The organism is Arcanobacterium wilhelmae, from assembly GCF_029632765.1.
GTDB classification, from domain to species: Bacteria; Actinomycetota; Actinomycetes; order Actinomycetales; family Actinomycetaceae; genus Arcanobacterium; species Arcanobacterium wilhelmae.
On the sequence record NZ_CP121247.1, the window covers coordinates 1,494,602 to 1,725,287 of the forward strand.

A 230,686-nucleotide genomic window follows, 5' to 3' on the forward strand; every position below is an offset into this window, starting at 1 on the left:
AGTATCGTCGCCGGTTTCGACGACGTCGGTGGCGGGTTGCGCTTCAGCCTGCGGAAGTTCGGCCGCGTTCGGGCTGGTAACGTCGGCTTGATCGTCCTTGTTGCGGCGGCGTGACTTCATCATGAAGAACACCAGCGCGAGGACCGCGAGGAGCGCTACTCCCCCGAATGCCCACATCCACCACTGGATCGTGGTGCCGACGCCATCTTCGAGGGCAGCCTTGCCGGCGTCATCCATTGGGGCACGCTCAGCATGCACAAGCAGACGGTGCGAGTTCACACCATACGGAGTACAGGTGATCAGGGTGAGAAGGTCGCGACCTTCCACCTTGTAGAGGTTTTCTGCCTCATCAGGCAACACCACTTCCGTGCCAGACACCACGTAACGAAGCTTCTCCCCCGCCACGTCGATGTAGATCGAATCGCCTTTTTTCATCTTGTCGAGATTGTCGAACAAGGTGGCGGTTTGCAGGCCGGTGTGGCCGGTGAGGACCGAATGGGTTGAGGGGCCACCCACGGGGAGGTCGGTGCCGAACAGGTGGCCGATGCCTTTCTCCAGCGTGTCCGGGCGGGTTCCGTGGAACACGGGCAGGTCCGCTTTGATCGACGGGATCACGAGGCGAGCCATCACGCCGGTGACGTTCAGCTGAGCGAGGTACTCCTTGTAGGGCTCGTTATCGTCAGCCAGACGCTCCGTCCACGGATCGAGGATCGGGCCAACCGTGCGCTCAGCATTGTAACGGTGGGCTTCTTCGAGGGACTTTTCAAGGGCCTTGGTGTCTGCCTTCTTCACGAATTTCGCGTACTCGGCCGCGGCCTGCTGCTGCTGATAGTTGTTCCACTGCGTGGAGACGATCGGGTACAGGAGGATCGCGATACCGAGAAGAATCACCAGTGCTGGGACCAGCATGGAGGATTTCTTCTTGGGCTTTTCGGTTTTCACCTCGCTTTTGCGAGCGGAAATTTCTGTGAGAGACATTTTGAGGCTTTCTTTTGTGAGTCTTTCTCCGCGTTGCGGAGGTTCCTGTGGTGACAGGGGGTTCTGGAGAACCAGTGTTCGGCTGGTGGGGCCGACGACGCCGGTGTGAGTGGCGTCTTGTTGGCGGGCTACCCGCCCCGAAAGGTTTTGCACTCTTCCGGGGCGGGGCCCACCAGGAGATTTACCAGTGAATTACTGGTTTTGAGAGGAGAATCAGGCGTTCTTCTTCTCGTTGCGCTTTGCAGCGTAGAGGCCGCCACCGATCACGGCGAGGCCGAGGATGCCGAACGCGGCAATACCAGCACCACCGGTGAGCGGAAGCTTCGGCTTAACCGGGATGTTGACAACTTCGGTTGCCTTGAACAGCGAGAGGGTCTTGTCCGACGCCGGGGTGGAGACCGACTCAACGGTGGTCTTCACAGCGGAATCCTTGGAGACCACGTTGCCCTGAGCGTCGAGTGTCCAGGTTTCCTCAGTGGTGACCTTGGTCAGTTCCTTGACCTCGATGGTGAACGGAATCGGGGTGCGATTCAGCTCGTACTGAACACCATCGACCACCGGAGCCTTCGTCTCGAGAAGCTCGTACGACTTGTACTGGTCATTCGAGATCGACTCGCCAGTCTTGGTAAAATCCTCGAGGTTGTTGGCGTGCAGGCCGTCGATCGTCACAACGCCGCTGTCCGGGGTGGTCCACTTGTCCTGGCCATTGATCGAGATCTTTTCCTTCTTGCCACCCTTGGTGATGCCGTACACCTCGAACTCGGCGCCCTTGAGCTTCTTCTTGTCGCCGTCGGTCTTGGTGATCTCGATCTTGCCCCAACCGGTGACAACCGTGTTGGTCTTCTCACCCTTGTCCGGGTTCTCCGGCGGGTTCGTCGGCTCAGGGATGGTCGTGCCCTTACCCTCACCGTTGTTCTTCACAACGATCGCCTGGTTCGGTGCGAGACCGGAAGCCATCACCTTCGGCGAGAACTCAAGGTAAACCTTCACGGTCGAGTCGGCGATCTTCGCCTTCGCAACCTTATCGAGACCCGAGTTGGTCAGCGCAACAACGAGCTCCTGGCCCGTTGCTTTCACATCCTTGCCGTCTTCCTTCACGCCCTTGCCGTCACCCTTGTAGATGGTCGACGCAAAGTCCGCGGGTTCCAGCTGCGTCTTCTGAGCATCGGTGCCAACCGACACCTTCACCGACTTAGCATCGAGGAGCTGGAGCTTCTCGTCGAGGTTATCCCAGAAACCGAACTCGTTGAGATCGTACTCACGGCCCTCAAACGGGGTCTTGAGCTTCTTCGAGGTCGGAACGGTAGCCGAGATCGTGTAGGTAACAGTCTCGCCAACTTCCTTGTTCGTGTCCTCAACAGCCTTCACATTGTTCTCGAGGGAGTTCTTCGGGTAAACCCACACAGCATACTGATCACCCTTCTCCGACTTAATCCACGAGGACTGATCCTTCGGGTTGGTGGTCGGCAGGTAAACGAGCGATGCGGCAGCGCCCTTGTAGGTCTTGCCATCGGCGGCCTTCGAGTTGGTCTCCTGGAGGAGGTAGACACCGAGCGGAAGATCCGCGAAATTGATTTCACCATTCTCGCCAGTCTTCTGAACGATCGGATTGCCGAAGGTCCAGCCAGCGCCGCCCTTCAGAGCAGCCTCAGCAGCGGACGCCTGGAGAGCGCCGAGCTCCTTGATCTTGTCGTTCGACTTCACCGCGTCCGCAACCGACGGGATACCGGGAGCTGCAGTGATCGGGGTCAAGGTGAACTCGATACCCTTAATCGGGTTCGGGGTCTGGCCGTCAGCGAACTGATCCTTGGTGCCCGTCGGATCCTTCGTACCCTTCGAATCGTCGTACTTGACGAGGTGGATCGTGCCCTTGCCGCCGTTCAGGTTGGCGTCAACCACGGAAGCTGGAACCTGATCCTGCGCGAAGGCAGCGGTGGACGCAGCAACACCCGAGAAAAGCAACGTGCCAGCCGCGAGGGTGGCAATCGCAGACTTGCGAATTGAGTTCTTCATGTAATCTCCTGAATTTCGAGCCCCGAGGGGCTGTCATTGTTTGAGACACGTCATCACCCAAGTCTGAAAAAGAGCGCACACCCCTGCGGGCAGCGATCTCTCACGGAATTACTTCCCCATCCGAGCAAGGAAATGTGGTGACATTCCCTAACGCCCGTGGCGTGGCGGTTTTTCAACCCCCATCACCTGATGGTGACAGTTGGTGAGTTAGTGACAAACAAGAATATAGCCGCCCACGCCAGACGAGTCACGTGCACAGCATGGGGATAACTACCCATACCCTCCCCATACGCCAATGCACGATCATTTTGGCGCGAAAACACGCCACAACCAGACCCTCCGGAGATAGATCACAGAGCGATCATCCCCGAGGTGGACTCCACACAGCGCCCCCTTGTGTAGCAGGGATTGCCCACATATTTTCCAGAAATTTGTCAGTTTATTTGTCGGACAATGCCACTTTGCGCCTTTTATGATGGACCTGCCCCCAGATTTGTCTGACGTATTTTCCTCGAAGGAGAGGTTGCGTCACCGAAGAGAAAGACGAGAAAAATGGGCTCGTTGCAAACACACCCGCGCTTCGGCGCACTCCCCCAGGCAATCCTCGCCGTGACAGCCAGCCTCGGCATGATCGCAACCAGCGCACCAGCGTCGGCGCTCCCCTCCGCGCCCACGACGACGGTCACCCAACCCGCGTCCAGCTCCTCAACACACGAAAACTCCATGTTCGACGCACTGAAGGTGCAGGCGAAACTTGTTGCGTCGTTCACCGGTGAGGACGCAACGTTCACCGGCAAAGCGAAGAAGCTCGACGGCGCACAACTTGCTGGCCTCACGCGCGGCACCGTTTTCCTCCGCTTCAAGGCAGACCCGGCCCACCGCGAAAACCAAGTCCTCCTCGGACTCCACAAAACTGGCACTACACCCGCCCTCACACGCGACAACTCGCGCGCACAGTTCTACCTCAAGCCCGGCGAAGGCAAGATCCGCTACGAGATTCCGCCGATCCAGGCCGAAAAAGAGGCAAACATTTTCGACGGCAAATGGCACATGGTGGCCATCACCGCGGGCGACGCCAAAACCGGGCGCATCACCGTTGACGGCACCGAGATCTACCACTTCACCAACGCCACCTACGCTGGCTTGTTCGAGAAGCTGAGCGCCGACGTCGTGGCTGTGGGTGGGCACCTGACCGACGCCGGCGAGACCCTCTTCGGCTTCCACGGCGAAATCTCCGACGTGCTGGTGACCGGCACAAACATCTCCGACGACGCCGCTCAAACCATCACTCGCGCCGGTGCGCTCGACCCGGCTCAAGCCGCAGCTGAGAAAGCCAATGCTTCGATCGGCACTGCAAAGGGCGAGCTCTTTACCGACGCGCCGGACAACTCGTGGGTGTTTACCGGCGGCGAGAACGTGGCCGGCGGGTTCGCCCAGACCCGCGGAGCACGTCACTACGTGGGGCAGTTCGAGGAGTACGTGCGCTGGACGAAGGCTGGCGTTGCCCCATTCGGTAATGAGCAAAAAGAGCAGCGCATGCAGCGCTACACCACTAATCTCGGCAAGGCAGGTAACACGCTTGCCACAGTGAACGCCCAGTTTGGCACAGTCGCAGCGCTCGCCCCAAAGGCCGTGTCCTACCTGGTCCAGCCCGACGATTACGCTGGCGGGCTCGAGGCGCTCGAAGCCCAACTCGCCACGTTCATCAAGAAGGCACACAGCCTCGGCGAGGGCCGATTTGCGGTGATCGAAAGCCCCTTCGGTGGGCAGCCCCAGGCAACGAAAGTTCTCGAGACGATACGGAAAGTCGCGGCCGCGAGCGCCGACCCTGCCCACGTGGCGGTGGTTGATCACACGCGCACCAGCGTCGCCGCGACGCCAACCGCGGCGAACCACCGCGACCTCGCGCGCGATCTCGCGCGCGACGTCTACGGTAGCGACGCCGAGTTCCCGAACACCAAACCAAACCTGACCGCTCGTGAAGAAGCCGCACCGACGTCGTACCTGACGCAGGCACCAACGGCGAAACTCGTCGGCGGAAAGCTCCACCTGACGCTCGCCACAGAAGGCTCGTGGATCCATACGATCACGCCACGCGATCGCAACATTTTCTCCCCGCTCGCCTCGCAACTCGAAGTGACGGCGAAAGCCGGCGCCGACGTCGTCGTGCCCGGTCTGCCCACCGAAGGTACCGTGCGTGTGGTGACCCGCTCCGCCGACGGTGCCACACAACTCGCCACCATCGACGTCGATCTCACAACCGGCCACGCGACGCCGGTGAGCACCGCTGGAAACGGCGCGCTCGCTGCGAAACTCGCTGGCAAGAAGCCGCTGCGTTGGCTCTTCATCGGTGATTCGATCACCCACGGCGCCTGGCACACGTGGGGTTACGATTCGGTTCCGCAAATCACCGAAGACTACCTCCACGGGCAGCTCGGCCGCGCGGGCGACGTCGTGGTGAACACGGCAGTTTCCGGTGCGACCGCGGAAAAGACGCTTGCGAACGCCGCTTCGCGTGTGGATGCCTACGCGGCCGGCGCCGACGTCGTCGCGATCCAGCTCGGCACCAACGACGCACAGGTTGCCGGAATGAGCGTGGACAAGTTCGCCCAGCAGATGCGCGAAATCGTTGCGCGCGTGAAGGCGGCCAGCCCGGGCGCCACGATTGTGCTGCGTACGCCTCCGCCGTCGGACGACGGCAACTGGAAGGGCGTGGAACCGTATGCAAAGCGCGTGATCACGCTCGCGAAGGAACTCGGCGTGGAACTTGTGGACCAGTACACGCCCTGGCGCGAAGCCGCAAACACGTACCCGTGGCTACTGGCCGCAGGTGACGAGAAGGCTAACACCCAGTTCCTCATGGGTGGCGGGGTTGCGATCCACCCGGGCTACAACGGCCAGCGCCTCATGGCGCAACTCTTCCTCGACAAGCTCGGCGTATGGACGCCCGATTCGGCGCAGGCTCAGCTGCGCTACCAGATGCCGATCAAGGCTCGGGCTGCGAGCACGCCGCTCGCAGGTGCCGTGGCCGACGGCGTGGTGCGCGTGGAAACCGCCGCTGTTTCCGGCGCAGGCGAAGTCGCCGTGAGGGTCGGTGCGAAAGACGGCTCGTGGGGCGTGACGAAAGTTGTGCCGGCCGGCCAGGAAGCCGTGTTCGAGGGGCTCGACGTGGCCACCGGCGTCGTCGCCTCCGCAACCGCCTACGAGCGCGACTCAGCCGCGCAGGTCACCTACCGCGTGATGGGCGAAGGCATCGCGAAGCGCGAAGTTGTTACCGCGAACTTGCACACAGAGCCGTCGGCTGCGCTGGGGATCACGGACATGACCGAGCGGGCGGCGATAGTTGAGCGCGAAGAAGGAAAGATCTACTACCGGATCCCCGCGCTTACCGCGACGCCGGGCGGCGACCTCATCGCAGCGTTCGACGAGCGCCCGCTCTCGGCAGGAGACGACACCTGGCAAAAGAAGGTCACCACCGGTTATAACGGCAAGAACTGGATGGGATTCATCGGCCCGAAGTGGAAGAACGGCGAAGACTCCCCCAACCCCAACTCCATCGTCCAGTACCGCTCCACCGACAACGGCAAAACCTGGACTAAGGAAGGCAACGTCTGCTCCGGCGTGCCCACCGACGTGCGTGCCGACTTCACCGGCTGCTCCGACCCGTCCTACGTGGTGGACTGGGAAAGCGGGAAGATCTTCAACTTCCACGTGCGCTCCTACGACGCCGGAATCCAGGAATCGCAGTACGGAACCGACCCGTCGCGTCGAGACGTGGTCCACGTGGAGGTGAGCGAATCCCGCGACGACGGGCGCACCTGGACTTCCAAGGTGATCACCGACGTCGTGACGCCGGGGAACAGTGCGCAGTGGAGGTTCGCCGCCTCCGGACAAGGCATTCAGATCCGCAACGGGAAGCACGCCGGCCGGTTGGTACAGCAGTTCACGCTCGCGAACGAACTCCGGGGTGACCAGCGCGCCTTCTCGCTCTACTCCGACGACGGCGGCGACACCTGGACGCCAGGAAAGCCTGTTGGCACGAAAATGGACGAGAACAAGGTGGTCGAGCTGTCGGACGGCTCACTGCTGATGACCTCGCGCGACAAGAACGGGCCCGCAAACGGCTCCGGCCAGCGCTGGCAAACGATCTCCCGCGACGGCGGCGAAACATGGGGCGAAGTGACCCGCATGCCCGACGTCGTCGATGGAAAAACCAACGGGCAGATCGTGCGCGCCTGGCCGCTTGCGAAAGCCGATGATCCGCGCGCCAAGGTGCTGATCTTCGCGAACGCGCAGAGCATCACTGGCTCGAACGCAACTCAGCAAAACAACGATCGTTCCAACGGAACCGTGTGGGTCTCCACCAACGACGGTGCCAGCTGGACACCCAAAGTATTCAACACCGGCTCAACCGGCTATGTCACCATCGCCGTACAACACGACGGACGCATCGGCATGCTCTCCGAAGACGGCACCAGCCAGCACAAGGAGCACGGCATCTACTACCGCTCGTTCGGGCTCGAATGGGTGAAGGGGATGCCAGAGGTTGTTGTGGCCGCCGAGAAGGCGAACCCGCGCGTGATGCCTGCGCTGACGTTGGAAAAGCCTTCCGTGGTGCCGGCAAAGAAGCTTGAGAAGCCGTCGGTGATGCCGGCATTGCCACTCGAGCCGCCGAGCACTCGCCCAGCGTTGCCACTCGAGCCGCCCGCCGTCGTGCCGGCAAAGAAGCTGGAGAAGCCGATCGTCAGCGTTCCGTGGACGCAGCTCGTGCCAGCGACGCCGGTTCAGCCCGCTAAGCCTGCTAAGCCTGCTAAGCCAGCAAAGCCAGCAAAGCCAGCAAAGCCAGCTAAACCTGCCAAGCCCGCGAAGCCTCACGTGTCTGTGCTTTCGTGGAGCGTGGAGTTTGTGCATCCCATGCCGAGTCTGGCTCTGTGGACCGGTCGGCCGCACTGGGCGGGCACGCCCGCTTGGGGACGCGTGCCTGGTTGGCAAAGCACGCCGCACTGGACCCAGGTGACGGATCTGTTCGACACACCATTCTGGGCGCCGGAGTCGCACTGGATGGAGACCCCACGTTGGAGCCATGCGTCGCGTTGGACGAGCACTGCGCGTTGGGGCCAGCGCGTTCAGTGGACCAGGCCGTGGGATGCGCAGGGCTGGAGCTCGTGCCGCGTGAACCGCAACATGTTCGCACCGGTGACGCCTTTGCGAATCGAACTTGTGCAGCCGAACCCTTTCGGAATGAACGTCGGCTGGGGATTCGCTAACCCCTGGTTCTGATCCACAGGAGAGACAACAAGGCCCTCCAGCTTAGCTGGAGGGCCTTGGCTTCGTGGCGGGGGCCGGATTTGAACCGACGACCTCCGGGTTATGAGCCCGACGAGCTACCGAGCTGCTCTACCCCGCGGCGACTTGATATATCTTAGGCACTCACTCCCAGATCCGCAAGCCCCGCAAGAGTGCGCTCCCCCACACACCTCATTCATCTGCCGCCACGTCACTCTGCCTAGCCACCAAGTCGCTCGTATCACGAGCCACCTTCAGCTTGTCAAGCGAAACGTAACGCCATCCTCGTGTAAATGCCGAGCCCGCGCCACGGCGCTCATGCGGAAGTTTCTTGCGCAGACGAACGTGACGCGGCCCTTGGCGTCGCTTGGAATCGTCTGCCCCAGCCGGTGTCAGCACAAAAATCTTGTACCGCCCCGAGGGCCATTCATAGGAAGCACCTTCTGCGAAAGTCCACTCGATAAATTCTCCAATCTTCGGATCGTATTTTTCTTTAGAACGCTTCCGCCTCTCCGCGTTCTGAAGGGTCCACTCAACATTGTCCACAACCCGGAGAATCGCCGGCACGTCACGATGAATCTCCTGCTTCTCATAGAAAGCCAGATTGTCAACATCACGGAAAAATCTTCCTGGCTGAACAACGTAGAACCCCACGCCAAATTTCTTTGAAGTTTCCACATACACATCCCACGCAACGTTTGCAGCTACAACCACAGTATCGTTGCGTCTCAGTGGGCGTTCTCCGAACACCGCTTCCCAATCCGAAACATCTCGGATCCACCGTTCTGCCTCGGGGTTAAGCGCGCGTACTAAACGAAAAATCCTCTCCATCTCATCAAAAATGGGCACATGAACAAGGGAATCGTGATGCGCGACCCTGTTCCTAAACTGGCGAACACTTTCAAGATCGCTACTCACTTGTTTTCGCGTCACATAATCTTCATTTTCACCGTCACCAAGAAAAGCTCGGCTGAGGACACTACGGAATAGATCCTCGTACCCCGTTTTGAATAGTTGTGTCCAAAATCCAAATGACAGCCCTGCGATCAGTTGGTCGCCGTTGTAATAACGCGTATCAACCTCACCATGTTTTTGATCTTTCTTTTTCGTTGGATTAGTGTTTCTGCCACGAAGACTATCGATGACAGTTGCAACAGTCTTGCGCTCAGATTCTTTGAGCACATCCACTCGGAAAAACCATGGAATTCTCGTATCAGCGTCCGAACAATGCTCACTGAGCACCTGATCGATCCGATGGCGAAGCAACACTTCAAAATGCGCAATCACAGTCCAACAAGACGAGGCCATCAAGTGACTCCAACGGTAGAGAGCGAGCGCCTGACTCTCGTCCCCCACGGCCGCCTCACGATACGGCCGAAGCCGTGGCTCCGGGATGAATTCCTCGAAATTAGTCATTGCAAAATGCCCCATTTCTGCTTTACGATGGCGAGTAGTGAACGCCCTCGGTTGGCCGCCTCTCGTTTCAACGATGCGGCTACGCTTCTCGTCAGATCAGCGGCCGAGGGCTTTTTCTATTGTAGAAAATAGAGCTAAGAAGCGCCATGAAGCACGATAATTATTAGCCAACCATCTATGACTCTATCCAGCGTCGATCTGCCTCCATATTTCCCCCATAAGCATCTGCGACAAATAACGAGCGTCCTGGAAGAAAGAACTTCCAGGACGCTCGCACCTACCGACACCGTCGTCAGGCGGACACCGGCGTCGTGAGATCATCGTTCAAACGGACGGGCTCGTCGGCAAGAACCTCCGGATTCGAGCGGAAATCGAGCACCAGCCCAACCACCAACGCAACCAGGGCCGGCACAAGCCACGCCACCTGGTACGCACCAAGCGGGAAGAAATTAAGGAACGTGCGCAGCGGAGCGAACACAGCCAAACCGGTGGAATTCAGCGCCTCCAGAACCGCGAGCACCGCACTCACCCACGCGGGCAGATAATACGCCCACGTCAGCTTGCGCCCCAACCCCATCTCGAGCAGCGCAACCAGCACCAGACAGATCGCCACCGGGTAAAGCAGCTGGTTGAGCGGAGCCACCACGGCGAGGATCTTGGTCAGGCCCAGGTTCGCCAGCGCGAACGCCACAAGCACGTGCACCACGAGCCAGACACGAGTGGAAACTTGCGGGAAAATCCGGTGGAAGTACTGGGTGGAGGCGCCGAGCAAGCCGAGCACCGTCGTCAGGCACGCGAGCGACACAATCAAGCCGAATACCAGTTGGCCATTCGAGCCGAAGAGCTGCTTGGCAACGTTCGAGAGAACCGCAGCGCCGTTATCGCCAGCGCCAACCATTCCCACGCGTACAAGCCCGAGGTACACCAGCGCCAGCATGCCAGCCGCAACCGCAGCCGCGCCAGCCATACCGCGGCGCAACGACGCACCGTGACGACCATCCGCCTCCATCGCCGAGTAAATTACGCCGCCGAACACGATCGCGGCGATCGCGTCCATCGTGAAATAGCCCTGGATCACGCCGGTCGCGACGGGCGCAGCCTGGAAATCGGCAGTGACCGGATGGCCGGCCGGAGCAACCTGGAACGCGCCGATGATCAGTGCGACCAGGAGCAACATAAGAACTGGGGTCAGACCCAGGCCGATGCGGTTCACCAGCTGGTTCGGGCGCAAAACCGCAAGGAACGCGATCGCGAAGAACACCGCAAGGAACAAGGCTTGAGCGAGTACAACGTTCGCACCCTCGCCGAGAACCGGCGCCACCGACATCTCGAAGCTCACCGCAGCCACTCGCGGGATGCCGTAGAGCATTCCACACGAAAGGAACACAAGCAGAACGAGAAGCGGGCCGAGATGGCGGCCGATACGCCCACCAATATGTGGCTCGCCCGCACGCTTCGTCGAGTACGCAATCATCGACAGTGCCGGCAACGCCACGCCCGTAATCAGGAAGCCGAAGGCTGCCACCCAGGCAGCCTCACCGGCATTAACTCCAATCATTGTGGGAAGGATCAAGTTGCCCGCCCCGAAGAACATGGCAAACAGTGCAAGGCCAGAAACCAGCAGAGTGCGCATTGTGTACTTTCTTGTTGAGGAAACAATTGCGTGACCCGCATAATTTCGGCGGCAAGCACTCAGCTTTGCCGCCGAACCGGGTTACTTCATATTATGCGCAAAAACGAGAAAATATACGCAAGGTGCCCACATAGCGGACACCTGCCGAGCGTCGGCGTCGCGAAGTCGGTGGCGGCGTCGGGAAGCCTGTGCACAACTCAATCAATCCAGCCAGGCGTTGCTATATACGCAACGCCCACGCCAACTGACAGACTTCTGCACCAACCCACGTGCACAACTCAATCAATCCAGCCAGGCGTTGCCATATACGCAACCCCCACGCCAACTGACAGACTTCTGCACCAACCCACGTGCACAACTCAATCAATCCAGCCAGGCGTTGCCTTATCCGCAACGCCCACGCCAACTGATTGAGTTGTGCACAAAATTAAGGAACGCGTAGACGAAACCAAAACCCCGACGTCAGGCAATACGTTGGGACCACGCGGGACCGCATATTCCCATACCCACGGCGGAGAGGTCCACCGCCACACTGCACCTAGGCTGGACGAGACAGCACCCCACACCGAAAGTAGACGGCCATGGCACTCACCCTGCGCAAACACTGGCTTGCAACGCTCGCAGCGCTCGCCGTGGCGGCAATTCTCGTAATCCAACTCGCCATCCCGTTCGTCAGCGCCATGACCGAAAAAGAACGGCGCGGAATCAACGAAATCCCGGGCGTCACCGAGAAAGCCGTCTCCCTCACCATCGACGACGGCCCCGATCCTCGCTTCACCCCTGCAATCCTCGACACACTCAAAGCAAAAGGCGCGAAAGCTACATTCTTCGTGGTCGGCACAGCCGCCGAAAAACACCCCGAACTTATCCGCCGAATCCTGGCCGAAGGCCACGAGATCGCCAACCACACCTACACCCACCCACACTTCGACAAAATTACTCCCGCGCAAGCTCGCGAAGAGATCGCGCAAGCCAAGCGAGTGCTCGCGAAATTCGGCGTCGACGCACAATGGGTGCGCGCGCCGCGCGGAGCAACCACCGGCGCGACGGCGCAGGTGCTGCGTAACTCAGGGATGAGAGCCGCGGGCTGGACCATCGGCGTCGAAAACAACAAGCCGAAAGGGCCCGAAGGCCGTGCAGACCGCGTCATGGACGCCATGTTCCCTGGCGCGATCATCCTCGCCCACGACGGGCGGCTCGACCGCTCCCCAACCGTCGCCACAATCCCCGTACTCCTCGACAAACTCCACGACGAAGGCTACCGAGTAGTGACGCTCAGCCAACTCGCTGCGATGGGCCACTGACGTCCGCTCGACGCCGGTGCACAACTCAATCACATCCGCGAGGCATTGCTCTCTTGGCAATGCCTCGCTCAACTGACAAAGTTGCGCACGCGCACCGCGCGCGAACGAGCCCGCTGAGAACACAAAACGACGCCGGTACGCTCCTTGCACAACGACGCCGGTACGCTCCTTGCGCACCGGCGTCGCCTGTCAGAAAGCCTCAAAGAAACCCGCTCAGCGCGACTCCTTGAACTCCACATGCTTACCCACCATCGGGTCGTACTTCTTGAGCACGAGACGATCCGGGGTGTTTCGACGGTTTTTCTTGGTTACGTAGGTGTAACCCGTGCCCGCCGTCGAGACCATCTTGATGATCGGGCGGACGTCTGCTGCCTTTGCCATGTTGGCACCTCACTTTCGCCGCTCGCGCGGCACTTTTGCGGGCCTGCGGCCCGCTGCGAGCGTCGGCTCGCGATATTTCATCCGGGCCTGTGGTCCGCTGCGAACCCGCACTTGCGACGGGCCGGGCCCGCCGCGAGCCGGAACCCGCGATTAAAACTTTTCTCCGCGACGGAGCATCTCTGCCACGACGGCGTCGATGCCCTTCGAATCGATCGTTTTCAAGCCCTTGGTCGAGACCGTGAGCGTGATCGTGCGCCTCAGCGAGGGCACATAGAAACGCTTCTTCTGCAGATTCGGATCGAAACGGCGGTTGGTACGGCGATGGGAGTGCGAAACACTCTTGCCGAACGAGGGCTTACGCCCGGTGACCTGGCAATACGTTGCCATCAGCCCTGCCTTCCCTTGAACTTCGGGTTCAACTTGTTAATCACGTATGTTTTGCCACGGCGGCGAACAACCTTCGAGCCGGGCTGGTTCTTCAAACTCTTGAGCGATGCACGAACCTTCATCGCAACCTCCTTCTCATGCGGTGGGCGAGGCGCTCACCTGTCTGCTGTGGGCAACGGGCGCTAGTTGGGAGTTATTCCCGACGCGGGGGCACCGGTTGCGGCCGGGGCGCCGGGTGCAGCCGGGCGCTGGACGCGTGCAGAACTCCATCACTTCCGCGAGGCATTGCGTATATAGCAACGCCTGAGCGATTTGACAGAGTTACGCACGAGATCACCGCGGCCGGACTAGCAGCGCCTCGAGCTCATAGTGCGGGCTCACCAGGACGACTTGCGCACGCCCGGCAGTTCGCCGTCGAGCGCCATTTTGCGGAAGCGCACGCGCGAGAGGCCGAACTTGCCGAGGTAGCCACGGGGGCGGCCGTCGACGACGTCACGGTTGCGCAAGCGGGTGGGCGAGGCGTCTCGCGGGAGGGCGTGGAGCGCAGCCATCGCTTCGGCACGCTCTTCCTCACTCAGGTGCGGGTTGACGCTGCGCTTCTTCAGCTCCGCGCGGCGCTCGGCGTAGCGCGCGACGATTTCGCGACGGCGCTGGTCAGCCACGATCTTGGACCGTTTGGCCATTCGACACTTCCTTTCATTTGAGAATTGCTCTCACGTATCGTTCTCTGGAATAATAGATAATCGTTCTCAACAACGCAAGCGAGGAGCAGACGTGACCCACCCCCTGATCGCCATCTCAAGCGCCGACCCGGTCCTCACCGACATCACCGCACTCTCGATCGACGCGCCCGCCACCGACGTCGTCGGACTCGCCACCAACGGCGCCACCGCAACGTTCCACGAAACACGCCCCGGCTGGGAGGCGGTCAGCGAGCTCGCGCATGCGCCGCGAACGTTCGACATCCCTGGCGACTGCCTAACGTGCGGACTGCGCGAATTAATCCTCACCGTGGTTCGCGAGCGCATTTTGGCTGGCTGCGAGCGCACGATCCTCTTCCTCCCAGCCGGCCTGGAACTGCCCCACCTCGCACCCTCGCTCGGGTACGCGCTCGAGACCCTCGAGTTGGGTGGCGAGCCGGCTAGCGCTGGCGACGGCGGAAGTTTCGCCGATGCCGAAGCCGCGGGCGACGCCGAAGCGGCAGCTAGCCGCAGTGTTGGGAATAAGCCAGTAGCTCTGCTGGCGGGCGTCGCTCACCTGATCGACGTCGACCAGGCGACCGAGCAACTCCTCACCCATACGCTCGCCTCCGATGCAGGGATCACCCTGATCGAGGACGACCCGCGGTGCGTGGCCGAAATCCACATGATGAACCTCGGGTATGCGGATCTGGTGCTTGCGGCGGGCGAGATAGATTCGCCCGGCGGGGAGCTCGTGGAGCACCTGCGCCCGCACGATACGTTGCTCGCCTCCACGATCGATTCGGCGTGGGCGGAGATTGCCGAATCGATCACGCACGATCCGGTAAGCGCAGTGGAGCGCGTACATCCCGTCACGACGCAGGCGTGGGGCGGGCCCGAATGCCACGGCACGTGGACGCTCGAGCTGAGCTCTCAGCGCCCGTTTCACCCGGCGCGTTTCACCGAGTTCGCCGAGGAACTAGCCGCCGAGGGCGCGTGCGGGCGTGGGTGTTTCTGGCTGATTTCACGGCCGAACACCGTGTGTTCGTGGGAAACGGCCGGCGGGCAGATCGCCGTGGGCGAGGCCGGTGTGTGGGCTGATTTCCCGGACGGGATCGATGAATCCGGAGCCGAGATTTCGCAGCCGCGCTGCCACATTATCGTGACGGGAACCGGGGGCGAGGAAGCGGCCGAGCGGGTGCGACGCGCCTTCCACGCGATCCTGTGCGAGCCGGACGAGATGGCTTGGGCCGGAGCCGACGGATTGGAGGAATGGCTCGGCGGAGAAATGTAGCGGAGTAGCGGCTCGGCGGAGTAGCGGCTCGGCGGAGTAGCGGCTCGGCGGAGAAATGTAGCGGAGTAGCGGCTCGGCGGAGTAGCGGCTCGGCGGAGAAATGTAGCGATAGTCGGACCGCTGAAAATTTTGGTTCGAAAATTGGGGTGTCGAGCCAAAATGCGGCTCGACACCCCAAAAAAGCGACCAATATTTTCAGTGACCGAAGTATCACTGTTTCACTGCGAGATGTCTTGTCAGCTCAATACCCCCTGGGGTATGCTTATGCCATGAACGAAGCCGGCGCACCAGCGCAGGCAACACCCGGCAACCTTTACTGGACACAGAAAATCGGTGAAGGACCGCGAGAGCAAAACACACTCCAGCGTTGCCGATAACTTCAACCGAAAGGCGCCAAAATGTGCATGCCCGTTGCTTGTAAGAACTGCGGAAAGGTCACCTGGACTGGCTGCGGCCAGCACGTCGCCGCCGTCAAGGCCCAAGTCCCCGCCCAGCAGTGGTGCACCTGCTCGGATTCAGAGCGCAAGCCCGCGTTCTGATCCACACAAACTTTTCCACCTCGAACACTATCGGCGCTGGCGCACCGCGTACGCCAGCGCCGATACCTTTGACGGCATTTCATTAACCAGAAAGATTTCACCCATGCGTACAGTGATTATCGGAGGCGTAGCCGGCGGAATGTCCGCAGCCACACGCCTGCGCCGCCAGGATGAGCACATGGAAATCGTCGTTCTCGAAGCTACGAACTACGTGTCGTTCGCGAACTGCGGCCTGCCCTACCATGTGGGCGGCGTGATTCCCACCCGCGATTCGCTTCTTCTCCAGACCCCGGCCTCCCTCGCCGCACGCTTCCGCATCGACGTGCGCGTGGCCACTCGCGCCACCGCAATCGACCGCGAGGCCAAGTGCGTTACCTTCGAAACACCCACAGGCACGGGCGAGCTCGAGTACGACTACCTGATCCTCGCCCCCGGCGCCTCCCCTATCGTTCCACCAATCCCGGGGATCGAGCGCGCTCTACCCCTGCGTAACGTTGAGGATACGGACGCGCTGATCGCGGCTTCGTCCGCCGGCGACGCCGGTGCCACGGCCGTGGTGATCGGCGGCGGGTTCGTTGGGCTCGAGGTCGCTGAAAACCTCGCCCACCGCGGCTATGCGGTGACGGTGCTCGATCGCGCCTCCCACATCCTCCCCAACCTGGATCCGGAGATGGCTCAGGTGATGACGGATCATCTGCGCGCAAGCGGAATTACGGTGCTAACCGGCGCGAACGTGACCGAGGTGACGGCCGATTCCGTCATCGCCTCCGGCGCCGCCTACCCTGCCGATCTGGTGATCGCATCGCTGGGCGTGCGCCCGAACTCGGGCCTCGCCGCCGACGCCGGCCTGGACGTCGCCCCCAACGGTGGCATCGTGGTGGACGACCAGCAGCGAACCTCCGATCCGGCAATCTTCGCTGTCGGAGACGCCGCGCTGAAGCGCGACGCGGTCTCCGGCGACGAGGTGCTCGTGCCCCTCGCACAAACAGCAAACCGCCACGGCCGCCTCGTTGCGGATGTGATTGTGGGTCGCGATGAGCACAGCCAGCAGGTGCTCGGCACTGCGATTATTGGCCTGTTTGGCATGGCTGCAGCCTCCACCGGCTGGACAGAAACGCGCGCTCGCGCCGCCGGCCGCGCGATCCGCGTCCTGCACGTACACCCCCCGCACCACGCCGGCTACTATCCTGGCGCCGAGCAGATCCACCTCAAGCTCGTGATCGACGCCCAAACGGATGCGATCCTCGGCGCCCAGGCTGTGGGACGCGAGGGTGCGGACAAGCGCATCGACGTGATCGCCACGGCGATCCGTGGTGGGATCACTGCCTCCGGCCTGGCCGATCTCGAGCTCGCGTACGCCCCACAGTTCGGCTCAGCGAAGGACGCCATCAACATGGCGGGCTTCGTGGCGGAGAACATCGCGCGCGGCGAGCAATCGGCACAGTGGCACGAACTCGAAAATCGACTCGCCTCCGGCTGGACGCTGGTGGATGTGCGCTCGGCGAGCGAGTTCGCGCGCGGCGCGATCCCGGGCGCAGTGAACATCCCGGTCGATGAGTTGCGCGAGCGCGAGGGCGAGTTGCGCGATCTGCTCGCGAAGGCCGAGGGCCCCGACGCCGGCAAGGTGCTTGTGCACTGCCAGGTGGGCTTACGCGGGCATATCGCCACCTCGCTACTCACGGGTCGTGGTTTTGACGTAGCGAACCTCGACGGCGGCTACCTCACGTGGAGCGCAGGCACGGCTTCCACTCGCGAAGGAGTGGCCGCATGAAGCTCGAACCCGAGAGCGTGAAAGCGTCAATAACGCGCCTGAAGCGGGCCCGTGGCCAGCTCGATGCGGTGATCGCCATGCTCGAATCTGGCGACGAATGTGAGAAGGCCTTGACCCAGCTCGCTGCAGTCTCAAAAGCCGTCGATCGTGCCGGATACCTGGTGATCTCCACAGGCATGAAGCAATGCATCGCCTCAGGTAATGAAGTCGATGAGGAGAAGCTCTCGAAGCTGTTCCTTTCCTTGGCCTAACGCACACGAGCGGGTGGTTCGCGGAGAATGTTTTCCGCGAACCACCCGCTCCCCTTTTATCCGCACGATGTATTCGTTCTCTGCGCAATGAATTCCCCGAGGCACCTGGGCGAATCGCGCACACATTATTGATGCTGTAACACGCAAAGGCCGGGGCGGTGGTTTCCCACCGCCCCGGCCTCCGTTCCGATCAAGCGCGTTACTTCCCGAGCTCGGACTGCGCCTTCGCGGCCTCCTCGACCGCCTTCGTCAGCTCCTCCTGGGCCTTGCCGTAGGCTGTCCAGTCGCCGGCCTTGCGAGCAGCCTCCGAATCGGTGATCGCCTTCTTCGCCTGTGTCAGTGCCGTGTTCAAACGCTCGGCCGGAGAACCTGCAGCCGGTGCCGCCGGAGCGGACGGCGTTGCCGATGCGGATTCGCTCGGAGCTGGCGACGCCGACGGCGCAGGTTTCGCCTGATCCGCAGGCTTCTCCCCGCCCGCGGCATTCGCCCCGCCGTTCGCAAGCGGCGCTTCCTTCTGCCCGGCGATCGCGGCGTCGCCAGCCTTCACACCCGAATTACCGCCGAACACCTGGTTGAGCGATTCGTCCAGCGTGGGTGCGAAGCCCACCGTGTCGCCGAAGAGCGTGAGCACGTACTGGAGCGTCGGGTACTGCGTACCGCTCGATGCCTGCACGTACACCGGCTGAACATAGAGCATTCCGCCACCCACCGGTAGCGAGAGCAGGTTGCCCATCTGGACCTTCGTGCCACGCTGATCGAGCAGGTTAATATCCTGGGACACGCGCGGGTTAGTCACCATCGTGTTCTCCGCCTGGCCCGGACCCGGAATCGTCAAGCCGCGCGGCAAATCGAGTAACCTCAGCTTGCCGTAACTGTCCGCCTTCTTGCCGGCCTCGTTACCGGCGTCGCCGGAAGCTGCGAAGAAGCCGTTCATAATATTTCGTTGCGTGGTGCCGCCCGGGATGAAGCTCGAGGTGAGCGAGAACTCCGGAGCTTTCTGCCCCGGCATCTGCAACGACATGTAGTACGGAGGCTGCGCCTGCGCCGTCTCCTGATCGCGAGCCGTGGGCTCCTTCGGGACCTTCCAGAAATCGCCGCCCGAATAGAACGACTTCGCGTCCGTCACGTGATAGCGAGCCAGTAGCTCACGCTGAACCTTGAACAGATCCTCCGGGTAACGAACATGCGACATCAGATCGCCGCTCATCTGCGAAAGCGGCTTAAGTTGACCCGGGAAAATCCCCTTCCAGGCGTTGATCACCGGATCCTTCTCATCCCACTGGTAGAGCGAAACCGAACCATCGAAGGCATCCACCACAGCCTTGACTGAGTTACGGATGTAGTTCACTTCCTCCGTCGCGGCGCCGATCAGCTGGCCGCGCGAACGCGCATCATTCGTGGCCGCCTCGAGCGACTGACGCGCCGAATATGGATAGTTGTTCGACGTCGTGTACGCATCGATGATCCACACCACGCGCTTGGGGGTCTTCGGATCGCCGTCCATATCCACAACCGCAGGAACGGCCTTGGAATCGAGCGTCAGGTACGGAGCCACCTTGGACACGCGCTTGGCCGGGTCACGATCAAAGAGAATCTGGGACTCGTCCGTGACTCGCTCCGAGAAGAAAATATCCGTAGATGCGAACTTAATCGCAAACATCAACCGCGAGAACGCATCGCCAATCGCCGGGCCACCATCGCCCGTGTACGTGTTGTTCTTCTGGCCGTTCGGTTCCTTATCGTCCGGGTAATCCAGCTCCCACGGGGTGGCCCCCTTCGGCGCACCCACGATCGAATAATCGGGCGAATTCTTGCCGAAATAGATACGCGGCTCGTACTCGCCGAGCTCGCCACGCGAAGGAATACCGCTCTCCCAGAACTTCGGATCACCCTGCGAGCTCACCGTGTTACCAAACGCGGCGGCAACGCCGTAGCCGTGCGTGTACACCGTGTGATCGTTGACCCACGAACGGCGCTCCTGGTCCAAACCGTTCAAGTTCAGTTCGCGAACACCGATCACGGTATCGCGCTTCTCGTCGCCCACGTTGTAGCGGCCAACCGTGAGCGGCTCAAGGAACGTGTAATACTGACGATTCTGCTGGAGCTGGTTGAACGACGGCTCCACGATGTTCGGATCGAGGAGGCGGATCTGCGCAGCCGTGCGCGAATCCTCGCGCAACTGGCCCGGCTCGGCCTTCGTCACCGCGTCGTAGGACTGCGTTTCGATATCCGCGATGCCGTACGCATCACGAGTCGCATTGATGTTGCGCTGGATATACTCCGACTCAAGCTCGGCTGCGTTCGGGGTAACGCGGAACGACTGCACGAGCGCCGGGTAGATCCACGACACCACCAACGAGACAACAATCGCCGTTGCAACACCGACGACGGCGGGGCGCCAGAGCCCCCGAACCGCGGCCCACACAAACGCCAGCGCGATCAGGGCCACCACAATCGAGAGGATGGTGAGGCCAGGAACCGAGGCATTAATATCCGTGTACGAGGCTCCGGAGAAACGATCGTGGTTCCCGAGCAGGAGCTCATAGCGCGAAAGCCAATAATTCGCCGCCAAGCCCAGTGCGCCCAGCGCGGCGACCACAGCAACATGGATTTGGGCTCGACGCGTCACCTTGAACGAATTCTCCGCCACCTGCACGTGCCCGCCCATCCAATACATCGCGGCAGCAACCACGAACGAAATGAGCAACAGCAGGAAGAAGAAACTCAAACCGATCTTTAAAACCGGGAGCGTGAACACGTAAAAGCCCACGTCCAGCCCGTATTCCGGATCAACTTTGCCGAATTTCGTGGCGTTGAACCACAGCAGGAACGACTGCCAGTTGCGGCCCATCGACGCTCCAAACACCAGGCCGAGAACCGCCGGCCCTACCAGATATGTGAGCCACCAACGCTTGCGGAGCGCATCCACTGGTGAATGCTCAAGCTGCGCAACGACGTCGCCCTTTGTGGCTCCCTTTCCGAGCGCAACCCGCGCGTTCACTCCAGCCACCACGGCCACCACTAGCACGCCGAGTACACCAAAGCCGATCGCGGCACCATACTGGGTCCAGAAAACGCGAACGGCCTCGATCTGGCTGAACCAGGCCATCTCCGTCCAGAAGTTTGCAAAAATCGTGAGCGCAACAACCAGCGCGCCGAGAATGCCCAACGTTACAACGAACGTGGAAATCCCCTTCGCTTTCCCTTGCGCATTCGAAACAGATGCGGACACTATCCCTCATTCTCTCTATGGATGGGCGCAAAATACCACTTCCAACGCTAGCGTATACACCCCCACCCGCTCTAGGCAGATCGCCAAAATCCACCCATAGCGTGGTTGATGTAGGATGAGCGCGTGAATGATCAACTCTCCCCTGCACAGGCCGCACTTCGCGACGCCGCCGCTGACATCGAATCGCACGTCAACCGTTTCGGCTGGGACGCGCCCGTGCGCGTCTTCGCGCTCATCAAAGCACAGGCTGCACTCGAAGCGAACCCGGCGCTCGCAGGCGAACTCCCCGCCGACGTCGAAGCCTCGGCTATCACCGATCCCGAAACGTTGTTCTCGGTGGAGCAGGAAGATCTACCCCACGTCGATTCACTCGCCGAACTTTTCGGCCGGATCACCTGGCCCGAGAACGTGGACGGCGCGGCGATCTCCACCGAGCGCGTCGTGCTCCCACCCAGCGCCGAGGTTGCCCTGCCCGAAGATGAGGCCGAGGCTATGGAAATCCTCAAAAACCATCCGGATCGTCAGGACGTGCGCATCGTCGCCGCCGTCATGCGTACCGGCGAACAGTGGTGCATCGTGCGCATGCGCCACTTCGACGACGACTCACTACGCATCTCCTCCCCCGACGCCGTCCCCGGCCTCGTCGACGGACTCAAATCCACCTTCGAATAAGCCGCACCGCGAGCGCACGCAGGGAAAAATCACATCCGCGGGAGCATGCCAACCGTAACAAAGGCAGGCACCGCGGGCGCAACGTGCGCACCGCAGTCGGAAAAAATGAGGCCCCGCGGGGCCTCATTTCTTTCACACAGTCTGACCGTGAACGTATGCCTGGCAAGACGTGAGCTGCGCCGTCTTGCCCTCGCCGATCGCCTTCACAGCCTCGATAGCCTCAGCAGTCGAACGGACCGCCCACACGTTCATCCCCTCCGGCTCGTAGCCGAGGGTCTCGGCGCAGTTCTCCACCGGCGCAAGGAAATCCGTCGCCCCCTGCTTCGCCGCGCCCACCAGCTTGTGCTCGATTCCGCCGATCGGGCCCACCAATCCATTCCAGTTCACCGTGCCCGTGCCCGCGATCACGCGCTTGCCACCGAGCGAACCCTCGGTGAGCTGGTCGTAAATCTCCAGCGCAAACATGTTCCCCGCACTCGGGCCACCAATCCCCTCAACCGCGTACGTGACCTTGCCGGGATACTTCACGTTCTTCACCGATAAGCCGACGCCGATCAGCGAGGACCCTTGTGGATACGGGCCATCCTTCGGCGCCGAAATCGTTGCAAACGTGGCCTTTTCCAGCTTGCCGCCGCGCTCCACCTCGAGGGTAATCTTCGCGCCCGGTGTGGTAGCGAACAGGATCTTCGACAGGGAAAGGAAAGTGGGTACGTCCACCAGCTTTCCGCCGGTTGTCGGGGCGGAGATGCGCTTGATAATATCGCCTTCCTTCAGCACCGCACCCGACGGCACCTTCGGGTCCACCGCACTGACCTGAAGATCCATCGTTACCTTCTTACCCGCAAGCTCCATCGCGAGCGCAGCCGCCGTATCCTGCGAGGATGTCATCGCCTGCGCGTTAACCTTCTCCACCTGCGCGTCCGTCGCCTCCTCGGGGTAAAGCGCGCGCACCGGCACCGCCTGCTCGTCACCCTTGAAAATCGTGCCGAGCACCACGCCCACCGGCGCGCCATTCTCCGGCGTACCAACGGCGGAAACCGTGGTCATGTACAGGTGGGTATCTGACGGATACGTGTCGGTGCCACTGACCGCAACCAGTTGCTTGCCGTCAAACTTCCCCGCCGTATCCAACGCAGGGCCGGCACTTTGCACCAGGTAGGCGCTCGGCATCATCAACGACGCGAGGAGCACCGTTCCAAACGTGACCGCGGAAAGAAGCTTTGAATTCATTCCTCCATCATGCCCTAATTTCGCCCGAGCCGGTACGCGGCGCCTGCCACACCTGCGACGTCGGGGGCAGGCGACGCCGGGGCAGGCGACGCCGGGGGCGGGCGACGCCCGGGGGCGGGCGACGTTGGTGGCGGGGAGGCGCGTGCACAACTCAATCAGTTCGTTCGGACGTTGCTATATGTGCAACGTCTGGCTGGATTGACAGACTTGCGCACGGCCCGAGCGCAGGCCGCGCACGCCGTCGGCGGAAATCCACCCCCGGCGTCGGCGCGGCACTCAAACGCACAGGTAGGATGGGCCTCAGAAAAAATCCTTGGAGGAAAAATGGCCGAAAATAACGATTGGGAGGCGATGCTGCGGGCCGTGCTCGGCGACGCCGCCGCCGACGACATCATCGCAAACCTGCGCGCGCAGGGCATCGACCCGGCAACGCAGATGGAGGGGATGCTCAGCCCCGCGAACTTCGACATGGTGGTCAAGCAGGTCAAAGACATGCTCGGTTCCACCGGCGAAGGCCCGGTGAACTGGCAGATCGCGGAGCGCGTGGCGCGCGAAACGGTTACCTCACAGCACTTCGACCGCCTGTCCGGGCTAGAGGGCGACGCAGCGCGCCGTGCACTGTCCACGGCGTCGCTCTGGCTCGATGCCGCAACCGACATCGACCCGGCAACGGGCCCGGCGATGGCGTTCTCGCGCCTAGACTGGGTGGCGCACGCGCTTCCGACGCTCAAGAAGATTCTTGATCCGGTGGGCGCGAATATTGCTCGCGCGTTCGGGGAGACGATGAAGGGGCAGCAGGCTCAGCTTCCGCCGGGAATGTTGCCGTTCGATCCGTCGCAGATGGTGGGTGGTCTCGTCGCATCGCTGCTGGGGATGCAGTACGGCAAGGCACTCGCCGAGCTGGCCGTGAGCTCGTTCGGCACCACGGATACGGGCATCCCGCTGGTGGAAGGTTCGTTCGCCGGGCTTGTGCCCACGAACGTGGACGAGTTCGCGCGGGGCATCGAGGGTACGGACACGAAGGAAGTGGAGCTATACGTGGCGGTGCGTGAGGCGGCCGCTGCCCGGTTGTACACGCGCGTTCCGTGGCTGCGCTCGCGCGTGGTGGATTCCGTGGCGCAGTTTGCGCACGGCATCGAAATCGACATGAGCTCGATCGAGGAGCAGGTGCGTGAGTTGCGTCTGGACGATCCGAGCCAGATGGAGAACGTGGATCTGACCGACGTTTTCGACGTGGAGTTTTCACCGGCGCAGAAGGAGGCCCAGGCGCGCCTCGAGCACTTGTTGTCGCTAATTGAGGGCTGGGTGAGCGAGGTTTCGGCTCGAGCTGTTTCGGCGCATTTGCCGAATTTTGTGGCGTTGTCGGAGATGTTCTCGCGCCGCTACGCCACCGATAATCCGGCGAAGCACGTGTGGAGTGCGCAGCTTGGTTTGGAGCTGGCGCCGAAGCGGCTTCGTGAGGCCGCCGCGTTTTGGCGGATGGCTGAGGCGAAGCTTGGGATCGAGGGGCGCGATGCCTTGTGGGCCCACCCGGATTTGCTTCCGGAGGTTGCGGATTTGGATAATCCAGCCGCGTTTTTCGATGGCTCATGGTCGCGCACAAAGGATCTGGACGCCGAGCTCGATTCATTCTTGGAGGATGTGCTTTCCGGTTCGGCGAGCGATTCGGCTCCGCACGAGCCGAAGTTCGGCGACGACGGCGATGCGGCGAGTAGCGAAGGCGGCACGGGTGACGACGGGCCCGGAGGAACCACTCCGAGCGACGATGATCGCCAGTAGCTGACGTCGGGCCGCTAGCATAAAGCGCGAATTGCGTGGGGTGGGTTTCCACAGGTGTGGAAACCCACCCCACTCTTTAACGTTTTTTGATTATGTTTAATTTATGCAGTTACCACTTGGAATGAATGTGTATTGGACGGATGTGGATTCGGCGTGTGTTGGGCTCGACCCGCGAACGGGAGTCTCGTTGGGTCAGTTCACAAACAACGAAATCGCACTAATCGAGGGGCTCGCGCGCCCGACGTCGGAGACGGAGTTCGTCGAGCGCGGCAAGAAAGCAAAGATCACGAAGAAACGGATCGCACAGTTGCTCGCCTTTCTCCGCCGCGAGAAGCTTGTGTACGACGGCGAGCTGCGCGGGAGTGACCAGCAGGCGGCGTGGCGCACCAGCGGGCGCACACATTCGCGCAGCGAAGGCCATGTCCAGATTTATCGTGCCGATCATCTCGGGGTCGAGATCGCTCTCCACCTGGCCTGCGCGGGAGTGGGGACGATTTCGATCCTCGATCAACAGCCGGTGGGCAGCACCGATCACCCGCTCATGCAGCGTGGGGGCTTTGGCGTGCCGCGAGCACAGGTTCTGGCCACCGAGCTTCGCGCAATTAATCCCAGGATTGCACTCACCACCTCGAGGAAGCGCACACATATTCGCTCCAGTGGCGAAATCCTATCCACCGATCGCACGAAGCCACTGCCGGTTGCGGACAATCAGCCACATCCCGCGAAAGCCAGCCGCCCTGATGTGCTGCTCCTGACCGGCTATCATGCGCTCGACCCGTTCGTCTCACGCGCCGTTTTGAGCCAGGGCGTGCCTGTGTTCCACGGGTGCGCTGAGGAATACGATCTACTGGTTGGGCCGTTCGCACTCCCCAACCAGGGCACGTGCGCGCAGTGCCTCTACCTTCAACGTCTCGACGCCGATCCTTCGTGGAGCAGGCTCGGCCCGCAGGCCGTGCGAGCGATGCCGGCGCCGCCACATTCGGCCGCATGCGGGCTGGGAGCGACGCTCGCCACCCGCGATATCCTCGCATTTTTAGACCGTGAGGAGATTCTGCTCCAACACGCTGCATGGAATGTGCCGCCCACAAACGCGGCACCAGCGCTCATTGATCTCCCTCCACACCCCGAATGCGGGTGCTGCGTGGCGTAGGCGAGCAACACCCCCGCACGCCATAACCATCTCAACTAACCCACACCGGCGAGCAGCTCGTCGACAACCTGGCGGCGCCACTGCAAGGCAACCACCAACGCGGGCGAGCAGACTATTATGGAGGCCCTCGATCACCACTTCATGAACGCGGCAATGACAGCCAGTACTTCCTCTCCATATCGCATGAGCTTGGTACTTCCAATCCCTTTCACTGCCCCGAGCTCGGTGAGTGTGCGGGGTTTGATGATCGCAATGTCGCGGAGGGTGGTGTCGTGAAAGATCACGTACGGGGGACGTTGCGCTTCCGTGGCGGCGGTGGCGCGCCATTCACGAAGCTCCTCAAAGAGCGCCCGATCCTCAGGGGCGGCGTTCGCGAAATCCGCTTTCGCTTTCGCCACGCGCTTGCGCGAGGCGGAGGATTTTGATTCAGGTTTTGGCCAAAACGGTACGAGGAAACGCGAAACCTTGCGATTGGCACGGTTTCCATTGCCGAGCGCGTAGGAGATCATCAGCTCCTCCTTCGCTCGAGTAATTCCCACATACAGGAGGCGACGCTCCTCGGCGACCCCCTCATCACCTTGCGCGTGCGAAATGGGCATCAGCCCTTCACTCATGCCTGCGAGGAACACAACCTTCCACTCCAGACCCTTCGAAGCGTGCAACGACGAGAGTGTGACCGCCTCCTGGGTGGGCTCATTCGAGGCCGCCTTGCGTTCTTCGAGTTCCTCGACAAATTGGGCGATGGTTGCCTGCCGCTTTTCCCACATGTCCTCGCCAAGCAAGCGCAGCGACTCGAGGGAATCCCAGCGCTCACGCGCCGCCCCATGGGCCGCAGGAGGCTCCTTGCGCCACCCCATCTGATTCAGCGCGCCTTTCACGAGCTCGGGCAGCTCCATTCCACTATGCCCTCCACTGGCTTCACCGCGAGCAATTGAACGGAGCACAACCATCGCCTCGAGCACTTCCCGACGCTGAAAAAACCGCGTTGTTCCGCGAACAGTGGCCGGAACTCCAGCAGCACTCAGCGCAGCTTCGAAGCGCTCAGACTGCGAGTTGGTACGGTACAGGATCGCCATGTCTGAATAATCGACGCCTTGTTGGTGCAACGAAATGATCCGGCCAGCGATCTCGTTGGCCTCTGCCTCATCATCGGCATATTCACGGTACTCGACAAGCCGCCCGGTGCCACCCATCGCGCGGAGGAACACTGCGCCTTCTGTATGGTTTTCACCGATCACCTCGTTCGCCAGATCCACGATCTGTGCCGTCGAACGGTAATCACGATTGAGAGTGACGGTGCGAGCCTTGGGGAATTCTTTCGAAAAGCTCGCCAGGTAATCCGCCTTCGCACCTGTGAACGAATAGATCGTCTGCGACACATCGCCGACCACGCAAATATCGCGGCGATCCCCGAGCCAGAGCTGAAGCAAACGGTGCTGCATGGGTGAGACGTCTTGGTACTCATCCACCACAAAATGCTTGTACTGGCGCCGAATCTGTGCAGCCACATCTTCCCTTGAGCTCATCAGGCCGATGAGGATGAGGATTGTGTCCTCGAAATCGATCACGCCGCGCTCGGCTTTCACGACCTCATAAGCACTAATCAAGGCCGCCATATCCTGCCCGGTAAGATCGCCGGGGATCTCCCGGCGAGCTTCCAGCGCTCGCAACGCGTAATCCTCTGGCGCAATCAGGGAAACCTTCGACCATTCGAGCTCCGAGGCGAAATCCCTCACCGATACGCGATCTGTAGGGAAACCAAGCCTTTCAGCCGCCATCGCCACCAGCGGGGCCTTGTGCTCGCGGATCTCCGGCACCACTCCCCCGATCACCTGTGGCCAGAAGTAGCGAAGCTGGCTCAAGGCCGCGGAGTGGAACGTGCGGGTTTGCACATTCCCCGCCCCAAGATCGAGAAGGCGCGAGCGCATCTCCCCCGCAGCTTTATTCGTAAACGTGACAGCGAGAACATTGGTGGGCTGGTAGGCGCCAGTTTTCACCCCGTATGCGATTCGATAGGTAATCGCACGGGTTTTCCCTGTTCCCGCACCTGCGAGCACGGCAAGCGGGCCGTGCAGATGCTGCGCAACCTCCCGCTGCTCGGGGTCGAGCGCCTCCAATAATTCTTCCGGATTCACGTTCCTCCTTCGACGTGGAAAGTCTTTCACGGTTTGGCCCAGTTTGTTGATCCGGCCCACGCCAAGTTGTGGACGAGGAGTGCACGAGCGGACGTTGTTGAAAACTTTTCCCGACGACGCCGGCAGTGAGTTTTCCCTGTATTTGCGCCAGTTTCCGCGCAGATGAGAAGTAAAACTTCGCCGTCGCGCAGTCCCATTTTTATCACGCACGATCACAAAAAGCGAACAGATGTTCGAGAGATTTTTCTATCGGGTATCCTTGGTGCATGGAGAAAGTAACGATGTACACCACCTCGTGGTGCGGATATTGCAAGAACCTCAAGAAACAGCTCGGCGCGAAGGGCATCGAGTATACGGAAGTGGATATCGAGGAGCATCCCGAAGCGGCCGAAACGGTGGCCGCGGTGAACGATGGCAACCATGTGGTTCCCACCGTTCAGTTCTGGGACGGCACTACGATGACCAACCCGAGTGCCGCCGAGGTCGAGGAAAAGCTCTCCGAGGCGTGAAGCCTGGCTAAAGCGTGAAACTTCACTGAGGAATGCCCTGCAATTTTCGTGTAACGAATTGCAGGGCGCTCCACATTTGAGAGAATAGAGCGTGACTATTTCCGCATGGCGCTTCGTCGCCCGTGATTCCGAGTATTCCCTGCGCATTGCAGGCCGCCCTGTCCACCTGGGCGCCCGCCTAATGGAGAACGGCGCAGATTTCGCCGTCCTCGCCGGCCAGGCAACTCGTGTTGAGGTGTGTTTCCTCGATCTAACCTCCCCCTATGTCTCGGAGCGTCGATTCCGCCTGCACCGCGGAACATACGGGATCTGGAGCGGCCATGTTCCTGGAATCCGCGCCGGCCAAGCCTACGGATATCGCGTGTGGGGCAAATGGAAGCCGAACCTCGGGCAGAAACACAACCCTGCGAAGCTACTCCTTGATCCCTACGCGCGCGGAATTATCCAAGCGCCCACTCTCGATCCAGCGCTCTTCTCTCACGAAGTAAACGACGATCTCCATCCCATCGATGGCATGGTGGCAGATCAGCGAGATTCCGCACCCGTTGCCGCGATCGGCATGGTGATGAACGAGCCTGAATCGGTCACGGATCGGCCAAACACTCCCTGGGATCAAACCGTGATCTATGAGGCTCACGTCGTCGGGCTCACCAAGCAGCTCGAGGGCATCCCCCAGGAACTGCGCGGAACATACGCGGGAGTTGCCCACCCCGTCACCATCAACTACCTGCGCTCCCTCGGCGTCACCGCCATCGAACTCCTGCCCATCCACGCAAAGATGAGCGAGCCGTTCTTGACCGAGCGTGGGCTGACAAACTACTGGGGCTATTCCACGCTGTCATACTTCTCCCCCGAACCGTCGTATGCGACGAAGGGGAACCAAGCTCTCGGCCCCGATGGCGTCCTTGCAGAGGTGCGAGGCATGGTTTCGCTCCTGCATAAGGCAGGCATCGAAGTGATCTTGGACGTGGTGTACAACCACACCTGCGAAGCCGGCGCCGACGGCCCCACCGTCTCCTGGCGCGGCCTTGATAACTCCACCTACTACCGCCACGATTCGGCGCGCCCCGGAGTCCTCAAAGACACCACGGGCACCGGCAACTCCCTCGATTTCCGCCGCACCCACGTGGTGGGCATGACACTCGATTCTCTGCGCTATTGGGTCGAGAAGGTCGGGATCGACGGCTTCCGTTTCGATCTCGCCGTCACCGGTGCCCGCCACGGCGACGCCTTCCTCTACAACCACCCGCTCTACGTGGCAATGGCAACAGATCCGATCCTCTCGCAGGTCAAGCTCATCAACGAGCCGTGGGATTTGGGCTACGACGGCTGGCGCACCGGTCAGTTCCCGCCACCCACCGCCGATTGGAACGATCGCTTCCGCGATACGATGCGCCGGTATTGGGTCACCGAACCAGCAGCCATCGCCGGCGGGGGCTACGGCTCCGATGCCCGCGATTTCGCAACCCGCATCTCCGGATCCGCGGATTTGTTCTCACACGGCCGCATCCCCGGCGGCCGCGGCCTGTACGCCTCGGTCAACTTCATCACGGCCCACGACGGCTTCTCGATGTACGATCTCGTCTCTTACAACGCCAAACACAACGAGGCCAATGGTGAGGACGGTCGCGACGGCACCAACGACAACCACTCGTGGAACCACGGAGCCGAGGGCCCGGCGTCGGCGGAAATCGAAGCCGCGCGCCGCAAAACGATCCGCAACCTCATGGCGATGCTGGCCTTCTCTGCGGGAACTCCGATGCTCCGGGCTGGTGATGAGCGCCTCGATTCTCAAGGCGGAAACAACAACGCCTACTGCCAAGATAATGAAATCTCGTGGATCGATTGGGCCCCAAGCGAGGAGAAAAACAACATGGTCGAAACCGTGTCGTACCTTCTCTCACTGCGTCGCGATCACTCGGTACTGCGCCCACTGAAGTTCTTCACCGGCGCCCAAACGGCCGGAGATTCACTCCCCGACGTCGTCTGGTACGACCGCCACGGAGACGAACTGACCGACCACAAGTGGTACAACCGCGAGGTTCGTACCCTCCTCATGCTTCGCAGCGGCGGCGGAAAAGACGCCGACGCCCTGCTTGTCCTCAACGGAAACCCGGAATCCAAACAGGTCGTGCTCCCCACCGGGCGCGGCACCGACTACACACTGGTGTGGGATTCCACCTGGGCACGCCCCCGCGAACGAGGGGTAGCCTTGAAACCAGGAGATGAAACACTCGTTGCGCCAACCTCGATCCAGTTGTATCTGGCGAACCCGGCGTAACCCAAGGGAAGGAAATCATGAGCGAATCTCACGCTGAAGAGGCCCTCGAGAACGCAACATCGGATGCGTCGCTTGAGCATGCCCGCGCAGTGTCGAACAAGATCCAGGCAGCGATCGACGACGATCCGAGCCAGTTCCGCGTGCTCACCGGCGCGCGTCCCACCGGCCACCTCCACATCGGCCACTATTTCGGCGCCCTGAAGAACTGGGTGAGCCTCCAGCAGCGCGGCGTGGAAACCTGGCTCCTGATTGCGGATTACCAGGTGATCACGGATCGCGATTCGGTGGGCCCGATGCGTGAGCGCGTGTACTCGCTCCTGACGGATTACCTTGCGGTCGGCATGGATCCGGAAGAGACCACGATCTTCGCCCATTCGCAGGTGCCCGAGCTCAACGAGCTCATGCTCCCGTTCCTCTCAATCGTCACGGATGCGGAGTTGCGCCGTAACCCCACAGTGAAGGCAGAGCTCGAGGCCACCGATGGCCGCCCGATGTCCGGCCTTCTCCTCACCTACCCGGTGCACCAGGCTGCGGATATTCTTTTCGCCAAGGCGAACCTCGTGCCGGTGGGCAAGGATCAGCTTCCGCACCTCGAGCAAGCGCGCGTGATCGCCGATCGTTTCGATCGTCGTTATGGCAAGAAGGGCGCAAAGCGCGTCTTCCCACGCCCGCAGGGGCTCTTGTCCGAGGCTGAGTCCGTGCTGGGTCTGGACGGCCAGAAAATGAGCAAGTCGCGCCACAACACGATCGAGCTTCGCATGAGCGAGGACGAAACTGCCAAGCTCGTGAAGAAGGCTGTGACCGATTCTGATCGCTTCATCACGTGGGATCCGGTTGGCCGCCCTGAGGTGTCCAACTTACTCCTCATCGCCGGCCTCGCAACCGGCCGCGATCCGCGCGAAATCGCCGAGGAGATCGGCAATGGTGGCGGCGGAACGCTCAAGAACTACGTCACCGAGGCGCTCAACGAGCACCTCGCCCCCGTTCGTGCGCGCCGCGCAGAGCTGGAGGCCGATCCGGCGTTCCTCGAGTCCGTCCTTCAGCGGGGCGTGGAGCGGGCACGCGAGCAGGCGGCCGCCACGCTCACAGAAGTCCACGAGGCTCTCGGAATGAGCTACTAACACACCGGGAGGGGAGATCGCATATCTGCGCTCTCCCCTCCCCGTTTCCTGCAGGTCCACACACATTCGATTAGCGACGCCGGGGCTCCTCACCTTCCCCGTGTCCTTCATTAAGGTGATGTCATGATCCGTTTTCTCACGCGCTACGCGCCCACGGTCGCGCTCGTCGGTGCACTCCTCGTTGCGTGGGAACTGTGGGTGCGCGTATTCGGCGGCCCGATCGCGCTTGTGTCTGCGCCGAGCGACATCGCGCTCGCCACCGTCCAAACGTGGGACACCCTCGGCGGGGCAACTTGGATCACCACAATCGAAGGCGTCACCGGTTTCCTCCTCGCGATTGCTCTCGGCGTACTCACGGGGATCACGCTCTACGCCTCGCCTATCGCCCGCCGCACACTCTTCCCCCTGCTCTCGGCAGCGCAAACCATGCCGCTCATCTCGATCGCGCCACTGTTCCTCATCTGGTTCGGGTTCGAAATCTCCGGCAAAATCGCCATTGTCACTATTTTCGCGATGTTCCCCATCGCTGTTCAGACGATCCGCGGCCTCGAGGCTGTGCCGCAGTTCTACTCAGACGTGGCACTGACCTCGGGGGCCACGCCTGCGTGGACCCTGTGGCACGTCAAGCTGCGTGTCGCCGCGCGGCAAATCTTCGGCGGGATCCGCGTCAGCTCAGCGTACGTGTTCGCGACGGCGGCGACGGCCGAATACTTGGGTGGCCGCGGCGGCCTCGGAATCTGGATCCAGGCGGCCTATAACTCGTTCCGAACGCCACTCATTTTCTCCGCAACGTTCGTGATTATTGCGCTCACGGCCCTGCTCGTTGGCGCCGTGAACCTCACTGAACGTGCGCTGATCGGCCCCGCCGACGACGACGATTTCGACAACTAGCGTCCCTTCCCCACCGACGCCGGTGGGCGGCTCACGCCCGCATCGTCGCGTTTGAGCAGTATTAGGCGGCGCCGACCGCCGTCGCGACGGCAGAACATAAATCCTCCACGAACCGCCGCGAATCCACCTCAAGCGCAACATGCACATACCGCCCCGACGTCGGGAAGCCGGCACCCGCCGCGACGGTCCGCCCGCGTACGGCAGCACCGCGCGTTTCCAACTGGACCCGAAGGGGAAGCTCCTCGCAACGCACGTAGGTGGTGTCAAGAGCGCAGGCCACGGCGAGCGGGTCGTGGAGCGGCATCCCGCGGGCGAAAATCGGATCCGAAGCCGCGTTCGCACGGATCGAAAAGCGCGCAATCTCAGCGAAAAAGTCGCCTGCCGGCGTACCACGCCAGGATTCAACGGCGCTCGCGGGAAGCAGGCAACGGTGGGTCACGTCCAGGCCCACAACAGTCACATTGGCGGCCGAGGCGAAAACCGTGTCCGCTGCCTGCGGATCCTGGATCACGTTCGTTTCGCTCACGCCGTCCCAGCAGTTCCCGGGCTCGTCGAGCGCGCCCGCCATCGACACCACCGACAGCCGCTCGAGTAGGTCCGGCCGGTGCCGCACAACCTGCGCCGCCGTAGTCAACGGACCGAGCGTAATCAGCTGAACCGGCCCGCGCTCGAGCGCACGGATCACTTCGCTAGCTCCAGCACTCAACGGCACGGTTTCGCCGTTCACGCCGCCGACTCGGGAGCTCGACGGCGTCGGCACACCCGGGTGAGCAGCCGCGGACATCTCGCCCGTCTGCCCGTCCGACGCCGTTGCCTCGCCCAATCGAGTGGCGAACAGTTGCGCCGCTTGGCCAGTCCCCACGAACTCGCGAGCGCTCCCCCACGCGGGATTCGCATGCGGATCGCCGGGCACATAGCCGCCCACCGACAGGCACGGGTCCCGGGCAGCGAGCAACGCCACCCCCGCCTCAAGGTCTGCGGCCGGAACAATCCCGTTCGTCGAGGCGCCGCCGAATCGCACCGCGTCCACACCGCCTAAGCCGTTGACTCCGTGGAATATTGCGCACCCGGCGTCGGGAATGAACGCGTTCGCCCACGATGGGCTGCTCGCGCCCGCGAACACGGGAACGTCTGTGCACCCCAGGAGGTCGAGCACGGCCCACGTGTTACGCTCCGATGTCGTCTGTGCAACGTTACCGTAGGAGGCGATCACTGCCAGGTCGGCGAAATCGGGCGCACCGGCGTCGGCAACTCCCGCACCGGCTCCGAGCCCGGTACCTGCGCCCGTGCGCTTTGCCCCGGCGCCCGGAACGCCCACCCCCGCGCTCAGCTGGCCCAGGAGGTAGGCGAGCGCGAGGGCGTCGTCGACGCCGGTGTCGACGTCGACGAACAGGGCCGGGCGCGCGTCGCTCACTTGAGGAACTGGTCCGTCGCCAACTCGCTCGCCTTCGGGGCCGTGCTCACCGGGTTGCCCTTCGCGTCCTGGTAGGTGCCGCCCGCCTTGGCGAGGAAATCGTAGTAGGCCTGCGCGCCGGCGACATCCGCGGTGCCGAGCGCGAACGAGCCGTCCGCGATCTTCGCCGGATCGCCCCAGAACTTGCCGTCCACAATGAATTTCATGGATGCTTTCGCGAGCGCCGGATCAACCTCCATGCCGTCCTTCTTCGCTTCGGCCACGAGGATCTCTCCGGCCTCATCCGGGTGGGCGTAGGCGTACTCGTAGCCGCGCTTGGTGGCCTGCGTGAACGCCTTAACGAACGCGGGATCCTTCTTGGCCGTATCTGCCTTCGTGATCACACCGATCTCGTTCGGGTTTCCCGGAACGCCGTACTTTTCACCCTCGAAACAGTTGAGCTTTGGCCCCTTGAGCTGAGCTTCCACCCCTTCCCAGGTGGAGTAGAAGCCGCCGAAATCGGCCTTGCCGGCCTGGAGCACGTGGAACGTGGAGGTGCCCACGGTCACCGAATCGAATTCGCCGCGCCCGCCGTCGCCTTGGATCATGCGCTTGACGATCGCGGAATCTTCATTCGCGCCGAACGTGGCGAAAACCTTGCCGTCGAGATCCTTCGGGCGCGTGATGGCCGCATTCGACGCGAGCGAGCACCAGATCGCGCTCGGGCGCTGCTGGACTTGCAACACTTGCGTCAGGTGTACGTCTTGGAGGGAAAGCGAGCCGATATTGGACATGTTGGACAGAGCGAAATCGGCCAGACCGTTGTTGACGGCCTGCTCTGCGCCGGCCTGGGCGACGGCGAGGATGCCCACGTCGAGGCCTTCTTCTGCGTAGAAGCCTTTGTTGCGGGCCACGTAGACGCCGATGTGGTTCGTGTCGGGTACCCACGAGAGCATGAAGTTCACTTTGCGTAGGTCCTGGGAGGTGGAGGCGGGAGCGCCAGAGGCGCCGGAGGAGGGAGCCGACGACGGGGCCGAGCATGCGGCCAGAGCGAGCGCGGACAGCGTGAGCGCGGCAAAAGTGCGCAGGGCAGAAGTTTTCATTGCGATCCCCTAGGTCGAAAATATTCCGCCCTCTGGGTTTTCACGGCAACGATTCCTCGCGCTGGGCGGCCCGGAAAGAGGACGGGCGAGGTTCCGCGGCCGCTGGGTTTCACTGTAGCAAGGCGAGCGGCGCGGCGCATGAGTGTACGACGACGCCGGCAGATGGGCGGCTCTGACGGCGCAACTTGCGCACCGACGTCGGGAGGTCTGCTGGCGGTGCAATTCGCGCACCGACGTCGGCGCGGGACTTTCCACCCACGCAACCGGCTCAAACCCATGCGCCCTGCAAAATTTTTCACGGCTCGCTTTGCCTTTTCATCCCTTATGGGTGCAATTCCCCCAAACGGACGGGTATTGTGGAGCGTGGTAAACGCGGAAAAATATTTCCGACACCCCTTTGAAAAGGAGCAACATGTTCGATTCCAACCTGATCGGCACGCAGGTGCGTGCGGTCTCAGGCCGCAATCCGATGTCCGGCACCTCAATGGAGTACTGGCAGGCTCTCGCGTCCACAGTTGTCGCGGCGCTGGCGGATAACTGGCAGGCCACGGAAGAGCGCTACAACGCTTCCCGCATGCAACACTACTTCTCGGCAGAGTTCCTCATGGGCCGAGCACTCTACAACAACCTCTCCAACCTCGGTCTCGTGAAGGACGCGGAGAAGGCGCTCGCCGATCTGGGTCAGAACCTGTCGGATGTTCTTGAAGAAGAGCACGATGCAGCTCTGGGCAACGGCGGTCTCGGCCGCCTCGCCGCGTGCTTCCTGGATTCGTCCATCACGCAAGATTTCCCGGTGCGCGGCTACGGCATTCTCTACCGTTACGGCCTGTTTAAGCAGTACTTCGAGAACGGCTTCCAGGAGGAAGAGCCGGATTCGTGGATGGAGGAGGGCTACCCGTTCGTCATCCGCCGCGAGGAGGCCCAGCGCCGCGTGAAGTTCGACGATCTCGAGGTGCGCGCACTTCCTTACGATATGCCGATCACCGGTTTCGGCACGAAGAACGTGGGCACGCTACGCCTGTGGAAGGCCGAGCCGATCGACGAGTTCGATTACAACGCGTTTAACGCCCAGGATTTCACCGGCGCTATCGTGGAGCGCGAGAAGGTGTCGGATATTTCGCGCGTGCTCTACCCGAACGATTCGTCGTATGAGGGCAAGGTTCTGCGCGTGCGCCAGCAGTACTTCTTCGTGTCCGCCTCGCTTCAGGCGATCGTGGAGAACGAACTCAAGCAGTACGGTACGCTCGATGGTTTCGGCGAGCACAACTCGATTCAGCTCAACGATACGCACCCGGTGATTTCGATTCCGGAGCTCATGCGTATTCTGCTCGACGAGCACGGCTACACCTGGGAGAAGGCGTGGGATATTGTTTCCCACACCTTCGCTTACACAAACCACACGGTTCTCGCAGAAGCACTCGAGACCTGGGAAGTTTCGATCTTTGCACAGCTCTTTGGCCGTATCCTGGAGATCGTCAACGAGATCGATCGCCGCTTCCGCATGGAGCTGGCCGAGGCCGGTTACGATCAGGGCAAGATCGATTACATGGCGCCGGTGAGCGATGGCCGCGTGAAGATGGCGTGGATCGCTTGCTACGCGTCGTTCTCGATCAACGGCGTGGCCGCGATCCACACCGAGATCATCAAGCGCGATACGCTCCACGATTGGCACGATATTTGGCCGGAGAAGTTCAACAACAAGACGAACGGCGTGACGCCGCGTCGTTGGCTCCACCAGTGCAACACCCGTCTTTCTGCGCTGCTGACCGAGCTTTCGGGTTCCGAGGCGTGGGTGAAGGATCTTGATAAGCTCGCGGACCTGGCGAAGTACGCGGACGACGCCTCGGTGCTCGATCGAGTCAACGAGATCAAGCACGCGAATAAGGTTGATTTCGCGGCGTGGATCAAGAACCGCCAGGGCATTGAGATTAACCCGGAGGCGATCTACGATACGCAGATCAAGCGCCTGCACGAGTACAAGCGCCAGCTGATGAACGCGCTGTACATCCTGGATCTGTACTTCAAGATCAAGGACAATCCGAGCGTCGAGGTGCCGCCGCGCGTGTTCATTTTCGGCGCGAAGGCTGCCCCGGGTTACGTGATGGCGAAGGCGATCATCAAGCTGATCAACATGATCGCGGATATGGTCAACGATGATGCGGACGTGGCCGGCCGTCTGAAGGTTGTGTTCGTGGAGAACTACAACGTTTCGCCTGCTGAGCACATTATTCCGGCGTCGGATGTCTCGGAGCAGATCTCGATGGCTGGTAAGGAAGCCTCGGGTACCTCGAACATGAAGTTCATGATGAACGGCGCTTTGACGCTGGGCACGATGGACGGCGCGAACGTGGAGATCGTGGACGCGGTTGGCCACGAGAACGCCTACATTTTCGGCGCTCTGGAGGAGGAGCTGCCCCAGCTGAAGGCGAACTACAACCCGGCCGAGGTTGCGGCCGCTACCCCGGGTCTGCAGCGTGTGCTGTCGGCTCTGGTGGATGGCACGCTCGACGACGGCGGCACGGGCCAGTTCGCGGCGATCCACAAGTCGCTCTACGAGGGTAACGGCTGGGATGGCCCGGACATGTACTACGTGATCGGCGATTTCGCCTCCTACCGCGAGGCGAAGGATCGTATGGCCGCGGATTATTACGCTGACCGCCGTGCGTGGGCGAAGATGGCGTGGATCAACATTTGCGCCTCGGGCCGCTTCTCCTCGGATCGTACGATCCGTGATTACGCCCGCGAGGTGTGGAAGCTGGAGCCGCAGGCGATCTGATTGCCGCGCTGATTGGCGTTGACGGGCGGTGGGGAGTTCTTCCCCACCGCCCGTCATTTTCATTCCCGGGCGGTCAATTCGATGCCATGGCGAGGGATCACGGTATCCATGGCAAACGGTGGGGCGGGCGAGGGCAAACGTTAACGGCGAGTTTCGCATGCGGTGAAGTGATCGCCATTTTTTGTCCTACCCCCGGCTAGACTTGTGACGTGAGCATTTTTCATCGTAAGAGCAAGCATTCGGCAACGACGCCGGAGCCGCAAGGAGCGCCCGAAATGTCCCGTCCCCTTTCTTCCGAAGTCCCGTCAGATCCTCTCGCGCATACGCCAGAGCCGGCCACTACGCCTGGTGGCGAGCCGCGTTCGAAGGCGAAGCACGCAGCCACACCGGTGAAGGGGCCGGTTTCTCACACGTCCCCGTCGGCCCCCTCGGGTGCTGTGCCGGCGTCGGTGTTGGGTTCGTCCGCGCCAGCTGGCAACCCGTTTGGTGTGCCACAGCCTGCCCCGTTCGCGCCGGTGGGGCGCATCCCGATTGTTGATATCTCGCCCAAACTGGCGGATGGTGCCTGGGCGGTGAAGGGCACGGAGCACGAGGCGTTCCCGGTACGTGCCACGATTTTCCGCGAGGGCCACGATCTGTTCGCGGCCGAGGCGGTGCTCGTGGATCCGCAGGGTCATGTTGCCCAGAGGGTGCCGATGGTGGATATTGCGCCTGGTCTTCGGCGTCACGAAGCGTGGCTCACGCCTACGGCGCCTGGCCGCTGGACGTTCTATATTTCGGCTTGGTCGGATCCGTGGGCCACGTGGCGCCACAATGCTGAGATCAAGCTCGCCGCCGGCCAAGATATCGAGCTCGTATTCCTCGAGGGGCAGGCGCTCCTGGCGCGTGCCGCGAAGGGCGCACCGGCGTCGTCGGGCGAGCACGAAACGTTCCTTGCGGCCGGGGCCGCAACGATGAATACGCAGGCCACCGCGCGCGAACGCTACGCGAGCGCCACGAACCCGTCGGTGCTGGCCGCGCTGGAGAAGTACCCGCTGCGGGATCTCGAATCGCATTCGGCGTCGTTCCCGGTGGCGGTGGATCGCGAGCGCGCGCTCGTGGGCTCGTGGTACGAGATCTTCCCGCGCTCGATCGGCGCTTATCAGGCACCGGACGGCTCGTGGGTGTCGGGCACGTTGCGCACGGCGGCCGAGGGCCTGGATCGAATCGCTGGCATGGGGTTCGACGTCGTCTACCTCACCCCGATCCATCCGATCGGCACCACCGCCCGCAAGGGGAAGAACAACACGCTCACGGCGATGCCGGGCGATCCTGGCAGCCCGTACGCGATCGGCTCACCCGATGGCGGGCACGATGCGATCGATCCCGTGCTCGGAACGTTCGGAGATTTCGATGCGTTCGTTGGGCGCGCACGCGAGCTCGGCATGGAGGTTGCGATGGATTTCGCGCTCCAGTGCTCGCCCGATCACCCGTGGGTTGTGGAGCATCCCGAGTGGTTCACCACGCGGGCAGACGGCACGATCGCCTATGCGGAGAACCCGCCAAAGAAATATCAAGATATTTACCCGCTGAACTTTGATAACGATCCGGAGGGTATTTACGCCGAGATCGTGCGGATTCTGGAGCTGTGGGTGGCCCACGGGGTCACGATCTTCCGCGTTGATAACCCGCACACCAAGCCTGTGGCGTTCTGGCAGCGCCTGCTGGCTGAGTTCCGCGAGCGCCACCCGGAGGTGATCTTCCTGGCGGAGGCGTTCACTCAGCCGCCGATGATGCAAACGCTTGGCGCGATTGGCTTTCACCAGTCCTACACGTATTTCGCGTGGCGCAACGAACGCGGCGAGATCGAGGATTACCTGCGCGAGCTCGCCTACGAGTCCGATTCGCGTCTGCGCCCGGCGTTCTGGCCAACGACTCACGATATCCTCACGCCCTACATGCAAAACGGTGGGCGCAACGCGTTCATGATCCGCGCGATCCTCGCAGCTACCGGCTCGCCCACGTGGGGTATCTACTCGGGCTACGAGCTGGTGGAGCGTGAGCCACGCCCAGGCTTCGAGGAGCAGAACGACAACGAAAAGTACGAATACAAGCCCCGCGATTTTGAGGCCGTGCGCCGCAACGGAGTGGAAGGGTTGCTCACGCGCCTGAACGAGATTCGCTCACGCCACGTGGCTTTGCAACGCCTACGCAACGTACATATCAACGGCTCAACGGATGAGAAAATCCTGTCGTTTACGAAGATCGCACGACGTAGCGAGGTTGCCGATTCTCGTGCGCACGTTGCACCGGCGCAAACGACAACGACGGGCGCTCCCTGGCCCACCGTCGTCGCGGAGGATCCGAACGAGGTTGCGGACGCCGTGATCGTCGTGGTGAACCTCGATGCGTACACGGCACGCAACGCGGAACTCTACCTGGATCTGAGCCTGTTCGGCGCCCGGGCAAACGGCGACGAGCCGGTGCTCGAGGTCACTGATGAGCTCACTGGCGAAACCTACCACTGGAACAGCCACCCGTTCGTCCGTCTCGATCCGTCCAACCGTCCCGCCCACATCCTGTCTGTGAAGGTGATTAAGTGACTTCGAAAATTACGTTCCCCTCAGCCGAACGCAACGGACTGAGCGACGATCCGGAATGGTACCGCAGCGCCGTCTTCTACGAGGTGTTACTGCGGGCGTTCGGCGACACCACGGGATCCGGCGTCGGCGATCTCGCCGGGCTCACCTCGCATCTCGACTACCTTGAGTGGCTCGGCGTGGATTGCATCTGGATCCCGCCGTTCTACCCGTCGCCTCTTCGCGACGGCGGATACGACATCTCGGACTACGAAAACGTCGATCCGATCTACGGATCCATCGAGGATTTCCAGGCGCTCGTTGAGGCCGCCCACAAGCGCGGAATCCGCGTGATTATCGACCTGGTGATGAACCATACCTCCGATGCTCACCCGTGGTTCCAAGCTTCGCGCCGTGATCCTCACGGACCGTACGGCGATTTCTACGTATGGTCGGATACGGACGAAAAGTACGCCGATGCGCGGATCATCTTTGTGGATACGGAAACCTCAAACTGGACGTACGATTCGGTGCGCGGGCAGTACTACTGGCACCGTTTCTTCTCCCACCAGCCGGATCTTAACTACGAGAATCCGAAAGTACGCGAAGCCATGTTCGACATGGTCCGCTTCTGGGCACGCATGGGACTCGATGGCTTCCGACTCGACGCCGTGCCCTACCTGTTCGAAGAGGAAGGCACGAACTGCGAAAACCTTCCCCGCACGCACGAGTTCCTTGCGGATCTGCGCGCGATGGTGGATGAAGAATTCCCCGGCACGATCCTGCTGGCCGAGGCAAACCAGTGGCCGGCGGACGTGGTGGAGTACTTCGGCACCGACGAGCGCCCCGAGTGCCACATGTGCTTCCACTTCCCCGTGATGCCGCGCATCTACTATGCGCTCCGCGATGAGCGTGCAGCCGCCATCCGCGATATTTTGCGCGATACTCCGCAGCCGCCTGCGGGCGGCCAGTGGGGCACGTTCTTGCGCAACCACGACGAACTCACGCTCGAAATGGTGACGAACGACGAGCGCGTGGCCATGTACGACTGGTATGCCTCGGATCCGCGGATGCGGGCAAACGTCGGGATCCGGCGCCGCCTCGCTCCTCTGCTCGAGAATTCGCGCCCACAGATCGAGCTAGCGAACGCTCTGCTACTTTCCCTCCCCGGTAGCCCGTATCTGTATTACGGCGACGAGATCGGCATGGGCGATAACATCTGGCTCCCCGATCGCGATTCGGTGCGCACGCCAATGCAGTGGAGCCCCGATCGCAACGCGGGCTTCTCAGATGCAGATCCGGGCAAGCTCTACCTGCCAACGATCCAGTCGCTTGTGTACCACTATCAGGCGATCAACGTCGAAGCACAGGTAGCGCAACCGAACTCGCTGTTGCATTGGAACCACGACGTTTTGGCCGTGCGTGATCGCTACCCCGTTCTCGGGCGCGGCGATTTCACCATGCTCGATTCGTCCAACGAATCCGTGCTCGCCTTCCTCCGCTCGAACGACGAGCAGGTGGTGCTGTGTGTGATGAACCTGGCGTCCACTCCGCGTTCGGTCACAGTGAGCGTGCCCGGATACGAAGGATGGCAAAGCTGGGACGCTTTTGGTGGAGGCGAGTTCCCGTCCATCGCCGATTCTGGCGAGATCACACTCACTCTCTCGGCGCGCGATTTCTTCTGGCTCGAGCTCACAAACCCTGCCGCGAAACAGGCACCGATCGCGCCGGAAGAGGCAGACCTCGATAACCCCGGCGTCGGGCAGGCCTTCGACGCCGCAACCGGTGAGCTCTTAGAATAAAACGGCAGGCGGGCGCGGCCCGCTCATTGTGCTGGCCCTGCCTGGGCAGGGCCAGCACACACATCAAACGTCGACGTGAGGAGGAACAATGGAGTTCAACGCAGGATCGCAGCCCTGGCAGGATGCCACGGCTCTTGAGGAGATGATGCGCACGGCGCGCTGGTATCGCGGCCATGAGCCGAAGATCGAGTTCGGTCCGTGGGCACGCACAGGGAATTCGAGTTCGGCTATGGTGCTCCAGCTCATACGCAGTGAAGGGCGGATCTATCAGGTGCCGATCTACCTCGGCCCCGCGATGCCCTCCGATCATGAACTTCCCGGATATATTGGGCCCACCGGCAATCTCAGCGCATTCGACGCCACCGAGCATCCAGCAGGTACCGCCGCGATCTACGAGGCCCTCCTCGACGGGCTCGAGTGGGAAGGTCCTCTCACGGTCAGTGCCACAGCGTTGCGCGGGTCGGCCAACGAACTCCCCCGCGTCGTCTCCTCACACAAGCTCTCCTCCGAGCAGTCGAACACCTCTGTCATCTACAACTTCGGCGCGGGAGGAGCAGAAGGCGCCGGGATCATCATCAAGATATTCCGGGTAGTCAGCGCCGGCCGTAACCCCGACGTCGAACTTATGGAGGGGCTCGAAAAGTGTGGCACAACGGCGATCCCGCGCCAGTACGGTTCCCTCTCCTCCGACGCCGATGGACATATCGATCTCGCCGTCGCGGTCGAGTTTTTGGCTGGTTCCGTCGATGCGTGGCAGGTCCTCACCGCGCAAGCGGCGGCGTCGCCCACCTTGGCGGACCCGCAACAGATCGTGGAGCTGGGAGCAATGACCCGCGAAATCCACCGGGATCTTGCGGGCGCCTTCCCCACCATTACCCCCACCGAGGAACTCAAACGCCGCATGCGCACGATCTGGCAAGAACGGGCTCAGCAGGCGATCCTAGATGCTCCTGAGCTGGCAGAGAAACTCCCCGCGATCAGCACTGTATTCGACGCTGCAGTGGACTCTCCGTGGCCCGAACTGACGCGAATCCACGGCGATCTCCACCTCGGCCAAGTCCTGCGCTCCCCCGAACGGGGCTGGGTCGCACTCGATTTCGAAGGAGAACCGCTGCGCCCGCTCGAACTGCGCCAACAGCCAGATGTGCCGCTGCGCGATGTCGCTGGAATGCTACGCTCCTTCGACTACGCGGCCGGAGCAACCGGCGTCGGGCGCAAGTGGGCTACGCAGGCACGCGCCGCGTTCCTTGAGGGATACGGCCCGATCGAGAACCAGGCGCTCCTGGATGCCCTTGAACTCGACAAAGCCCTCTACGAAGTAAGCTACGAGGCGGCCTCGCGCCCCGATTGGATCCACATTCCGCTCGCAGGAGTGGACGCACTCTTGACGAAGCCGTAACGGGAACAACTACCCAGATCGGCGGCGACTTTGCCCGCTATGCTGGGCTTTCCAAAAACGTAAATATTCGCCTGCGTAAGGAAACGTTCTGCCTAGGCACCTCGGCCCAATCTCAGGCACAATAGTGTTAAGTAAAAACGCAACAGCCCCACAAGGTAGTGGGGACGAAAGAGTGAATCATGGTCCAACCGATTGATATCTCGTACGACGTTCTCGACGCCGTGTCCAATGGTTTCTACTATGCGCCGCACGATGTGCTCGGCCCCCACGTGGAAGATGGCAAACTCACAATTCGCGTTCTGCGCCAGCTTGCCGATTCAGTCACCATTCTCACTGCAGATCACGAGTACGAGGCCACGCACGAGTTCAACGGCATCTGGTTCGTTGTCATCGAGACCGATGAAGTGCCCGATTACAAGGTCCGCGCAATGTACGGTGATCTCGAAACTGTGACGGATGATGGTTACCGTTTCCTTCCCTCGCTCGGTGAGATGGACATTTACCTGTTCTCGGAGGGCCGCCACGAGGAACTGTGGAAGGTGCTCGGCTCACACCTGGTCAGCTACGAATCCTCTCTCGGTTCCGTTGAGGGCGCAACGTTCGCCGTATGGGCGCCGAGCGCGAAGGCTGTTCGCGTCATTGGTGATTTCAACGCGTGGACAGGCAACCGCGGATCGATGCGCTCGCTCGGCTCGTCCGGCGTGTGGGAACTGTTCGTTCCTGGCGCGAAGGAAGGCGCCCGCTACAAGTACGAGATCCAGTACCAGGACGGCTCGTGGCACCAGAAGGCTGATCCAATGGCCCGCCGCACGGAGATCCCGCCGTCCACCGCCTCGATCATCACCTCTACCCACTTCGAGTGGAGCGACGAGGAGTGGCTCGATCAGCGCGCAGAAACGGATCCGCATGCTGGGCGCGTGTCGATCTACGAGATGCATGTAGCGTCCTGGCGTCCAGGCCTCGATTACAAGGAGATGGCCGAACAGCTCATCGGGCACGTGAAGTACATGGGCTTCACGCACGTGGAGTTCATGCCGCTCGCCGAGCACCCGTACGGCCCGTCGTGGGGTTACCAGGTCACCGGCTACTACGCTCCGTCGGCTCGCTTCGGTGATCCAGACGGACTGCGCTACCTCATCAACGAGCTCCACAAGGCTGGCATTGGCGTAATCATGGATTGGGTGCCGGCCCACTTCCCGAAGGACGAGTGGGCACTGGCTCGTTTCGACGGCACCCCACTGTATGAGGATCCGAACCCGCTTCGTGGCGAGCACCCGGATTGGGGCACGTACGTGTTCAACTTCGGAAGGCGCGAGGTGCGTAACTTCCTCGTAGCGAACGCCTTGTACTGGCTGGAAGAGTTCCACCTCGATGGCATCCGCGTGGATGCGGTGGCCTCGATGCTCTACCTCGATTACTCGCGCGAGGATGGCCAGTGGGAGCCGAACCAGTACGGCGGGCGCGAGAACCTGGAGGCGATCTCCTTCATCCAGGAAGCGAACGCCACCGCCTACCGCAACTGCCCGGGCATCATGATGATCGCCGAGGAATCCACCTCGTGGGGTGGGGTCACGGCGATGACAGAAACCGGCGGCCTCGGCTTCGGCTTGAAGTGGAACATGGGCTGGATGAACGACACCCTGCGCTACCTGGCAGAGGAGCCGATCAACCGCCGCTGGCACCACAACGAGCTCACGTTCTCGCTGGTCTACGCATTCTCAGAGCAGTTCGTTCTGCCGATCTCGCACGATGAGGTTGTGCACGGCAAGGGCTCGCTCTACACGAAGATGCCTGGCGATCATTGGCAGAAGCTCGCCGGCATCCGCCTGCTGTTCGGCTACATGTGGACCCACCCGGGCAAGCAGCTGCTGTTCATGGGCCAGGAGTTCGGCCAGATCCACGAGTGGGACGAATCGACTGGCCTTGAGTGGTGGCTCACGGACGATAAGGGCCACGACGGCGTGATGAGCGCCCTCAAGCAGCTCAATGAGGTCCAGGAGGCCCACCCCGCCCTGTACGACGACGATTTCACGCCTCACGGCTTCGAGTGGATCAATGGTGGCGATAGCGATCACAACGTGCTGTCCTACCTGCGCCGCTCGAAGGACGGCTCGGATGTGGTAGCCGTGGTATGTAACTTCGCTGGCACCCCGCACACGGATTACCGTGTGGGTCTGCCGGAGCTCGGCACGTGGAAGGAGATCGCTAACACGGATGCTGTGGAATTCGGCGGAAGCGGCGTTGGCAACTTCGGGGCTGTTGAATCCGAGCCAGTGCCGTGGGATGGTCGTCCGTTCTCGGCGCGTCTGCAGGTTCCGCCATACGGCGTGGTGATTCTGGCGCCGGAGAAGTAATTAGATCACGCTAACGAAGTGTGGCCCCGAGGAGGAATCCTCGGGGCCACACTTCGTTAGCGTCCGAACGCGAGCCACAACACCAAGCAAATCACTGGGTAATAGGCGTAGAACACCCAGCGGGTCCACGTGTGCAGGTATCCGAGTTCGCCGTGGCGGTAGTGCAAGAATGCCACACCGATACCCGGTGCGATTCCGGAAACAGCGCCGAAGAAGCCCGCACTCATCATCATCGTGTTCTCGAACCGCTTCAAGAAAGTGAAGATCAGCAGGAAACCGAGCGTGACGATTCCGATGTTCATGATGACCTGGCGGGTGCCGATACGAAGCAGGAGATCCCACAGCACCGCGGAGACGATCACCGCCGCGAGGATGGCGTAGCCGGCCGCTCCGCGGCCTTTCGCCCATCGAATCATCACCATCACCACCAGGCCGATCAGAAGCCCCCAGATCGGATTCTGGCTGCTCATATCGAACGCTTTACCGGAGGTCGAAAGATCATAGGGAACCTCCGTGATCAGCGCGATGAGCAAGAGACGGCCCGCGTAGCCAGCGATGGAACGGGTACGATTGAAGCCTTCATACAGTAGCCATGCGTAGATCGGGATACCCACCCACGAGACGATCTCAAACAGCACGAGGCCAGTGAGGCCGCCGAGCTTGTCCTGATTGAACATCGACGCGGCGAAGGTGCCCATCGCCGCAGAGAGCGTCATGAAGAACGCGCCAATCACTTTGAGCTTGAATGTGGAAAGCCCCTTCGGGCGCTTCGGGATCTCGCCGGATCGAACCGAATCGTCTTTAATCAGAGCCATAATCTCCCTTTCCTTTTGGCCGCACACCATCTTATCCGTTGCACTCCCAGTGCCTCACCTGGTCACGCACATCCCCGCGCAGCCGGCATGCCATCAATGTCTCACCAGCTCACCCCACACGCACATTCATCGCCCATGCATACAGCGGGGCGGGGAGCACTTGAAAGTGCTCCCCGCCCCGAGGTTATACCCAGCGGCATTCACACATGTGTGAGGATCAGCCCTTGACGGAGCCGCCCATCGACTCCTGGTAGAAGCGCTGCATCAGGATGAACAGGATTGCGATCGGGATCGACACCAGCACAGCGCCGGCAGCGAATCGAGCGTACCAATCCTGGATGTATTCCTTCTGAAGCATCTGCCACAGACCGAGAGCAACCGTGTAGTTGGTCTGGGTACGGGCGATCACGCGCGCCATGACGAAGTCCAGCCACGGGCCCAGGAAGCTCACGATCGCCTGGTAGACGATCATCGGCTTCGCGATCGGGATGATGATCTTGAAGAACACCTGCGTACGAGTACAACCATCGAGGAGGGCCGCCTCATCGAGCGAGGTGGGGATCGTGTCCATGTAGCCCTTCATCACGTAGAAGCCGGCGCCTGCGCCCGCGGAGTAGACCACGATCAGCGCGAGAACCGTGAGGCCGTCAGAGGTCAGGCCCACTGCCTTGAGGATGAAGTAGATCGCCGACACGGCCATGATGCCCGGGAACATGCCCAGGATCAGCACAATGTTCATGAACGTGCGGCGCAGGCGGAAGCGAAGACGGCTCATCACGTAGGCGACGGACAGAACGAAGAACACGGAGATCACGCACACGAAGATCGAGATGATCAGCGTGTTCATGAACATGCGCGGGAAGTTCAGCACGTCGGTTTCCGTGAGCAAACCGGTGTAGTTCGCCAGCGAGTAGCTCGTGGGGAAGAACGTGGCGTTGTACGGTGCCGGGTTAGCGTTGAAGGACTCTGCCACCACCCACACGATCGGGAAGAGCCAGATCACGGCCATCACGGCGAGGAAGATATGCACCGCAATATCGGTGATCATCCGCTTGCGGCGGTAGCCGCCCTTCGGAGCCTTTGCTACCTTCACATCGGTAGCGGGAGCCTTTTCTTGAAGATGAGTAGCCATCAGCGGAACGCCTCCTCGTTCTTGTAGGAACCCGAGTTACGGTAGGTGATCAGCGAGACCACAGCCAGCACGACGAACGTGAGGATACCAATCACGGCGCCGAGGCTGTAATCGTTCTTGTCCACCGTGAGCTTGTACAACCAGGTAATCAGAAGGTCCGTCTTACCTGCGGAATCGCCGATCGGTACCGGAGCGCCACCAGAGAGCAGGTAAATCACGTTGAAGTTGTTCACGTTGCCCGTGAACGTGGTGATCAGGTACGGGGTGAGAACGAAGATGATGTAGGGCATCGTGATCTTCGTGAAGATCTGCCACGAGTTTGCACCATCGAGCTTCGCAGCCTCGTACTGATCCTCCGGGATGTTCTGGAGAATACCGGTGATCTGCATGATGGTGTACGGGATACCAACCCACAGGTTCACCACGATCACGGTGACTCGCGCCCATGTGGCGTCCGTGAAGAACGGCAATGCGTGATCGATCCAGCCCCAATCGAGGAGAAGTCGGTTGATCGCGCCTTGCGGCTGCAACATCGTGTTCATCACGAGGAGGGAAACGAACTGCGGCACTGCGATCGACATGGAGAACGCTGCACGCCAGAAGCCCTTACCGCGGGTGGTCTTGCGATTGATGAGCATTGCCATGAACAGGCCGGCGAAGAAGTTGAGGAACGTTGCGAAGAACGCCCACACCAAGGTCCAGGCAAGAACCGATAGGAAGATCCGCAGGTTCACATCGCCGCCAGCGTTAGAGAACACTGCGCCGAAGGTATCCAGACCAACCCAATCAAAGAGCACCAGGTGCTTGTGATCGTAGTTGGTGAACGCCATCGAGATCATGAAGATCAACGGGAGCACCGTGAAGGTCAAGATTCCGAGGGTTGGGAGGAACATCAGTAGCTGATGCGCCTTCGTATCCAGAAGGGTACGGAAATCATCCATCGCGCTCATCGAGCGCCCATACTTCTTCTGATCAACTTCGGCCTTGTAGGCGCTGGAAACCGAAACCGTCCACAGGTATGCGAACAGCAAGCACAGCACCACGGTGGCCACACCGTAGAGCAGGATCAGCACCGACGAATCACCATCGGTGTACTCCCAATAACCATCCACCAGCACGCGCTTCTGCTCAGAATCGCCCAGGCCCGGCAGTGCAGCCAGGTAGGAGAAACCGCTCGTGATCATGTAGGTAATGAAAAGGACTTCCAGTGCAAGAAGCCCAATGCCCTTCACGTACTGCTTGTGGACAAGATTTCCGAGGCCGAAAACAACGGCCGAAAGTTTCGTGTAGATGCTCCCCTCGCGCAACGCCTTTGAGACGCGATATGGAGACGGACCCACGTAGTCCTTACCGAGCTTCTTGCGAAGCTTCATTTCACGTTTTGAGACCGGGGGCTGAACCTCCGGAACAATATCCTTAGTTTCAGGCGCTACATCTAACATGCTCGCCTACCTTCCCTTACTTGGGCCGCTGGGTCGAATGTTTTTCGCGGGTGCAGGCCACATCCTCCGTGGAGAATGTGGCCTGCACTCACTGATTTATCACACGAGTGATTTCAGGCCGTCACTTGGTGACCTTGGCCATCTGCTCCACGAACGGACCGACCTTCTCAGCCGCGTTGGCCGGGGTCACTTCCTTGTTCACGAGGCCAGCTCCAAGGGCACCTGCCGGCTCCCACCAGCCACCCATGGCGGCGATGGTCGGCTGGAGGATCGAAGCGTTAGCGATCGTATCCACCTGAGCCTTGGCTGCGAGATCGTCATCCTTGATGTCGCCAGCGAGCGACTTATCGGTGGGGACGATTCCACGCATCTCGTAGTGAGCCTTCTGAGCATCCTTCGAACCGAGGAACGCCGCGAACTGCGAAGCAGCCTTGACGTCCTTCGTCTTCGGGTTGTAGGCGATCGCCTTCGAACCAGCGAACGCATCCATCTGGTAGTCGGTGCCGTCAACCTTGATCATCGGAGGAACAGCTGCAGCGTAGTTCTCGCCGAGGGCTTCCTTCACGTTGGCAGCATCCCAGGTACCCGAGAACACCACGTCAACATTGCCGGCCTTGAGAGCGCCGAGGCCCGAGCCGTCCTTGTCGTTGACGAAGTTCGGGTTAGCAACGACGCCTGCGAGGTAAGCGGTGACCTTGCCAGCCTTGGCCGGATCGAGCTTGATGCCCTCTTCTGCCTTGGTGCCATCGCCAAAGAACTTCAGATCAGCAGCCTTCGAGTAGAAGGACTGGATGTACCATGCGTTGTCGAGCGGGAAGGAAACCTTTGCCTTCTCCAGCATGGTATCGAACGACTTCACATCGTCAGCAGTGAGCTTGGCCTTGTTGTAGTACATGAACCAGGTGTTACCGGTGAACGGAACGCCGTAGAGCTTGCCATCGGTGCCGGTGACCGACTTGACCATGACCTCGTCGTTCTGATCGGTGACCTGCTTGGCCTCGTTCGCGCCGAGCTCGCCGATGGCGCCGGCGTCAATCAGAGTACCGAGCTGATCGTTGGCGAACATGTAGACGTCTGCAGCAGCAGCCGGATCCTGCTGGACCGTCTTGCCTGCGTCAGCCTCGGAGACGACGTCGTTCTTCCAGGTGATCTTGTACTCCGGGTGAGCCTTCTCGAAGGCGGCCTGCTGAGCTGCGAGCCATTCCTTATCTTCCTGAGGCGACCACACCTTGAGGGTGACTGCCTTGGTCTCACCGGACTTCGCTGCGCCACCCTTGTCAGTGGAGCCGCCACAAGCCGCGAGGGTTAGAGCCAACGAGAGAGCGCCAACCGTTCCAGCGGCCTTCTTCCAAGTGATCGTCATCAATCTTCCTTTCTTCGTGGACCCGCCGCGCCCCTCAACGCCGAGGGAGATTTCGCTTATGGGCTGATGTTTGACGATTGTTTCTGCGTGCCGGCATCTATGACGTTCCACACGCTTGCCTCTAGTGTAACTGCCTGCAACGATCCGTTCAACACTGCAACGCGTTGCAAAATCGCAACGATTTTGCCCCGCCGAAAGTCCCACCGATTTTTCTCCCGAAATCCCGCGCTTTCCCCTAAAACCGCCCCCGACGTCGGACAAATTTTTCCCGAAAATTTTGCCGCAAACATCCCAAAAGTTTCCACCTGAACGCACCTGCACCAACACGAACACACACTCTTTGGAGCCGAGCCCACCCCGACCAACGTCGAACGCCACGACCCAGCCGTCGGGCACGTATCCTTGACCCCGTACGCAAACCCAACGGAGGAAAAATGGCGCAAAACTACCCCACCCCCGCCTGGATGGACACAGCCGTGTTCTACGAGGTCTACCCGCAGTCGTTCCAAGACTCGAATGGCGACGGGATCGGCGATCTGCCCGGCCTCATCTCGCGCCTGGACTACATCCGCTCCCTCGGAGCGAACGCGCTGTGGATCAACCCCTGCTTCGATTCCCCCTTTAAAGACGCCGGTTACGACGTGCGCGACTACCGCAAAGTCGCGCCGCGCTACGGAACGAACGACGATCTCATTGCCCTGTTCGACGCCGCCCACGCCCGCGGAATGCACGTGATCCTCGATCTCGTGCCCGGCCACACCTCCGAAGAACACGAGTGGTTCACTGCCTCCAAGCGCCCCGAGCGAGGCGAGTTTTCCGACCGTTACATCTGGACGAGCACCTGGCTCGACAACGCCGACGGGCTCCCTTTCATTGCAGGTGAAGCCGAACGCGAGGCCACCTACATCCTCAACTTCTTCAAGTCCCAGCCCGCACTCAACTATGGCTTCGCGCACCCGAAACTGCCGTGGCAGAAGCCAGCGCTGGGCGAAGAGGCCCGCGCGACGGCGGACGCGATGGTCGAGATCATGCGATTTTGGCTCTCGCGCGGAGCGGACGGCTTCCGCGTCGACATGGCCGATTCGCTGGTCAAACACGACGACGAAGGCAAGCCGGCAACGATCCAAACATGGAACTACATGTTCGACCAGATCCGCCCCGAGTTCCCGAACGCCGCGTGGGTGTCCGAGTGGGGCCGCCCGGCACAATCGATGGCGGCCGGTTTCGACGCCGATTTCTACCTCGACTGGCGCTGGGGCGGAAACCCGAACGGCTACAACATGCTGCTGCGAAACACGGACGATTCGGCTGTTCGCGGGGTGGATTGGAGCTACTTCAACGCTGATTCTGGCGCGGACATCACGGGATTCCTCGGCGAATACCTGCCCTCGCTCGCCGCAGTGCAGGCTGTGGGCGGCAGCTTCTCGTTGATCACCTGCAACCACGACACGCTCCGGCTCGCCCCGCGCCTGACCGAGCGCGAGCGGGCCCTCGCTTTCGGTTTCCTCCTCACGATGCCGGGTGCGCCCTTTATCTACTACGGCGACGAGATCGGAATGCGCTACCGCCGGCTTCCCACGAAGGAAGGCGGATACTCGCGCACCGGCTCGCGCACCCCGATGCAGTGGGATTCGTCGCCGCAGGCGGGCTTCACCACCTCGAGCGAGCCGTACCTGCCGGTGGATCCCGACGCCAGTGCCCCCACCGTCGTCTCCGAGATGGCCCGCCCCGATTCGCTGTGGAACCAGCTCGCCACCCTCCTGAAGTTGCGCGCCGAAACGCCCGCGTTCACCACGACGTCCGCGTTCGACGTCGTGCTCGCCGAGCGTGGGAACACCCTGTTCGCGTTTACTCGCGGGGAAGACGAGGGACGCCGCCTCGTCGTCGTGAACCCCGGGCGCGAGCCGCACGACGTCGGTGCGCACGGAACAACGCAGGTTGAGTACGCGATCGGTTCCGTTTCGCTCGACGGCGACCGCGTGGTTGTCGGTCCGCAATCTTTTGCAGTGCTCGCGTAATTTTTGCCAGGCGGGCGCCGGGCGGTTCGCCGTTCGGCGCCCGTTTTCGCGCTTTGGGGTAAGAAAATTTTCTCTCATGCGATGTGGAAATTTGCATGCCCAACGCGCTACCCTAATGAGAGTTGGTGGCGCCAGTGCGCCCACATCTTTCGCAGCGACAAAGGAGTTGCCACAATGTCACGTCGTATCCGTCTGTCGGATCTCGCGCAGCAGGCGGGAGTATCCACCGCAACTGTTTCGCGCGTGATCAACGGAAAAGATACCGTCGCCCCCGAGACCCGCCAGGCTGTCCTCGAGGCACTGGACCTACTCGGCTACGAGCGCCCGGAGAAACTCCGCGAGCGCACAGGCGGCCTGATCGGCCTGATCGTTCCCGAGCTGACGAACCCAATCTTCCCCAAATTCGTCCAGGCGCTTTCCGGTGCGATGACGCTCGCGGGATATACTCCCCTGCTTGGCACTCAAAACGCTGGCGGTGCCACCGAAGATTCACTCACGGCCGCGATCCTCACGCACGGCGTTTCGGGTCTCGTGTTCGTCTCCGGCCTACATGCCGATTCCACGGCGAGCCTGGAGCGTTACGAAACGCTTCTTGAGCGCGGTATCCCATTCGTCACGATTAACGGCGCGAACCCGGCGCTCGATGTGCCCGATTTCTCCACCGACGACGCCGACGCCGTCACCCAAGCCGTGCGTCACCTTGCGCGCCTGGGGCATACGAAAATTGGCTACGCGTCAGGCCCGCTACGTTTTATCCCATCTGCCGCGAAGCTTGAGGCTTTCACGCAGGTCATGGCGGAGGTCGCGCCCGGTGAGCCGGTACGAGCCGCACATACGTTGTTTACCGTGGAGGGTGGCCACTCCGCCGCGAAGGCCCTGATCGAGGGCGGCGCTACAGCGATCGTGTGCGCATCGGACATCATGGCTCTCGGCGTGATCGATTACTGCGCTGGTGCAGGGTTGTCGATCCCAGGCGATGTTTCAGTGATCGGTTTCGACGATTCGACAATGATGCCGCTGGTGAGGCCCGCGCTCACCACAATCCGCCAACCCGTGCAGGCGATCGCCGACGCCGCCGTCGCCACCCTTGTCGGCCGTATCGGCCACCCCGAAACCCCCATGTTCTCCGCAACATTCAAACCGGAGCTAGTGGTCCGCGAAACCACCGCCCCGCCGTCGGCGAAATAACCCACAGGAAGGTAAACGACCGTGCAGATTCTTCACCGTGCAAACGAAACACACGAGTGGTGGCGGGAGGCGGTGATCTACCAGATCTATCCGCGGTCTTTCGCCTCCTCGGGCGGGCCGATCGGCGATCTTGGCGGGATCACCTCGCGCCTGGGGTATATCAAGCAGCTCGGCGCGGACGCAATCTGGCTTTCACCGTTCTACCGTTCCCCGCAGAAGGACGCCGGCTACGATGTGGCCGACTACCGCAGTGTGGATCCGATGTTCGGCGATAACCACGCTGCCGAAGCCATGATCGAAAAAGCCCACCTGCTGGATTTGAAGGTGATCGTGGATCTCGTACCGAATCACACTTCCGACCAGCACGCCTGGTTCCAAGCTGCGCTCGCCGGCGGAAAGGACGCCCCCGAGCGCGCCCACTACTGGTTCCGCGACGGCAAGGGCGAGGGAGGGAATGAGCCGCCGAACGACTGGCTTTCCGTATTCGGCGGACCCGCGTGGACGCGCGTGAAGGACCGCGCCGACGCGCCCGGCTCCCCGTGGGAAAACGACGATTCGTGGTACCTGCACCTGTTCGATTCTTCCCAGCCGGATCTGAACTGGACCGATCCGGCCGTGCACGAAGAATTCAACTCGATTCTGCGCTACTGGCTCGATCGCGGCGCCGACGGCTTCCGCGTGGACGTCGCTCACGGGCTTGCGAAGGATCCTGAGCTTCCCGATTGGCAGTACCACTGGGATATGGTCTCCGGCGGTAGCGAGGTGCCCGAGAACGTGCCGGCTCCCCCACAGTGGAACCGGCCCGAAGTTCACGAGATTTACCGCGAGTGGCGCGGGGTGCTCAACGACTACGGCCAGCCGGCCCTCGTCGCCGAGGCGTGGCTTGGCGACCCGAAAGACATGAAGCTCTATGTCCGTCGCGACGAGATGAGCCAGGCGTTCAACTTCGACTTCCTGATCTCTCCGTTTGAGGAGGCTGCCTACCGCAAGGTGATCGCCGAGTCGCTGGCGGAGATGGACGCCGTGGGCGCACCTACCACGTGGGTGCTGTCCAACCACGACGTCGTTCGTGCGGCTTCCCGCTTCGGCCTGAGCACAATGGGCAAGGGACCGAACGGGATCCGTGCGTGGGAGGAGCAGCCGGATGCCGCACTCGGCGCTCGCCGTGCGCTGGCCGCGCACGCGCTCCAGGCCGCACTCCCAGGCTCGCTGTACATCTACCAGGGCGAGGAACTCTCCCTGCCCGAGCACACCAGCCTTCCCGACGAGGTGCGCCAGGATCCCACGTTCTTCCGCACGAACGGGGCCGAGGCCGGCCGTGACGGTTGCCGTGTGCCGCTCCCCTGGCTCGCGGAGCACCCGAGCTTCGGGTTCTCACCCGACGGTTCCTCCTGGCTCCCGCAGCCACACGAGTGGACAGAGCTCGCAATGGACCGTCAGGCCCTCGATCCGAACTCGTCGCTGAACTTCTTCAAGAAGATGTACCAGCTACGCAAGGTGGTGGGGCTGGGTTCGGCCGAGCTCCTCGAGGCCGACGGGCCCGGGTTGCATTACGTCTCTCGCGCGCAGGGCCGCGATCCGCTCCACATTGTCACCGCTTTCGATGAGCCAGTGGAGCTTCCGGCAGGCGCCCGCGTGGTGCTCGCCTCGAGCGAGGTCACGCAGGCTGGAGGCGAGAAGGCCGAGGGATACGTGCCCGCGAACTCCACCGTGTGGTATGTGGTGGACCGCCAGGGGCTGTAACTGAGGTTGCCTCGCAGGATAATCCTGGAGCGCTCAAACACGTTGCACACATGAGGTGGCGGCTGGAAGAACACCTTCCAGCCGCCACCTCATTTCGCGTTGTCTTAGAACAATGCGGCAGCAAGAGCCTTGCGCGCTGCAGCCACAATCTCCGACTGCTGGCCCAATAGATCAAAGAACTCCAGGATTCGGGTGCGCACGCGCTCGCGATCCTCGCCGCTCGTGGCCTTCACGGCCTCGATCAGACGGCCGAGCGCAATATCTGGCCGGGAGGCAAACTCAATATCCGCCCCCGTGAGCTGCGTTTCGACGTCGTCCATCGGCGCTGCCGCGATCTTTTCCATCATCGCCTGAGCCTGCGCCGGATCCACCATCTGCGGCATACCGGCCATGCGATCGAGGTAATTCACCTGAGCGAGCGCTGACTGTGCCTCATGATCCTTGGGATCCTGCGCAAGCGCTTTCTCGTAGGCTGCGCGGGCGGCCGCGTAATCGCCCTTCTTCATTGCCTCTAGGCCCTCCTTGTGGAGCGGAGGAACCTCGGGCTCCTTCACCTCAGCGTTCGGATCGAGCACGCCGTTAATGCCGTATTGTGCGGCGGAGGCGATGATCTTGTCGATCTGCGGACGCAGATCCGCTTCGCCCGGCAAGCCCTGAACGATCGGCACGGGGTTACCCTGAAGCAACACCGCGAGCGCCGGAACGCCGTTGACTCCAAACACGCCAGCCACCTGCGGGTGCGCATCCACATCCGCCACCGCCAACTGAATCCGCCCAGCCTTGGCCGCTACCATTGGGCGCACCATCTCAAGCAACTTCGCCGAGTTATCCGACCGTGGCGACGTAAACGCCACCAGCACCGGCACCTTCATTGAGGTGTTGACGGCCGTCTGCAATGACTCCTCGGTGAGAGCCACCTCCAGCTTGCCAGGAACAGCCTCCCCTGCCGCAGTGGCCGGCTCCGGCTCGTTCTTTGCCTTCAGCGTGGACAGATCGAATGCGCCAGCCATTACTTGGTCACTTTCATATCGACGATCGACGGCGCGGAAGCGCCAATCACCTGAACTTTGCCCTTCGGAGGCAGGTAGAACGCCACCTGGCTCGAGTACGTGGTGGCCATCGACTTGCCGATCTCGAAGCTCGGCTTCGCCGGATCCTGGTTCACCCAGCCCGCGAGCTCACCGCCCACCGTGAACGTGGCATCGACCTTCGTCTTTTCAAGAGTAGTGGTGTTACGAATCTCGCCCACAACGAGCGCACCGCCGTCTTCCATCGACACAACCTGCACGGGGGAATCTCCGGGCGCATATGTAGCGCTCGCCTTTCCAAGATCCTTGATCGAGTTCGACAGTGCCTTGAGCTGCTCGTCGGTCTTCAGGTAGAGCTGGTCGTCTGCCGCGAAGGCAATATTGCCAGCCTTGCGATCCTGAAGATACTTCGCGTATGCGGCGACGACGTCGGCGGGCTTGTAGGCGAGGGTGGAATCCTTGCCCAGGTAGCCGTCTTTCGTCGAATCCGCTGAAACGAGAGCACCAATATTCACGCCAGGGAAGAGCTCGACGTCGGCGACCAGCGTGATCGGCTCGCGGGCCGAGGGCGCACTCCACACCGACAGCGTGAAGAGCTTCTCCTGGTCGGTTGGCGCAGTGATCTGCATAATCGAGCGCGGGAAGAGACGGCCCGAATACACGGGGACCGACTTCGGGTCAAGCACAATCGGATCGAGCGTGTACTTGTCTCCCATTCCCTTCTTCAGACGGTACTCACCCACTCGCTGTGCGCGAAGCGGATTAGCGATCGCGGTGGCATCAGCCATGGACCCCGCCTTGTCTGCGTTCGCCAGCTCTTTCGCCGTGGCAGAGACAGTATCAGCGAAGGCTTTCGTCTCCATCAGCGGGGCGGCAGAATTCACGGGCTTGGGTTGCGGGAGCGAACCCGTCGACGTGCCAGAGCACGCACCGAGCGCCATCACGAACGCCACACCCAGTGCCGGTAGTGCCTTACGCATCGTTCTCCCCCTTGCCGCGAATGCTCCAACGGCTTCGCCAGTCTCGTCCTTGCCGGGCATTGCCCTCGTGTTCTTCGGCCTGTATGGCGTCTGTCTCGACGCGCTCCCCTGCGCCCTCGGAAGCAGTTTCTGACGCAGGAGCCAACTGCGCGTCAGCAGTGTCTGTGCCCTCGAGATCGATATGCGCATCCTCCGGTTCACTGTGGCCGATGTCGGAAGGTTGCTCCTGCGTCACAGCTTCGGCAGTGGGCGCTTCAACATCCTCCTTGGGTGGGAACAATGAGGGAACCTCACGGCCCCGGAACTGCTCGGCACGCTCCGATGACGGGACGATACCCGCACCCAATGTGTGCCCCGAGGCAGCCGCGACCGTGGCTCGGTTCTGCCCCTCATACAGCGACGTCCGCGCGACGCCGGTGAGCCCGACAGTCGGCTCGGGCGCGACCTCGTCGATCACGAGGCGATCCTCATCGGAGAGCGGACGGTTACGCAACGCCATCGAACGCGAAGTACCCGGAACCACAGCCGCGCCAAACGCGCGATCCGTGTGCGTACGCTGAACTGGACGATCTTCGGCCGTCAGATCCCCGTCATAGGTAGCAAGCGGCGTGGTGCTCACACGTGTCGCAGCGCGCTTAGCGCGACGCTCACGCATGTCGCGCTCCTGCCAATCCTGCAGGAGCAGGAACAGCCCCACGAGCATCAGAAGGACGCCAATGGCGATCGTTGACCATGGCGAAGTCTTGATCAGCGAATGATCCCACGTCAGCGTCAGTTGCGGAGCCTTCGCGCTGGTCGTCGTCGCGATCAGCACCTGCTGGCCGCCCTCGGGAGCCGTGAAATCGAACTCGACCCGATCCTTGCCGGAGCCGGACTTGACCCACCACGGGGAGGAAAGCGCAAACTTCTTCTCAGCGCCAAGCTTCGCATCGGCATCGACTTGGGCCTTCTCACCCTTGATCGGCTCAACCTTCGCCTTGTCCCAGCTACTCAACCCCACCAGGCGCGAACCGGAAGATGTGCCGATCCATGCCTCGACGTCGGTAGCCGAACCTAGCGCCCACTGGATCTGTTCGCCGTTGGCATCCAACTGGACGTGCGCATCTGGCGCGACGAGCTCCAGCACGCCGGGAGCCGTGGCAACCACAGCGCCCGACGACGGTACAACGGCTTTCACTGAGAGGGTATCTTGCGCGAAAAGCGCACGAACACCCACAGTGATCGCCAAAATTGCGCCCACCAGGGCGAGCGCAATGCCCGCATAACGTTTCATGTGCATCCTTAAATCTCGAGGGGCAAGGCAATACCAAAATTAATTATAACGATTTGACAACAATATCGGTTCGCGCCGTGAAATTCGCCTGAATGTGAGTGACATGACCCCCTGATCCGTGGGGTAAGATGTGGTGTAACTTTCAGGAGGTCGAAAATCGTGGCCGAAGAGCACACCACATTCCCCGTCGTCATGCGCGGCTATGATCGCGCCCAAGTTGATGAGCGCATCACGAAACTCGAAATGAGGCTCGAACAAACCCTGCGCCAGGTCGAATCACTCGACTCGCAAATCCTCTCGCTTTCTGGCGAGCTGTCGCAGGCCCGCGAGCAGCTCAAGGAATCTGAGCGCCCCTCCTACTCTGGCCTCGGCCAGCGCGTTGAGCGTCTCTTGAAATCAACGGAAGAGCAGGCGCTCGACGTTATGACACGTGCCCGAGCCGAAGCGAAAGCCCTCGTGGACGGCGCGAAGGCACAGTCGGCGTCGCTTTCGGAGGCCGCCTCCCATGAAAGCCAGTCCATCCTCTCCGCGGCACGCACGGAAGCCGCCAACGTGACATCCAACGCTGAATCCGAGGCGTCGGCGCTCACTGAAATGTCCACTCGTACCGCGGAGGAACTCGTGGTCTCTGCCGAACGTGAAGCCGCCCGCCTGCGCACCAACTCGCAGGCCGAGGCAACATCGCTCATCTCCAACGCGAAGCATGAAGCCGCAACACTGAAGGCCAGCGCCGAGGAAGAGGCCACCGCGCTGCGTACCGCCGCCCAGCAGGAGGCCACGGCCCTTCGCTCCGAGACCGAAACCGAGATCGCCTCCATGCGTTCCTCCGCCGAATCCGAGATCGCGAAGCTACGCGCAGCAGCCGATTCCGAGATCGCTTCCATGCGCTCCGAAGCGGAGAACGAAGTCGCACAGCTCCGCGCAACTGCCAGCTCCGACGTCGCGCAAGTGCGAGCCGACGCCGAACGCGAAGTCACTGCGCTTCGCAAGTCCGCCGCACAAGAGCTCGCTGCTGAAGATTCTCAGCTTCGCGCCAAGACAAAAGAAATGGTCGATTCCGCCGAAGCCGCAGCAGCCGACGCCGAATCGCGCCTCATCGCCGCCACCCAACGCGCCGATTCGCTGACCGAATCCTCCAACAAAGAAGCGAGCGAACTCCTCGAAAAGGCACGCCTCGAAGCCGCGTCCATCGTCGACGGTGCACGCAAAGAGGCAGCACGCATCCGTGAATCCGCAAAATCCGACGCCGATCGCACCAAGTCCGATGCTGATGCCCACATCGCCTCCCTCGTCGAGCAAAAGAACTCGCTCACCTCATACCTGGAAGACATGCGCGCCATGCTCACCGGTTCCACCACATCGCTCGCCGTCTCGGAAGTCGTCAGCGCCGCCGAGGAACACGCAAGCGAAAACTAAATACGCCGCCACAGTACGTGGCCACAAAACGGCGGGGGTTCGCGAACCCCCGCCGTTTTTTTCGATTCATCACTGGCCGATCACAGTTCGACTGCTAGCCCAGTCCTCGCGTGCCAACGCTCAGTACCCGCCACATCACCCTATGCCGCTCACCAGCGGCCGCGGCCCCCTCGAGCCTTCCAGCACGACGTATGCCAATGCCTGCGCGCCTCCTGGCCAGCACGCACACCCATCAGGTGTTCTTCCGTCCACGCCACCTCGTGTGCCTCACCGGGCATGATCCGCCCGCCACATCCTGGGCAGATGTACTCCTTCGCAGCAGCCTTAATGTGGTGCACCTTGTACTCGAGGCCATCGCGGATCTCGTAATGCGTGTAGCCCATCAGCGCATCCGTGTTCAGCGGATGGAACTCGCGATCGTACTTCTTCGAGCGTCGCATCAGAACAGCCGATCCTCGGCGTCGTCCAAGCCGCGCAGTGCATCGTAATCCACCACCACGCACTCGATACCGCGATCCTCCGCCAGCACGCGCGCCTGCGGCTTAATCTCCTGAGCTGCGAAAATACCACGCAACGGCTGGAGAGTCGAATCACGGCCAAGAAGATCAAGGTAGCGGGTGAGCTGCTCGACGCCGTCGATCTCGCCGCGGCGCTTCACCTCAACCGCGATATGCACTCCCTCGGCGTCGGTCAACATCAGATCCACCGGGCCGATCGCCGTCGGGTATTCGCGCCGCACCAACGTCAAATCTGCCCCCAGAGCGCTAGTTTGCGCCGCGAGGAGCTCCTGGAGGTGAGCCTCCACACCGTCCTTGATCAGGCCCGGCTCCTCCCCCAGCTCCTCCTCATAGTCCAACGACTTGTCATAGAAGGAGATCACGAGAGCATCGGACGTTTTGTCGTGATCCACTCGCCACACCGACTTAATCCCCGCGGCCACCTGCTCTTCATCTGGCTCAAGCACGCGGGTGGTACACGGAGCGCTCATCCAGTTCAACGGCTTGTACGAGCCGCCATCCGAATGGATCATCACACCGCCGTCGGGCTTGACGATCAGCAGTCGCTTGGCACGATCCAAATGGGCGTCGAGCCGCCCCGAATAATCCACCGAACACTCAGCAATCACAACACGCATAATTCCTCCAAGCACTCCACACTACCAGGCACGCGCCACGCCTTCCCATGAACCACAACACCCTTCTCCCACCGGCACGCCACGGCTCCGCTCCCACCACACACGATCGCCGCGGAAATGAACGGAGGGCGGGAGCTCCCGCTCCCGCCCTCCGTCCATTCACTGTCCGGCAAATATTTACCAGTCGGTGGGTTCCTCAACCGGCGGCGCCGCATCCATCCAGGAAACGATCGCCGCAACAGCCACCGGCGTGGATGCCATGTACCAGGAACCGCTCGGCGTATTGAGCTTCACAACCTGCAGATCCGAGGTGGTTTCCTGGTGAACCTCAAGATCGATGTCCGTACGCTTCCACGTGCGCGACGGCGAAAACTTCAGCGACCTCGACGGGTACCAGTCGATCTGGAAACGCTCAAACACGGCAACACCGCGGTGCCACCGCTCGTGGCCGCTCGCGCGCACCACCGCCTGAAAGGATCCACGCCGGGAGAGTACGCGCCGCAGACGCCACACATACGCTCCCAGAACGCCGATCCCCACAAGGAGGACGGCGATGATCACCACGTACCCGAGATAGCCCATCTCAGAGCTCCGTCGGATCGACGGTTTCGCCGCGGCGGCCGTCGACCACCACGAGGACTTTGTCGTGATCCACCGTCACGAAGCCACGGGCCGTCTCGATCTCGCCGGTACCCTGCGCGTCCTTATAGCGGACCGTGCCTGGCACGAGTACGGCCAGCACCGGGGTGTGGCCGGCGAGGATGGTCATATCACCTTCATACGAGGGCAACGTGACCGAGGAAACCTCTCCCGCGTACAGTTCGCCGGTTCGGGCAACAACCTGAAGCTGCATCAGCTCTCCGCCTGAATCTTCTTGTAGGCCTTCTCAATATCCTCGATACCGCCGATGTTGAAGAACGCCTGCTCCGGAATATGATCGTATTCGCCGTCGACGATGCGGCGGAACGCTTCCACCGTCTCGTCGATCGGCACGGTGGAGCCTTCCACGCCCGTGAACTTCACAGCGGTGTACGTGTTCTGCGATAGGTACTGCTGGATACGGCGGGCGCGTGCCACGGTCACCTTGTCCTCTTCCGAGAGCTCGTCCACACCAAGAATCGAGATGATGTCCTGGAGTTCCTTGTTCTTCTGGAGGATCGCCTTGACCGAGGTGGCGACGTCGTAGTGCGCCTGGCCCACGTACTGCGGGTCGAGGATTCGCGACGACGACGCCAGCGGATCCACAGCCGGGTACAGGCCGCGCGAGGCGATCTCACGCGAAAGCTCGGTGGTGGCGTCCAGGTGGGCGAACGTGGTGGCCGGAGCCGGATCGGTGTAATCGTCCGCAGGCACGTAGATCGCCTGGAGCGACGTGATCGAGTGGCCACGAGTGGAGGTAATACGCTCCTGGAGCGCACCCATCTCGTCTGCCAGGGTGGGCTGGTAGCCCACAGCCGACGGCATACGGCCAAGCAGAGTAGACACCTCAGAGCCAGCTTGGGTGAAGCGGAAGATGTTGTCGATGAACAGGAGCACGTCCTGGTTCTGCACATCGCGGAAGTACTCAGCCATCGTCAGGCCCGAGAGCGCAATACGAAGGCGCACCCCCGGCGGCTCGTCCATCTGGCCGAAGACCAGGGCCGTCTTGTCCAGGACGCCGGCGTCTTCCATCTCGTGGATCAGATCGTTGCCCTCACGGGTACGCTCGCCCACGCCCGCGAACACGGACACGCCGCCGTGATCCTGAGCGACTCGCTGAATCATCTCCTGGATCAGGACCGTCTTGCCCACACCAGCGCCACCGAACAGGCCGATCTTTCCACCCTGAACGTACGGGGTAAGAAGATCGATCACCTTGATGCCGGTTTGGAACATCTTGGTTTCCGGCTCGAGCTGATCGAAGTGCGGCGCCTTGCGGTGGATCGGCCAGCGCTCGGAAACCTCGAACTGCTCGCCATCCTTAAGGTTGAGCGGCTCACCGACCACGTTGAACACGTGGCCCTTCGTAATATCGCCCACGGGCACCGAGATCGGTGCGCCCGTGTCTGTCACGGTGGCGCCACGCACCAGGCCGTCGGTTGGCTTCATCGCGATCGTACGCACCACGGAATCACCGAGGTGTTGCGCGACCTCGAGGGTCATCGTGTACGACGCCTCCCCCTCACCCTGCGACTCGAGGTTCACCTCGGTGGTAAGGGCGTTGTTGATCTCCGGGAGCGCGTCCGGCGGGAACTCGACGTCGACGACGGCGCCGACCACCGAGACGATCCGTCCAGTGGAAACTTCCTTTTCGGTCATTTTCTTTCCTTACTCTTCAGGCCGGCTTTAGCCGTTTTTCAGGCTGTCCGCGCCTGAGATGATTTCGGTGATTTCGGTGGTGATCTCGCTCTGTCGAGCGTTGTTCGCCAACCTCGTGTAGTTGCGGATGAGATCCTGCGCGTTCTCCGTTGCCGAGTGCATTGCCTGCTGACGGCTGGAGAGCTCGGAGGCCGCAGCCAGAAGCAGGACGGAGTGGACACGCTGGTTCACGTACATCGGCAGGAGCGCCTCGAAGACTTCCTCGGCGCTCGGCTCGTACTCGTAGAGAGCCTCAGGCTGGTGCTCGCTCTCCTCCGAATCCACGATAGCGAGGGGCAACATGCGGCGAATTTCCACCGACTGCTTCACCATCGATTCGAAGCGTGTGAACACCACGTGAACCTCAGCAACGCCGCCCTCATGAGTATCAGCGAGGAAACGCATTTGCAGCTCCTCGGCGATCTCAGCCGACGTATCGGCGCTCGGCTTGTCCGATTCGCCCTCCCACGACTTCTCGATCTCCACACCGCGGAAACGGAAGTAGCTCTCGCCTCGGCGCCCGAAGACGTAGAGGATCGGCTCCTTGCCGTCCTCACGTAGATCGTCAATCAGCTTCTCCGTTGCACGAAGAACGTTCGACGAGTAAGCGCCAGCCATGCCACGATCCGAGGTAACAACGAGGATCGCTACGCGCTTCGTATCGTGGCGCTCGTTGAGCATCGGGTGGTTATCTCGGGCATGCGCAGAGACGAGTTCGATCGATTCGGTGAGCGCACGCGTGTACGGATCCTGAGCGAGGGCACGGTTCTTGGCCTTACCAATGCGTGAAGCTGCAATCAGCTCCATCGCGCGGAAGACCTTTTCGAGCGTGCCTGTTGCTCGGATCTTCTGTTTGTAAACTCGCTGTGCTCCGGACAAGGTCAGCCTCGCTTACCGCGCACAAGCTGCTCTTGCGACTTGGTTGCCTCCACCAGCTCGGCCGATTCCTCGGCCGCGTTGGTGTAGAGGAATTCCTTCTGGTAAGCCTCGACGCCACCGCGCAGCGCGTCCTCAACCTCTTCGAGCTTCGCGCCTGAGGCGAGATCGGAGAGCACCGAGGTGTTCGCGCGCAGGTACTCGAGCAGGCCGTGCTCGAACTTATGCACGAGATCCACCGGGATCTGATCGAGGTAGCCGTTGGTGCCAGCCCACACGCTCGCCACCTGATCCTCAACCGCGTACGGCGTGTACTGCGGCTGCTTGAGGAGCTCCATGAGGCGCTCACCGCGGGTGAGCTGCTGGCGGGTAGCGGCATCAAGATCGGAGGCGAACATAGCGAACGCAGCCTGGGCACGATACTGAGCCAGGGTGATCTTGAGGGTACCGGCCACCTTCTTCATGGCCTTGATCTGGGCATCGCCACCAACGCGCGACACCGAAATACCGACGTCCACAGCCGGACGCTGGTTGGAGTTGAACAGATCCGACTGGAGGAAGATCTGGCCATCGGTAATCGAAATAACGTTGGTCGGAATGTAGGCCGAGACGTCGTTTGCCTTCGTTTCGATGATCGGCAGGCCCGTCATCGAGCCGCCACCGAGCTCGTCCGAGAGCTTCGCGCAACGTTCGAGGAGGCGCGAGTGCAGGTAGAAGACGTCGCCCGGGTAGGCCTCGCGCCCCGGCGGGCGGCGCAGCAGCAGCGACACGCTTCGGTAGGCCTCAGCCTGCTTGGACAGATCGTCGAACACGATGAGAACGTGCTTGCCGGCGTACATCCAGTGCTGGCCGATTGCCGAGCCGGTGTACGGGGCGAGGTACTTGAAGCCTGCAGAATCCGACGCCGGAGCGGCGACGATCGTGGTGTAGGCAAGAGCGCCGTTCTTCTCCAGGGTGGAACGCACCTCGGCGATCGTGGAGCCCTTCTGGCCGATCGCAACGTAGATGCATCGCACTTGCTTGTTCGGATCGCCGCTCTCCCAGTTCGCCTTCTGATTGAGGATCGTATCCACAGCGAGGGCCGTCTTGCCCGTCTTACGATCGCCAATGATCAGCTGGCGCTGGCCGCGGCCGATCGGGATCATGGCGTCGATTGCTTTGATGCCCGTCTGGAGCGGCTCGTGCACCGACTTACGCATCATCACGCCGGGAGCCTGGAGCTCCAGCGCGCGGCGACCCTCGACGCCGGTGATCTCACCGAGGCCGTCGATCGGGGCACCAAGCGGATCCACCACGCGACCGAGGTAGCCCTCGCCCACGGGCACGGAGAGAACTTCGCCGGTGCGGTGCACTTCCATGCCTTCCGCGATGCCGGAGAAATCACCAAGAACCACAACGCCGATTTCGCGCTCTTCCAAGTTCATTGCCAGGCCAAGCGTGCCGTCTTCAAACTTGAGCAGCTCGTTCGCCATCGCGCCCGGCAGGCCCTCAACGTGGGCGATACCATCGGCGGTCTCGGTGACGTGGCCAACTTCGTCGCTGGCCACCTTCGCCGGCTCGTAGGAGCTGACGAAGTTATCCAGGGCTGCCCGGATCTCGTCTGGCCGGATAGTCAGTTCAGCCATTCCTCTTCCTTCACTACTGCGGTTACCCGCGTTGTCACTTTGTCATTTCAGTTCGCACGTGGTTCAGACGCGTGGCAAGGGTGCCATCGATTACGTCGTCGCCGATCATGATTCGAAGCCCGCCAACAATGGTGGGATCGATGGAGGTGTGGAGACGAACCTCGGTTTCGTACATGCGGCCGAGGATCTGCGCCAGGCGCGCCTCTTGCTCCGCGCTCAGCGGGATCACCGACACCACAGAGGCCACCTGCTGGTTGGCGCGTGCCGCGGCGGCATCCACGAAATCGCGCACCGAGGCCGTGAGCGGACGATGCGCTGTGCGGGTTACTGCTTCCGCGACCAGGGCCTGCGTGTAGAGGTTGCCTGATCCGAGCACGGAATGTGCCAGCTGAGCACGCGATTCCACATCGTAGGCACGATCGGAAAGCGTGACACGCAACTGGCGTTGTGAATGAAGCATCCGGGAGAACTGGTAGAGCTGTTCCTCGGTTTCGTGCAACACGCCCTCGCGAGCGGCCCCAACCAGAAGCGTATCCACGCCGATCGCATCGAGAGCCTCGGCGAGATCACCGAGCTCCGACCACGCATCGCGAACCAGGCCCTGCACGAGCTCAGACACTTCCTCCGAGACCTTCCCACCCAGCACCTCACGCGCCAAAGTGGCACGCGCATCGGCGCTACGTGTGAGCTCTTGGAGTGAAGCGTTCAGCGAGGCAGAGCCGCGGAGCAGATCGGCGATAGCGAAAATCTCATCGGCGAACTTCGCCTCGCCTGAAGCGCGCTCAGCGAGCAGGGCTTCCCAGCGGTCGAGACCACGGGCGAGGGACTTTTCACTGGTGATACGCATCAGGATTCCTTCACGCCAACCTTGGCGGTAGCCGAGGCTTCAAGCTCATCGAGGAAGCGGTCGATGACGCGGGAAGCAAGCGCCTGATCGGTGATCGCCTCCCCCACGATACGGCCGGCAAGCTCGGTGGCAACAGCGCCGACGTCGGAGCGCAAGGCGCGCGACGCGGTTTCCGTATCGGCTGCGATACGGCGCTGGTTCGCATCGAGGATCGATGCGGCCTCATCCTTCGCCTTGTTCTGGGCATCCGCCACGATCGTGCGAGCGTTCTCTGTAGCACGCTCGCGGATCTCGGCGGCTTCGCGGTGGGCCTCGGACAGCTGGCCTTCGAGCACCTTACGCTCGTCAGCAATCTCAGCACGTGCGCGATCGGCAGCCTCAAGGCCACGTTCGATCTTCGCTGCGCGCTCCTCGAGCATGTCCGAAAACGCTGGCCAGCCAAACTTGTACACAGCGACCGCCACAATGATGAAAGCGATCGTGCCCCAGAGGAGATCTGGGAGAGCCGGCAACAGCGGATTTGGTTTATCCCCCGCGGCGAGAATAACCGTGGACAGCATCAGAGAATGAAGCCTGCCACGAGACCGAGGAGGCCGAGAGCCTCGGTAAACGAAATCGCGATAATCATGTTGGTACGCAGGAGGCCGGCAATCTCAGGCTGGCGAGCCGTGGCTTCCTGGTTCTTCGCACCAATCAAGCCCACGCCGATGCCCGGGCCGATAGCTGCGAGACCGTAACCGATGGTGGCGATGGATCCAGTCATTATTTCTTATCCTTTTCTCTTGGTCTCAGTGTTCTGAGACGGACAGGGAGATGTACACGGCAGTCAGAATCGCGAAGATGTAGGCCTGCAGTGCAGCGATGAACATCTCGAAGACAACATAGATGATGCCGCCGAGAAGAGTGAGAGGGGCAATGGCGTAGCCGATGCCGCCCATGGTGAAGAACAGGTAGTGGGTGCCAACGAAGCACAGTGCGAGCACGAAGTGGCCGGCGATCATGTTGGCAAGAAGACGCACGGTGAGCGTGATCGGGCGGATGATAAAGGTAGAAACCAGCTCGATCGGCACGATGATCAGGTACAGCGGCTTCGGGAGCCCGTGCGGCGCAACCTGTTCCAGGAAGTACTTGGGACCACGGGCCTTCAGACCAGCGGCGATAAACGCCACATACGCAACAAGCGCGTATATAAGCGGCATACCCACGAGCGAGGTTCCGGCAATCTGAAGGCCAGGGATCACGCCCGTAATATTCATGAAGAAAATGCCGAGGAAGATCGTGAGCAGGAGCGGCTGATACTTGCGGCCCTCCTCACCGAGGATCGAATCGCCAACGTTGACTTTCGCGAAATCCATCAGCCCCTCGAGCGCGGCCTGCCCCTTGGACGGAACAAGCTTGGCGCGCTTGGCGTACAACACCATCACGAGCATCAGCACGAGGGCTGCGATCAGACGGATTGCAAGGATACGGTTGAGCTCAAACGGGGTGCCGGCAAAAAGAAGCGGGGCGGGCTTGAACTCGTGATCAAAAGTAGGCGGCTCAAATTCCCCTGCCAAGATCGGCAACGCGGCGAGGCTCAACACGTTAATCACGAATCATTCTCCAACTGCTCACGGGTGGACGCAGGGCGGCTGTGCCCTATTCCCCGCTAACTCTACCCGAGTTGGAAGGCGAACGCGATTCGTTTATCCAACAGTCGCAAAGATATTTCGCTCAGGATTTCGCCGCCGCAACGCCAGTTAGTGGACAAACGGCGCGGGGCGGGAGGTGAGAATCACGACGTCGGAAATGAGGCTCGCGATCAGGATAAGCGCGAACACTACCGCTCCCCACGCTGCTGGCGCCGTCGCTAACCAGAGCACACCGAGCGCGACGATGCGGCTCGCGTACGCGCCCAGCGCGCCCGCCGTCGACGCCGGCCCAGCCAGCCCCCAAACCCCGCGGCTCGCGAACTCCGCGAGTGCGAAAAAGGCCCCTCCGAGTGCAACTTGCGCACCGGCGTCGGGAGAAAAGAAAATGCTGATCACGCCACCAACTGCAGCCGCGAACACGCTCAGCGCCAGGCGCACCGACAAAACCCGACTTTCGAAACTCTCGACGGCGTGCGGGCGCCGCGCGAGGCCACCAGTGTCAGCCACCAGCAACCACATTCTCGTGGCGGACGATCGCACCTCGCCCAAAGCCGTTACGTGTCAGCCACACGCCAGCCGCAACCGCGAGCACAATCGGGATCGCCACCCACAACCGGTTAATAATCACGATCGCAACGCCGGAGAAGGAGACGATCGCCGTCCAGCCATAGAGCACGAGAACCGCCCACGTGTGTGAATGGCCGCGGCGGAGCAGACGGTGATGAAGGTGCCCGGAATCGGCAGAGAACGGGGAACGGCCTTGGCGAAGTCGGCGGAACACCGCCCACACAAGATCGATAATCGGGATGATCAACACCATCGCCGGCAGAAGAATGGGCATGTAGGCCGGGATCGCCTGCGGGGTCGAAACGTTCGCAGGGTCAATCTGTCCGGTCACAAGGATCGACGCGCCCGCAATGATCGCACCCAGCATCAGCGCACCCGAATCCCCCATGAAAATCTTCGCGGGATGAAAATTGTGCGGAAGGAAACCAATGCAAATACCCACAAGGGCAGCAACGGCAGCGGTCGCCACGGACGTGTAATCGCCCGGGCTCACCTCGCGCGTGAGGTAATACGTGTAGATAAAGAACGACAGCGCAGCGATCCCCACCACGCCCGCTGCGAGCCCGTCTAGCCCGTCCACGAAATTCACCGCGTTCGCCACGATCAACACCACGATAATCGTGGTGAAAATCGTCAGCCGCACGCTCCCCACCGTCAGCCCAAAGAACGGTAACGTGACCAGCTGAACTCCCCACCAGGCCATCACCGCGGCCGCAATGATTTCGCCCGCGAGCTTCGCATACCAGCTCAGCTCCCACACGTCGTCGATCACACCCACCAGACACATCACGCCCGCGCCGACGACGATCCCCCAAATTCCCGAGCTCGCGGAGAGCACCGGGCGCAGGTACGGGATCTGCGTGCCGATCATGATCGTGGCAACGAAACCGAGATACATCGCCACTCCGCCGAGACGGGCGACAGGTACTTTGTGGACGTCGCGGGCGCGGATTTGGGTCATCGCGCCAGTTGCGAGCGCGATGCGCAACACGATCGGTACCAGCAGGTACGTGATCGCGGCGGCCAGAAGCAGGATCAAGAGATAGACCCTCACGCGAGCTCCAAACCGGACACACGTTCGAGATCCGCTGAGGCGATTGCACCCGCGCGGATGAGTTCCATTTCGGTATCCGAGTTGAAGCGGACGATTGAGGAGGGAACTCCACCACCTCCACGGCCAGCGTCGAGATAAACGGCCACCGCATCACCAAGCTGCGCACGGGCCTCCTCAACAGTGTTCGCGGGCGGCTGGCCGGTGATATTTGCGCTGGTGACGGCGAGCGGCCCGACGGCGGTGAGTAGCTCGAGCGCCATCGGATGGTTCGGCATGCGAAGCGCCACAGTTCCGTTGGTTTCGCCTAGATCCCAGCCGATTGTGGGCTTTGCGGGGAGAATAATCGTCAGCGCGCCGGGCCAGAAGGCTTCGGCCAGCTTGTGGGCAGCTTCCGGGACGGACTCCACCAGCGACTGCGCCTGCTCGATCGATGCCACGAGTACCGGCGGCGGCTTCTGACGTGTGCGCGATTTCGCTTCGAGAAGTGCGGTGACAGCGTCGGCACTGAAGGCGTTCGCGCCCACGCCGTACACGGTGTCGGTGGGCAGGCAGATCACTTTGCCCGCCGCAATCGCAGCCTTCGTAGGCTCAAGCCACTCGTCGTGTGCCGTGTAAACGCTCATTTTTCCTTCTTCACTGCATAGAGAAAACGATCACGCCCCGTGAGGTCTTGGCGGGTTTCGGCGTCGAAACCTGCCTCCCGCGCGGCACCAGCCAGCGCCACCGACTGTTCTGAAGCATGTTCCATCACGAGGATACCGCCATTGCCCAGCAGTCCGCTCGCTTCCTCGATCAGTGCCAGCGGAAATTCCAGGCCGTCAACTCCCCCACCCCACAACGCCATCGCGGGATCCGCCGCGGCTTCCGGGGCAAGCTTATGGGGGGCAGGTACATAGGGCGGGTTCGAAATCACAAGGTCGAACGGGCCGTCCGCGAGCGACGGCGCGAGAAGCTCGCGGGCCGAGAGAGCATCGCCCTGGAGCAACTGCACACGGTTGCCATAGCACATGTTGTTTCGGCTCGCGCTAGCAAACGCATCCGAGCTTTTTTCAACAGCCCATACCGCCGACGTCGCCAGCTCAGTTGCGAGCGAAATCGCGATCGCTCCGGAACCGGTACACAAATCGACGATCCGTGGGGCTGGAAGCCCGGCGACGGCGTCGAGCCCTGCTTGCACCACCATCTCGGTTTCCGGACGCACGACGAACACCCCCGGGCGCGATTCGAGCTCGAGGTAGCGGAACCACATTTTCCCCAGCACATGCTGGAGCGGTTCGCGCCTTGCCCGACGGGCAACCATCTTCTCGAAACGCTCGCGCTGGTCCTCGTTCGGCTCCTCAGCGCCGATCAACCGGAAATCCCGGCCGGCAGCCTCCTCGGCGATCAGCCGCGCATCCGGGCCAGCTGGTACACCGGCGTCGGCGAGCATGTGCTGCGCGGCGCGGACCAGGCTATCCCAGCTCATTCGCCACCTTCCGCAGCGTTCTCCAGGCGTTCGAGCTCGTCGGCCTCCCGGAGCGAGGTGATCACGTCATCCAACGAACCGTTCAGCACCTGGTCCAGGTTGTAGGCCTTGAAGCCCGTACGATGATCCGAGATGCGGTTCTCGGGAAAGTTGTAGGTGCGGATACGCTCGGAGCGGTCCACCGTTCGCACCTGGCTACGGCGCAAATCCGCTTCCTTCGCCGCCTGCTCTTCCATCTGCTGCTGACGCAGACGCGCAAGCAGGATACGCATCGCCGCCTCACGGTTCTTGATCTGGGATTTCTCATCCTGCATGGACACAGTGATCCCCGTAGGAAGGTGGGTGATACGCACGGCGGAATCCGTGGTGTTCACGCTCTGGCCGCCCGGGCCTGAAGAACGGTAGACGTCGATACGCAACTCGTTCGGGTCGAGCTGGACCTCCTCCGGCTCGTCTACTTCGGCGAATACCAGCACGCCCGCGGCCGACGTGTGAATTCGGCCCTGCGATTCCGTCACCGGCACGCGCTGGACGCGGTGCACGCCCGCCTCGAACTTGAGGTGCGCCCACACGCCGTCGGCAGGATCCTCCGGCACCGACTTCGCCTTCACCGCCATCTGGACGTCCTTGTAGCCGCCCATGTCGGTCAAAGTGGAGGAAAGAATCTGTGTGGACCAGCCCATATGCTCTGCGTAACGCTGGTACATGCGAAGCAGATCGCCAGCGAACAGGGCGGATTCCTCGCCACCTTCACCGGCCTTGACCTCGATGATCACGTCGCGCGAATCGTCCGGATCGCGCGGGATCAGGGCGTCGCGAAGATCGTCCGCGCTCTCGGCGAGCTCCTTTTCCAGGCGCGGTAGCTCCGCAGCGAACATTTCGCCATCCTCCCCGCCCAGCTCCACGATTTCCTTGGTGTCCGCTAGATCGGCCTTCGCCTTCTCCCAACGATGGAAGCGCTTGACGACGCGGCCGAGCTCCGAATACCGGCGCGAAAGCTTGCGGAGCTTGTCCGGGTTCGCCAGAACTTCCGGCGAGGCCATCTGCGCCTCGATCTCCTTGTATTCGGCGACCATCAGGTCCGCTGCGGGAAACTCGCTCATGTTGTCCTTTTCCGCGGGGCTCGCCCGCTCACTCACTTCCGACGTCGGTGCCCAGCTTTTTTGGACAGCGTTCGGTTTTCTCCAGACTCAAGACTACCGCGTCTAGTTACCTGCGCGGCGGGCACAAAAATCGAGGCGCCGGAAAACCGACGCCTCGACGAAGAAAAATCTCACTTCTTGCGCTTGCCGTAGCGAGCCTCGAAGCGTGCCACACGGCCGCCGGTATCGAGGATCTTCTGCTTGCCCGTGTAGAACGGGTGGCATTCGGAGCACACGTCGATGCGAAGCTCATCGCGATCGAGAGTGGAACGCGTGGTGAAGGTGGCGCCACAGGTGCAGCTCACCGTGATGTCATGATATTCGGGGTGGATACCCTGCTTCATGTTTTCTCCTTGGGGATCGTTAGTGCCCTGGGTCCATACCGCCGCCCCGATATCCGATCGAGGTTGGGCAAAAATGGCATGGTGAACCAGAAGCCGATACCCCAATTTAAGCACGTGGCCCCCTAGGTAAACCAGGGGGCCACGTGTGGTATTCATCGCCAGAAAACCGCTAAATGATAAGGGTTCCCGACTGTCGGCGCTTTCCGATCCAGCGTTAGCGACGCCGATGACGCAACTCGCGCACCGGCGTCGGCGGGACTACTGCTGCGAGAGCGAGCGCATCACCGACATGAGGAACTCGCCATTCGACTCGCTCTTCTTCAGGCGCTTGAGGAGGAAGTCTGAGGCCTCCTGCACGTCCAGCGAACCGAGCGCACGGCGCATCGCCCACATCGTCTTCAACACCTCAGGGCTGTAGAGCATCTCCTCGCGGCGAGTACCGGACGCGTTGACGTCCACTGCCGGGAAGATACGGCGATCGGCAAGCTGACGCGACAGGCGCAGCTCCATGTTGCCGGTGCCCTTGAACTCCTCGAAAATCACCTCGTCCATCTTCGAGCCCGTCTCCACCAACGCCGAGGCGATGATCGTGAGCGAGCCGCCGTTTTCGATGTTGCGGGCTGCGCCGAAGAAACGCTTGGGCGGATACAGAGCCGCTGCGTCCACACCACCAGAGAGGATACGGCCCGACGCCGGGGCTGCAAGGTTGTAGGCTCGCGAAAGACGCGTGAGCGAATCGAGCAGGATCACCACATCCTGGCCGAGCTCGACAAGCCGCTTCGCGCGCTCCACCGCGAGCTCCGCCACGATCGTGTGATCGGAGGCCGGACGATCGAACGTGGAGGCGATTACCTCGCCCTTCACCACGCGCTGCATGTCCGTCACTTCCTCCGGGCGCTCGTCCACGAGCACCATCATGATGTGGACCTTCGGATCATTCTTCGCAATCGCCATCGCGATCTGCTGCATCACGACCGTCTTACCAGCCTTCGGCGGCGAAACGATCAGGCCACGCTGGCCCTTTCCGATCGGCGCAACCAGATCGATCATGCGGGTGGTGAGCGCATTCTGGGTGGTTTCAAGGCGGAGCATCTCGTTCGGGTACAGCGGCGTGAGCTTGTTGAACTCCGGACGCTGTGCCGATACCTCAGGATCGAGGCCGTTGATCGCCGTGATCTCCACCAGCGGGTTGTACTTGTGCTGACGGCGGCCCCCACGCGGCGAATCTGCGAGCGAACGCACGCTGCCCTGAACGGCGTCGCCGCGGCGCAGACCGTACTTCTTGATCATCTGCGGGGAAACGTAGGCATCGTTCTTGCCCGGCAGGTAGCCGCCGGTACGCAGGTAGGCGTTGTTGTTCTCGATATCGAAGATGCCGGCCACCGGCAGGAGCACATCCTCCGACTCCGCGGCCTGCTCGTTGGCGTTGTTCTCGTGGGCCTCGTTGTTGCCGCGGCCGTCGCGATCGCGGTTACGCCCGCGGCCACGGCCACGCGTGCGCTCACGCCGGCCTCGGCCCTGGTTCTCATCCTCGTCGCGGTGCGAGGCACGGCGCTCCGCCGCATCTCCGAGCGCGTCGAGCGCAGCCTTCTTCTCTTCGTCCGTCATCGCAGACTTCTCAGCGGTTTCAGCGTTCTCGCCCTTCGGCTCCGGAAGATCAACCTTCGCACCCCGACCACGTCCGCGGCCACGATCGCGCCGACGGCGGCCCTCGGATTCACCGTTCGCTTCACCGTTCTCACGGGGCGCCTGCCCAGCCTCAGCGGCGGGTGCGGGTGCAGATTCTTGTCCGGGCTGGGGTGCCGACTCCGCGGACGCCTTCGCATTGTGCTTCGCGATCGCGGCCTGGTATTCGGCTTTCTTCGAACGCGCCGGCACCTTCAGCCCGAGCTGGGCTGCCAGGGCCTTCAGCTCGGGAAGTTTCATTGTGGAGAGCTCAGTATTTTCGCTCACGAGGTTCCTTCCTCGGGTCTACATCGGGAATTATTCCGCTTGAAACAAAGGGGAATAAGGGGGACCACTGGAAAAACATCAGTGGTATGTGGAAAACGACCATCGGCCTGCCACGGATACGAGTATACACATTCACTGCGTATTCGCACAGCTTTACCCCGCATCACTTCCCTGAAACGGGATGAACACCACCCGCAACCGACGTGCGGATCAGTTTGATGCCCGATTCTGCCAGGCTCATCCCCATCGCCGGAGCGACCTTCGCGAACACCACCAGCGCAGGGCCACCACCTGTGTAAACAGCCGGCCAGCCCGCGCTTCGGAGCCCCCGCATCAGACTTTCTCCGATGCTCGGCCCCTTCGCGTTCACGCCGCGCGTCGCAGCCGCAATGAGACTCGGCTCACGCTCAAGCGCGTGGAGGAACATCGCCGCGCGAAGCGGCGAATCTGGCGCACCGGCGTCGGCGGAAATCTGCCCCTCGTTCGGCGGGAGCAGGAGCGCCAGCGGCAGGTTCTCAGCCACGACGAGCGGGCGCGACGTCGGGGCGCCGGCGTCCGTCCAGGCAAGCGTCGCTCCCCCGCGGAGCGCCGCTGCCGCCGCCGACGGCGAACCCACAAGTTCCGTCGCGATCGCAAGCATCTGTTCCTCGCCGAGGGCGCCCGGCTCGTCCAGGAGCTCGCGAGCGAGCGCGACTCCGGCCACAGCCTCCGCCGCTTGATCGCCAACGCCCATCCCACGCGGGATAGCGTTTCTGCAGATCAGATCGAAACCAGCGATCGGCGCGCCAACACGCTCAAGCGCAAGCGAGAGCGCTCGCGCCACCATATGCGAACCGTCTCGCGGAAGGGTACGGTTCCCCTCCCCCAGGATCGTCACCCGCGTCTGCCCCGTAGTGAGAGTGACGGACACTTCATCCCAGATATCGAGCGCAATACCCACTTCTTTCAGCCCCGGGCCGAAGCCCGTGGCCACAGCAGGCACACGCACGCGCGCATAATCGGAGGTGAGCCTCATACGGCCCACCTCCGATTACCAGCAAAAGCTACGCTCACATCTTCTCCGGAGCAGCAACACCCAGAAGGCCCAGGCCGTTACGCAGCACCTGCGCGGCGGCGTCGTTGAGGAAAAGGCGGGCGCGGTGCACGTCCGTCACTTCCTCTTCCGCACGCGGGGTGACGCGCGAGTTGCCATACCAACCATGGTAGGCTCCCGCGAGCTCCTCCAAGTAACGGGCAACGCGGTGCGGCTCGCGCAACTGCGCCGCCTGAGCTACTACCTCCGGGTACTGCGCGAGCTTCGCGAGTAGCTCCGAATCGGCCGGCGTATCGAGCAACTCGGGGCGGAAGCCCGTGCGCTCCACGCCGTGCTCGGCCGCGTTCTTATCCACCGACGCCGTACGCGCGTGAGCGTACTGCACGTAGTAGACCGGGTTGTCGTTCGTATGAGATGCGATCAGGCCAAGATCGATGACGAGCGCGGTATCCATCGCCGAACGCACCAGCGAGTAGCGCGCGGCATCCACGCCCGCGGCCTCCACCAGATCGTCGAGAACCACAACCGTGCCCGCACGCTTGGACATCCGAACCGGCTGGCCATCCTTGACCAGATTCACGAGCTGACCGATGAGGATTTCAAGGTTCTCGCCCACTCCGGCTGTATCACCGAAGGCACGAGCCATCGCATACATGCGGCCGATGTAGCCGTGGTGATCGGCGCCGAGCATGATGATCACCTTATCGGCGCCGCGCTCGCGCTTATCAAGATAGTAGGCAACATCCCCAGCGAAGTAGGCCGCATCGCCGTCGGACTTGATAACCACGCGGTCTTTATCGTCCCCAAAATCAGTGGTGCGCACCCAGGTGGCCCCATCTTGTTCGAAGATCTTGCCCTTCTCGCGCAGAATATCGATCGCCTTTGCCACCGCACCCGACCTGTGGAGGGTGTCCTCGTGGAAGTACACATCGAAGTTCACACGGAAGGCGCCAAGCTCTTCCTTGATCGAATCGAACATCATGTTCACGCCGTGCTCGCGGAAGAACTCCTGGGCGGTGGCATCATCGCCGGCGAGGATTTCCTTACCACCATCGGTGGTGAACTGAGCAAGCACCGCGGAGGCGATATCTTCAATGTACTGGCCACCGTAGCCATCTTCCGGGGCCTCCTGGCCGCGGGCGCGCGCCAGCAACGACGAGGAGAAACGATCAATCTGGGCGCCATGATCGTTGAAATAGTATTCACGAACCACGTTCGCACCATTCGCCTCGAGAATGCGCGCAAGCGAATCACCCACGGCTGCCCAGCGGGCGCCACCAATATGGATCGGGCCGGTGGGGTTCGCAGAAACGAACTCGAGGTTCACGGTTTCACCCGCGAGTCCTTCGTTGCGGCCATACTCTTCCCCTGCCTCGAGGATCGACGCAGCCAACGAGCCGGCGGCGGCCGCGTTCAGGGTGATGTTGAGGAAGCCCGGGCCAGCAATCTCGATCTTTGCGATCGCATCCGACTTCTCCAGACGCCCCACCAGAAGCTCCGCGAAAGCGCGCGGGTTCATGCCCGCTTTCTTCGCCAGCTGGAGAGCAACATTGGTTGCCCAATCGCCGTGCTCACGCGAGCGCGGGCGCTCCACCTTGACTTCGGGGAGCTCGTTCGGATCGAGGTTGATCTCGCCATCGGTGATCGCACCGGCGAGGGACTCGCGGATAAATGCGGAGAGTTCTTCTGGATTCATAGGCTCTAGTTTAGCCCGCGGTGGCGGCGTGTTTCCACGCGCAAGCGGCCCAATTCCTCACGTTTGCGCACCGACGCAGGCAACGCGCTTTCACACCAGTTCCGACGACGTCGGCGGCGGACTTTCGCGGCAAGGTCGCGGAGCGCTGGGCGAGAGCCGGGCACCGACGTCGGGAGCACGCTATTCCCATAAAGAAAAGCCGAGCCATTATGAGAAAACCGTTTTCTCATAATGGAAAGTGCGTTTCATTATGAGAAAACCACTTTCTCATAATGAATGCCGTAGAAAAATCCGACACTGCTCTGATGTGGGTGGGCGGCTCGCACCCATATGCGGTACACTCTTCAAGTCCCCCGCCCCGATAGCTCAGGGGATAGAGCGTTCGCCTCCGGAGCGAAAGGCCGCAGGTTCGAATCCTGTTCGGGGCACGGAAAACCCGCGGATTTCCGCGGGTTTTTGTTTACTCTCGGCAGGCGTTCACCTGCGCCCGTGCGCCTTAGTTTTCAATCGTGAGCGACGCTGCCGCCTGTGGGTTGGTTGGGTAGAGTTCGATCACGCGCTTGGCGAGGCTCGGCACATCCGTAATAATGCCCTCCACACCAAGATCGAGCAGTGCCACCATGGTGGCCGGATCGTTCACCGTCCACACGTGCACTGCAAGCCCGCGCCGGTGTGCCTCATCCACAAACCGCTGGTCCACCACAACCAGCCCATGCATGAGCGCTGGAACCTGCACAGCTTGCACACCCTGGCGCGGCCCCGGCACGTACATCACGCGCCTTGACGGCCACCATGTGCGCGAGGCCACCCACAGGCTCACGATCGCCGCGATCCCCAGCGACGAGGACGCCCCACGCAGCTTTCGCCGAAGAAAAGCAAGCCGGGTTTCAGAAAACGAGGCGAGCGACACTCGCCGAAGAGCATCGTGATCCTTAATCGCACGGATCAGCGGCTTGACCGCATGATTGTTTTTCGCATCGATATTGAACACGAAGTCGGGGTAGGACGAAAGCGCGTCCGTCAGGCGAAGCAACGGATTCCCCCCGTGATCACGCACACCCTCAAGCTCAGCCCACGTTTTCTTTTCGATGCGCCCATGCCCATCGGTCGTCCGATCCAAGATCGGATCGTGGAAGAGTACCACAACCCCATCTTTCGTGGCGTGCGCATCAGTTTCCATATAACGGAAGCCCAGTTCGTGCATACGTGCGAAAGCCTCAGGGGAATTTTCGGGAGCCTCGGCACCACCGGCGCGATGCGCAATCACCACGCGCTCACCCAGATTCCACACACGCATCAGAAGCACAAGCTCGCAATATCACGCGCCTGATTATCGCGCAGGAATGTGAGCGGATTCGTCGTATCGGTTTCAAGCCCTTCGCCCGGGTGAACCTCAAAGTGCAGGTGCGGGCCAGTGGAGTAGCCATTCGAGCCAACCTTGGCGATCTGCTGACCAATCTTCACTTTGTCGCCTTCTTTCACGAGCACGCCATCATCCCACATGTGCACGTACCATGAGGTGAATTTCTTCCCAGCCCGCTCGTGTTGCACAACAATCAGGTTCGATGAACGCCCTTGAACGCCTTCACCAGCGTGGATCACCACGCCATCTGCAACCGCATACACGGGGGTGCCAGCAGGAGCGGCAAAATCTTGGCCCAGGTGGAATGAGCTTTCGCCTGTAAACGGATCAGAACGGCCACCGTAGTTCGAAGTGAGGCGGTACTGGCCCACGGCGAGCGGGTAGATCAGGGCATCCTTCGTGTCAAAGAAAGCGGACGCTACAGAGTTTGCACCACTGGAGATTTTACAAAATTCGCCAGGGGCAACCGCGAGCATCTGCTCAACATCGCGAAGGCGGGATTCTTCTTCAGCTCCAGCCTTAGCCTTCAATTCTTCCGGGGTAGTGGCAGTGGTTTGGGTGGCCACAGTGTTGAGAACTGACTGGCTGTCCGTTGCTGCGGCGACGGTGGAAACGCGTGAAACGAGCAAACCGCCCATCACGGAAATGCCGAACACGGCCGACGCTGTCAAGGCCATACCCTTCACGGAATAGCGGCGCACCGCGCCGAGAAGCTTCATTCCGCCGAAAAGTTCGTGCGTGATACGTGGCTCGGCTTGAGGCTCTGGCTCCGACGGCGCCTGATCGGCACCCCGGGCGGGAGAAAGTTTGGGTTCTGTGGCGGGCGCTTCTTCAACGGGGACGGCGTTCTCAGCGGCCGCTTTTTCGGCGGCGAGACGGGCCAAACGCAACTCTTTGCGCGACGGCAGTGTACGATTTTCGCCCACGTGCTTCCCCTTCTCATAACGGCTACCTCTCCAATAATAACGGTTTGATAACAGCCCCTCCACAAAAAAGAGACCGATTTTTATGACGCCTATTACACCGCCCACGTGATGCGCCGGGCATCGGGCCACTGAGGTAGGTATAGTTACAGGCGAAAACAGGCGAAAGGGCTGAAAATATGACGAAGCGAGTGTTCTTCATCGGCGACGAGCTGATCACCGGCCAAGGTGACGCCCGCGCGCTCGGCTGGATTGGCCGTGTTCTCGCGCGCACCGAATCGGAACCTCCCGTCCTCCCCGTCACTCTCGCCTTCCCTGGCGATACCACCGCCTCTCTCGCTGAACGTTGGACGGGCGAGGTTCTTCCCCGCATGGGGCGCGACGACGAACACTACATCGTGATCGCGCTTGGCTCACACGACATCGACGCCGGGGTGACCACGGCCCGCTCACGGCTTCACTTGGCGAACGTTTTGGACGCGACCAGCCGCTACGACCTCACCCCGATGGTTGTTGGCCCGCCTCCGCGCACCGATTTGCCTGAGCGTGTACAGGTGGAGCTCACCCGCGCATTTTCGGAGGTGTGCGAGCGCCGAGGAGTGCTTTTCGTTGACTGCTACACCCCGCTCAAGGCTCACGAGCAGTGGCTCACCGACATGTCCACCTCTCACGCGTACACTCCGCGCCAGGCCGGTTATGCGCTTATCGCATGGCTGGTCACCCACCGCGGCTGGCACCGCTGGCTCGGGGTGAAGGAAGCGTAACCGACGACGCCGGTGCGAGGCCGACGAAAAGCCCGCAACCGGCGTCGTGAAACGGTAATAAAAAATGGCCGAGCGGAAAAGCTCGGCCATTTTTACACTCAGGCGTTGGGGCGCTTGCCGTGATTCGCCTTCTTCTTCTTGCGTCCACGACGCTTGTTTCCACGAGTCGACATGCTGTCCTCCTCTTTAACATTCACTGAACTGTGTGAGTCTATCGAAAAGAAGGAACAAACTCCAAACGCTTAAGCGTTCACCGACTCACGGCACATGTTCACCAGACGCTCACGCAACGCGCTCGGCGCCTCCTGTACACACCCGCGCTGCACCAGCTTGCGGACCACGACTTCCATCTTCACCGAGTGCGTACACTCTGCGCAGTTTTGCACATGGTGCATCAGCCGATGCCAATCCTCGTTCGAGATCTCTTGATCAACCAGCTCAAATAGACGGTCGGTCAGCTCGGAACATGAACAATCGCTCGTCGCGCCCGGACACCCACAATCGAGCGCCTCGATCACCTTTGCAACCTCTGTGTTCAGGCTCATCACTTCTCCCCCTTTCCATAGCCAAGTTCGTTCGCATAGTCGGCGAGGATCTCACGCAATTGCTTACGCCCACGAGAAAGCCTCGACATCACGGTGCCAATCGGTGTGCCCATGATGTCGGCGATCTCCTGGTAGGAGAACCCTTCGACGTCGGCGAGATAGACCGCTTCGCGACGATCTTCGCTCAGCTTTTCGAAAGCCTCACGAATCTCTTCGTTCGGGAGATTTTCGTACGCCTCCATCTCCGCAGACTTCATGCCCGTGGACATGTGCGATTCCGCCTGGTACTCCTGCCAGTCCTCCACCTCGTTATCGACCTCTTGCGGCCTGCGCTGCTTCTTGCGATAGTTCGAAATGAAGGTGTTATTCAGGATGCGGAAAAGCCACGCCTTGAGGTTGGTGCCCGGCGTGTACTGGTGGAAGGCGGAGAACGCCTTCGCGTACGTTTCGGACACCAGATCTTCGGCGTCGTGAGGGTTCCGGGTGAGCCGCATCGCTCCGCCATAGAGTTGATTCAGATACGGGATCGCATCCTTTTCAAACCTGGCGGCACGCTCGGCGTCCGTCTCCTCAGGAGCTCTATCGATCGTCACTCACGATCCTCTCGCTTGTTTTGGCAACGCTGGTGGCAGGGGTTTCATTCCCCGGCGATCGCCACGCCTTCGCGGAACGCCGAAACGAAATCGAGATTTTCGTTCAACACCACGAGGTTGACAGCCTCGCCCGGGGTGAATTCCAAAGTCACGCCCTGCTCGCTTCCATTGAGATGGAGCGCGTAGGCCGGACCAGCCACGCACGATTCTACGGCCTTGGCGAGGGAGAGGCATTCTCCACGCACCATCTTCTGAATTTGTTCCACCAAGCGCGAAGTTCCGCCTGCGATCGCCCCGCCGTCGGTGAGACGCGCCACGCCATCGGAAATGGTGACGGCGAGAGAGCCGAGTACGTACGAGCCGTCAGGCATTCCAGCGCCCGACATCGCATCCGTGACGAACAGGACCGACGACGGCTCGCCTTTCGCGCCGACGAACTCGACGACGTCGGACACCAGACGTGGGTCGACGTGGACAGTATCGGCAACGAGCTCGACGGCGACGTCTCCCTTGCGCGCTCCGGCTGTGAGCGCACGGACCGGGCCGGGCGCGCGGTGCAGAAGCGAGGGCATGGCGTTGAACAGGTGAGTAGCCGTTTGGGCAGGAGCAGGGAAACCAATCTCTTCGGCGTAGGCGGTAGTGAGCGCGATCGCGCCTTCCGCTTCCTCCGTGGTGGCCGACGTATGCCCCCAGGATGGCTTGGCGCCGTAATCGAGCAGGAGGCGCGCAGCGGCGACGGCGTTTTCTGCCTCGGGCGCGATCGTCATGGTTTTAATGTGCCCCTTGCCCGCCTCGAGCCAGCGGCGAAGCTCGTCCAGATCCGCACCACGCACGGCGGCCGGGTTCTGCGCACCCACCTTATGCGGAGAGATGTAGGGCCCCTCCATGTGGATACCGAGGAGCTCACCCGATTCACAAAACGGCACGAGTTTCTCAATCACCGGCACCGGATCCACCATGGACACAAGCGAGGCAAGCATCGCAGTGGTTCCGAGCGAGCGGTGGGCTTCGATCGCTGTGCGTACTTCTTCTTCCGAGGTGACGTCCGGGAACGACGCTCCCCCACCCCCGTGGCAGTGCACATCGATCAGGCCAGGCAGAATCCAGCCTTCCTCCTCGCCAGTTGCAGGAAGGACGCGGGTGATCACACCGGCGTCGTCAAGCTCGAGCCCTCCGCCCACAATCTCGCCGCGAGCGTTGAGCAACTTGCCAACCAGTTCCATTTTTCCTCGATTCAGTGACGCGCGTTCCAGCGCTCAGTATAGAAATCCGCCAACTCGAGCTGGGAGGCTGCCGCCTCGTCCACAAGCACTGTGACCTTCGGATGCATCTGGAGCACCGTGGCGGGCCACTTGGCGCTCACCGCGCCTTCGACCAATTCCTTCACTGCGCGAGCTTTACCCTCGCCGAAGGCGAGCAGAATGATTTCCTTCGCTTCCATGATGGTCCCAAGGCCTTGGGAAATCGATTCGGTGGGGACCTTCGCAAGGTCGCCGTCGAAGAAGCGGGCGTTATCCGTGCGGGTTTGGGCCGTGAGGACGTCCACGTGCGTACGCGAGACGAGCGAGCCGCCTGGCTCGTTGAAGGCGATGTGCCCATCGGAGCCGATTCCGAGGATCTGGATGGTTGCGCCGCCGAGAGCGCGGATCTGCTCATCGTAGCGCGCGGCCGCGGCCTGGGGATCCGGCGCCGACGAATCGGGCGTGAAGAGGAGTTCGTCCGTCAGACCCGTCTTGTCTTCGCCGACCAGCTCAGTGCGCAGAACGTTGCGGTAGCGTTCCGGGTGGTCGTCAGCGATCCCGACGTACTCATCCAGAGCGATCGCCTTCTTGCCAGCGAGAGTGAACGTTCCTGCGGCGTGCGCGGCACGAAGACGCTCATAGAGCTTCAGTGGCGTTGACCCGGTGGCGACACCGAGCACCGGATCGGTTGCGCCACCAACGACGTCGATGATGTGAGCCGCCGCGTAATCGGCTGCGGCTTCCTGGGTTTGGAAGATCCCGACCTGCATATTTGCCCCTTTACAAATGTTGCTTGCGATACTTCCATTCTGGCACGTGAGCGGAGCGGCTGGGTAGCGAGAACGGAAATTTGTCTGATGTATTTTTCGCCACCCTACCTCCATTTGAGATCGATTCTCGCTTAGAGACACTGAGGCGGGACGTTCGCCCCCAATTAGTCAGCATACTGTACATATTTATGTAACATTTCCGCACGAATTCCCTCAATGGGTTGAAGAAAAAGTTTGCGACACATACGCTGGAAGACGTCCTTGGAACACACACAACCATCAAAGGAGATGCAAGTGACAACCGAAATTCCCGCAAAGTTCACCGCGGCTGTGGTGGAGAAGTTCGGCGATCCGCTGAACGTCCGCGAAGTTGATATGCCCGAGCCCGGTCTCAACCAGGCTCTCGTGAAGAACATTGCCACCGGCGTCTGCCACACCGATCTTCACGCAGCTCAAGGCGACTGGCCGGTCCGCCCCGAGCCGCCATTCATCCCGGGCCACGAGGGCGTTGGCCGCATCGTCAAGCTCGGCCCGGGTGAGCACTCGGTCAAGGTTGGCGATCTCGTCGGCAACGCATGGCTCTGGAGCGCCTGTGGCGAGTGCGATATGTGCCTGTCTGGCTGGGAGACCCTCTGCCGTAAGGCAGTGTTCGGCGGCTACACCGCCGACGGTTCCTTCGGCGAGTACATGCTCGTTGACACCCGCTTCGCCGCCCGCATTCCGGAGGGCGTGGACGAGGTCGAAGTTGCACCGATCCTGTGCGCAGGCGTCACTGTCTACAAGGGCCTGAAGGTCACCGACACCCGCCCGGGCCAGTTCATGGTCATTTCCGGCATCGGCGGCCTCGGCCACATCGCAGTCCAGTACGCAAAGGCCATGGGCCTGCGCGTGATCGCTGTCGATATCGCTGATGAGAAGCTCGAGCTGGCAACAAAGCACGGCGCTGAGTTCACCATCAACGCAGCCAAGGAAGATCCGGTTGCGAAGGTCCAGGAGTACACCGACGGCGGCGCCCACGGCGTGCTCGTCACCGCAGTTCACCCGGCCGCGTTCGGCCAGGCAGTCGGCATGGTTCGCTCCAACGGCACCGTCGTGTTCAACGGCCTGCCCCCGGGGGAATTCCCGGCCAACATCTTCGATATCGTGTTGCGCGGCATCACGATTCGCGGCTCGCTGGTGGGCACCCGCCTCGATCTCGCAGAAGCTATCGACTTCTACGCTCGCGGCCTGATCAAGCCCACCGTCAAGGAGACCACCCTTGACCACATCAACGACGTGTTCGACGAGATGAAGGCCGGTAAGATCGACGGCCGCATGGCGATCCGTTACTGATCACGCTAGCGAATAACACCTAGCACCTCAGGAGTGGACGGCGAGGATCCTCGCCGTCCACTCCTTTTTGCTGATGAGCGCCACAAAAATCGGCGCCAGCTCACGCCGTCACGCCTTTCACCTAAGAGGGATAATCACTATCATTATTCGCAGTGTTATTCTCGAGATGAAAGGTCAGCATGCACCTCCCCCGCTCTGTCACGGCCGCATTGGGCAAGTTGACCGCTCTCGCGAGCCTCAGTGCGCTCGCCGCCTGCGCACCGGCGTCGGCGGCGGAAAACGATGGCCTGGTGATCGTTGCCTCCACGCCGATCATGGCCGATTTCGTCCGCAATGTCGCCCCGAACGCAACCGTGGAAACCCTCGTCCCCATGGGCGCCGATCCGCACACCTACGAGCCGTCAATGGCCGCACTGCGCGACATCGCCCGCGCCGATATCGCCTTCTCCAACGGGCTCCTCCTCGAAGCCCAAGCCCTGACGCATACCATCGATTCGAACCTGCCCGACGGCGCAAAAAACGTTGCGCTCGGCTCAGAATCAGTCAAGTTCGGCGCGCGCCAAATCCCACTCGTCGAGAACGCATCACTGGCCACCGTCTGGCTCGGACTACGCGTGGACGGCCAGGGCGGTAGCCAAGATTACGTCACTATCAACGCCACGAAAGCCGACGGCCCCGGCACCATCTCAGCCTTCACCACCGGAACATTCGGCGAGCCCACAGCATGGATGAACTCGGGCGACGGAATCGACCCTGCAAAAGACACCGTCAAGCTCCCCACCAACGCACACACCCACATGTCGTGGGGATTCTCCAAACAAGGCATCTACACGCTCTCCCTCGAGGCCGTGCTCCACTCGGGCACAGCGGAAAAGGCCCTCGGAAACGCGACCCTCACGTTCGCCGTCGGGATCGATCCACACGAGGCCGGAAAAACCGTGATCGATACCGGCCACCAAGACATCACCGCACACCTCGACGGCGGAATGACGCTCTACGGAGATACCCCCGCCGGTACAGGAAACCGGGAGATCGCCGACGTCGTCATCGCAGTCCCCAACTCGACCACCACCATCGTTCCGGACAACCGGTGGAACTTCCTCGGCCACCCGGGCGCCGAGGCCTGGATCCTCGCCCAAGCCGTCATCGGACAGCACGTCCACGGAGAAATCGATCCACACATGTGGCACGACGTGCGCAACGCAATCGCCTACACGGAAACGATCGCGGACGAACTCGGGCGGATCGACCCCAAGAACGCCGCAAGCTATTCGAAAAACGCGGCCGCCTATTCCAAGAAGCTGGAGAACCTCGACGAGTGGACCCGAGCCGTCCTCACCTCCATCCCCGCCTCCCAGCGCACGCTGGTCACCGCACACGATTCGTTCGGATACCTCGCCAAAGCCTACGGAATGACGATTGCCGGGTTCGTCGCGCCCAACCCGTCGCTCGAACCATCCGTTCAGCAACTCACGAACCTCACGCGCACGCTCGAAGCCCTCCCCGCGCCGGGCGTGTTCGTCGAGCCGACGTCGTCCTCGCACCTCAAAGAACTGGTCGGAATCGCGCACTCCACGCGTAAGGAGCTGTGCAACATCTACTCCGACACCCTCACGCCCGAGGTCCCCACCTACGAAGCCCTCGTGGAATACAACGTGAAATCCCTCAAATCGTGCCTCGACCCGGCGTCGCTCCCCGCATGGGAGCCCGCAGCTCAACACACCATCCCCAATCCATCAACACAGACGGAGACAAAGTGAAAAAGACAGCCCTGTCCGCCCTCGCAGCTCTCGCGCTCGCCTTCGCGCCAGCCGTAGCGTTCGCGCAAGATAACCCCGGCCCAGCCGATCCTGCGCTCACTCAGGTGGTCAACGAAAACGAAGAGATCGCCCCCCTCGGCACGCCAGTGGAGCTTGACGCCGGGCACGCCGACCTCGGACCGAAGTACCTCGACGGAAAGTGGACCTTCATGGTCCGCGACGACACCAAGGGCGCCCCCGTGTGGCGCCACTTGGAAGACGTCGTGTTCCGCGTACACGACAAGGCGAAACTCACTCTCCCGAAGGATCCTGCGTACGACTTCATCAAGGCCTCCGGCGACGTGTATGCGATCCCGCAGACCGAAGCGGAAGGCGTGATCTGGCTCGGCTGGAACACCCAGGATCCGGCCGTGGTGAAGAAACTCGGCAACGGGGTATCGCTCGTATACGGCGGCCACCAAGGCGAGGGCGATCTCAACGTGTTCGTGCAGGCTGGCAATTTCGCTGGGCCGACCCAGCTGTGGAACTCCGCGAAGAATGAGGCACAGCCGATTCACGTGGATCCCAACACGCACACGCACGCGAACTGGGTGTTCACGAAGCCTGGCACGCATCTTGTGCGGCTGACCGCACAGGCGCGGCTCGCTGACGGCTCAAGCGTGGAGGACGCGCAGGTGCTGCGCTTCGCCGTCGGGGACGGCGCGGACGCGAAGGACGCCGCGAGCGCAACATGGACCGAGAAAACCGAGCCGAGCGCGAAGGCGTCTGTTGAAGCTCCGAGCGCTGTCGATAAGTCCACGTCCCTGCCGCTGTATGTCGGCGCGGGGCTCGCGGTAGCCGTTGTCGTGATCGTCGGCGTCGTTGTGGTGCTCAAACGCCGCGCCGCCGCGGACCGCGCGGCAGCCGCGAAGGCGGTCGAAGAGTGAGCCTGCCCGCACTGAAAGTCGAGGGGCTGAACGTCACCCTCACGGGCCGCTCGATCCTCGAAAACATCGGCTTCGAGGTAGCTAAAGGCGAGCTCGCCGGGCTCATTGGCCCCAACGGCGCCGGAAAAACCACTCTCATGCGAGCCATCATGGGGCTCATCCGTTCACAAGGAATCGTGGAAACTTCTGGGAAGATCGGGTATGTTCCCCAGCGCCAAGATGTGGACTGGGCCTACCCGATGAGCGTCGAAACGCTCGTGCGCACCACGTTCGTGGGCCGCGCGCACAAGGTTTCGCGGCGCGAGGGGCTCGCCCTCGCCTACCAGGCCCTGAAGAAGGTGGGGATGTACGAGCTGCGCGAGCGCACGATCGACGAGCTCTCCGGCGGGCAAAAGCAGCGCATCCTCATCGCCCGAGCGCTCGCCCCGAACCCGGATATTTTGCTTCTCGACGAGCCGTTTACCGGGCTCGACCACCCGAACCAGGATCTGCTCTCGGACCTGTTCGTGGAGCTCGCGCGCGGCGGGGTTGGGATCCTGATGTCCACGCACGATCTGACGCAGGCTGTGGATATTTGCGATTCGCTCGTGATGATCAATCGAACGGTGCGCGCGGCCGGCAAACCTGCGGACCTCATGGAGCCGCAACTGTGGATCGACACGTACCAGGTGCGCGAAAACTCAGCGCTCCTACGCTCTTTGGGGATGGTGAATGCATGAGCCTCATTCAGTTCTTTGCCGATCTGGCGAACCCGAACCTGGCGTTCTTGCCGCGAGCGCTTCTCGTGGCCGCGCTCTCCTCGATCATCTGTGGTGTGGTGGGCGTGCATGTGGTGTTGCGCGGGCTGTCGTTCGTGGGCGACGCGCTCTCCCACGCGGTCTTTCCCGGCATCGCGGTGGCGTTCGCGTTGCAGGGCTCGATCCTGCTCGGCGGAGCCGTGGCGGGTGTTGTGGTGGCGGTGCTGATCGCATCGTTTTCACAAAACCGGCGCCTGCGCGAAGATTCGGTGATCGGGGTGTTTTTCGTGGCGGCGTTCGCGCTCGGCCTGGTGATCGTTTCGCGCACGCCCGGATATACGGGCTCGCTTGAGTCGCTCCTGTTTGGTTCGCTGACGGGCGTGACGAACACGAATATTTTGCAGGCCGTGGGCGTTGGCGCAGTGATCGTGGCTGTGCTGGTAGCGGCGCATTCACGTATCACGTTAGTAAGCGTGGACCGCGAGTTCGCGCGTGCCCAGGGCATTCGCGTGTTCTGGATCGACTTGTTGCTGTTCGTGGTGATCTCGGCGGCCGTGGTGATTTCGGTGCAGACAATCGGCAATATTCTTGTGCTGGCGTTGCTGGTGGCGCCGGCGGCGACGGCACGTTTGCTCACCGACCGCGTTCTCCCAATGATGCTGATCGGCCCTGCAGTTGGCGCGCTCAGCGCGTTTGTGGGGATTTGGCTTTCGTGGGCGTGGAACCTTCCGTCCGGAGCGGCGATTGTGCTGGTTGCCACCGTGATTTTCGTACTGGTGTGGGCGTTCGCGCCTGGGCGCGGGCTGGTGGCGTCGCTTCGCCACTCGCGCACGCCGGCGTCGGCTGCCTAGCGACAAACGAAACTGCACCAACGACGTCGGCGCGCTTGTCGCGAAAAGCCGCGGGTAGGTTTTCCTCCCGCGGCTTTTCTGTGTCCGAAATTGCGCAACTCCTGTATCTCAAACCACCCGTGCGGTTTAATAGGAATATGAGTATTTTGCAGAAGATTTCCCGTCCACTCCTCGCTGCGCCGTTTGTGTCGGCGGGCCTCGAAGCTCTCGCAAAGCCGGCAGGGCACCGCGAGCGCACGCAGGTTCTCCTCGATGCAGCGAAGAAAACCGGCTGCCCTGTGGCGCAGAAGGATCTCAAGCCGCAGGTCGTGGATCTCGCCACCCGCGCAACTGGTGCCGTGATGGCGCTCAGCGGCCTCGCGCTTGCAACCGGGCGCCTGCCGCGTTCGGCTGCGCTCGTGCTCGGCACGCTGCAGGTTCCTCTTGCCCTCGCTAACAACCCGTTCTGGTTGCATTCGGGCGAGGAGCGCCAGCGCGATCTGGCACGCCTGGTGCAGAACGCTGGCCTGATCGGTGGAGCGCTGATGGCCGCTCGCGATCGTTCCGGCGCTCCGAGCCTCGGCTGGCGCGCGAACAAGCTTGCCGGCGAGATCTCGGATTCGGCCTCGGCGAAGATCGACGCGATTACCGCAAAGGTGACTGCATGAGTTGGTGCGCGCCACGCGCATCGGCGATCCGTGCCCGCGTTGAACTTCCGGGCTCGAAATCGCTCACAAACCGCTATCTTGTGCTGGCTGGGCTCGGGAGCGGGCCAGCGGTGATCCGCCACCCCCTCATGGCCCGCGACACTGCGCTGATGGCCGGCGCGCTTGAGGCGCTCGGTGTGCGTGTTGAGCGAGGCGAAGACGAGTGGCGGGTTTCGCCCGGCCCGTTGCGCGGCGCACGGCTCGACGTGGGCCTGTCTGGGACTGTCATGCGTTTCCTTACCCCGCTCGCAGCTTTCGCCCGCGGGGAGGTGATTCTCGACGGCGATCTTGCAGCTCGCGCCCGCCCGATGGCGGGCCAGGTGGCCGCGTTGCGCCGGCTCGGCGTGCGAATCGAGGGCGATTCACTGCCGCTTGCCATGTTTGGCGAGGGCAGGGTTTCCGGCGGCGAGGTGGAAATCGACGCATCGGCGTCGTCACAGTTCGTCTCCGGCCTGCTCCTGGCCGCGCCGCGCATGGACCGCGGGCTCACGCTCCGCCACGTCGGCGGCGCGCTTCCCTCCCTCCCCCATATTCGTATGACGCTGGAGTGCCTGGCTCGCACGGGCATCAATGCCCGCGAAATCGGACCCGGCGCCTGGCGCGTGGAACCAGGCGAAGTACGGCTCGGAAGCGTGGAGGTGGAGCCCGATTTGACGAATGCCGGCCCATTCCTCGCCGCAGCGATGGTGACCGGTGGCGAGGTGAAGATCCCCTGGCCGACACGCACGACACAGGCGGGAGATTCCTACCGGAACATTTTCGAGCGCATGGGTGCGCGCGTTTCCTTCGGGGGCGGCGAGCTGCGTTTGTGCGGCCCGCAGCGCATCGAGCCCCTCGAGTTGGACGCCCACGACGTCGGAGAGCTGGTTCCCACGCTCGCTGCTGTGGCACTCTTCGCTACTGGGACGAGCCGTTTCACCGGCGTCGGGCACCTGCGCGGGCACGAGACGGACCGGCTCGCAGCGCTCGCGCAGTCGCTCACGGCACTCGGTGCGTGTGTGGAAACCGGCGCGGACTGGCTGGAAATTGTGCCCCCGACGTCGCCGGGGCCAGCCGCGCTCAAAGCCTACGGCGACCATCGGATGGCCACGTTCGCCGCGATCGCCGGGCTACGAACCGACGTCACCTTGGACCATGTGGAAGAAACTGCGAAAACTCTGCCCCAGTTCGAGGCGCTGTGGGCGAAAATGATCAACGATTCGGAGAGTGAATGAGCCGCAGAGATATCGGTACTGACGACCCACGCGTGCGCGTGCGCCCTGGGAAGGGCTCGCGTCCGCGCACGAAAATCCGCCCCGACTATTCGGATGCGAGGCGTGGGCGCGTACTGCGCATCGACCGAGGACGCTACCACGTGCGTATGCTCGACGACGGCGTGGATGTGGTGGCTGTCAAGGCGCGAGAGCTCGGGCGCGGAAAACTCGCTGTGGGAGACGTGGTGGCGATGGTCGGGGATCTGACGGGCACGAAAGATACCCTCGCGCGCATCGCTGCGATCGACGAGCGCACCACTGTTCTTCGGCGTACAGCCGAGGAAGGCGAGGCGAGCGGAACCGAGCGCATCATCGTCGCGAACGCGGACCAGCTGGTGATCGTCACGGCGCTGGCGCAACCCGAGCCGCGCCCGGGGATGATCGACCGCTGCCTCGTGGCCGCCTACGACGCCGGCATGACGCCGATCCTCATGCTCACCAAGGCAGATCTTGCCGATCCTGCCGAGCTGTTGGCATTGTACGATGCGCTCGACCTACAAATTTTGGTCTCGTCCACCGCGCCCGTCGATCCGCACGCAGACTTGACGCCGGTGCGCGAGGCGCTCACCGGGCACGTCTCGGTGCTCGTTGGGCACTCCGGCGTCGGGAAGTCCACGCTGCTCAATGCGCTCGTGGAGGGCGCCGGGCGAGAAACCGGGCATGTGAACGAGGTGACGGGGCGCGGGCGGCACACGTCGACGTCGGCGATGGCGTTCGACTTCCCGGGCGGGGCGATCATTGACACTCCCGGGGTACGAACGTTTGGGCTGGCGCACGTTGGCCCCAACGATCTGCTGCGCGGTTTCCCGGATCTCGAAGCAATCGCCGAGGAAGCATGCCCGCGCGGATGTACCCACGAGGAAGGCGCAATCGACTGCGCACTGTCCGAGGTGAGCGAGCCGCGCCTCGTGGCGCGGGTTGCGTCGTTCCGGCGCTTACTCGAAGCGAAAACCGGTTCAGACTAGGTTCACATCGCGGAACGTTTTATCTCGTTTTTCGTTCGCAGTGTGGGACGGACCGCTTGGCGCGGTACACTGATCACGTGAGGAGGCTCGCTTGAAACGGCGGGCCTTAAACGGTTGAATTCACTCAACACAAACCCAAGTAAATGGAGGGGAAAGCGTGGAAAAGGAAATCCTGAGCTGGGAGATGTTCGGCGATGCAACTCGCGAACTTGCAACCAACGTTTGGGAGTCCGGCTACCGGCCCGACCTGATCGTCTGCGTGGCGCGCGGCGGTCTCATCCCTGCGGGCGCGATGGCATACGCGCTCGATATGAAGCCTGTTCTCGTGATGAACGTGGAGTTCTACACCAAGATTGGTGAAACCCTCCCCGATCCGCGCCTCCTTAACCCCCTCCCGGATTTCTCGGCGCTCAAGGGCGCCAAAGTTCTCATCGTGGACGACGTGGTGGATTCCGGCCGCACCTTGAAGTATGTGCAGGAGCTGTGCGAGGCCAACGAGGTCGGCGAGATGCGCCTGGCCGTGATCTACGAGAAGCCCACCTCGGTGCTGAAGGCCGATTACGTGTGGCGCGATACCGACCTGTGGATCTCCTTCCCCTGGTCCGAGAAGGATCCGGTGAACGCTGGCGAAGATTACGTGAAGGTAGACTGAGCGAGTTTTTTGAGGAGGCGGCCCTGCGGGGCCGCCTTTTCTTTGCGTTTGGTGGCATTGATGGCAGGGGCGCAACCGCGGGAAGCGATGGAGCTGGGGAACAAACTTTCGCGCTGAAAATCATGAGTTTTTGGTTCGAATTCGGCGGTTCGAAAAGTGATCGCGAAAAACTGTCATACCCCTACCACTATGGTTGAGATATGAAAATTCTTCACACGTCTGATTGGCATTTGGGCCGCACACTCCACGGGGCAGATCTCACCTGCGCCTTCGAAACCTGGTGCGATCACGTGGTTCGCCTCGCTGATGAGGTGGATGCTGTGTTGATTTCCGGGGATGTTTTTGATCGCGGGGTGCCGCCGGTCGCCATGGTTTCTTTGCTTTCACGCACATTGCACGAACTCGTGGCGCGAACACAGGTGGTGATCACGTCGGGTAACCACGATTCTGCGCGCCGGCTCGGGTTCGCCAGCGATCTGCTGAAAGAGGGCCTCACGATGCGTACCCGCTCCGCCGACGCCGGCGTGCCGATTCCACTGAAAGATTCGGATGGGAATGTGGGCGCGATCGTCTACGGGATCCCCTACCTGGAACCCGATATTGCGCGAGTAGAGCTAGCCGAGGGCGAGGAATTGCTCGACCGAAGCCATGAGGCAGTAATTCGAGCCGCGCTGGGCCGGATTCGCAAGGATATTGAGTCCGGCGAATATGCGGGGCTGGATGTGCCGCGCATTGTGATGGCTCACGCCTTCATTGTTGGTGGAGAGCCGTCCGAATCGGAGCGCGATTTGCATATCGGAGGCGTGGATAGTGCACCGAGCAGGATTTTCGATCTTGGGCTCGATCTGCCTGGAGGCGGGGTGGATTACGTGGCTCTCGGGCACCTGCATGGCCCGCAGAAGGTGGGCGGCGATGCACCGATGATGAGGTATTCTGGCTCCCCGGTGGCCTTCTCATTTTCCGAAGAGCATCATAAGAAATCGAGTACCATCGTCGATTTTGAAAATCGGCATGCACCTCAGGTGCGTCTTGTGCCCGCACCTGTCGAGCGCCCGCTCGTGACTCTTCGTGGAACGTTTGAGGAACTCACGTCTGGGGAACACGCGATGGAGGCCGGCGCGTATGTTCGCGCTTTTGTTACCGACGATTCCCGTCCGAACAACCTGGTGGCGCGCATGACGAAGGTTTTTCCCTACCTCCTCGAGTGCCAACACACCCCTGCGTCGCGCACGCAGCGCAGGGCGACGATCGAGGCGGTCAAAAATGATCCAGTTACGGTGATCGGCGATTTCTTCGACGCCGCTGGCGGGCGGCCGATCACAGATGAGGAGCGCGCGTTGCTGACGAAGGCGTGGGAAGCTGTGGCAAAGGAGAACGAGAAATGAAGCTGCTTCATCTTGAGTTTTTTGGGATCGGACCCTTCGGTGGCCACGAAGTGATTGATTTTACGTCGCTGACAGCCGACGGCCTGTTCCTCCTCGAAGGCCCCACTGGGAGCGGAAAATCCACAATTATCGACGCCGTGGTCTTCGCACTTTATGGCAAAGTGGCCGGCGCCGAGGCGTCGGAAGAACGCGTGCGTTCCTCGCACGCCGAACCGCGCACGGAATCGTACGTCGATCTGGTATTCGAGGTAGCTTCCGGTATTTACCGCGTTCGTCGCACACCGAAATGGAGTCGGCCAAAGACGCGCGGCACCGGATTCACCCCCGTGAATGCCTCGGCACAGTTGTGGAGGATGTCTCAGGCTGCTGTGGACGCCGGCGAATGGCGTACGGGCGTGGCGCTTGCGGCAAAGGCACGTGAGGTCGGGCAGGAGCTCGGCGCAATTCTTGGCCTCACTCGCGAACAGTTCGTTCAAACAGTCGTTCTTCCCCAGGGCCAGTTCGCCGATTTCCTTCGGCTCAAATCAACCGACCGCTCGGCTCTGCTCGAATCTTTGTTCGGAACCGAGGATTACCGCAAGCTCGCCGAGAAGCTCGCCGCCGATTCTCGGCAGGCGCGCAAGGTTGTTGATGCAGCGCGCAACGCATTCACTACTGCTGTCGAAACGTGGCTTGGTAACGAGGGCGTCAAAAATTCCGCAGCTCAGGTACGAACACTGCTCGAGCAAACCGTGGACGAGAGCGATTCCACCGTGCTCGATTTCATGGGCGAAACCAGCCAGTCCCTCAGCGAAGCTTCGGAGGAGGCGCGCACCATCGCCTCCGAACGCGCTCAGGAAGAGACGAAAGCCAGAGCTGACCTCAATTCCGAACTCGCATTAGAGGCCGCGGTCAAGAAGCGCGCTACCCTGCTCGCCGCGAAGGCCGCACTCGAGGAGCAACGTGACGAGATCACAGCTCTCAGGCAAAAGATCACTCTCCACCGGCGCGCTGTCGTTCCGGTCAACCGACTCGACGACGTCACCCGCGCTACCACGGCCGCCTCAGCGGCACTCGAGGCCGCCACCGGCGCCTGGGCGCATGCCCCCGAACAACATTCCGCTCTATTGGCCCACTCCAGCGAACCGCTCACCGCCAGCTCAGACCTTGGCATGTTGGCCGCGTGTGCACAGGAAACCGCTGTAGCTGGAGCTACAGCGGTGGAAGAGCTCGATCAGCGGATCGGTGCAGCCAACGAGATCGCCAATCTTGAAGCTTCCATCCCAGAACTTGTTTCTTCCCAAAACGCTGCCAAAAACGAGCTCACAGAGGTTGCCACAAGCCTGGAGCATCACCGCGCGGAACTCGAAGCCCTCCCGCCTCAGAAAGAGCGCCTTCTCACTGAACGAACAGAAGCCGAGAAATTGGCCTCGGGCATACAGAGCGCCGAGGCCGCCATCAAGGCACTCACCACAGTTGAAAAAGTGGTGGCAGAAGCACAGGCACTCCAATCGCTTGTTTCCGCGAGCGAATCTTCCGCCGAAAAGGCTCTCGGAGCGCTCACAAAGGCACGAGCTGAGGAAAAGGAAATATTCAATGCCTGGATCGCCTCGAGTGCCGCGGAACTGGCACTCCACCTCGAGAGCGATTCACCGTGCCCAGTGTGCGGCTCAACCTCCCACCCCCAACCTGCGCCGGAATCTGGCATCCTTGCCACGCGCAAAGATGTTGACAAAGCGATCGCCAAGAGCGCGAAAGCTCTCGAGAAAAGCGACACAGCCAATCGTGAACTACTCCAGGCACGCACTTCGCTGAAAGAGCTCAACAAGCAACTCGGCGATCATACAGCGCAATCAATTGCCGCATCCCTTGAGTCACAGCGGGCGGCTTTGGCCGAAGCCAAAGCCGCCGCCAAACGCATCACAGAACTAGATAAGAAGATTAACGAAGCTACTGTGAAGGCAGATGCTCTACACACGCAGATTTCGACGCTCCAGGCAACTTCCGCCTTGCTCAGCGAAAGGGACCGCTCGATTGGAGAGCAGATCGAAGCCACCCAAACTAAGGTGGCTGCCGCACTCGAAAACTCCGGCACGCAAAGCGCATCCGGTCTTGTCAAAACACTACGTAGTGATCGTCAACAAGCAGAAAACGGCCGCGCCGGCTCCGAATCACTCTTGACAGCCATACACACGCTTGTCGAAGCGCAAAAACTTTCACGTCAGGCCCTCGATGAGTCCAAGCTCTGCGAAGCCGAAGCACGCGCAGCCTTCCTCATGCCCGCCATGCTCACACAGATCGAGGAAAAGGTAAAGGCATTCGAGAACGACGAAACTACCATCAGCACGCAGCTGAACTCGGAAGAACTGGTACAGCTCACCGGAGAGGAAGTCCCGCACGTCGATGCTGTTCAGGCTCGGTTCGAGCAGGCACATGCGAGCGCAATGGAGGCTAATGAGTTTGCCATCCAGGCAAAACGAAGTGCAACAGATGCCCACACTCACTTAGCTCACGCCAAGCGCGCACACGTAGCATGGGCGCAGCAGGCCGATGAGGCCGGGCCGATCGTCCGCCTGGCACATCTTGCGAATGCCGACAACGAATCCTCGCTCATCAAGATCCCACTCGGAGCGTGGGTTCTTCTCCAGCGCTTCGAGGTTGTGGTGGAGCGAGCCAATGAGCACCTCGCAATCTTCTCGCGAGGTCGATACGAGCTCCAACGCGTGGACGAGGGCGAGAAGGGCAGAAAGCTCGGCCTCGGCATCGCCGTCATCGATCACACAGGAAGCGCCGAGGGCGATGTTCAACGAGCCCCCGGCTCACTCTCCGGCGGCGAAACCTTCTACACGTCACTCGCTCTCGCCTTGGCTCTTGCCGAAGTTGTTCAGGAAGAAAACGGCGGCGTCCACATCGAGACCCTCATGATCGACGAAGGCTTCGGAACACTCTCCGCCGACGTTCGCGACGTCGTCATGCAAACCCTCACTCAGCTCACGGACGACGGCCGCACAGTCGGAATCGTCTCTCATGTTGAAGAGCTCAAGAGCATGATCCCCTCGCGGATTGCTGTGCGGCCATCCGAGCGAGGCTCCACGCTCACACAGATCAGCTAGTGAGCGCGGCGATGAGCGCCGCGCGTTCAAGGATGTCGTACCAGAGTAGGTCAATCTCTGCGCTCTCCTCGAACGCCCGCTCATCGCCCGCGATAGCATCTCGGATCACTGCTTCTGCCTCAGCCTCGTCGATGTGAATCGATTCGACCCGATCCCACGAGAGCGGCTCAGCCATGTGGACGCCCGATTCGAGGATCTCCTCATCCACTGCAGGAAGTTCCACCATCGGGGTTGGTACATCGGCAACTGCCACCACTCGACGGGGCACGGTGGTCAGTGCACGGAGCGAATCATCAGCGGCCGCAAGAAAAGCGACATATTCAAGTTCCTCTTCGCCTTCCCTCGGGAAAACGCGAGACAAATCTGGAGTCACTGCATGAACGAGACGAGGCGAGATCTCATCGTGCTCGATCTCTTGAGGCGTGAGTGGAACATAAATACGCATGGCGCAATTCTATCGCCCGCCTATCATTTCATCGCGGACGAACTCCCACAGGCGCACAATATCCTTTGAAGCAGCCGATTTCGGCGCCCGTTGCACAATCGACTCCCCACGAAGAAGGGCGGCATCACACTTTGCCGCATCATCTCGAATAAGAATTGACGGCAACCGAACGGGTACCAAAAGGCGCGAAATCTGACCTGATGGATCGTGGCCAACGCTCGACGAACGCACCTGGTTCACCACAATCACACCCTCTTCACCCGGAGTGTACAGATCAATATGCTCAAGGAGACGGCGAATGCCAAGCACCGATGCACTGCTCACATGGAGCACCACATCGGACCCTCGATCACACGGCGAGTCACATTCCAACGGTCACGCATCGCGTCCGAACCCGAGAATCCTCCGGCAAGATCAAGAAAAATCCACGATTCACGCATACGCAAGGTCTCGACGATCTTCTCAACCACCGGCGCACTGATCTCGCGCCACCTCGCCGCGGAATTCAAACCAGCGATCACACGTGTTCCGGAAGAATCCGTTTCCACCAGCAGATCGGCTGCGGCTTCGACGTCGCGCCCCTTCTCTACGTTCCTCGCGAACGCAACAAGCGCAGACGACTCCTCCACCGCACACATTTGAGCCAATGATGGCGCAACAAGATCCAAATCCACAACAACCCCGCCACTGAGACGAGCCAGTTCACGAGCGATCGTCGAACGTCCGTGGGAACCGGGCGGCCCCCACACAGCAACAATCACACCGGAGCCGCTCGCAGGTGCCGGCGCGCTCGGACGCTCCAACTCCCCCACCGACTCAATCCATGCAACCGCCTCCGACGGGGAAATCACCTGCGCAGACATGTTGCGCAAGTATTGCGCCGGTTGTTTCCCACCAATGAGCCCAACCTGCAGGCCCAAACTCTGCAGTTCCTTCACCGCGGTGAGAGACAACGACTCAAGATCGCCGTCGATCAGCGCCGCTCCCCCAACACCCGCCGACGCTGTAGCGAGGAGCTCTGTTAAGTCGGCACAACGCCGAACGATGTAGTGATCAGTACGGCGCTGGCCCAAGGCATAGAGTAGCTGCTCCTCAAAATCCGGATTCACTAAGAGCAAGACGCTCATCGCCCACCTCCCGGAACCGCAATCATCAACGATTCTCCTCTCCCCAGCGCTTCGACAACCTCGCCCTCGCTGCCAGGACGGAAACGTAACTGGGCCTGTGGGCCGCCTACCAAGCGATTACCCGTGCTCACATGCACAACCTCAGCGCTTGAGACCTTATGAGCGCGCGAATCATCACGACGAGCGGTCTTTGCAGGCAGTGCCCACACCTCAACCACAGTTCCCGGCTCGAGCGACCTCACAGGCGCATTCACCAACGGCACGTCAATATCGACAAACTCAACACCACCGATGAGGTCAACATCGCTCCTAGATACGATTTCGCCAACAGCGAGAGGATGTGAGGCAACCATCTGAGCAGACAGCTCCTTCGCAGGCAAGCGCCCCTCTGATTGAGACACCAGTAACTCAACTATTGCTACAGAATCAGAGATACTCGCACCCCGCGGCACTGGTTTGGAAATCTCGACAAATGGCTGTAGTTTTTCATTGCTCAACAAAAATGCCCCTAGCATTCCTCCAGCAAGGATGAGTACAATACCTATGAAAAGGCGGGGATCTACGAGAATTAGTCTCACATGTTTTGATGTCATATGTAAAGCATGCCAAAGATCCCGTTTTTCGCAGTCAAGTTATCCACAGGTTGCGATTGTGGGTGGCAAAATTCATTGAACTGAAGGTGAGAACAAATGGCAAAGTTTCTGACAATCTCAGACGTTGCAGATTACCTCAACGTCTCGGCAGGCCAGGTCCGTACACTGATCAAGAATGGCGAAATTCCCGCCATCCAGGTCGGCGGCCGTGGCCAGTGGCGCATCGAAGAGGCCAAGCTTGAGGAGTACGTCAAGCGCGGCTACGAAGCTACCGCAAAGAAGATCGGCTCCGACTTCGAAATGTGAGCGTGAACCCATGGTGTGGGGGCGAAGCTACAATCTTCGCCCCCACACCATTTTTGTGCGCTTTCCGCGCGGGCACACATACGTTCTCTCGACACACATACACCACATAGCGCCCGCGATCACACGAGACACAGCGACGACTCTTACCACACCGACTTCGCCGGCTACTCCCACGGCTAGCGCAGAAACTCCACGTAGCCGATGGCCGAGAATGGTATCACCCGATCATCACGCACCGAACCACTCCAATCAAGCGCCCCACTCACAATACGTACCCAGTCTGCACCGACATCGGCGATCTCACCTACCGCATCCACACCCGGGCCAACGATGCGAACCGACACACCAACGTCGCGCCTGAGTATCGCGGGCAGTTTTAGCTCCAGACGACTCCTCGCATTCCCTGCACGCCCCAGCCCCTCAATCCATTCCACGGCAGCGAGCCTGATCAATGCGCATTGACGCGTGCCAGAAATCTCAAACCAATCCGCGCCCACGCGTACCGGAACTCCACGCAACTCGTTGTCACCTACGCCAACAAGCACCTCCACACCTAGCGCGCCATTCACAAGATCAACAAGCCCAACCGAACCCACCTCGGCGGTTCGGAGCTCGCCGAGCTCGATGGCCTCATCTTCGCGTCGGGCAGCCTCAATCCGGCCCTCAATAATTGCAATAACATCCTCAAGATCCATATCACACATCATACCGAGACACACAATAAGGAACGCAACTTCTCGGTATTTACATGAATAAATAATCAAAAATCCCTGAAGCGGGGTATACCCCGCGGAGAGGAAGCGAACGATTCACGTTTAATTCAAGCACTTCACCAAACAACACCAAACAGATACAAAGGAGTTGCAGATGTTTCACCTCACCGCCGCCGAAACATTAACTCTTATATTTACCCAGGTCAGAACGGATACGCCATCCACTACCTTGAATCGCTGGTTACTCGTACTCGCCACTACACTGCTTGTTTTCTCCATGCTGTGGCACACAAGCGCCTGGGTACTTTACACAATCGCGAACCGCACGCGAAATGCGTCGCTGATGGCTCAGGTTGCTGTGATCGCACCGAAACGAATCGCGCGCAAAGCAGCGCTCGCACTAACACTGCCCACTTTCATGCTCGCCTCACCAGCGGTGGCGGCGCCCATCGACCTCACATGGGGCTCCGACGTCGGGCAGGAGATATCGTACGACCAACCGTCCGGCGTCGAAAATGGCACCCCCGACGTCGACCCTAGCTCTGCCCCTGACGCCCGAATCTCACCCGACGCCGACTCAACTCCCCATACCACCGCCACCCCCGACGTCAGTATTCAGCCCGTTATCCCCACTCCCGCACCAGCCAGCGTTGCCCTACCGCATCACACAGACCCACAAACCACGGTGACAGACGCCGCACCCGAGGAACTCACGTCACCTCGCCCCCAAACCACACCATCCAACAGCCATCCCCGCACACCGGCGAACATCACCACATCTGCACCGCGAAAAATCACCGTTCACCGCGGCGACAGCCTGTGGGCCATCGCCCAAAAAATCGACCAACATCAAACTGCAGAACTCGTCGACCGCATCTGGCACCACAATAAGTCCGTCATCGGCGACAACCCAAACCTCATTTACGCAGGTCAAGTACTCGAAATCCCGGAGGTCACCAATGTCAGTGCCCGCTAACGCAACGCCGCGTCCACGCCCGAACCTCGCCGCCGTGCGCAAAAGTGAATTCGATCGCCTCCGGTTCGCCTCTGTCCCCGAACACAACCCCTACGATTCGCTCGCGGAATGGCGCGACCACCAAATACACCTCAGCGATCCGCTCCCCGAAGGATTCCCGCAACTCAAACCCACGGTGGCCCGCATGATCGGACAATGCGTCGAAGTGCTCCTCGGCCACCGGCCCATCCGGCAAGTCCAGAACTGGATGACCCCGGAAGTCTTCCACTCCCTCGCCAGGCACACGAGTCTCATCCGGCGGGCAGGTGGCGCACCAGCGCGCTGCCTCCCACCACGCGTCAGACGAATCCTTGCGACCCAGCCGCAGCCGCGCACAGCCGAATGCTCGATCGCGCTCTTCGACGGCGTACGCATCCGCGCCGCGAGCGCCAGGGTTGAGGTGCGCCGCGGGCACTGGCAACTCGTGATCTTGAGATCTATTGAGATGAAATAGGGGCGGAGCGAGTTTCCACTCGCTCCGCCCCCGTTATCGCGCGCCGGCATTCACCTCGCACGCCACATGTCAATCACCCGCGACAGTGCACCTCAGTGCTTGCGGCGCGAACGGCGCTCAGCACGGTTCATGCCGTCATCGCCCGCCACCTGCTGGCCGGCCTCGTTCGTGCGCTGCACATTACCCGATTCATCACCTGAGGTGTATGTCATCTGAGCCTGGGTTGTTGGGCGCTTGATGCCCAACACCTTCTCCGTATCCACATTGTGCCCGGACCGCGCAGCAACCTCTGGCTCCTCGCCAGCGGCCAAAGCCTCGCGGGCGGCACGCTCGCTTGGGAGCTCAAAGTTGAACAGGTAACCCACCGTCTCAGAACGGATTGCATCGTTCATCTGCTGGAAGAGCTGATAGCCCTCCTCCTTGTACTCGACAAGCGGATCGCGCTGAGCCATCGCACGCAGACCGATACCTTCCTTGAGGTAATCCATCTCGTACAGATGCTCGCGCCACTTACGATCGAGCACAGTGAGCAGAACCTGGCGCTCAATGTTGCGCATATTCTCGCCACCCAGCTCCTCCTCGCGCTCCTCATAGATCGCGTGGACGTCGTCTGCAACCTCGTTCAGGATTGCCTCGCGGGTGAGCAGACGTGCACCGCCCACTTCCTCAACAAGCTCCTCCGGAGTAAACGACGGCTTGTAGACGCTGCGCAGATCCGTCCACAGAGCGTCCAGATCCCAATCCTCGGGCGCACCCATCGTGTCGGCAGTCACCACATCATCCACCGTGAAATCGATGAACGACTGGATCTGATCTTCAACATCTTCCCCATTGAGAATCGCGCGGCGCTCTTCGTACACAACGGTTCGCTGCTCACTCATCACATCGTCGTACTTCAACACATTCTTACGGATCTCCGCATTGCGGGATTCGAGCTGGGTCTGCGCACGCTCAATTGCGTTCGAAAGGATCTTAAACTCGAGCGCCTCGTCCTCCGGACCCTTCTGGAACATCGCGGTTGCACGGTTGTTACCGAACAGGCGGAGCAGATCATCTTCAAGCGACAGGTAGAAACGCGATTCGCCCGGATCGCCCTGACGACCCGCACGGCCACGAAGCTGATTATCGATACGGCGCGATTCGTGACGCTCCGAACCGAGCACGTACAGGCCGCCAAGCTCCTTGACTTCCTCATGTTCGGCCTTCACAGCCTCCTTCGCCTTCGCGAGCATCTGGGGCCATGCAGCCTCGTAGGCCTCGGCGTCGGCTTCAGTCGAATAGCCGGCCTCGCTCATCATCGCCTGCGCGATATGTTCCGCGTTTCCGCCAAGCATGATGTCCGTACCACGGCCTGCCATGTTCGTCGCCACCGTGACAGCACCCTTGCGGCCCGCCATCGCCACCACTTCGGCTTCCGATTCGTGGTGCTTCGCGTTCAATACGGTATGAGGGATACGGGCCTTCTTCAACAGCGCCGAAAGCTGCTCGGAATGTTCCACCGACGCCGTACCCACGAGCACTGGCTGGCCCGTTGCGTAGCGCTCCTTAATATCCTCAACGATCGCCTTATATTTGCCAGCGACCGTGGGGTACACCAAGTCAGTCTTATCCTGACGGATCATCGGGCGGTTGGTTGGAATCGGCACGACGCCGATGTTGTACGTATTTGCGAACTCTTCGGCTTCCGTTTCTGCCGTGCCCGTCATGCCCGATAGCTTGTCGTAGAGGCGGAAGTAGTTCTGAAGCGTGATCGTTGCGAGAGTCTGGTTCTCTGCCTTGATCTCCACGTTCTCCTTCGCTTCGATCGCCTGGTGCATGCCTTCGTTGTAACGGCGGCCCGGGAGCACGCGGCCCGTATGCTCGTCCACGATCATCACTTCACCGTTGGTGACGATGTAATCCTTGTCCTTGTGGAACAGCTCTTTCGCCTTGATCGCATTGTTCAGGTAGCCGATCAGCGGGGTGTTGACCGACTCGTAGAGGTTCTCGATACCGAGCATGTCCTCGACCTTGTCGATTCCCGGCTCGAGCACACCAACGGTGCGCTTCTTTTCATCGACCTCGTAATCGGTGTCTTTGCGCATCTGAAGCACGGCGCGGGCGAAGGTCTGATACCACTTGTTGGCATCACCTTCAGCTGGACCGGAAATAATCAGCGGGGTACGAGCCTCATCAATGAGGATCGAATCCACCTCGTCGACGATCGCGAAGAAGTGGCCGCGCTGAACCAGGCTGTCCGTATCGAGCGCCATATTGTCGCGCAAGTAATCGAAACCGAACTCGTTGTTCGTTCCATACGTGATGTCGGCGGCGTACTGCACGCGGCGCTGATCCGGGGTCAGGCCAGCGGTGATCGTACCGGTGGTCATCCCAAGGAAACGGTACACGCGGCCCATCAGCTCGGCCTGATAGGAGGCGAGGTAATCGTTCACCGTCACAACGTGCACGCCCTTGCCGGGCAGCGCGTTGAGGTAAGCAGCGAGGGTTGCGACAAGCGTCTTACCCTCGCCCGTCTTCATTTCGGAGATATTGCCCATGTGCAGGTTCGCAGCGCCCATGATCTGCACGTCGTAATGGCGCTGACCGAGTGTGCGCTTCGAAGCCTCACGAACAACCGCGAACGCTTCGGGGAGCAGATCATCGAGGGTCTCCCCTGCCTCCAGGCGCTCCTTGAACAGCGTGGTTTGCTCTTTGAGCTCGGCATCGCTCATTTCCTCGAACGAGCTCTCGAGCTCGTTCACCTGCTTTGCGATGCTCTGAAGCTTCTTGAGCGTGCGACCTTCGCCTGCGCGGAGGATCTTATTGATCAGCTTACGCACTATCTCTCCTGACATTTGTGAGAATATACCGCAAACAATTCTAGCGTTTTGTGGCGAACTCGCGAACCGATTGGGCGCACGTCACGTTCGCTGGTTACGAATTTTCCCTCCTGACGTCACCGCCTCCCCCCGACGTCAGGCCTGCGCGTTGCGTCGCTCCCGCTCCCGACGTCGGAGCCGCACTCAAGTCGAATACTCGAGCTCGGCGTCGTCGCACGAAAAAGCGGGAGCACCCCCGTGGGGTGCTCCCGCAACGTCTCATACGCTTAGGCCATCCGATCCACCATCGCGTGAGCGAAAGCCTCCAGCGCTTCCTTAACATCGCCGTCAGGAACGATCGCGAGCTGCGCAAGCGCGTCAGATGTCCACTGGTGTGCCAGCTGGCGGGTTTCCTCCACCACATCATGCTTGCGAAGCATTCCGACAACAGTGGCTAGGCGGTCACCTTCATCGAGGTGCCCCTGCGCGAGCATCGCCAGGATCGCCTCGCCCGACTCGTCGAGCGTGCCGGCTGCACGCTTCTCTTCAAGAAGCAGTGTGGGCATCGTCGGAACACCCTCGAGCAGGTCCGTTCCTGGAGTCTTGCCCGTCACCTTGGAATCCGACATCAAATCGATCACATCGTCGGCAATCTGGAACGCCACGCCAACACGCTCCCCGTACTGAGCAACTGCCTCGGCCAACTCTTCAGAGCCGCCAGCTGAGAGCACGCCATAACGAGCTGACGCCGCAATCAACGAGCCTGTCTTCCCGGCGAGCACATCAATATGGTGTGCCTTCGGATCCTCGCCTTCCTGTGGTCCGACCGTTTCGTGCAACTGGCCGATACACAGACGCTCAAACGTGCGCGCATGCAAGAGCACCGCGCGCGGGCCGAGCCCGGCAACAATCGCCGATGCGCGAGCAAAGAGCATATCGCCTGCCATGATCGCCGAGGAGTTACCGTACAGGTACTGAGCCGAGGGAACGCCGCGCCGCAACGGGGCATCGTCCATCACGTCGTCGTGGTAGAGCGACGCCAGATGCGTCAGCTCGACCACCACTGCCGAGTCGATAACAGCCTGCGCACCTGGATTCGGCCCCAGCTCCGCAGTCAACAGGGTGAGCGCCGGGCGAAGGCGCTTCCCTCCCGCTGCAGCAAGATGGGACGTAGCGGAATCCGCCACCAGATCTCCCACGCGAACAGATTCGCGAAGCGCGTCTTCGACCTCCTCCATGCGCGCGCCAAGGCGACGCGCGAGCGGATGGTCGGACGTAAACAGGCTGTCAATCAGGCTCATAGGATGAACGATCCTTGCATGAAGTCGAGGAAAGGAGCGGGCAGGATGCCCAGCGCAATCGTAGCAACAAGTGCCACCACGATGGCCACCATCGACATACCTTCGGACTTCACAACAACCGTGGAATCGCTCTCAGACTCTTCAAAGAACATGAGAGCCACCAGACGGAAGTAGAAGAACGCCGTGGCCGCCGATGCGAGCACCGCGATCACCACGAGGACTGTTCCGCCCGCGTTAATACCGGCGCGGAACGCCTCAAACTTACCGATGAAGCCGCCCGTGAACGGGATGCCAGCGAATGACAACAGGAACACCAGCATGGAGGCCGCGAGGAATGGGCTACGCTTGCCCAGGCCACGCCACGAATCAAGATCCGTTGCCTCGCCCACGATGTTGCCGGCCGAATCCTTGCCGCGCACGAGCGTGATGACGCCGAACGCGCCGATCGTGGCAAAACCGTACGTGAGTAGGTAGTAGAAGATCGCTGCCACAGCGGTAGCGGTGGGACGGAAATTCGACAGATCCGCCGCAACCGTGGGCAGGGCCGCGATGCCGAGAACAGCGATCAGGATGAAGCCTGCGTGCGCGATCGACGAGTAAGCAAGAAGACGCTTGATGTCTTTCTGTACGAGTCCCATCACCGTACCCACGAGGATCGTGGCGATGATGACAATCCACAAGAACGGCGTGAGCGCCTTCTGCGCCGGAGCCGAAATGAACATCATCACTCGGATCAGTGCAGCGAACGCCGCAGCCTTCGTTCCCGCCGCCATGAATGCGGTGATCGGGGTGGGAGCGCCCTGGTAGACGTCCGGGACCCACTGATGGAATGGCGCGGCACCGACCTTGAACAGGAGGCCCAGAATCACCATCACGACACCGATCACAGTGAACGACGTGCTCCCCAGGAGGGCCGGGTTCGGGCCACCGCCAGCAACGGATGCCACCTCGAAGAACGACACGCGCCCCGTACCGCCATAGATGAATGCCGCACCCATGAGGAACACGGCCGAGGAGAAGGCTCCGAGAAGGAAGTACTTCATCGCGGCTTCCTGCGACAGGAGACGACGACGGCGGGCCGACGCGGACAGAACGTACAGCGGTAACGAAAGTAGCTCGAGCGCAATGAACAGTGTGAGCAGATCGAACGCCGCAGTGAACGCCATCATGCCCCCCATTGCGAAGAGCGCAAGGGGGAAGATCTCCGTCTGCATGCGGCCAGCCGAAGTCGACTCGCGTTCTTCAGCCGAACCCGGGCGGGTTGCCGCGGAAGCTACGAACGAACCGTCACCGACGTGGGTACGATCGGCAATCACGAGGAAGGCGATCAGGGCAACCACGAGGAGCACCACGAACGAAATGATCGAAATGCCGTCTTCCACCAGGCCGATTCCCGTGCTCGGAATCTGGGTGGCTTGCTCGGAGAGTGTGGGGGTTCCATTGCCCGGCGTCAGCACCGAGTATGGAGAGATCTTGCGGCCGCCGGCGATGAACTCAGTCCACCGCCATGCGCTCGCAAGCAGACCGCCGGCAATCGCGAGGATCGCGATCGTCAGCTGGACCGGACGGCGGTACTCGCGCGGCCAGAAAGCCTCGACGAGTGTGGAGAGCACTGCCGCGCCCAGCACAATCAACAGGGGCGTCATCGGCGCCCAGAGGATCGTTGCGTTCACTTGTTGCTCCCTTCGAGAACGACGTTCTCACTGCTACCAGCCTGGGCCATCACCGCGACGGTGTTAGCGGCTGGGGTTGATACAAGATCGATGACCGGGGCCGGGTAGAAGCCGAGCCACAGCATTGCGGCGAGGATCAGGCCCGTTGCGACGGTCTCTGCACCGTGCATGTCCGTGGCTTCAACCTCCGGCTTCGGACCAGTGAAGGCTCGCTGGTACGGCAAGAGGACGTAGACGGCGGCGATCACGACGGCGGGGACGGCGACGAGCGCGGCCCACTTGACCGTCTGGAACGTACCCATCAGTGTCATGTATTCCGGAATGAAGCCCGACAGGCCCGGAAGCGCGATCGTGGCAAGGCCCGCGATGAGGAACGAACCAGCGATGAGCGGGGTCACCCGCTGCCAACCACCGTAGCTCGAGATCCTATACGAGCCTCCGCGGCGGGCCAAGAAGCCCACCACGAGGAACATACCGGCGGTCGAGATTCCGTGGGCAACCATGTAAACCATCGCGCCCTTCATCGCGAGCGTGGAGCCCGAGAAGATCGCCATCACCATGAAACCGAAGTGCGACACCGAAGTGTAAGCCACCAGGCGAAGCAGGTTATCCGACTTCACGGCCATCAGCGCACCCCAGAAGATCGAGATCAGGGCAAGAACAATGATGGTCACTGCAAGGCCGAGGGCCGCCTTCGGGAACAGCGGCACACAGATCACGATCATGCCGTAGGTGCCGAGCTTATCGAGCACCGATACGAGCAGAGTGGATGTGCCTGGTGTCGCAGCGGCGGCCGTGTCCGGAAGCCAGGTGTGGAACGGCCACATCGGAGCCTTGATCGCGAACGCGATGAAGAAGGACGCGAACAGCCACAGCTGGGCGGTATCCGACGCGGAAAGCCCCTTCGCAAGGCTCGAGTAGAGGTAGGCATGATCGCCACCCGGGCCGTATGCGTAAACACCGATCACGCCGGCGAGCATGATCAGGCCGCCCACGAGAGAGTACACGAGGAACTTCATCGCGGCGCCCTTGCGGTTGTGGCCACCGTAACGGCCGATGAGGAAGTACATCGGAACCACGAGGGCTTCGAACAGCACGTAGAACACGAACAGATCCTGAACGGCGAACAGGCCGATCATGATGGCCTCGAGCGCGAGGACCCATGCGAAGAATCCGTAGGAATCCTCTTCGTTTGCCTCGTCGTAGGCAGCAAGGATAACTACCGGCACCAAGAACGTGGCCAGGAAAATCATCACGGCCTGCAGACCGTTGATCCCCACTGTCCAGCTCACGCCGATCTGCGGGATCCAGCGATACGACTCGTACAGCGAGATTTGGTCGGCGTGGTAGCCGGTTGCAAACGCCCCAGCGAACAGTACAAAAATTGCTACAGAAATGCCCAGCGCGTAGTGACGCGCCACCTTGTGAAGCGGCTTCACCAGCCACAGCACGAGCGCGGCAACCGCGGCGAGCGCGATCAGCACCGTCAGCCAAGGGAAGGCTGCGTTGGAAATCATGATTCTTTCCTCCTACTTTCCAAGGCCAACGCTGACAACCACAATGAGTGCCACGAGCACTCCCGCGGTCATCAGGCTCGCGTAGCTACGGGCAAAGCCGTTTTGCAGCTTGCCAACGAGGTTTCCAAGACCGAACGAGCCCTTGCCGATGCCGCGCACCGCGCCATCCACGAACTCGTGGTCAGCGATCGCGGTCCCAGCAACCAGCACCATGCCCGGCTTCATGAACAGGTTCTCGTTAATCGGATCCTGGTAGAGATCGGCGCGGGCCGCGCGCGTGAGGGCGTTGCCTGCCGGAACGGTGGCCGGAACGTCCGCACGCACGTACATTGTCCAGGCAATCCCGACGCCGACGGCGACGACGACCAGCGTGAGGATCGTGATCACGATCGGCGCAAGCACCGGCTCTGCATGGGGGGTCTCACCGATCGAAGGCGAGAGCCAGGAGACGAACCCGACGGCGTTGAGTACACCACCGAGGAAGAGCGAGCCAAGCGCAAGGATCACCATCGGAACCCACATCAGCGGGCCCGGATCGTGCGGATGACGCGCGTTTGCGCCACTCTCGGACCAGCGGGCCTTGCCGAAGAAGATCATGAACACCAGACGCGACATGTAGAAGGCGGTCAAGCCTGCAACTGCCACGGTGATCAGACCGAAGATCCACGGACGGACACCCTCTCCAACAAAGGCGGCTTCGATGATCTTGTCCTTCGAGAAGAAGCCCGACAGGAACGGGAAACCGATAATCGCCAGGTAGCCCGCCATGAACGTAAGGGCCGTGATCTTCATCTTGGAGTACAGACCGCCGAAGCCACGCATGTTCACTTCGTCGTTCATCGCGTGCATCACCGCTCCGGCACCAAGGAACATGTTCGCCTTGAACGCGCCGTGGGTGACGAGGTGGAAGATCGCAAACGCCGCGCCAACCGGACCAAGGCCAGCGGCGAGCATCATGTAGCCGATCTGGCTCATCGTGGAGGCCGCGAGAACCTTCTTCATGTCGTCCTTCGCGGCACCGACCACGGCACCGAACACGAGCGTTATCAGGCCGATGATCGCAACCACCAAGGCCGCCGTCGGCGCCGCAGCATAAACCGCGCCCGAACGGACCATGAGGTACACACCTGCAGTCACCATCGTCGCAGCGTGGATAAGTGCAGACACCGGCGTCGGGCCGGCCATCGCGTCGCCCAGCCAAGCCTGGAGCGGGAACTGCGCCGACTTACCACAGGCAGCCAGAAGCAGGAACAGACCAATGAAAGTCATCCAGCCGGCCGACGCGCCAGACGCACCAGCCTCCACCACAGAGAAATTCACTGAACCGAATACCGCAACCATCGCCATCATGGCGATGAGCATGCCCAGATCGCCCACGCGGTTCATGACGAACGCCTTCTTACCGGCGGTCGCATACTCGGGAACGAAGTTCCAGAAAGAGATCAGCAGGTAGGAGGCGAGGCCCACGCCTTCCCAGCCGAGGAACAACGTGAGGTAAGAGTTACCGAGCACGAGCATCAGCATCGAGGCGACGAACAGGTTGAGATAGGCAAAGAATCGACGGCGGTCAACGTCGTGCGCCATGTACTCCACCGAGTAGATGTGGATCAGGGTGCCGACGAAGGTCACCAGCATCACGAAGGTTGCCGAGAGCGGATCGAAGCGGGTTGCGAGGTCCACCGACAGATCGGTGCCCGGCAGCCATGTGTAGAGGACCGACTCGGTGACGCGCTGCGAGGCGTCCACCGAGAGCAACCCCACCGTGGCGATCAGGCCGATGACGAACGACGCCGTCGACGCGGCGATCGCGAGCCAGTGGCCCCATTTGTCCGCCTTGCGGCCGAGAGCCAGAAGCAGGAGCGCGCTGGCGAGCGGGATTGCGACCGCGAGCCACACATTCGCCGCCATGCCGGTGGCTTGCACTGCAGCTTGGGGCATCATGTAAAGATTCATTGATTCACACCTGCTTTCAGTGCTTGAGGAGGTTCACGCCATCGAGCGAGGCGGACCTGCGGGTTCGGAAGATGGACACCACGATTGCCAGGCCCACAACGACTTCCGCCGCGGCAACAACCATCACGAAGAAGGAGAATACCTGCCCCTGAAGGTCGCCCCACATGCGTGAGAACGTGACGAGCGCGAGATTCGCGGAGTTCAGCATGATTTCCACTCCGAGGAGGGCGATCACGCCGTTACGACGGGTGAGAACAGTTGCTGCACCGATGGCGAAGAGCACCACCGCCAGCGCGACGTACCACATGAGGTCCATTACTTATCCTCTCCCTTTTCAGTGTGAGCCTGCGTCACCTGAGCTTCTTCGACGACGTCGGAGGCGCTGGGCGCTTCCACCTGCTCGGCCTTGCCTGGCTCAAGCTGGTGGCGCTTGGCGGCAGCCTCGTAATCCGGAGCCGCGACACCCGGCATACCGGCCACGGTTGCGCGGCCAACCTTGCCGTAGGTGGACGGGCCGTGGAGGCCTGGGCCGTTGGTGATGATATCCACCGTTGCAGGCGAAATCTCTGAAAGCGAACGGCCCTGACCGCGGATCTCGAGCACACGGTTGATCGAACCTTCGGCCGGCTTTCCGCCGTATGTGAGCGACGGGTTGGTCGAGGAGTTCGACTCGGCGAACACACCAGCGTTCGGCAGATGGCCCGGGTGGATACCCTTCTCGGTGAAGTCGCGCATCTTCTGGTTCGCAAGCTCCGTCTGCGTGAAGCGGGAGTGAACTTTGTCGCGATGCGTCAAAGTCATTGCCCCAAGCGCCGCAACGATCAGCAGGCAACCCGTGATCTGGAGCGTGAGCACGAAGTTGTTGAAGATGATGTGCGAAACGCCAACGGGGTTGCCATCCGCGTTCGCGGCGGCGAGGCCGACCGGGAAAATATCCTCAGTGAGCTGGCCGGGAGATGTATCGAAGCCGGTACCGACGAGACCAAACACCACTGCGATGAGAATCGCCGCGATGCCCAGCCCACCGAGAATCGCCACAGGCTTTTGAGCTGTGAGCGTCTCGTGGCCCGAATCAGCCGAATCCACACCCACCAGCATGAGCACGAACAGGAACATCATCAGGATTGCTCCGGTGTAGACAACCACCTGAGCGACTCCCATGAATGGGGCCTCGAGCATCGTGTAAAGAACCGCGAGGCACACCATCACGAAGATTACCGAAATGGTGGTGTACACAGCCTTGCGCGCGATCAGTAGGCCGTAGATCGCCGCCACGATCATCAGTGTGGCAACAATGAAGAAGCCCACGGCCTCGCCGGTAGAAAGAGTAATCGCTGCGTTCATCGCGCGTTCACCTCCACAACCTTCGCCGTCGCCAACGACGGATCGTCCGGGCGATGCTCGCGCACCCAGTCGACCTGCGCCTGGGTCGGCCCAGTGATGTTCCCCTTGTAGTAGTCGGCGTCGGTCGTGCCTTCCACCATCGGGTGAGGCGGTTGCAACATCCCCTCGGCGAGCGGAACGAGGAGGTTTTCCTTCTCGTAGATCATCGACTCTCGGGTCTGGCCAGCGATCTCGAACTCGTTCGACATCGTCAGCGCGCGGGTCGGGCAAGCCTGGATGCAGTAAGCACAGAAGATGCAACGCAGGTAGTTCACCTGGTAGACGCGCCCGTAGCGCTCGCCAGGCGAGTATTGCGCATCTGGTGTGTTCGCGGCTGCCTCAACAAGGATCGCGTCGGCCGGGCAGGCCCATGCACACAGCTCACAGCCGATGCACTTTTCCAAGCCGTCTGCGTAGCGGTTGAGCTTGTGCAGACCGTGGTAACGCGGGCGGATATGCGCTTCGTTCTTCTTCTTGCCCGTGTTGGGCAGGTACTGCTCGGTCACAACCGGGCGGAACAGCGTCGAGAACGTGACGCCGAAGCCAGCTACAGGCGAAAGCATGCGACCGATCGGGCCCTTCTTATTCGGGCTGTACTGCTCCGGATCCGGCTGATTGAACTCGTTAGTGTTTTCAGACATTCTCGGCCTCCTCAAGGGTGCGGGTTGTGCGGGCCCTCTGACGGCCCGCACGCGGCGACGGCGGTAGTGCCTGGCCCGGAAGCGGCGGCACCGGGTAACCGTTTTCGAAACCGGTGAATTCTTCCTCGGCGCGCGCGGCCTCAACCTCTTCCTGGGTGGGCTTCACGCGATCGTCACCGAAGGCAACGATGAGCATGATCAGCGAGTATCCGATCGCGAGGATCACCATCACTGCGCGCACGTTGATCGGGTAGGCCATGTTGATGCCGGTAACGATCATGACCAGCGCAAGCCAGCCAAGAGCAAACGGGATCAGGCCCTTCCACCCGAGCTTCATGAACTGGTCGTAGCGGAAACGTAGCAACGTTCCACGAACCCAGATGAAGACGCACATGAAAGTCCAGCTCTTGAGCAGGAACGTCAGAACCGGGAACCAACCGACGTTCGGATCCCCACCCCACAGGCTGAAGACAGCCTTTGTAATCGGATCCGCGTGCCAGCCGCCGAAGAACAGCGTGGTGGCGAGCATCGACAGGTTGAACATGTTCACGTACTCGGACAGGTAGTACCAGCCGAACTTCATCGACGAGTACTCGGTGTGCGGGCCGGCAACGATTTCGCCTTCGGCCTCGGGAAGATCGAACGGGAGGCGGTTGGCTTCGCCGAACATCGTCACGAAGAAGATGAGGAACGCCGGCATCAACAGAATCACATTCCACAGCGAACCCTGCGCGTCAACGATTCCAGAGGTAGACATCGTGTTCGCGGTGAGGAACACGGTCACCAGCGACAACCCTTGCGCCAACTCGTAAGAAATCATCTGGGTGGCGCTTCGCACCGAGCCGTACAGCGGCAGGGTGGACTTTGCCGACCAGCCGCCGAACACCAGACCGTACTCGCCGAGTGCGGCCACAGCCAGCACGAAGAGCATCGCCACCGGCGAATCAGCCAGCTGAACCGGCGTGTGGTGGCCGAAGATCGATACCTCAGGGCCAAACGGGATCACCGAAATCACGGTGAAGGCCGCAAGAGCCGAGATCGCCGGAGCCACGAAGTACACGGCTCGATCGGCACCACGAAGGTTGAAATCTTCTTTCACCAGTAGCTTGATCGCGTCGGGGATCGACTGGAGAAGTCCGAACGGGCCCACCACGTTCGGGCCCACACGGTTCTGCATTCGGGCGAGGAGACGTCGCTCAACCCACAGCGCGAAGATCACCGTCAGGATCAGGAAAACCACGGCCACAACAGCCTTGATGAGCCAGATCCACCAGGTGTCCTGCGAGAAGTCGGCGACAACTCCGCCCACTGTCAAAAAGTGGTTCACTTTGCGGCCTCCTTGGAGATGTTGACGACGTCGCCCGCGCTAGCGCCGATCAGCGCCACCTGCGAGAGGGAAGAGTTCTGCGGAACCCACACGACGCCGTCGGGCATGTCGACTACCTGGAGGTCCAGGGTGATCGAACCAGTAGGTCCGGTGATGGTCAGCTGCTGTTCAGCGCCGGCACCGCGGGCGGTGGCGGCGGAAACGAGAGCAACGGACTTGCGAGCAGTGGCCGCCAGGTGCGGCTCGTTGCTCTGAAGCGCACCGAGATCAAGCATCTGCTTCCAGGTGGCGAGAACCGCCTGTCCTGGTGCAATGATCGGCGCGGGCGCGGCCTGTGCCTGTGGCGCTTGACCGCGGGCACCGTCCCACGTGCGCAACTGAGCGAATTCATTGACGGCGTCCTCAAGGGTTGCGAGGCCAAGATCCACACCCATCTCGGATGCGAGATCGGCCAGGACCGCGCGATCTGGAAGATGGGTGGAGGTCAGAGCCTGCCCGAACGGGCGCAGGCGACCTTCCCAGTTCACGAACGTGCCACCCTTTTCGGCTGGCGGCGCCACCGGGAGGGCGACGTCGGCGAGTGCGAGGGTTTCCGTATCGCGTACTTCCAGCTGAACAGTGAAAACGTTCTCAAGGGCTTCCCGTGCACCGGCCGGCAAGTCTGCCAGCTCGACGCCGGCGAGGACCACTCCCCCGAGCTCGCCCGAAGCGGCAGCCGCGAGGATCTCGCCAGTGGAACGGCCCGGCTTTTCCGGCAGGGTGTCAACTCCCCATACGGACGCGACGTCGACGCGCGCGGCCGGATCTGCAACAAGGCGACCTCCCGGCAGCAGGTTCGGCATCGCACCGGCGTCGAGGGCACCGCGATCGCCTGCGCGACGCGGAATCCACGCGAGGCGGGCGCCCGTACGCTGCGCAAGCGCGACGGCGGCCGAGAGGGCACCCGGCGTCGAAGCGGTACGCTCGCCCACCAGGATCACTGCGCCGTCCTTCGTCAGATCGGCGTAAGCCGCACCGAAGGCGCCTTCGCCGCCGTCGACGATCGCGCCGAGAACCTCAGCCTCGGTGCCAGGAACGGCAGGAATGAAGCGAGCGAACATCTTCGATGTTCCAAGCGACTTGTATGCAGAAATGACGGACACCGAGGTGGTCTTGGCGAGTGCACCCTTGCGCAGACGCAGGAACACCGAGCCGATCTCATCTTCAGCCTCGAGGCCAACCGTCAGAACGTGGCCCGCGTGCTCGAGATCGCCATAAGTGACATCCAGGCCCTTGCCAGCTACAGCGTATGCGAGGAACTCGTTCTCCTCGGTGCTACCCGGGCGGGTACGGAGGTCGACGTCGTTCGTGCCGAGCACCACGCGTGCGAACTTGGCGTACGCGTAGGCATCCTCGAGCGTTGCGCGGCCGCCAACCAGCACGCCGACGCCCTTCGCCTTCGCGGCTGTCAAACCCTTCGCGGCTTCCTCAATCGCCTCAAACCAGCTCACCGGCTCATCCACGCCCTTCAGACGCGGGTAGGCGAGGCGGCCAGCGCCCTGCTGCCAGCGGAACGCGAAACGATCCTTATCGGTAATCCAATCCTCGTTGACCTCCATATCTTCACCGGCCATGCGGCGAACAACCTCGCCACGGCGGTAATCGACGCGGATCGCGGAGCCCGACGCGTCGTGCTCCGTGACTCCAGGAACCGATACGAGATCGAACGGACGAGCGCGGAAACGGTACGCGGCGGACGTGAGAGCACCCACCGGGCAGATCTGGATCACGTTGCCGGAGAAGTACGACGCGAACGAACGCCCATCTTCCGCCGTCTGCATCGGAACCATCGGACCAGCGGCGAAGCCTTCCGAAACGCCGTGCTCGCCGGCCGGGCCCGAGAACTCGTTCGCGACGACGGGCGCGTGTGCGCCGTCGACGTCGGCGAAGCCGAGCACCGAACCGTCAAACCCGCCAACCTGCGAACCCGGAAGCGAGTGCACGCCGTAGCCTGGCGTACCGCCGCCGCGGCCCTGAAGGGTAATGAACGCGTCGCCAGCGATCTGGCTCGAGAAACGTGTACAACGCTGGCACAGGATGCAGCGGTCGCGATCGAGCAGGATCTGGGCAGAAACCGAAATCGGCTTCGGGTAGGTGCGCTTAATATCAACGAAACGCGACTGTGTACGGCCGTCGGTCATTGCCTGGTTCTGCAGAGGGCACTCGCCGCCCTTGTCGCACACCGGGCAGTCCATCGGGTGGTTGATCAGGAGGAACTCCATCACACCCTTCTGGGCCTTCTTCGCTACCTCGGAGGTAGCGCCCGTGTAGATCTCCATACCCGGGGAGACCGTCACAGCACACGAGGGCTGCGGCTTAGGCATCTTGCGCACATTGCCCTCGCGATCCGGAGCGGCCACCTCAACCAGGCACTGGCGGCACGCGGCCGCGGGAGCCAGAAGCGGATGATCGCAGAAACGCGGGATGTGCACGCCCACCTTCTCAGCGGCGCGAATAATCAAAGTGCCCTTGGGGACCGAGACCTCCTTGCCGTCCACCTGGACGGTCACGAGTTCGGCCGGAGTATTCTTTTCACTCATTTGACACCTACTTCGCTGAAGAGAACGGACTTTTCCGGCGGGTACAGCTCGCTGGCCGCCTTCTTCGTGCCGAGCACGAACTCGTCGCGGAACAAATCGATCGCGCTGCGGATCGGAGTGGCAGCCGCGTCACCCAGCGCACAGAAGGAACGACCCGCGATATTCGACGCGATTTCGTAAATCAGGTCAATATCGGATTCCTTCGCAGTTCCTGTCTCGAAACGGTGCATAATCTGGCGCATCCAGAACGTGCCCTCACGGCACGGGGTGCACTTGCCGCACGATTCGTGTTGATAGAAATCAGCCCAGCGGGAAACCACGCGAACAACCGAAACTGTTTCGTCGAACACCTGAATCGCTCGGGTTGCGAGCATCGAGCCGCCCTCCGCAACTTCCTCGTAGCCAAGCGGGATATCCAGATGATCGGGTGTGAACAGCGGAGCGGACGAACCTCCGATCGCATAGAACTTCAGCTCGTGTCCCTCGCGGATACCGCCGGCGAGCTCGATCAACTGACGCATCGTAATACCGAACGGGGCCTCGTACTGGCCTGGGTGCTTCACGTGGCCGGAAATCGAGAAGATACCGTGTCCGCGAGAATTCTTCGTTTCTGCGCCCATCGCCTGGAACCATTCGGTGCCATGCACGAGGATTCCCGGCACAGACGAAATCGACTCCACGTTGTTAATCACGGTGGGGCGAGCGTACAGGCCCTCGGCCGCCGGGAACGGCGGCTTCAGGCGCGGCTGACCGCGGTAGCCCTCGAGCGAATCGAGAAGCGCAGTTTCCTCACCACAAATGTAGGCGCCAGCGCCGGCGTGAACCGTGATGTTAAGATCGTAATCACCGTTCGGGCCCTTCCCCTTGCCGAGCAGGCCGGCTTCGCGCGCTTCTCGCACGGCCGCCAGCAGGCGCCGGTACACGTGAACGACCTCGCCGCGCAGGTAAATGAAACCGTGGTTACCCCCGATCGCCAGCAGACAGATCGCCATGCCCTCGATCAACAGGTGAGGGTTTGCCATCAGGTGCGGAATATCCTTACACGTGCCCGGTTCGGATTCGTCCGCGTTCACCACGAGGTAGCGCGGACCGCCGTCAGCGGGCGGAAGGAACGACCACTTCAGGCCAGTCGGGAAGCCTGCGCCTCCACGGCCGCGAAGCCCCGATTCCTTGATCAGATTGGTGATCGCGCCCGGTTCGGACGCCATCTCCCACGCCTTCTCGAGACCTGTGTAGCCGCCGTTGGCGCGGTAGGTATCCAACGTCCAGGAGCGCTCCTTGTCCCACATGTCCGTCAGGACTGGGGCAAGACTTCCAGGTGCACTGTATGCCATCGTCATTCTCCTTCCGGCTTCGGGGCGGTCCAGCCGCGCTCGCGTGCGATTTCGAGGCCAGCCAGCGACGCCGGGCCGGCTGCAGGGCCTTCGTCCACATGGCCATCTTCGAAGCCAGCGAGGACGCGCTCATTCTGCTTGAAGGTAGGCGCGACGACGGGGCCGCGGGTCGGGTGGATATCGCGGCCTGCGCGGATGTCGTCCACCAGAGCCTTCGCCGACGCCGGGGTCTGGTTGTCGAAGAACTCCCAGTTGACCATGATCACGGGCGCGTAATCGCAGGCAGCGTTGCACTCGAGCTGCTCGAGCGTGATTTTGCCGTCTTCCGTAGTTTCGTCATGACCGACGCCCACGTACTTCGTGAGCTCTTCCCAGATCGCGTCGCCGCCCATCACGGCACACAGGGCGTTGGTGCACACACCAACGTTGTATTCGCCGTTGGGGTGGCGGCGGTACTGCGAATAGAAGGTGGCGACGGCGGAGACTTCCGCCTTTGTCACGTTCAGCAGATCTGCCACGAGCGCGATGCCGCGCGGCGAGCAGAAGCCGTCCTCCGACTGCACGAGGTGCAGCAACGGCATGATCGCGCTACGTGCTTCGGGGTAGCGCGCAATTACCTCGGCGCCGTCGCGGCGCAGACGTTCCTCAACTTCAGGGGTGTACGGGGTAGCCATCAGCGATCAACTCCTCCCATCACTGGATCGATAGCAGCGAGCGCCATGATCGTGTCGGCAAGGAAGGATCCTTCCGACATGAGAGCGAGCGACTGCAGGTTGTTGTAGCTTGGGTCGCGGAAGTGGGCGCGGTACGGGCGGGTTCCGCCGTCGGAAACCACGTGTACACCCAGAATTCCCTTCGCGTGCTCCACCAACTGGTAGGCCTGGCCTGCGGGAACGCGGAAGCCTTCCGTCACCAGCTTGAAGTGATGGATGAGGGATTCCATCGACTGGGTCATGATCTCTTCGACGTGCTCGGGCGCAGAGCCCTGGCCGTCGGAGCCGATCGAGAGGCGAGCCGGCCATGCGATCTTCTTATCTTCGATCATCACGGGCTGACCTTCAGTGCGGTCCAGCTCATCGAGAACCTGGTAGCAGATACGGATCGACTGCAGGGCCTCTTCGAAGCGAACCACAGCGCGAGTGTAGGCATCGGCCTTATCGCGAAGCGGCACATCGAACTCGTACTTCTCGTAACCGCAATAGGGCTGCGTCTTACGAAGATCGGCCGGAAGGCCAGCGGCGCGCAACGACGGGCCCGTCATCGACAGTGCCATCATCGACGATAGCGGCGAAACAGCCACATCCTCGTGACGGATCTTGAAGATCGGGTTATCGAGAGTCAGATCCATCATCTCGGAGATCGTGAGGCGAATCTTCGGAAGCAACTCACGGATGTAGTCGGTGCCGCCGGCGGGCAGATCCTCCAGCACACCGCCAGGGCGGATGAACTCGTTATTCATGCGCAGGCCGGTGATGTCTTCCATGATTCGCAGGATGTCTTCGCGGGCACGGAAGCCGAGCGTCAGCATCGTCGTCGCGCCGAGCTCGTTGCCGGCCGAACCAACAGCCACGATGTGCGAGGAGATGCGCGTGAGCTCCATCAGGAGCACACGGATCGCGGATGCACGCTCCGGAATCTGATCCGTGATGCCGAGCAGCTTCTCTACCGCCAGGCAGTACGCCACTTCCTGGAACGTGGGAGCCACGTAATCCATGCGGGTGCAGTATGCAACGCCCTGGGTCCAGGTGCGGTACTCCATGTTCTTCTCAATACCGGTGTGGAGGAAGCCGGTCGAGGCTTTCACTTCACGCACGTATTCGCCGTCGAGCTCGAACTGCAGGCGAAGCACGCCGTGCGTTGCCGGGTGCACCGGGCCGAGGTTGACAACGATGTGCTCCTCGCCGATCTCTTCGGCTTCGCGGGCAATATCGGCCCAATCGCCGCCGACCGATTCGTAGGAACCGTAGCTGGCAACTTCAACTTCATCAATCGCGCCCATCGCGCGGGGCTGATCTGCCATCAGTTGTACTCCCTCCTGGTGTCCGGCGGCGGAACAACCGCGCCCTTGTATTCCACCGGGATACCGCCCAGCGGGTAGTCCTTGCGTTGCGGGTGGCCGACCCAATCATCGGGCATCGCCGAACGAACAAGGGCCGGGTGGCCGTCGAACACAATACCCATCAGATCGAACGCCTCGCGCTCTGCCCAATCGTCGCCCGGGTAGACCGGCACGAGCGACGGCATGTGCGGATCGGCATCCGGAGCCGTCACTTCGAGCGCAATCATGCGGTTGTGGGTGAACGAGAACAGCGGGAAGTAACCGTGAAGTTCACGGCCTTTATCCTGCGGGTAGTGAACGGCCGACACGCCAAGAGTCATCTCGAAGCGCAGATCCTGATCGTCACGGCAGTACTTTGCGACCGTCAACAGGTGCTCACGGGGCACGAAGATCACAAGTTGGCCGTTTTGCGTGGAGACCTTTTCGATCACCTGCTCGGGTGCGAGGCCGTCGGCCTCGGCGAGTTCCACGATGACGTCCACAACTTCGTCGAACCAGCCGCCGTACGGGCGGGTAGCCGGCGGGGCAACGACGGCGGTCTCGCGTTGAGTCGAGAAGCCGGTGGTATCCCCACTATCTTTCACGCCCCACATGCCGGATCGGCGTGCGATCACCTCGGGGCCGGCGCCGCTCTTGGGCGCGATTTCGTTTTCGCTCACCTCAACAGTCCCTTCTTATCCTCGAGGGGCATCGCCTTTAGGGCAGCTTCCTCAGCTGCGCGAGCCACGCGCTTGCGGTGCTCGCCGATCGGGGCTCCTTCGATCACGCCGTTGCGTAGCTCGAAGATCGCGTTGATCAACATTTCAGGGCGCGGAGGGCAACCGGGGAGGTACACATCAACAGGAACGATGTGATCGATGCCCTGCACCACAGAGTAGTTGTTGAACATACCGCCCGTGGACGCACACACGCCCATGGAAATCACCCACTTGGGCTCCATGAGCTGGTCGTACGTGTTACGAACAACCGGCGCCATCTTCTGGGAAACGCGGCCGGAAACGATCATGAGATCGGCCTGGCGCGGCGAGGCACGGAACACTTCCATGCCGATTCGGGAGGCATCAAAACGAACCGCGCCGAATGCCATCATTTCGATAGCACAGCAGGCCAGTCCCATTGTGACTGGCCAGATCGAGCGCGCTTTCGCCCATCCAAGAACGTCCTCAACGGCTCCGAGCGCCTTGCCCGGCTCCGTATCGATCTTTACTTCTTCACTCATTCATTACTCCCATTCAAGTCCGCCGCGGCGCCACTCGTAGAGGAACGGCACGGTGATCAGGGCGACGAAAACGCCGATTGCGATGAGGCCTCCAAGGCCAAGGGCCTCGTGGTTCACGGCCCACGGGTAGAGGAAAACAACCTCTATATCGAACACGATGAAGGTCATTGCGGTGAGGAAGTACTTCACCGGGAAGCGGCCAGCATTGCCCGCATTCGGTGTGGCTTCCACACCACATTCGTAGTTCGACACCTTCACGCGGTTGTAGCGCTTCGGGCCGAGGATTGCGCTCATGATCAGACCGCCGGCGGCAATTGCGAGCGCCGCCGCGATCATGATCAGGATCGGAATGTTTCCAGACATTGGACCTCCACCTTTTCCCTAAAACGTTCCGTAGCCTGAGTTTTCACTCAGAGCTGATATTGACACTGTATAACTTGTTGGCGACATTTTCCGGCCTTCTCGTCTCACGCCCGTGGCACCACCTTCGTTGCCAGCGTGATCAGGCGATCCATCCAATCGCCACCTCGCCGATCGTAAGCATCCGACAGGAGCTTCATCACCAGTTTCATCAAAGTCTTTCGAGGCAGACCGTACTTCACGCACGCGTGCATGATGGCCGGTTTCTCAATCAGCCATGCAAACACTCGACCAAGCGTGTAATAGCCGCCGAGCTCGCCACGCATATCCTCCACGTAGCCGGCCATCACAGCGTCGCGCTCCGCAGCCGAATCACGTACCAGCGCCTGAGCAAGATAATCCGCAACGACACGCCCCGCCGCCAGCGCATACGCAATCCCCTCGCCATTGAACGGGGAAACCATGCCACCGGCGTCGCCAACAAGGGCCAAACCATCGGCATACAACGGCTGGCGGTTGAATGCCATCGGAAGGGCGGCGCTCTTGACCTTGCCCACCTGGTTTTCCGGCGTTAGCTCCCACTCCGGAGGAGTGTTCTCGAGCCATGTGTTGAACACCTTGCGGTAGTCGATCCCTGTGGGGGTAGCAGTGGACGAGAGCGATCCGAGCCCGACGTTCACCAGGCCGTCGCCGACGGCGAAGATCCACGCGTAGCCTGGGAGCTGTTCGGATTCGCCGGGCTTGCCCGCCCAGAGCTCCAGCTGTGATTCCATAAACGTGGTTGTGGCGAGCGGAGAGCGGAAGTAGGCGCGCACCGCAACACCCATGGGGCGCTTTGGATCCTTCTCGCGGCCGATCGACGTGGCGAGGCGCGCGGAAACTCCTCCTGCGTCCACGACGAACTGCCCGTGAACCTCAAACTCTTCCTTGCTCGCGTTCTCGCGAGCAGTGACGCCGACGACGCGGCCCGCACCGTCGCGAATCGCGCCCGTCACCGTGACGCCTTCCATTAGGCGCGCGCCCGAGGCCTGCGCGTGGCGCACGAGCTCTTCATCGAGCACTTCGCGGCGCCGACCAGATCCGTAGTTCGGCTGGGAGGCAAGCTTCGGCCAGGGCACCTCAACGAAGTTGCCAGCGCCGCTACCACGGATTCCATAGTTGCGAACCCAGCCCTCATCCTCACGCATCGGCAGGCCCATGCGGACCAGTTCGACGACGGTTCGCGGGGTGAGACCATCACCACACGTCTTATCGCGGGGATAGGTAGCCTTCTCAAGAATGAGCACATCGATACCGTTCTTTGCCAGGTAATGAGCGGTCGACGAACCGCCCGGGCCACCGCCCACAACGATCACTGTGGCTTGTTCAACCCGCACGGATCGCCCCTTCCTGGCCATCATCGGCCTTTTTATTACCCATTCCAAACTAGTCTACCGGCGTTCTGGAGCGGAAAAGTAATTAATACCGACCGAATTACGAAAGACTTTCGTGCCCTATATATCGGCTCACATGACCTGGGTAAATACCGACGAAGGCAGACCACTTGCCCAATCGATGCCCGAGCGCAAAGACCGCGCCGGCGTCGGGAATATGCGCCCGGGTATTGCCAGGACGACGGCGTACGCGGCCCCGAGAAACTCGTATGCAAAAGCGGGCGGAGGGAAACCTCCGCCCGCTTTCACACCCCGGCCCTAAACTCGGCCGAGGAAGAACGCTACTTACGCGCCCGTCGTCGCACCTACTTCCAGGCGCGATGCAACGCCACAATGCCGCCAGACATGTTCTTGTACTCGACCCCGCGCCAGCCCGCGGCCGCCACCCACTGCGCAAACTCACGCTGGGCAGGCCACTTGCGGATCGACTCGACGAGGTAGTCGTAAGCGGGTGGGTCGGACGAAAACTTCGCCATCAGCGGCATAATCTGGTCTGAGAAGAAACGGTACAACTGATTGAAAGCCGCGTTCTGGGGTTGTGAAAACTCCGCCACCACGAGGCGGCCACCCGGCTTGACCACGCGGTACATCTCCGCGAGCGCCTTGTGCGGATCGTTCACATTGCGCAGGCCGTAAGAGATCGTCACGGCGTCGAACGTGTTGTCCTCGAAGGGAAGATCCATCGCGTCGCCCTGCACAAAATTCAGGTGCGGGTACCGACGGCGCCCCTCTTCGATCATGCCGGCCGAAAAATCGAGCGCCACAACCTCCGCGCCCGCCTTCGCATACTCCGCCGACGACGTACCCGTGCCTGCGGCGAGATCGAGGATCTTCTCCCCCGGCTTTGGATCGATCGCTACGGTCGTCGTGCGGCGCCAGCCATACACCTGGCCGCCGGTCAGCACCGTGTTCATAAGGTCGTACTTGGCGGCGACGTCGTCGAACATGCTCGACACGTCGCCCGGGTTCTTCTCCAATGTGGCTCGCTTCATAGAAAGCATTTAACCACCTGCGCGGGTAGGATTCTTGTCCATGTTGACGATGCCACAGCTACGAGCACAAACCACCCGCCTCCCCCGCACTGTCGATCTGGAGGCCCTGATTCCCGACGCCGGGGCGCACGTGTGGTTGCGCGGCGAGGACGGGCTTGTGGGCGCGGGCGTGGCTGCGCGGCTCGATCTGGAGCCACGGGGTGGCGAGCGACCGGAAGATTCGCGCCGTTTCGCTGAGGGGGCGCAGTGGTGGCAGATGCTGTGCGAGAAGGCGGAAATCCGTGATGACGTGGCGTTGCCGGGCACCGGGTTGGTTTCGTTCGGTTCGTTCGCCTTCGACGCCGGCTCGCAGGCTGGGTCGGCGCTGCTGGTTCCGCAGGTTGTGGTGGGCAAGCGCGGCGAGGATTGCTGGATCACGCTGATCGGCGTGGTGGGCGTGGATGTTTTCGACACACTCGCTGGGCCAGCGAAGGCGTTGCTGGATGCGGCTTTGAAGGGTGAAACGACGCCGGTGGCACCGATGCCGGCGGTGAGCGTGGAGGATTCTACGGGGGCGGCGTTTGAGGCGAATGTTTCTGCAGCTCTGGAGCAGATCCGCACAGGCGAGGCAGAGAAGATCGTGGTGGCGCGAAGCGTGGACGTGAGCTCGGATACGGAAATCCCTGAGCGCACGTTGGCCGCGCGTTTACACCAGGCCTACCCAGACTGCTGGATATTTGACGTGGACGGGCTGATCGGAGCAACCCCGGAGATGCTTGCGCAGAGTTCGCCGGAGGGGATCTCGGTGCGCGTGCTGGCGGGAACCGGCGCGCCGGATGGACACGATCTGATGACCGAGAAGAACCTGGCGGAACACGCGCTCGCGGCGGCAAGTGCGAGAGAGGCGCTGGCCGCCCTTGGCGAGGTGAAGGCCAGCGAGCCGTTTGTGCTCAAGCTCGCGAACGTTTCGCATATTGCGACGGATCTCGTGGCCACGCCGTCGTTTGATGCCACTCCTTTGCAGATTGCCGGAGCGCTTCATCCGACGGCGGCGCTCGGCGGCACGCCGCGCGCCGCCGCGATGGCGAGCATTGCGGCGCTCGAGACTACCGACCGCGATCGGTATGGCGCACCCGTTGGCTGGATGGACGCGAAAGGCGAAGGCCAGTGGGCGGTTGCCCTGCGGTGCCTGCGCATGTTCACGCCAAGCGCCGCACGCGCCTGGGCCGGGGCCGGGATCGTTGAGGGCTCAGATCCAGCAACTGAGCTGGCTGAAACCCGAGCGAAGTTCGCCCCGATTATGGAGGCTCTCGGCGTCACAAGGTAACGTCTGAGTTCGTCACTCAACCTGTCCGGGCCACGCCACGCCGAAAGCTCTACATCACACGGATCGCTCCCCTCCCACAGGCGTGACGAAAATGGCGAGTTTTCGGCTTCTGGGATAGAAAACGTATCGCTAGCGCCGGACCTCGTTACTTTGCATCCTTGCGGGTGGCGAGTGTGACATCCACATCGAGAAGTTTGCCGTCGCGATCGAAGGTCACGGTCACCACATCGCCGCTCTTGTACTGGCGAACGTAGCCAGTGAGCGACGTGCCGCCGGAGACGTTGTGGCCATCAATCTTGGTGATGACGTCGCCTGAACGGATCCCCGCCTTCGCGGCTGGGGTGCCCGGCGTAACAGACTGAACTTGAGCACCGATGCGCGCTTGACCGTTGAACTGGGCAACTCCGTCCGAGATGGTGACACCGAGGAACGCATGCTCAGCCACGCCGTTCTTGATCAGCTGATCGGCAACGTTCTTCGCCAGGTTTACGGGGATTGCGAAGCCCAGGCCAATCGATCCTGCCTGCTGGCCACGAGCCTGCCCAATCGAAGCGATCGACGAAGCGATGCCGACCACGCGCCCCTGCGCATCGAACACGGGGCCGCCGGAGTTGCCCGGGTTCACGGCCGCATCGATCTGGATCGCGTTCGTGACCACAGGCGATGCCTGGTTTTGCGAGAACGGATCGGCGCTCTCTCCTTGTGTGGTGACCGGGCGATCAAGCGCTGAAACAATACCGGTGGTCATCGTGGCTTCCAAGCCTAAGGGATTGCCGATGGCAGCCACTGGTTGCCCGACAACAACCTTCGACGAATCACCGATCTGCGCGAACGCGAGATCCTTGGGAGGATCTTGGAGCAGAATCACGGCAAGATCCGTAGCCGGGTCGGTACCGACGAGCTTGGCCTTGAACACGCGCCCATCGGCGAGCGACACGAGGAGTTCCTTCGCACCGGCAATCACGTGATTGTTGGTGACGATGTGCCCCTCCTTATCGATGATCACACCCGAGCCTGCCGAGGTGCCCTCCTGCGACGAGTTCGTGATCGCCACCACCGACGGGCTGACTGCCTGGTGGACGGCCTGCCAATCGGGGGCATTATCGGCGGTCTGCTTGACAACAGGGGTGCTTCCCGACGCCGACTCGGCAATAGCTGCGGCCGGCCGAGCCTTTCCGAACTGCGAGTAGACGGCTCCGTATCCGAGACCGCCACCGACCAGCGCAGCAACAACCGTTGCGGCGATGAGTGCGCCCCAACCCGGCGTGCGCTTCTTCTTCGGCTGTGCCGGTGGAATCGGCGCGAACGCTGGGCTACTCGGCAGACCGAACGCTGCTCCCGACGCCGGGGCGCCGTTCGACGGTGCACCACCAGCAGTGGGCTGCGGCTGGCCGCCGCGAGCAATCCCACCCGGAGGCTCGAGCGTGGGCCCACCCACCTCCGGCAACGGCTGCATAGGCTCGGGGTGCGCGAACTCCCCGGGGCGCGTCACATTGGGCCGCTGGATCTGCGGCTGTTCACCTTGCGCATTCTGCTGCTCGAATTCCTCGTTCATCTCTCCCTCACTTTGTCCAAAACTCCTGCGGAACTACTGATGCTCAAAACTCCCGCTCGGGGTATTTTGTTCCGCGCACCCCTCAAAGATTTCACCGTGAACTTCCGCAATAGTGGAAGTCTCCTGGAAGTTTTCTGGACGAATTACGCCACTAGTGAACAGCTACGATTGTGGACTGATGGCATTCTCCACCACCCGTTGGAGCTCCCCTCGCCCGCTTTTGAGCTGGGCAGCCGTATGGGATTCAAGATCGACATACACAATCCGCACTCCCTTTGCCTGAGCCGCGAGCGCCTCTCGCAACTCCGCCAACGAACCGACGCGGACGAAAGCCGCGCCCACCGCGCGCGAGTATGCCTCGACGTCAATTTCCTTGGCCGTGGCGAACACCCGCGAATACAGAGGCTCGGGAGCACCACCATGTTCAAGCGTGGCAAAAATCGAGCCACCGTGATCGTCGATCACCACAACATCGAGGTTCACACCCTCTTGCCCCGCAGTGTGAACGAGCGATCCAAGATCATGGATGAACGTGAGATCGCCGACCACAACTCGCATCGAGCCACGCACGAGGGCCATGCCAATAGCTGTAGACATCGTGCCATCAATCCCTGCGAGCCCGCGGTTCGCAAGGAACGCATGGCCTCGGCCGACCTGAGCGAACAGGTTCACCTCGCGAATGATCGACGAGGCGCCCAGGAGCGTGGGCACCGCCGGATCGAGCGAGCGCGCCACATTCGCAAACGTGAGCCCCTCGCCTGCCTGTTCTTCGATCGCTGCGACCGCCTTGCGTGCCAGCGCCTGCCATTGCCCCAGCCACCGGGCATCCCACGTGGCGAGCGCGAGCGCCTTCTCGAGCGAGACCACTCGCGCCGTACCCGCAACGTCCGTGTAAATCGGCACGTCATCAGCCACCACAACATCAATGTCCGTACGCGCCAACAGAGCGGAGACATCGCGCGTGAGCGTGGGATGCCCGATCACCACCACGCGCTCAATGTGCTTGGCCAGCTCACTGCGCAGCAGGATCGGGTGGCACGCGATCGCCGACGCCGATCCCCACAACGGACTGGACGGTTCGGCCAGGACCGGCACGCCGGCAAGATCCGCGGGATCAACCGCAAGATGGCTCGGGGCGGCAACCACGACGGTTCGGGCTTCACCGGCTTCCGGAACCTCGATCGCACAATCCTGCGCCACCGTGCCCCACGATTCCTCAGACACGAGTGGAGGCTCGAATCCCACGTTCAGCTGCACCGGCCCAGGCCCCGCAGCCTCGAGCGCCTCACCCGTGGCGATCCGCACCGCACGGAGCACGATCCCGCGAAGTTGCTGGGTTTTCATATCGGTCGGCAGATCGAACTGGGCGCGCACGCTCCCCGCAAGAACTGCCATCTGATCGGTGGTCTGCGAAGCGCCGACCCCACGCATGCCGTGTGGCCGATCCGCAGTCACCGCCACGAGCGCCACTCCCGCCCGGTGCGCTTCCTCGAGTGCAGGGTGAAGATTCGCCACCGCCGTGCCCGACGTCGTCACGACAGCTGCGGGTCTGCCGGCCAACCCACTGCCCAACGCAACGAAGCCAGCCACTCGCTCGTCGGTTTCCACATGGAGCACGATCACCCCGGCGCGCTCAGCCTCGTACAGCGCGTACGCGAACGGCGCCGAGCGCGAGCCCGGGCACAACACGAACGTTGAGATCCCGGCGCGTACGAGCGCGGCAATCACGGTACGAGCACTGTGGGCGGAATTCATAGCGATCCTCTCTTTCAACTGCTCACAATCCTAAACAACAGGTATGACACTTTTTCGCGATCACTTCGCGTTTTCGCACGTCAACGGATGAAAATCTCATATTGACGCACTCATTCGGCTCTGGGAATCGCCAGCGAGCACTTCACTGCGCGAGGTCGCGAAGCGAGTGAAGTTCGTAGGTATCTTCCGGCCCGATTTTGCCGGTGGCCTGAAGATGCGCCCAGATCAGGGTCAGCCGGATCGCCCAGCGAGCCGTGAGAGCGGCGTCGGCGCCTGCGGCCGGGTTGAGCGTGAGCGTTTCGGGCACGCCGATAAACCCATCCACAGGAACGATCGGCGAAACGGCGGTATCGCCGTCGAACAACGACAGCGTGCCGAGCCCGCACGCATGATCGAGGCTCGGCAGCGCAGCCGCGAAGCCGAGCCCTGCCGCGAGCCCCACTGACGTTTCGAGCGCGGAGCTCACCACCGTCGGCAAGCCGAGCTGGTCGGCCAGTTCCAGCGCGCGCCACACCCCACCCAGGGGCTGGTTCTTGATAACGGCGACGTCGGCAGCTGCGAGGCGGCGAACCTCCAGCGGGTCGGCGACGCGGCGGATCGACTCATCCGCCGCGATCGGCACGCTCACGAGCCGGCGCAGCTGCGCAAGTTCAGCGGTGGTGGCACACGGCTGCTCCGCGTACTGCAAACCACCGGCAGCGCGATCCAAATCCGGCAGCCACTGCACGGCCTGCTCCACAGACCACTTCCCATTGACGTCCACGCGGATCGCGGCGGAAGGCAGAGCAGAACGGACGGCCTCGATGCGCTCGACGTCGTCGGCGTGGGTCTGCCCCTCCTGAGCGATTTTCACTTTGGCAGTATGCGCGCCTGAGCGCGCAGCGATGCGCTCCGCCTCCTCGGGTCCGACCGCGGGCACAGTGACGTTCACCGGGATTCGGCTCCGCACCGGCTGAGGGTACCCACGGCGCAACGCTTCAAGCCCGGCAAGCACCCACCGCGAGGATTCCGGCACTCCGTAATCCCAGAACGGGCTCATTTCCGCGACTTGCACGGCCGAGCTGCGGGACACAAGCGGCCCCAGCGGATCGACGTCGGGCGCTACGGCAATCAGCCCCGAACGCTGCGTAATGTTTCGGAATTGGTGGGTGAGCGGAATCGAGTAGGTGTAAAAACGCACGTGCATGCCCCCATCGTACGACGCCGAGCCGGCAGGGCGCCGGCGTCGGCGGCGCATACCAACGCGAAGGTGGCACAATTACCTCATGAGTGAATTGCCTGCAAAAGTTTCTGACCTGTTCGACCCGCGCGTGTGGAGAAGCGTGGACGGCTTCCCCGACGCCGATATCACCTACCATCGCGGGGTGGAACGCGAGTTCGGCGACGGCGGCGAGGTGCTCTCCGAGCGCGACCTGCCGGTGGTGCGCATCGCGTTCAACCGGCCCGAGGTGCGCAACGCGTTCCGCCCCGAAACTGTGGACCAGCTCTACCGGGCGATCGACCACGCGCGGCTGACGGGCGAAGTCGGCGCCGTGATTTTGACGGGCAACGGCCCCTCCCCCAAGGACGGCGGCTGGGCGTTCTGCTCCGGCGGCGACCAGCGCATTCGCGGGCGCGACGGCTACCGCTACGACGGCGGTGGCGACGACGCTACGCTCAACAAGCAAACCCGCGATTCGATCGACCCGGCACGCGCCGGCCGCCTCCACATCCTCGAGGTGCAGCGCCTCATGCGCAACTCCGGCATGGTGATTATTGGTGCGATTTCGGGCTGGGCAACTGGCGGCGGGCATTCGTTGAACGTGCTGTGCGATCTGTCGGTGGCATCGATCGAGCATGCGCGCTTCATGCAGGTGGACGCGAACGTTGGTTCCTTCGACGCCGGCTACGGTTCGGCTCTGCTCGCCCGCCAGATTGGCGACAAGCGGGCCCGCGAAATCTTCTTCCTGGCACGCGAGTATTCTGCCGAAGATGCGCAGCGGTGGGGCGTGGTGAACGAGGCGGTCCCGCACGCGCAGCTTGAGGAAAAGGCCCTGGAATATGCGCGCATTATTCGCACGAAATCGCCTCAGGCGATCCGCATGCTCAAGTTTGGATTCAACTTGGCCGACGACGGGCTTGCAGGCCAGCAGGTGTTCGCGGGCGAGACAACGCGCCTGGCCTACATGACGGCTGAGGCGCAGGAGGGCCGCGACGCGTTCCTCGAGCGTCGCTCCCCCGATTGGTCCGACTTCCCGTACTACGCCTGATGGCTGAGGGGTTGACAGGCGCAGGTTGTCCGGGCGAGGCACGGGGCGCCGACGCCGGTGCGCGGATTAAGGCCGACGCCGGTTCGCCGGTTTCCCACGAGGAACCCGCGGTTGTTCAGGGCGGGCGAGGGCCGGCGGCCCTCGCCCGCCTGGTGTCCACAATCCAGCCTGAATTGGATCGCTGGCGGCGCGGGGAACCTGTACGCCCGGTGTTTATCGTGGAGCCGGGAACCGATGAGCGCGAGTCAGCTGCTGAGGCGGCACGCCTCGGAATCCCTGCCGGCACGGCCGTCCTCATGCGCACCTCCGGTTCCACCACGGGAACAGGAAAAATCGTGGCGCTCGGTTTTGATCAGCTCGCCGCGAGCGCGCATGCCACCCACGAGGCGTTGCGTGGCGAAGGGGTCTGGCTGGCAGATCTTCCTTACCATCACATCGCCGGTTTCCAAACGGCGTTCCGCTCACTGTTGGCAGGTGGCGAGCCGGCAGCGGTGGATCTCCACGATCCCACTCAGATTCGCAGCGTCGTTGAGCAGGCTGCATCCCGCGGGGCCGTCTACATCTCGGTGGTCCCCACGCAGCTTCGCTCGATTCTCGCTTCCCCCGAGCTCACGCAGATTTTGACGCCGGCACTGTTCCTCACCGGCGGCGCGGCCACGGCCCCCTCCCTCCTTCAGGAGGCCCGCGCCGCCGGCCTCACACTCGCCACATCGTACGGAATGACGGAAACGTGCGGGGGCTGCGTGTACGACGGCCGCCCAATCGGCGACGCCCAGATCACCCTCGGCCCCACGGGCCAGGTCTCGATCACGGGTTCGATGGTGGCACTCGGCTATCTCGGAAACGTTGATTCGCAGGCGTTCAGCGCAACTCGCACCGCCGTCGTCGGAACGCTCCGCACCCACCACACGAAGGACGCGGGCCGCTTCACACCCACCGGGACCCTCGATATCCTCGGCCGCATTGATGACGCGATCACTACGGGCGGACTCACCGTGATGCCACGCCTGATCGAGGATGCAATCGCGGCGGAAACCGGAGCCGAAGCTGTTGTTATCGGCGTGCCGTCCGAGCGTTGGGGCGAGGCCGTCGTCGCTCTCCTGGCCCCCTCGCCACACCCAGGCACCACAGAACCGACAAGCGGCCAAAGCCCAGCGACCGCCGAACCGAACAGTGCTCCGCCCACACGTCGCCTCTCTCACAACACGGCAATGACCAGCAAAAACGCACCGGCACAGTTCACCACCACCAGCACCGAATCGCTCAGAGCACGCATAAAATCACGGCTCGGCGAAGGTTGGGCACCTGCACGCGTCTACGAACTCACACAGTTCTCCCAGAAATGGCCGCTTACCTCTTCGGGTAAAATCGACCGTCGTGAGCTCAAACGCACGCTCATAGAATGGGAGAAAACACATGGCATCCACAGCTGACTGGCTCGAGGGGGCTCGTGTTCGCACGTTGCCGGCATCGCTCGCACCCGTGATCCTCGCTTCGGGCATCACGCTCGGCGAGGGCTCATTTTCGTGGGTTCGTACCCTTCTTGCCGCGCTGGTTGCACTCTTCCTTCAGGTGGGCGTGAACTTTTCCAACGACTACTCCGATGGTATCCGCGGCACCGACGCCGATCGCACCGGTCCCACACGGCTGACAGCCTCCGGCCTTGTCAAGCCACAGACCGTCAAGCTCATGGCGTTCGTTTTCTTTGGTTTTGCGGCAATCGCCGGCCTGGCACTCGTGGCGATCTCGGGCCACTGGTGGTTGCTTGCCGTTGGCGCAGCCGCGATCGTGGCCGCATGGTTCTACACTGGCGGCAAACACCCGTACGGGTACGCGGGCCTGGGCGAAGTTTTCGTCATGGTGTTCTTCGGCTGGGTGGCAACGGTTGGCACGGTATACACGCAGTCAAATGTGGCCTACTGGTACACGTGGGTGGCTGGCACCGGCATCGGCTTTATTGCCTGCGCACTGCTGATGGTGAACAACCTTCGCGACATCCCCACCGACGCTGCCACCGGCAAGAAAACCCTCGCTGTTCGTATGGGCGATAAGGTGGCGCGTTGGGCGTTTATCGGCATGCTTCTCGCAGCCCTGATCTGTGCGTCGGCCCTGGTTGCTGTGGGTGGCTTGTGGCTCGTGCTCTCGCTGGTGTTCCTCGTGTTCGCCTTCGTGATCGTGATCCGCCCGGTCCAGCGCGGCGCGAGCGGCGCGGCTTTGATCCCAGTTCTGCGCGATACAGGCTTGTTCGAACTCGCCTACGCGATCCTGATCACCGTCTCGATCGTCATCGCTCAATCTTAGCGCTCTCGCACAATCCCCCATTCGTTTCCCGACGCCGGTGCGCAACTCGCTCACCGGCGTCGCGTCACACTCGGACAGCTTCCCAGCTAGCACGCCGGTTCACTACGCATCTCCCGGCGCGCTGGTCGCCGGCGCCGACGGCGTCGCCTCCCCACTCTTCCCGATCGTCCACTCGATGATCGGCGCCGACGTCGGGGCGTCGGATCCGCCAGCCGGCTCAACGGTGACAAAGACGCGCGCACCAGGTTCCGGCATCAGTTTCACGAAGGAAAAAGATCCGTTCTTGCCGGGCTGGTACATCCCACCGCTGGTCACTTTCCCACCCATGTCGACCCACACCTGCAGGCTCTGCCCGCTCGGTGCTCGTAGCTCGGCTGGGAAGGTCACTGCGGCCATATCCATGCTCTTGGACCAGGTCAGGGTCACTTTGTGCCCGTCGTCCATGGTGGTCATGGTGCGTTCGACGTCCTGTGCCTCGTTAAGGGCCGCGTAGTGGCTGACGTTTTCCATCGAATCCATCGCGCTCCAGCGGCCCGCTCCCACGCCCACCGCGACGAGCGCTACGGCAGCGGCAGCGTTCATCGCTACACGCATCCACCGGCGGCGCGAGGACAGATCGGTGACGCTCGCTCCTGACTCTGCGCCACCCGCGCCAGCTTCGGCCGAGTTCGGACCCTCCCCCGACGTCGGGGTTGCGGTTCCAGCCACAGCCTCCTGGCCGCTTGTGCCAGTGCCGATCATCGCCATGAGGTTCGCACGCAGGTGCGCCGGAGGTTGAGTCGGCGACAGAGAAGCGCCGAGTGCTCCCACAACTTCTGCTTCCGGGGTGCCAAACTCGGGCAGCTCGTGGGCGTCGCCAGTGCGGTCAAAACGGTTGTCGCTCATCGCTCCCCCTCCAAAATGCTTTTCATTTTCGCCAGGCCGTCTCGAATACGTGATTTCACGGTGCCGAGCGGCACCTGTTGCAGATCCGCGATCTGCGCGTGCGTGTAGCCGGTAAGGAATGCCAGCTCAACAGTACTCTTATGCGGTTCGCCGATTTTCGCAAGAGCCGTTCGAACATCCTGCGCCACGATCCGTTCCTCCACTTCAGCAAGAGTTTCGTCGAACTCGCGCTCCACTGGCTGGGCTGCATCACGATCGCGTGCGGCTTGCGAGGCCCGCACGCGGTCAATCGCCCTGCGCCGCGCGAGAGTCACGAGGTAGGCACGCGCACTCCCTTTCGCCGGGTCGAAGGCACCTGAGCGCTGCCATACTTCGAGGAATACTTCTTGAAGCACTTCTTCGCTCTGCGCCCGATCCACCACGATCGAGCAGATCAGTGAGAAGATTCGGCCCGACCAGGTGTCATAAATACGGGCAAACGCCTCGCGGTCACCACGGGCCACCTTCACCAAAAGCACGGAATCGATATCGGTTATCACGCGCCTATCGTACCGTGCATGCGGCTCGTGACCACTGCGCCTGTGGTCGCTTCCCGACGTCGGTGGCGCCACCGACGTCGGGAGTGCGGCGAGTGCACTACTCACACCATCACCCGAATGTGAAGGAGTAGAGCGACACCCCAGGATCCACGCTCAAGGTGAGGACTCCAGAGGTTCCGTCTGGCACATCCACCACTGTGATCTTGTTCGGCACATCGGGCACGGACAGCTCCCCGCTTTTGCCGTTCATTTCCCAACGGATTGTGCCGTTGCCGGAGGCCACCACGTGTACCTGCCGTCCGAACCAGTTGAGTGCGACTTGCGCGCCTTTGGCTGCCGTGATTTTCTCACCATCAACCGTCCATTTGCCCCCGATCGCAAAACGGTTCTCGGGCACGTCGCCGGGGAGTTTCGCATCGTGCTCGCCGAGCGTGATCGGCTCACCAACGAAGTATTCGGCGCGGGCGGCACCAAGGTATGTCTCGGGCGTTCGCGGGTTGCGCGCACCGGCGTCGTCGGAGGTGAATACGGGGGCAGGCAGCGAAACCTTGGGATTCGCGTCGCGAAGGAGTTCACGCACGAGCTTTTCGGTGGTCGCCTCGCCGCCCTCGCCGTACTTGATCGCGCGCAGCTGCCCTGCCGAATCGGCGAGGTAGTGCGCCGGCCAGTAGTGGTTATCGAAGTTCGTCCAGGTTGTGAGATCGGAATCGACGGCAACCGGGTAGGTGATGCCGAGGTCCTTCGCGGCGGCGCGCACGTTGCGCTCTTCCTTCTCGAACGCGTACTCGGGCGAGTGCACGCCGATCACGTTCAGGCCGGCATCCTTGTAGGTTTCGTAGAGTTTCTCGACGCCGGGGATTGAGCGCTGGCAGTTGATGCACGAGTAGGCCCAGAAATCGACGAGCGTCACCTTGCCGTCGGTTGTGATTGGCGCGTCACCCGGAGTGTTGAACCAGCTCACGCCCTCGATCTTTGCGAGCGGCCCACAGTTGCCGAGCTCGGAGGCGCCGTCGGTGCAGGCACCCGACGCCGTGCCGTGCAGGAGCGTTTCGGTTTTTTGCTGGGCGGATGCGGTCCAATCCGGCAGGGCACGCTGGAGGTAGGCCGGCAGGTTGAACACGATACCGATCGAGAGCGCGATGAGCGCGATTCCGGCGCCGATGCGGATCGCCTTCTGGCAGCGGCGGAATGCACTGATGCGTTCGGCGAGCCTGCGCCCGGCAAGCGCGAAGAACAGGAGCGGAATCGCAGTGCCGACGGAGAAGGACAGGGCAAGGAGGGCCGTGTCGGCGCCGATTTTTCCGGTCGAACCGGCCACCGCAATGGCGGCCAAGACTGGGCCGGCGCAGGGCACGTAGGCCGCACCGAGCACGAGGCCGAGCACAAATCCGTTCGAGGATTTCGCCTCGCGCTTTCCAAAACGTTCGAATGGACGCTCGAGTAGCTCCATGAAGCGTGGGAAAAGCATTGCTATTCCGAGGGCTGCGAGCATCACGATGCCAGCCCAGCGGATGGTGTCTTGAGGGAGACGGAGCAGGTTCAACACAGTGGACCCCAGGAGCGTGAAGAAGGTGAAGCTCAACACCAGACCGCCGACCACCAGGTAGGGCCGCCAGCGCGAGGGCTCCGACTGCGTGCTCATTGACGCGGGTGCGGCTGACGCCGGTGCGGCTGACGCCGGTGCGGCTGAGGCGCCCGGGGCAATAGCGTTGCCTCCAATAAGGTTTGCGCCACCGCCGACGCCGATGAGGTTGGCGGGCGCGGGCGCGGAGTTTCGGGCTGACTGGGCGCCGCCCGAGAGGAAGATAACTGGCAACACTGGGAGGATACACGGCGAAATGCCGGTGATAAATCCGCCGAGCAGGCCGATGAGGATAGTGACCATCGCTGGCTCCTTTCACGAGGTTTCATCCATGGTTCGGAGCAGTGGGTAATTCGGATCGGATGAACGAACATTTCGCAAAGTGGCGTGGTTCACATCAGTTCGTCCAATCCATCTGTTTCTCGACTCCGAACTCCATGTGAACGCTCGCGCACCAGGCGCAGCACAACAGAAAAGGAAACACCCATGAACATTCGCAAGATTTCAGCAGTTGCCATGATCGCTCTCGCTTCCGTTTCGGGCCTTGCAGCCTGCGGCTCGGGCGCGGGATCGGACAAGATGATGGACGACAAAATGACCAACGCGCCGGCCACCGACAAGATGATGGACGACAAGGACAAGATGTCCGACAAGGACAAGATGAGCGACGACAAGATGTCCGACGGAAAAATGTCTGAGCCGTCCGACAAGATGATGGACGACAAGGACAAGATGTCCGACAAGGACAAGATGAGCGACGACAAGATGTCCGACAAGGACAAGATGAGCGACGACAAGATGTCCGACAAGGACAAGATGAGCGACGGCAAGTGATCTGATCGCGATCAGCCGAATGGTTGTGGGCACCCCAGCGGGTGCCCACAACCATTTTCGGTTAGGCTGAATCCGTGGCTCGAATTTTTCTCATTCTGGTTGTGATCGCGCTTCACATCTACACACTCATCGATGTGATTCGCTCATCCGTGATGCCTGCACGCCGAATCTCCAAACCCGTGTGGATCATCCTTGTTCTCGTGCCAATCCTCGGCCCACTCGTGTGGCTTGGGTTGAAGTACCAGCACGTTTTCACGAAAGATTCGTTCCAACGCCCCGGGACCTCCGCGTTTGGCCCGCAGATCAAAAAGAGCCGCGAAGCCGCGGCCCCGGTCGCTCCCGACGACGATCCCGAGTTCCTCGCACGCCTCGACGCCCAGAACCGTCGCAAGGCCTGGGAGGAACGCCAGCGCAAGGAAAAGGAAGCCAAAGGCGAGCCAGAAACTCCCCGCAAACCAGAAGACGGCGAAGAACATGGCGGCCTCTACGGCCACAAGTAAACCGAGCACCCCACATGTCAGCGAAAGAGCGGTGGCGCCCAAGCGCCACCGCTCTTTTCAGTTTTACCCAACACGCTGGGCAAGCTCCCGATACCGCTGCACCGGCGTCGTCGCTCAGCGGCCGTGAACCGCAGCTTCGGACGAGCCGGGAGTCATGTCGGAAGCTTTGCGCATAAGATCCGCAACCGGCTCCTCGTACCCCACCGACACCAGCTGGTTCCCCACGAAGTTCAACGATGTCACTGACGCGAGCGAACACTGGCGCTTACGTGGATCGTGAAGCATCGGATAACCCTCGACGAACGAACGCATCGTCCAAATCGGCAACTGATGACTCACGAGCACAGCCTCGCCGCCGCGGGCCACCTCGAGCGCGTGCGCGACCGCGCGCGACATACGATCAACAACCTTGGTGTAGGGTTCGCCCCACGACGGCTTCGCCGGGTTCACATACCACGGCCAATACTTCGGCTTGAGTAGCACGAGGCGATTCTTGTTGATCGCCAGCCCCTCAAACTTGTTGTCCGCCTCGATCAGGCGCGGATCCTTCTCGATCTCAAGGCCGAACTCGCGTGCTGTAGGCGTGCCCGTCTCGATCGCGCGCTCAAGCGGCGAGGTGATCACGGTGCGAACATCGTGATCCGCGAACCACTCCCCGAGGCCTTGAGCCATCTGGTGGCCAAGCTCGGTGAGATGAAAACCGCCACGGCGCCCGTAGAGAATCCCGGTGGGATTATCCACTTCGCCGTGGCGGACAAGATACACGGTAGTTATTTCCATGCGTTTAGCCTACTAGAGCTGAGAGAAATCGGCCTCACCAAGCAGTTTCGCCGATGTATCACCATAGGCGAGGAACTCATCGCGCGTGAGCTTGGACAGCAGGTGCTCGCGCACCGAGTTCACATGCTTCGGGGCGGACTGCTCGAGCTTGGCAAACCCGGCGTCCGTGAGCGTACACATAATCCCTCGGCGATCGTCTGCGCACGGTTCACGAAGAACATAGCCGGCCGCCTCCAGACGGGAGACCGTGTGAGTCAGGCGCGAACGTGAGTGCACCAGATTCTTCGCCAGCTGCGACATGCGGGCCTTGCGATCCGGAGATTCAGACAGGCGCACCAGCACCTCATACTCATTGAAAGTGATGCCGTTATCCTCCACCATGTCGCGGTTGATCCGCTCGATCGCAAAAGCAGTTCCGCGCAGGAAGTGACGCCACGCGATCTGCTCTTCCTCATCGAGCCACTCAACCTCGTCGTGCTCGTTGTTTGCCATTTGGCCTCCTTGAAAAACTGTGCGGAGAACAACTGCGTGCGGTTGTCTGCGCCCTTAATTGTTGAACATTGTACAACAATGGTTCCCGCTTGTAAACCCCCGAAGGTACGCGTAATGGCTCCAGAAAGCCCGAAAACCAGGATTGGTTCGCGACGCCGGAGCCATGGTTTGTCGCCCAACCAGGCTCGCCACCGGTGCGCCTCACGAAACGGCACCCCGGCGTCGGGAAAAATAAAGCAGGAGCCTTTCGGCTCCTGCTTCACATGTCACTTCTTGTTACGACGCTGGTGACGAGTCTTACGGAGAAGCTTGCGGTGCTTCTTCTTCGACATACGCTTGCGACGCTTCTTAATAACGGAACCCACAGGTTACCTCCGAACGTACTAGCTGATGCTGAACTTAATGAATACTACCCTACAAAGTCAGGCGCCGGAAACTTCACGGCGCTGGACGGGCTGCGCGGCACCGATCAGCTGCTCGAGAGCGGAGCGCGGCACGCGATACGAGTTACCCACGCGAACAGCGGGCAGCTCCCCCGAATGCACCATGCGGTACACGGTCATCCGAGAAACTCGAGTCACCTCAGCAACCTCAGCAACCGTAAAAAACTGCGGCGCCGACGATGGAAGTTGTGCCATGAAACCTTTTCCTTTTGCGTGCGGCCGTTGGGCCTGACGTTGTGTGAGAAGAATTGACGCGCCAAAGCGCGCTACATCGTTCCCAAGAATACCCGATAACCTCACGAAGCGCACACGTCTCACAAAATTGCTGTGCGCGATACGATAGGCGAGCACACATCAGCATGGAAGGGATAACGGATGAGGGTGAGCACCCCCGGAGCCACCGAGCCAACGATTCGCGATCGGATCGACGATTTCGCGCGCCGTTCGCCCGCTCGCCTCGCCATGATCGTCTTCGCGCTTATCATCCTCTTCTTCACCTCTCTCCTCCTCCTTCCTTTCGCTTCGGACGTTCCCGGCAGCGCCGGCGTCATGGAGGCACTGTGGACGGCAACAAGCGCAGTGTGCGTCACGGGTCTGACTGTCGTCGATACTGCGACATACTGGTCTGGGTTCGGGCGGGTCGTGATCGCCATCGCAATGCAGGTCGGCGGCCTGGGCGTGATGACCCTCGCTTCGATCCTCGGTCTGGCGGTCTCCCGCCACATCGGCCTCACGCAGCGTATGCTCACGGCAACGGAAACGAAATCGCGCCTCGGCGAAGTCGGCTCGCTCCTGCGCGCGGTTCTCGCCACTTCGTTGATCGGTGAAGGCATTTTGTTCCTCGTTTTCATCCCCTCGCTGATCAGCCGCGGACTTTCCGCTCTCGAGGCCGTGGGGCACTCGCTGTTCCTGTCCGTTTCCGTGTTCAACAATGGCGGCTTCGTGATTTGGCCCGACGGCATGGAGGCCTTCGCCGGCGATTGGTTTGTGTGCCTGCCCATCATTCTGGGCACGTTTGTGGGCGCAATCGGTTTCCCCGTGGTTCTCAACATCGCCTCGAACCGCGGCAACATCCGAGCGTGGTCGCTCCATACGAAGATCACGCTCGTTGCCTACTTCCTCATCTGGATCATCGGAGTGGTGCTTTTCGCGCTTCTGGAATGGGGCAACACGGCAACGATCGGGAACGCGCCGATACATTCGAAAGTGCTTTCATCCATGTTTGAGGCCACAATGCCTCGCTCCACCGGCCTGTCAGTGGTGGACGCCTCCCAGATGAACGAATCGACCTGGTTCATGTTCGACATTATGATGTTCATCGGCGGCGGCTCGGCTTCAACCTCGGGCGGCATTAAGGTGTCCACGTTCGCGGTGTTGCTCCTCGCGATTCTTGCGGAGGCTCGCGGAGACCGCGATACGGAAGCCTTCGGCAAGCGGATTCCGCCCGACGTCGTGCGCCTGGGTATTTCCGCAACGTTCCTCGGAGCGTTCATGGTGGGAACTGCAACCCTGCTCCTCCTGCAGCTCACGGACGTTCCGCTGGACAAGGTGCTTTTTGAAGTGATTTCAGCGTTCGCTACGTGTGGGCTTTCCACCGGAATTACTGCCGACCTGCCGACGTCGGCGAAGGCCGTGTTGATCGTGATGATGTACCTCGGGCGCGTGGGAACGATGACGTTCGCCGCGGCGCTCGCGCTACGCAACCGCCGGCGAGTGCTACGCCTGCCGGTGGAGCGCCCGATCATCGGATAACCCCGCTACGATTGAGACGACGAAAGGGAACCTATGGCGAAGAAAAACGAGGCCGCGCTAGTGATCGGCTTGGGCCGTTTCGGCACGGCGATCGCGATCACGCTCGACAAGCTGGGCAAGGAAGTCCTGGCAGTGGAGTCGAACGATGAGCTCGCACAGAAGTGGTCGCATCGTTTCGGCGTGGTCGAGGCGGACGCGCGTAACGCGGAGGCGCTTCGCCAGATCGGCGCGGAGGATTTCGACGTGGCAGTTGTGGGCGTGGGTACGTCGCTGGAGGCGTCCGTGCTGATCACCGCAAACCTCGTGGATATCGGTGTGAAGGAGATTTGGGCGAAGGCCACCTCGCGCGAGCATGGCACGATTTTGCGGCGCATTGGTGCCCACCACGTGGTGTATCCGGAGTACGACGCCGGGCAGCGCGTTGCGCACATGCTCTCTGGCAAGATGCTTGATTACATCGAGATGGAGGACCAGTTCACGATCGTGAAGATGTATCCACCGAAGGAGCTCGTGGGGTTCACGGTGGCGCAGTCGCGCGTGCGCGAGCGTTTCGGTGTAACGATTATTGGCGTGAAGTCACCAGGCCAGCCGTTCGAGTACACCACGCCGGAGACGAAGATTGGCGTGGGCGATACACTCATCGTTTCCGGCGAGCCGGGCTTGCTCGAGGAGTTTGCGGGCCGCTAACGCCGACGCCGAGGCTCGGGTAGCGACGCCGGGGCACGGCTTGCGTGCATAACTCAATCAGTTCCGTGAGGCGTTGCGCATATAGCAACGCCTCACCCGATTGACAGAGTTACGCACGGGAGTTGGTGGAATTGCGTACGGGACTGCCGACGCCGGGGCCGGCTTGCGTGCATAACTCAATCAGTTCCGTGAGGCGTTGCGCATATAGCAACGCCTCACCCGATTGACAGAGTTACGCACGGGAGTTGGTGGAATTGCGTACGGGACTGCCGACGCCGGGGCCGGCTTGCGTGCATAACTCAATCAGTTCCGTGAGGCGTTGCGCATATAGCAACGCCTCACCCGATTGACGCAGTTACGCACGGCTCGTCGACGCCGGGAAGAGATTTTTGGGGCCGTGAGCTGGGGATTCGTTGCCACATCTAAAGTGATCAACAAATTTTGTCATAGGCGCTTTGTAAGGTTGGGGCATGGCTAAAGCAAAAGTGGCATTCGTGTGTAGCGAGTGCGGATGGGATACCAACAAGTGGGTTGGTCGGTGCCCGAACTGTGGTTCGTGGGGCACGATCGAGGAGTTCGCCGCGCCTACGGCAAAAGGGAAGGCTCGTTCGCTCACTCCGCATACCCCGGCGCAGCCGATCACTGAAGTCTCGGCTCAGGCATCGGTGAAGGAACCAACAGGCGTGGGCGAACTGGATCGAGTGCTCGGCGGCGGAATCGTGCCGGGTGTTGTGATTTTGATGGCCGGGGAACCCGGGGTCGGAAAGTCCACGCTCTTGCTGGATGTGGCGGCTCGTGCGGCCGATGAAGCGGCAAAGCGCGGGGCGGCCCCGGTGCTGTATGTGACCGGAGAGGAATCAGCCTCGCAGGTGCGTTCGCGCGCCGAAAGAATCGGCGCGCTCACCGAAAATCTCCTGCTTACCGCCCAGGCGGATCTTTCCCGCGTCCTTGGGCATATTGAGGATGCGAAGCCCTCGCTGTTGATCGTGGATTCGGTTCAGACGATCGCGGATCCGGATGTGGAGGGCGCTGCCGGCGGAGTGGCGCAGGTGCGAGCGGTCACCTCGGCTCTTGTGGGGATAGCGAAGGCCACTGGGATTCCAATGATGCTGGTGGGCCACGTTACCAAGGAAGGGTCAATCGCGGGACCGCGCGTGCTCGAGCATCTCGTGGATGTTGTATGCCAGTTTGAGGGCGATCGGCATTCACGCCTGCGCATGATCCGCGCGGTCAAAAATCGTTACGGCCCAACCGACGAGGTGGGTTGCTTCGAACTGGTCGATTCCGGGATCCGAGAGCTTCCGGATCCGTCCGGCATCTTCCTCTCGGCCCGTAATCTCACGGTTCCGGGCACGTGCGTCACCATTACGCTGGAAGGCCGCCGACCAATGCCGGTGGAGGTTCAAGCGCTGTCGGTTCCGGCGGCTGGCCCGCCGCGACGCACCACCTCGGGCGTGGAATATTCGAGGGTGGCAATGATGCTTGCGGTGCTGCAATCGCGCCTTGGCGTGGAGTTTGAGAAGCAGGATATTTTCGTCTCCACCGTGGGCGGCGCGAAGGCGAGCGAACCGAGCGTGGATATTGCGATCGCACTAGCCCTTGCCTCAGCGGCCGCGGATCTTCCGCTCGCACCAGGCGTGATCGCAATTGGCGAGGTCTCGCTCACGGGTGAGCTTCGCCCGGTTGTTGGCCTACAACAGCGAATCAACGAGGCCGCGCGCCTGGGATTCAGGATCGCGCTGGTGCCGCACACGGCGGATCCGATCGTTGCTCCGGACGGGCTGGAGATCCGCACGATTTCAGACGTACGAGAGGGGGTAAAGTCCGTGCTCCCGATCTCGGGCGGACGCTAAGCACTAGCCAGAGCGTGCGAAGTTGCCGCGCACTTGGTCACACGCGGAGCCTCGTCACACGCGGAGCCAATGCACCTCGTGTAAGAACTGCTGATTAGTTCCCGGTTCCCTGGCTAGCCTGCTGGGCCGGTTTCTCTTCCGGCGCTTGCGATTCTGCCGGATTCTGATCTGCTGGCTTTTGCTGGTCCACAGGCTTTTGCTGATCCGGTTCAGACGCAGCTTCCTGGCCCGGTGCCACCAGTGCGAAAGATTGTCCTTCGGCAGAGATCGGCTTATCGCCGATGAATGCTTGAGCCACATACGTGCCAGGTTGTGAAAGCGACGTCCCTGTACAATCGGCGCCGCCAACCACGCCGTTCCAGGTGATCGGAACTTTCGTGCTCATCCCAGCGTCGAGGAGGAGCCGCTTGGTGGCGCCCCCGATCTTGCACGCCTGCGAGTCGAACACCGTGTGACCGCCTGAAGTGACGAGCACGCGGACGTCCTCGTATCCAGCGCTGGTCACACACGGACGCTTCTGGTCCTTGTTAGTTAGCTCCAGCGAGAACTGAACCTTCTGACCGGCAGTCGTACCGCTGTGCGAGAACGAGGTGGAGAGATTCTCCGGTGCACACGCCACCGGGGTGAACGGCTCGGCCGGATCCGAAACGGTCTGCTGGGAGCTGATCTTATTCGTCATGAACTTCACGCCAAACACGACGGCAAGGATCAGCGCAATCACGCCCACAACGGCCACCACAACAGTGAGGTTCACCGCGGGCGCAGCCCCGCGAGCCTCAACCCGACGTCGGACAGCACCCCTCAGGGAACCCGCGGCGCCGTTCCGGTGCACACGCGCAGAGCCACGCCGGGCACGCGGATCACCCGCGCGTACACGTTCCCCAGCGCGGGGACGCCCAGCAGAAGCGGGTTTCCTCGCGGCTCCACGGGCCGGCGCCTGCCGCGAGCGAGAACCGCTCTTGGTCTGCTCGGCTGAACGCTGAGCCTGCCCCGAGCGCACCTCGCCACGTCCAGCCACGCCAGCACGTGAGCCCTGGCCCGCCGTCTTGCGCGAGTTCACGCCGCGAGCGCCAGCACGCGAGGTGCCACAGGCGTCGCCAATGCGGGGAGCACGCGGAGTGGGCGACTTGCCCGCCCCGGAACGCAAATGCGCGTTCCGGCCAGCGCCGTCGCCTCCGCGGCCAGCCCGTCCGCGTCCGTTGCCTGTGCCCCGAGGGCGTGAATCCTTATCTGCCACGCACTTACCGTATCGAGTATGGCCCGCAAAACCCACCTCCCACGCCGAACCGCGGCCCACGCCACGCCGCCGCTCGCACGCACACCGACACGCTGGCACAATGGGCTCGTGATTGATCGGTATTCCACGTTGCTCCAATGGTTCGAGGAAAACGGGCGCGACCTCCCCTGGCGTCGCACCCGCAACCCGTGGGCGATCCTCGTATGTGAGGTGATGAGCCACCAAACCCCGCTCCAACGCGTCGAGCCAATCTGGAACGCCTGGATGCACCGCTGGCCCACGCCGCACGCGCTGGTAGAGGCATCGTCGGCGGAGATTCTCGTGGCGTGGGATCGCTTGGGCTACCCCTCACGAGCACTCCGCCTCGCCCAGTGCGCCGAGGTGATCGTGCGCGATTTCGACGGCGAACTGCCCCGCTCGCGCGCCGGGCTTCTGTCCCTGCCCGGCGTCGGGCCATACACCGCCGACGCCGTGATCGCCTTCGCGTTCCACGAGCGCTCGGTGGTGCTCGATACGAATATTCGCCGCGTACTGGCCCGCTGGGACGGCGCGGCTCTCCCGCCGCCCTCGCAAACGAAAGCAGAACTTGCGCGCGCCGGCGCCGCTGTCCCAACCGAGCCCGAGCGCGCCTGGCGCTGGAATATGGCGATCATGGAGTTTGGCGAGTTGGTCTGCACGGCGCGCACACCAGCGTGCGACACCTGCCTACTCGCCGCCGATTGCGGCTGGTTTACGGCCGGCCGCCCAGCCGACGAACACGCCCACAAACGCAAAACCCAAGCTTGGCACGGCACGAACCGGCAGGCTCGAGGTGCGATCATGGGCATCTTACGAAAGGCTCCCGACGGCGTCGCAGCCGCCGAGCTCGAGCGCGCGTCCGGCATCGAGCCCGAACGCTACCAGGTGGCCCTCGAGGGCCTGATCGCCGATTCGCTCGTGGAGCGCCACGGCTCCAACATCCGCCTCCCCCAGTAAGATCGGACCTATGGACGACAACGCGCAAAAACTCCAGTACCTCACCTACCTCGGCGCCGGTCTGGCCGCATTCCCGGTGGTCCCGCTGGCAATGGGCATGCTCTTCCTCGACGGCGCACCGAACCGCACGGCGATCGTGATCATGCTCGCGGCAGGGCTGCTTCCGATGCTCGCGGTTGCCGCCCGCGCGATTGTGCGTCCAATCCGGGGCACAAGCTGGCCACGCGAGTGGCGTGATTTCGCGCTCAACGCGCGCGCGATCGGCGTCGGCTCGGCGGTCCTCGTACTCGCCGCCTACACGTTCTACGGCACCAAAGCCGGTTTTGTTCCGCTCCTCATCCCTGCGCTTGTTGCTCTCGAAGGTCCCGTTGCGCTGGCACTCGCCTCGCGCACGGCGCGCAACTACGCTTCCCGCGCCTAGCGCAACTTGCAGCGCCGGCGAGCAGGAGCCCCGGCGTCGGCAGGGCCGTGCGTTACTCTGTCAATCGGGCCAGGCGTTGCTATATACGCAACGCCTCGCGCAACTGATTGAGTTCTGCACCAACTCCCGTGCGTTACTCTGTCAATCGGGCCAGGCGTTGCTATATACGCAACGCCTCGCGCAACTGATTGAGTTCTGCACCAACTCCCGTGCGTTACTGCGTCAATCGGGCCAGGCGTTGCTATATACGCAACGCCTCACGGAACTGATTGAGTTACGCACAAGAAATCAGTAACGCACAGACGTAAGCCAGCCCCGGCGTCGCTCCCCAGGCCGACGGCGAGCAGGAGCACCGGCGTCGGGAACGTACCGGCGTCGGCGCGCAACTCTCACTTGGCCCTAACGCAGGCCGTCAGCCTCGTCGGCGAGCTGGAGTAGCGTGAGCGCAGTGGATTCGTCGATCACCAGATCCGTGGCGACGCCGGCGCGCAGGCCCGCGAGCGCAGCCACGGCCTTCGGCTGACCAGAGACAGCGAGAATACGCTTCTTGATCCCAGTGAGCTCGTTCGGGCTGGGGCCGGATGCGCGGAAGTTCACGTCGAGGTCCTCGAAGGTACCGTCGGCACGGAACATCACGGTGCACACGTCGCCAACCACGCCCGCCTGATCGAGTTCGACGAGCTCCTCGTGGGTGAAATACCCGCCCGAGTAGACGAGCGACGAAGCGGCCGCAGCCTGAGAGCCGACGCCGAAGATCGCAACGTCCGCGTTGCGGCCAAGCTCGATCACCGAACTCACGGAACGCTCTTTCCATAGTTGTGTGCGGGTCTCGGGATAGTCGAAGAACGCCGGAACAGCGAAATGGATGACCTGCGCGCTGAACGCTTCGCCGATCTTTTCCATGATCGCTCCTGCGTGTGGCATGCCCGCATTATCGCCAGTAGCCGCGCCGTTGAGTTGCACTACTCGTACGCCGGAAACCTTCTTCATCGGGAGTTGCTCCGCGACCGCGGACACCATGTTGCCCCACGCGGCCGCCACAACGGTTTCGTCCTCCACCGAATCGGAGAGCACCTGCGCTGCCAGGTTCGCCACCGCCTGCATCCTGCGGGCAGAATCGGCACTGGCTGAAACTGGAGCAATAAAAGCCTTCACGCCGAAGCGTTCTTCGAGACGCCCCGCTAATGAATTCACCGTCGAATCCGGTGGATTCAACGAAATCCTCACCATGCCTGTTTCTCGAGCGTGCTGGATTAGCCGGGAAACTGTGGAACGTGAAACCTTGAGCTTCTTTGCGATAGTTTCCATTTTTTCGTCTTGAACGAAGTACATCACTGCAGCTTCATAAGCGGAATTTTCGCGGGTCATTTCTCCCCCTCTGTGCACCTTATTCCTCAACAAATCTACCGCGAAACGCTCCAAAAAACATCCGTTCACTTATGAGGAAACTATTTGCACAGATGAGCGCGTTTTCACAATCGCCTAGGAAAAATTGATGAAATCCCCCTATTGTGGGAGTCACAGTTTCCAAAGGCGGAAAGGGGTACGCATGCGCACATACAGCACCGACGTCGTCGTGATCGGCGGTGGCGCAACCGGAGCGGGAACACTCCGCGACCTCGCAATGCGCGGAGTGTCCGCGATCCTTCTTGAACGCGCGGACATCGCGCAAGGAACCTCCGGCCGGTTCCACGGCCTCCTCCACTCCGGCGGGCGTTATGTGGTCTCCGATCCGCGAAGCGCCACCGAGTGTGCGGAGGAAAACGAGCTCCTGCGAAAAATCCACCCGGACGCGATCGAAGACACAGGCGGCTTGTTCGTGGTTGGCCCCGACGATCCGGACGATTTCCCGAACCAGTTCCTCGCCGGCGCAACAAAAACCGGCGTGTGGGCCGAGGAGATCACCGTGGCCGAGATGCTGCGCCGTGAGCCGCGCCTGAACCCGCAGATCAAGCGCGCGTTTGCGGTGCGCGACGCCTCAGTGGACGGCTGGCGCATGTGCTGGGGCGCGATCGAATCCGCGAAAGCCTACGGCGCGCAGGCCCTCACCTATCACCGTGCCACGAAAATCGAGGTCAGCGACGGCACGGTGAGTGGCGTTCGCGCAATCGACGAGAAGACCGGCGAGGACGTGCTCATCACCTGCCACGGCGTGATCAACGCGGGCGGCCCGTGGGCTGGCCAGATCGCAGCGCTCGCCGGCGCGCACGGCGTGGATGTGGTGCCCGGGCGCGGAATCATGGTGGCGATGAACCACCGGCTCGTGAACTCCGTGGTGAACCGCTGTATTTACCCCGCCGACGGCGATATCCTCGTTCCCGCCCACACCGTGTCGATTATCGGCACCACCGACGTCGCCGCCACGGACCCCGACCACCTCGAGATCCGCCCGGAGGAAGTGGAGCAGATGCTCGACGCCGGCGAGGTGCTCGTCCCTGGTTTCCGTGAGTCGCGTGCGGTGCACGTGTGGGCCGGGGCGCGGCCGCTGGTGAAGGACACGCGGGTTTCGGCAACAGATACGCGCCACATGTCGCGCGGGATGTCGATCATCGACCACCGCGAGCGCGACGGCATCACCGGCCTGTTCACGATCGCGGGCGGCAAGCTCACCACGTACCGTCTGATGGCGAAGAACGTCACCGACGCACTGCTCGAGCAGATGGGCAATGACGCGCAGTGCATCACACACACCGAGCCGGTTCCGAACGCGAACCCCACGCTCCACAAAATCACCGACCGGCTGGAGGAGATCGAGGAAGAGCGCCTCGCCGATCCGCTCGTGTGCGAATGCGAACTCGTGCGCCGCTCCACCGTGCTCGATCTGTTGCGCCGCCAGCCGAACTCCACGATCGACGATCTGCGCCGCCAGCTCCGCATTGGCATGGGCCCGTGCCAGGGCACGTTCTGCACGTTGCGCGCAGCCGGGATTTTGCACGAGTTCCGCACCGGCGCCGGGCCCGTGTACAGCGCCGACGCCGGGCATGCGGCCAGCGCCGACGGTCACGTTGCAGGCAAGGTCGCGGCCACGGATCCCCGCGCGGGCACACCTGAAACCGACGATGCAACCAGCGCCGACGACGTCGGGGGCCGGGTTGCCATGCGGGCGCGGGCCGCGGAAGCGGACCGTTCCACGCAGATGCTCGAACTGTTCATCGAAAACCGCCGCCACGGGATCGACCCGCTGCTCCACGGCGAGCAGATGCGCGAGATGGCGCTGGCGAACTGGATGTTCGAGGGGATCCTCGATATTGGCCACCTGCCCGAACCGAGTGAGAAGGCGAAGCGCGCCACGGGCGACCTCGCCACGCTCGCCACTGTGAAGGAGGACGCGCAGTGAAAGTTGTAGTAATCGGGGCTGGGCTGGCCGCCATGGCGAGCGCGCTGATGGCGGCCGAGGCTGGCCACCGCGTCACGATCGTCACCAAGGGCATCGGCGGGCTCGGGCTCTCGACAGGCGTGCTCGACGTCTACTCCTGGGCTCCGGACGGCTCGCCGGTTTCCGACCCGTTCGATTTTTCCTCGCTGCCGCCCGAGCACCCGTATCACGCGATCGGTGCCGACGCCGTGCGCGACGGCGTGGCCTGGCTCGAGGAGCACGTGGGCCTGTTCGGTGCGCGCCCGGTTGGCGCGCCTGAACGCAACATGTGGATCCCGACGCCGGCGGGCGCAGTCCGGCCCGCCTATGCGGTCCAGCGTTCGATGGCGGACTCAGTGTTGCGCGACGGCGGCCAGTATCTTGTGGTGGGTTTTCGCCAATTTAAGGATTTTCCTGCGCAGCTGATCGCCGATAATCTTGCGCGTTCGCCGCATGTGCGCGTCACGGCCCGCGCCGTGACGCTGGACCTTGCGGCCCGTTCGGGCGAGGCCGATTCGAACGCGACGGCGTTCGCGCGGGCCTTCGACGGTCGCTCACGAGAAGTGCGCGAGTCCGGTTTTTACACCGAGTTTGGCGAGCAGGTGGCGAGCGCGCTCGCGGCGGCCGTCCGCCCAGGCGAAGTAGTGCTCCTGCCCGCGTTTTGCGGGCTCAAACACGACGCGACGGCTCCGCTTCGCGCGGCGATCGCCGACGCCGGTGGCGCAGGGCTCGCCGAAATGATGATCCCACCGCCGTCGGTGGCGGGCCGGCGCATCTATGATGCGCTCCTCGCACAGTGCCGAGAAGCGCGAATCGACGTGCACATGAACGCCACCGTGACGGCGTCGTCGGGAGAAAACGGGCGGATCACGCGCCTGCTCGTGAGCCGCGCCGGCCGCGAAACCCCGCTCGAGGTAGACGCGGTGATCGACGCCGCTGGCCGCTTCGAATCCGGGAACATCATGCGCAACTCGCGCAAGGAGTTCCGCGAGACGATCTTTGGCCTGCCGCTTGCCGTGGGAGAGAACCCGTGGACTACCGGCGTCGTCGTCGATAGCGCGATGCACCCCACCAACGAGCTCGGCTCCCCTATCTACGCAAATCTGCACCTGGCGGGCGATGTGATCGCAGGGTCGGCGCCGTGGGCGGAAAAATCGGGCGAAGGGATCGCCCTCGGATCTGCGCGCGCCGCCACGAACGCTCTCGGAAAGGACTGACATGGACGCTATCGAATACGCCAAGTACTCCCTGGCCCGCGAATCGCTGGATGCGTGCGTGAAGTGCACGATTTGTGAAACGCAGTGCCCGATCGTGGAGGTGACCGAGCTGTTCTCGGGGCCGAAGTTCGTGGGCCCGCAGGCCGAGCGCTTCCGAAACGGCGAATCGGTGGATCATTCCCTCGATTACTGCTCCTCATGCGGGATCTGCACCACCTCGTGCCCGCAGGGCGTGAAGATCGCCGAAATCAATTCGCAGGCGCGCGCCGTGATGAAGGCCGGTCACATGCCGCTGCGCGACCGCTTGATCACGCAGACCACACTCGAAGGCAAACTCATGACCCCCTTCGCGCCGATCGCGAACGCGGCGCTGGCCAACAAACCGATCCGCACGCTCGTGGAGAAAGTGGTGGGCGTGCATCGCAACGCGCCCGTCCCGAAGGCCGTCACGCAGACCTTCATGGGCTGGTTCACGAAACACCAGAAGAACCGGGTGCCCTCCCACGCGCCAGGCACGACGCCGGAGAACCCGTACCCGCGCGGGCCGATCGTGTTCTTCCACGGCTGCGCGGGCGGCTACTTCGAGGTGGAGACGTCGAAAGCCTCGGTGCGAGTGCTCGAATACTTAGGCTACGAGGTGCTCGTGCCGAAGCAGGGGTGCTGCGGGCTCGCCGAACAGTCCAACGGCCTGTTCAACCAGGCGGCGAAGCACGCAGTGAAGCTGGCCGAACAGCTCTCAGCTGAAGGCGAGCTGACGATCGTTTCGTCGTCGGGCTCGTGCGCGGGAATGTTGCGCCACGAGGCGCGCGAAATCCTTGGTATCGAGGACGAGCGTCTGATTGCGGTGGGCAAGCGGACCGTGGAAACGTCCGAGTTCCTACTTGAGCTGGTCGACGCCGGCGAGTTTCCGGTTGAGGACCTGGCCCGCTGGGAGATCACGATCCCCTACCATCAGCCCTGCCAGGTCAAGAGCCAGGGCATCGGCATGCCGGCGATCCGGCTGATGGAGACGATCCCGGGCGTGAAGGTAGTGGAATCGGGGCGCGCGTGCTGCGGCATGGCCGGCACGTACGGCCTGAAGAAGGAAAAGTACGAGGTCGCCCAGAAGGTGGGCGAGCCGCTCTTTGAGATGATCAAGGAAACGAACCCGAACCTCGCCGCCTGCGAAACGGAAACCTGCCGTTGGCAGATCCGCCAAGGCTCCGGCGCGATGACGGTTCACCCGGTGGAGATCATTGCTCACGCCCTCGGCCTGCACCGCGACTGAGCCGCCCACCGGAGTGCGGGGCACGTGCAGAACTCCCTCACTTCCGTGAGGCGTTGCGCATATAGCAACGCCCGAGCGAACTGACAGAGTTACGCACGCGTCAAGTCGGTGCGTCGGCGCAACGTGCACCCCAACGTCGGCCACTCCATGCGGCCAGCGCGTGCAGAACTCCCTCACTTCCGTGAGGCGTTGCGCATATAGCAACGCCCGAGCGAACTGACAGAGTTACGCACGCGTCAAGTCGTTGCGTCGGTGCAACGTGCGCCCCAACGTCGTCGGGCGTGGGTAAACTTGCGGGCATGAAGTTTGAACAGATCACGCCCGCAGTTGCTTATCACGGCGAGGGGCCCGCGTGGGATGCCAGTTGGGGCGGCTTGCGCTGGGTGGACATGCTCGCCGGCGATCTCCTCACGCTCCTTCCGAGCGGCGAGATTCACCGCCTGGCAACCGGCTCGAAAATCGCGGCGTTCGTGCGCCCGCGGGTGGGCGGCGGCTTCGTTGTGGGCCTCGAGCGCGGGCTTGGGATCGCTGACGAGCCGTTCGGTGAAGTCCGCCCGATGCCGGGCGCGGAGGAGGTCTGGACGGACCCGGACATCCGTATGAACGAGGGCAACACCGATCCGTGGGGGAACCTGTACTTCGGAACGATGTCCTACACGCGCCGTCAGGGCGTGGGTAACGTGTACAAAATCGGGCCCGACGGCGAAGCTCGAGTAGCGATCGCCGGCACGACCACCTCGAACGGGCTCGCGTTCGTGGGCGAGGAGCGCGCCTACTTCAACGACACGGCGCTACGCCGCACGGACGTGTTCGACGTCGTCGGCGGGGAACTGACGAACCGGCGCAACTTCCACGAAGCCACCGGTACCTCCCCCGACGGCCTGACCACCGACGTCGACGGCAACGTGTGGGTGGCACTGAACCGAGTGGGCAAGGTGCGCCTGTACTCGCCGCAAGCGCAGATCCTCGGCGAGTGGGATCTGCCGGTGCGACTTGTCACATCGGTGACGCTCGGCGGCGAGGACGGACGCGACGTGTTCGTCACGACCTCGCGGGAAAACCTCACCGATCCGGAGCCGGAAGCGGGAGCCGTGTTCCACGCGCGAGCGGACGTGCCCGGCATACCACTCACCCCATTCAATCGGTAAGCGGTATTCTTGAACCCATGTCCACTCCCCTGTCGAACGATGGCCTCTTTGAGCTTCCTGAAGGTACCCGCCATAACCCACGTGCGCATGTCATTTTGGTGACCGGCCCGTCGGGTTCGGGCAAGACCCGCTTCACGGATCGCTCCGGCCTGCCGTCGATTCACTTGGACGATTTCTACTTCGACGGCGACATGCCGGGTTTGCCGCGTCGCCACGGCATGGTGGATTGGGATTCGATCCGCACCTGGGATCGCGAGGGCGCGGTGCAGGCGCTGGTGGACTTGTGCACGGTTGGCGAGACGACGGTGCCGATTTACGACATCCCGACGTCGAAGCGCCTGAGCGAGCGCAGGCTCGAGTTGGAGGGCCGCCGTGTGGTGCTGGCCGAGGGCCTGTTCGCAGCAGACATCATCGACGATCTTCGCAAGGAAGGCATCCTTGCCGACGCGCTGTGCATTTCGCGTCCGCGCGTGCAAACGTTCTGGTTCCGCCTGATGCGCGATCTGGACGAGGCCCGTAAGCCGTTCCCGAACCTGATCCGCCGCGGTGTTGCACACTTCTTCCACGAGCCGACGATGTACCGCGAACTCACCGCAAAGGGTGCCCGCAAGGTTTCCTACACGGAAGCTCAAGAAGTTTTGACCCAGCTGCTCGCCTCGCAGCGCTGGGATCGCCCCGCGACGGCGTAACTCGCCCACCGGCGTCGAGATCGTAGCGAAGCCGGGCGCGCTTCGGGCGACTCGGGGCTAGCGAGCGCGTGGCGCTAGACACGCGCCTCGAGCGCGGGGTCCCCGCGCGAGCCCGTGGCGGGTCTGGCGTAGCGTCCGGATGCGTACGCAACTGGCCCACCGGCGTCGGGCGCACAGACGTGCGCTACCTCAGCTCAGAGATGAAAATTGGCCCAAAGGTCCTAGAAATATTCACAATACCTCTACACTTATGTGAGACTAGACACAGCGTTCAACGATGAACCTGGGCGGCTCCCCCGCCGTCCCTCTTCAACCGAAAGGGATAACGATGTCTCTTGGGGCAATTTTTCTTTCAGAATTTATTGGCACCGCACTGCTGATCCTGCTGGGCGTGGGCGTGGTTGCCACCAACCTCCTCACCGATTCCAAGGGAAAAAACGGCGGCTGGTTGATGATCAACTTCGGCTGGGGCTTAGCCGTGTTCGTGGGTGTTTACGCAGCTTACAAGACGGGCGGCCACCTCAACCCCGCGGTCACCTTGGCGTTCGTGTTCGGCGGATACGAGGAGTTCGTGCCCGGCGTCGCCGTGAATTTCGCCAACACCGCCGTCTACATCCTCGCACAGTTCGCGGGCGCGTTCGTCGGCGCTGCGGCCGCGTGGCTTGCCTACAAGGATCACTACGACGCTCACGAGAACCAGGCCGAGGTGCTTGGTACCTTCTCCACAGGCCCTGCGATCCGCAACCCGCTTCTGAACGTCACCACCGAGGCCATCGCGACCTTCGTGCTGATCGCGTGGGTGCTGTTCAATGGCAAAACTCCGGCGCAGATTGGCCCGCTCGCGGTTGCCCTCGTGATCGTGGGTATCGGCGCCTCGCTCGGCGGCCCGACCGGATACGCCATCAACCCGGCTCGTGATCTTGGCCCGCGTATCGCCCACGCCGTGCTGCCAATCAAGGGCAAGGGCGGCTCGGACTGGGGCTACGCGTGGGTTCCGGTTGTTGGCCCGATCCTTGGCGCGCTTGTGGCGGCGCTGATCTTCAGCCCGCACATGCTCAACGCTCTGTCCATCTGACGTGCTCTGATTCCAGTACTTCGACTCATCAAAGGAGATAACTATGTCGAAAGATTTCGTGATTGCGATCGACCAGGGCACCACCTCGTCGCGCGCCATTATTTTCAACAAGGAAGGCCGTATTGAGGCCGTTGGGCAGGAGGAGTTCACTCAGCATTTCCCGAAGGCGGGCTGGGTTGAGCACGATCCGATGGAGATTTGGACGTCCGTGCGTCACGTGGTGGCGACCGCGCTTTCGAACGCACAGATCAACAAGCATTCGATCGCGGCGATCGGCATCACCAACCAGCGTGAGACCACCGTGGTATGGGATAAGAACACTGGCGAGCCGGTGTACAACGCGATCGTGTGGCAGGATACGCGCACGGCTCCGTTCATCAAGGAACTGGCCTCCGACGGCGGTGCGGACCGTTTCCGTGAGGATACCGGCCTTGGGCTCTCCCCCTATTTCTCGGGTTCGAAGATCCGCTGGATTTTGGACAACGTGGAGGGCGCGCGCGAGCGAGCCGAGGCGGGCGATCTGCTGTTCGGCAATACGGATTCGTGGCTGGTGTGGAACTTGACAGGCGGCGTGAACGGCGGCGTTCACGTGACTGACGTGACGAACGCTTCGCGAACCATGCTGATGGATATCCGCACGCTTCAGTGGCGTGAGGATCTGTGCGAGGTGTTCGGCGTGCCGATGTCCATGCTGCCCGAGATCCGTTCTTCCTCCGAAGTGTACGGTAAAGGCCGCGAGAACGGCCTTCTGGGTGACGTGCCGATCGCAGGTATTCTCGGCGATCAGCAGGCAGCCACGTTCGGCCAGGCGGCGTTCACGAAGGGCATGGCGAAGAACACCTACGGCACCGGTTCGTTCATGCTGATGAACACCGGTACCGAGCCGGTGATCTCGGAAAACGGCCTGCTCACCACGGTGGCCTACAAGCTGGGCGATTCCGATCCGGTCTACGCGCTCGAGGGTTCGATCGCGGTGACCGGCTCGCTGATCCAGTGGCTGCGCGACAACCTGGGCCTGATCCAGAAGTCCTCCGACGTTGAGGACCTGGCTCAGACCGTAGAGGATAACGGTGGCGTGTACTTCGTTCCGGCTTTCTCGGGCCTATTCGCCCCCTACTGGCGCGACGAGGCCCGCGGAGCGATCGTTGGCTTGACGCGTTACAACAACAAGGGCCACATCGCGCGCGCTGCGCTCGAGGCAACCGCATTCCAGACCGCTGAGGTTCTCGAGGCGATGAACAAGGATTCGGGCGTGCCGCTCAAGGAGTTGCGCGTGGACGGCGGCATGACGGCCGACGATACGCTCATGCAGTTCCAGGCCGACATCCTCGGCGTCGAGGTTGTCCTCCCGGAGGTTGCAGAGACCACCGCGCTCGGCGCGGCCTACGCGGCCGGCATCGCGGTTGGGTTCTGGAGCGGCGAAGAGGACGTCACGAACAACTGGAACGAAGCCAAGCGCTGGAGCCCGACAATGGAGGCCGATGAGCGCGAGCGCCAGTTGCGCCTGTGGAAGAAGGCCGTGACCCGCACGTTCGACTGGGTTGACGACGACGTGCGCTGACCCAGCCGCACGCCCGACGCCGGGGCGCAAGTGACGCTTCGACGTCGAGCCCGTGGGGGCGCATCCCGAACGCACCGGGATGCGCCCCCACTACGTTCGATATTTCGAACAATCCCCTTGTGTTCGATATTTCGAACATCGTAAAATATGTTCGAAATATCGAACGGAGACTCCCATGAGCATCATCGAAACCTCAACCCGATCTGCCCGCGATCTTGGGATCGCAGTTCGCGATGCCCGTCTGCTTCGCGGGCTCACACAGGAGGAGCTCGCCACCCGTATCGGCGCTCCACGCGCATGGCTCTCCCAACTCGAGAACGGAAAGACCACCGGCGGTTCCATCACGCGAATCCTTCGCACGCTCCACGAACTCGGAATCGACCTCTTCGTGCGCTACTCCAGCGAAAACGCTCCCGCAACTCAACCACAAACCCGCCGCCCCGACGTCGACGATCTCCCCCCAGCCTCAACAAACGCCGAGTTTGCCCACACCCTCCCCGCATTCTTGAGGAGCAACGATGCGTGAGCTCGCCGTCTACTTTCGCGGCGAACTTGCCGGAACGCTCGTTGAATCCTCCGGGAAGCTCTCGTTGCGCTATCTTCCGAACGCGCCACAGGTCTCGCTCGCGATGCCCGTACGAAGCGAACCCTGGCCCGATCCCAACGTGCGCCCATTTATCCTCGGATTCTTGCCCGATTCCGCCGACCAGCTTTCCCTCCTCGCGCGTGAAATCGGCGCCGCTCGCACCGATATTTTCGCAATTCTCGCGCACATCGGAGCCGATTGCGCCGGCGCGATCCAATTCCTCGAACCGGGAACTCCCCCGTCGAAAACTGGCACGCTGACACAGCTCAGTGACGGGGATATCGAAGCGCGTCTGAGGGAACTTCGCACACAAAACAACCCCGCATGGATCCTCGAACACGAACACTGGTCGCTCGCGGGCACGCAGGAAAAATTTGCTCTCCATCGGGTGCCCGGGACGGCCTCATGGTATGCGGCGGATGGCGCCATTCCCTCCACGCATATCGTCAAACCGGGGGTTGTACGCCTCCACGCACAGGCGTTGATCGAGGCCGTGTCAATGCGGACGTTGACGAACCTGGGCTTACCCGCGGCTTACACTCAGTACCACTACTTCGGTAGCGAACCCGCCCTCGTCAGCGAGCGCGGGGATCGTGTGTGGGAGGGTGAGAAGCTTCTGCGCCTGACGCAAGAGGATCTGTGCCAAGCACTTAGTGTGTTACCGGAACAAAAATACGAGGCCGACGGCGGGCCCGGAATCGCACATATCGCGAAACTCTTCGACAAAATCGGCCTGGCCGCGCGCGAACGCTTCGCATTCCTCCAAAGTCTGATCGCAAACTACCTCTTGTGCGCAACAGACGCACACGCGAAGAACTTTTCGCTGACCTGGGACACCGGCGGTGTTCATCTCGCTCCGCTCTACGACGTCGCCTCCGCAGCTCCCTATGTGCACCCACGCGAGAAAGTGCGGCTGGCAATGAAAATTGGCGGAGAGAATCGCGCCGATGCGATCCGGGAGCGCCACTGGGCTCGGTGCGCGGGCGATCTCGGGTTCACCGAGGAGCAGGTGCTCAATGAAATCGAGCTCCAGCGCTTCGAGCTCCCCACGGCCTTCCGGTTGGCCACAGAATCGATCGCGCGCGAGCTCTTCGCTTCCGGCCACGGATTCACCCCGGAGGAAAGCAAGGCGCTTGAGGCAATGAACGCCTATATTCAGCGAGTTTCGCAGGGGAAGTAGCCCCGACGTCGGGGCGCAAGTGGCGCTTCGACGTCGAGCCCGTGGGGGCGCATCCCGAACGCACCGGGATGCACCCCCACGATGTTCGATATTTCGAATACCGAACATCGGCGACAAACAGTGTGGGGCGGCGGGATTTTCCCGCCGCCCCACACTGTTTGCACGATGAATTAAGCTTGGCCGCCCTCGATCATCGTGTTCACGCGCTCGACTTTCGCCTGGAGCATGTTCGTGTGGCCCGGGCGAATATCAGCCTTCATCACGAGGGAAATACGTGGGGTCATCTCAGAAAGCGCATCCACGCACTTCTTGACCACGGCCATCACCTCGTCCCATTCACCCTCGATCGTCGTGAACATCGAGGTGGTCTCCTCCCGCAGGCCCGATTCGCGCACGATCTTCACCGCGCGAGAGACAGCCTTGGAGACCGACCCGTCCGGCTGGTCCGTAGTTTGAGGGGCAATCGAGAATGCAAGCAACATCGTTTTCTCCTTATGGTTGGGCTCTAGTTGGATTCCCGACGCCGCAGCGCACCTTGCGCTCGAAGGCACAGCTCCCAGCGCTGGGAGCCGCGCACCGGCGTCGGCGGGTATAGCAGTGGCGAGGGAAAATCCCTCGCCACATGCATGTTTACTTGGTCGGCTTGACAAACGGGAACAGGATCGTTTCACGAATGCCCAGGCCAGTGAGCACCATGAGCAGGCGGTCGATCCCCATGCCCATGCCGCCCGACGGCGGGAAGCCGGCTTCCATCGCCTCGAGGAAGTCCTCGTCCAACTGCATCGCTTCCGGATCGCCATTGGCCGCCTCCAGCGACTGCTGGGTCAGGCGATCGCGCTGGATCACCGGATCCGCGAGCTCCGTGTAGGCGGTAGCGATTTCCATGCCGCGAATGTACAGATCCCACTTTTCAGTCAGGCCCGGGCGCGAACGGTGGTTACGCGTGAGCGGGGAGGTGTCCTCCGGGAAGTCGAACACGAACGTGGGCTCCCAAATGTGATCGCCGATGAGCTCTTCGAAAATATCCTCAACGATCTTGCCGTTCACGGCGTATTCCTTCACGGAAATCTCGTGCTCGGCAGCGATCTCGAGCAGGCGCTCACGCGGAGTATCCACCGTGATCTCCTCGCCGAGCTTCTCGGACACCGAACCGTACAAGTCGATGCGCTTCCACTCGCCGCCCAGATCATATTCGGTGCCGTCCGCCAAGGTGACCACGTGCGAACCAAACGCGGCCATCGCAGCGTTCTGGATCAGCTCGCGGGTCAGATCCGCCATCGATTCGTACGTGCCGTAAGCCTCGTATGCCTCAAGCGCCGAGAACTCCGGCGAATGCGAGGAATCCGCGCCCTCGTTGCGGAAGTTCTTACCGATCTCGAACACGCGATCAACACCGCCAACCACGGCCTTCTTCAGGTGAAGCTCGGTGGCGATACGCAGGTACAGATCCTCGTCGTAAGCGTTGATGTGCGTGGTGAACGGGCGTGCCGCCGCGCCGCCGTGCAGAGCCTGCAGGGTGGGGGTTTCGATCTCGAGGTACTCGTGGGAATCGAAGGTATCGCGCAGCGACTTCATCACGTTGGAGCGGATACGAACCATATCGCGTGCCGCTTGGCGGGTGATGAGGTCGAGGTGACGTGCACGGATGCGGGTTTCCTCGTTCAGTGTGGTTTCGGTGCCGTCCTCGGCTGTGAACGTCTTCGGAAGCGGGCGGATCGCCTTGGAGGCCATGAGCCACTCGTGTGCGAACACAGACAGCTCACCGCGCTTGGAGGCGCCAATGTGGCCCTTAACCCACAGGTGATCGCCAAGATCGAGATCCACCTTGAGCGCATCGAGCGATTCCTTGCCCACGTTTGCCAGGGAGAAGATCACCTGCACGCGGGTGCCGTCGCCAGCTTGGAGCTGCACGAACGCGATCTTGCCCGACGGGCGGAACAGCATCACTCGGCCAGCGGTGGCCACGATCTGGTCCTCGCGTTCCTCGCCTGGCTCGATGCCATCGAACTGCGCGCGAATTTCCGGGATACGGTGGGTAATTTCAAGCTCAGCCGCGTACGGCTGGCGGCCCTCGGCGAGCAGGCGCTCGCGCTTCGCCATGCGAACCGCTACCTGCTCCGGGGTATCATCATGCATCACGTTTTCAGTCACGCCACTAGACTACCCCAGCACTGCGCCCTTCCCCCGGACTTTCGTGCGCTTGTGGGCATATCTCACGCCCGACGTCGCCAGCCCACACGGTTTGCAACCCGCTCCCGACGTCGTGGCTCGGTTTTCTGTGACGTTCACCGACGTCGGGGCGCGAGCCTGGCCCGACGTCGGCGGTGCACTGTAAAGACAAAAACGCGGGCCCTGGGTTGCCCCAGGGCCCGCGTGAGGTTAACTCGCATTGCGAAACCGAGCGGAAGTTGCCGTGCGAATTGAATTTTTCGCCGAAATCAATATCTTAACCATCTACTGATCTCACAAAACCCAGCCGTCACGATCTAGCACGGACACTGAAAAATGTCGAAACAGCTACGATTACAAAAAATAGCGATGCTGTCGATGATGAATTATTAGCGACCGGGCTAAAAAACGGAACAGAGAAAGTAAGCAGTGATGAGGACAAGTAAAGCCCACTGTCCCGTTCATCTCCTTCGCGGGTGTGCAGCGCCTTCAAAAGCTTCGAAAACTGAACACCCGCAAAAATCGCGGCACTGACATTTAATAACACACTGACGATTTGATATAACATCTATGCTCCTCTAATTAGAGAGTAACAACTTCCAATCCCAATAAGATCCCAAAAGTTATCAACGAGAATAGGCCATGCGGCCGCTAGTAATACCTTCTCCTTGTCATTCAAAGGAGGAGGCTTCGGAAGTCGCGAAGCAACCCATTTTGGAAGACTGCTACGCAAAGCGTGCACAGCATTCTTCACGGCGGCTGCGACTGCACGCTTCACTCCGCCCACCTTCTCAATGGCTTTTGCAACTGCACGATGTTTCGACAGCTTGTTAAAAAACGAAACAAGCTTCGGGAATCGAGCAGCTAACGCGGGTGGGCCCGCCACCAACAATGGTGCTAAAGAGACCGCACATTTAGCCGCCGTTACAATCCACCAACCCCAAGAAGCACCAACAGTAATTGGAAAAGCAGCCTGCTTCCCATCAACATACTGACGCAGAGTATTTTTTCCAATCAGTTTGAAATACGTCGGCACTTTTTGGGCTGTAGCGTCAAGCGCCCACCGTGCACGGATCTCGCCTTTCAACATCCCATGTCGAGACAACAGATTAACGCCACCATCCGCACGAGCTGACAGCTTGTAACCTTTCGGAATTTCATATTGAAAATTAATATAATGCCGGCGCCGGTCTTTGAGCAGACCCACGATCTACCCATCACCATCCTCAGTTACATGTGACACTGCAGACGCCCCGACACCATTTTTCTCAGCACTCACTGCCACACCATTAAGAACGCTAGTCAATGCGTAATTTTTTACCCGCACGCTAAACATCTTGCGAGTTTCAGGATCAGGTATTAAAACCTCAGCACTGCGCTCGTCAACGCGAGGCAACGTCTCAAGCACCTCAATTTCTTGTGGTGACACATCAAGATTTCCCAGATCTCGGAACGGAGCATCCGCACCCTGCATATTCAGGCTTCTAGGGATTTGCCCACGAATTTCCGGCCTCAATTTCGCATGGACTTTTCTCAACTCTCTACCGACCAGCATTTGTGCTGTCGGATCAGAAACCGATCCAAAAACGTCGAGAGTTCGCAGATCGGGGATACCCTGACTACCCTTTACGATCGAGGAGCTCTCTGAGTTTTCAGAAGCTGCCACAGCAACTGGCACAACATCCACCAACACCAGACAAATAGCCGACAACACGGCGGCAAAGAATGTGAATAAATTTCTCACTCCGTCAGGAGCGTCATCTATCTTTTGGTGCGCCCCCCTAAAAACATACTGAAAGTTCATCATTCACCACACCCATCCACCAATCATTCTAAAAACCAATGACTAAGAAAACTTTTCCGAACAACTCTGGAACTCATTCACCAGAGCTCATTTATTTTAGGAAACCGAACGGAGGTAGGCCTCGCCGTCGAAGGTGTTGCGGGAGGCGTAGTCGCGAGCGTTCTCGCTCACCTCGCCAACGTTACCCTCGGCGTAGTGGTCGATGACCAGGGCGATCGCGCCGTCGCCGGTGACGTTTGTTGCGGTGCCGAACGAATCGAGCGCGATGTAGGAGGCAATCATGAGGCCGACGGCGGCGTCGTTGAAGCTGAGCATCGAACCGAGGATGCCAACAGAGGCCATGATCGCGCCGCCAGGAACGCCCGGCGCAGCAACCATAATCACGCCGAGCATGAAGATGAAGCCAACCATTTGCGCAGTGGTGACCGGCAGGCCATTCAAGGTGATGATTGCCATCGCGAACGCGGTGATCTTAGACATTGAGCCGGCCAGGTGGATCGTTGCACACAGCGGAACCACAAAAGAGGCCACCGGCTCGGAGACGCCATTCTTGAGGGTCTGGCGCAAGGTGACCGGAATGGTAGCTGCAGAAGAGGAGGTGCCGAGAGCGGTGAAGTAGGCCGGCATCATGTTCCCCAGCGCCTTCAACGGGTTCTTCCGCGCGATCGCGCCGGCGATGCCGTACTGTGCGCCGAGGATAATTACCTCGAGGACCAGCACAAACACCACGATCTTCACCAAGGTGGCGATAATCTTCGCGATTTCACCGCCTTGGGTGAGGTTGAGGAAAATACCGAAAATGTGAAGCGGAAGGAACGGGATGATCACCTTTGAGATCAGGCCGGTGATGATTTCGCGGAACTCCACGAAGCCCTTGCGGATCACACCGCGCGGCGCGAGCGAGAGGCCAATACCTACCACGAAGGAGAGCACCAGCGCGGTCATCACGCCAAATACGGGCGGAACCGTGAGGTCCTTAATGTAGCCGGTGAGCGCAGCCTTGGAAGGATCTTGCACGTCCACAGCCTGGCCGGCATGGAGGATCATCGGATATACGGCGCGCGCCGCGAAGAAGGTCAAGAAGCCTGCAAAGAGGGAGGAACCGTACGCGATCGCGGCGGTAATACCGAGCCACTTGCCTGCTCCCTTACCGAGATCCGCGATCGCGGGAACGATCAGGCCCACGATGATCAGCGGAACCGCGAAGCCGAGGAACTGCGAGAAAAGATCGTTGAACGTGACGAAACCTCGCGTCAGCGACGTGGGGAAAAACTGACCACAAATAATGCCCGCCACAATGGCGCCAATAACCCAGGGCAAAACGCCCGCACGCTTTAACGCTGACATGCCTCGTCCTTTCTCTCACTGTTGCGTGTTAAAAGCTGACACTAGACCTGTCCACGAAATAATTACGCGCGCGTCCGCATAGTGATACAGATTTCTGGGGACGTTCCAAAGAGTAGAATTTGGCCAGATTCCTCCTCTTGTCAGTCACAGTAAAACTCACGGCACACGAGATATTGGCGAGCATTCGGTATACTCACCCTCAGCTTCACAAAGGAAACCACAAGAAACTCACCAAGAAAGAAAACGAACTACTATGGGCTTTCTTTTTAATCCGATTGTTGAGACTATCCTCACCGGACTTCTCTCACTCTTCTTCCTGACCTACGTCTACGCGAGCTACCCACGGCAAGGAAAGCCCAAAAAGGGGCGCAGGCAAGCTCCACGACAAAAGTGGAGCCGTGAACTCAAAGTTTTCCTCATCACTGGACTCTTATTTGCCATCTCAACCTTTGCCGGCATCATGGACATGCTGACAAATTAAACCCCGCTGGATTTGAGGCCTTGATCGTTCGGCGGCACCTTGCCCGGGTTCGCACCGATCTCCACAATATGGTTGGCGTGATCCACGAACACTACTGCCGGCGCGTTCTCACGCGCGTCCGCATCGTCCATCCACTGGTAGGCCATGAGGATCACGATGTCGCCCGCGCTCGCATGATGCGCGGCAGCACCGTTCAAAATCACCTCGCCCTTGCCCCGCTCGCCCGGGATCGTGTACGTGGACAGACGCGAACCGTTCGTCACGTTCACAATATCCACCGATTCCCCCGGCAAAATATTCGCCGCTTCAAGTAGATCAGCATCCACGGTCACCGACCCCACATAGTTCAGATCCGCGCCAGTCACCGTGGCGCGATGGATCTTCCCCGAGATCATTTTGCGCATATTAGGCAATGGAAACCTCCATGTTATCGATCAGGCGGGTCGGGCCAACATACGCCGCAACCGCCAGCAACCCAGCTCCATGTGCGCCAGCTTCCAGCTCCTGGAACGTTTCCGGATCCACAAGCACCAGGTAATCGACGCGCACGTTCGCGCCCTCGATCGATTCGCGCGCAGCCGCGAGCACCTCACCAGCCGCCCCGCTGGCGTCGGCGGCCGCCTTCCCGTCCGCGAGCGCACGCGAGAGCGCCAACGCGTCCTCACGCTCGGCCTGCGACAGGTACGAGTTCCGCGAGCTCATCGCGAGCCCGGATTCCTCGCGCTTGATCGGCACCGCGCGGATCTCGAGGTTCATGTCCAGATCGGCCACCATCGTGCGAATCAGCGCGAGCTGCTGGGCGTCTTTCTGCCCAAAGTACGCCAGCTGCGGGCGCACCAGGTTCATCACCTTGTGCACGATCTGCAGCACGCCCGCGAAGTGGGTGGGGCGCGTTTTGCCTTCGAGTACGGTCGCCACCGGGCCCGGGTTGATCCGCACGAGCGGCTCGCGCGGATACATTTCTTCCACCTCGGGAGCGAATACCACGTCCACGCCCGCCGGCTCGAGGAGCGCGACGTCGGCGTCGAGCGTACGCGGGTAGGCTTCGTAATCCTCGCCCGGCCCGAACTGCAAAGGGTTGACGAAGATGGAAACGATTGTGTGGTCCGTCTCCGCCGTCGCCCGCTCGACCAGCGACAAGTGGCCCTCGTGGAGCGCACCCATCGTCATCACGAGCGAGCGCGTGCCCTCGAGTTTCGCTAGCTCGCGCGCGAGCTCTTCCTTCGTTGTGACGACCTTCATGCTTCCTCCACAATTTTTGTCATTTGGCCCGCTTGGGTTTGGCTGATCACGCCGCGCGCGAGTGCGCGGGTGATCGTTGCGCGCGCAAGGGCGCGGTAGGTGTGTGCGACGTCGGCGAGTTCCGGAACGTCTGCGGCGAGCTCGTCGAGTTGTTCCACGTGGCCTTCGACGGTGACGGCGTCGCCTCGCACCACCGGCCCGGTTTGTAGCGCTTCCCCGCTGGAGAGGGCGCCTTCGAGCGCAGCCTGCGTCAGCGGGCGCAGATAGGCACCGGCGTCGGCGATCCCGATCTGCTCGAGCACACGCTCGGCCTGCGCGACGACGGTGACCAGGTGGTTTGCGCCGTGCGCGAGGGCTGCGTGGTAGAGCGGGCGGTCGACGTCGGCGATCACCACGCCTTCGCCGCCCATCTCGGCCACGAGCGCGAGCCCGATCGGTTGCAGCATCGGCGAGGCGGAGACGGAGAACGGGCAGCCTTGCAGGCGGGCGACGTCGAGCGAGGTACCGGTGAACGTCATGGCGGGGTGGACGGCGAGCGTGAGCGCCCCGGCGGCGGCAGCGCCCGCGAGGATATCAGCGCCGTAACGGCCGGCGGTGTGCATCACGATTTGGCCGCTTTGCCACGCGCCGAGCTTCGTGAGCCCTTTAACCAGGGGAATCAGTTCGCGATCGGGCACTGCGAGCACCACAAGCTGGGAGCGTTCCACAATCGTTTGCACGTCCAGCGCGGGTACGCCCGGCAGCATGTTTTCCAGCCGGTCGAGCGATGCCTCCGACGTGGCGTACGCCCCGATGATGGAGTGCCCGGCCGCACGCAACGCGCTTCCAATTGCGGCACCCACTTTTCCTGCCGAGACGATTCCAACGCCCATTCTCGCGGTATTCACGCCCAATAGTTTAGCGCTCATGCTGGTAGCCGCGCGCAGGGCGTGAGCCAGCCCACCGGCGTCGGCGGCTCTCTCCCCGCCACACCGTCCGCCTCAGTCGCAACACCGCTTCACTGCCCGCCCAGGAGCCACTCGCGAATATTGCGATGGCGAATCCCCTTACGCGAAAGATCGAGCGGATCCATCGTCAACACAAACTTCGGGTAGTTATCCGCAACCTCAGCAAACACACCAAACTCGCGCTCCGCCGTCGCCTCGGACGCAAGCAGGTACGACACCTGGTAGTACTCGACCTCACCCGCGCGAGTCGCCACGAAGTCGATCTCCTTGCTACCCATGGCTCCAACGCGAACCTCGTACCCACGGGCGCGAAGCTCCTGGTACACAATGTTTTCCAGGCTCCGCTCGATGCTTTCCTCGTTGCGGAAGCCAAGCACTGTGCGCAAGCCAAGGTCGGCAACAAACCACTTCTCCCCCAGCCGCAACAGCTCCTTGCCGTTCACGTCCCAGCGCGGCATCTTCTCCACGAGAAACGCCTCCTCGAGGTAGCCAAGGTAGGCAAGGATCTTCTCCACGCTCACCTTTCTCCCCTCGGATTTCACGAAAGCGGCGAGCGAGCGAGCCGAGAACGGCGAGCCAATATTGTCGAATACGAATGCCATGACGCGATCGAACATATCCACATCGCGAATTTCGTGGTGTTCGATCACGTCTCGGCGCACCGCGGAATCGAACACGTCGCGCAGGTATTGGGTGACGAGATCCTCGTTGAAGTTGTAGAACTTCAACATCGGGTAACCGCCGTAGCGCACAAACTTTGCAAAGAGGTCGTCCACGCCGAGCCCGAGATGTTCGTAGAGACGGACGAATTCAGAAAAGACGAGCGGGCGAACCGGGATCTGCGTGTAACGGCCAGCCAAGTGTGTGGCGAGATCGCCGGAGAGCATCCGCGAGTTCGAACCGGTCACGTAAATATCGCAGTTCCAGCTCACTCGAAGCGCGTTGATCACGTCTTCCCAGCCGGCCACCTGCTGGATTTCGTCGAAAAAGAAGTAGGTGCGCTCGGTGCGGCTCGGCGCGGAGGCGTTCACAAAGTCGATCAGCTGTTCGGCTGTGCGGATACGCACGCCGTCGATCGACTCGAGGTTGAGTTCGACGACGACGGAGCCGTCCTTCGTTTCTCTGATACGGTTCGCGAGCTGGGCAAGGAGCGTCGATTTTCCGCATCGGCGAACGCCAGTAAGCACCTTGACCATTGGCACATCAATTAATGCGACCAGCTGGTCAAAATACAGCGGCCTCGGAATCAGTAGCTCATCCACCACAACACCTCCATGTCAAGGTATACCCGACACTTTTCGTAAAATACGAACTAGTGTCGAGTATACACCGACACCTATGCTGTTTCGGAAGGTTTTGTCGAGTATACCTTGACACCGTATAGTGACCAGCCTCGACGACGCCGATGGGGCGCTTGCGCTGGCCCACAAGCTAGCGCAAGCCTGAGCGCGCCCGGATCTCCCACGCGTCGTGAACGATCTGCTCCACTGGGAAGTTACTGATCACGGTATCCGCCACGCCGGAGGCGTTGCGCAGGTGAAGCGTGGCCGTCCCCCATTGTCGATCGAGGGGGCCACGGTTCACATGCACCGCCTGGATCCGCGAAATCGGGGCGATCTCGGAACGCACCCAGAACTTCCCATACTTGACAACAACGTGGCGGCCGGCGAGCTGGTATCGATCGGTTTTCCAGCCGATGGGATGGAAAAAGCGAATCGTGCGCGGCGAACGAACGCCGTCGCTCAACGGATCCGACAACAGGAGTTCTTCACGCAACTCCGGCGGAATCGCAGGCGCGATGATCTCCAGGAGCGCGCGCACCTGCTCGCGAGTAGCGACCGGCATGATCGTCCCCGAATCGAGGCCGTCCTCGTTCTCCTTCTTCCCCAGGATGGACACGCTCACGTTCCACCAACCCTGGCCGCGCCACAGCATCGGCTGGCTGAGCGTGATCCGGTGGATGCGTTCAGGGCTCAGCGATACGGACTTGACTGAGCCGATACCCGTGCGCACGCGCAACCCCGATTCACCAATATAAATCTTGGAATTCAGCCCAACGGTTGCGCTCTTGATTCCTCCCCATACGGTTCCGGCAATGGCGATCACCGCTCCAATCCAGTTCGAGCGCCACAGGAAGAAAACAATGATTGCCACACCGATCAACAGGCTGACATAGAAACCGACCGAGCGGAGCCTGGCACGCAGAAGCTGCGGCAACTGGAGGTGGTAGAACAGTTCGTCGTTTTCCATAGCGTCGGCGTCGGTGACGATCAGCGGGTTTTCGCTTGCGCCAGGTTGCGACGTCGGGACGGGCTCAGCGCCCTCGACGGCGTTGCCCGGGTGTGCGCTGTCCGGTTCCGTTCCCTCCCCCGACGCCGGTGGGGTGGCCTGCGTCAGCTTCGCCGATTTACTTGCCTTGATCCAGGTGAGCATTTGCGAACGCAATGCCGCGCAGGTCCGCAACGGCATGAGCTGGGTTTCGGTTTGCTCATCAGCCGAGGCTGTATCGACGTTGATTTTCCCGTAGCCGATCAGCCTGCCCCACAGGCTTTGTTGCACCTCAACAGACTGAATCCGGTTCCAGCGGATGGTCTGCCTGGTTTTGATGAAGTAGCCGTCACGAGTGTGGAAGCCCGCCGAATCGAGCGCATACTGGCGATAACGCCAGCCAATCAGCGAGAAAACGCCAATCACCACGCTGAGTACCACAAGAACGCCAAGCACCCAGCTCGCCCACGGCGCCACGAAAAGCCGCGCAAGATCGAGATCTTCCTTCAACCGATCGGGCTCATCTAGATCACGAAAGAGTACCTTGACGATAAAGAACACTGGCAATCCCCACAGCACGGCGACATTCGAGATCGGGTTAATCACCGAATACCGGTGCCAGGAAAGCTGCGCGTCTGAACGGTTCTCGATCTCGAGCTCGGGCGCCTGAGAGTTTTCCACTGCCAGCGGCTCCACCTCGCTCACAGGCCCTCCATCCGCGCCTCGCCACGCTCGGTAAAGATTCGGCGCAAACGCTCGGCTTCTTCCGCCTTCACTCCATCGATTGCGACATCGGCAGATGAGGAGGCGGTAACGAATTTGACGCTCGCAAGCCCGTAGCGCTTCATGATGGGGCCGGCCTCAACCTCCACTTTTTGCATGCGCCCATACGGGGTGATCGTGAGGCTCTCGAACATCTTTCCACTGCGAGTGACCAGCTCGTCATCGAGCACCGCGTACCCGAAAAAGCGGATCGCTCGAAGCTCGGCCCACAACGCCAGCACGCCGATCACCACCGTGGCGGCAGGTAGCAGCCACAGCAGGCGCCACCAACCCCCGGTTCCCCAGAAATAAGCCGGCCAGCCAAACAGCACAAACCAGATCGGGAAGCCGATCAGCGAACCGATCCACTGAACAGTACGGAACGCCGGATCCTTGTGGAGATACGTAAATTCTTCGCCGAACCTGTTCATCCGATCACCCGCGCTTTCCACTGATCGATCGTTTCCGAAACCTTCGCAGCCCTGGCCGCCTTGCCACGCTCGGCAAGATCCACCACGGCCTCACGCACCCGCTCGATCGGATAATTTTTGATCGTCGAGTTCGCCTAGACGCCCACCAAATCAATACGCAACGAGGCAAGCCCACGCCGAGCCTGCCATGGCCCCTGCGTGATCGCACACGATTGCCAACGATCCTGCGGAATCACCGCAAAGGAACGCCCTACGCGCTTCGAACGGATCGCCACCACGGCCGGCGTCGCAGCGAAGCCGCGGAAGCCCCACTGGAACGGGTCGAAGAGGCGAGCCGCCTTCGTCGTCGGCAGGAGAGCCTCGCCAGGCGTACCCGTGAGCTCAGCGAAAAGCTGACCGTCGTTTTCCGAGCCCAGATCCGGACGCAACACCCACATCACGTGCTGAAGATCCTCAATCGTCCCCACGGGCATCACCGGCACGCCGGAGAGAAGATTTTCTTTCACATCATCAGTGGTACGGCCGGCAACAGTCACGTCCAGCGACCACCAGCCGCACGCGCGAGCGAGCCATGTTTGAGAAACAGTGATCGCATGCACACGCTCCGGCGGAACCGTGATCGTGCGGATTGACGTGAGCCCGCTACGCACGCGAAGCCCGTGCTCGGAGATATACACCTTGGTGTCCCACTGTGTGAACGCTGGCTTAATCACCGCATAGAAAATACCGAGCGCGGTGAGAATAATTCCGAAGCTCGCTCCTTCCGTTTCCACGGTGATCCACACCGTGAAAATCAGGTACGCCAGTGCGGAGAAACCCTGCCAACTCACCAGGCGCGTGGCCATCAACTTCCACGGGTTCAGCTCATAAACCAGGTGATCGTTCACCAGATCATCCGGATCAAAAACAGGGATCGCCGACGCCGGAGCGCCAGGAACGTTCGTGCTCTCGGAACCTGCGGGTTGCGCACTGACGCCGCCTGCCGCGCGGCCCATCGGTACACTCGCTTCGGCTGCAGCCAGGCTACCCGTAACCCCGGGAACGCTCTCCTCCCCCACGAGCTCCGCACCTGCGGACGCCACCTGCGCCCCGGCGTCGGGAATCACGTGCGCATCGGATGTGACCGGTAGCCCAGTGCGCTTGCGCGTGAGCCCCGTGAGGAGCTCGTGGCGTAGCGCCGCGCAATCGGCCATCGTGAGCAGGCCGAGCCGCAACTGGCGATCGCCCGCCGCGGCGGAATCCACCACCACCGTACCGAAGCCGAAGATGCGCCCGAAAAGCGACTGATCGATCTCCACGCTCTGAATACGCTCCCAGAGCATGTGCTGGCGGGTCTGAATAAAAACACCGCTTCGGTAGTGGATACCGTTTTCCACCAGCGCGAAGCTCTGCTTTGTCCACACGACCCAGCCCGCGGCCACCGCGAGCGTTGAGACCACCAGCAGACCCCCAACGAAAACCGCGAGATAGAACCAAAGATCCGCAGCGTCTGGATGAATGTCGCGCAACTTCTCCCACGGAGCGTCCTTGACAATGTTGTAGAAGATGATCGCGACGAACACCCAGATGGCCGTGCCCTTCGTGATCGGGGTGACCTTGTGGAAATGGCGCCACGAATCCTCGGCGATCTCCGCGTTGGCAGCCTCCAGGTTGTGATCGACCTGCTCCATTACAGGCCCTCCATCATCGAGTTACCGAGCTGGGTGAGCTTCAGGCGCAAGCGATCCGCTTCCTCAGAACTCACGCCATGAATCGTGGCGTTCGTGGAGGGGCTGGCAGTGACCAACTCCACGCTCGCCAAACCATAGTGCCCGAGAATCGGCCCCGCAGACACATTCACCTGTTGCATCCGACCATAGGGCACAACCACGACGTTCTTGAACATTACTCCGCGCCGAACGAGGAGCTCCTCGGCGCCCTCCGAGTATCCGAGCGCGCCCACCTGACGGCGCATGATCCACGCGGCCCACACAGTGAGAAGAATGCCAGCAACCGTTACGCCCCACAGAATCCATGTGGCGATCGAGCCCCATACGAATGTGGAGACAGTCGCAAAAATCAGCGCGGGCATAACCAGGCACAGCGCGGTGATCACAATATAAATATTGACCACTTTGCGGTAGCGCGGATCAACGGGCGTAAACTCAGCGGAGGTCAGTTCGTTTCTCATGTCCCCAAGACTACATGAGGGGTAGGACAAAAAATCGCGAGCACTTCCCTCCTCACCGAAGAAAACTCGCCTCGGGCCAACCACACTCCGCACCGGAGCGCATTACGCGGGCATAGCGCCTCTGGGAGGGGCGGCACCGTCGTCGTCGGTATCGTCGATCCGGCACCAACTCTCGGCCACCAGCCCGCTCGCCGCCAGCACAACCCCGGACAGCGCGCACACAACCGCACCCCACATCGCGCCCTCCAGCGACGACGTCGGGCCGGTACGCGCGTAGGCGGCGGCAACTCCCGCAACAGCGCCACCAGCGAGCGCGCCACCGCGCGAGCAGGCGAGCGCATACACGTACGCCCGCGCCGCCGAAAGCGGGTCGATCGCCATTTTCTGGCGCTGGTACTGGCGAACCGGCCAGGCCAACACCAAGGCCACCACGCCTAAACCCACCGGAACGATGCCCGCGAGCGCGGACACCGCGAACGGCGCTCCCCCACGCGAAATCCACACGTCCACCACAACGAAAACCGTGAGGAACGCGATCGCAGCCACCACGAGCAGCATGCGAATCGACGTGGGCTGGAGCTTGCCGTCCTTGCCTGCCATCAGCGCTCCCAGGCGCCCTCGACGCGCTCGATCCCTTCGCTCGGGATCTTCGTGAGCAGATCGGTGATCGCCTCGCCGGAAAGGCGAGCATCCGGCTCGATCTGTGCCCATGGCTCGAGCACGAAACGGCGATCCTTCGCGCGCGGGTGCGGGATCGCGATGGTCGGCGAATCGGAGGCCACGCCCTCCATATCCACGATGTCCAAATCGAGAGTGCGCGAACCCCAGCGTTCCCCACGCACACGCCCTGCCTGGTCTTCGATCCACTGCAGGTTCTCAAGCAATGGAACGGCGCCGTCGGTGGTGGAGATGATCATCACCGCGTTGTAGTAATCGGCCTGAGGGCGCTGGCCTGGCGCGAGCACCGGCGCGGTACGGAAAATATCCGAGACCTCTTCCACCTCGTAGATATCTTCGATCGCGGCACGCGCCTCACGCAGATTCTCGATCGGATCGCCCACGTTCGAGCCCAGCGCGATCACGGCCCGACGCGGGGTGGCCACGTTGCGCATCAGCGGACTCTGGCGGTAAATCTCTACGCCGACGTCGGCGAAGGTGCGCTCGAGCGGAGCGCCCGGCTTGTGCACGACCACGCGCACGTCGATCGGGCCGAGCGCAAGCACAGCATCGGCGATTCGCGCCGCGAGGGTCTCGATGAGATCGACGTGCGGGCCCTCCACTACCTCGGCGACGGCGTCGGCAACATCGGCGTACGAGATCGTGTCGTAGACCGAATCGGTGCGCGCCGCGAGGGAGGTATCGGTGGTCATCGTGACGTCCACGACGAAGGTCTGCGGATCGGCATGCTCGAAATCCAGCACGCCGTGCGTGCCCACCAGCGTGAGCCCACTGAGGTGAATTGAATCCAGGTTCATCGTTCCCACTTTCGAAGTTGTTGATGGACGGCCACAGCGCTGACCGTGGCCGCGACGTTGTGTACTCGCACGCCCCAGGCACCCTGTTCCCACATGATGCCAGAAACAGCGGCGGTGGCGGTATCGCGTTCGACGGCGGTGTGCTCGGTTGGCATTGTCGCCGCGAGGAAGCGTTTGCGGGACTGTCCGATGAGCACCGGATATCCAAGCTCCTCGATTTCCTTCCAGCGGGCGAGGACTTCCCAATCCTGCTCGCCCACTTTGGCGAACCCCAGGCCAGGATCCAGAATAATGTTCGAATCCGCGATTCCCGCAGCCTTTGCTAACTGGAGCTGTTGAGAAAGCTCGCTTTTGACGATGGTGACCAGATCGCCGTCGTAGACGGCGAGGGAGTTCATCGACTGCCCGTTGCCGCGCCCATGCTGGAGAATATAGGGAACGCCGAGGGCCGCAACGGTGGAAAACATGGTGGGATCCGCCTGGCCGCCTGTCACATCGTTGATGATGTTCGCGCCAGCCTCGATCGCGTTTCGTGCCGTGGCCGCATGATAGGTATCGACTGAGATCGTCACCTCGCCGGCGAGAGCCTCGATCACCGGGGCGATGCGCGCCCACTCCTCCTCCGGCGTGAGCATCGTTGCCCCCGGGCGCGTGGATTCGCCGCCGATGTCCAAGATCGTTGCGCCCTGGGCCACGAGCTCGCGCCCGTGCGCGATCGCGTCCTCGGCCGCCGCCCACTTGCCGCCGTCGGAAAAAGAATCCGGCGTGACGTTCACGATTCCCATAATTTCCACGATTTACCTCGATTGGATCAGGCTCATGGCCTCTGCGCGCGCGGAGGCGTCGCGGAGCCATCCGCGCACCGCGCTCGTGGTGGTGGTTGAGCCGGGTTTCTTGACTCCACGCATCGTCATGCACATGTGCTCGGCCTCGATCACCACGATCACTCCGCGGGCATCGAGCCGATCCACGAGCGCTTGCGCGATCTGCGTGGTGAGCCGCTCTTGCACCTGCGGCCGGCGCGCGTAGCCCTCGACGAGCCGCGCAAGTTTAGAAAGGCCCGTCACTCGCCCACTATCGCCAGGGATGTACCCCACGTGTGCCACCCCGTGGAAGGGGAGCAGGTGGTGTTCGCACATTGAGTAGAACGGGATGTCTTTGACGAGGATGAGTTCCTGGTGGCCGATGTCGAACACGGTGTCGAGTACCTCGGACGGATCCGTTCCGAGCCCGCCGAAGATCTCGGCGTAGGCGCGGCCCATCCGCTGCGGCGTGCCGGAGAGCCCATCGCGATCCGGATCTTCCCCGATCGCGATGAGGAGCTCACGCACGGCTTTCTCAACGCCGGCGGCATCGTACTTAGCGCTCATCGCCCGCCTCCGGGGTGGCCTCCGGCGCGACCGTACCGTCCACCGGCCCGATACCCTTGGGCTTTTCCTCCGCTTCGGCTTCCGCCGACGACGCCGGTGCCGGGTTTTCGACCGGCGGCAGGTCTGAGACGGGGCGGGACTCGGCCGAAAGCCACTGATCGCGCGGCGGAGCCTTGACGATATCTGCGAAGATTTCCTTCAGCTCGGCCTCGAGAACCGTTTCCTTCTCCAGGAGGCGAGCAGCCAGGCGATCGAGCACGTGACGGTTGTTCATGATCACTTCCCAGGCCTCTTGCGAGGCGGTTTCGAGAAGCTGATGCACCTCAGCATCGATCGTTGCTGCCGTGGAATCGGAGTAATCGCGGCCCGAGCCTCCGCCCATGCGGGTCATCGGATCGGACTCGTCCGGGGTGAAACGCACCGCGCCCACGCGCGAGCTCATGCCGTATTCGGTGACCATCTTGCGTGCGATCGAGGTGGCCTTCTGGATGTCGTTCGAGGCGCCGGTGGACGGATCGTGGAACACAATCTCTTCGGCGAGGCGCCCGCCCATCGCGTACACCATCTGATCGAGTAGCTCGTTGCGCGAGACCGAATACTTATCCTCAGCCGGCATCACCATCGTGTAGCCGAGTGCGCGACCGCGCGGAAGGATCGTGACCTTCGTGACCGGGTCCGTGTGGTTCAGGGCTGCAGCAGCAACGGCGTGGCCACCCTCATGGTAGGCCGTCATCCGCTTATCCTCGGGGCTCATCACGCGGGTGCGGCGCTGCGGGCCGGCCACCACGCGGTCGATTGCCTCGTCCACGTCGTCTTCCGTGATTTTCTCGTGGCCGCGGCGGGCCGCAAGCAACGCCGCCTCGTTGAGCACGTTCGCTAGATCCGCACCCGAGAAGCCTGGGGTGCGGCGAGCGACCGCATCCAACGTGACGTCCTCGGCGATCGGCTTGCCCTTGGCGTGAACCTTCAAGATCTCAAGTCGCCCACCCAGATCGGGCGCATCCACCGCAATCTGGCGATCGAAACGCCCCGGGCGCAGGAGCGCCGGATCAAGCACGTCTGGACGGTTAGTTGCGGCGATCACGATCACGGAGGTGCGATCGTCGAAACCGTCCATTTCTACCAGGAGCTGGTTCAAGGTCTGTTCGCGTTCGTCGTTTCCGCCGCCAATTCCGGCGCCACGGTTACGGCCAACAGCGTCGATTTCGTCCACAAAGATGATCGCCGGGGCCTGCTTCTTCGCCTTCGAGAACAGATCGCGCACGCGCGATGCACCCACACCCACGAACATCTCAACAAACTCGGAGGCCGAAATATGGAAGAACGGCACGCCAGCCTCACCCGCAACAGCCTTCGCCAGCAGCGTCTTACCGGTGCCCGGAGGGCCGTACAGAAGCACACCGCGCGGGATCTTCGCACCCATCTTGCGGAACTTGCCCGGCGTGGCGAGGAACTCCTTGATCTCGGCGAGCTCCTCGACTGCTTCATCCTCTCCCGCAACGTCCGCGAAAGTGATCTCCGGCAGATCGGACTCCACGCCGTCGCCCTTGATCTTGCCGAATTGGCCCATGCCCTGCTGCATCTTCGGGAAGAGCCAGAAGAACAGCGCCACGATCACGAGCATCGGGAACATCAGCGAGATCAGCGACCCGAGGAACGACTGCACGGGAACCGTGGCATCGTAGCCGTTAGTGCTCTTCGCTTTTTCGATCAGGCCAGAGACCTGCTCGGCCTGCGGATCGATATACTGGAACTGGATTTTTTTGGTCGCAGAGCCCTTATCGCCTTCGAGAGAAACCGGCTCCACTTCCTTATTCAGTAGCACCTGAACAACCTGCGAGCCATCCGTAACAGAGATGTTCTTAATATCGCCCTTTTCCAGGATTTCGATGCCCTGGGACGTTTTCACCGAGGTGTAGCCGCCCGGGTTGAGGAAGTAAACGAGCGAACCAGCGATCATCGCAATGATCACCACGGCACCCCAGAACGTGCGGCGCTGCTTGCGGCGCTGCTCTTCTTCCTGTTCCTTCGTGAGCTCAGGCGCGTCCTCATCTGTCGGCTTCTCGTGGTGCCCGAAAATCGAGTGCTTGTTGCGCTTCGAGGAGCGGTTGTATTCGCGGTTCGACTTGCGAATCTCCTCGCGATCGGGCAGCTGCTTGCCCTGTCCAGCCTCCTCGGGCCCGGTGTTCTCGCTCAATTTTTCCTCCGTGATCATGGAAATAACCACTCTATTTTACTTCACGGAACCAAAGCGTAAGAAGGCGCTACTTTATTAGCGTAACTGCAGGTGAGAACGTGATGCGGCCAGCTTTCTTCGTGGCACGCGCGCCAGGGAGTTCCACAGTTTTCCCGCCGGCAGGGTCGGTAACGAGGGCATCGAGAGCGTCGATATGCACGTAGCGCAGTTCTCCGCCTCGAGCTCCGGCAGCGAGCGCGGCAAGACGCAGGGCCCGGGTTCGTACTGCCCGCGGATACGCCGTGAGCGCGCGCGCATCGACGACGCCGGTAGCGCACGTCGCGTCCGCGAGCGCCTGGGCTGCGTACGTATCGAGAGCGTCGGCGTCGTCGGCGAGGAGCCGGGCCGTGCGAGCCAGCGCGCCGACGACGTCGCCGGGGAGCTCAGCGAGGGCGGACAGGATTTCGTGCCGGATTCGGGCACGCGTGAGCGGCTCGCCGGTGGCGGTGCGCCACGGACCGTCGAGCGCGTTGGTTGGGTCTTCCCACGTGGGCCAGCCGGCAGCCTCGACGGCAGCCTCGAGCTCGCGTTTGCGCAAGTGAAGCAAGGGACGGATAAGCGCGACGCCGGGCGCTCCCGGCACGCTCGACACGCTGCGCATGCCTGCGAGTGAGGTTGCGCCCGAGCCGCGGGTGAGCCCGAGGAGCACGGTTTCGGCCTGGTCGTTTGCGTGGTGCGCCACGAAAACAGTCGGTTTTTCCGGGCACACCTCGCGAGCGGCGGCCGCGAGCGCCGCGTAACGCGCCTCGCGAGCCGCGCCTTCAGGCCCGCCACCGACCCCGACGTCGACGCTCACTGTGCGTGCCTCCAGGCCCGCCTTGCGCAGGAACTCAGCCACTTCGCGAGCCTCGGCGTCGCTCCCGCAACGCAAGCCGTGATCCACAACGACGGCAAGCACACGCTGGCCCGCACGGACCGCGGCCCACTGCATACCGGCCGCGAGGGCCATCGAATCGCTACCGCCAGAAACGCCGAGAACAACGGCCGCGCCCGCGTATTCAAGCGCGGTAGCACAGGCGTGGCGGACCGCCGTCAGCTGCGGGGCAGGGAAACTCATACGCGAGCCAACCACAAATCAGGCGAATCAAGCTCGGCGCCGAGCGGAAGATGCAACGGGTTTTCCCACACCCTGTTGAAACCCTCGAGGCCAACCTCGGCCACCACGGCCGCAACAAACGCCTCACCGCGCTCATACTGGGCGAGTTTGTCGTTGAACCCCAAGAAATTCCCGATCTTCGCCTCGATTCCTTCCGTGGCCGAGCGGCGCGTGGCGAGCGCTTTTTGTAGCGGCCGGCGTGAGGAGATCACCGATGCCGGCACCGCGTTCATCACATACTGCGCATGCCCCTCCAGGAGCGACATCACGGCGCTCAGATCGTCCATCGCGCCCGCTTTGTCAGAAAACGCAGCACGTCCGCGCGAGATCACGACGTCACCCAGCCAAGGCGCCACAGCAAACTGGGCCGCATGCGTGAGCTCGTGAACGCTCACCCACAGTGCAAGATCACGCCGATCGAGGTTAAACGCGGCCTGGAACTGGGCAATATTCGGGGCCACCAGCGCCAGACGAGGAACCGGCGAGAACGGATCGAACTGGCCGAGGACCTTACGCGCTGCGAGCGCGAGCGGAGCGGTGAGCGCAAGATCCGACATCGGCTCGCCGGCGAGAGTGAGGAGGCGCCCCGCGGTGTCGCGCGCGCGATTCACCCACCCCAGCCGGCTCACAACCTCAACCTGCACATCCGCAATCTCGGGCACGTCCAGGTGAGCAACCTGCTCCACAATCTTCGGGGCACGCGCCGCCTGGGTGCGCAAATCGGCCGCGATCGCGCGAGCGGAAGCCTCAGTGGTGGCAGGGCCAGGCCCTGCCACCACACGCGCAACGTGACGAGATAACCAGGAAGTCTTCATACGGCCAGGTTACCGCCCGCACATCCTACAGTGCGGCCAAATCTGCCAGGAACGAATCGATCACCGCGCGCATGCCCGGCGATTTCCCTTCCTCAATGTGATCGATCAGGATCGAAAACACGAGCGGCTGACCCTTCGCCGTCTGCAGGTAGCCAGAGAGCGAATTCGCCTCAACGAGCGTGCCCGTCTTTGCCCGAACCACACCCGCCAGCGGCGTGTCGATCATGCGCCTGGCCAACGTGCCGTCGAGCGCAGACACCGGCAGGCCCGGCCCGATACCCGAAAGTTTCGGATCCTCCCACGCCTTGAGCATGATTTCGGACTGCAGGCGTGCGGTGAGACGATCGGTAGTTGAGAGCCCGGAAGCTGAAGAGAACACGGCACCCGACACATCAAACCCAGCCCCCACCAGGTACTCTTTGACTGCCTCGCCAGCGCCTGCAAACGTGGCAGGCTTCCCCTTCTCAATCGCGATAAGCCGCCCCAGAGTTTCGGCAATCGTGTTATCCGAATGCTTGAGCATCGTCTCCACAAGATCACGCAGCGGAGCCGAACGAACCTCGGCGAGTTTGCGAGCATCGGCTGGGGCCGCAGCGCGCGTCGGTTCGCCAACTTTCACACCGGCGTCGGCAAGCGCCTGAGCAAATGCACGCCCCGCTTCAAGATCTGGATCCGGCGCATGCTTACCGTTCTTCAGTCCTTCATTCACCGCGAGCGGACGCGACTCCATAATGTACAACGGGCCCTCGTCAGCACCAATATCTTGGTGGAAGAGCGGGCCAGCAAACAACGTCGAATCAACCGCGAACTTGACTTCCTTCGCGCCCGACTTTGTCAGCTCGGCCGCCGTCGCTTTCGCAAGCTCCAGAAGGGAGGCACGCCCCTCGGTCGCCGTCGGATCACCTTTGCCATCAGCGAGGTTGACGTCTCCCCCGCCCACAAGGTAGAGAGTATCGCCAGCAAGCGACGCGCTCGTGGGGAACGTCCGATCCGGGCCGAGTATTTCAAGCGCGGCAAGCGCCGTTTCCAGTTTCATGTTCGACGCCGGAGTGGTGGCGGCCGTTGGACGGTACTGCGCGATCGTCTGCCCAGTGAGCGGGTCCGCGACCACGATCGACGCCTGCCCCGAAAAACGCGAATCCTTCACGAAACGGTTCATCGCACCCTCGACGTCGGAGGACGACGGCGCAGCCTGCACCCACGAAACCTCAACCCGGGCAGGAGCCAACCCCGACGGCGTCGGGTAGGGAGCCGCGGGCGTAGCAAGTGGAGCAACCGTCAAAACACCAGGGGCAACATCCCAGGCGTCGGCGACTGCATACCCACCAAGCACGAGAGCACAAACTGTAACAATGACGCGTGATTTCACCCCTTAATAGTGTCACACCTGCACAACAGCGCAAGCGAAGGAGCGCACAAAGTGAGCACACGCGGGACGCAGGGCCTAGATGCGCGTTACAATTTCCGTGAAGCAATACGTATCGAGTAAAGGAACGCCATGGAGTTCGACGTCACGATTGAGATCCCCAAGGGGAACCGCAACAAGTACGAAGTAGATCACGAAACCGGGCGTATCCGCCTGGATCGTATGCTCTTCACCTCCACCCGCTACCCGGACGACTACGGCTTTATCGATGGCACCCTGGGCGAAGACGGCGATCCGCTCGACGCCCTCGTTCTCCTCGAGGAATCAACCTTCCCCGGTTGCGTGATCCGTTGCCGCGCTCTGGGCATGTTCCGCATGAGCGACGAAGCTGGCGGAGACGACAAGGTGCTGTGCGTGCCCACCGGCGATCAGCGCGCGTCCTGGCGTACCGAGATCGACGACGTCTCGGAGTTCCACCGCCTGGAAGTGCAGCACTTCTTCGAGGTGTACAAGGATCTCGAGCCGGGTAAGTCGGTTGAGGGCGCCCATTGGGTGGGCCGCGCGGAGGCAGAAGCTGAGATCGAGCGCTCGTTCAAGCGCGCTGAGGAAACCGGCTACTACAACAAGCACTGAGCGCACTTTTTGCGTGTGAAGGCGGGCAACCTGTCGGTTGCCCGCCTTTTTCAGGCTCAGTTGCTGGAATCCACTGCCTTATTCCCTGGTCGATGCTGGCGCGTTCCCGCATTGCGCGCATCCGGGGTGGCTGTGCCGTGACCGATCACGTCCCGTGCAGTTGCGCCGGGGACGGGAGACGATGCGGCAACACAAGCAGGAGGCCCTGCTCGAAAGCAGGGCCTCCTGGCATGAAAAATCGACGGACGATCATCCCACGCGAAGGTAGATCGGGTTGCCCCATACGGCACGCTCTTGGGTTCCCATCGACGGGTTCCAGGCTGCGATATGCATGCCGTTTCCGGTGTACAGGCCCACATGGCCAGGCCACCACAGCACGTCGCCAGGGCGTGCCTGCGAGGCCGGAACCTGCTTGTAGGCGCCCCAGAACTGGTTCACATTCGAGCCGGTGCGGCGCGGGGTGGTGATTCCGAACTTCTGGTACACGTACCACACGAAGCCCACGCAGTCCCAGCCTCTGGTCGGCGAAGTACCCGCCCACACGTAGGGCACGCCCTCAAACTGGCGTGCGTAGTTCACGACGGCGGAGCCAGATGCGGAAGCAGCAGGCGTGGATCGCTTCGGCGCGGGCTTCGGCGCTGCAACCTTCTGCGCCGCTTCGCGGCGGGCGGCGGCCTTCGCCTCAGCGTCACGTTGGATGCGCTCGCGGGCGGCTTTCTCAGCAGCCGCACGCTCAGCGGCACGCTTCTTTGCGGCCTCTCGCTCGGCACGGTCACGAGCGTCGGCGGCGGCCTTCTCGGCGGCGGCACGCTCTGCAGCAGCCTTCTCAGCAGCGGCACGCTCGGCGGCCTCACGGGCGAGGCGGTCGCGTTCTGCCTTTTCTGCAGCTGCCTTCTGCGCCTTCTCCTGCACGGCCTTCGCAAAGGCGGCCGCCTCAGCAGCCTCCTTTTCCTTCAGAGCCTTGGTGACAGAATCAGCGTTTTGTGCGGCCTTGGCAGCGGCATCTGCGCTCGCCTGAGCAGAATCGGCGGCCGCCTTCGACGCGGCGGCATCGACTGCCGCCTGCTGACGCGCCTCATCGGCAGCGCCTTGAGCATTCTGCTCGTTCGTGAGGCGGGCTTGCGCAACAACTTCAGCGGCTGCGGCTTGCGACTTTGCGACGCGCTCGGCTTCAAGCTCATCGAGACGCTTCGCCTCGATCTCAGCGGTGGTGCCCTTTTGTGCGGCAAGGACAGCGGCGAGCTCTGCGCGCCGGTCCGACGCTGCCTTCATCTGCGCGCTTGCGGCATCGGCCGCAGCCTGGGCTGCGTCCGCTGTGGAACCGACACGATCGGCGACGGCGGTGGCTGCTTGCGCTGCGGCGTCAGCCTTCTTTTGCAGAGTTTGCGCCACGTCGAGGAGAGCCTGGAAACGCTGAACAGTGGAATCCACATGGGAGGCGAGGGTGCCGAACGCACGCTCCTTAATCTGCGCGTCTGCGAGCGATTCGGCTCCCATAAAGTAGTAGGAGGATTCGATGCCAGCCGCGGAGTTTTGGTACATCGCCTTCGAGACCGCTCCAAGCTCGGTGCGAGCGCGTGCCACATCGTCCTTTGCTGCGTTCGCCTTATCCTGTGCGTCCATCGCGGCGTTCACTGCCGCATTCATCTCGCCTTCGGCAAGGAGCGACTCAGCCTCGGCCTTCGCGGCCGCAGATTCGAGCTCCGTCGACTTCGCCGAGAGCTGCGCGAGCTCGTTTTCAGTGGCGGACAGCTGGCTCTGCGTCTGGGACTGCGCCTCGTGGGCATCGCGGACTTGATCATCCGTTGTCGGATCGGCGCTTGCCAGCTGGATTCCACTAGCGGCCACCGTGAAGGCGGTCAACGACAGCAACCCGTATTTCACTGTACGTTTCACGTAACAATTCCTCCGTTCGCCGATCTGCCATCGGCGCGTGCGCTTGACCCGGCATGCCGGATCGAATATCTGAACCAGAATCGAGAATATAACAATTCTTTACAAAAGGGAACAGGTTTCCCACAATCCACTTCATTCTCACTTGTCACACGAGTAATGTTTTCTCTCTTTTGGACGCGAACGCGAGTGTTACATTGGGCAATTTTCAGTTCTTCGACGCCGAATCCCGCTACAGTAGTTCCATGATGTGGGAAAACGACATGCTCGACGGCTACGTGCACACAACCCTGCCCCTCCACGACGACGACTTCGGGCCCGTCGTCGCCACCCTCACACGACCGTCATCGCCGATCCCACACCCGCGCTTCGTCGTCCTCGCCATCCACGGCTGGAACGACTACTTCTACCAACTCCCCCACGCCGACGCCGTCGCCCAAGCTGGCGGCGCCTTCTACGCAATCGACCTGCGCCGCTACGGACGCTCCTGGCGCGAGGGGCAAACATGGGGATACATCGAACACCTCTCCGCCTACGACGACGACATCCACGCAGCCCTCGACGTCATCCACACCGAAGTCGGCACCGAAATCCCCTTCATCCTCTACGGACACTCCACCGGCGGGCTCACGGCATCACTCTGGGCATCGCGCCACCCCGAAGCCCTCGACGGCCTCGTCCTCAACTCTCCATGGCTCGAATACCAGGGCTGGTCCTCCACGCGTGTGGCAGGCTCCCCGCTCATCGAAGCGATCTACAAAATGGCGCCCTCCACATCGATGCAGATCCCAGATCCCGGCATCTACACCTCCACCCTTGCCCGCTGGAACCCCGATCCACGATACCGGCACACGCCGTCGTTCCCGATCTACGTGGGATGGCTCCGCGCAATCGCCGAGGGGCACAAGGAAGTGGCCAACGGGCTGGGGATCGACTGCCCAACCCTCGTTCTCACATCGGCACGCTCAGCAATCGTCTCCCCCACGCCCGAACAGGCGGCGAGCTGCGACATCGTGCTCGACGTCGAACAGATCTGGAAGCGCCTTCCCAGGCTCGGTTCGCATGTCACGCTCGTCAAACTCGACGGCGCAATCCACGATGTGCTTCTCTCCGACGACGATGTCCGTGAACGCGCAATCGCCGAGATCAACACGTGGGTGAACGCCTATGTCGCCACCGCACAATAGACAGAGCAGGAAAGCATGAACGGGGCGGCTACCTTGGGTAGCCGCCCCGTTTTGCGATGATCTTTGTCCGGCTTCGATCCGTGCACAACGGCACCCAATCAGCCGCCACACCCCTACAGGAAATCTGCGAGGCGCTCGCCGGATTCGAGGCGCCACACCAGCCAAGCGTTGCGATACTTCCCCGCACCCACGGCATCAGCAGCGGCCTGCGGAGTGGCGTACTCAGCACCATCTTCCCCGCGCAGCGTTCCCTGCTCAGTGAGCTGCATTGCCACATCGATCCCGCGACGGCGAGAGAACCAGCGCACATTCACCGGCGCGCCAACCTTCTGGGCAATCTGCGCAAGGAGCTCGTGCGAATCCCCCTCCGGTGCCTGCGACGCATCATCCCCGTGCAACGCGTGGCGCCAACCATGCGGGTGCTTCACAGCAGCGCGAGCAACAGCCTCCTCGGCGTGCCGCGCGGACGCTCCCTCATCAAAAATCTGGTGTTCGCCGGTTGCTGGTGCCGCATCATCCCACAGGCGCTGCTCCGGGCGGAGCGCGGCACGGCGTGCTTCCTCGTACATGAGAGCCTCAAGCTGTGGGCCAGCTGGGATCTCCTCGGTGTATCCGAGCTCGTCGCGCTCCGATCCAGCGGTGGCCGCATCATCGGTTCCGTCCGCCACCGACGACGCAGGCGCAGTGTGCGCCTCGCCCTCCACCGGCCGGCTCTGCGACAGCTCAGCGAGCATGATCGCGGTATCGGTACGCTCGTCGCCCGACTCTTCTGCCGCGTACTGCGCCAACTCCTCCGGATCCATTTCCGGAACATCCTTCGGCGCTTCCTTCTCCATCGCCGCGAGCACCGGGTTCTCTTCCTCAGAGAGAGGCTTTTCCTTCACCGGGGGTGTGTAACGCGGCGGGCGCGGCACATCCGCCGAGTTCCAGCCCGTAATGTTCCACGGGCTCGAGGCATCCATTTCCTCGTTCTGCGACGACGCCGGAGCGCTAGGTGCAGACTCCACTTGGACAACGTTGCGTGCGGGGGCGAGGATTCCGCGCGGCTCGCGCACGATCTTCGCCAGTTCCACCAGCAGGCCGTTCGCACCGTCGTGAAGAACAATCCGGTTCGCCTCCACACCCTGACCGCCGAGGGCCGCGAGCGGTGCCAACACATCCTCCGCTACCTCGCGGGCAAACAAAAACAGGCGCGGACCGCCGCGGGTGACCGGCGGGGTGGTGTCAATAAAGTTCTGGAACTCGGTAGTGAACGCGCTCTCTCCACCAAAAAGCGCGGCGATACGTGCTCGGGTGAGATCACTATGACGGCCAGCACGAGCAAGCGCCGCAAGGAGGCCCGCCGAATCGAGAAGATCGTGCACTTCGATCGTCACAACCTGGCCAGTAGGATCCAGGGCGATCAAGGAATCCTGGGAGCCGCTGCGAGCATCAGAGCTCACCCAGCCCACTTCAAACAACGCGTGATCGAGCAAGGACACAGCCTCAGATGAGATAGCAGAAAGCAACTGCGCATTCTCCTGTGCGCTGAGCTGTGGGTGAGACGGCGCAGAAACCAGCCGCCCATTCTCAAGCGCAAATACAGCCACTGTGCCACCCTTTCATCCTGCTAGCACCCCTAGCGTTACCCGTACCCATTCCCAAGAATAGCGCGATTTTTTGACAGTTTCGAGCCACCATGTGTGGAAAACTGCCCATGCTCAACGCCGGCCGCGAGCACCCGCGAAAAAGTGACTCCGGCGTCGTTGATCACTTGGCGAAAGCGCAACCGGCGCACGCAACGTGGGCCGCATCGGTGACAGCACCGTTCGGGCCGCACGCGCCAGTTCCGGACGCACACAGAGACTGCGCCGCACCTACCAAGCCAAGCCGCTCGTAGTGCTCCAACACCACCTGAACGAACACCTGCGAAACGCCCACCTTGCGGGCGATCGCGGGAACCGTCGCTCCCACGCTGAGCTCCGCAAGCACGCGATCGCTCACGCTCACTGCATCGCCCCGATCACCGCCGAGCCGATCTGGAACACACCCACGGCGATCACCCAGGCCACCACGAGCTGCACGACGACGGCGATGGCCGTGCGCTTACCTCCAATGAGGCGCACCTGCTCGGCAACAGTCGCCAAACACGGCGTATACAACAGAACAAACAGAAGGAACGCGTAGGCCGCGAGGCCCTGGTAGCCCTCACCCGCCGTCGTCGTGAACGTCGTCGTCAGGAGTTCAGGCAGGGCGCCGAGATCATCGCCGTTGCTCTCGGCGTCGCCCGCGGCCGAGGGATCCATATTGTAGGAGGTGACGATCGAGGAAACCACGGTTTCCTTCGCCACGAAGCCAGTCATCAACGCGCCCGTCATGTGCCAATCCCCAAAGCCCGCAGGCGCGAACACCGGCTCGAGCGCCATCGCCACGCGCCCGTAGGCCGAATCCGACATCGGCATCTCGGGATCCGCGAACGAGTACTGGCTCGACGTCGGGACGGAGGAAAGCAGCCACACGCCGAGCGTCATCACCACGATGATCTTGCCCGCCGAACGCACAAAACCCCAGGTACGGGACGCAACGGATTTCACAAGCAACCACGCGCGCGGCACCTGGTAGGCCGGCAAAATCAGCATCAGCGGCGACGCCGAATACCCGCGCCCAAGGAAACGCTTCAGGACCGCCGCACCCAACACGACGGCGAGCATCGAGGCCACATACATCGAGAACACCACGGTGCCCGCGTGGGCCGGGAAGAAGATTTTCGCCACCATCAGGTAGATCGTCAGCCGCGCGGCGCATGAGGTGTAGGGCGTGATCAGCACTGTAATCAGGCGCTGGGCGGAGCTCGGTAGCGCGCGCGTTGCCGAAAGCGATGGCACGTTGCATCCAAATCCCATGATGAGCGGAAGGATCACGCGCCCATCCAGGCCAATTTTTCGCATCAGGCGATCGCCGAGAAACGCCACGCGTGCCATGTAGCCGGTATCTTCCAGCAGTGAGATCACCACGAAAATCACGGCAATCAGCGGCACAAACGACGCCACCACGCCCAGGCCCACAGCAAGGCCACCAATGAGGAACGAGTTCAACCACGTGGCCGTGATCCCAGTGGCTCCAAGAAGCCAGCCAATTCCGTTCGCCAGCGAAATCGCGCCAGGCTCGGTTGAGGAAAAGGCGGCGTCGAAGGCGTCCTGCAGCGGGCCGATCCACTCCCCCGCCAGCTTGAACGCCAACCACATGATCGCCAGGAACAGCACCGGTCCGACCACCGGGTTCAGGAGCACATGATCGACCTTGTCCGAGGCGGTGTCCGCCGGCTCGGGCATCGGCTCGCCAAGGCTCGCCTCCACCTGCTCGACCCACGCGAACAGTGCGTCCGCACGCGCCAGATCCGCCGGGTTGCTTCCCGACGTCGCAGCATCAGTTCCGAGCTCGAGCCCGGCGGTTGCGCTGTGGGAGCACGAGCAGGCCGAACTGCGAGCGCAGCCCGCACTGTCTGTGCAAGTGGTACCGGCGTCAGGAGCGAGCGGAAGCGCGGAGCGCAACGGGAAGCCGGGAGCGAGCGGGTCGGCGTTGAGACCGCAAAGGCGCGGGCGCGCCTCGAGCGCGGCCTGCGCGAAGCTGGCGACGGCGGTGGCCGCCGCGCGTTCGCGAGGGTCCGCGAGCATGACCGGCACGCCGAGCGTGGCCGAGAGCGCCACCGGATCGAGGGTGCGCCCTGCTGCGCGGGCGACGTCGGCCATCGTGATCACGACGGCGACGGGCAGGCCCGTCTGGCCGATCTGGCCCAACAGGTAGAGGGAGCGAGTGAGGGAGCCGCCGTCGAGAACAGCGATCACCAAATCGACTCCGCCAAAACGCTGCGGGTCCGTGAGCGTGCCGGGAGCGCCAGCGAGGTGATCGGAAACCACCTTCTCGTCCGGGCTGGCAGGGATGAGCGAGTAGGTTCCCGGCAGGTCCAACACGCGGGCGCCGAGCGCGGCCCAGTTGCCCGACTGCACCTCAACCGTGGTGCCCGGCGCATTCACCGTTTTCTGATGCGAACCGGTGATCGCGTTGAAAAGAGTGGATTTTCCGACGTTCGGGTTGCCCACCAGGGCGATCGTCGGCTGGCTCACGGGCGCTTCGGGAGCGGTGTGGCGCACGACGGCGGAGATGCCCCTCACGCGCATTCCTCCGCCACGATCTTGCGGGCGGACATGCGATCGATCGCAACACGCGAGCCGGAAACGTTGAGGATCAGGCCGGCGAGCGTGCGGTGAGTAACCCAGGCGCGGGCGCCAGGGCGCACGCCGAGTTCACGCATGCGCAGAATCGATTCTTGCGGGAGTGTGATCTCCGTGAGCCGCAGGGCCACCTTCGTTGGGCAATCACTCAGGCGCATCGCATCCTCCTCGCGTTGTCGAGCCCGGGCTGGCCGGGCTGATTCTGGGAGCGGGCAGTCCCGTTGCTGCCCTTGCACTGGCGTACAGCTCCGGTTGACCGCAAAGGCCGCACTTTTTCTCCAATGCCACTGAACTTAGGGTACGCTTACTTTCCTATTTTCGTAATGCCAAAGTAGCGAAATTGGGCGGCGGGTTTTCCCGCCGCCCAATTTCGATCACTCACCTGCGCATTCAGCCACTATCGCGGCTTCACGCAGTTGCGTAGCCTTCGCCCGCGTTTTCCGCGATCTCGGACTCGTTGTGGACCTCTGCACGAGCCGCCTCCAGGCGTGCGATCGGCACACGGAACGGGGAGCACGACACGTAGGACAGCCCTGCTGCCTGGAAGAAGTGGATCGACATCGGATCGCCACCATGCTCACCACACACGCCCATCTTCATGCCCGGCTTCGTGGAACGGCCACGCTCCACACCCATCTGCACCATGGCGCCAACGCCCTTCTGGTCGATGGTCTCGAACGGCGAAATGCCGAAGATGCCCTCGTCGAAGTACTCCTTGAAGAACGCGCCCTCCACATCATCACGCGAGAAGCCCCACGTGGTTTGGGTCAGATCGTTCGTGCCGAAGGAGAAGAAGTCCGACTCGGCCGCGATACGATCGGCCGTCACCGCAGCTCGCGGTAGCTCGATCATGTTGCCGATCGGGATATTCAGCTCCACGCCCTGCTCCTTGGCCACCTGGCGAACCACGGCCTCCGAGCGGTCGCGCACGATCTGCATCTCGCGAACCGAACCAATCAGCGGAACCATCACCTCAGAGCGCGGATTCTTGCCTTCCTTAATGAGGGCCGCCGTAGCCTCAGCCACCGCGCGCACCTGCATCTCGAACAGTCCGTGCATCTTCAGGCCCAGGCGCACGCCGCGCAGACCCAGCATCGGGTTCTGCTCGTGGTTCGCCTCGATCGCGGCCATCATCTGGCGCTCGCCCTCGGACACGTCCTCGCCCTTGGCGCTCTTGACCGCGAGCTTCACCTTCGCTTCGGTCAGATCCTGGAGGAACTCGTGAAGCGGCGGATCAATGAGGCGAACCGTGACCGGCAGGCCGTTCATCGCCAAGAAAATACCCTTGAAATCCTCACGCTGAAGCGGCAGCAACTCAGCAAACACGGCCTCGCGCTCTTCTTGGTTCTTCGCAAGCACCAGGCGCTCGATCAGCACGCGGCGATCGCCGAGGAACATATGCTCGGTACGTGTCAAGCCAATGCCGGTAGCACCGAAATCGCGAGCGCGCTGAGCATCCTCAGGCGTATCCGCGTTCGCACGCACCTTCATTGTGGCCGTCTTATCCGCATGGGTGAGGATGTGGTGCACGGCCGTGACCAGTTCCTTCGTATCCTCATCCGGCGAGGCTGCCAGGCCGGCCTCCAGGCCGTGAGCGATGTAGGTGGTCACCGGCGAATCCGAGACCGGAACCGAGCCGAGGAAGATCTCGCCCGTGGTTCCATCGATCGAAATCACGTCGCCAACCTTGAGCTCCGTGCCCGAGGACTTGATCGTGAGCGTGCCCTCGGCCTCGTTCACCAGCAGATCCTCCGCGCCAACCACAGCGGTGCGGCCCATGCCGCGGGCCACCACTGCCGCGTGGGAGGTCTTGCCGCCGCGGGCTGTGAGAACACCCGAGGACACAACCATTCCCTGCAGATCGTCCGGGTTGGTTTCGCGGCGAACCAGGATTACAGACGCGCCGGCCTCAGTACGCTCGACGGCGGTGGCGTTATCCATCACGATCTCGCCCACAGCAGCGCCCGGCGATGCGGGCATACCCGAGGAGATCGGCTTCGGAGCGGCCGAGCGATCGAACTGCGGGAACAGCAACGACGTGAGCTGCGCGCCCGTGACACGGGTGAGCGCCTCGTCGCGGGTAATGAGCTTCTCGCTCACCAGCTGGTCCGCGATACGGAACGCGGCGGCAGCCGTTCGCTTACCCACGCGGGTCTGAAGCATCCACAGCTTGCCGCGCTCCACCGTGAACTCGATGTCGCACAGATCGCGGTAGTGGGTTTCCAGCGTCTTCATAATCGAAATCAGCTGATCGTACGCCTCGCGATCAATATTCGCCAGATCCTCCAGCGACAGGGTGTTGCGGATGCCCGCCACCACGTCCTCGCCCTGGGCGTTCTCCAGGTAGTCGCCGTACGTGCCCGACTGGCCGGTGGACGGATCGCGCGTGAACGCCACGCCCGTACCCGAGCCCTCACCCATGTTGCCGAATACCATGGTCTGAACGTTCACAGCCGTGCCGAGATCGTGCGGGATATGCTCACGACGGCGGTAGATCTGCGCGCGCTCAGTGTTCCAGGAACGGAAGACGGCCTCCACGGCCAGATCCAGCTGCTTGCGTGGATCCTGCGGGAAATCCTGGCCCGTAGCGTTTCGGAAGATCTCCTTATACTCGGCCACGAGGCCCTTGAGATCCTCGGTAGTCATGTCCAAATCGCCGGCGTAGCCGTTGCGCTCTTGCAGGCCGTGAAGCGCATTGGAGAACAGATCGCCGTCAACATCCATCACCGTCTTGCCGAACATTTGAATCAGGCGGCGGTAGGAATCCCATGCGAAGCGCTCGTTGCCCGACTGCTCAGCAAGCCCGACCACCGACTCGTCGTTGAGGCCAATATTGAGCACGGTTTCCATCATGCCCGGCATCGAGAACTTCGCACCCGAACGCACCGACACGAGCAGCGGGTTTGCGGGATCTCCCAGATCCTTGCCCATCGCCTGCTCGACGTCGCGGATCGACTTCGTCACCTCAACGTTGAGGGAATCCGGCACTGCACCCTCGGTGAGATAGGTGCGGCATGCCTCAGTAGTAATGGTGAATCCGGGAGGCACCGGCATGCCCAGCTTCGTCATCTCGGCAAGGTTCGCGCCCTTTCCGCCGAGGAGATCCTTCATATCCTTGTCGCCTTCGGCGAACGCGTATACGTACTTCGTCATGTAATTCCCTCCATTGGGAGCGGCCCCTGATACGCTGTGGGCCGCATCGACTTCACAGATTCGGCACTGAATCCGTTCCCAAGTTTAACACTTGTGACTCCTAACACGCACCCGACGTCGGGCCCCAAGTCCCAGCTAGCCCCTTCACGCGCGGCGATGGGCGTTCCCCCAGGAAAACCCGGAAAAACGCCCATCGTACGTTTCAAACCCTAGCTTGCCAACGGCGTCGGCAGCTCCGTGGAATGCTCATCGCCGTCGTTCATCATGGCCGGAATAAACGCCGCCACCACGAATATCGAGGCGAGAATCAGAAGCAGCCCCACCACCAGCGCAAAGCCAGAAACATTCACTCCCGTGCCCACGAGGATCGCGAACACGCCCGAGATCACGAGCAGCGCACCCCACAACATCACACCAATCTTCATGACCTTCTCCTTCTTACTTTGAAGTCGCCGACGCCGACGGCGAGGGCTGGCTTGCCGATTCGCTCGGCTTTGTGGTCGGTTCCGACGTCGCAGACGACGTCGGGGCCGGGCTGGAATCGTTGCCCGGTGTCAGCGGCGCGGATGCGATTTTGTCCGTAACGTTCACGCGCCCGAAGCCGAGCTCGATCTTGATCCTTCGGGCGCGGTCAGGGTCGGTTGCCGCCCCCGGATTTCCAAGCGTGACCGACATCTTCACGTGGTTTCGCGGGCTAATGTGGCGCCGCTCGCGCGGGCCCTCACCACGCCCATCACGCGGGCCGTCAGGGCGGGCGTTGCCAGCCTGCGAGCCGTCAGCGTTACCACGGCGATCGCCCCCCATCGGCCCAGGCCCACCTGGGCCGCCGTCGCGATCATTGTTTCCTCGAGGGCCGTCACCTCGGCCAGGCATGCCCTGGCCATCGCCGCGTCCGTCGCGGCCAGCGCCGGGGCCCATCGCTCCGCCCGGTTCCTCGCTCACCATCGCCGTGCCGTCGCCGGAAATATTCCAGCCGTCGGCACCATCCAGGTCCACGACACCAACCGTTGTGATCTCGAGGATCACAGGGTCGGACGGATCAACATGGAGATCGAGGCGCCCTGCACCGGCGGAAATATGGGCGCCGTCAGGGAGCGTGCTCACGTCCAACGCACCTCGCGCAACGAGTGCGGCCCGCGTCGGCTCCGACGTCGACGAAAACAGAGCAACGTCCGTAGCATGAGCCACACGCTCGGGCAGGAAGTACGCGAACGGCACCAGCGGGAGGGTAATGGCCGCAGCCAGCACGCTCGCAGCTGTCAGCCATGTGCCACGCCGTCCGCGAGCGCCCGCCGTCACCAGCGAAACGCCCGTCACGATGGCGGCCGCGCCAACCGCGATCGCGGCGGACGCCACGCTCAAGCCCATCACGATCACCACGATTGCTGCTGCGAGCGCCGCCAACGCAAGAGTGCCGAAAATATAGGTGGCCGACACCTTCGGCGAGGCCGTGTAACGGTTCCAGAGATTCGGGCGCGGCGCGGTTGGCGCGATCGGCGGCACCGGTTGCTGCGCGCCGAAATGAGCCTGGCCAAAGTCCTCGGTTGGCGCGGAATAATCGGAGTACGCTGCCTGCGCGATCTGCGGCTGAGGGCCGACAACTTCCGTCGGAGTGTCAGACGCGAACTGTTCCGTCGGAGCGTCGGCGTCAGCAGCGAAACCAGGGGCTCCTGCGTTGCCAGCCGCACCGGCGTCGGGGGCCCCGGCGCCAGCTGGCGCACCGGCGTCGCCACGCTTCGCGATCAGCAGCGCCACGCCAGCCAACACCACCACCGCAACAAGCGCAAGGAAGTGGCGCGAAAGGAACGCCACCAGGCCGACAACCGCGAGCGCGAGAGCCGCAAGGAACCGGCCCGAAACCTTGCGATTGAGCGCCAATTCGAGTTCGATCTGGTCGTCGCCGGCCATCGGCACGAACAGCCATGCGAGGCCGTAGGCGAGCACGCCCAGGCCGCCAACGAACGCCAATGCGAGCGCGCCCACACGAACCAGCAACGGCGACACGTTCCATCGGTACGCCAACCCGGCACATACACCGCCAAGGTAGCCGTCCGGAGTGCGGCGCAACGGCGATTTCCTCATCGAGTCAAAAATGTTCATGACCCAATCGTGGCAAAGCGTGGCGCTTCGCGATATGGGGTACCACCCTGATTCACCCCTGATTCGCGCACTCAGGGAGCCGCGGCCGGCGCACTGCATGCGACAATATGTGCGTGAGCAACACTGACTTTTCGTATCTGCGGGCCCCAGGCGTACCTGAGCGCGCACCGCTCGAGCGGCGTCACCCGCGCATCCTGGCCGGTGTGGCGCAAGGGGTGGCCGTGCACCTCGGCGGCAGTGCAGCCCTGTGGCGCGCGGGATTCCTGCTCGCGTGCGGGTTTTACGGCGCCGGAGCGATTGCATATGCACTGCTCGCTTTCATGGTTCCAAACGCCCACGGTACCGACGCCGGGGCGCGTCTCGCGCCAAGACTCGGCGAGCGCATGCAAAAGCGGGCCGCTACGCCGTCGCGCAAAACACTCGTTACTGTGGCTCTGTTTTTCCTTGGTGCCGGTGCGGTTCTTGCGCTCGTTGAAGCGCTGGGAACCGTGATTCCCACGAACCTCGTTGTGCCATTCCTCGTGATCGTGATCGGCGCCGGGATCGCGTGGGCGCAGCCGGGGGAATCGGTGTCGGTGAGCTGGACGATCACGGGTGCCGCTGTGACCGCGGTGGGTGCGCTTCTCTTCACAACGAACGCACTGGGCTGGCGGGCCACTGTTTCTGGTGTGGTGGTTGCCGTGGCGATGCTCGTGGCAGTGGGCGTGGTACTTGCGGGGGTGTTGCTGCGCAACAAAAATCAGCTGTTTTACGAGCGCGAGCGCACGATCCGCGAATCGGAGCGGGCCGATATCGCCGCACACCTGCACGATTCGGTCCTGCAAACCCTGACGTTAATCCGCGCGCGAGCGGGCGACCCGGAAGAAGTGGCCGCTCTCGCACGCACCCAGGAGCACGATCTGCGCCGATATCTCTATTCTGATCGCGCGCAGGAAGGCACGTCGGTGGCCGAAGAGATTCGGCGCGTAGCCGGCGAGGTTGAGCGAACGTTCCGCGTGGAGATCGACGTGGTGGCCAGCGGGGACACGGCCCCGACGTCGGCATCGCGGGCGCTTGCGGGCGCGGTTCGCGAGGCTCTCACCAATGCGGCGAAGCACGCGAGCGGGAAGATCTCGCTGTTTGCCGAACTGTCCGATCAGGAGTGTGAAGTGTTCGTGCGCGATCGCGGCGCCGGTTTCGACCCTGCATCGATCCCGCCGGATCGAGCCGGGATCCGCGATTCGATCCGCGGGCGAATCGAGGGCGCCGGCGGCGAGGTAGAGATTCGCTCCCCACTCCCCAGCGGCGGAACTGAAGTGAGAATGCGAATAGGAGGCAGACAATGATTTCAGTATTCATCGTGGACGACCACGCGCTTGTGCGGGCTGGTGTTCGCAGCCAGCTCGACGCCTTCGACGGCATCGAATGCGTCGGCGAAGCCGACAGCGTGGACGCGGCCATCTCGGCGCTCACCACCCACGCGAGCCGCACGCCCGACGTCGTCCTCCTCGACGTCCACCTCCCGGGCGGATCCGGTGGCGGCGGCGCCGAAGTGGCGCGCGCCGTACTGGGGCGCAAAGTACCCACAACATTCCTGGCGCTGTCGGTCTCCGATGCCGCCGACGACGTCGTGGCCGTGATCCGCGCCGGAGCCCGCGGCTATGTGACAAAAGCCGTAAGCGCAGAGGAACTCGAGGAAGCGATCCGGCGCGTGGCCAGCGGAGACGCAGCCTTCTCTCCGCGCCTGGCCGGATTCGTGCTGGACGCGTTCCGCGGGGAAAGCACGGCAGTGAGCGACGCCGAACTCGACTTGCTTTCGGCACGCGAGCAAGAAGTCATGCGACTGATCGCGCGCGGATACACCTACCGCGAAACCGCCTCCGAGCTTTTTATCTCGATCAAAACAGTAGAAACGCATGTTTCTGCCGTGTTGCGTAAGCTCCAGCTCTCGAACCGGCACGAACTCTCGCGCTGGGCAGCAGCTCGCGGTATCTAGGGGCGAGCAGGCAGGCAACGGGAGTGACGGCAGGCGGGCGAGTGAGAGCGCTCCCTCGTAGACTGGGCACATGAGCCTCCTGCTTGCGATAATTTACGCCACCTTTATTTCACTCGGCCTGCCCGACCAAGTGATCGGCTCCGGGTGGCCCGTGATCGGGCCAGCGCTCGGCGCGAGCAGCGAATCCGTTGGCCTCATCTCAATGATGGCCACGTTTTCCACGATCGTCTCCGCGCTCACCAGCGCGTGGGCGTTGCGCAAGTTCGGCACATTCGCCGTTTCTGCGGTATCGATCCTGCTCACGTCGGCGTCGCTGCTCGGATATGCGGCAGCGCCAAGCCTCGTGTGGGTGCTGGCGCTGACCATCCCGCTCGGGCTCGGCGGAGGTGCGATCGATTCGGCCATGAACTCTTTCGCCGCGCTTCACTTTTCCTCCACACACATGAACTTCCTCCACGCCTGCTGGGGAATCGGTGCCTCCGCAGGCCCGCTCATCATGGGATTCTTCCTCAGCATCGGCACCTGGCGCGGAGCTTACGTAGCGCTCGCACTCATCCAGCTCGGGTTGCTCGCGATTTTTGCGCTCTCGCGAAGGGCCTGGGAGAACGCGCCCGCCGGGCCGTCGGATCCGGTGGCCAGATCTGGGGACGCTGAAAGCAACGGCGAGCACCTGAACGCTTTAGCAGAGCCTGCGAGCGTGGAAAGGTCACAAAACAGGGCCGACGCCAGCGCTACCATTATGCGGACCAACGAGACCGCTTCCTGTGGCAAGGCGCCGGACGTAACGAGCGCACCGGCGTCGGCGAAGGCGCCAAGGTCGAGTGAAACGGCTGGGTCCGAGCACGGGCTGCTCTTGCCGGCGCTCGTCGGGTTCTTTTTCTACTCAGCTGTGGAAGTGGGGGCCGGACTGTGGGGCGCGACGTTCCTCGTGAGCCGGTTCGGGACTTCACCAGACGTCGCGGCGGCGCGGGTCGGTGCGATTTTTATCGCACTCACGCTCGGGCGGCTCGGTGCGGGCGTCGCCGCAAAATGGATCTCGAACCGCGTGATCATGCGAATCGGGTTCGTGGTAGCAGCCTTGGGCGCACTACTGATGCTGCCCGCCTCGGAAGTGACTGCATCGATCGGATTGGTGTTGATTGGCCTTGGCTACGCGCCGATTTATCCCACGATGGTGAAGGAAACTGCGCAGCGCTTCGGCGTGATCCGCACGCAACGCGTGATGGGGCAGCAGATTGCGGGTGCTTATATTGGGCAAACTTTCATGCCGCCGCTGATCGGTGTCGCCCTCGTGCACCTGACGCCGCTCGCACTACCAGCTGCGGTGCTCGCCGGGATCCTCGCCACGGGTCTTGCCACGGAGCTCATCAACCGTCGGACGAAGTAAGCATGAACTCACGATCCGGCGCCTCAGATCTTGGCAAGCGGCGAGGCAAGGGGCGAAGCACAGAGCACGTAATCGGCACCGTTGAACGCCACATTCGTTTCACATCCGTCGATATTCACGCCTGTACTCGGTGCGGCTAAAATTTTGGGCGGTTTTTTGATGGTTCGAGCTCATATACGGCAGGAGCCTCCATTTTTCGAACCAAAATTTTAGGTGCCCAAAGTATTTACCTTTTCCTGACGCGATCGTGAGAGAATTGAACCGCGATGCAACGGCGCTTTTCACTCGAGTTTTCACGTTGAAGAACGCACCGGCGCCTCGGATTTCATGCACAGTTCTGATACGGAAGGTTATTTCAGGATGCGATTTGTATTGGCCACAGTTCAACTTGTCGCGGCACTAGGAGCAGTCATCGCCCTTGGGCTCTCGCTCTTCGCTGGCTTCGAATTAACTGAAGTGGGAATGGGACTGCTCGGCATCTACGCCCTCATCGAAGCCGGCGACCGATGGATGAAAATGCGCACATCAGCCAGCGAAAAGCACCCTACTCAGAATCCCTGATCCTCATGCACCGCTGATATTCACGCCTGTACTCGGTGCGGCTAAAATTTTGGGCGCTATTTTGGAAGTTCGAGCCCATATACGGCACGAGCCTCCATTTTTCGAACCAAAATTTTAGGTGCCTGAAGTATCGCTCACAGCGGCTTGCTGTGGAAAACCTTGCGGCCAAAAATTCGTTTTCGCATAAGTTATCGGCATGATCCCCAATGTGTATCGTCGGCATGAACTTGGAGAGCTCGGCTTTGTCACTGAAGCCCAAATTGCTCGCGCACATAGAAACGGAGTGCTCGTCAGGCACGGACACGGCTGGTATTCCGATGGTCAGCGCGATATCCCTGAACAGTATCGCACGGCGATGATCTCCAATACTCAACTTGGATGTTGTAGCGCGCTTAGCGAATACGGATTGTGGGTCCCGCCTGAAGAAACCGGTAAGATCCATCTGGCGCTTCGCGCAGGCCAGAAGAAAGCGCAAGTTCACAACGCCCAATCGAAAACAACCGTTCCGATCATCTCTCATCGTGGTGCGATATGGAATCCGGAAGGTTTGTGGGAACGCGACAAGTTACTCATGCCGATGGAAGATGCCCTCGAGCAAGCGGTACGGACACATTCTCCACTGACAGCGCTAGTACTGGTGGAATCAGCACTAAATCTCCGCCTTGTTTCACACACGTGGGTCGAAGCGCTTCGCGCGCGGCTATCGAAGCAAAAATCGCTCATTTTGCGCGACGCCTCACCCCTGTCGGAATCCGGGACCGAAACACGCATCTCCCACTTTCTTCGAAGCCACAGATTCCATTTCAGACAACAAGTCGAACTTCTTCCGGGAATCCGAGCAGACATCCTCCACGGTCATCACCACGTTATCGAAGCTGATTCCGTTGCCCATCATGCCGGACAGAAGGAATATGAACACGACCGCGAGCGAGATTGCCGCCTCCAAGCAGCCGGATTCGATGTCACCCGTGTGAGTTTCACACAAGGCTGGGATGACTGGGAAGCATTCGTTCCACTCTTCCTCCAGATCTTGCACCGCTATCGCTGAAACAAACAGAGCCACACCAAACCTCAGCCACTATCGACCCACCAACAATGACATTCACTATCCTAGTCCCGGCCCGAGAGTGTACGAACGGCCGGCAAGCAAGAAAGTGGTACTCGGTACCATTTCCCCCTTCCACATACTCACGCGGAAAAATAACAAGTCAATAACGGTCTTCGTTTCCATAATTTAGAATGGCTCCCCTCTTGCTAATCTTTCGGACAACGCAACGATGCGTTGAGCACAAACCCACGGAATGAGGAAATATGTCTAGAAAAAAACTTCAGGCACTCACTTTTAGCTTTCTTCTCGCAGCTGGAGGAATGCTTGCCACAGCACTACCAGCTAACGCTGGAGTTCTACCACCAAATCCAAGCAAGTGTTGGGTTGTAGCACCAGGCACTAATATCCCGGGGCAGATTCCTGGAACGCTTGTCTGCAACAAGTGCATCCGTGCTGGTAACAGCTGGGCATGCCCATTTGAGCACAAAGAAGAACAGTAATCATGGCGGTGGGAGGAGTTCGCACTCCTCCCACCGCCCAAATTTTCACGACGAGGAGGGTAGCAAATGAAGTACCAGAGAACGCTCCAAAACATATTCACCGGACTATGTGCATTCTTGCTATTGGAAGACGTGCTAGGAGGAGTTTGGATTTTCGTCTCTCCTCGAACATTCGCCGATCAATACCCTCATCCATTCGGTTACGACAGCCCAGCAGGATTCTTCGTTCTCGCCATACTCCATGCAGTGGTCGGCTTCGCCGCTCTGTTAGTCGTCCGACTGGAAGGAAATCTCATTCACGGCAAGCCAACCAAGAAAGTACTCCCCTTTTTTGTCGCGATTGTTGGATTTTTCGCAGTAAATTCCTTGTGGATCACACTATTAAGCACTCTCGCTGCAATTGCTTCACTGCCCGGTGGCTCATGGTTATTTTCCGACTTCACTGAGCTTATGTCGATACGACCATCTTGGGCTCCGCCACCCCTGGTTACAGGAATCGCGGTTGCCGCCGGAGGTGCTGGCGAGGAGGCATGCTGGGCTGTGTGCTTCTACGCGATCTCACGGTTGCGCCAAGGCCGCCTTGCATTGTTCACGGTCTTGGTCATTGCTCGTTGCCTCCTCCACCTCCACTACGGATCCATCCCCTACGTAATTCCCATCAGCGCACTCGGAATTTTTGCGATAATCTACCTCTCACGCGGAGGATCCCCCTGGGCCCTCGTCGCCGCACATGCTACGTGGAACTTTTCCGTTCATCTCGGCCCCACCATCGGCGGCCCCATCCGTGGCCAAACCATCTGGAGCAACGGATTCATCCCCTTTTTCCTCATCACCGGCGCTATCTTTTTCCTCACGCCACTGTGGAGGAGCAACCGCATCTTGAATCAACTCGTCAGCACTGCGGCTACCAAAGGCTCCTTCATCACTACAACCCTGCTCGCAGCTGGCCTCGCTGCCATCGCATCCGTCTTTTCAGACGCGCTCCTCATCGAAAACTCCGACTATCTCCAATGGCTCGGGCTCACCCCACTTGTCTACTACACATACCTCAACGCGCGAAACCGCCGACCACTTTGGCCACTCGCCATTGGCGCAGCACTCTACGGGGCTGGCCATGTCTTAGCAACCGCCCAATACTCCGCATTCACCACCATCTGGACCGCGATCATCATCCCAGCACTCGCTGTCACCGCACTCATACTGCTCACACGCAACATAAACGCTCTCCCACTAACACCGCCCCGCCACGGAGCGCGTCAACCGGCGCCGCAAACCACCACTACCCGGCTCGGTTAAAATTTTGGGCGGTTTTTTGATGGTTCGGGCCTATATAAGGCTCGAACCATCATTTTTCGAACCAAAATTTTAGGTAGCCGAAGTATCAGCAGAATTGCCACCACGACGCGGGCAACAGAGCTCATCAACCGGCGGGCGAAGTAAGCCCGGATCGGGCCCTGCATCAACCGAAGCGGTGAACCGTTACCCGACGCGGTGTACCGTTTCGAAAATCTTGAGCCCGTCCCACAGCCTCCCCAGATTCTGCGGGCTACGCACAAGATCTAATTGGAGGTTCGCGAGCACCATCCACACGAGTGTGAGCCCGACAATCGCTACCGTCACCGCCACTACATCGAGAATAACTCCGGCTCGGGCAGACCGTGAACCAGAATGTTGCACTTGTGTTTGCCCTGCTCTCTCCCGATCCGAAACGTTTGCCGGCGCGTGCCCCTTCATCCGCCCCAGCACTGTCCCTGGTCTGCGCGCGCGGAACCGCCACGCAAGTAGGCCAACACCCGCAAGCACAACGAGGCCAACTACCGCATAGATCGGCCACATATTTCGCGGAACATTCCGATACGTATTCGCCACAAAACCCGGCAACGCCGTTCGTGAGACTTTCTCCCCCGCAAGAGTCTTCCCAAGCCAGTCGACGGCCTGAGGGAAATGCTTTCCCCAGATTGCCCACTTGTGAAACTCGCCGAGCGAGTACACGAGGTACGTGGAGCCTGTCCGCCCAGGCGCAACTGCCGCTAAGCCCGCAACAGCTTCCGCAGAAAGCGGGTCACTCCCGGTAGCGAATGCCCACACGTTCAGATCCGGAGCGCGCCGCACGAGCTCGCTCACCGAATACTTCGCCTGAAGTTCGGGCGTTAAGTGCTTGAGCCCTCCCAGGTTTGGCAGGTCCGTACCAGAAAACGACATCGCATTACCGAACGTATCGGGAGTGTAAGCGGCGATCGCGGGGGCGTTGTAACCGCCGGCAGACATTCCGGCGAGGGTCCATTTCGCTGGATCGGTGCTCGCAGGAAAGTTTGCAAGCACCATCGCGGGAATATCGCGCGCCACCCAGCTTCCGATTTTCGGACGGCCTGGCAGATCGAGCGCATCCGGCTCCGCCTTGTCCGCGTTCACATGCGGAATCACCACCATTGTGGGCGCGATCCGGCCCGCATTGATCGCGGACGTCATCACTCCGTCAACGTTGATCTGGTGCGGGATGGCAGGCGGAGCGCCAGGGTAGCCGGGGAGAATCTCGATCACTGCGAGTTCCTTCATCGCACGCCACGCTTTCGGCAGCCACACGGTGGTTTCGAGCCGGATCCCTGATTCCGGCCCGGTGAAGGTGATCGTGTAAAACTCACCTCGCGGATTTTTCACGTGAGCGGGCGTGATCGGCGCGTATTTTACGGTGTAGCGCGGATCTGGTTTGCCTTCCCACAGTGGCGAGCGTGGCGCGAACGGGATCGGTTCGCCAGTCCCCGTACCAGCCGCCGGCGGCAATAAGATATTCTTCGCCACCGTGGCCCACGAGCTTTTGTGGTAGATCGTGCGATTCAGGCTCACACCCACTGCGCTAAGAAGGAGCACGGAGGCGAGCACAACGGCCACCCCAGCCCGCACCGAACGCCCGCGGTGCAGGTTTCGAACTGCGAACGCCGCCACCACCACGGCGAGCGCGATCAACAGAAAAATCACGGGTAGCGACCGCGGACTCACAGCACTCATCGCTTCGCTCCTTCTTCCACTGTGCAGTGGCTAGTAGTTGTATCCGAGGACGATCATCCGCCGAGTTAAGCCACTGATCAATCTCGCGAGGCTAGTAGTTGTATCCGAGGAAGATCAGGAGGGTGAGGAGGTCGTCCTGGTTGCGCACGATCTCCATCCGCAGGTTCGCGAGTGCCACGAGTAGGAGCGTTCCCCCGATCACGCCGAGCAGCACGGCACCGCCATCCCAGATCAACAGCCGCGAGAGCCAACTTCCGCCCGACGCCGGTGCAACGGCTTTCGTCCAGCTTCCGGCCCGCCCGGTGCGGTTTTCGCCAGCCGCGCCCAAGCCCACGCCCAAGCTCTCACCCGAACCAGCCACTGGATCCGTGCCAGCACCGCGCCGGCGCCAGTACCACCAGCGCCCACCCAGGCCAGCCGCCCCGAGCGCAACCACCGCCCCGATCACAGCGTAGATTCCGCCACGGCCGGGCCCCCGAGCCTCAGCAACCGTTCGCGCCGCGGCCGGCAAATCGACAGAGTCGGCCCGTTGCCCGCCGAGCACTGTGCCGAGCCAGTCAACGGCCTGCGGGAATACTCTGCCCCAGGTGTCCCAGTTGTGGATCGCTTTCTGATCGAAAACGAGCGCCGTGGAGCCGGTGCGCTCCCCCACTGTCGCGAGGTCGGCGAGTCCAACGAGCGTGCGCGTGCCGCCGTATTCATGCCCGGTAGCGTACGCCCACACGTTCATGTCGGGCCGCTGCTTGATCAAGTTCACCACCGAGTACTGCGTCTTCACGGCGTCGCTGGAGTGCACGAGCCCGCCGAGTTCGGGCTCGTTCGAGCCGGAGAAGAACAGTATGTTGCCGAAGGTGTCGGGCGTGTAGGCGCCGAGCGCGGGGCCGATGTAGCCACCGGCGCTCATGCCGCCGATGGTCCACTTCGCCGGTTCTCGGCTGACGGGGAAGTTCGCGGCCATCATGGCGGGCACGTCGCGCGCGATCCAGGTTCCGATTTTGGGGCGGCCTGGCAGGTCAAATCCGTCGGGTTCGAGCCGGTCAAGGGCGACGTGCGGGATGACGACGGCGGTGGGTGGCATCGCCCCCGCATCGATCGCTGTGCTGAGCACACGGTCGAGATCGAGTTGGCGCGGGATCGCGGGCGGGTTTCCGGGGAATCCGGGGAGGATTTCGAGTACGGCGAGGTCGCGAGCGTTGTCCGCTCCGGCCGGCATCCACACGGTGACGGGTAGCGAGAGCCCCGACTGCGGCCCGCGGTACTTCACGGCGTAGAACGTTCCGGCGGGGTTTTTAACTCCGTGCGGCGTGAATGGCGTTTTTTCGACGCGGTAGGTCGGGTCGGTTTCGCCGTCCCAGACTCGTGGTTTTTCCGCAAATGGGAGGGGCTCGGGATCCGGCGGCGGCGAGAAGATGGCTTTCGCGAGCCCTCCCCAGCTTTCAACGTGGTAGGTGACGCGGTTGAGTTGGAGCCCGACCGCGGAGGTTGCGAGCACGGCCGTTCCTGCGACGAGCGCGGCGACGCGCTTTCCCTTCCCTTGCCGGAGTGCGCGGGTTGCGCCAGCGGCGAGCGCGACGGCGCCGGCGATTGGCACTGCGAGTACGGCGAGCGACGTTGGTGAGAACATTTTCCCTCCCTTTCGGACACGTCCTAGGGTACGACGCCGGGCGTGGAGGCGGGGTCATTCCGCGGGCTTTCGTTCCCCTGATGGTCGACGCCGGCGCACGGCTCACGTTGACTTCACGCGTTGTGGAAGAGCCTCCTCCACACCGCCGAAACTCATCCCTGCACACGCCTCACCTGCGCGAACAGCATGGCGTCCGACGTCACACCCCCACACAAAACGGTGCGAGATCGCCACTTCACAGCTATACGAGCAAAACTCCAGCGATTTTGGTTGAATTTTCTCCTTGCTTTTTAGTTCAATCTTCAATATTATAATTTTCAGCGGATCCACCCGGATCTCCGACCGGCAGGCAACAGCCCCGGTTCGTCATCCAACAATTTTCAAAGGATCAAAATGGCAGACTTTACTGAACTCAACGGCACCTGGAACATCGACGCAGCGCACTCGCGCCTCGGTTTCGCAGCGCGCCACGCAATGATCTCGAAGGTTCGCGGCGAGTTCGCCGAGAAGGAAGGCGGCATCAACATTGATGGCGCCAACCCGAACAACTCCTCCGTCAAGATCGTGGCAAAGACCGAATCCTTCACCACCGAGAACGAGATGCGCGACAAGCACGTGCGTTCGGGAGACTTCCTGGACACCGAGAACTACCCGGAAATGTCCTTCGAGTCGACCAAGGTTGAGGTTGCGGAAGGCACGGTGACGGTCACCGGCAACCTCACAATCAAGGCAACCACGAAGGAAGTTGAAGTCGAGCTCGATTGGGCCGGCCCGGTCAAGGACCCGATGGGCAACGAGCGCATCGGTTTCGAAGGCTCCTTCGTGATTAACCGCCAGGATTACGGCGTTTCGTTCTCTGCTCCGATGGAGACCGGCGGCATCCTCGTTGCCGACAAGATCACCGTGAACCTCGACATCGAGGCCACTCGCGCCTGACCCAATGTGCGCGCAGTGCGAGGGCGCGTTTCATTGATTTCCTGAATATGTGCATGGGTGTGGGCCGCGGATTTTCCGCGGCCCACACTTTTCGCTCGCGCACTTTTCGCTTCCACTCCCGACGCCGGTGCGCACGTTTCGCCCAGCGTTAGCGAACACTTTCCCGACGCCGGTGCGCACGTTTCGCCCAGCGTTAGCGAACACTTTCCCGACGCCGGTGCTCACCTCATATCAGAAGGATCGGTGGAGCGCGGCTCAGCCGTCGTACGGAAGCCCGAGCTGGATGAGCAGCCCGAGGATATCCTCTTCGCTTCGCAGCCACTGCCCCCACAAGTTCAGCGCAAGCACGAGCCACACGAACACAGCCGCCACAACCAGCACGGTGGCAAGCATGTCCCAGCCGATGAATCGCGCTACCTTCGCGCCGATCCCCACCCTCGCGGGCTCGGCTGCCATCGATGAGCCACCATTCTCATTTGACGCCTTGTTGACCGTTTCGCTTCCATGGCGCCCGACGGGAACTCCACGACGAGCCGCCACACCGTCGTCGGCCGCACTCCGGCGTCGCCAGATCCACACGCGCCAGCCGAACAACGCCAACGCAAGCGCGCTCGCCGCGCCCGTCACCGCGTAAATGCCATGCATGTTCTTTTCTTCCGCCGCCACGGGGGCGCTCTTCGCCGGCGGTTTCGCTACCGCGGCAACCTCCGTCTTGGCCTTGTTCTTTTGCACACTGCCTACCCATTTCATCACGCCCGGGAATGCATGCTTCCAGGTGTCCCAGCCGTGGCCACGGCCCGCGTCGCGAAACAGGGTGGTGACGCCGGGGCGCTTTGCCATGGCCGCGAGTTGTGTGAGCAGCTTGTTCGACTTCGGCTCGGCACCACCCGAATAGGCGTAAACAGCGAGATCAGGAGCCTTCGAAAGGAGCGAGGTGAGCGCCATCTGAGCTTGGACGTCTTCAGGCGCCTGTGCGAGCGGACCATACTCAGCGTTATTCGTCCCCGAGAGCGAAACAGCCGCGCCGAACGTGTCGCGCGCGAGCACCGCGAGCGCAGGAGCCGTGTATCCACCCTCGGAAACGCCGGCGAGAGTCCACATGTCTTTCGCACGCGACACCGGGAAATTGTTGGCAATCATCGCCGGGATGTCGCGCGCGGCCCACGTTCCCACTTTCGGCTCTCCTGGGAAATCGAACGCGCGGGTCGGGGCACCATCTGGACGCAAGAGCGGCAATACAATCACAGAGGGCTGAATCAGATTCTTTGCGATGTAGTCCGTCATCTGCTGATCAAACTTCATTGCCGCCGGCACACCAGAGATGCCGCCCGGATACCCGTGGAGCATCTCAATCACGCCGAGGCCATGCAGCTTTTGCCAGCCCTTTGGCGCCCACACGATCACGTCCATTTTCAGGCCCGACTGCGGCCCCTTCCACGTGGTGGTGAAGTAGGTGCCAGTTGTTCCGGCACCTTCGGGGTGGAATTCTTTCAGGTCCGCCTTGTATTCCGGGTTCGGCGCCTTTCCCCACGCTTTGGCAAGTTTCGGCGCGATCCAGCCCTCGCCGGTGTCGGAGAGGATGCCGTCGGCTTTCCCCTCTTTCTTTGTCAGCGGCTTCGCGCTGGGCGCGGCGATCGGCTTGGGCCAGATCGTTGCCGCGACGCCGTCCCACGTGAGCGGACCTTGTGTGACACGGTTCTTTTGGAGCGCGGCTCCCGAAAGGAGCAGGAGCGCAGCCAGCACGACGGCGACGCCGGCGCGCAGCGAGCGTCCGCGGCGCAGCTGGCGGACGGCGAGGGCGATGAGCACGACGCCGGCCGCGAGCGACAGCGCGAGGAGCATCGCAGATCGAGGAGAAAAATTCATGTCCCTATTCTCCACCCCGGACGCGTTGGTGCTTTCCACCCCGAGCCGGATGTTCGCTCACGATTCGCTCACGAATCCGAGCCGGCGATCCCACGCCGACAGTCACCCCAACCCGACCCACTGCGCCAACAATGCCTACGTGGAAAATTGTGAACTCCCTACATGGAAAATTGTGAACTCCCTACGCGGAAGATTGTGAACCTCCTACATGGAAAATTGTGAACTCCCTACGCGGAAGATTGTGAACCTCCTACATGGAAAATTGTGAACAAGTTACGTGGAATATTATGAAGTCGCCAGGAGGAGATCCGCCCCAAACGCGTAGCGTAGAACCAAATGAAATGGGATCCGACGGTTTCCGCACCGATCAAGAGGCGCCCGAAAATCATCAACATTTGTCGATAGATCCCACCCCTGCCTTCACAATAGCCTTTAACCGAGGGCACTTCTCACGCAAAACAAGCACTCATCGAAAAGCACCGCAATATGAAACCCACGAAGAAGAACAAGAAATCGGAGCCTTCATGGTTAGGGGCCATGATATTTTCAGTCGCATTACTCCTCATACTCCCGCTTCCTCTCACATTATGGTTCACGGGAACAGAATGGCTCTTGAATGGGGCGAAAGACGTACCCCTCGAATTCTTCTGGTGGTACTTCGGACAACTCGTCTTCTTTCTGTGTTGGCTCGCAGTAGTCAAATGGAAAGAACGCCGCGAGAGCTAACGCTCCCTCCATCGGATCTTCTGCACCGCAGGGGAAAAGTTGGTTATGCTGGCTCCGTCTATCCCCTCGCGACTGCCAGAATTGAAGTGTCCCAGGTTTTGTTCCGTCTGAGTAGATGGGAAAATCTGGATTATGCCAAAGAAGTTTGATCAGGACGCAAAGGATCGTGTTGTGCGGTTGGTGGAGGATCGGATCCTTGCTGAGGGGCTCTCGCTGCAACAAGCGTGTCAGGTGGTTGCACCGAAGCTGGGTGTTTCGTGGCATACTGCCCGTCAATGGACGCAGGCAGCTAGGCGTGAAGGGCGCGTTGTTGAGCGTTTGCCGGAGGATCTAGAAGCCGAGAATGCTCGGCTTAGGCGTGAAGTTCAAGAACTGCGCGACACGAACGAGTTGTTGAAGGCTGCGTCGGCTTTTTTCGCGTCGGAACTCGACCCCCAACATCGGAAATGATCGCATTTATTGATGAGTATCGTGATCGTTTTTCGGTTGAGTTCATTTGTACGACGTTGAATACTCACCGTGTTGGCGGTTTCATCACCTCCCGTGGTTACCGCCAATCCAAAGCCCGTGGAATGAGTACGCGCAGTGTTCGTGATGCTGGCCTTGTGGAGCACATTCGAGACGTTCACGGCCGCAACTACGGCGTCTACGGTGTGCGGAAAATGTGGCATGCCTTGCGCCGTGGCGGAATTCAGATCGGTCGGGAACAAACCGCGAGGCTCATGCGCCTAGCTGGGGTATCGGGCAAGGGTAAGGGACGTTCCCCGATCACGACACGCAAAGCCAGAAGAGAAGATACCAGGCCAGATTTAGTCCAGCGTGAGTTTCGCGCTCCTTGCCCGAATCGGCTGTGGGTCGCGGATATCACGTATGTCCGCACCGCGACAGGCTTCGTGTATGCCGCTTTTGTGACAGACGTATTCTCGCGAAAGATCGTCGGCTGGGCGTTATCGGATTCCATGCGCACCGAAGCGTTACCGCTACAGGCGTTGAATCAGGCGATCGTCAGCGCGAAGGAAACTGCCGGGGTGATTCATCACTCGGATCACGGGAGCCAGTACGTCAGTATTGTGTATAACGAGCGCCTGCTCGATGCAGGCATCAGTGCATCGACCGGGACGGTTGGGGATTCCTACGATAACGCGCTTGCTGAGAATGACAATGGCTCGTATAAGAACGAGCTCATCCATACCCGCACATGGCGTGATGTGCTCGAGGTTGAAATCGCTACCTTCGAGTGGGTGAACTGGTGGAACCAGGCTCGTCTCCACCACACCCTCGACTACCGGCCCCCAGTCGAGGTCGAAAACGAGTACTGGCACAAGGCCAGCACATCAGAGAAAATAAAAATCAGGGCAAATGCCTAGGAACAAAACCCGGGGCACTTCAGTGGTGACGTTTTCCGAATCGACAGTTCCCCTCTCTAAAGTTTCAGACTTCGGAAGAGTCACGCCAATCGAGGCACTATTACTTCCGCCCGCAAGTCTGATCTGTTCATGTGGAGAATCTGGAATTTCAACAATGCCTCCGTTGTTGGCATAGTAAGTTTTTCCACGAGCCTTCACTCCCCCGCTCACAGCATCAGCAATGAGTGACTCATCAACCGAGTCAATGGCCTCTTTCGCCTCGCTCACAGTGACAACATCGTCAGTTTTACCCGTGTTATCGACAGCCATAGCGGGCGCAGCAGCACTGAGAAAAACACCGATACTCGTGATGATCGCGGTGGTTGTCAACGCAATTCTCTTCATGTTTTCTCCATATTCAGTAGTTGCTTTGGATATTGCAGCGACACTTTTAAGAGTATTGACAAAGAGATTTCTTGAATATCGATAAATGTTGATGATTTTTCTACCCATGCGCCACGATACTTTTCCAACGGCACGTAGCGTTCAAGGACGATCGAGGCAATGATTCCACCAACACCAGAAGCAGCCATTGTAAACCCGACGATCCGCGGGTTCAGCGCTATGCGCGCACCCCTTAAACACCGCACTCCCACATGCCCTTTTGACGACAGGAAGGCGGCGAGTTTTCTTTCGAAAACTCGCCGCCTTCCTACATTCTTCACTGCCGCATTACGCCAGCGCCGGGCCTGATCCTCCCTGGTTCGGTTCGCCCTCACCAGCGGTGGCAGCACCATCTTCATCCGATCCACCAGGAACGGTCGACACAGGCTGGGCCAGTCCGTCGATCTCAGCGGCTCCAGCGGACTGCTGGGCACCGCCCGGCAACTGGTAATCCGAATCGTAGCCAGTGAACGTAAACGACATTGGAATGTTGTCCTCATCCACGTCAACCAGGATCGTATCGCCCTTCTTAAACTCGCCGTACAGCAGCTTCTCGGAGAGCACATCCTCGATATCTCGCTGGATCGCGCGCCGGAGCGGACGAGCACCGAGTACCGGATCGTAGCCACGATCCGCGAGCAGCTGCTTCGCCTTATCCGTCAAAGCAATCGACATGCCCTGGTCGGCGAGGCGGTTATCCAACTTGCCGATCATCAGATCCACAATCTGCAGGATCTCAGCCTTCTCGAGCTGCGGGAACACGATCGTATCGTCCACACGGTTCAAGAACTCGGGACGGAAGTGGTTCTTCAGCTCCTCGTGAACGCGCGACTTCATGCGCTCGTACGTGCCACGCATGTCCTCATCGAACTGGAAGCCCGTAGCCACGCCACGCGCGATCTCCTTCGCACCAAGGTTGGTGGTCATGATGATGATCGTGTTCTTGAAATCCACCACGCGGCCCTGGGAATCGGTCAAGCGGCCTTCCTCCAGGATCTGCAGCAGCGAGTTGAACAGATCGGCGTGAGCCTTCTCAATCTCGTCGAACAGCACTACCGAGAACGGCTTACGGCGGACCTTCTCCGTGAGCTGGCCACCCTCGTCGTACCCAACGTATCCCGGAGGCGCACCGAACAGGCGCGAGACCGTGTGCTTCTCCTGGTACTCGGACATGTCCAGCGTGATCAGCGATTCCTCGTCCCCGAACAGGAACTCGGCAAGCGCCTTGGCAAGCTCCGTCTTTCCGACGCCGGTGGGGCCAGCGAAGATAAAGGAGCCACCTGGACGGTTCGGATCCTTCAGGCCCGAACGCGTACGACGGATCGCCTGGGACACGGCCTTGATGGCATCGTCCTGGCCAATCACGCGCTTGTGGAGCTCGTCTTCCATGCGCAGGAGCTTGGCCGACTCAGCCTCGGTCAGCTTGAACACCGGAATGCCGGTGGTCATCGAAAGAACCTCGGCGATCACATCCTCGTCCACAACGGATACGGAATCGAGGTCGCCCTCCTTCCAGGCCTTTTCACGCTCGGCACGCTGCTCGGTGAGTTTCTGCTCGGTATCGCGAAGAGCTGCAGCCTTCTCGAAATCCTGGCCATTGATCGCGGCTTCCTTATCGGACTTCGTCAGGGCGATCTTCTCGTCCAGCTCGCGAAGCTCCGGCGGAGCAGTCATCTTCTGGATCGCGAGGCGAGCACCCGCCTCGTCGATCAGGTCGATTGCCTTATCGGGCAGGAAGCGATCGTTGATGTAACGATCCGCCATGGTGGCGGCTGCCTCGAGTGCCTCATCGGTGATGGTCACGTGGTGGAATGCCTCGTAACGATCGCGCAGACCCTCGAGAATCGCGATGGTTTCCTTCACGCTCGGCTGCTCCACCTGGATCGGCTGGAAGCGGCGCTCCAGCGCGGCATCCTTCTCGATGTACTTACGGTACTCATCGAGAGTGGTTGCGCCAATGATCTGAAGCTCACCGCGAGCCATCGCCGGCTTGAGCAGCGAAGCCGCATCGAGTGCGCCTTCAGCCGCGCCCGCACCAACGAGCGTGTGGATCTCGTCGATAAACAACACGATATCGCCGCGGTTATTAATTTCCTTGAGGATCTTCTTCAAGCGCTCCTCGAAATCGCCGCGGTAACGTGAACCGGCAACCAGCGAACCCATATCGAGCGAGTAGAGCTGCTTATCCTTCAAGGTTTCTGGCACCTCGCCCGAGGCGATCGCCTGAGCCAAACCCTCAACCACGGCAGTCTTACCCACGCCCGGCTCACCGATCAGCACCGGGTTGTTCTTCGTGCGCCGGGAGAGAACCTGCATCACGCGCTGGGTCTCGTTGTGACGGCCAATCACCGGATCGAGCTTGTGCTCGCGAGCCATCACCGTGAGGTTGCGGCCGAATTGATCCAAGATCGTCGAACCGGCCTTCGTGCCCTCGCGGCCACCGCCAGCACCCACGCCCACGGCTTCCTTGCCCTGGAAGCCCGAAAGCAGCTGGGTCACCTGCTGGCGGACCTTCGGCAGATCAGCACCGAGCTTGACGAGAACCTGGGCGGCAACGCCGTCCTGTTCCCTGCACAAGCCGAGCAACAGGTGCTCGGTACCGATGTACGAGTGGCCGAGCTGCAGGCCTTCGCGCATCGCATATTCGAGAACCTTCTTGGCACGCGGCGTGAACGGGATATGGCCGCTCGGCTGCTCCTGCCCCTCGCCGATAATCTCCACGACCTCAGCGCGCACGTTGTCGAACGTCACGTTCAACGATTCGAGCGCCTTCGCAGCAACACCTTCGCCCTCTTTAATCAGGCCCAGCAGGATGTGTTCCGTGCCCAGGTAGTTGTGCTTGAGGCTGCGAGCTTCCTCCTGCGCCAAGACGATTACTCGCCTCGCGCGGTCGGTAAAGCGTTCAAACATGTCACTCCTTTTCCCGGCCCCCGGCGTGGGGAGCCCTTTTCAACTACCTAATTAAACTGTATTTGGCGCCAAACCTTCCAACCGTTTCGCCACTGGCGTGAGTGAAGGGCAGAAACCTGCGCCAAGATCACTCAACTTTCAAACGAAACATGCAGCTCCGACGTCGGGAGTATTTTTGTTTTCGACGGCGCAAGGGCCGCCTTTCACACCTCCACGAGGATCGTGAACGGGCCGTCATTCACCAGCTCCACATCCATCATGGCACCGAAGCGGCCGGTGGAAACTTCGATCCCGTAACCGCGCACGGCCTCAACCACACGATCAAAAATCGGCTCGGCCACGGGCCCAGGCGCCGCATGCGACCAGCCCGGCTTCGTACCTTTCCGCACGTCCGCATACAGCGTGAACTGCGAAACGAGCAGCACGGGCGCGCCCGAATCCTGGGCACTCACGCGCTGCGCCGGATCATCGCTCGCATCCCCGCGCAACAGCTTGAGCTGGGCGATCTTGCGAGCAGTTTTCTCGATCTGCGCGTCGCCATCCTCCGGAGAGACCCCCACGAGCACCATCAACCCCGCGCCGATCTCGCCGGTCACCTCACCGATTTCCGGCACGTCCTCGCGATACGCGGTCACTTTCGCGCGCTTCACGCGCTGAATCACTACCCTCATTTTTCCTCCAGTTCTGCCTCCCGACGCCGGTGCGCCGGTTGCATCCAGCGGCCCGGGGCCGTTTTCCCTTCCGACTGGCTCCCGACGCCGGTGCGCACATTCCAGCCGAGCCCTCAGCCGGCGTCGCCCGCCGGCTTCCAGCCAAACCCACACCCGACGTCGTCGAGCGCGCTATCTCCAGCGGCCCATGCGCTGACGCTCGGGGCCGATGTAGTACACGATCCCCACAGCAATCACGAGCGTGAGGATCCCGCCGAGCGGCAGCCGATACAGGTAATCCGCCACCACCAGCGCAAGGGAAACCACCATCCAAATCAGCCAAAACTTCTTCGGCTGCGCGGCGGCCCACCAGCGGTCAGCAGGCCGAAGCAACGCATCAACCAGCGAAAACGCAGCCCCTGCGAACAGCAACGCGGGCACGAGGTTTGCCAACAGCCACGACATCCAATACGTCACTTGCGGCCCCTCAGCTCCGCGCCCGGGCGGGTGGCTGGCGAGACCGAGCTCTTCCCCTCCGGGCTCACGATCACCTCTTGTGAGGCGGCAAAGCCGCCAACGCTGAGCACCTCCTCCACCGACGTCGAACGCTTGAGCAGCGCCAATGCAACCGGACCTTCGTCGGCGTCGCGAACCACGGACGTCAGCACGCCAACCTTGCGGCCACGCTCGGAGAGCACCTCGGCGCCGACCTCGGGCAGATCGCCCTCGGGCCCCTCGAGGTAGAGGTAGGTGAGCCGGCGCGGCGGGCGCCCGAGGTTGACGATCTTCGCCACGGTTTCCTGCCCGCGGTAGCAGCCCTTGTTGAGGTGGACTGCAGTGCGTAGCCAGTCGAGTTCGTGCGGGAGCACTCGCTCGGCCGCGCCCTCAGCGCCGACGCGCGGGCGGCGATCCGCCACGCGCGCGGCTTCCCAGGCGAGCAGACCCGCGCGGGACCAACCAGCCGCCTCAAAACCGGCGACGACGGCGCCCGCCTTCACTTTCTCAGCCACGACCAGCGTGCGGCGCGAATCGGCGGCCGGGTGGGCGGCGTCGGGAATCCCGTAATCAGCGCCGCCGGTGAGCGTACGCGGCCACGGGTCTTCCCAGGTCAGAAGCGAGTTCTCGACAACGGCGGCCGGGAGCGCCGACGCCGGTGCGCCGGTTCCGAACACGGTGACGTCCTCACGCAGCGTCACTTCCACGCGCAACATGAACCGCATCGAATCGAGAAACGTGGCGAGCGTTGCGCCGCGACCGGAATCCGTGATCAGCCACACCGCATCCTCGGTGAGCTGTGCGGCCGCCGCCTCCTGCACGTGCCCGTTCGGATCAAGGATCAGCATCTCGGACGCCTCGCCCACGGCAAGCTGCGAGAAATCACGGGTGGAAAGATTCGTCAGCCAGCTGACGCGATCCGCGCCCGCAACCGTCACGACGTCGAAGTGTGCCACATCCACGAACGCTCGGCCCGCGCGTAACTCGCGCTCCTCCGCGAACGGGGAACCGTAGTGTGCAGGAACGCCCGCAGTTTCGTCGATAACCGCGCTCACTGCGCGTCCTCGGCGCTCGCCGCACCGTCGGCGTCAGCCGCGGCTTCGTCGTCGCCAGGGAGTACGACGTCGTCGGCGTTCGTGTGGCTCAAACGGCCAGCCAAGTACGGGCGCAACTCGGAGCCGAACGCCTCCATGTCGTAGGCGTAGAAAAGGTCGGACGCAACGTTGCCGGCCATCAGCTTCGCGCTCGTGAAATCGGCGCCAGACGCCGAACGCGCCACCGCGTCCGTCACCATCTGCAGGCGCGGGCCGTTCACCAACCCCACCCACAGCTGCGCAGTACCGGCCGGCGAAGAAACCATCGCCTCCACCGCGCTCGAGCCATCCGCACGCTTGGCAACATTGGGATTCACGCGCAGGTACCCGGTGGACACCGACCACAGGCGTTCCTTCGTGAGCTTGCCGTACGTGGTGGCGCCGCTTTCTTCCTTATCCACGATCCCTGCCGGCTCAGCAGCGAGCCAAATCCGGGATTCGAAACGCAGGTACGGGCCGCCGTCGGTGTTCTCGATCGCGAGCTCGTGAACGTACGCCGCGGCCTCAATATTTTCGTATTCCAAAACGCCGCCGCCGACCCAGCGGTCCACCATCCAGGCGAACGGGTAGGTTTCGGGCGCAAGAGTGGGGTGAAGATTAAACATGCCTCAAGGCTAGAACAGAATCAGCGCAATCGCGAAGGCAACCACGCCCAACGCTGAATGCGGGATAAACGCGCGCGCCGCTCCCGCAAGATACCCACTCGGACGCGGAAGATTCTCCACTGCGCGCCAGGTGAGGAAATACGCCCCACCGACCGCCGCTCCGAGTACAACGCCCGCAAGCAACGGCAGATTCATCAGCCACGCCATCGCCGTCGCCACCACCACTCCGTTCACAGAGCCCAGAAGCGGCGAATACTGCGAATCGAACGCGTGCATCAGCGCAACCACCGCCAGTGTTGCAGCAACGGTCGTGACGATGTCCTTGCCCATCGTTCCGGCCGCGACACGGATCCACGTCGATGCCGACACCAGCATCACCACACCCAGCAACGCACCAGAAATCTGCTCCACACGCTTGCCGCCCGAATCCCGCCGCGCCATCTCCATCACGAAAACGCCCATCATGCCAGCCGCAGCAGCCACCGCGAGCGCCCGAATATCACCAAAAAGGCCCGCACCGATCGTGCCAAGAAGCGTCAGTGCCAAAACCGGATAGGCGGCCGCCTTATTCGGCAGACCCATCAGGTGAGGCCAGCCCGCCACCAACGGCAACGCTAGTGCCAGGACACCGAGCGCCATAATCGACGAGCTCGTCACGCCCGCGACCGCTAGAACGCCAGCACCCAGCACCCCTGCCACGCCACGCGTGTAGCCGGGGTGCAGATCGATCAGTGAATTCTTTTCCGTTTCGCTCACGGAGATATTCTTTCACGGTTTGGGCGTGGGCGCGGTTTTTGACGGCGGGCGAGCTGGGGCGCTGGTGCAAGCGCACCGGCGACGGTGGCGTAGGTAAGGGCCGGACCGCTACACTTGAGGCACGGCATCGGGCTGTGAATGCCCCGGGCTCCAAAAATTGCCGCTACGAGCGGCCTTCGCGCCGACAGGCGCACTCTGGTCCGGTGCCCTTAAACTTTCACGCTGAAGGCGTGGGCGGGAAATCCCGCCCACGCCTTCAATGCTTTCCGCCCTGAGGCTGTCGGCACACACCAGGATGCGCACACAGCGATCCACGTATGCCAGACTCACCCAAAGCGGCCGGAAACGTAATCCTCGGTCTGCTGATTATCCGGGTTGGAGAAAATCTTCTCGGTCTCAGCGAACTCGATCAGGTGACCGGGCTTACCGGTACCCGCAATGTTGAAGAAACCGGTCTTTTCGGAAACGCGCGCCGCCTGCTGCATGTTGTGCGTGACGATCACGATCGTGTAATCCTCGCGTAGCTCCTGCATCAGGTCCTCGATCGCAAGGGTAGAGATCGGATCGAGCGCGGAACACGGCTCGTCCATCAGCAACACATCGGGCTTCACCGCGATTGCGCGCGCAATGCACAGACGCTGCTGCTGGCCGCCCGACAGCGAGGAACCCGGGCGATCCAGGCGGTCCTTCACTTCGTTCCACAAGTTCGCACCCTGCAGCGATTCTTCAACGATCGCTTCGGCGTCGGACTTGGAAAGCTTTGTGTTGTTCAGCCGTACACCGGCCAGCACGTTCTCCGCGATCGACATCGTCGGGAACGGATTCGGGCGTTGGAACACCATGCCCACGTGGCTGCGCACCGCCACCGGATCGACGCCTGGGCCGTAAATATCCTCACCGTCGATGAGCACCTGGCCTTCCACGCGCGCACCCGGAATTACCTCGTGCATGCGGTTAAGCGAACGCAGGAACGTCGACTTACCACAGCCAGACGGCCCGATGAGCGCGGTAATCGAGCGTGGCTCGATATCAATGTTCACGTCCTCCACCGCAAGGTGGTTGCCGTAGTAAATGTTGAGTCCGCGAGCTTGGATACCTTCCACGGGCTGTCCTTCCTTTCCGGCCGGGGCCGGTTTTCTTTCCCGGTTTCGCCGGTCAATGTCTGTTTGTAATGTAGTTTACGCGCTGGGCGCGGGGTGCATGCACGACGTCGGTGCACCGCTGTGAGGGGCGACGTCGGTGCACGAGTTGCGCCCCGACGTCGGGGCCGGTTTACTCGCCGGCTGGACGGAACTTCTTCGCGATCCAGCGGGCCAGCAGGTTCAAAACCAGAACCAAGAGGATCAGGACGAGGGCGCCGGCCCACGCGGTTGCCTGGTTGCCCTTCTTGTACTCGTAGTACACGTACACGGGCAGCGTGAGCATTTGGCCGGTGAAGAGGTTCGTGGAGTAGTGGTCGGTTGTTCCGGCCGTGATCATCAGCGGAGCAGATTCGCCGATCACGCGGGCCACGGCAATGACCACGCCCGAAATAATGCCCGAGGCGGAGGTGCGAAGCACAACTTTGTTGATCGTGCGGGCCTTCGTGACACCGAGGGCGTAGGAGGCTTCGCGAAGCGAGTTAGGCACGAGGCGCAGGTGTTCTTCGGTGTTGCGGATGACGATCGGGGTCATCAGCACGACGAGGGCCACCGAGCCGGCGAAGCCACTCTTGAACTGGGGTTCGCCGAAGATCCAATAGTTGGCCAGCGGGATCATCGCGGCCGCGAACAGGCCAGCGACGATCGACGGAATGCCCGTCATCACGTCCACGAGGAAGGTGATCGTCTTGGCGAACGGGCCGCGGCCGTATTCGACGAGGTAGACGGCGGTGAGCACGCCCAGCGGGATTGCAATCAGTGCCGTGACTCCCGTGATCATCAGCGTGCCAACGATCGCGTGGCCCGCACCGGTCACCGTTCCGGCGATCGACGAGCCAAACGTCGTAGCAGTGAAGAAGCCGCCGGCACTCATGCGCGTCCAGCCGTTTGCAATCACCGTGTACAGCAGCGAAATCAGCGGGATCACCGCCAACACGAAGGTGGCGACCACCGCGGAAGCGGCCACTCGATCAGCGCCGTAACGGCGGCCCTCGACTGCAAAACCAGCCACAATCGTCAGCGCCATAAAGATCAGGAGCGCCCAAATGCCGGCGCCGATCCAGTTCGCTTCGTCAGCGAGCACGACCTCAACCAGCACGCCGATCGTAACCGCAACCGCGGCCGCAACGTAGGCGAACGACGTCGGGAGATGCTTTTGCGCCGTCACGAAAGACGAACGCTCACCAATATTCGAAACTTGAGTTGTCATGCGTTCGCTCCCGAGAATTCAGAGTAACGAGCCACGATCGCGCGCGCCACGAAGTTGACCGCGAAGGTCACAACGAAGAGCACGAGGCCGGTGGCCACAAGGAAATCAGCCGACAGGCCCGAAGCCTCCGGGAAGCGCAACGCAATCTGTGAAGCGATCGTGGAGTGCTGGCCGGGCTTCAAAAGGTTGAAGTTGATCTGCAGGCCCGGGGAAAGAACCATCAGCAGTGCCATTGTTTCGCCCAGGGCGCGGCCCAGGCCGAGCATCGTCGCCGAGACAATGCCGGAGCGGCCATGCGGCAACACGACCATGCGGATCATCTCCCAGCGCGTGGCGCCAAGGCCGATCGCTGCCTCCTCCTGGAGGCGCGGGGTCTTGAGGAATACTTCGCGCGTGAGGGACGTGATGATTGGCAGGATCATGATCGCCAGGATGATGCCGCCCATGAGAATATTGCGTGCGGGCGGGGTGAAGGCGGCCGCGTCGGGCTGGATTGGCCACCACGCGAAATGCTCGGCCATGTAGCGCAAGCCCGGCAGGCCACCACTCCACACGGTTTCGCCGTTGACCAGCTCTTTTGTTCCTGCGAGGAACTCGAAAATCGGGGTCAGGATCGAGGAGATGCCTGCGAAAATCGGGCGCATGAGCGGCTCGAGGCTCCACATACCCCACAGGCCGAACACGACGGACGGGATCGCGGCCAGGAGGTCGATCACGTAGCCCGAGACGGTCCCCACCCGCTTTGGAGCGTAGTGAGAAATGAACAGCGCGATTCCCACCGCGAACGGCACGGCGATCACCAGCGCGATCAGCGAAGCCAGCACGGTGCCGAACAGGGCGGCTCCCGTGAAGCCCCAAAAGCCCATCCCGCGCGCGAAAGAAACCTGGCTTTCGATCGTCTGGGCGCTCGAGAGGAACGCGTTTTGGCTCGACATCGCCAGGAAGATCGCCACGCCCGCAAGCAGCAGCAAGATCGTGATCGCCGCGATGGTTGCGATCCACTTATATGCGGTATCGCCCTTCGACGGCTTCCCGATCAGGTTCAATTTTTCACTCACATTTTCTCCTCTCGGTGCGGGGCCGGGCGGCCCCGCACCGAATGTTCATCACTTGCCGATGAGGGCGATTGCCGCGTTCACCTTCTCGCGCAGCGAATCAGAGATCGGGGCGTTACCGCCGTCGGCCTTTGCCGCAACCTCCTGGCCCTCCTTGGAAGCCATGTACTCGAAGTAGGACTTCACGTTCGCGGCGTCGCCCGCGTTCGGGTAGGAGGTGCAGGCAACCAGGTAGGACACCAGCACGATCGGGTAGGCACCGGCGACGGAGCCGTCACGCTTGAGATCGAAGGTGACGCGGCGGTCGGTGGCGTCCTTCGTGAGCGGCGAACCGTCCACGATCTTGGCCGCTGCTTCTGGCGAGTAGGCGAGGTATTCGCCCGCGACCTTCACCTTCACGGTGCCGAGCTCGCCAACCTGCGAGGCATCCGCGTAGGTAACCGCACCTTCAGTGGACTTGGTCAGCTCGATGACGCCGGAGGTTTGCTCCGCCGACTGGGTACCCTTGATCGGCCACACGTCCGACGGCTTCGCGGTCCACTCCTTCGGAGCGGCCTGAGCGAGGTACTGCTGGAAGTTCTTGGTGGTACCGGAATCGTCCGCGCGGTTTACCGGAATCACTGGAAGATCCGGGAGGTTCACGCCCTCGTTCTGGGCGGCGATCGCCGGATCGTTCCATGTGGCGATCTTGCCGGCGAAGATCTTCGCGATCGTCTCGGCGTCGAGGTTGAGTTCCTTCACGCCCGGGAGGTTGAAGGCAACCGCGATCGGCGAGATGTAGAGCGGGAGCTCGAGCGGCTCGGAGCCGCAACGCTCAGCTGCCTTCGCGAGCTCGTCTTCCTTCAGAAGCGAGTCGGTGCCGGCGAAGGCAACCTGGCCGGCGATGAACTGCTGGCGGCCGGTACCTGAGCCGGTCGAATCGTAGTTGACACGAATGCCGGTGTTCTTGGTGAAAGTATCGCGCCATGCCTGCTGGGCGTTCACCTGCGACGACGCACCCGAACCGTTCAGCGTGCCCTTCGCGGCGGCGGCGCCCGACGCGGCGGCGCTACCGCCGGAGTTCGAGAGCGAGCCGACCGACGGCGTACCACAAGCGCCGAGAAGGGCCGTGAGAGCAACAACCGCGACCGACGCGCGAGCCTTAACCGAAAGATTCATCATTCCTTCATTCCCGAGGAGAACCTCATGCTTGCGAGGGCCTTTCCCCCGCACTGCGACCCAGCGTAGAGGCGGGAAGGAAACGAACGAGGGGTGGTTTGGTGAACGTTTGGTAAACGGTTCCGAGTGCTGGCGCAAAGCCGCTGCCGATGCCGGGGCGCGACGAACGCAACCAGGCGGGTGACGCAAGCGGCCGGGTGACGCAAGCGGCCGGCTTACGCAAGGGGCCGGGCTACGCAACGGGCCGGGTTCGCTCCAGCGCGACGACGTCGGGACTGGTTCCCGGACCTCCTGGGAAGGCGACGTGGGCGATGATCATCTCGCCGGTTTTGAGCCAGGGATCTTTCTTTGGCACCTGGGCGAGCACCTTTGCGGCAGTGAACGGGCGAAGCGTGTTCATCACGGCCTGGAGTGTGGGCCTGTGGAGCGAAATCACTTGCGGGGTATTCGCATGCAAAAACTGGTCACGGACCCAGGCGAGAAATGTTTCCGGATCGGCTGCGAAGGCTGCCTCCGTGAGGGCATCCACGACACGAACCACTCCCCCGAGCGCTCTCGTGTAGGGCGCAACCGTATCCACGCATCGTTTCCATGGCGAGGAGGTGACCTCTTCGATCCCGTACGCGCCGAGTGTGCCGATGAGGTTTTGAGCGCGAGCCTGGCCAACCTTGGTCAGTGGGCGGTTGTGCTCCGTCGCATGGGAGTTCTCCGTAGCCCACGCGCTTCGAGACTTTGCGCGAGTGTGCCTCAGGAGGATCACGGGCGTTGTTGCGAGCTTTCCCGTCTCGTAGGCACGTACGAGCTGGGAGAGGATCTTCTTATCGTCCTCGCGGGTAAGCTTTTTCGCCGCAGCAGATGCGTTGAGCCATCGCCGATCGTCGATCTCTCCTTTGTTCGGAACCCAGTTTGTTGGGCGAGTGGCGAGGACTGGAGAACCAGACGGCGCGATGGTCGCAGCCCAATAGCGCACCTCTTTGTGGCGCCCGTCTGCGAGATCGTAATGTTGCCATCCGAGTGGGCGGCCGAGGACCGGCGCCACTCCAGCTTCCTCGGTTGTTTCCCGAACCGCACACTCAGCGAGCGTTTCACCGGCCTTGAGCTTGCCCTTGGGAAACGACCAGTCGCTCCACTTCGGACGGTGAATGAGCAACACCTGGAGGGAGCCTTTACGCTCCCTCCACAGCACGGTTCCAGCTGCGCGAACATCGATCGAGTGGGTCACTTTGCTTTCACCCGATCGCGAGCGCGGCGCATGAGCACTTCCTGAATGTCCTTCAGACGGTTTCCTTCAGAATCGTAGGCAACGTGGTGCCATCCCTCGCCATCTAGCCTCCACGAGGCTGTATCGTCCGCGCACGCGGTACGTACCAGATCCACGAGGAAATCGATCTGCTCCGGTTCCACGATTTTGATGAGCGCCTCGATGCGGCGGTCGAGGTTGCGGTGCATCAGATCAGCCGAGCCGATGAGCACGTCTGTATCGCCGTCGTTGCAGAAGGCGTACACACGAGAATGTTCGAGGAATCGGCCGAGGATCGAGACCACCTTAATGTTCTCGGACAGGCCCGGGATTCCGGCGCGGAGCGCACAGATTCCGCGCACCTGAATCTGGACGTTCACACCTTCGCGAGAGGCGCGATAAAGGGCATCAATGATCGTTTCGTCCACCAGCGAGTTCGCCTTGAGGAGGATCCAGGCGTCCTTACCATCGCGCTTGTTGTGCACTTCACGCTCGATCCGTTCCACCAAACCATTGCGGATCCCCGTGGGGGCCACGAGCAGACGATGGAACTTCACTTTCGGTGCGTAGCCGGAGAGCTGATTGAACAGGCGCGTGAGATCCTGGCCCACATCCGGATCGCAAGTGAGCAGGCCGAAATCTTCGTAGCCACGAGCCGTCTTCGGGTTGTAGTTACCCGTACCCACGTGGCAGTAGCGACGCAGCCCGTCTGGCTCCTGGCGCACCACCAGCGAGAGCTTCGCATGCGTTTTGAGCCCGACGATTCCGTACACCACGTGCACGCCAGCCTGCTCAAGCTTGCGCGCCCAATCGATATTCGCCTGTTCATCGAAGCGCGCCTTGATCTCCACGACCGCGAGCACCTGTTTGCCGGCGTTTGCCGCCTTGATCAGGGCATCCACGATCGGGGAATCGCCCGACGTGCGGTAGAGGGTCTGCTTGATCGCCAGCACCTTCGGATCAGCTGCGGCTTGCTCGAGGAAGCGCTGAACTGAGGTGGAGAACGAATCGTAGGGGTGGTGGAGGAGGACCTCTTGACGATTCATCGCGTGGAAGACATCCGGGGCTGCGGAAGTTTCCCGGTCCGCCAGGCCTGCGGCGGTGACCGCCACGAACTTGCGATACTTCAGACCCGGGCGGTCTAGATCATGGATCGAGTTCAGGCCCGTGAGATCGAGCGGGGCTGGGAGGTGGAAGACATCTTCCTCGCGGATGCCCATCTCGCGCATGAGGAGCGTGAGCACATGCTCGGACATGTCCTTCGCTACCTCGAGGCGAACAGCCGCACCGAAACGACGGCGAAGTAGTTCCTTTTCCAACGCCTTGAGGAGGTTCTCTGCATCGTCCTCTTCCACCTCGAGATCCTCGTTGCGAGTGACTCGGAAAGTGGAGAACTCGAGTACTTCCATCCCCGGGAAGAGAGTATCGAGGTGTGCACCAATCACTTCTTCAAGCGGCACATAGTACGTGCGGCCGTGCTCATCGGTGGGAACATCTTCCGGATCGTAGGGACGGCCATCCGAATCCACCGCGATGAAACGCGGAAGAAGAGCCGGAACCTTGACTCGTGCGAAGAACTCCTTGCCTGTTTTCGGGTTGCGCACGATCACTGCGAGATTGAGTGAAAGGCCAGAAATGTAGGGGAAGGGATGTGCAGGATCCACGGCGAGCGGTGTCAGCACCGGGAAGATCCGACGCCGATAGAACTTGCGCATGCGATCCTTTGAGGCTTCCTCGAGCTCGTCCCAATGCTGGATCACAATACCGTTCTCGGCAAGCTTCGGCGCAATATCCTTGCGGAATACTTTCGCGTGGCGAGCCATAAGCTCCTTGGCCCGCATGTTGATCCCCTCGAGAACGCGGCGGGGGCTCAAGCCCGAAGCACTCGGCGTGGCCATCCCCATCGCGATTCGGCGCTTCAAGCCAGCCACACGGACCATATAGAACTCGTCGAGATTCGAGGCGAAGATAGCGAGGAACCAGGCGCGCTCAAGAAGCGGAAGATCGTGATCTTCCGCCTGCTGAAGCACACGCTCATTGAAGGCGAGCCAGCTCAGTTCACGGTCCGCGAAGCGACCCTGCGGCAGATCCGATTCTTGATCCTCGAGCAGACGTTCTGAGGCCTCTGCGAGCGTTTCCGTGGTAACCGACGAGCCCAGCATCGCCTTCTTCTGCTTCTCTAGCTGCTCCGGATCAGCGCCGGCGCGCCAGAATTGGGTCTCGTCGTTCGATTCAAGAGTAGGCTCGTTGTCCGCCATCGTCTCTTCCCATTCCTCGTTTCGTTACCAGAAAATCGTGTTAGTTCAGTTCGCCACCACGATAAAGTTCCGCGGCACGCAGGAACTCTTCGGAGGTGACGATCATGGCAGTCTTCCGGCGAGTCACTTCCGTAGCAAGCGGGTGCATATCGTTCTTAATCCATGCTGGCTCTACCTGCGCCAGTACTGAGGTGAGGTGAGCGGAATCTGCCAGCACCTTCCCGAAATCACCTGAGTATGCACCTTCGAACACGTTCGCCCACTCCTGGCGAACCTGATCTGGGCTCGCCTTGACCTCACGCTCACTGACCTGCTTCGCCGCGGCGAGCCGCTCACTGACAGCATCCGGGTAACGGCGAATCCACTCGCTCAAGAGGAAACCGCGCCACAGAATGCCCGGGAGGGAATCTTCTGGTGAGCGCACCCACGATTCAGCAATCACATCGATGCCCTCGGATCGGACCATTGCAAGAATACGATCATCCACTCCCGGATCATCCTCGCGAAACACCCCCGGTAGTGGCACGATGGCCTGCGCCGTGGTGTGCGCGAGTTCGGAGTTGTACGCGGTATCCGTTTCGCCTGGGATCCGCTCAATCTGTTCAGGTTCAAGCTGGGCTGGACGCCGTGGATGTGATGACATGGCTACTCCTTTGTGTTGCCCTTATTCTCTCTCACTTGCGCCCCCTCCGCGAGTGCGATTCAAAATCTGTGGATCGAAACCGCAAAAAGCGAAATTGTGGAAAACTTCCGCGCTTGCACTTCGCATATTTCGCACAGACGCGCTAAAGTGTGTAAGCGGATAATTTATCCATGGGCCTCTAGCTCAATTGGCAGAGCAGTGGACTTTTAATCCATGGGTTGTGGGTTCGAGTCCCACGGGGCCTACAGAAAAGCGGCGATTTCTCGCCGCTTTTCTCGTGTTTTCACCGTCGTCACTCAGCAATGACACCGCAATCTCACGGCCGTGCGCGAAACGCTATCGTCCCATTCTGCAACGTCCTGCGCCTTGCCCGTTCCGACGAGCCCCAGCGAATACTGCGGTTCACATGGTCAGCTTTCAGTCCAGCTCCACATCCGCGAACAGTCCCAGATGATCTGAGATCGTAAATCGGCGGGTGTGCGCATCGTGGGCAGTCACCCCGACGCCGAGGACATAGTCGAGCTGCTCCGAGGGCTCCGAGGCAGGGAAAGTCAGGCCCTCTGCCAGAAGTTTGAATTGTGGGAGTGACTCCCCCATCCACCATGGGCGCTCATCCTTTACAAGCTCCGCCGCCTTTGCAAGTAGGTGCGTGCTGATTTCATTCACGATGGAGGGCCCGGTATTCAAATCTCCAGTCAGAATCATTGCGGGAAGATTCTCACCGAGATCGGAAACACGAGCTCCACCCTCGAATGCGGGGCCGTTACTCCCCTTCACACGCGCAACGCGCGCGAATCCTGCGAGCGCAACGGCCAGCTGAACGCGAAGCGTAATCGTCGATGCCTCAAGATGGGTATTTCCGAAGATCAGCGGCTTACCCGAATCGGCCGTTTCGATATAGGTCACCCGGCGCGGTTGCTCCGGCTTGAAACGCAGGCCTGCCACATATCCCTTCTGACCGGTGCGCAACGCCCACTGCACCTTGGGCAGCTCGAGATCATGGACCCGAGTAATCGGCTTACGGGAGAGAATCGCGATGCCCGTTCCGAACGTGGTGCGGGAGAAGTGGTGGTACATCCCCAGTTCGTCGGCGAGGATCTTCGCCTGGTCGGCGAAGTTGGATCGCATGTGGAGCCGATCCGCTTCCTGAAGCGAAAGTAGGTCGAGGTTTTCCTCTGCGAGTTCCCCTGCGAGGGTAACGAGCGCCTTCGACGACGGTCGCCACCCGTCTGAAGTAGTTCCGTATTGCAGGTTGAAGGTACCGATGCGCATCTTAGCCCTCCGATCCAGAAACCGAGCCATCCTCCGCAACGAAGGTCAGGCACGCAGAGTTCATGCAGTAGCGCAAGCCGGTTGGCGTTTGGGGTGCGTCGGGAAAAACATGGCCGAGGTGCGAGCCGCAGTTTGCGCAACGAACCTCAGTGCGTGGACGCCCAGGAAGCGATGTATCCTCCACGTATTCGACAGCGTCTTTCTCATCAGGGTCGAAGAACGATGGCCATCCACAGAACGAATCGAACTTGGTTTCTGAGGTGAAGAGTTCTGCCCCGCAAGCCTTACACAGGTACATTCCGGAACGATGTTCGTTGAGGAGTGCTCCAGTGCCGGGCATCTCAGTGCCAGCGGTCCGCAGGATGTTGTATTCGAGAGGAGTGAGCTTCGCCTTCCACTCTTCTTCGCTACGTGCACCTGGATAGTTCTTCTCAGTCATGATCTGCTCCTTGCCCCGCGGAATCGCCCGCGGCATCGTCAGATTGTATCGCGGCGGGATTGCCCTTCGCCGCGATCTTGGCCTCATCGACCTTGCGGTTGCGTTCCTCGTAGGCTTCTTCACCTGGACCTGCATAGGTTTCGGCTCGTTGTTCGTTCTCAGGCGAACCAGAGAACAATGAAGCCTCGTGCCCGGGTTTCACGTTCGCGGTTGTGGTGACCGGCGAGGTGAGCGGGGTTTCTTTACTCTCACCCGCAACCGGTTCGTCCATCCGCTCCGCGATCGGGGTGCGCTTGAACTTCCCTGACGAGGCGAACTCCCGAGCCGCCTTCGCGATCGACTTTCCTCGGCTCACGCCCTTCCCCGACGACGATCCCGCCTTGTGCTCCTCTGCGCCACTCGTTTCCGACTCGGATTTCGCTTGCTCAGCCTTCTGGGCAATCGCTTCCATTTCTGTTGCCGTGAGCACACGGGTGGATTCGGAATCCTGCTGAACAAGTTCCGAAGTGGATGAAAAGTGGGGAACGGCCGGCTGCGGACGGACCGACTCAGCGTTTTTGAGCCGTTGCTCTTGCGCGATCCGTGCCTCAACCAGTGCCGTTGTTGCCTTGCCCGAATCTTCGATCGAAATATTCTCGTGCCAGTAATCGCGGCGGTGAGGAATCGCTTGGCGCGCTTCCTTCTGGATCCACAGCACGATTTGTTCACGCAGGTAGTTCTTCAAATCCACGAGAGTTGACGAATCCTTGGCGGAAATCACCGCACGCACAGTGAGGGTGCCGCCGCTGGCATCGTTGACCTGGAATACGCCCAGGCGCCCATCCCACAGATCCGACCCTGCAAGGAGACGCTCCACTTCGAGCCGCATCGCACGCACGGGAACCGCCCAATCCACTTGCCACGTGACATCGCCGTACATTTCCGGAGCGCGCCTCGTCCAGTTCTGGAAGGGCTGGGAGGTGAGACGTTGCGAGGGGACGATAATGCGGCGCCCATCCCAGATTGCCAGCACCACATAGGTGAGCGTGATTTCCTCGACTGTGGTGTAGTTGCCGTCAAAATCGACGATATCTCCAACACGGATCGAATCAGAGAATGCGAGCTGAAGGCCGGCGAACACATTACTGAGGGTGCCTTGGGCCGCAATACCAACAACCACCGACATCACTCCTGCAGAGGCGAGCAACGAGGCGCCTGCCGCCCGAGCGCCCGGGAAGGTGAGTAGCACTGCTGCGAAACCAATCAACCAAATCGCGACGATAATCACCCTGTGAAGGATTTGGGTTTGGGTTTCGATCCTGGCGGCTTTCGAGCTCGAAAGCTCACTCACTCGCGCGTAGATCGATGTGACAATCCCCTTGGCCACCGATGCAACGAGATAGGTGACCGCGATGATCGTCAAAATCAAGAACATTTGGCTCGAATAGGCAAACCACCACGGCTCGACGTCTGGCGAAACATTGGACGCTGCGAAGTTGAAGCCCACCCACGCGCCAACCACGATCAGCAGCAGATCGATCGGACGGGCCACCGCGTGCACAACCGGCTTCAAGTGCTTCTGGCGCGCAAAAACCGCAGTGAGGATGCCGATCGTCACCAACCCGATGACCAGTCCAGCCAGGGCGCCAACACCCACTCCGATCACAAGTTGAACGACGTCGAAACTGGCTTCGACAACGTCGTGCGCTTTTTCTTCCAGCGACGACGGCGAAGGCGCAGGTGACGGCGACGGCGACTGGGCCACGAACCGCGCTAGAACTTCTTGAGCAAACTGTTGGGTGATCATGCCTCCAGCCTACCGAAGCGAGTATGACAGTTTTTGGAGTTCATTCGCATTTCATTCACCACACACCCGACAAAACGCTGCAAAACAGCCATTTTCAGGATGTGACACACGACACGCCATTTCAATTTTGCAAACCTTGCAGAGTTCAGGCTAAGCTTAAACCCGTTCCACCGAGGATTCGGAACAAGCGAACGGCCAACTCGGTTGGTGGTTCAAGCCCCTATCGTCTAGCGGCCTAGGACCCCGCCCTTTCACGGCGGTAGCACCGGTTCGAATCCGGTTGGGGGTACGGCTTCTCCAGAAGCTTGCGAAAGCAAAATCTGGCCCTGTAGCGCAGTTGGTTAGCGCGCCGCCCTGTCACGGCGGAGGTCGCGGGTTCAAGTCCCGTCAGGGTCGCAGAAGAATCGCCCGGTTTCCGGGCTATTTTTCTCACTGGCTCTGTAGCTCAGTTGGTAGAGCGTTCGACTGAAAATCGAAAGGTCACCGGATCGACGCCGGTCGGAGCCACAAATACCCCGCTTCGGCGGGGTTTTTTTGTCCCCGCTCCAGCGCCGCAACAACGGCTCGCCTCACATACCCGCGACCGGCATCGGTGCCCTGTCCTCTATAATGTCTGGCGGACGCATGCTACACACGGCCCGCTTGAAGGCTCGCGAGAGGAGCACCAATGAACGCCCCAGAACTCACACGCCTCCTTGAAGGAAACGCACGTTTCGCCGCCAACACCCCAGATCAACCGCCGGAAAATCTGCTTCCTCAGCTTGTGGCCGGCCAGCATCCGTTCGCAGCGGTGTTTGCGTGCGCAGATTCACGCGTGGCTCCTGAGATCATTTTCAACCAGCCCCTCGGGGCAATTTTCACTGTCCGCACAGCCGGGCACGTGATCGACGATGCAGTGATCGCCTCGCTCGAGTATGCGGTCGACACCCTGGGAGTTGGCCTGGTGGCGGTCGTCGCGCACGAGAACTGCGGCGCCGTAAAAGCGGCACTTGCCGCCCCGGCGTCGGGAATGTTGGCGCAGGCGATTGCGCCCGTCGTCACTGACGCGAACCGCACCGGCGCTGACGTCGAGCGGGCCCACGCCCGCGAAACCGCACGCCTACTCGCAACTCGCCTGAACGCGCCAGTTCGCGCGCTGCGCTACTCTCTTTCCACTGGAAAAACCGAGGTTCTCTAGGAGCCCCAGCCCAGCCCGCCCGGGTGAAACCCCTGGCACGGGCCGGGAGCACTTCGCGTGAGTATCGCACAAGACCGCCGCGCCGCGAAACCCCTGGCGCTGGCCGGGAGTACAGCACAAACCTCAAGCACCAGCCAGAGCGAACATTCCCAACTAACGTGCGACCCAACCACACATGCACGGTAACTTCAGCACGGGTGCACGCCTAGGTACGAGCACCCAGATCGAGCCGTGAACGCCAACGTAGACTGGCACTATGAACGTGATGTGGGATATGGGCGGAACGCTCATCGATACGTACTCACCGGTCAACACGATGCTGGCAGGCAAGGTCGCCGACGCCGGTGGGCAGATTACTCCCGAACGCGTCGCCACGCTGACGCGGCGCTCGATCTCTTCCGCAATCCAGACCCTCGCCCAGCGTTTCGACCTATCCGAAGGCGAGCTACACGCCTCCTATGACGCATTAAAAGCCTCGTGGGAGAGGGAGCCGGCGCCCCTCATCGCGGGAGCTCGCGA

At 61.7% G+C, this 230,686-nt stretch carries 205 protein-coding genes and 6 tRNA genes (2 of these 211 cut by a window edge); 77 read left to right on the forward strand and 134 right to left on the reverse strand.

The annotated features are described in order from the left end of the window. Both P8A24_RS06670 and P8A24_RS06675 read right to left on the reverse strand, forming a co-directional pair. On the reverse strand, positions 1-978 hold the 5' portion of the coding sequence (locus tag P8A24_RS06670) for a class C sortase (protein ID WP_278057832.1). Its footprint begins 45 nt before the window's first position; 978 of the gene's 1,023 nt are visible here — the first part of the coding sequence; its start codon is at positions 976-978; the stop codon falls past the left edge of the window. A 213-nt stretch (positions 979-1,191) separates the two neighbouring features. Next, positions 1,192-2,991 carry a SpaH/EbpB family LPXTG-anchored major pilin gene (locus P8A24_RS06675; protein WP_278057833.1) on the reverse strand — a complete coding sequence of 600 codons (1,800 nt, stop codon included), beginning with the start codon at positions 2,989-2,991 and terminating at the stop codon, positions 1,192-1,194. A gap of 552 nt (positions 2,992-3,543) precedes the next feature. Here P8A24_RS06675 and P8A24_RS06680 point away from each other — a divergent pair. Beyond that, positions 3,544-8,271 carry a GDSL-type esterase/lipase family protein gene (locus P8A24_RS06680; RefSeq protein WP_278057834.1) on the forward strand — a complete coding sequence of 1,576 codons (4,728 nt, stop codon included), beginning with the start codon at positions 3,544-3,546 and terminating at the stop codon, positions 8,269-8,271. 53 nt (positions 8,272-8,324) lie between these two features. Here P8A24_RS06680 and P8A24_RS06685 read toward each other — a convergent pair. From P8A24_RS06685 to brnQ, 3 genes are all read right to left on the reverse strand, one after another. Further along, positions 8,325-8,398: transfer RNA gene (locus tag P8A24_RS06685), tRNA-Met, on the reverse strand. Between the two features lie 71 nt (positions 8,399-8,469). Further along, positions 8,470-9,693 carry an Abi family protein gene (locus P8A24_RS06690; protein WP_278057835.1) on the reverse strand — a complete coding sequence of 408 codons (1,224 nt, stop codon included), beginning with the start codon at positions 9,691-9,693 and terminating at the stop codon, positions 8,470-8,472. Positions 9,694-9,985: 292 nt separating this feature from the next. Continuing rightward, positions 9,986-11,326 carry a branched-chain amino acid transport system II carrier protein gene (brnQ, locus tag P8A24_RS06695; RefSeq protein ID WP_278057836.1) on the reverse strand — a complete coding sequence of 447 codons (1,341 nt, stop codon included), beginning with the start codon at positions 11,324-11,326 and terminating at the stop codon, positions 9,986-9,988. A gap of 581 nt (positions 11,327-11,907) precedes the next feature. On the opposite strand from brnQ, the gene P8A24_RS06700 reads away from it, so the two are divergent. Beyond that, positions 11,908-12,630, forward strand: coding sequence for a polysaccharide deacetylase family protein (locus P8A24_RS06700; RefSeq protein ID WP_278057837.1), 723 nt, complete (start codon positions 11,908-11,910; stop codon positions 12,628-12,630). A 213-nt stretch (positions 12,631-12,843) separates the two neighbouring features. Here the strand turns inward: P8A24_RS06700 and rpmG are convergent, their stop codons facing one another. From rpmG to rpsN, 4 genes are all read right to left on the reverse strand, one after another. Then, positions 12,844-13,011 carry a 50S ribosomal protein L33 gene (gene rpmG, locus P8A24_RS06705; protein ID WP_278057838.1) on the reverse strand — a complete coding sequence of 56 codons (168 nt, stop codon included), beginning with the start codon at positions 13,009-13,011 and terminating at the stop codon, positions 12,844-12,846. 150 nt (positions 13,012-13,161) lie between these two features. Next, positions 13,162-13,398: a 50S ribosomal protein L28 gene (gene rpmB, locus P8A24_RS06710; protein WP_278057839.1), complete on the reverse strand. Its 237-nt coding sequence runs from the start codon at positions 13,396-13,398 to the stop codon at positions 13,162-13,164. Continuing rightward, the gene (ykgO, locus tag P8A24_RS06715) at positions 13,398-13,520 is read right to left on the reverse strand and encodes a type B 50S ribosomal protein L36 (RefSeq protein WP_278012418.1); all 123 of its coding nucleotides are present in this window, start codon (positions 13,518-13,520) and stop codon (positions 13,398-13,400) included. The genes rpmB and ykgO overlap by 1 nt, the downstream gene beginning before the upstream one ends. Positions 13,521-13,775: 255 nt before the next feature. Next, positions 13,776-14,081, reverse strand: a complete 306-nt coding sequence (rpsN, locus tag P8A24_RS06720; RefSeq protein ID WP_278057840.1) for a 30S ribosomal protein S14 — start codon at positions 14,079-14,081, stop codon at positions 13,776-13,778. 91 nt (positions 14,082-14,172) lie between these two features. On the opposite strand from rpsN, the gene P8A24_RS06725 reads away from it, so the two are divergent. The 4 genes from P8A24_RS06725 to P8A24_RS06740 all read left to right on the forward strand — a co-directional run bounded on the left by P8A24_RS06725 (position 14,173) and on the right by P8A24_RS06740 (position 17,933). Then, positions 14,173-15,372, forward strand: a complete 1,200-nt coding sequence (locus P8A24_RS06725) for a CobW C-terminal domain-containing protein (protein WP_278057841.1) — start codon at positions 14,173-14,175, stop codon at positions 15,370-15,372. Between the two features lie 404 nt (positions 15,373-15,776). Beyond that, positions 15,777-15,911: a hypothetical protein gene (locus P8A24_RS06730; protein ID WP_278060254.1), complete on the forward strand. Its 135-nt coding sequence runs from the start codon at positions 15,777-15,779 to the stop codon at positions 15,909-15,911. A 103-nt stretch (positions 15,912-16,014) separates the two neighbouring features. Beyond that, positions 16,015-17,682 (forward strand): FAD-dependent oxidoreductase, encoded by a 1,668-nt coding sequence (locus tag P8A24_RS06735; RefSeq protein WP_278057842.1) that lies wholly within the window; start codon positions 16,015-16,017, stop codon positions 17,680-17,682. Then, positions 17,679-17,933, forward strand: coding sequence for a metal-sensitive transcriptional regulator (locus P8A24_RS06740; RefSeq protein WP_278057843.1), 255 nt, complete (start codon positions 17,679-17,681; stop codon positions 17,931-17,933). The genes P8A24_RS06735 and P8A24_RS06740 overlap by 4 nt, the downstream gene beginning before the upstream one ends. A gap of 199 nt (positions 17,934-18,132) precedes the next feature. On the opposite strand, the gene P8A24_RS06745 is transcribed toward P8A24_RS06740, so the two are convergent. Then, the gene (locus tag P8A24_RS06745; protein WP_278057844.1) at positions 18,133-21,165 is read right to left on the reverse strand and encodes a UPF0182 family membrane protein; all 3,033 of its coding nucleotides are present in this window, start codon (positions 21,163-21,165) and stop codon (positions 18,133-18,135) included. A gap of 123 nt (positions 21,166-21,288) precedes the next feature. On the opposite strand from P8A24_RS06745, the gene P8A24_RS06750 reads away from it, so the two are divergent. Beyond that, positions 21,289-21,837 carry a PPA1309 family protein gene (locus P8A24_RS06750; protein ID WP_278057845.1) on the forward strand — a complete coding sequence of 183 codons (549 nt, stop codon included), beginning with the start codon at positions 21,289-21,291 and terminating at the stop codon, positions 21,835-21,837. A gap of 132 nt (positions 21,838-21,969) precedes the next feature. Here the strand turns inward: P8A24_RS06750 and P8A24_RS06755 are convergent, their stop codons facing one another. Continuing rightward, entirely contained in the window at positions 21,970-23,067 is a 1,098-nt protein-coding gene (locus P8A24_RS06755; protein ID WP_278057846.1) for a YlbL family protein, read from the reverse strand. A gap of 324 nt (positions 23,068-23,391) precedes the next feature. Here P8A24_RS06755 and P8A24_RS06760 point away from each other — a divergent pair, with 324 nt between their 5' ends. Beyond that, positions 23,392-24,846 carry a zinc-dependent metalloprotease gene (locus P8A24_RS06760; RefSeq protein ID WP_278057847.1) on the forward strand — a complete coding sequence of 485 codons (1,455 nt, stop codon included), beginning with the start codon at positions 23,392-23,394 and terminating at the stop codon, positions 24,844-24,846. Positions 24,847-24,949: 103 nt separating this feature from the next. After that, positions 24,950-25,996 (forward strand): ThiF family adenylyltransferase, encoded by a 1,047-nt coding sequence (locus P8A24_RS06765; protein WP_278057848.1) that lies wholly within the window; start codon positions 24,950-24,952, stop codon positions 25,994-25,996. Positions 25,997-26,127: 131 nt separating this feature from the next. Here the strand turns inward: P8A24_RS06765 and P8A24_RS06770 are convergent, their stop codons facing one another. After that, positions 26,128-28,131, reverse strand: coding sequence for an ATP-dependent helicase (locus P8A24_RS06770; protein WP_278057849.1), 2,004 nt, complete (start codon positions 28,129-28,131; stop codon positions 26,128-26,130). 266 nt (positions 28,132-28,397) lie between these two features. On the opposite strand from P8A24_RS06770, the gene P8A24_RS06775 reads away from it, so the two are divergent. From P8A24_RS06775 to P8A24_RS06790, 4 genes are all read left to right on the forward strand, one after another. After that, on the forward strand, positions 28,398-28,640 hold the full coding sequence (locus P8A24_RS06775; RefSeq protein WP_278057850.1) for a mycoredoxin: 243 nt from the start codon (positions 28,398-28,400) through the stop codon (positions 28,638-28,640). Positions 28,641-28,731: 91 nt separating this feature from the next. Continuing rightward, a complete protein-coding gene (glgX, locus tag P8A24_RS06780) occupies positions 28,732-30,921 on the forward strand; it encodes a glycogen debranching protein GlgX (protein WP_278057851.1) in 2,190 nt (729 codons plus the stop codon). Between the two features lie 17 nt (positions 30,922-30,938). Beyond that, the gene (gene trpS / locus P8A24_RS06785) at positions 30,939-32,042 is read left to right on the forward strand and encodes a tryptophan--tRNA ligase (protein ID WP_278057852.1); all 1,104 of its coding nucleotides are present in this window, start codon (positions 30,939-30,941) and stop codon (positions 32,040-32,042) included. 123 nt (positions 32,043-32,165) lie between these two features. After that, on the forward strand, positions 32,166-32,933 hold the full coding sequence (locus P8A24_RS06790; RefSeq protein WP_278057853.1) for an ABC transporter permease: 768 nt from the start codon (positions 32,166-32,168) through the stop codon (positions 32,931-32,933). 61 nt (positions 32,934-32,994) lie between these two features. Here P8A24_RS06790 and P8A24_RS06795 read toward each other — a convergent pair whose 3' ends face one another. The 3 genes from P8A24_RS06795 to P8A24_RS06805 all read right to left on the reverse strand — a co-directional run bounded on the left by P8A24_RS06795 (position 32,995) and on the right by P8A24_RS06805 (position 35,688). Then, positions 32,995-34,347 (reverse strand): nucleoside hydrolase, encoded by a 1,353-nt coding sequence (locus P8A24_RS06795; protein ID WP_278057854.1) that lies wholly within the window; start codon positions 34,345-34,347, stop codon positions 32,995-32,997. Further along, positions 34,344-35,429 (reverse strand): ABC transporter substrate-binding protein, encoded by a 1,086-nt coding sequence (locus P8A24_RS06800; RefSeq protein ID WP_278057855.1) that lies wholly within the window; start codon positions 35,427-35,429, stop codon positions 34,344-34,346. Before P8A24_RS06800 ends, P8A24_RS06795 begins: the two co-directional genes overlap by 4 nt. 109 nt (positions 35,430-35,538) lie before the next feature. Then, positions 35,539-35,688: a hypothetical protein gene (locus P8A24_RS06805; protein WP_278057856.1), complete on the reverse strand. Its 150-nt coding sequence runs from the start codon at positions 35,686-35,688 to the stop codon at positions 35,539-35,541. A 153-nt stretch (positions 35,689-35,841) separates the two neighbouring features. On the opposite strand from P8A24_RS06805, the gene P8A24_RS06810 reads away from it, so the two are divergent. The 5 genes from P8A24_RS06810 (at position 35,842) to glgB (ending at position 46,318) form a co-directional block, all read left to right on the forward strand. Then, entirely contained in the window at positions 35,842-38,205 is a 2,364-nt protein-coding gene (locus P8A24_RS06810; RefSeq protein ID WP_278057857.1) for a glycogen/starch/alpha-glucan phosphorylase, read from the forward strand. A gap of 275 nt (positions 38,206-38,480) precedes the next feature. Next, a complete protein-coding gene (locus tag P8A24_RS06815) occupies positions 38,481-40,787 on the forward strand; it encodes an alpha-1,4-glucan--maltose-1-phosphate maltosyltransferase (protein ID WP_278057858.1) in 2,307 nt (768 codons plus the stop codon). Next, positions 40,784-42,565 (forward strand): maltose alpha-D-glucosyltransferase, encoded by a 1,782-nt coding sequence (gene treS, locus P8A24_RS06820; RefSeq protein WP_278057859.1) that lies wholly within the window; start codon positions 40,784-40,786, stop codon positions 42,563-42,565. Before P8A24_RS06815 ends, treS begins: the two co-directional genes overlap by 4 nt. Before the next feature lie 88 nt (positions 42,566-42,653). Then, positions 42,654-43,964 (forward strand): phosphotransferase, encoded by a 1,311-nt coding sequence (locus P8A24_RS06825; RefSeq protein WP_278057860.1) that lies wholly within the window; start codon positions 42,654-42,656, stop codon positions 43,962-43,964. Positions 43,965-44,143: 179 nt separating this feature from the next. Continuing rightward, positions 44,144-46,318 (forward strand): 1,4-alpha-glucan branching protein GlgB, encoded by a 2,175-nt coding sequence (gene glgB, locus P8A24_RS06830; RefSeq protein ID WP_278057861.1) that lies wholly within the window; start codon positions 44,144-44,146, stop codon positions 46,316-46,318. Positions 46,319-46,374: 56 nt separating this feature from the next. Here glgB and P8A24_RS06835 read toward each other — a convergent pair whose 3' ends face one another. The 4 genes from P8A24_RS06835 to P8A24_RS06850 form a co-directional block, all read right to left on the reverse strand. Further along, entirely contained in the window at positions 46,375-47,133 is a 759-nt protein-coding gene (locus P8A24_RS06835) for a TraX family protein (RefSeq protein ID WP_278057862.1), read from the reverse strand. Positions 47,134-47,350: 217 nt separating this feature from the next. After that, positions 47,351-48,265 carry a sugar ABC transporter permease gene (locus P8A24_RS06840; RefSeq protein ID WP_278057863.1) on the reverse strand — a complete coding sequence of 305 codons (915 nt, stop codon included), beginning with the start codon at positions 48,263-48,265 and terminating at the stop codon, positions 47,351-47,353. Further along, entirely contained in the window at positions 48,265-49,707 is a 1,443-nt protein-coding gene (locus P8A24_RS06845; RefSeq protein WP_278057864.1) for a carbohydrate ABC transporter permease, read from the reverse strand. The genes P8A24_RS06840 and P8A24_RS06845 overlap by 1 nt, the downstream gene beginning before the upstream one ends. A 121-nt stretch (positions 49,708-49,828) precedes the next feature. Continuing rightward, positions 49,829-51,070, reverse strand: a complete 1,242-nt coding sequence (locus P8A24_RS06850; RefSeq protein ID WP_278057865.1) for an extracellular solute-binding protein — start codon at positions 51,068-51,070, stop codon at positions 49,829-49,831. A gap of 434 nt (positions 51,071-51,504) precedes the next feature. On the opposite strand from P8A24_RS06850, the gene P8A24_RS06855 reads away from it, so the two are divergent. The 3 genes from P8A24_RS06855 to P8A24_RS06865 all read left to right on the forward strand — a co-directional run bounded on the left by P8A24_RS06855 (position 51,505) and on the right by P8A24_RS06865 (position 56,019). Further along, positions 51,505-53,088, forward strand: coding sequence for an alpha-amylase family glycosyl hydrolase (locus tag P8A24_RS06855; protein ID WP_278057866.1), 1,584 nt, complete (start codon positions 51,505-51,507; stop codon positions 53,086-53,088). Positions 53,089-53,262: 174 nt separating this feature from the next. Continuing rightward, entirely contained in the window at positions 53,263-54,276 is a 1,014-nt protein-coding gene (locus tag P8A24_RS06860; RefSeq protein WP_278057867.1) for a LacI family DNA-binding transcriptional regulator, read from the forward strand. Positions 54,277-54,297: 21 nt separating this feature from the next. After that, on the forward strand, positions 54,298-56,019 hold the full coding sequence (locus P8A24_RS06865; RefSeq protein WP_278057868.1) for a glycoside hydrolase family 13 protein: 1,722 nt from the start codon (positions 54,298-54,300) through the stop codon (positions 56,017-56,019). A gap of 104 nt (positions 56,020-56,123) precedes the next feature. Here P8A24_RS06865 and P8A24_RS06870 read toward each other — a convergent pair whose 3' ends face one another. From P8A24_RS06870 to P8A24_RS06880, 3 genes are read right to left on the reverse strand one after another with little or no spacing between them, the layout of a single operon-like run. Beyond that, entirely contained in the window at positions 56,124-57,029 is a 906-nt protein-coding gene (locus P8A24_RS06870) for a tetratricopeptide repeat protein (RefSeq protein WP_278057869.1), read from the reverse strand. Next, on the reverse strand, positions 57,029-58,027 hold the full coding sequence (locus tag P8A24_RS06875) for a DUF8094 domain-containing protein (RefSeq protein WP_278057870.1): 999 nt from the start codon (positions 58,025-58,027) through the stop codon (positions 57,029-57,031). The genes P8A24_RS06870 and P8A24_RS06875 overlap by 1 nt, the downstream gene beginning before the upstream one ends. Then, positions 58,020-59,300, reverse strand: a complete 1,281-nt coding sequence (locus tag P8A24_RS06880; RefSeq protein WP_278057871.1) for a hypothetical protein — start codon at positions 59,298-59,300, stop codon at positions 58,020-58,022. The genes P8A24_RS06875 and P8A24_RS06880 overlap by 8 nt, the downstream gene beginning before the upstream one ends. Before the next feature lie 159 nt (positions 59,301-59,459). Between P8A24_RS06880 and P8A24_RS06885 the strand changes: the two genes are divergently transcribed. Continuing rightward, entirely contained in the window at positions 59,460-60,716 is a 1,257-nt protein-coding gene (locus P8A24_RS06885; RefSeq protein ID WP_278057872.1) for a DivIVA domain-containing protein, read from the forward strand. A gap of 149 nt (positions 60,717-60,865) precedes the next feature. On the opposite strand, the gene P8A24_RS06890 is transcribed toward P8A24_RS06885, so the two are convergent. The 20 genes from P8A24_RS06890 to argS all read right to left on the reverse strand — a co-directional run bounded on the left by P8A24_RS06890 (position 60,866) and on the right by argS (position 78,421). Continuing rightward, on the reverse strand, positions 60,866-61,156 hold the full coding sequence (locus tag P8A24_RS06890; protein WP_278057873.1) for an ATP/GTP-binding protein: 291 nt from the start codon (positions 61,154-61,156) through the stop codon (positions 60,866-60,868). Further along, on the reverse strand, positions 61,156-61,851 hold the full coding sequence (gene nucS / locus P8A24_RS06895) for an endonuclease NucS (protein ID WP_278057874.1): 696 nt from the start codon (positions 61,849-61,851) through the stop codon (positions 61,156-61,158). Before nucS ends, P8A24_RS06890 begins: the two co-directional genes overlap by 1 nt. A 177-nt stretch (positions 61,852-62,028) precedes the next feature. Next, positions 62,029-62,433, reverse strand: coding sequence for a DUF2550 family protein (locus P8A24_RS06900; protein WP_278057875.1), 405 nt, complete (start codon positions 62,431-62,433; stop codon positions 62,029-62,031). 1 nt (position 62,434) lies between these two features. Continuing rightward, on the reverse strand, positions 62,435-62,704 hold the full coding sequence (locus P8A24_RS06905) for a F0F1 ATP synthase subunit delta/epsilon (protein WP_278057876.1): 270 nt from the start codon (positions 62,702-62,704) through the stop codon (positions 62,435-62,437). Continuing rightward, positions 62,704-64,149, reverse strand: coding sequence for a F0F1 ATP synthase subunit beta (gene atpD, locus P8A24_RS06910; RefSeq protein WP_278057877.1), 1,446 nt, complete (start codon positions 64,147-64,149; stop codon positions 62,704-62,706). The genes P8A24_RS06905 and atpD overlap by 1 nt, the downstream gene beginning before the upstream one ends. A 27-nt stretch (positions 64,150-64,176) precedes the next feature. Next, on the reverse strand, positions 64,177-65,067 hold the full coding sequence (locus P8A24_RS06915) for a F0F1 ATP synthase subunit gamma (protein ID WP_278057878.1): 891 nt from the start codon (positions 65,065-65,067) through the stop codon (positions 64,177-64,179). 2 nt (positions 65,068-65,069) lie between these two features. Next, positions 65,070-66,689, reverse strand: a complete 1,620-nt coding sequence (atpA, locus tag P8A24_RS06920) for a F0F1 ATP synthase subunit alpha (protein WP_278057879.1) — start codon at positions 66,687-66,689, stop codon at positions 65,070-65,072. 34 nt (positions 66,690-66,723) lie between these two features. Then, positions 66,724-67,536 carry a F0F1 ATP synthase subunit delta gene (locus P8A24_RS06925; protein ID WP_278057880.1) on the reverse strand — a complete coding sequence of 271 codons (813 nt, stop codon included), beginning with the start codon at positions 67,534-67,536 and terminating at the stop codon, positions 66,724-66,726. Next, positions 67,536-68,096 carry a F0F1 ATP synthase subunit B gene (locus P8A24_RS06930; RefSeq protein ID WP_278057881.1) on the reverse strand — a complete coding sequence of 187 codons (561 nt, stop codon included), beginning with the start codon at positions 68,094-68,096 and terminating at the stop codon, positions 67,536-67,538. The genes P8A24_RS06925 and P8A24_RS06930 overlap by 1 nt, the downstream gene beginning before the upstream one ends. Beyond that, the gene (gene atpE / locus P8A24_RS06935) at positions 68,096-68,299 is read right to left on the reverse strand and encodes an ATP synthase F0 subunit C (protein WP_278012467.1); all 204 of its coding nucleotides are present in this window, start codon (positions 68,297-68,299) and stop codon (positions 68,096-68,098) included. Before atpE ends, P8A24_RS06930 begins: the two co-directional genes overlap by 1 nt. 25 nt (positions 68,300-68,324) lie before the next feature. Continuing rightward, positions 68,325-69,128, reverse strand: coding sequence for a F0F1 ATP synthase subunit A (gene atpB, locus P8A24_RS06940; RefSeq protein WP_307014219.1), 804 nt, complete (start codon positions 69,126-69,128; stop codon positions 68,325-68,327). 147 nt (positions 69,129-69,275) lie between these two features. Then, a complete protein-coding gene (locus P8A24_RS06945) occupies positions 69,276-69,674 on the reverse strand; it encodes a hypothetical protein (RefSeq protein ID WP_278057882.1) in 399 nt (132 codons plus the stop codon). After that, a complete protein-coding gene (locus tag P8A24_RS06950; protein WP_278057883.1) occupies positions 69,667-70,788 on the reverse strand; it encodes an MraY family glycosyltransferase in 1,122 nt (373 codons plus the stop codon). Before P8A24_RS06950 ends, P8A24_RS06945 begins: the two co-directional genes overlap by 8 nt. Continuing rightward, positions 70,785-71,411 (reverse strand): L-threonylcarbamoyladenylate synthase, encoded by a 627-nt coding sequence (locus tag P8A24_RS06955; RefSeq protein ID WP_278057884.1) that lies wholly within the window; start codon positions 71,409-71,411, stop codon positions 70,785-70,787. The genes P8A24_RS06950 and P8A24_RS06955 overlap by 4 nt, the downstream gene beginning before the upstream one ends. Then, a complete protein-coding gene (gene prmC / locus P8A24_RS06960) occupies positions 71,408-72,253 on the reverse strand; it encodes a peptide chain release factor N(5)-glutamine methyltransferase (protein WP_278057885.1) in 846 nt (281 codons plus the stop codon). The genes P8A24_RS06955 and prmC overlap by 4 nt, the downstream gene beginning before the upstream one ends. Then, complete coding sequence (gene prfA / locus P8A24_RS06965) at positions 72,250-73,356, reverse strand: peptide chain release factor 1 (protein WP_278057886.1); 1,107 nt, start codon at positions 73,354-73,356, stop codon at positions 72,250-72,252. Before prfA ends, prmC begins: the two co-directional genes overlap by 4 nt. A gap of 170 nt (positions 73,357-73,526) precedes the next feature. After that, complete coding sequence (gene rpmE, locus P8A24_RS06970; RefSeq protein WP_278057887.1) at positions 73,527-73,739, reverse strand: 50S ribosomal protein L31; 213 nt, start codon at positions 73,737-73,739, stop codon at positions 73,527-73,529. 258 nt (positions 73,740-73,997) lie between these two features. Continuing rightward, positions 73,998-75,692 (reverse strand): transcription termination factor Rho, encoded by a 1,695-nt coding sequence (gene rho / locus P8A24_RS06975; RefSeq protein ID WP_278057888.1) that lies wholly within the window; start codon positions 75,690-75,692, stop codon positions 73,998-74,000. 163 nt (positions 75,693-75,855) lie between these two features. Continuing rightward, complete coding sequence (locus tag P8A24_RS06980) at positions 75,856-76,707, reverse strand: GHMP family kinase ATP-binding protein (RefSeq protein ID WP_278057889.1); 852 nt, start codon at positions 76,705-76,707, stop codon at positions 75,856-75,858. A gap of 34 nt (positions 76,708-76,741) precedes the next feature. Then, complete coding sequence (gene argS, locus P8A24_RS06985; protein WP_278057890.1) at positions 76,742-78,421, reverse strand: arginine--tRNA ligase; 1,680 nt, start codon at positions 78,419-78,421, stop codon at positions 76,742-76,744. A gap of 355 nt (positions 78,422-78,776) precedes the next feature. Between argS and P8A24_RS06990 the strand changes: the two genes are divergently transcribed. Continuing rightward, positions 78,777-78,849 (forward strand) — tRNA-Arg (locus tag P8A24_RS06990). 68 nt (positions 78,850-78,917) lie between these two features. Here P8A24_RS06990 and P8A24_RS06995 read toward each other — a convergent pair. Together P8A24_RS06995 and P8A24_RS07000 are read right to left on the reverse strand one after the other, a co-directional pair. Continuing rightward, positions 78,918-79,718, reverse strand: coding sequence for a glycerophosphodiester phosphodiesterase family protein (locus P8A24_RS06995; protein WP_278060234.1), 801 nt, complete (start codon positions 79,716-79,718; stop codon positions 78,918-78,920). Beyond that, entirely contained in the window at positions 79,718-80,710 is a 993-nt protein-coding gene (locus P8A24_RS07000) for a M23 family metallopeptidase (RefSeq protein ID WP_278057891.1), read from the reverse strand. The genes P8A24_RS06995 and P8A24_RS07000 overlap by 1 nt, the downstream gene beginning before the upstream one ends. A 176-nt stretch (positions 80,711-80,886) precedes the next feature. Here P8A24_RS07000 and P8A24_RS07005 point away from each other — a divergent pair, with 176 nt between their 5' ends. Further along, positions 80,887-81,471: a GDSL-type esterase/lipase family protein gene (locus P8A24_RS07005; RefSeq protein WP_278057892.1), complete on the forward strand. Its 585-nt coding sequence runs from the start codon at positions 80,887-80,889 to the stop codon at positions 81,469-81,471. A 98-nt stretch (positions 81,472-81,569) separates the two neighbouring features. Here the strand turns inward: P8A24_RS07005 and P8A24_RS08935 are convergent, their stop codons facing one another. The 5 genes from P8A24_RS08935 to P8A24_RS07025 form a co-directional block, all read right to left on the reverse strand. After that, positions 81,570-81,644: a 50S ribosomal protein bL37 gene (locus P8A24_RS08935; RefSeq protein ID WP_370870610.1), complete on the reverse strand. Its 75-nt coding sequence runs from the start codon at positions 81,642-81,644 to the stop codon at positions 81,570-81,572. A gap of 69 nt (positions 81,645-81,713) precedes the next feature. Further along, positions 81,714-82,016 carry a mycothiol system anti-sigma-R factor gene (gene rsrA, locus P8A24_RS07010; RefSeq protein ID WP_278057893.1) on the reverse strand — a complete coding sequence of 101 codons (303 nt, stop codon included), beginning with the start codon at positions 82,014-82,016 and terminating at the stop codon, positions 81,714-81,716. Next, positions 82,016-82,609 (reverse strand): sigma-70 family RNA polymerase sigma factor, encoded by a 594-nt coding sequence (locus P8A24_RS07015; protein ID WP_278057894.1) that lies wholly within the window; start codon positions 82,607-82,609, stop codon positions 82,016-82,018. Before P8A24_RS07015 ends, rsrA begins: the two co-directional genes overlap by 1 nt. A 44-nt stretch (positions 82,610-82,653) precedes the next feature. Beyond that, on the reverse strand, positions 82,654-83,832 hold the full coding sequence (locus tag P8A24_RS07020) for an N-acetylglucosamine-6-phosphate deacetylase (RefSeq protein ID WP_278057895.1): 1,179 nt from the start codon (positions 83,830-83,832) through the stop codon (positions 82,654-82,656). Between the two features lie 11 nt (positions 83,833-83,843). Further along, entirely contained in the window at positions 83,844-84,620 is a 777-nt protein-coding gene (locus P8A24_RS07025; protein WP_278057896.1) for a glucosamine-6-phosphate deaminase, read from the reverse strand. Between the two features lie 294 nt (positions 84,621-84,914). Here P8A24_RS07025 and adhP point away from each other — a divergent pair, with 294 nt between their 5' ends. The 11 genes from adhP (at position 84,915) to P8A24_RS07080 (ending at position 98,259) form a co-directional block, all read left to right on the forward strand. Then, positions 84,915-85,952 (forward strand): alcohol dehydrogenase AdhP, encoded by a 1,038-nt coding sequence (gene adhP, locus P8A24_RS07030; protein ID WP_278057897.1) that lies wholly within the window; start codon positions 84,915-84,917, stop codon positions 85,950-85,952. Positions 85,953-86,131: 179 nt separating this feature from the next. Continuing rightward, a complete protein-coding gene (locus P8A24_RS07035; protein WP_278057898.1) occupies positions 86,132-87,712 on the forward strand; it encodes an anchored repeat ABC transporter, substrate-binding protein in 1,581 nt (526 codons plus the stop codon). Then, the gene (locus P8A24_RS07040) at positions 87,709-88,638 is read left to right on the forward strand and encodes a choice-of-anchor M domain-containing protein (RefSeq protein WP_278057899.1); all 930 of its coding nucleotides are present in this window, start codon (positions 87,709-87,711) and stop codon (positions 88,636-88,638) included. Before P8A24_RS07035 ends, P8A24_RS07040 begins: the two co-directional genes overlap by 4 nt. A gap of 2 nt (positions 88,639-88,640) precedes the next feature. Next, a complete protein-coding gene (locus P8A24_RS07045; protein ID WP_278060235.1) occupies positions 88,641-89,357 on the forward strand; it encodes a metal ABC transporter ATP-binding protein in 717 nt (238 codons plus the stop codon). Continuing rightward, a complete protein-coding gene (locus tag P8A24_RS07050) occupies positions 89,354-90,226 on the forward strand; it encodes an anchored repeat-type ABC transporter permease subunit (protein WP_278057900.1) in 873 nt (290 codons plus the stop codon). Before P8A24_RS07045 ends, P8A24_RS07050 begins: the two co-directional genes overlap by 4 nt. A gap of 137 nt (positions 90,227-90,363) precedes the next feature. After that, complete coding sequence (locus tag P8A24_RS07055; RefSeq protein ID WP_278057901.1) at positions 90,364-90,873, forward strand: DoxX family membrane protein; 510 nt, start codon at positions 90,364-90,366, stop codon at positions 90,871-90,873. Next, positions 90,870-92,126 carry a 3-phosphoshikimate 1-carboxyvinyltransferase gene (gene aroA / locus P8A24_RS07060; protein ID WP_278057902.1) on the forward strand — a complete coding sequence of 419 codons (1,257 nt, stop codon included), beginning with the start codon at positions 90,870-90,872 and terminating at the stop codon, positions 92,124-92,126. Before P8A24_RS07055 ends, aroA begins: the two co-directional genes overlap by 4 nt. After that, positions 92,123-93,130 carry a ribosome small subunit-dependent GTPase A gene (gene rsgA / locus P8A24_RS07065; RefSeq protein WP_278057903.1) on the forward strand — a complete coding sequence of 336 codons (1,008 nt, stop codon included), beginning with the start codon at positions 92,123-92,125 and terminating at the stop codon, positions 93,128-93,130. Before aroA ends, rsgA begins: the two co-directional genes overlap by 4 nt. Before the next feature lie 157 nt (positions 93,131-93,287). Then, positions 93,288-93,782: a phosphoribosyltransferase gene (locus P8A24_RS07070; protein ID WP_278057904.1), complete on the forward strand. Its 495-nt coding sequence runs from the start codon at positions 93,288-93,290 to the stop codon at positions 93,780-93,782. Positions 93,783-93,982: 200 nt separating this feature from the next. Next, positions 93,983-95,167 (forward strand): exonuclease SbcCD subunit D, encoded by a 1,185-nt coding sequence (locus P8A24_RS07075; protein ID WP_278057905.1) that lies wholly within the window; start codon positions 93,983-93,985, stop codon positions 95,165-95,167. Further along, positions 95,164-98,259: an AAA family ATPase gene (locus tag P8A24_RS07080; protein WP_278057906.1), complete on the forward strand. Its 3,096-nt coding sequence runs from the start codon at positions 95,164-95,166 to the stop codon at positions 98,257-98,259. The genes P8A24_RS07075 and P8A24_RS07080 overlap by 4 nt, the downstream gene beginning before the upstream one ends. On the opposite strand, the gene P8A24_RS07085 is transcribed toward P8A24_RS07080, so the two are convergent. The 4 genes from P8A24_RS07085 to P8A24_RS07100 are packed head-to-tail and all read right to left on the reverse strand — an operon-like array spanning position 98,252 to position 100,232. Further along, the gene (locus P8A24_RS07085; protein WP_278057907.1) at positions 98,252-98,704 is read right to left on the reverse strand and encodes a DUF6912 family protein; all 453 of its coding nucleotides are present in this window, start codon (positions 98,702-98,704) and stop codon (positions 98,252-98,254) included. The genes P8A24_RS07080 and P8A24_RS07085 overlap by 8 nt on opposite strands. A gap of 9 nt (positions 98,705-98,713) precedes the next feature. Next, positions 98,714-99,028, reverse strand: a complete 315-nt coding sequence (locus P8A24_RS07090) for a P-loop NTPase family protein (protein ID WP_278057908.1) — start codon at positions 99,026-99,028, stop codon at positions 98,714-98,716. Further along, positions 99,025-99,831, reverse strand: coding sequence for a CpaE/TadZ family protein (locus tag P8A24_RS07095; RefSeq protein ID WP_278057909.1), 807 nt, complete (start codon positions 99,829-99,831; stop codon positions 99,025-99,027). The genes P8A24_RS07090 and P8A24_RS07095 overlap by 4 nt, the downstream gene beginning before the upstream one ends. Then, complete coding sequence (locus P8A24_RS07100; protein WP_278057910.1) at positions 99,828-100,232, reverse strand: hypothetical protein; 405 nt, start codon at positions 100,230-100,232, stop codon at positions 99,828-99,830. Before P8A24_RS07100 ends, P8A24_RS07095 begins: the two co-directional genes overlap by 4 nt. A 288-nt stretch (positions 100,233-100,520) precedes the next feature. Between P8A24_RS07100 and P8A24_RS07105 the strand changes: the two genes are divergently transcribed. Then, positions 100,521-100,730, forward strand: coding sequence for a helix-turn-helix domain-containing protein (locus tag P8A24_RS07105; RefSeq protein WP_278057911.1), 210 nt, complete (start codon positions 100,521-100,523; stop codon positions 100,728-100,730). A 176-nt stretch (positions 100,731-100,906) separates the two neighbouring features. On the opposite strand, the gene P8A24_RS07110 is transcribed toward P8A24_RS07105, so the two are convergent. Next, positions 100,907-101,437 (reverse strand): hypothetical protein, encoded by a 531-nt coding sequence (locus tag P8A24_RS07110; RefSeq protein WP_278057912.1) that lies wholly within the window; start codon positions 101,435-101,437, stop codon positions 100,907-100,909. A 283-nt stretch (positions 101,438-101,720) separates the two neighbouring features. Between P8A24_RS07110 and P8A24_RS07115 the strand changes: the two genes are divergently transcribed. After that, positions 101,721-102,419 carry a LysM peptidoglycan-binding domain-containing protein gene (locus P8A24_RS07115; protein WP_278057913.1) on the forward strand — a complete coding sequence of 233 codons (699 nt, stop codon included), beginning with the start codon at positions 101,721-101,723 and terminating at the stop codon, positions 102,417-102,419. Beyond that, positions 102,403-102,912, forward strand: coding sequence for an Rv3235 family protein (locus P8A24_RS07120; RefSeq protein ID WP_278057914.1), 510 nt, complete (start codon positions 102,403-102,405; stop codon positions 102,910-102,912). Before P8A24_RS07115 ends, P8A24_RS07120 begins: the two co-directional genes overlap by 17 nt. Positions 102,913-103,004: 92 nt before the next feature. Here the strand turns inward: P8A24_RS07120 and secA are convergent, their stop codons facing one another. The 18 genes from secA to P8A24_RS07210 all read right to left on the reverse strand — a co-directional run bounded on the left by secA (position 103,005) and on the right by P8A24_RS07210 (position 125,490). Further along, on the reverse strand, positions 103,005-105,746 hold the full coding sequence (gene secA, locus P8A24_RS07125; protein ID WP_278057915.1) for a preprotein translocase subunit SecA: 2,742 nt from the start codon (positions 105,744-105,746) through the stop codon (positions 103,005-103,007). Between the two features lie 251 nt (positions 105,747-105,997). Further along, a complete protein-coding gene (locus tag P8A24_RS07130; protein ID WP_278057916.1) occupies positions 105,998-107,011 on the reverse strand; it encodes a polyprenyl synthetase family protein in 1,014 nt (337 codons plus the stop codon). Continuing rightward, positions 107,008-108,657, reverse strand: a complete 1,650-nt coding sequence (gene nuoN / locus P8A24_RS07135) for an NADH-quinone oxidoreductase subunit NuoN (protein WP_278060236.1) — start codon at positions 108,655-108,657, stop codon at positions 107,008-107,010. The genes P8A24_RS07130 and nuoN overlap by 4 nt, the downstream gene beginning before the upstream one ends. A gap of 23 nt (positions 108,658-108,680) precedes the next feature. After that, complete coding sequence (locus P8A24_RS07140; RefSeq protein ID WP_278057917.1) at positions 108,681-110,201, reverse strand: complex I subunit 4 family protein; 1,521 nt, start codon at positions 110,199-110,201, stop codon at positions 108,681-108,683. Between the two features lie 12 nt (positions 110,202-110,213). After that, positions 110,214-112,154: an NADH-quinone oxidoreductase subunit L gene (gene nuoL, locus P8A24_RS07145; RefSeq protein WP_278057918.1), complete on the reverse strand. Its 1,941-nt coding sequence runs from the start codon at positions 112,152-112,154 to the stop codon at positions 110,214-110,216. A 16-nt stretch (positions 112,155-112,170) separates the two neighbouring features. Then, complete coding sequence (nuoK, locus tag P8A24_RS07150; RefSeq protein ID WP_278057919.1) at positions 112,171-112,470, reverse strand: NADH-quinone oxidoreductase subunit NuoK; 300 nt, start codon at positions 112,468-112,470, stop codon at positions 112,171-112,173. Then, positions 112,470-113,498, reverse strand: coding sequence for an NADH-quinone oxidoreductase subunit J (locus tag P8A24_RS07155; RefSeq protein ID WP_278057920.1), 1,029 nt, complete (start codon positions 113,496-113,498; stop codon positions 112,470-112,472). The genes nuoK and P8A24_RS07155 overlap by 1 nt, the downstream gene beginning before the upstream one ends. Further along, positions 113,495-114,178, reverse strand: coding sequence for an NADH-quinone oxidoreductase subunit NuoI (gene nuoI / locus P8A24_RS07160; protein ID WP_278057921.1), 684 nt, complete (start codon positions 114,176-114,178; stop codon positions 113,495-113,497). The genes P8A24_RS07155 and nuoI overlap by 4 nt, the downstream gene beginning before the upstream one ends. Beyond that, a complete protein-coding gene (nuoH, locus tag P8A24_RS07165) occupies positions 114,171-115,505 on the reverse strand; it encodes an NADH-quinone oxidoreductase subunit NuoH (protein ID WP_278057922.1) in 1,335 nt (444 codons plus the stop codon). The genes nuoI and nuoH overlap by 8 nt, the downstream gene beginning before the upstream one ends. Next, on the reverse strand, positions 115,502-118,084 hold the full coding sequence (locus P8A24_RS07170) for an NADH-quinone oxidoreductase subunit G (protein WP_278057923.1): 2,583 nt from the start codon (positions 118,082-118,084) through the stop codon (positions 115,502-115,504). Before P8A24_RS07170 ends, nuoH begins: the two co-directional genes overlap by 4 nt. Beyond that, positions 118,081-119,424, reverse strand: a complete 1,344-nt coding sequence (gene nuoF / locus P8A24_RS07175; RefSeq protein ID WP_278057924.1) for an NADH-quinone oxidoreductase subunit NuoF — start codon at positions 119,422-119,424, stop codon at positions 118,081-118,083. The genes P8A24_RS07170 and nuoF overlap by 4 nt, the downstream gene beginning before the upstream one ends. Further along, on the reverse strand, positions 119,421-120,092 hold the full coding sequence (gene nuoE, locus P8A24_RS07180; RefSeq protein ID WP_278057925.1) for an NADH-quinone oxidoreductase subunit NuoE: 672 nt from the start codon (positions 120,090-120,092) through the stop codon (positions 119,421-119,423). Before nuoE ends, nuoF begins: the two co-directional genes overlap by 4 nt. After that, complete coding sequence (locus P8A24_RS07185) at positions 120,092-121,417, reverse strand: NADH-quinone oxidoreductase subunit D (RefSeq protein ID WP_278060237.1); 1,326 nt, start codon at positions 121,415-121,417, stop codon at positions 120,092-120,094. The genes nuoE and P8A24_RS07185 overlap by 1 nt, the downstream gene beginning before the upstream one ends. A gap of 20 nt (positions 121,418-121,437) precedes the next feature. Beyond that, entirely contained in the window at positions 121,438-122,136 is a 699-nt protein-coding gene (locus P8A24_RS07190) for an NADH-quinone oxidoreductase subunit C (protein ID WP_278057926.1), read from the reverse strand. Beyond that, entirely contained in the window at positions 122,133-122,696 is a 564-nt protein-coding gene (locus tag P8A24_RS07195) for an NADH-quinone oxidoreductase subunit B (RefSeq protein ID WP_278057927.1), read from the reverse strand. The genes P8A24_RS07190 and P8A24_RS07195 overlap by 4 nt, the downstream gene beginning before the upstream one ends. 3 nt (positions 122,697-122,699) lie before the next feature. Beyond that, complete coding sequence (locus P8A24_RS07200; RefSeq protein WP_278057928.1) at positions 122,700-123,059, reverse strand: NADH-quinone oxidoreductase subunit A; 360 nt, start codon at positions 123,057-123,059, stop codon at positions 122,700-122,702. Positions 123,060-123,163: 104 nt separating this feature from the next. After that, positions 123,164-124,432 carry a geranylgeranyl reductase family protein gene (locus P8A24_RS07205; protein WP_423190680.1) on the reverse strand — a complete coding sequence of 423 codons (1,269 nt, stop codon included), beginning with the start codon at positions 124,430-124,432 and terminating at the stop codon, positions 123,164-123,166. Positions 124,433-124,794: 362 nt separating this feature from the next. Then, the gene (locus tag P8A24_RS07210) at positions 124,795-125,490 is read right to left on the reverse strand and encodes a class I SAM-dependent methyltransferase (RefSeq protein ID WP_278057929.1); all 696 of its coding nucleotides are present in this window, start codon (positions 125,488-125,490) and stop codon (positions 124,795-124,797) included. Between the two features lie 31 nt (positions 125,491-125,521). Here P8A24_RS07210 and P8A24_RS07215 point away from each other — a divergent pair, with 31 nt between their 5' ends. Then, positions 125,522-126,787, forward strand: a complete 1,266-nt coding sequence (locus tag P8A24_RS07215; RefSeq protein ID WP_278057930.1) for an isochorismate synthase — start codon at positions 125,522-125,524, stop codon at positions 126,785-126,787. A 145-nt stretch (positions 126,788-126,932) separates the two neighbouring features. Here the strand turns inward: P8A24_RS07215 and P8A24_RS07220 are convergent, their stop codons facing one another. The 3 genes from P8A24_RS07220 to P8A24_RS07230 all read right to left on the reverse strand — a co-directional run bounded on the left by P8A24_RS07220 (position 126,933) and on the right by P8A24_RS07230 (position 131,283). Then, positions 126,933-128,342, reverse strand: a complete 1,410-nt coding sequence (locus tag P8A24_RS07220) for a S1C family serine protease (protein ID WP_278057931.1) — start codon at positions 128,340-128,342, stop codon at positions 126,933-126,935. 162 nt (positions 128,343-128,504) lie between these two features. Continuing rightward, positions 128,505-130,097, reverse strand: a complete 1,593-nt coding sequence (gene menD, locus P8A24_RS07225) for a 2-succinyl-5-enolpyruvyl-6-hydroxy-3-cyclohexene-1-carboxylic-acid synthase (protein WP_278057932.1) — start codon at positions 130,095-130,097, stop codon at positions 128,505-128,507. Positions 130,098-130,239: 142 nt separating this feature from the next. Beyond that, positions 130,240-131,283: an o-succinylbenzoate synthase gene (locus P8A24_RS07230; protein ID WP_278057933.1), complete on the reverse strand. Its 1,044-nt coding sequence runs from the start codon at positions 131,281-131,283 to the stop codon at positions 130,240-130,242. 79 nt (positions 131,284-131,362) lie between these two features. Here P8A24_RS07230 and P8A24_RS07235 point away from each other — a divergent pair, with 79 nt between their 5' ends. From P8A24_RS07235 to P8A24_RS07245, 3 genes are read left to right on the forward strand one after another with little or no spacing between them, the layout of a single operon-like run. After that, positions 131,363-132,346, forward strand: a complete 984-nt coding sequence (locus P8A24_RS07235) for a 1,4-dihydroxy-2-naphthoyl-CoA synthase (RefSeq protein WP_278057934.1) — start codon at positions 131,363-131,365, stop codon at positions 132,344-132,346. Further along, positions 132,346-133,779: an AMP-binding protein gene (locus tag P8A24_RS07240; RefSeq protein ID WP_278057935.1), complete on the forward strand. Its 1,434-nt coding sequence runs from the start codon at positions 132,346-132,348 to the stop codon at positions 133,777-133,779. Before P8A24_RS07235 ends, P8A24_RS07240 begins: the two co-directional genes overlap by 1 nt. Further along, a complete protein-coding gene (locus tag P8A24_RS07245) occupies positions 133,763-134,647 on the forward strand; it encodes a 1,4-dihydroxy-2-naphthoate polyprenyltransferase (RefSeq protein WP_278057936.1) in 885 nt (294 codons plus the stop codon). Before P8A24_RS07240 ends, P8A24_RS07245 begins: the two co-directional genes overlap by 17 nt. A gap of 102 nt (positions 134,648-134,749) precedes the next feature. On the opposite strand, the gene P8A24_RS07250 is transcribed toward P8A24_RS07245, so the two are convergent. From P8A24_RS07250 to P8A24_RS07260, 3 genes are all read right to left on the reverse strand, one after another. Further along, the gene (locus P8A24_RS07250; RefSeq protein WP_278057937.1) at positions 134,750-135,532 is read right to left on the reverse strand and encodes an anti-sigma factor; all 783 of its coding nucleotides are present in this window, start codon (positions 135,530-135,532) and stop codon (positions 134,750-134,752) included. Then, positions 135,529-136,071 (reverse strand): sigma-70 family RNA polymerase sigma factor, encoded by a 543-nt coding sequence (locus P8A24_RS07255; RefSeq protein ID WP_278057938.1) that lies wholly within the window; start codon positions 136,069-136,071, stop codon positions 135,529-135,531. Before P8A24_RS07255 ends, P8A24_RS07250 begins: the two co-directional genes overlap by 4 nt. 109 nt (positions 136,072-136,180) lie before the next feature. Beyond that, a complete protein-coding gene (locus tag P8A24_RS07260; protein WP_278057939.1) occupies positions 136,181-137,956 on the reverse strand; it encodes a cytochrome c biogenesis protein CcdA in 1,776 nt (591 codons plus the stop codon). A gap of 183 nt (positions 137,957-138,139) precedes the next feature. On the opposite strand from P8A24_RS07260, the gene P8A24_RS07265 reads away from it, so the two are divergent. Next, positions 138,140-138,487 (forward strand): hypothetical protein, encoded by a 348-nt coding sequence (locus tag P8A24_RS07265; protein ID WP_278057940.1) that lies wholly within the window; start codon positions 138,140-138,142, stop codon positions 138,485-138,487. 74 nt (positions 138,488-138,561) lie between these two features. After that, positions 138,562-138,987 carry a PLD nuclease N-terminal domain-containing protein gene (locus P8A24_RS07270; protein WP_278057941.1) on the forward strand — a complete coding sequence of 142 codons (426 nt, stop codon included), beginning with the start codon at positions 138,562-138,564 and terminating at the stop codon, positions 138,985-138,987. Between the two features lie 114 nt (positions 138,988-139,101). Here P8A24_RS07270 and P8A24_RS07275 read toward each other — a convergent pair whose 3' ends face one another. From P8A24_RS07275 to P8A24_RS07290, 4 genes are all read right to left on the reverse strand, one after another. Beyond that, on the reverse strand, positions 139,102-139,767 hold the full coding sequence (locus P8A24_RS07275) for a histidine phosphatase family protein (RefSeq protein WP_278057942.1): 666 nt from the start codon (positions 139,765-139,767) through the stop codon (positions 139,102-139,104). A gap of 12 nt (positions 139,768-139,779) precedes the next feature. After that, positions 139,780-140,259: a MarR family winged helix-turn-helix transcriptional regulator gene (locus tag P8A24_RS07280; protein ID WP_278057943.1), complete on the reverse strand. Its 480-nt coding sequence runs from the start codon at positions 140,257-140,259 to the stop codon at positions 139,780-139,782. A gap of 266 nt (positions 140,260-140,525) precedes the next feature. Then, a complete protein-coding gene (locus tag P8A24_RS07285) occupies positions 140,526-140,624 on the reverse strand; it encodes a 30S ribosomal protein bS22 (RefSeq protein ID WP_005504750.1) in 99 nt (32 codons plus the stop codon). A 57-nt stretch (positions 140,625-140,681) separates the two neighbouring features. Beyond that, entirely contained in the window at positions 140,682-140,897 is a 216-nt protein-coding gene (locus P8A24_RS07290; RefSeq protein WP_278057944.1) for a helix-turn-helix domain-containing protein, read from the reverse strand. 180 nt (positions 140,898-141,077) lie between these two features. On the opposite strand from P8A24_RS07290, the gene P8A24_RS07295 reads away from it, so the two are divergent. The 3 genes from P8A24_RS07295 (at position 141,078) to radA (ending at position 144,994) form a co-directional block, all read left to right on the forward strand. Next, the gene (locus P8A24_RS07295) at positions 141,078-142,454 is read left to right on the forward strand and encodes a TrkH family potassium uptake protein (protein WP_278057945.1); all 1,377 of its coding nucleotides are present in this window, start codon (positions 141,078-141,080) and stop codon (positions 142,452-142,454) included. Positions 142,455-142,487: 33 nt separating this feature from the next. Then, positions 142,488-143,141, forward strand: coding sequence for a potassium channel family protein (locus P8A24_RS07300; protein ID WP_278057946.1), 654 nt, complete (start codon positions 142,488-142,490; stop codon positions 143,139-143,141). A gap of 470 nt (positions 143,142-143,611) precedes the next feature. After that, entirely contained in the window at positions 143,612-144,994 is a 1,383-nt protein-coding gene (radA, locus tag P8A24_RS07305) for a DNA repair protein RadA (protein WP_278057947.1), read from the forward strand. Between the two features lie 94 nt (positions 144,995-145,088). On the opposite strand, the gene P8A24_RS07310 is transcribed toward radA, so the two are convergent. Further along, complete coding sequence (locus P8A24_RS07310; protein WP_278057948.1) at positions 145,089-146,231, reverse strand: hypothetical protein; 1,143 nt, start codon at positions 146,229-146,231, stop codon at positions 145,089-145,091. Between the two features lie 108 nt (positions 146,232-146,339). On the opposite strand from P8A24_RS07310, the gene P8A24_RS07315 reads away from it, so the two are divergent. Both P8A24_RS07315 and P8A24_RS07320 read left to right on the forward strand, forming a co-directional pair. Then, positions 146,340-147,206: an HhH-GPD family protein gene (locus P8A24_RS07315; protein WP_278057949.1), complete on the forward strand. Its 867-nt coding sequence runs from the start codon at positions 146,340-146,342 to the stop codon at positions 147,204-147,206. A 10-nt stretch (positions 147,207-147,216) separates the two neighbouring features. After that, complete coding sequence (locus tag P8A24_RS07320) at positions 147,217-147,627, forward strand: hypothetical protein (protein WP_278057950.1); 411 nt, start codon at positions 147,217-147,219, stop codon at positions 147,625-147,627. A gap of 399 nt (positions 147,628-148,026) precedes the next feature. On the opposite strand, the gene P8A24_RS07325 is transcribed toward P8A24_RS07320, so the two are convergent. Next, positions 148,027-148,995, reverse strand: coding sequence for a sugar-binding transcriptional regulator (locus P8A24_RS07325; RefSeq protein WP_278057951.1), 969 nt, complete (start codon positions 148,993-148,995; stop codon positions 148,027-148,029). Positions 148,996-149,176: 181 nt separating this feature from the next. On the opposite strand from P8A24_RS07325, the gene glpA reads away from it, so the two are divergent. The 9 genes from glpA (at position 149,177) to P8A24_RS07370 (ending at position 159,705) form a co-directional block, all read left to right on the forward strand. Continuing rightward, entirely contained in the window at positions 149,177-150,964 is a 1,788-nt protein-coding gene (glpA, locus tag P8A24_RS07330; protein ID WP_278057952.1) for an anaerobic glycerol-3-phosphate dehydrogenase subunit GlpA, read from the forward strand. Continuing rightward, a complete protein-coding gene (gene glpB / locus P8A24_RS07335) occupies positions 150,961-152,199 on the forward strand; it encodes a glycerol-3-phosphate dehydrogenase subunit GlpB (RefSeq protein ID WP_278057953.1) in 1,239 nt (412 codons plus the stop codon). Before glpA ends, glpB begins: the two co-directional genes overlap by 4 nt. A gap of 1 nt (position 152,200) precedes the next feature. Beyond that, positions 152,201-153,466: an anaerobic glycerol-3-phosphate dehydrogenase subunit C gene (locus P8A24_RS07340; protein WP_278057954.1), complete on the forward strand. Its 1,266-nt coding sequence runs from the start codon at positions 152,201-152,203 to the stop codon at positions 153,464-153,466. A gap of 299 nt (positions 153,467-153,765) precedes the next feature. Next, positions 153,766-154,614, forward strand: a complete 849-nt coding sequence (locus P8A24_RS07345) for an SMP-30/gluconolactonase/LRE family protein (protein WP_278057955.1) — start codon at positions 153,766-153,768, stop codon at positions 154,612-154,614. A gap of 17 nt (positions 154,615-154,631) precedes the next feature. After that, positions 154,632-155,303 (forward strand): uridine kinase family protein, encoded by a 672-nt coding sequence (locus tag P8A24_RS07350; protein WP_278057956.1) that lies wholly within the window; start codon positions 154,632-154,634, stop codon positions 155,301-155,303. 328 nt (positions 155,304-155,631) lie between these two features. Then, complete coding sequence (locus tag P8A24_RS07355; RefSeq protein ID WP_278057957.1) at positions 155,632-156,378, forward strand: MIP/aquaporin family protein; 747 nt, start codon at positions 155,632-155,634, stop codon at positions 156,376-156,378. A gap of 43 nt (positions 156,379-156,421) precedes the next feature. Beyond that, positions 156,422-157,939, forward strand: a complete 1,518-nt coding sequence (glpK, locus tag P8A24_RS07360) for a glycerol kinase GlpK (protein ID WP_278057958.1) — start codon at positions 156,422-156,424, stop codon at positions 157,937-157,939. Positions 157,940-158,114: 175 nt separating this feature from the next. Then, complete coding sequence (locus tag P8A24_RS07365) at positions 158,115-158,465, forward strand: helix-turn-helix domain-containing protein (RefSeq protein ID WP_278057959.1); 351 nt, start codon at positions 158,115-158,117, stop codon at positions 158,463-158,465. After that, positions 158,458-159,705, forward strand: coding sequence for a HipA domain-containing protein (locus P8A24_RS07370; protein ID WP_278057960.1), 1,248 nt, complete (start codon positions 158,458-158,460; stop codon positions 159,703-159,705). Before P8A24_RS07365 ends, P8A24_RS07370 begins: the two co-directional genes overlap by 8 nt. Positions 159,706-159,875: 170 nt before the next feature. Here P8A24_RS07370 and P8A24_RS07375 read toward each other — a convergent pair whose 3' ends face one another. Then, complete coding sequence (locus P8A24_RS07375; RefSeq protein WP_278057961.1) at positions 159,876-160,187, reverse strand: MTH1187 family thiamine-binding protein; 312 nt, start codon at positions 160,185-160,187, stop codon at positions 159,876-159,878. Positions 160,188-160,335: 148 nt separating this feature from the next. Beyond that, positions 160,336-161,841 carry a lysine--tRNA ligase gene (lysS, locus tag P8A24_RS07380; protein WP_278060239.1) on the reverse strand — a complete coding sequence of 502 codons (1,506 nt, stop codon included), beginning with the start codon at positions 161,839-161,841 and terminating at the stop codon, positions 160,336-160,338. Positions 161,842-161,905: 64 nt separating this feature from the next. Here lysS and P8A24_RS07385 point away from each other — a divergent pair, with 64 nt between their 5' ends. Continuing rightward, entirely contained in the window at positions 161,906-162,040 is a 135-nt protein-coding gene (locus tag P8A24_RS07385) for a hypothetical protein (RefSeq protein WP_278057962.1), read from the forward strand. 402 nt (positions 162,041-162,442) lie between these two features. On the opposite strand, the gene P8A24_RS07390 is transcribed toward P8A24_RS07385, so the two are convergent. The 3 genes from P8A24_RS07390 to P8A24_RS07400 all read right to left on the reverse strand — a co-directional run bounded on the left by P8A24_RS07390 (position 162,443) and on the right by P8A24_RS07400 (position 165,025). Next, a complete protein-coding gene (locus P8A24_RS07390) occupies positions 162,443-163,081 on the reverse strand; it encodes a hypothetical protein (protein WP_278057963.1) in 639 nt (212 codons plus the stop codon). Between the two features lie 3 nt (positions 163,082-163,084). Then, the gene (locus P8A24_RS07395) at positions 163,085-163,681 is read right to left on the reverse strand and encodes a hypothetical protein (RefSeq protein ID WP_278057964.1); all 597 of its coding nucleotides are present in this window, start codon (positions 163,679-163,681) and stop codon (positions 163,085-163,087) included. 93 nt (positions 163,682-163,774) lie between these two features. Beyond that, positions 163,775-165,025 (reverse strand): dicarboxylate/amino acid:cation symporter, encoded by a 1,251-nt coding sequence (locus tag P8A24_RS07400; protein ID WP_278057965.1) that lies wholly within the window; start codon positions 165,023-165,025, stop codon positions 163,775-163,777. Positions 165,026-165,278: 253 nt separating this feature from the next. On the opposite strand from P8A24_RS07400, the gene P8A24_RS07405 reads away from it, so the two are divergent. Next, positions 165,279-165,506, forward strand: coding sequence for a hypothetical protein (locus P8A24_RS07405; RefSeq protein ID WP_278057966.1), 228 nt, complete (start codon positions 165,279-165,281; stop codon positions 165,504-165,506). Here the strand turns inward: P8A24_RS07405 and panD are convergent. From panD to dacB, 16 genes are all read right to left on the reverse strand, one after another. After that, positions 165,503-165,910 (reverse strand): aspartate 1-decarboxylase, encoded by a 408-nt coding sequence (panD, locus tag P8A24_RS07410; protein ID WP_278057967.1) that lies wholly within the window; start codon positions 165,908-165,910, stop codon positions 165,503-165,505. The two genes, P8A24_RS07405 and panD, sit on opposite strands and share 4 nt — an antisense overlap. Before the next feature lies 1 nt (position 165,911). Continuing rightward, positions 165,912-166,748: a pantoate--beta-alanine ligase gene (panC, locus tag P8A24_RS07415; RefSeq protein WP_278057968.1), complete on the reverse strand. Its 837-nt coding sequence runs from the start codon at positions 166,746-166,748 to the stop codon at positions 165,912-165,914. Next, positions 166,745-167,635, reverse strand: coding sequence for a Rossmann-like and DUF2520 domain-containing protein (locus tag P8A24_RS07420; protein ID WP_278057969.1), 891 nt, complete (start codon positions 167,633-167,635; stop codon positions 166,745-166,747). Before P8A24_RS07420 ends, panC begins: the two co-directional genes overlap by 4 nt. A 110-nt stretch (positions 167,636-167,745) precedes the next feature. Beyond that, complete coding sequence (locus P8A24_RS07425) at positions 167,746-168,957, reverse strand: ATP-binding protein (RefSeq protein ID WP_278057970.1); 1,212 nt, start codon at positions 168,955-168,957, stop codon at positions 167,746-167,748. A gap of 169 nt (positions 168,958-169,126) precedes the next feature. Further along, positions 169,127-170,668 (reverse strand): PH domain-containing protein, encoded by a 1,542-nt coding sequence (locus P8A24_RS07430; protein ID WP_278057971.1) that lies wholly within the window; start codon positions 170,666-170,668, stop codon positions 169,127-169,129. Beyond that, entirely contained in the window at positions 170,665-171,177 is a 513-nt protein-coding gene (locus tag P8A24_RS07435) for a PH domain-containing protein (RefSeq protein WP_278057972.1), read from the reverse strand. Before P8A24_RS07435 ends, P8A24_RS07430 begins: the two co-directional genes overlap by 4 nt. 113 nt (positions 171,178-171,290) lie before the next feature. Further along, positions 171,291-172,826, reverse strand: coding sequence for a PH domain-containing protein (locus P8A24_RS07440; RefSeq protein WP_278057973.1), 1,536 nt, complete (start codon positions 172,824-172,826; stop codon positions 171,291-171,293). Beyond that, positions 172,826-173,326, reverse strand: coding sequence for a PH domain-containing protein (locus P8A24_RS07445; RefSeq protein WP_278057974.1), 501 nt, complete (start codon positions 173,324-173,326; stop codon positions 172,826-172,828). Before P8A24_RS07445 ends, P8A24_RS07440 begins: the two co-directional genes overlap by 1 nt. A 102-nt stretch (positions 173,327-173,428) precedes the next feature. Continuing rightward, complete coding sequence (locus P8A24_RS07450) at positions 173,429-173,926, reverse strand: DUF3180 domain-containing protein (protein WP_278057975.1); 498 nt, start codon at positions 173,924-173,926, stop codon at positions 173,429-173,431. Continuing rightward, positions 173,926-174,801 (reverse strand): 2-amino-4-hydroxy-6-hydroxymethyldihydropteridine diphosphokinase, encoded by an 876-nt coding sequence (gene folK, locus P8A24_RS07455; RefSeq protein WP_278057976.1) that lies wholly within the window; start codon positions 174,799-174,801, stop codon positions 173,926-173,928. The genes P8A24_RS07450 and folK overlap by 1 nt, the downstream gene beginning before the upstream one ends. Continuing rightward, complete coding sequence (folP, locus tag P8A24_RS07460) at positions 174,798-175,586, reverse strand: dihydropteroate synthase (RefSeq protein ID WP_278060240.1); 789 nt, start codon at positions 175,584-175,586, stop codon at positions 174,798-174,800. The genes folK and folP overlap by 4 nt, the downstream gene beginning before the upstream one ends. A 12-nt stretch (positions 175,587-175,598) precedes the next feature. Next, a complete protein-coding gene (gene folE / locus P8A24_RS07465; protein ID WP_278057977.1) occupies positions 175,599-176,171 on the reverse strand; it encodes a GTP cyclohydrolase I FolE in 573 nt (190 codons plus the stop codon). Next, positions 176,161-178,386 (reverse strand): ATP-dependent zinc metalloprotease FtsH, encoded by a 2,226-nt coding sequence (gene ftsH, locus P8A24_RS07470; protein WP_278057978.1) that lies wholly within the window; start codon positions 178,384-178,386, stop codon positions 176,161-176,163. Before ftsH ends, folE begins: the two co-directional genes overlap by 11 nt. Before the next feature lie 49 nt (positions 178,387-178,435). Then, entirely contained in the window at positions 178,436-179,464 is a 1,029-nt protein-coding gene (gene tilS, locus P8A24_RS07475) for a tRNA lysidine(34) synthetase TilS (protein WP_278057979.1), read from the reverse strand. Next, complete coding sequence (locus P8A24_RS07480; protein WP_278057980.1) at positions 179,461-180,318, reverse strand: zinc-dependent metalloprotease; 858 nt, start codon at positions 180,316-180,318, stop codon at positions 179,461-179,463. Before P8A24_RS07480 ends, tilS begins: the two co-directional genes overlap by 4 nt. A 25-nt stretch (positions 180,319-180,343) precedes the next feature. After that, a complete protein-coding gene (dacB, locus tag P8A24_RS07485; protein ID WP_278057981.1) occupies positions 180,344-181,651 on the reverse strand; it encodes a D-alanyl-D-alanine carboxypeptidase/D-alanyl-D-alanine endopeptidase in 1,308 nt (435 codons plus the stop codon). A 165-nt stretch (positions 181,652-181,816) separates the two neighbouring features. On the opposite strand from dacB, the gene P8A24_RS07490 reads away from it, so the two are divergent. Further along, positions 181,817-182,317 carry an inorganic diphosphatase gene (locus P8A24_RS07490; RefSeq protein WP_278057982.1) on the forward strand — a complete coding sequence of 167 codons (501 nt, stop codon included), beginning with the start codon at positions 181,817-181,819 and terminating at the stop codon, positions 182,315-182,317. Between the two features lie 249 nt (positions 182,318-182,566). Here the strand turns inward: P8A24_RS07490 and P8A24_RS07495 are convergent, their stop codons facing one another. After that, complete coding sequence (locus P8A24_RS07495) at positions 182,567-184,213, reverse strand: C40 family peptidase (protein WP_278057983.1); 1,647 nt, start codon at positions 184,211-184,213, stop codon at positions 182,567-182,569. Positions 184,214-184,455: 242 nt separating this feature from the next. On the opposite strand from P8A24_RS07495, the gene P8A24_RS07500 reads away from it, so the two are divergent. Further along, positions 184,456-185,397 carry an alpha/beta hydrolase gene (locus P8A24_RS07500; protein ID WP_278057984.1) on the forward strand — a complete coding sequence of 314 codons (942 nt, stop codon included), beginning with the start codon at positions 184,456-184,458 and terminating at the stop codon, positions 185,395-185,397. A 113-nt stretch (positions 185,398-185,510) separates the two neighbouring features. On the opposite strand, the gene P8A24_RS07505 is transcribed toward P8A24_RS07500, so the two are convergent. From P8A24_RS07505 to P8A24_RS07535, 7 genes are all read right to left on the reverse strand, one after another. Beyond that, entirely contained in the window at positions 185,511-186,986 is a 1,476-nt protein-coding gene (locus tag P8A24_RS07505; protein WP_278057985.1) for a hypothetical protein, read from the reverse strand. 160 nt (positions 186,987-187,146) lie between these two features. After that, on the reverse strand, positions 187,147-187,386 hold the full coding sequence (locus P8A24_RS07510; RefSeq protein ID WP_278057986.1) for a helix-turn-helix domain-containing protein: 240 nt from the start codon (positions 187,384-187,386) through the stop codon (positions 187,147-187,149). Continuing rightward, complete coding sequence (gene feoB / locus P8A24_RS07515; RefSeq protein WP_278057987.1) at positions 187,383-189,548, reverse strand: ferrous iron transporter B; 2,166 nt, start codon at positions 189,546-189,548, stop codon at positions 187,383-187,385. The genes P8A24_RS07510 and feoB overlap by 4 nt, the downstream gene beginning before the upstream one ends. Continuing rightward, positions 189,545-189,766, reverse strand: a complete 222-nt coding sequence (locus tag P8A24_RS07520; RefSeq protein ID WP_278057988.1) for a FeoA family protein — start codon at positions 189,764-189,766, stop codon at positions 189,545-189,547. The genes feoB and P8A24_RS07520 overlap by 4 nt, the downstream gene beginning before the upstream one ends. Positions 189,767-190,016: 250 nt before the next feature. Beyond that, positions 190,017-192,761, reverse strand: a complete 2,745-nt coding sequence (gene ppdK, locus P8A24_RS07525; RefSeq protein ID WP_278057989.1) for a pyruvate, phosphate dikinase — start codon at positions 192,759-192,761, stop codon at positions 190,017-190,019. 209 nt (positions 192,762-192,970) lie between these two features. Next, on the reverse strand, positions 192,971-193,186 hold the full coding sequence (locus P8A24_RS07530; protein ID WP_278057990.1) for a hypothetical protein: 216 nt from the start codon (positions 193,184-193,186) through the stop codon (positions 192,971-192,973). Positions 193,187-193,199: 13 nt separating this feature from the next. Next, complete coding sequence (locus tag P8A24_RS07535) at positions 193,200-194,861, reverse strand: PspC domain-containing protein (RefSeq protein WP_278057991.1); 1,662 nt, start codon at positions 194,859-194,861, stop codon at positions 193,200-193,202. 113 nt (positions 194,862-194,974) lie between these two features. Between P8A24_RS07535 and P8A24_RS07540 the strand changes: the two genes are divergently transcribed. The 6 genes from P8A24_RS07540 to P8A24_RS07565 all read left to right on the forward strand — a co-directional run bounded on the left by P8A24_RS07540 (position 194,975) and on the right by P8A24_RS07565 (position 201,628). Next, complete coding sequence (locus P8A24_RS07540; RefSeq protein ID WP_278057992.1) at positions 194,975-196,186, forward strand: ATP-binding protein; 1,212 nt, start codon at positions 194,975-194,977, stop codon at positions 196,184-196,186. Then, positions 196,183-196,836: a response regulator gene (locus P8A24_RS07545; protein ID WP_278057993.1), complete on the forward strand. Its 654-nt coding sequence runs from the start codon at positions 196,183-196,185 to the stop codon at positions 196,834-196,836. Before P8A24_RS07540 ends, P8A24_RS07545 begins: the two co-directional genes overlap by 4 nt. 70 nt (positions 196,837-196,906) lie before the next feature. Further along, the gene (locus P8A24_RS07550; RefSeq protein WP_278057994.1) at positions 196,907-198,223 is read left to right on the forward strand and encodes an MFS transporter; all 1,317 of its coding nucleotides are present in this window, start codon (positions 196,907-196,909) and stop codon (positions 198,221-198,223) included. 360 nt (positions 198,224-198,583) lie between these two features. Further along, the gene (locus tag P8A24_RS07555) at positions 198,584-198,784 is read left to right on the forward strand and encodes a hypothetical protein (protein WP_278057995.1); all 201 of its coding nucleotides are present in this window, start codon (positions 198,584-198,586) and stop codon (positions 198,782-198,784) included. 196 nt (positions 198,785-198,980) lie between these two features. Then, the gene (locus P8A24_RS07560; protein ID WP_278057996.1) at positions 198,981-199,832 is read left to right on the forward strand and encodes a DUF559 domain-containing protein; all 852 of its coding nucleotides are present in this window, start codon (positions 198,981-198,983) and stop codon (positions 199,830-199,832) included. Positions 199,833-200,398: 566 nt separating this feature from the next. Next, positions 200,399-201,628, forward strand: coding sequence for a CPBP family glutamic-type intramembrane protease (locus tag P8A24_RS07565; protein WP_278057997.1), 1,230 nt, complete (start codon positions 200,399-200,401; stop codon positions 201,626-201,628). A 183-nt stretch (positions 201,629-201,811) separates the two neighbouring features. Here P8A24_RS07565 and P8A24_RS07570 read toward each other — a convergent pair whose 3' ends face one another. Together P8A24_RS07570 and P8A24_RS07575 are read right to left on the reverse strand one after the other, a co-directional pair. Further along, positions 201,812-203,338: an alpha/beta hydrolase gene (locus tag P8A24_RS07570; protein ID WP_278057998.1), complete on the reverse strand. Its 1,527-nt coding sequence runs from the start codon at positions 203,336-203,338 to the stop codon at positions 201,812-201,814. 91 nt (positions 203,339-203,429) lie between these two features. Further along, positions 203,430-204,962, reverse strand: coding sequence for an alpha/beta hydrolase (locus P8A24_RS07575; protein ID WP_278057999.1), 1,533 nt, complete (start codon positions 204,960-204,962; stop codon positions 203,430-203,432). 393 nt (positions 204,963-205,355) lie between these two features. On the opposite strand from P8A24_RS07575, the gene P8A24_RS07580 reads away from it, so the two are divergent. Further along, the gene (locus P8A24_RS07580) at positions 205,356-205,898 is read left to right on the forward strand and encodes a YceI family protein (protein ID WP_278058000.1); all 543 of its coding nucleotides are present in this window, start codon (positions 205,356-205,358) and stop codon (positions 205,896-205,898) included. A gap of 255 nt (positions 205,899-206,153) precedes the next feature. On the opposite strand, the gene P8A24_RS07585 is transcribed toward P8A24_RS07580, so the two are convergent. Further along, the gene (locus P8A24_RS07585; protein WP_278058001.1) at positions 206,154-207,764 is read right to left on the reverse strand and encodes an alpha/beta hydrolase; all 1,611 of its coding nucleotides are present in this window, start codon (positions 207,762-207,764) and stop codon (positions 206,154-206,156) included. Between the two features lie 858 nt (positions 207,765-208,622). On the opposite strand from P8A24_RS07585, the gene P8A24_RS08940 reads away from it, so the two are divergent. Together P8A24_RS08940 and P8A24_RS07590 are read left to right on the forward strand one after the other, a co-directional pair. Continuing rightward, positions 208,623-208,940 carry a transposase gene (locus P8A24_RS08940; protein ID WP_442319917.1) on the forward strand — a complete coding sequence of 106 codons (318 nt, stop codon included), beginning with the start codon at positions 208,623-208,625 and terminating at the stop codon, positions 208,938-208,940. Continuing rightward, on the forward strand, positions 208,937-209,857 hold the full coding sequence (locus P8A24_RS07590; protein ID WP_479722891.1) for an IS3 family transposase: 921 nt from the start codon (positions 208,937-208,939) through the stop codon (positions 209,855-209,857). The genes P8A24_RS08940 and P8A24_RS07590 overlap by 4 nt, the downstream gene beginning before the upstream one ends. Here P8A24_RS07590 and P8A24_RS07595 read toward each other — a convergent pair. The 15 genes from P8A24_RS07595 to P8A24_RS07665 all read right to left on the reverse strand — a co-directional run bounded on the left by P8A24_RS07595 (position 209,825) and on the right by P8A24_RS07665 (position 225,493). After that, positions 209,825-210,241, reverse strand: a complete 417-nt coding sequence (locus tag P8A24_RS07595; RefSeq protein ID WP_278058003.1) for a hypothetical protein — start codon at positions 210,239-210,241, stop codon at positions 209,825-209,827. The genes P8A24_RS07590 and P8A24_RS07595 overlap by 33 nt on opposite strands. Next, entirely contained in the window at positions 210,238-210,561 is a 324-nt protein-coding gene (locus tag P8A24_RS07600; protein ID WP_278058004.1) for a hypothetical protein, read from the reverse strand. The genes P8A24_RS07595 and P8A24_RS07600 overlap by 4 nt, the downstream gene beginning before the upstream one ends. Positions 210,562-210,568: 7 nt before the next feature. Further along, positions 210,569-213,190 (reverse strand): ATP-dependent Clp protease ATP-binding subunit, encoded by a 2,622-nt coding sequence (locus tag P8A24_RS07605; protein WP_278058005.1) that lies wholly within the window; start codon positions 213,188-213,190, stop codon positions 210,569-210,571. 203 nt (positions 213,191-213,393) lie between these two features. Then, on the reverse strand, positions 213,394-213,861 hold the full coding sequence (gene dtd / locus P8A24_RS07610; protein ID WP_278058006.1) for a D-aminoacyl-tRNA deacylase: 468 nt from the start codon (positions 213,859-213,861) through the stop codon (positions 213,394-213,396). Between the two features lie 171 nt (positions 213,862-214,032). Then, positions 214,033-214,317, reverse strand: a complete 285-nt coding sequence (locus tag P8A24_RS07615) for a hypothetical protein (RefSeq protein WP_278058007.1) — start codon at positions 214,315-214,317, stop codon at positions 214,033-214,035. After that, on the reverse strand, positions 214,314-215,390 hold the full coding sequence (ygfZ, locus tag P8A24_RS07620; RefSeq protein ID WP_278058008.1) for a CAF17-like 4Fe-4S cluster assembly/insertion protein YgfZ: 1,077 nt from the start codon (positions 215,388-215,390) through the stop codon (positions 214,314-214,316). Before ygfZ ends, P8A24_RS07615 begins: the two co-directional genes overlap by 4 nt. Beyond that, complete coding sequence (locus P8A24_RS07625; protein WP_278058010.1) at positions 215,387-216,034, reverse strand: heme-binding beta-barrel domain-containing protein; 648 nt, start codon at positions 216,032-216,034, stop codon at positions 215,387-215,389. Before P8A24_RS07625 ends, ygfZ begins: the two co-directional genes overlap by 4 nt. A 9-nt stretch (positions 216,035-216,043) precedes the next feature. Next, complete coding sequence (locus P8A24_RS07630; RefSeq protein ID WP_278058012.1) at positions 216,044-216,790, reverse strand: hypothetical protein; 747 nt, start codon at positions 216,788-216,790, stop codon at positions 216,044-216,046. A 326-nt stretch (positions 216,791-217,116) separates the two neighbouring features. Then, positions 217,117-217,893, reverse strand: a complete 777-nt coding sequence (gene pstB / locus P8A24_RS07635) for a phosphate ABC transporter ATP-binding protein PstB (protein WP_278058014.1) — start codon at positions 217,891-217,893, stop codon at positions 217,117-217,119. A 169-nt stretch (positions 217,894-218,062) separates the two neighbouring features. Next, on the reverse strand, positions 218,063-219,139 hold the full coding sequence (gene pstA, locus P8A24_RS07640; RefSeq protein WP_278058016.1) for a phosphate ABC transporter permease PstA: 1,077 nt from the start codon (positions 219,137-219,139) through the stop codon (positions 218,063-218,065). Then, complete coding sequence (locus tag P8A24_RS07645; RefSeq protein ID WP_278058019.1) at positions 219,136-220,197, reverse strand: PstC family ABC transporter permease; 1,062 nt, start codon at positions 220,195-220,197, stop codon at positions 219,136-219,138. Before P8A24_RS07645 ends, pstA begins: the two co-directional genes overlap by 4 nt. Before the next feature lie 48 nt (positions 220,198-220,245). After that, positions 220,246-221,355: a phosphate ABC transporter substrate-binding protein PstS gene (gene pstS / locus P8A24_RS07650; RefSeq protein ID WP_278058021.1), complete on the reverse strand. Its 1,110-nt coding sequence runs from the start codon at positions 221,353-221,355 to the stop codon at positions 220,246-220,248. Positions 221,356-221,584: 229 nt separating this feature from the next. Next, positions 221,585-222,574: an NUDIX hydrolase gene (locus P8A24_RS07655; protein WP_278058023.1), complete on the reverse strand. Its 990-nt coding sequence runs from the start codon at positions 222,572-222,574 to the stop codon at positions 221,585-221,587. Next, on the reverse strand, positions 222,571-224,850 hold the full coding sequence (locus tag P8A24_RS07660; RefSeq protein WP_278058025.1) for an RNA degradosome polyphosphate kinase: 2,280 nt from the start codon (positions 224,848-224,850) through the stop codon (positions 222,571-222,573). The genes P8A24_RS07655 and P8A24_RS07660 overlap by 4 nt, the downstream gene beginning before the upstream one ends. A 40-nt stretch (positions 224,851-224,890) precedes the next feature. Beyond that, on the reverse strand, positions 224,891-225,493 hold the full coding sequence (locus tag P8A24_RS07665) for a hypothetical protein (RefSeq protein WP_278058027.1): 603 nt from the start codon (positions 225,491-225,493) through the stop codon (positions 224,891-224,893). Between the two features lie 172 nt (positions 225,494-225,665). Here P8A24_RS07665 and P8A24_RS07670 point away from each other — a divergent pair. Continuing rightward, positions 225,666-225,738, forward strand: a tRNA-Lys gene (locus P8A24_RS07670). Positions 225,739-225,910: 172 nt separating this feature from the next. On the opposite strand, the gene P8A24_RS07675 is transcribed toward P8A24_RS07670, so the two are convergent. Genes P8A24_RS07675 through P8A24_RS07685 form a run of 3 tightly spaced genes read right to left on the reverse strand, consistent with a single transcriptional unit; the run spans position 225,911 to position 228,990 of the window. Further along, a complete protein-coding gene (locus P8A24_RS07675) occupies positions 225,911-226,795 on the reverse strand; it encodes an endonuclease/exonuclease/phosphatase family protein (RefSeq protein ID WP_278058029.1) in 885 nt (294 codons plus the stop codon). Continuing rightward, positions 226,767-227,204, reverse strand: coding sequence for a peptide-methionine (R)-S-oxide reductase MsrB (gene msrB / locus P8A24_RS07680; protein WP_278058032.1), 438 nt, complete (start codon positions 227,202-227,204; stop codon positions 226,767-226,769). The genes P8A24_RS07675 and msrB overlap by 29 nt, the downstream gene beginning before the upstream one ends. Then, positions 227,197-228,990 carry a mechanosensitive ion channel domain-containing protein gene (locus tag P8A24_RS07685; protein WP_278058034.1) on the reverse strand — a complete coding sequence of 598 codons (1,794 nt, stop codon included), beginning with the start codon at positions 228,988-228,990 and terminating at the stop codon, positions 227,197-227,199. The genes msrB and P8A24_RS07685 overlap by 8 nt, the downstream gene beginning before the upstream one ends. Before the next feature lie 216 nt (positions 228,991-229,206). On the opposite strand from P8A24_RS07685, the gene P8A24_RS07690 reads away from it, so the two are divergent. From P8A24_RS07690 to P8A24_RS07710, 5 genes are all read left to right on the forward strand, one after another. After that, positions 229,207-229,279 (forward strand) — tRNA-Glu (locus P8A24_RS07690). A 33-nt stretch (positions 229,280-229,312) separates the two neighbouring features. Then, a tRNA-Asp gene (locus P8A24_RS07695) sits at positions 229,313-229,386 on the forward strand. Positions 229,387-229,424: 38 nt separating this feature from the next. Beyond that, positions 229,425-229,497, forward strand: a tRNA-Phe gene (locus P8A24_RS07700). Between the two features lie 160 nt (positions 229,498-229,657). Beyond that, a complete protein-coding gene (locus P8A24_RS07705) occupies positions 229,658-230,167 on the forward strand; it encodes a carbonic anhydrase (protein WP_278058036.1) in 510 nt (169 codons plus the stop codon). 256 nt (positions 230,168-230,423) lie between these two features. Next, positions 230,424-230,686: the start of an HAD-IA family hydrolase gene (locus tag P8A24_RS07710; RefSeq protein WP_278058038.1), read on the forward strand. It continues 355 nt past the right edge of the window; the window shows 263 of its 618 coding nt (coding positions 1-263); it begins with the start codon at positions 230,424-230,426; the stop codon falls past the right edge of the window.

What these genes read in the sequence shown, in the direction of transcription:
- P8A24_RS06675 (WP_278057833.1), bottom strand. Translation starts at nt 2,991, where the DNA reads ATGAAGAACTCAATTCGCAAGTCTGCGATTGCCACCCTCGCGGCTGGC.
- P8A24_RS06680 (WP_278057834.1), top strand. Translation starts at nt 3,544, where the DNA reads ATGGGCTCGTTGCAAACACACCCGCGCTTCGGCGCACTCCCCCAGGCA.
- P8A24_RS06690 (WP_278057835.1), bottom strand. Translation starts at nt 9,693, where the DNA reads ATGACTAATTTCGAGGAATTCATCCCGGAGCCACGGCTTCGGCCGTAT.
- brnQ (WP_278057836.1), bottom strand. Translation starts at nt 11,326, where the DNA reads ATGCGCACTCTGCTGGTTTCTGGCCTTGCACTGTTTGCCATGTTCTTC.
- P8A24_RS06700 (WP_278057837.1), top strand. Translation starts at nt 11,908, where the DNA reads ATGGCACTCACCCTGCGCAAACACTGGCTTGCAACGCTCGCAGCGCTC.
- rpmG (WP_278057838.1), bottom strand. Translation starts at nt 13,011, where the DNA reads ATGGCAAAGGCAGCAGACGTCCGCCCGATCATCAAGATGGTCTCGACG.
- rpmB (WP_278057839.1), bottom strand. Translation starts at nt 13,398, where the DNA reads ATGGCAACGTATTGCCAGGTCACCGGGCGTAAGCCCTCGTTCGGCAAG.
- ykgO (WP_278012418.1), bottom strand. Translation starts at nt 13,520, where the DNA reads ATGAAGGTTCGTGCATCGCTCAAGAGTTTGAAGAACCAGCCCGGCTCG.
- rpsN (WP_278057840.1), bottom strand. Translation starts at nt 14,081, where the DNA reads ATGGCCAAACGGTCCAAGATCGTGGCTGACCAGCGCCGTCGCGAAATC.
- P8A24_RS06730 (WP_278060254.1), top strand. Translation starts at nt 15,777, where the DNA reads ATGCCCGTTGCTTGTAAGAACTGCGGAAAGGTCACCTGGACTGGCTGC.
- P8A24_RS06735 (WP_278057842.1), top strand. Translation starts at nt 16,015, where the DNA reads ATGCGTACAGTGATTATCGGAGGCGTAGCCGGCGGAATGTCCGCAGCC.
- P8A24_RS06740 (WP_278057843.1), top strand. Translation starts at nt 17,679, where the DNA reads ATGAAGCTCGAACCCGAGAGCGTGAAAGCGTCAATAACGCGCCTGAAG.
- P8A24_RS06755 (WP_278057846.1), bottom strand. Translation starts at nt 23,067, where the DNA reads ATGAATTCAAAGCTTCTTTCCGCGGTCACGTTTGGAACGGTGCTCCTC.
- P8A24_RS06760 (WP_278057847.1), top strand. Translation starts at nt 23,392, where the DNA reads ATGGCCGAAAATAACGATTGGGAGGCGATGCTGCGGGCCGTGCTCGGC.
- P8A24_RS06765 (WP_278057848.1), top strand. Translation starts at nt 24,950, where the DNA reads ATGCAGTTACCACTTGGAATGAATGTGTATTGGACGGATGTGGATTCG.
- P8A24_RS06775 (WP_278057850.1), top strand. Translation starts at nt 28,398, where the DNA reads ATGGAGAAAGTAACGATGTACACCACCTCGTGGTGCGGATATTGCAAG.
- trpS (WP_278057852.1), top strand. Translation starts at nt 30,939, where the DNA reads ATGAGCGAATCTCACGCTGAAGAGGCCCTCGAGAACGCAACATCGGAT.
- P8A24_RS06790 (WP_278057853.1), top strand. Translation starts at nt 32,166, where the DNA reads ATGATCCGTTTTCTCACGCGCTACGCGCCCACGGTCGCGCTCGTCGGT.
- P8A24_RS06800 (WP_278057855.1), bottom strand. Translation starts at nt 35,429, where the DNA reads ATGAAAACTTCTGCCCTGCGCACTTTTGCCGCGCTCACGCTGTCCGCG.
- P8A24_RS06810 (WP_278057857.1), top strand. Translation starts at nt 35,842, where the DNA reads ATGTTCGATTCCAACCTGATCGGCACGCAGGTGCGTGCGGTCTCAGGC.
- P8A24_RS06815 (WP_278057858.1), top strand. Translation starts at nt 38,481, where the DNA reads ATGTCCCGTCCCCTTTCTTCCGAAGTCCCGTCAGATCCTCTCGCGCAT.
- P8A24_RS06825 (WP_278057860.1), top strand. Translation starts at nt 42,654, where the DNA reads ATGGAGTTCAACGCAGGATCGCAGCCCTGGCAGGATGCCACGGCTCTT.
- glgB (WP_278057861.1), top strand. Translation starts at nt 44,144, where the DNA reads ATGGTCCAACCGATTGATATCTCGTACGACGTTCTCGACGCCGTGTCC.
- P8A24_RS06835 (WP_278057862.1), bottom strand. Translation starts at nt 47,133, where the DNA reads ATGGCTCTGATTAAAGACGATTCGGTTCGATCCGGCGAGATCCCGAAG.
- P8A24_RS06840 (WP_278057863.1), bottom strand. Translation starts at nt 48,265, where the DNA reads ATGGCTACTCATCTTCAAGAAAAGGCTCCCGCTACCGATGTGAAGGTA.
- P8A24_RS06845 (WP_278057864.1), bottom strand. Translation starts at nt 49,707, where the DNA reads ATGTTAGATGTAGCGCCTGAAACTAAGGATATTGTTCCGGAGGTTCAG.
- P8A24_RS06850 (WP_278057865.1), bottom strand. Translation starts at nt 51,070, where the DNA reads ATGACGATCACTTGGAAGAAGGCCGCTGGAACGGTTGGCGCTCTCTCG.
- P8A24_RS06855 (WP_278057866.1), top strand. Translation starts at nt 51,505, where the DNA reads ATGGCGCAAAACTACCCCACCCCCGCCTGGATGGACACAGCCGTGTTC.
- P8A24_RS06860 (WP_278057867.1), top strand. Translation starts at nt 53,263, where the DNA reads ATGTCACGTCGTATCCGTCTGTCGGATCTCGCGCAGCAGGCGGGAGTA.
- P8A24_RS06870 (WP_278057869.1), bottom strand. Translation starts at nt 57,029, where the DNA reads ATGGCTGGCGCATTCGATCTGTCCACGCTGAAGGCAAAGAACGAGCCG.
- P8A24_RS06875 (WP_278057870.1), bottom strand. Translation starts at nt 58,027, where the DNA reads ATGCGTAAGGCACTACCGGCACTGGGTGTGGCGTTCGTGATGGCGCTC.
- P8A24_RS06880 (WP_278057871.1), bottom strand. Translation starts at nt 59,300, where the DNA reads ATGAAACGTTATGCGGGCATTGCGCTCGCCCTGGTGGGCGCAATTTTG.
- P8A24_RS06890 (WP_278057873.1), bottom strand. Translation starts at nt 61,156, where the DNA reads ATGCGACGCTCGAAGAAGTACGATCGCGAGTTCCATCCGCTGAACACG.
- nucS (WP_278057874.1), bottom strand. Translation starts at nt 61,851, where the DNA reads ATGCGTGTTGTGATTGCTGAGTGTTCGGTGGATTATTCGGGGCGGCTC.
- P8A24_RS06900 (WP_278057875.1), bottom strand. Translation starts at nt 62,433, where the DNA reads ATGGGCTATCTCGGGTACGTGGTGATCATCGCCGTCCTCCTTGTGGGG.
- P8A24_RS06905 (WP_278057876.1), bottom strand. Translation starts at nt 62,704, where the DNA reads ATGCAGCTTCAGGTTGTTGCCCGAACCGGCGAACTGTACGCGGGAGAG.
- atpD (WP_278057877.1), bottom strand. Translation starts at nt 64,149, where the DNA reads ATGACCGAAAAGGAAGTTTCCACTGGACGGATCGTCTCGGTGGTCGGC.
- atpA (WP_278057879.1), bottom strand. Translation starts at nt 66,689, where the DNA reads ATGGCTGAACTGACTATCCGGCCAGACGAGATCCGGGCAGCCCTGGAT.
- P8A24_RS06925 (WP_278057880.1), bottom strand. Translation starts at nt 67,536, where the DNA reads ATGCGTATCACCAGTGAAAAGTCCCTCGCCCGTGGTCTCGACCGCTGG.
- P8A24_RS06930 (WP_278057881.1), bottom strand. Translation starts at nt 68,096, where the DNA reads ATGCTGTCCACGGTTATTCTCGCCGCGGGGGATAAACCAAATCCGCTG.
- atpE (WP_278012467.1), bottom strand. Translation starts at nt 68,299, where the DNA reads ATGACTGGATCCATCGCCACCATCGGTTACGGTCTCGCAGCTATCGGC.
- P8A24_RS06955 (WP_278057884.1), bottom strand. Translation starts at nt 71,411, where the DNA reads ATGAGCGTTTACACGGCACACGACGAGTGGCTTGAGCCTACGAAGGCT.
- prmC (WP_278057885.1), bottom strand. Translation starts at nt 72,253, where the DNA reads ATGAGCTGGGATAGCCTGGTCCGCGCCGCGCAGCACATGCTCGCCGAC.
- prfA (WP_278057886.1), bottom strand. Translation starts at nt 73,356, where the DNA reads ATGAGCGAGTTTCCCGCAGCGGACCTGATGGTCGCCGAATACAAGGAG.
- rpmE (WP_278057887.1), bottom strand. Translation starts at nt 73,739, where the DNA reads ATGAAGCAGGGTATCCACCCCGAATATCATGACATCACGGTGAGCTGC.
- P8A24_RS06980 (WP_278057889.1), bottom strand. Translation starts at nt 76,707, where the DNA reads ATGAGGCTCACCTCCGATTATGCGCGCGTGCGTGTGCCTGCTGTGGCC.
- argS (WP_278057890.1), bottom strand. Translation starts at nt 78,421, where the DNA reads ATGAATCCAGAAGAACTCTCCGCATTTATCCGCGAGTCCCTCGCCGGT.
- P8A24_RS06995 (WP_278060234.1), bottom strand. Translation starts at nt 79,718, where the DNA reads ATGCGTGTGTGGAATCTGGGTGAGCGCGTGGTGATTGCGCATCGCGCC.
- P8A24_RS07005 (WP_278057892.1), top strand. Translation starts at nt 80,887, where the DNA reads ATGACGAAGCGAGTGTTCTTCATCGGCGACGAGCTGATCACCGGCCAA.
- rsrA (WP_278057893.1), bottom strand. Translation starts at nt 82,016, where the DNA reads ATGAGCCTGAACACAGAGGTTGCAAAGGTGATCGAGGCGCTCGATTGT.
- P8A24_RS07020 (WP_278057895.1), bottom strand. Translation starts at nt 83,832, where the DNA reads ATGGAACTGGTTGGCAAGTTGCTCAACGCTCGCGGCGAGATTGTGGGC.
- P8A24_RS07025 (WP_278057896.1), bottom strand. Translation starts at nt 84,620, where the DNA reads ATGCAGGTCGGGATCTTCCAAACCCAGGAAGCCGCAGCCGATTACGCG.
- P8A24_RS07035 (WP_278057898.1), top strand. Translation starts at nt 86,132, where the DNA reads ATGCACCTCCCCCGCTCTGTCACGGCCGCATTGGGCAAGTTGACCGCT.
- P8A24_RS07050 (WP_278057900.1), top strand. Translation starts at nt 89,354, where the DNA reads ATGAGCCTCATTCAGTTCTTTGCCGATCTGGCGAACCCGAACCTGGCG.
- P8A24_RS07055 (WP_278057901.1), top strand. Translation starts at nt 90,364, where the DNA reads ATGAGTATTTTGCAGAAGATTTCCCGTCCACTCCTCGCTGCGCCGTTT.
- aroA (WP_278057902.1), top strand. Translation starts at nt 90,870, where the DNA reads ATGAGTTGGTGCGCGCCACGCGCATCGGCGATCCGTGCCCGCGTTGAA.
- rsgA (WP_278057903.1), top strand. Translation starts at nt 92,123, where the DNA reads ATGAGCCGCAGAGATATCGGTACTGACGACCCACGCGTGCGCGTGCGC.
- P8A24_RS07075 (WP_278057905.1), top strand. Translation starts at nt 93,983, where the DNA reads ATGAAAATTCTTCACACGTCTGATTGGCATTTGGGCCGCACACTCCAC.
- P8A24_RS07080 (WP_278057906.1), top strand. Translation starts at nt 95,164, where the DNA reads ATGAAGCTGCTTCATCTTGAGTTTTTTGGGATCGGACCCTTCGGTGGC.
- P8A24_RS07085 (WP_278057907.1), bottom strand. Translation starts at nt 98,704, where the DNA reads ATGCGTATTTATGTTCCACTCACGCCTCAAGAGATCGAGCACGATGAG.
- P8A24_RS07095 (WP_278057909.1), bottom strand. Translation starts at nt 99,831, where the DNA reads ATGAGCGTCTTGCTCTTAGTGAATCCGGATTTTGAGGAGCAGCTACTC.
- P8A24_RS07105 (WP_278057911.1), top strand. Translation starts at nt 100,521, where the DNA reads ATGGCAAAGTTTCTGACAATCTCAGACGTTGCAGATTACCTCAACGTC.
- P8A24_RS07110 (WP_278057912.1), bottom strand. Translation starts at nt 101,437, where the DNA reads ATGATGTGTGATATGGATCTTGAGGATGTTATTGCAATTATTGAGGGC.
- P8A24_RS07115 (WP_278057913.1), top strand. Translation starts at nt 101,721, where the DNA reads ATGCTGTGGCACACAAGCGCCTGGGTACTTTACACAATCGCGAACCGC.
- P8A24_RS07120 (WP_278057914.1), top strand. Translation starts at nt 102,403, where the DNA reads ATGTCAGTGCCCGCTAACGCAACGCCGCGTCCACGCCCGAACCTCGCC.
- secA (WP_278057915.1), bottom strand. Translation starts at nt 105,746, where the DNA reads ATGTCAGGAGAGATAGTGCGTAAGCTGATCAATAAGATCCTCCGCGCA.
- P8A24_RS07130 (WP_278057916.1), bottom strand. Translation starts at nt 107,011, where the DNA reads ATGAGCCTGATTGACAGCCTGTTTACGTCCGACCATCCGCTCGCGCGT.
- nuoN (WP_278060236.1), bottom strand. Translation starts at nt 108,657, where the DNA reads ATGACGCCCCTGTTGATTGTGCTGGGCGCGGCAGTGCTCTCCACACTC.
- P8A24_RS07140 (WP_278057917.1), bottom strand. Translation starts at nt 110,201, where the DNA reads ATGATTTCCAACGCAGCCTTCCCTTGGCTGACGGTGCTGATCGCGCTC.
- nuoL (WP_278057918.1), bottom strand. Translation starts at nt 112,154, where the DNA reads ATGAATCTTTACATGATGCCCCAAGCTGCAGTGCAAGCCACCGGCATG.
- nuoK (WP_278057919.1), bottom strand. Translation starts at nt 112,470, where the DNA reads ATGGACCTCATGTGGTACGTCGCGCTGGCGGTGGTGCTCTTCGCCATC.
- P8A24_RS07155 (WP_278057920.1), bottom strand. Translation starts at nt 113,498, where the DNA reads ATGAACGCAGCGATTACTCTTTCTACCGGCGAGGCCGTGGGCTTCTTC.
- nuoI (WP_278057921.1), bottom strand. Translation starts at nt 114,178, where the DNA reads ATGTCTGAAAACACTAACGAGTTCAATCAGCCGGATCCGGAGCAGTAC.
- P8A24_RS07170 (WP_278057923.1), bottom strand. Translation starts at nt 118,084, where the DNA reads ATGAGTGAAAAGAATACTCCGGCCGAACTCGTGACCGTCCAGGTGGAC.
- nuoF (WP_278057924.1), bottom strand. Translation starts at nt 119,424, where the DNA reads ATGACGATGGCATACAGTGCACCTGGAAGTCTTGCCCCAGTCCTGACG.
- nuoE (WP_278057925.1), bottom strand. Translation starts at nt 120,092, where the DNA reads ATGGCTACCCCGTACACCCCTGAAGTTGAGGAACGTCTGCGCCGCGAC.
- P8A24_RS07185 (WP_278060237.1), bottom strand. Translation starts at nt 121,417, where the DNA reads ATGGGCGCGATTGATGAAGTTGAAGTTGCCAGCTACGGTTCCTACGAA.
- P8A24_RS07195 (WP_278057927.1), bottom strand. Translation starts at nt 122,696, where the DNA reads ATGAGTGAAGAAGTAAAGATCGATACGGAGCCGGGCAAGGCGCTCGGA.
- P8A24_RS07200 (WP_278057928.1), bottom strand. Translation starts at nt 123,059, where the DNA reads ATGTCTGGAAACATTCCGATCCTGATCATGATCGCGGCGGCGCTCGCA.
- P8A24_RS07210 (WP_278057929.1), bottom strand. Translation starts at nt 125,490, where the DNA reads ATGCTTTCTATGAAGCGAGCCACATTGGAGAAGAACCCGGGCGACGTG.
- P8A24_RS07215 (WP_278057930.1), top strand. Translation starts at nt 125,522, where the DNA reads ATGTTGACGATGCCACAGCTACGAGCACAAACCACCCGCCTCCCCCGC.
- P8A24_RS07220 (WP_278057931.1), bottom strand. Translation starts at nt 128,342, where the DNA reads ATGAACGAGGAATTCGAGCAGCAGAATGCGCAAGGTGAACAGCCGCAG.
- menD (WP_278057932.1), bottom strand. Translation starts at nt 130,097, where the DNA reads ATGAATTCCGCCCACAGTGCTCGTACCGTGATTGCCGCGCTCGTACGC.
- P8A24_RS07230 (WP_278057933.1), bottom strand. Translation starts at nt 131,283, where the DNA reads ATGCACGTGCGTTTTTACACCTACTCGATTCCGCTCACCCACCAATTC.
- P8A24_RS07235 (WP_278057934.1), top strand. Translation starts at nt 131,363, where the DNA reads ATGAGTGAATTGCCTGCAAAAGTTTCTGACCTGTTCGACCCGCGCGTG.
- P8A24_RS07240 (WP_278057935.1), top strand. Translation starts at nt 132,346, where the DNA reads ATGGCTGAGGGGTTGACAGGCGCAGGTTGTCCGGGCGAGGCACGGGGC.
- P8A24_RS07245 (WP_278057936.1), top strand. Translation starts at nt 133,763, where the DNA reads ATGGCATCCACAGCTGACTGGCTCGAGGGGGCTCGTGTTCGCACGTTG.
- P8A24_RS07250 (WP_278057937.1), bottom strand. Translation starts at nt 135,532, where the DNA reads ATGAGCGACAACCGTTTTGACCGCACTGGCGACGCCCACGAGCTGCCC.
- P8A24_RS07260 (WP_278057939.1), bottom strand. Translation starts at nt 137,956, where the DNA reads ATGGTCACTATCCTCATCGGCCTGCTCGGCGGATTTATCACCGGCATT.
- P8A24_RS07265 (WP_278057940.1), top strand. Translation starts at nt 138,140, where the DNA reads ATGAACATTCGCAAGATTTCAGCAGTTGCCATGATCGCTCTCGCTTCC.
- P8A24_RS07275 (WP_278057942.1), bottom strand. Translation starts at nt 139,767, where the DNA reads ATGGAAATAACTACCGTGTATCTTGTCCGCCACGGCGAAGTGGATAAT.
- P8A24_RS07280 (WP_278057943.1), bottom strand. Translation starts at nt 140,259, where the DNA reads ATGGCAAACAACGAGCACGACGAGGTTGAGTGGCTCGATGAGGAAGAG.
- P8A24_RS07290 (WP_278057944.1), bottom strand. Translation starts at nt 140,897, where the DNA reads ATGGCACAACTTCCATCGTCGGCGCCGCAGTTTTTTACGGTTGCTGAG.
- P8A24_RS07295 (WP_278057945.1), top strand. Translation starts at nt 141,078, where the DNA reads ATGAGGGTGAGCACCCCCGGAGCCACCGAGCCAACGATTCGCGATCGG.
- P8A24_RS07300 (WP_278057946.1), top strand. Translation starts at nt 142,488, where the DNA reads ATGGCGAAGAAAAACGAGGCCGCGCTAGTGATCGGCTTGGGCCGTTTC.
- radA (WP_278057947.1), top strand. Translation starts at nt 143,612, where the DNA reads ATGGCTAAAGCAAAAGTGGCATTCGTGTGTAGCGAGTGCGGATGGGAT.
- P8A24_RS07320 (WP_278057950.1), top strand. Translation starts at nt 147,217, where the DNA reads ATGGACGACAACGCGCAAAAACTCCAGTACCTCACCTACCTCGGCGCC.
- P8A24_RS07325 (WP_278057951.1), bottom strand. Translation starts at nt 148,995, where the DNA reads ATGACCCGCGAAAATTCCGCTTATGAAGCTGCAGTGATGTACTTCGTT.
- glpA (WP_278057952.1), top strand. Translation starts at nt 149,177, where the DNA reads ATGCGCACATACAGCACCGACGTCGTCGTGATCGGCGGTGGCGCAACC.
- P8A24_RS07340 (WP_278057954.1), top strand. Translation starts at nt 152,201, where the DNA reads ATGGACGCTATCGAATACGCCAAGTACTCCCTGGCCCGCGAATCGCTG.
- P8A24_RS07345 (WP_278057955.1), top strand. Translation starts at nt 153,766, where the DNA reads ATGAAGTTTGAACAGATCACGCCCGCAGTTGCTTATCACGGCGAGGGG.
- P8A24_RS07350 (WP_278057956.1), top strand. Translation starts at nt 154,632, where the DNA reads ATGTCCACTCCCCTGTCGAACGATGGCCTCTTTGAGCTTCCTGAAGGT.
- P8A24_RS07355 (WP_278057957.1), top strand. Translation starts at nt 155,632, where the DNA reads ATGTCTCTTGGGGCAATTTTTCTTTCAGAATTTATTGGCACCGCACTG.
- glpK (WP_278057958.1), top strand. Translation starts at nt 156,422, where the DNA reads ATGTCGAAAGATTTCGTGATTGCGATCGACCAGGGCACCACCTCGTCG.
- P8A24_RS07365 (WP_278057959.1), top strand. Translation starts at nt 158,115, where the DNA reads ATGAGCATCATCGAAACCTCAACCCGATCTGCCCGCGATCTTGGGATC.
- P8A24_RS07370 (WP_278057960.1), top strand. Translation starts at nt 158,458, where the DNA reads ATGCGTGAGCTCGCCGTCTACTTTCGCGGCGAACTTGCCGGAACGCTC.
- P8A24_RS07375 (WP_278057961.1), bottom strand. Translation starts at nt 160,187, where the DNA reads ATGTTGCTTGCATTCTCGATTGCCCCTCAAACTACGGACCAGCCGGAC.
- lysS (WP_278060239.1), bottom strand. Translation starts at nt 161,841, where the DNA reads ATGCATGATGATACCCCGGAGCAGGTAGCGGTTCGCATGGCGAAGCGC.
- P8A24_RS07395 (WP_278057964.1), bottom strand. Translation starts at nt 163,681, where the DNA reads ATGATGAACTTTCAGTATGTTTTTAGGGGGGCGCACCAAAAGATAGAT.
- P8A24_RS07400 (WP_278057965.1), bottom strand. Translation starts at nt 165,025, where the DNA reads ATGTCAGCGTTAAAGCGTGCGGGCGTTTTGCCCTGGGTTATTGGCGCC.
- P8A24_RS07405 (WP_278057966.1), top strand. Translation starts at nt 165,279, where the DNA reads ATGGGCTTTCTTTTTAATCCGATTGTTGAGACTATCCTCACCGGACTT.
- panD (WP_278057967.1), bottom strand. Translation starts at nt 165,910, where the DNA reads ATGCGCAAAATGATCTCGGGGAAGATCCATCGCGCCACGGTGACTGGC.
- panC (WP_278057968.1), bottom strand. Translation starts at nt 166,748, where the DNA reads ATGAAGGTCGTCACAACGAAGGAAGAGCTCGCGCGCGAGCTAGCGAAA.
- P8A24_RS07440 (WP_278057973.1), bottom strand. Translation starts at nt 172,826, where the DNA reads ATGGAGCAGGTCGATCACAACCTGGAGGCTGCCAACGCGGAGATCGCC.
- P8A24_RS07445 (WP_278057974.1), bottom strand. Translation starts at nt 173,326, where the DNA reads ATGAGAAACGAACTGACCTCCGCTGAGTTTACGCCCGTTGATCCGCGC.
- P8A24_RS07450 (WP_278057975.1), bottom strand. Translation starts at nt 173,926, where the DNA reads ATGGCAGGCAAGGACGGCAAGCTCCAGCCCACGTCGATTCGCATGCTG.
- folK (WP_278057976.1), bottom strand. Translation starts at nt 174,801, where the DNA reads ATGAACCTGGATTCAATTCACCTCAGTGGGCTCACGCTGGTGGGCACG.
- folP (WP_278060240.1), bottom strand. Translation starts at nt 175,586, where the DNA reads ATGGGAATCGTGAACGTCACGCCGGATTCTTTTTCCGACGGCGGCAAG.
- folE (WP_278057977.1), bottom strand. Translation starts at nt 176,171, where the DNA reads ATGAGCGCTAAGTACGATGCCGCCGGCGTTGAGAAAGCCGTGCGTGAG.
- ftsH (WP_278057978.1), bottom strand. Translation starts at nt 178,386, where the DNA reads ATGATCACGGAGGAAAAATTGAGCGAGAACACCGGGCCCGAGGAGGCT.
- tilS (WP_278057979.1), bottom strand. Translation starts at nt 179,464, where the DNA reads ATGAGTTTCCCTGCCCCGCAGCTGACGGCGGTCCGCCACGCCTGTGCT.
- P8A24_RS07480 (WP_278057980.1), bottom strand. Translation starts at nt 180,318, where the DNA reads ATGAAGACTTCCTGGTTATCTCGTCACGTTGCGCGTGTGGTGGCAGGG.
- P8A24_RS07490 (WP_278057982.1), top strand. Translation starts at nt 181,817, where the DNA reads ATGGAGTTCGACGTCACGATTGAGATCCCCAAGGGGAACCGCAACAAG.
- P8A24_RS07500 (WP_278057984.1), top strand. Translation starts at nt 184,456, where the DNA reads ATGATGTGGGAAAACGACATGCTCGACGGCTACGTGCACACAACCCTG.
- P8A24_RS07520 (WP_278057988.1), bottom strand. Translation starts at nt 189,766, where the DNA reads ATGCGCCTGAGTGATTGCCCAACGAAGGTGGCCCTGCGGCTCACGGAG.
- ppdK (WP_278057989.1), bottom strand. Translation starts at nt 192,761, where the DNA reads ATGACGAAGTACGTATACGCGTTCGCCGAAGGCGACAAGGATATGAAG.
- P8A24_RS07530 (WP_278057990.1), bottom strand. Translation starts at nt 193,186, where the DNA reads ATGAAGATTGGTGTGATGTTGTGGGGTGCGCTGCTCGTGATCTCGGGC.
- P8A24_RS07535 (WP_278057991.1), bottom strand. Translation starts at nt 194,861, where the DNA reads ATGAACATTTTTGACTCGATGAGGAAATCGCCGTTGCGCCGCACTCCG.
- P8A24_RS07545 (WP_278057993.1), top strand. Translation starts at nt 196,183, where the DNA reads ATGATTTCAGTATTCATCGTGGACGACCACGCGCTTGTGCGGGCTGGT.
- P8A24_RS07550 (WP_278057994.1), top strand. Translation starts at nt 196,907, where the DNA reads ATGAGCCTCCTGCTTGCGATAATTTACGCCACCTTTATTTCACTCGGC.
- P8A24_RS07555 (WP_278057995.1), top strand. Translation starts at nt 198,584, where the DNA reads ATGCGATTTGTATTGGCCACAGTTCAACTTGTCGCGGCACTAGGAGCA.
- P8A24_RS07560 (WP_278057996.1), top strand. Translation starts at nt 198,981, where the DNA reads ATGATCCCCAATGTGTATCGTCGGCATGAACTTGGAGAGCTCGGCTTT.
- P8A24_RS07565 (WP_278057997.1), top strand. Translation starts at nt 200,399, where the DNA reads ATGAAGTACCAGAGAACGCTCCAAAACATATTCACCGGACTATGTGCA.
- P8A24_RS07570 (WP_278057998.1), bottom strand. Translation starts at nt 203,338, where the DNA reads ATGAGTGCTGTGAGTCCGCGGTCGCTACCCGTGATTTTTCTGTTGATC.
- P8A24_RS07575 (WP_278057999.1), bottom strand. Translation starts at nt 204,962, where the DNA reads ATGTTCTCACCAACGTCGCTCGCCGTACTCGCAGTGCCAATCGCCGGC.
- P8A24_RS07580 (WP_278058000.1), top strand. Translation starts at nt 205,356, where the DNA reads ATGGCAGACTTTACTGAACTCAACGGCACCTGGAACATCGACGCAGCG.
- P8A24_RS07585 (WP_278058001.1), bottom strand. Translation starts at nt 207,764, where the DNA reads ATGAATTTTTCTCCTCGATCTGCGATGCTCCTCGCGCTGTCGCTCGCG.
- P8A24_RS08940 (WP_442319917.1), top strand. Translation starts at nt 208,623, where the DNA reads ATGCCAAAGAAGTTTGATCAGGACGCAAAGGATCGTGTTGTGCGGTTG.
- P8A24_RS07590 (WP_479722891.1), top strand. Translation starts at nt 208,937, where the DNA reads ATGATCGCATTTATTGATGAGTATCGTGATCGTTTTTCGGTTGAGTTC.
- P8A24_RS07595 (WP_278058003.1), bottom strand. Translation starts at nt 210,241, where the DNA reads ATGAAGAGAATTGCGTTGACAACCACCGCGATCATCACGAGTATCGGT.
- P8A24_RS07605 (WP_278058005.1), bottom strand. Translation starts at nt 213,190, where the DNA reads ATGTTTGAACGCTTTACCGACCGCGCGAGGCGAGTAATCGTCTTGGCG.
- dtd (WP_278058006.1), bottom strand. Translation starts at nt 213,861, where the DNA reads ATGAGGGTAGTGATTCAGCGCGTGAAGCGCGCGAAAGTGACCGCGTAT.
- P8A24_RS07625 (WP_278058010.1), bottom strand. Translation starts at nt 216,034, where the DNA reads ATGTTTAATCTTCACCCCACTCTTGCGCCCGAAACCTACCCGTTCGCC.
- pstA (WP_278058016.1), bottom strand. Translation starts at nt 219,139, where the DNA reads ATGACAACTCAAGTTTCGAATATTGGTGAGCGTTCGTCTTTCGTGACG.
- pstS (WP_278058021.1), bottom strand. Translation starts at nt 221,355, where the DNA reads ATGATGAATCTTTCGGTTAAGGCTCGCGCGTCGGTCGCGGTTGTTGCT.
- P8A24_RS07660 (WP_278058025.1), bottom strand. Translation starts at nt 224,850, where the DNA reads ATGGCGGACAACGAGCCTACTCTTGAATCGAACGACGAGACCCAATTC.
- P8A24_RS07665 (WP_278058027.1), bottom strand. Translation starts at nt 225,493, where the DNA reads ATGTCATCACATCCACGGCGTCCAGCCCAGCTTGAACCTGAACAGATT.
- P8A24_RS07675 (WP_278058029.1), bottom strand. Translation starts at nt 226,795, where the DNA reads ATGGCTCGGTTTCTGGATCGGAGGGCTAAGATGCGCATCGGTACCTTC.
- msrB (WP_278058032.1), bottom strand. Translation starts at nt 227,204, where the DNA reads ATGACTGAGAAGAACTATCCAGGTGCACGTAGCGAAGAAGAGTGGAAG.
- P8A24_RS07685 (WP_278058034.1), bottom strand. Translation starts at nt 228,990, where the DNA reads ATGATCACCCAACAGTTTGCTCAAGAAGTTCTAGCGCGGTTCGTGGCC.
- P8A24_RS07705 (WP_278058036.1), top strand. Translation starts at nt 229,658, where the DNA reads ATGAACGCCCCAGAACTCACACGCCTCCTTGAAGGAAACGCACGTTTC.